The sequence below is a fragment of the Nitrosomonas sp. genome (assembly GCF_040240425.1).
Classification (GTDB): Bacteria; Pseudomonadota; Gammaproteobacteria; order Burkholderiales; family Nitrosomonadaceae; genus Nitrosomonas.
On the sequence record NZ_QPHG01000001.1, the window covers coordinates 1 to 174,345 of the forward strand.

Here is a 174,345-nt window from a genome sequence, read left to right on the forward strand (position 1 = left end):
GGCTGCGGCGGAAGACTGGGCTGCCGGTGCGGATGCCGCTGCCGTCACCGCCGATACCACCGGCAACGGCATCACCGTCTCGAATGTTGCAGCACCCGCGATCACCTCCGCCACGTACGACGCCAGCACCGGCGCATTGGCAGTCACTGGCAGTGGCTTGCTGAAAGCCAGCGGCGCTGCCAACGACATCGTCGCATCCAAATTCACGTTTACCGGCGAAGGCGGCGATACTTATACACTGACCGATTCCGCCAATGTCGAAATCACCTCCGGCACAGCATTCAGCATCACGTTGAGCGCGACCGACAAAGCCGCCATTAACCAGATCGTCAACAAGAACGGCACCAGCTCCACCGGCGGCACCACCTACAACTTGGCTGCGGCGGAAGACTGGGCTGCCGGTGCGGATGCCGCCGCCGTCATCGCCGATACCACCGGCAACGGCATCACCGTTTCGAATGTCGCAGCACCCGCGATCACCTCCGCCACGTACGACGCCAGCACCGGCGCATTGGCGGTCACCGGCACTGGCTTCTTGAAGCTGAATGGCGCGGCGAACGATATCGATGCCTCAAAATTCACCTTCACCGGCGAAGGCGGCGCAACCTATACCTTGACCGATACCGCCGATGTCGAGATCACCTCCGGCACGGCATTCACCGTAACATTGAGCAGCACCGACAAAGCCGCCATTAACCAGATCGTCAACAAGAACGGTACCTCCTCCACCGGCGGCACCACCTACAATCTGGCTGCGGCGGAAGACTGGGCCGCCGGTGCGGATGCCGCCGCCGTCATCGCCGATACCACCGGTAACGGCATCACCGCATCCAGCGTCGCGGCACCGGTAATCACGTCCGCTACCTACGATTACAACAGCAATATGCTAACCGTGACCGGCACTGGCTTCTTGCAAATGAGCGGCGCAACCAACGATATCGATTTATCCAAGCTGACTTTCACCGGCGAAGGCGGCGCAACCTACACGCTGACCACGGCAACCGATGTAGAAATCACATCCGGCACGTCATTCACAGTGACCTTGACCGGCGCGGACTTGATCAACGTCGAGGCGCTGCTGAATAAAGACGGTACATCATCGGCCGGCAGCACCACCTATAATCTGGCTGGCGCCGAGGATTGGGCGGCAGGCGCGGACAGCGCCGTCGCAGTCGCCGACACCACCGGCAACGGCATTACCGTCAGCAATTACACCGCACCCGCGATTACCTCCGCCACGTTTGATGCCAGCACCAATATCCTGACCGTCACCGGCACCAACTTCGTTGCCAACAGCGGCACCAGTAACGATGTGACAGTTTCACTGCTGACGCTGACGGGTGAAGGTGGCAGTTATACGCTGACTTCTTCGGCTGTCGACGTGACGTCGGCCACTGCCTTCAGCGTCACGCTCAATGCGGACGACCAGTTGGCGGTACACGGATTGTTGAACAAGAACGGCACAACGTCTTCCAGCGCCACGACCTACAATATCGCGGCGGCTGAAGATTGGATGGCCGGCAGCGCAGCTTCGGCCGCGGTTGCCGACCTCACCGGCAACGGCATCACCGTCAGCAATGTGCAAACGCCATCGATCACGTCGGCCACTTACGATTCCGATACCGGCATTCTGGTTGTTACCGGCAGCAATCTTTTCAAAAAGACCGGCGCCAGCAACGACATCGATATTTCCACGCTAACATTGACCGGCGGAACCGCAAGCGCCACCTACACCATCACCAGCGCATCGGATGTTGAAATTACTTCCAGCACGTCGTTCAGCGTTACTTTATCGGGAGCGGACAAAACCGCCGTCGGCGCCTTACTGGATCAAACCGGAACGGCGTCTTCCGGCGGTTCGACCTACAATCTGGCGGCTGCCGATCATTGGTTGAGCGCCGCCGATACCGCTACCGATATCAGCGATACCGTCAATGCGGTCACGGTATCAACCAGTCCGGGCATCACCTCGGCCACTTACGATGCCTCGTCCGGATCGCTGGCCGTAACTGGCACCAATCTGCAAGCCAACGGCAGCGGAGCCGACATCGATGCGTCGAAGCTCACCTTCACCGGGGAAGGCGGCTCCACTTACACATTGACCGATAGCGCCGATGTCGAGATCAGCTCGGGCACAGCATTCACGATCACCCTGAGCGCCACCGACAAAGCCGCCATCAATCAAATCGCCAACAAGAACGGCACCGCTTCCACCGGCGCGACCACCTACAACCTAGCAGCAGCGGATGACTGGAACACCAATGCCACTAGCGGCGATACCGCCGACGCCACCGGCAACGGCATCACCGTTTCGAATGTCGCAGCACCCGCGATCACCTCCGCCACGTACGACGCCAGCACCGGCGCATTGGCGGTCACCGGTACTGGCTTCTTGAAGCTGAATGGCGCGGCGAACGATATCGATGCCTCAAAATTCACCTTCACCGGCGAAGGCGGCGCAACCTATACCTTGACCGATACCGCCGATGTCGAGATCACTTCCGGCACGGCATTCACCGTAACATTGAGCAGCATCGACAAGACCGCGGTCAATCTGCTGCTCAACAAGACAGGCACAGCATCCACCGATGCGACAGCCTACAATCTAGGCGCTGCTGAGGATTGGGCAACGGGCGCCGACGCCGCAGTCGCGATTGCCGATACCAGCGGCAACGGCATTACCGTATCGATCCCCACTACTTCAGGTGGAGGTGGTGGTGGTGGTGGTGGTGGCGGTGGCGGTGGCGGTGGCGGTGGCGGTGGTGGAGGTGGCACAACCACCACAACGATCGACGGCGCGGCCACCACGGCAACGACTCAAGCGGACGGCACTGTCGTCACCGTCGTTTCTACCATCGAGTCCTCCCGGCAGGAGGATCCTGATTCGTTATTCCGCAATCACGCGGATATTCCGCTGGCGTCGGATGCGGCGGGCAATTCTATGTTGACGGTCAGCCTGCCAACCGGCGCCGGATTGACTGTCACCGGACGGCCGGCGGCGCTGGGCTTGGCGCAAGCCGAAGCAAGCGCGATTGCCGCGCTGGCGCAAATCGACGGATTGAGCAGTAACGCGGCCAGCGGTTTGGCGGCGCAAGCACGGCAATTCTTAACGCAACTACCCGGCAGCGATCCGGTCAGCGTCTATACCATCACACCAAGCGTTACCGGCGATCAACCGCCAGCATTGCCGATTCTCATCGGCAGTCCGGCAGACGCTGGCACAACCGGCAACCTGCTGGTAATCGACGCGCGGCAGCTGCCTCCCGGCACCGTTATTCAACTGGACAATGTTGCATTCGCATCGATCGTCGGCGCTGTGCGGGTGACTGGCGGCAGCGGACAAAATTTCGCCGCGGGCGACGATCAGGATCAGTTCATCGTCCTCGGCGCGGACGACGACACGCTATCCGGCGGCGGCGGCAACGACACAGTCGGCAGCCTCGGCGGGGACGATCGCACCTCGGGCGACGCCGGGCAGGACATCGTTTTCGGCGGCGCAGGCAACGACCAATTGAACGGCGGCAGCGGCAGCGACCGCTTGAACGGCGGTTTCGGCTTCGACCGCGCCGTTCAGGACGGACAACCGGCCGATTACCGTATCGCCATCGCCGGTACGCAAGTCACACTAACCAACGCGGCGGGTGAAACCGATACTCTGACCGATGTTGAATTGATCGAATTCTCCGGTGGCGAAACGATTGCGGCCGCCTATTCCGAAGCGGAAGCTGTCGCGCATCATCTGGCAAAAACCTGGCTAGGCCGGGATTTGACGGTTGCGGAAGGCAGCGGCATCCAAAATTGGACCGGCGTCGATACCGGAGGTATTCTTGCCGCTTTCCGCAGCTTGCCGGAAACCATCGAACTGGGATTACAAGACAAATCCGGTGATGAATTGCTCGCCGGCCTGGCGGATGATCCGGCGATCATCCGGCTCGATACCGTACGCGATGCCGGCACCGGCAGCGCCAACGATGAAGGCTATTTACCGCTGGGACTGGCGTTGCGCGCTGATGGCGGTGCGGGACACGACACCTTGCGCATGACCGGGGATCGCGGCGATGTGCATTTGGAAATGGCGGGGGATTATTTGCAATTAACCCGCTTAAGCGATGGTGCCATGCTCGATGTCAGAAACGCCGAAGCGATTGCGTTCAACAGCGGCGAAACGACCGTGATCGCGCACGATCCGGTCGAAGCCATCCTCGCGCGCCTGGCGCACAGTTTCTTTGGACGCGATGCCACCGCGGCGGAATGGCAGCTCGGCCGCGAAACACTGCAACAGCCTTACGATGCGGATGCGATTCTGGACTGGTTTCAGCAGCGCGCCGGTTTACGGGAACTGTCCGATACCGGCTATATCGAGACGATTTACAACCATACCCTGGGCCGCGCGGTAACGGATGACGAACTCAGTATGCAATTGGCCCGGCTGGAAAACAACGAAATCGACCGCAACTGGCTCACGGTTGAAATCGCGCAAAGCGAAGAAGCCGCAGCCCATCTAACCGGCAGCGTGATGCTGCTGGAAGGCTGGATATAGCGGGCATTGGAAAACGTTTTCGAGGTCGGCCTCCTGATGGAGGGCAATTGAAACTACGTCGGGAAGAATGCTTCCTGTTGGCTATAGGGAAAAGCGGTGGAGGCGTCAAATGGCCGGAGCAGTAAATCTGTTCTTTTTAACCGAGCGAATGGCTCAGGTGATAAATGGAAAAACGCAATTATGAAGTGCCTTTAATATTTTTAATTATGGTGGCAATTTGCTCAAGACCGTCAAACGTACTAGGCAATTTCTCGGGATCTGACAACACACCACTAAAAATCAGATTTTCAAATTTATTAAGTGCTTCTTTATCTTTTTCCTTTATTGCTGAAGAATAATCAGCATAACTTTGTATAAATTCACAGAGTGTCTGCCTCAATTCAATTTGCAATATTTGGGCTTTTACCGAGCGATAATTCAGTAACACCACTCTAAAAAAATAGATCAAAATAATTTCAAGCGATATAAGTGGAATCAGAAAAATGAGGTGATTCAAATCCATCACTTCTCCAGAAAAGATTTTCAATAAAACAAAAACCAATTCGCTGCATATTGGTAAAAGAATCAGAACCCCGATAACAATCAGTAATCTACTTAAGTTTTTAGATTCACTTATTTTTTTATTAGCAAGGTTTGAAAATCCCTGATGAAGCCCGACAAAATTGAAACCAGTTTGATATTCATCAAGCTTCTCTTTCAATTCAGCAATGCGCGCTTCCTTTATTAAAAATTCTTTATTCCAATCTTCATAAAGCTTGGTTGCTTTCGCTACTGATTGTTCGAATTTCTTGAATGCAACTATGTCAGGATTTGATAACCATTCCCGAATCATATCAGCAGGCATCCCATAAGATGCATATATAAACTGTGAGAGTTGTTCACCTCCAAACGAACTCATCTTCCACTCACGAATTCTGAATTTCAAATTACTAGTTTCTGTAAAAGAATCAATCAGCCTGTAATGATTAAAATCGTATTCAAGTAGAAACCGATAACTTGAATCTAATATTGAGTTAATTTCACGCTGTATATCTTTCTCGTTTCCAAAGTTCCGAAGTCCACTAATAAAACTTGCTCCTATGTACCTAATGTTAAATTGACATTCCTTGTCCCAATCACTTGCATTTCCGTTTATTAATTTAATAATTTCAACAGAAAAATTTAATGCCATTTGTACTTCCGGATCTTCAAACTGTTTGGTTGAAGCTTCTCGAAGAAAAGCTCTTATAACTTCTTCATTCTCAGCAAACATAAAAGTTCCTGTTTAAATTAAAACGCGATCACTAATACTATCGTACAAATGGAAAACCAATTTTCGTCCACAGTCTCACTTTCTGTAGCCGTGCCGGTTTCAGGGTTGGAAACGACATAGCCGTTTTCCGGCGCGAGTGTCAATTCCGAAAGATCTCCATGATTTTATTATCTTTCAGCTTTATTAGGATTATATCTAACCCCTTTCTCTTCCGAAGCCCTTAACCGTAAACCGGCTACCTTGCCCCTTTGTGCTTTCAACCGAAATAGTCCAGTTGTAATGCTCGCAGATGCGCTGAACGATGGACAGACCCAGCCTGACTCTATCCGAGTTGTTGGGATGGTATACCGCGTATCCTTTAAACATTTGCGCTTGCATCCCGGGATCGATACCCACACCGGTATCGGTAACGGTTAATTGATCGGGTCCCAGCGTCACCACGACACTGCCCCGCTCGGTATAACGGAATGCATTGCGCACCAGATTGGCGACTAAGACGCTCAGGATACCGGAAGGCGCGGATACGGCTAACCGGCCATTCTCCTCGACAACAACTTCAACCGGCTTATTGCCCAGCCACACCCGTTGCTGCTCGATCACTTTGCGGACGATAGGCCCCATTTCATGCGTGCCAATATCCGTCGGCTCGTTATGAATCTGCGCCAATATCAAGAAAGTTTCGATCAGCTCGGACATCTCTCCGGCAGCGCGTTGAATGCGCTGAATCCGCTCATTTTCCGCCGCAGACAAATCCTTTTTAGTCGCCAGTACCTCCGCCGCCATACTGATGCTGGTAACGGGTGTTCGTAACTCATGACTGACGTTGCTGGCAAACTCTTTCTCGCGGCTCAGCAGTTGCTGTAATTGCTGATGATAATGCTGCAGTTTGTGCGCCAGAACCCCTATCTCGTCATTGCCAAATTCGGATAAATCAAGAACCTCGCCAGGTTGATTCTTAAACGCCATCACTTGATAGGCCAGCCGCCTGATGGGGCTGGTCACATAATGCGCCATTCTCCAGCCAAAGATAAACGCAATCAGCAAGGTAATGAATGCACACAATCCAACGAGACGGATGAATTCAAGTTCACGCTTATGGATGCTGGTGTCGTCAAATTTGATGGCATAACGCGCATCACCGATATCCTCGACCAGCACGCGATAGTCCCGGCCATTGTATGTTACATCGTGAATGCCGCGAGGTAGCTTACGCAGGTATTCCGGAATGGTGTCCGTTTCGTCCGGCAGTGCGGAATAAATGACGATGGTTGAGCGTGAATGCGAGAATCCGGATTTCTGTGCGTCATTGCCTTGCTGCTGGAACCGTTTAAGCTCGGCATGCAGTATTTCATCGAGTATGTTGATTTCAACTGTTTTCAATGCAGCGACCAGACTCAAACCAAGTAACAGTGTGATCACGGTACCCAGTAATAGAAACGACAGGATAATGCTGCGGCTCAGCCGCTTAGTCTTCTGCATTCCTGTCCGTAATCTTGAACCCGAAACCGCGTACCGTATGCAAAAGCGGCTGATCAAACGGCCGGTCAATGAGCTGCCGAAGATTAAAAAGCTGGGTTCGCAACACATCGCTGTCTGGTAGATGATCCTGCCAAACGACACGTTCCAATTCTTCCCTGGCAATGACGCGGTGCGGATTCTGCATCAGATACATGAGTAACCGGAATAATGACGAGCTGAGTTCTATCCGCTTGCCCGCGCGATAGACTTCGTGAGTGCTCGCATCGAGCGTGAGATCGCCGATCTGTAATCGTGAATCCGGCACACGGCCAATGCGTTCCGATAATACTTTGATCCGCGCTGCGAGCTCTTTCAAGGAAAAAGGCTTGACCAAGTAATCATCCGCGCCTGATTCAAAACCTTGTAATTTATTCTCCAGTAAACCTCTGGCAGTCAACATGAGCACCGGAATTGAGCGGTGTGCGTCATGGCGAATCCGGTAGCAAATATCAATGCCATCGATATCCGGTAACCCGAGATCCAGAATGATCACGCAATAATCTTTCGTAATAGCCAGATTCAATCCAGTCATACCGTCGCTGGCTATGTCGACTGAGTAGTTTAAGTTCTCCAGATAATCACGAATACTGGCAGCGATATCTTGGTTATCTTCTATGACAAGCACTTTCATGACGCATCCTTACCCAATAAAATCCAGAAGAATTAATTAGGCTCCCGGCAAGCAGCTTCGCATCGCCCAGCCAACGAGGAGCGGATTTGATAGTCCACCCCTTGTACGCTGATTCTTAAGAAAATAACAACGAAATGTTACTGCAGATTGCTGCCATCTTTCTTTAGATTATCAAAGTACCGCTTAACGACCGTTTTGCCTGGCAAGTTGTCATGTTTGGTAAACACCATAAAATGAATGATGCCGTGTAATACCATCGCAATCAGCAAACCTTCAAAAATACCCACTTTATAGACCAACCCCGCGGTTAAAAAAGAAAGCACCACCGCATAAGGACCATAATGCGTCACATGCACCAATCCGGCAATCATTTTATACCCGGTAAACATCATGATCGCTGCCAGCGAGAACTTGGGCAAATAGTTAAGATAATGAGTATTGAAGGTAAAGAAGCAAACCACTGACCCAATGATCAAAACGGAAAACTTGGTCATTGCTCCGGCGAGCTTATTCGTAGTGCTTTTAGCCAAACCGTCCAAATTGGTCATGCCATGAAAGAAGCTGGATCCCAGATTGGCAATCCAGATAGCCAGCAAGCTATTATTGCTATTGGTTTTGCGCTGTAATGGATCGATTTTCTCGATCGCCGCATTACTCATGACCTGTTCGATGACGTCAACAATCGCCAGCATGGCACAAAATAGCACCATATAAGCCAGCATCAAGAAAGATACATCCGCTTGCGGCAATGGTAAGCGCAAATGAAGATCGACATCCTGCACAAAAAGCATCGGCACATTGACAAACTGAGCCAAAATAACACCGCCGACAATGAGCACGAAATAGGGAATGGCAGGTTGCGTGTTCTTAAATCTGGAGAATAGCAATAAAAATACTGCAAGCCCCGCACCTGAGATCGCTACCATTTGAATACGCGCACTATTCCAGAATTCCTCGGTAACCAGCGTATCTGAAATTTCATAAGTAAATTCCGAAAACTTCAGCAATATTTTTAATCCCACGCCGGCCAGCAACCCTTCAACCAGATAAACCGGAACGGCAACCAGTAGATACCGTTGCCAATTAAATTTCCAGATAATTGCTTGCATGATCGCCGTCAGAAAAATACAAAACGCCATATTTTCCCAGCCAAAAGTGGCAACGCCCATTGCCAGCACTGGCGCCAAACCCGCAGCGATACCCGGTGAACCGATGTAGTTACCTGGCTTGAACCAGGCATTGATCCAGCCAATGAAGGAAGCAAAAGCGACCGTCGCCAGCCCCACTTTGATTGGGTAATCGGACATGATCGCGATACCGACCGTTAGTGGAATCGCCATTGCACCGGTAATAAAACCTGCTGCAGTATCGCGTAACAGGTATTGCGATTGAAAAGCGGCGGAGCCGGCTTTCTTGGCTGCAGTAGCTGTTTGTTCGCCTGGCAACGACTTCTCTATTGTTTGCGATTTCATAAACTATTCCCCCCAACAAAATTAAATGACAATGGACAACAAGAGATTTAATGTTCGAGACTCCATTGAGTAATTCTCCTCTTACTTATTGCCGGTAATAAACTCTATTGCCTTGATAGGCTATTTATATCTTAATTGATATAAAATTTTCGTAAAATCTCTGTTAAAACTTTGTTAAGAAAATTCCAAAATAGACTGATATTCCTTGTTGCCTTCCGATATTCACACTTTCCTAAGGACAAAGATACTTAGAAAGCAAGTCAGACTACAGCAGCAACAAACGAATCACACCATTGTTGCGATACTTGCTCTGGAGTTGTGAACGATGCCCACAGCGCTGGAACTAGCGCGATAGCTGATACGCATTTGCCATGCAAGCACGCTCACAACAATGGATTGCGGGCGCCTTGAAAAGAGCATGACACCCCGAAATAATGGCCGCGCCTAATCGCTAAAAAACTGCCTCAACACTTTGATCATATAACCATGATCCTGCACACCGGCGCTTTCGCGCACGCTGTGCATGGCCCACATCGGGCAGCCGATGTCGACGCTGCGGATGCCGAGTTTCGCCGAAGCGATCGGGCCGATGGTGCTGCCGCACGGCAGGTCGCTGCGGTGCGAGTAGCGTTGATGGGGAACACCGGCTTCTTCGCACCATTGGATGAAATACGCGATCGAGACACTTTCGGAGCTGTAGCGGCGGTTGGCGTTGGATTTGATCACCGGGCCTTTGTTGACGAAAACCCGGTGATCGGCGTCATACGCGGCGGGAAAATTCGGCTGGTAAGCATGCGCCATGTCCGCGCTGATCAGAAAACTCTGCGCCATTGCGCGCGCCGTGTCTTCGCGTTCCGCTGACGTTGCGATGCCGATGCGCTGCAACACGTCGGCCAGAAAGCTGCCGCCCGCGCCGATGTGACTTTCACTGCCGATTTCCTCGTGGTCGAAAAACGCGCACACCAGCGTACTTTGCGCGGAATCCAGCACGCTGTCGTCCAGCATGGCTTGCAATGCGGCGTGACAGGAAGCCAGGTTGTCGATCTGGCTGTCGGCGTAAAATTCCTCGTTTGCACCCCAGAATGCGCCCTTTTGCGTGTCATAAACTGCCAGATCCCACGACCGTATTTGCGCAGCGTTAATGCCTGCCGCTTGTTCCAGCAGTTGCAGAAAGTAAGGTTTCGGTAGCTGGCCGCCGGTCAACTGCGCGAACAGCAGCGGCAATTCGTTCTGCTTGTGCAATTTCAAGCCGTCCTCGTTGACACCACGATTCATGTGTATCGCCAGATTCGGCAAGCGCAGCAGCGGCCGGTCGAAGCGCACCTGCTTATAAGCGAGATTTCCTTGCTCGTCGATGTAACTGATCCGTCCAGCCAAACTCAGATCGCGGTCGGCAAAGGTCGCGAGAATCGGCCCGCCATAAATTTCAACGCCAAGCCGGGCCAGACCGTCGTTCACGGTCGCCGCATTCGGCCGGATGCGGAATCCCGGCGAATCGGTATGCGCGCCGACGATCTTGAACCCCGATTCGGCGGGTGCTTTATGTCCCACCACAAACAGCACAATCGACGAATCGTCGCGCACCACGTAATAGCGCCCGCCCGCTTGCAATGACCATTTGGCGGTTTCATCGAGGCGCACGAACTGAAACTTTTGAATCGCCGCCTCGACCGTAGCCACCGCATGCCAGGGACTTGGGCTTTGGTCGATGAAATCCAGCAAATGCTGCACGTGTTGTTTAGCTGTCATGATTGGTATTTTTTCTCAATGATTTATTCAGGGAAACGGGAAACTGTTTCTGTTGCGGGAAAAATATACGGAAAGGTGCAGACTCCGTCAATGATGCAGCTGCACAATCCAATAGATCAGATTTTCACACCGCGCAAAGCAGAAAATAAAAGGTGATTCCACCTTTCAGGCACATACATGACCGTACGGCATTGATGATAAAATTCCGGCAATCCATTTAATCACACTGTTCAGCAAAGGAACCGCTGCGTGCGCCGCTTTCAAAATAAACTATTCTTACCGCATTTCCAATTTCTCTGCTGTTTGTTTCTTCTGTTCAATCCATCGATTACCCTCGCGCTGATCGCGGATGCGAAAGCAATCGAACGGCAACTCGCAAAACCCGCGTCGCTTTCGCTGAGCAAAAACGAGCTTGCCGACTTGCAGCGATTCTATACCGCACGGAATTCTCAGCCGGTATGGGTCACGGCAAACCCGGCATCGTCTTTGCTCGAAACGGCGTTAACGTTCATCGCCAATGCGGAAACCGAAGGGCTGGATAGCGAAGATTATCAACTGCAACATTTGCAGCAATTGCAGCATCACGCCGGACAATCTTCATCCACGGCAGTCGAGCTGGAAGTGCTGACGACGCATGCCGTGCTGATGCTGGCGCGGGATTTGGCGCGCGGTCATTTGACGGCCGCTGCGGCTGACAAGGATTGGCACATTCCACAGCGCACTTTCGATGCCGTCGCGTTCTTGCAGGAAGCACTCAAGAAAGACCGCTTGCAACCCGCGATCGATGAGTTATCCCCGAAGAATCCCAGTTATCAGTCGCTCAAACAGACATTGGCGCACTACCGCCAGCTTGCCGGTAATCACACCGAATGGATTCATATTCCCACTTCACCCTCGATACGGCCGGGCGACACACATCCGCACATTCCCTTGATCCGCCAGCGCATGGTGCAAGCGTATGCGGCCGATGGCGTTGCCGAATATCACATCGCCGCCAGCGGGAACCAGCACTACGATCACGAGCTGGTGACAGCGGTCAAGGCCTTTCAAGCGCAGCATGGTTTGAACAGCGACGGCGTGATCGGCAAAAACACGCTCCGCGCCTTGAACCGGCCGCTGACCTGGAAAATCCGCCAGCTACGCATCAACATGGAGCGCTTGCGCTGGCTGCCGAGAAATCTGGGCGCACGCTATTTGCTGGTCAATACCGCCGGTTTCAAGCTTTCCGCGTTTGAAAACGACGAGCAAGTGCTAGATATGCGCATCATCGTCGGGCGCGATTACCGCAGCACGCCCAGTTTCAATGGCGCGTTATCGCACATGGTAATCAATCCCTATTGGAATGTTCCGGTCAGCATTGCGGTCAAGGATCTGCTACCGAAGCAGCAAAGCGACCCGAGCTATTTCAGCAGCGCCGGTTTCAAAATTTATCCCGGCAATAACCGCAACGGCGAACCCATCGACCCGGACACCATCGACTGGCATAGCTTCAAGCGAGGATTCCCTTATGTCCTGCGCCAGGACCCCGGCAAGCACAATGCGCTGGGTCGGCTTAAGTTCATGTTCGCCAATTCTTTCGATATCTATCTACACGATACGCCGTCCAAATCGCTGTTCCAAAGAGATATCCGCACGTTCAGCTCCGGCTGCATCCGGCTGGAAAAGCCGTTGGAATTGGCGGCTTTCGCTTTGAACAAAGAAAGTTTATGGGAAAAATTCACGGAAAATATGGAAGGCGACAAAACCATCACCACACATTTACCTAAACCACTGCCGATTTACTTAGTGTATATTACGGCCTTGGCTAATGGGCCGGACAAATTAGTACATTTTTACCCCGATATTTATGACCGGGATTCAAGCACTTTGCGTTATGCTCGCTGGTAGCAATTGATTATTCGCACACATTCGCAAGATTTTCAGGGAGAAAACAGCCGATGATACGAAGTTTATTCAATCAAGCAAACTCATCAAAATCAGAATCAGAACAAACACCCGAATTAAGCCGCCGCCGTTTTTTACGTGCAGGATTAGGCGCATGCGCCGCACTGGCGCTACCCATGGCAGCATCGACCGCACATGCAGCGATCAGAAGACCGTTTGAAAAGAAGCTCAGTTTCCTTAATTTACATACCGGCGAACGCACACAAGCCTTGTTTTGGGCCAATGGCCGCTATATTCCGGAAGGCATGCGCGCGATCAATTATGTATTGCGCGATCACCGCACCGGCGACCGGCGTTCTATCGATCCCGATCTGTTCGACTTACTCTATTTACTGCAACACCGCTTAGGCACCCGGCAAGAATTCCACGTCATTTCCGCCTACCGTTCACCTGCCACTAACGCCAAACTGGCCGAACAAAGCGGCGGCGTTGCCAAAAACAGCATGCATACGCACGGTAAAGCCATCGACATCCGCCTGCCGGGCCGCAAACTCTCCGATATCCGCTCTGCTGCCATGTCGCTGCAAGCCGGTGGCGTCGGTTATTATCCTTCTTCCAACTTTATTCACTTGGATACGGGAAATTTCCGTTACTGGTAACGGATTGAATAATCTTTTTAGCGGCTGGAGCCGGTGTGCCGATTGGCCCACTTATTCAGGGCCACCACTAACAAATTCATATTAACGGGTTTGGCAAGAAAATCATCCATACCTGCGGCAAAGCACCGCTGACGGTTATCCTCGAAGGCATTTGCAGTCAAGGCAATGATAGGCAGGTGTGCTTTTCCGGTTTCCCGTTCCCATTGACGAATTTTCTCCGTCGCTTGATACCCGTTCATCACCGGCATTTCGCAATCCATCAGCACAAGCGCCGGTTGCATTCCCTGCATGACCGCATTCACCGCTTCCTGGCCATTCTCAACAACTTTGCAGCGGAATCCTTGTTTCTCCAATAAAGCAACGATGACTGTGCGGCTGATCGCATTATCCTCAGCCACTAAAATCACCCCGGCTTGCGGAGAAGCTGTTCTTACCGGTACTTCGCCGGTAATGCGGGTATCGCTCGCGGCAGGATTGCTTGCATCACCAACGCTGGCCGGGGTAGCACGGACCCGGAACCATATTCTCGCGCCCTTACCTTCCTGACTTTCGACGCCAACACTGCCTCCCAGCAATTGTGCCAAGTGGTGCACGATGGACAAACCAAGACCGGTACCGCCGTATTGACGGGTGGTCGAGGCATCCACTTGGGAAAACGGTTTAAACAATTTATCGTGCTTGTCCGCGGGAATGCCAATGCCGCTATCGGTCACCGTAAACTCCAACAAGGTTTCCGCGGATGCATTTCTAAGTTCGCGTGCTTCGATACGCACGAAACCTTGCGGCGTAAACTTGATGGCATTGTTGACCAGATTGGCCAGCATCTGGCTTATTCTGAACGAGTCCGAGCAGTAACGCATGTGCGGTTCTCCGTGCCATGACACATCCAGTGCCAGTCCTTTCGTATTGGCGCTCTCGGCAAATAGCGCCGCCGTCTCCAGCAGCAGTTGCCCGGGATCAAAAACATGATTTTCCAATTTGATCTGTCCGGCCTCGATTTTGGACAAGTCAAGGATATCGTTGAGTATGACCAGCAAATTGTTTCCGGAAGTGATGATCACCCGGGCATAATCCAATCGCTCGTTGTCTTTGATATCCGGCTTTTGGAGCAGGTAGGCCATGCCCAGAACGCCATTCAGCGGCGTCCGGATTTCATGGGACATCGTGGCCAAAAACTGGCTCTTGGCTAAATTTGCCGATTCTGCCGCGACCATCGCCTGCCGTAGCGCTTCGCTGTTCGCACGCAATTGCGCCGTCTGCTCATCGACGGTTTCCTGAATCAGCAGGGTCCGGCCCGTGGTGACTAGCATCAGCATTTGCAGCATGCTGGCCACGAGCAACCCGGCGAAGCACAGCGCCCAAGCCTGCCATGGCCGGTGCGCACTCAGCCATTGCGCATCGGGGAAGATAACTAATTCCCAGCTGCGATCGGCCATCATCAATGTTGTCCTCCAATCAAAATGAGGATCTGCTGCAACCCCGGGCGCTGAACCGAATAACAGTTGACTGTCGCGTTGCCCGGCAGAATCGCGCAATTGAAACACAATACCTGGCGTTGCGATGCTGCCAGTAGCGGATTTGACCATATCGAGAATTTTCAAGGCCCCCACCACAAAACCGATAAATTCCGCTGAATGTTGCGGACCGCTTTGATCAAAATTCTGGCGGTAAGCGGGATGCAGTACCAATATGCCGGCTTTATTATGTTGATCCTGCACCAGATTGATCAAACCGGTGGCCGCTGGCTGGCCGGAATGCCGGGCGCGATCAATAGCTTCTGCCCGGATGGGATTGGAATAAATGTCGTAACCGATCGCTCTTTGATTGCTTCCAAGCGGCGTGATATAAGTCACGACGATATACTCCGGACGCTTACTAGCCACGGTTATTTCACCCTGCGCGTCCATTTCGGTTATATGGAATGGTTTCCCGGGAATACTTCCGGGTTGAGTCTGCTCGAAGTGTTGCCGGTCCCGGTCACGCACGAAATAATTGTAGCTTAGTCCTGCAATACCATGAGATTCCTGTAATATTTCTTGCGTAAAGTAATCGAATTGCTGGTAGCTCATCGCCGGATTCAGCTCGGCCAAACGCCGCAATGCCGATAGCGTTTCGTTGTAGGCGTTGAAACGCTCCTGTAATAGGAAAGCAATGTTTTGCCCGATACTTTGAATTTCGGCGTGCTGTTGTCTGCTTTCGAGTTTCGATGTGCTAACGAATCCGGTCACGATCAGCACCACCAGAATCAGCATAATGGGAGCAATAACGATCTTCCGTGTTTTCCAGCAGGATTGCTTGCCGAAGAAAGCCAGCAACAGCGGTGCGAAAACGAGCACCCCGAAGGTATCGCCAGCCCACCAGTTCCACCACGACCAAGTGATATCGTCGGCATGGATAGCACCGAAAAAAAACAACGTCAGGTGCGCGATACTGACCGAAATCACGCAAGACAACGGGCCGCCCAGCAGAAAAAAGGCGAAGATCTCTTGTTCCCGCATCAAAGTTTGCCAGCGATCCTTGATATACCGGTGCACGAGCCAAACTCCAATGGCCGCTTGCAGCATTGCGCCCACGCCTAAAAACGCGGCGATCAGGACGCTATCCTGCGTGAGCGTGTTATGACTCCATGCGACCCAGATATTGAGTCCCATCGAACCGATCCAGATGCCCGGTAACACGCGATAACCCAACATCAGTGTCAGCGCCAGCGCCAAGCCAGCGGCCGGAAACACCGGACTCGCGTAACCCGGCGGAATCGCGAGCAACAACCCAAGGAAGCCTAACAGGGCATAACCGGTAGCCGCATAAGCATTGTGCCGTATGATCTTCAAAGACACTCCAGTTGATGTTCGGGTCTGATCCAGCATGCAAATAAAATTGGTTATAGAAGAGGATTGATCCGGCCGAGCACGGATTAAGCTGCACTAACGTTGTGATTATATGCGGAATCGTACCCCGGAATGCGTTTTTCTGATTCCGGAGGCAATGACAAGCTTCAGAGGGTATTCTTTGCAACAACCGGTAGCCGGTTGACGGATCTATTGTTCAGGCTACCGGGAGAATCCTGGCCGATCGTGATTTCGTGAGTACGAGACCGGCTTGAAGTGATCGCTCATGACACAGTCCATTCCTGGCGGCATGAGCGATACATCCACAATCACATTTGCGATTGCAAATAATTCTGTAGCCCTACCCGGTTGATCAATCCCAATTGCTGCTCCAGCCAATGCGCGTGATCTTCCTCGGTTTCGGCCAATAGATTCTCGAGAATTTCCCGCGTTTGATAATCGCGTTCCTGTTCGCAAATCGCGATGGCATCGCGTAATGCGCTGATCACCGAACGCTCCAACGTCAGATCGTTCTGCAGCATCTCGGGCACATCCCGGCCAATCCGTAACGGGCTGCGGTTACCGATCACTGGTACGCCTTCGAGCAGCAAAATCCGTTTGATCAAATGATCGGCATGCTGCTTTTCATCGTTCATTTCGTGATCGATACGTTCATACAGCTTGTTGAATCCCCAATCTTCATACATGCGCGAATGGGCGAAATATTGATCTATGGCCGTAAGTTCCTCGGCCAGCAGTTTATTCAGCAAATCGATAATTTTGGGATTGCCTTTCATGATGGTGCTCCTCTACGCTATTGGGTGACAGGCAGCTCTTGACAGATTTCGCAGCGCACAAGAGCCGTGATGTATTTTGCAAACACCCGGCATTATACGAGCCACAAACCACAAAAACAACAACAAATTATTGATTAAAAACGATAATAATTCTTGATACCGTTATCATTATATATATGTGACCGGCAAGGGAAGCAAAAGGAACTTGGTCAGTGATTATGCACCGCGATTCAAAGAAACTGACCGGATTCAAAAACGAGCACACCGAAAATCCCAGATGATCGACGCCTACCCGGGAAACATGGCCCACATCAAACGCAAAACTTAGCGGCAATATTCGGCCGTTTCCACGACCCGCTCGATTTGATAAGGTGAGTTTGGACTGAGAATATACTCACTCGCACCGACTCGGCTTGCCGGATTACCCCAATCGTAGGTGTAACCCAAGCCAGTCCATGGCACGCCGGGACGGTAGCGGAAATCATTGAAATAGAGATTCTTGTAGAAAGCCGGATAATCGGCGATGTTCTTCACCGCGGGAACTTTGTCTTCGGCAAATTTGAGCTGACAACTGCCATCGTCAATTTCCGGATCGACACAAGGTCGGAACACATCTGCGGGATCAACCCACAACTCGACAAACACCTCGTAATGCCAATCGGCATTAAGTCCCAGATATTGTTTCAAGCGTTGATTGAGATCTCCATGCGGATTATTTTTGACAAAATCCTGGCAAAACGCCTGCAACTGTGGCGCAGCCGTCACCCAAGTCACATACTTCTCCTGCGGTGAAGTTTGGCTTTGGTTTTTGAAGTTCGCGTCGAACGACGACTTGCTTTTCCACGTCACCACCAACACTTTGCTATCCTGCCATCGCAATGCTTGATTCGCTGAATTGATGGCGAATAACTGGTCGCTGATCTCGGTCTGTTCTGCAATTGCGGCGTCGTCGACTGCGCTGGTGTAAGCAGTGGTGGTGTCCTGTTGGAATGTTGCGCAACCGGATAGGAAAGCAATGGTGATGAGCAATCGATGAAGTTTTAACATATAAGATACCTCAACAAACGTTTAACATCCTTTACTTGATGGCACTTGCTGCTTCGCCACAAGTGCCGCAAAAAAGCCGTTCAGCTTGGCCGCGAACTGCTAGCCGATGGGGGACTCGCACAGCACCCGGAAACCGACATCGTTGTCGCGACGGCTCGAGCGGCGGGGGTAGTTGCGTACCGACACGTGCACGAAGTCCGAAACAATGAGCCAGGAACCACCGCGCACCACGCGGGCAACATTTCCTGATAACTGGCACTTTTCCGGCGCCGAATATTCGTTTAGACACCATTCCCAGACATTGCCCGTCAGATCCATGACACCTTCCGGCGCTGCGCCATGCGGATAGATACCCGGTGCGGAAGTTCTGCCGATTGAAAAATAGCAATTGACTAAATCTCGCTGGAATTCATTTCCCCACGGATATTGCGACCCTTCGGCGCCTCGTGCGGCACGTTCCCATTGCTGCTCGGTCGGCAATGTCACCGCAAATCCGAGCTGCACACTCAACCAGCGGCAAAAAGCGATTGCCTCAAACCAACTGACGGTTTCCCGCGGCACATTGGGTTCATGCCATTCCGGCGTTAGCGGCGCATCGAAACGACGTGTCAAACCTTGCCACCAAGCATCGTTTGCATAGCCGCCGGCGTCGATGAACGCTTGAAACTGCGCGTTGGTTACCGGATAGCGGGCGATATAAAACGCCGGCAGCGGCGAATGCGGGTCATCCTGATAAATAAACGGAGCGGATGGCATTTTTACCCAATCGATATCGGGCACACCATCTGCACTCACGCCGATGCCTTTGCGCGCATCCAAGCCAAGCAACCCCAGTGCGCGGCCGATAGCGGCACGTGCGAATGCATCTGGTTCCAGTGCCATGTCCGTCATGCGCGATAACCAATGGTTGGAGATGCCAGTCAGCACAGTGTGCGGCAAATCGATTTTGCCCAAATACCGCCAAACCGTGCAGGCAACTTCCGGATTGGCTTGCGCCAGCCATGCGATTAGGCGGATTTGGGTATCGCGTTCGTCGCCGCACGATTCGGCGGCAATTTCCGCTACCACTTCCCATCCGCTACGCCTCCACCATGCGACTTGCGGCCAGAATGTGTGTGCCGATTGATTACCGGTGTGGCTGGCATCAAGTAGAAAACGGCTGGCGAGGTATTCTTGCAACAGTTGGTGGCTAAAGCGGACCGCATCGTTTTCCACTTGCAGCACGCTGGCGTCGATGGAAAAATCGAGCAATGCCGGGGCCAAACTGGCTGGGCACTGATGGCGCGACAACGAGGTCTGCGCGCCATCGTCCGAGCATCCGGCGCGTTGCATCGCTTCGGCGAGCGCAATCAGCTCGGCTTCCCAAGTTTCCTTAATAGGAATATTCGCATCGTGACGTTTTTCGCGTGCTTGTTTTTCTCGCCGGTACAAGTTGTTCAAAAATCCCTGGAACAATTGCGCACGGTTGCGCGGCACTTGCGGAAGCGCGGTAATGATGAACAGCAAATATGGATTCGCCGCCAGCCGGAGCAAATTGCGCGGATTGAAACGGGTTTCACGCCATAGATTATCCTGCTGCAATGAAAGTATATGCGCTAATTTTTGGATTTTCTCCAGGCACCTTTTCGGCGCTCCAGAAAAAATCCAAGTCCGCTCCGGCTTGCCGCCATACTTCCCAAATCTCGCGGATCTCTTGCCCGCCCGCCAATTGCCAGAAGCGCTCTTCCGCCTGAGCTTCCGCGTCAATACCGTCAGGTGCGTTGCAGAAAAGCCATGATTTGCGACGGTTTCAGCGGTTGCAGCAGCAGCGTGTCGAACGGCAAGCGGCAATCGCCGGTGAAATCCTTTTCACGGCAACTGACGATGACGCTGGCAAAGCGTTCGTCACGCGCCAGGGTTTCAATTTGTCCGATTTTGGCGGCACGCTGGCCGGGCGGAATTTCGTTAAGACCGTCGAGCATCAACACCACCCGGCGCTGATCGCGCAACGCGATGAAATGAGTGCCGAGTAATTTCAGTTCCTTGGTGATAAATTCGGGCAATGATTCATCCTGTTGCGTCCAGAAACCCAGCGGCAGCAACATTGGAATCGGCGTACCGGCATCTTGCAACGCCTGTTGTGCGTATTCCACAGCGATGCGCTGCAACGAAAACGACTTACCAGCACCTGGTTCGCCCAATACCGCCAAGCGGCGTACCGGCTTGTTTTTCAGTGCACGGTAAGCTTCCAATGCATCGCCGTATTGCGTTTCCTGCGCTCCTTCGTGTGCAGCCGGTTCCAGATTGAAATCCCGCAAGATGACATCGGTATCCATGACGGTTGCCATCGCCCGCTCCAGCGACATTGAACGCCGCTCAGTGGCTTGCAGCGCAACATAACGCTGCGCGTGCTTGGCGTAATGGCTGTGAATTAATTCATTAAGATAATCCGTGATTTCCGGCGATTGCGCCTCAAAGCGCGATGGCTGTGCGGTTGCGCGGGGTTTTGATTTGGGTGTACCGATGGCGCCCGGCTGGACGCCGCTTTGATTCAACAATGCATCGTAAAGCGCTTGGTAATTAGCTTCGCTATTCAACACATAATAAGTTTGCGGCCGCAGCGGCTCCGGAATATGCAGCTCATCGGTTGGATCGAACAGCACTGGAATGAATTTTCTGGAAACATGGCGCGTGTCGTAGAGTTCTTGCGTAATCACCGCACCTTCCCAATCCACGCCTTTGCCTTTGCCCGATTGTTCATGACCGCGAAAGCGGCGGTAGTAGCTTTCGGTGCTCACGCATAGCACATGCGTTGCCGCATCCAATCCATTTAACATCCAGCGCGGCCAGCCCTCCGATGGTGAACCCCGCTCGACATAGCGGTCAAGAATCGTTTCAATGCCATCGGCACGCAAGCGCTCGGATAAACCGAGCACCCGCTCGCGATGCGCGTCGGAATCGTGGCTGTAGCTAATGAATACTTGGACATGGTGGGCGAATGTACTGAAAGCCCAATGGGTTGTCAAAGGTGTGGTCAGTAAGCGATAAATATTACCTATTGCATAACAAGGAATTTTTGAATACCGTGTATGCCTAATATGATCAAAAGCTTTAAACATAAAGGACTGGAAAAATTCTTTACTACCGGCAGCACAGCGGGCATTCAAAGCGCTCACGCCGAAAAAATCCGTGACCGGCTGGCGTTTCTGCATGCTGCTGTAACTATCGACGATATGAATATCCCTGGTTACCGGCTTCATCAACTGAAAGGCGAATTGGAAGGCCATTGGGCCATTGATGTAAATAAAAACTGGCGCATCGTTTTCCGCTTTGAGGATGGCGATGCTTACGTCGTGAATTACGAGGATTATCACTAATGACAATTCAGCAATTTAACCCGCCGCACCCCGGCGAATTGATTAAAAGAACGTACATCGATCCGTTCGGCGATATTTCCGCCAATCAAATCGCCAAGCGATTGGGTGTGGCAGTGAGTACTTTTAACCGGTTAATCAACGGCGTTTCAGATATTTCACCGGAAATGGCGATCCGGCTTTCCAAGGTACTGGGCAGATCGCCCGAGAGCTGGTTATTGCTGCAAAATCACTACGATTTGTGGAAAGCACGCCAAACAATCAATACCGATGATTTGCAGCCAATCAAATTTGAAATCGCTTAAATCGATGCTTCCTTTGGTATCAATAATTTACCTTAACTGCTGCACCGCCTGTAACAGTTAAACACAACACAATCCTGATATAAAAACGACCGTTATGAGAAATGGAGTCCAGTAAGGTTTTACTTTACGAGTGGAGTCCTACCTCGTCCTAATAACCTCTGACTCCACCCGATTCAACAACTAAAACCTATCCGCGAATTCTTGCATCACGGAATCCCAGCAAGCCCAAACCGGCAAGCAACATCGCCCATACACCGGGTTCCGGGACTGGATTGATGTAGAAATCGTCGATGAAATAGCGGTCACGGCCGCCGGTGGATGGGAAAATGTAATTAAGTCCAACGAAGCCATCAATCGGGTCCGTCGATACGATACCGACAAATCCCGAAGTTGTACTGCCAACCGGGACGATCGTCGAGCCGTTCAATTCGATGGAACCCATACCGCCGCTGATGTAGTTAAAAGCAAAAGCGTGCACCGGATTGGTGAAGTGGCCGCCGACCGCCGCGACAAAATTCGGTGCGGCAACGCCGCCGGTATCGGTGATGGCGTTGCTGTTATGAAACACACTGGAACTGCAACTTGCCAGTCCGAGGTCGCAGGTGCCGAACGTGACCGCCGAGCTAAAGCTGCCGCCGTTGACGGTCAGCGCCGGAGATCCGGCAAAGTCGATGTAGTTGGTTGTTGCTCCGACCGCCGCCAAATAATCGGCTTGCGAGGTATACAGCGTCACCGCCGCATGCGCCGAGGTACCGCCGACTAAACACAACATCAAGGATGCACTGACGAGTGATTTTTTCATTGAAACACTCCTTATGGAAAGTTTTTAAAAATAAACACTTTGTTGCAAGAAGTTAATGTAGCGAAAGAAGAATGCAGAGTCAAACCTGGTAGCGGAAAACGCAATTAATAAATCGCGCCGTACTGATCCCGGTAGCGTTGCACCGCCTGCAAGTGCTGCGCCAGTTCCGGATGGTGATGCAAATAAGCGACCAAATCGTCCAGATCAATGATCGGCGTGACTGTCAGACCGTGCGTCTGCTGCACTTCCTGCACCGCCGAAAGCTGGCCGGTACCGCGTTCCATGCGGTCGAGCGCGATGACGACGCCGCCGGGTGTTGCGCTTGCAGTTTTGATCAGCTCGACCGATTCGCGCACCGAGGTACCGGCGGAAATAACGTCGTCGACGATCAGCACCCGGCCTTGCATCGGCGCGCCGACCAGCACCCCGCCTTCGCCATGATCCTTGGCTTCCTTACGGTTGAAACAGAATGGATAGTTTTTGTCCATTTCAGCTAGCGCGATAGCGATGGTGCTGACCAGTGGAATACCTTTATAAGCGGGACCGAACAGGGTATCGAACGGAAGCTCGGCATCGACGATCGCTTTGGCGTAAAATTGCCCGAGTTTGCGTAAGGCATCGCCATCGTTGAAGAGTCCTGCGTTAAAAAAATACGGCGACATGCGCCCCGCTTTGGTTTTAAATTCACCAAAACACAGCACGTTGCGCTCGATGGCGAATTGAATGAAGGCTTGCCGGAAATCGGACATACACTTAACCATCCCGAAATAAAAAAGATGCAAATTATAACGCTTAACCTCAATGGCATCCGCGCGGCGGCGAAAAAAGGCTTTTTCCCCTGGTTGGCCCAGCAAACGGCGGATGTGGTGTGCGTGCAGGAATTAAAAGCGCAATTGCCCGATCTCTCCGCCGAGATGCAAGCGCCGGACGATTATCACGGCTATTTTCATTGCGCCAATCAGAAAGGCTATAGCGGCGTCGGCATTTATGCGCGCAAAAAACCCGATCGCATCGTCGAAGGCATCGGGGTTGCGGATATCGACGCCGAGGGGCGTTTTTTACAAGCGGATTTCGGCAATCTGAGCATCGTGTCGCTTTACCTGCCGTCCGGCTCCAGCGGCGAGCACCGGCAAGCAGCAAAATTCTATTTTTTGGAGCAATTCTATCCGGTATTGCAAAGCCTGATAGCCAGCGGGCGAGAAATCATTTTGTGCGGCGATTGGAATATCGCGCACAAGGAAATCGATTTGAAAAACTGGCGCTCGAATCAGAAAAACTCCGGATTCCTCCCGGAAGAACGGTCCTGGCTGACCCATGTGTTCGATGAAATCGGTTTTGTCGATGTATTCCGCCGCTTGAACACTGAGCCCGATCAATACACCTGGTGGTCGAATCGCGGCCAGGCTTGGGCGAAAAACGTCGGGTGGCGCATCGATTATCAGATCGCCACACCCGCCATCGCGCAAACAGCCCGCAGCACCTCAATTTTCAAAGACGAACGCTTCTCCGATCATGCGCCGCTGATCGTCGATTACAACCACCTGTTATGACCACTCAGGTACCGTCCAGCTGGTTGCAGGCGCTGCGGATTTATACGCACCCGCGCGTGCTTGGCATGCTGTCACTGGGATTTTCCGCCGGGCTGCCGCTGCTGCTGATCATGGGCACGTTGTCGTTCTGGCTGCGTGAAGCGGGCATCGACCGCGCAACTATCGGCTATTTGAGCTGGATCGGGCTGGCATACAGCTTTAAATGGCTGTGGTCGCCGCTGGTCGACCGCTTGCCGCTGCCGCTGTTGACGCGCTGGCTGGGCCGCCGCCGTGCGTGGCTGTTGCTGTCGCAGATCATCATTACCTGCGCGCTGATGGGCATGGCCGTGACTGACCCGGCCGCCAATCTGACGCATTTGGTAATTTTCGCACTCGCGGTGGCGTTTGCCTCGGCGACGCAGGACATTGCGCTGGATGCCTACCGCATCGAAGCCGTCGCAGTGGAATTGCAAGGCGCGATGGCGGCGACTTATCAAGCAGGCTACCGTATCGCGATGATTCTGGCTTCCGCCGGTGTGCTGTGGATTGCCGCCGCAATTGATACAACAGCCGATACCTACGATCACGCACCGTGGCGCTTCGCTTATTTGGTCATGGCAGTCAGCATGGCGGTCGGAATGATTACGACGCTGATCATCCGCGAACCGGATGTGCCGTACAGCCGGTTGATTTCCGACAATGAGAAAATCGCCCGGCAAGCCATTGCGCATTGGCAACTGTCTTCGCGCACCCGCGACCTGCTGGTATGGCTATATGGCGCTTTGATCGCGCCGTTTCGCGATTTTATCGTGCGGCATGGGCGGCAGGCTCTGTTGATCCTGGGATTGATCGCGATCTACCGCATTTCCGATGTCGTCATGGGCGTTATGAGCAATCCGTTTTACGTCGATATGGGGTACAGCAAGGACGAAGTCGCCACGATCTCAAAAGTATACGGCGTGATCATGACGATCGCTGGAGCTGCAATCGGCGGCGTGCTGACGGCGAAGATCGGCGTCATGCGCACACTGTTTTTAGGCGCCGTATTATCCGCCGCGACCAATTTGCTGTTTGTCTGGCTCGCTGGACGCGGCCACGATGTCAGCGGGCTGGTATTCACCATCTCGGCCGACAATCTTTCCGCCGGTATCGCCTCCAGTGCTTTTATCGCTTACCTGTCCGGTCTGACCAATTCGGCGTATTCGGCGACGCAATATGCGATATTCAGCTCGGTGATGCTGCTGTTGCCAAAGTTCATCGCCGGTTTCAGCGGTCAGTTCGTCGATGCTTACGGTTACGAAAGCTTCTTCATCGCCACCGCGCTATTGGGCCTGCCCGTTTTAATCCTGGTCTGGCTGGCCGGACAAGCCACATTTGCCCATTCCAGCGAATAAACCACCACCATTCATCCATGTCACAAGCGTCACAAAAAACCGGCCCCGAAGCGGAATACCATGCACTGATCGAAGCGGGCGAGCTGAAGCCGGATGCCGGTCAAGCCAGTGCAGTAAACGCACTCAAGCGTCTGTACCAGGAATTGACCGATCTTCCGGCCGGGCACACGCGCGGCGAGCGTTCCAGATCGCGCTTATCGACAGTATTGTTCGGTTGGTTAAACAACAACAAACCAGCTCCGAAAGGGATTTATCTCTACGGTGGCGTCGGGCGCGGCAAATCGATGCTGATGGACTTGTTTTATGCGGTGGCGCCGGTCACAGCCAAACGGCGCGTGCATTTCCATGAATTCATGCTCGATATTCACGCGCGGCTCAAAGCCTGGCACGAGCTTTCCGCACGCGAAAAAATACAGCAAGGCGGACGCGCCAATGATGATGATCCCATGCCATTCATTGCGCGGAAAATCATCCAGGAAGCGCAGCTATTGTGCTTTGATGAGCTGCAAGTCACCGATATCGCCGATGCCATGGTGTTGACGCGACTGTTCAAGGAATTGTTCGCCCAGGGCGTGGTGGTAGTGGCGACATCCAACCGCCCGCCCGATGATCTGTACAAGAATGGCCTGAACCGCCAGCGCTTTTTGCCTTTTATCGAGCAGATCAAGGAGAAGCTGGACATCATTCCGCTCGAAGGACCGGTTGATTATCGCTACAACCGCTTGCAAGGCGCGGAAACCTATTATTTCCCCATCAATGCGGCAACCACTGAGCAATTATCGGCGGCGTTCTTCCGTCTCACCGACCGCCGCGTGGAAGACCGCGCCAAAGTGCCGAGCGAAGAATTGATCGTGCAAGGACGCCGGTTATTTGTGCCGAAAGCGGCGCGCGGCGTTGCTGTTTTCTCGTTTAAACGCTTGTGCGCCAACCCGCTCGGCGCGGCCGACTATCTCGCCATCGCCCGCGCCTATCACACCGTCATCATGGTCGCGATTCCGCAATTCACCCAGGAAAATAGCGATGAAGCCAGACGCTTCATTCATTTTATCGACGCATTGTACGAACATGGCGTCAAATTCCTCTGCTCCGCCGCCGTGCCGCTGCCATCGCTGTATAGCGGCGGCAATGCCGGTTTTGAGTTTGAGCGCACGGTCTCCCGCCTGACGGAAATGCAATCGAAGGATTATCTGACCCGAGGTCACGGCAAAATCATTGCCGTCTGAACAACTTAGTTTTCTTCAGATACCGGAAAGTGCAAGCGGCAGCGCGATACCTGGGATAGCGTATCCAACTCAGCAATTATTGATGTAACACGCTAAGTAGCCGCACATGCCAGCACACCCAGATAAAAAGCGATTTCGGTGAGCTGCTGCATAGCGCCCAAACAATCCCCCGTGTAGCCGCCGATGCGCTTTTTTATCACAAGGCTAAACCACACCCAGACAGCCGCCACCGGTAGTAAGCCCAGGTACAAAGTGTACTCCAACCAAAGCAGCGGCAATAAACCCGGCAAAGCGGCAACACCAAGATGGGTAAGCGGCATCACGGTCGCAAGCGGTTTGGATTTGCCTGCGTATTTCACATAGCGTTGCGTTGCCATCACCAGCACAGCACAAAAACGGCTCACACTATGGCCTGCTACCAGCACTGCCGGTACCAGCAGCGGCGAGAAATGCGTCAGCGCGGTAAATTTCAACAACAGCGCCATGACAATGCTCACCGCACCATAGCTGCCAATCCGGGAATCTTGCATGATGTGCAACACTTGTTCCTTTTCCCAGCCGCCCCCAAGACCATCGACTGCATCCGTCAAGCCATCTTCGTGAAAGGCCCCGGTCAGCAATAAGGTGGCAACCATACAGAGCAGAACAGCAATGTCCTGCGGCAACACTGTACTGGCAAGCAGGTACACCAGGGCTGCAAAAGCCCCCGCCATGATGCCCACCAAAGGAAAATACTTGGCCGCCAGATTCAGCTCCTGTTCCTGAAAATCCGGCAAATCAGGGACTGGAATGCGCGTAAAGAAACCGATAGCGAGTAAAAAACTGCGCCATTCCTGCTGGAGAAAAGGTCGATTCGGAGGAGGAGTGTGCGACGGGATCGTCATGGGAGCTGAGTGTAGCGGCAACCAGCTTTTTTCGCTAGTGACTACATCAGTGAACATAATTCAAGCCACACCGCATTATATCAAGTCATTTTTTCAGACAAACCTACATGTTAATAAAGTAACAGAGGGATTCAGGTTACTTTAGTTTTGGGCAGCATGGAGGCAGGGTGCGAATTGAGTATGTATTTTTTTATCTTGTGATCTCGTAGAGTGCTCATTGCTTTTAGCAGATTCGCAATTCCATAGCTGCCTTCTTTTTGCTGTTAATAATTATTTTAGTGAATCAAAACCACATCGAATAATCGCAGCCATGAGTTTCCGCCGCTGTTGAAGGAAATCCTGATACGATAAAGTCTCCCAATCCTTCGGTAGTGCATGATACTCGTGCATCGACTTCCATGCCTCATCAGTGAAACGGGATCGAATTTTCGGTACATACTCTGCTGGTGCTGTATCGCTTATGTCTATATTGTCCGGCCATTCAATGAGGGCGAAATTAGCCTGCTGATTGATAATTTTCAGATCATCAATACCTTGCCCTGCAAGCCAAGCTCTCGGAAAAAGATGATGACGCTCTAATGGCTTTTTATTTGGCTTTAACGATGGATCAAGCAACTCCGGCACTTTTTTATGCGAGAAAAGAACAGGTGCAGACAGTTTGTTTTGAGCAGCGATATAGGCAAACAATTCAGGGTTCCTAGCTGATGAACTTTCCAAATTGGCGGGCAGCGTTATTCCCCAGAAATCATTTGTCAGCTCCGAAGCCATAATATCTTCCAGCATCTTGGTGAAGAGATCACCATTCGTCACTACAAGCACACGGTTCAAGTCACCATCCATTACTGTTTCTGGCGAACTACTGTATCGCCCGGTCAGAGCGCTGAAGAAAAACCAGCGACCAATTAGACGTTGCAATACATGTTCGACAACATTAAAACGATTTCTACCTATCAAGTAAAAAGCATAAGCGTAGAGCAGCGCACTTTGCGAAGAGATCATTTCTCCGCCGCGAAAACCAGCACCCACAAGACTGCTGAGAAACTGATGCCAGCTCGTTACATTCAATACTTCCGTTTGCGCCGCTTGTAACACTTTAAACTGAGATTCTCGTCTTTCGGCTGAAAACTCGCCGGTATCCATATTCTTACCACGTAACACCTGATAAACACTCTTTAGCCGCCCACGCCCAAAGCCAAGAGCGACAGATACCCTGAGCAATTGATCTGGGTCTGGCTGTATGAAATAGTTGAACGGCGAAGCTCCGCTACCCTGACTTGGCACTTTGCGAGATTGGCGACAAAAATCTTCAAGCGCCTTGCGTCCTTCATCCCAGAAAACAGATAACAATGTCAGAATAAAGTCTGCCTGTTTTAGCTTCACACCTTCACTATTGATGCGCACAAAAATATCTGCGACCTGCTCTTCATCCACAGATGGGGCTATTTCCAAAGCTGTAAAAGGAAACTTTTGCAAATCAAACAAGCGGTCAAGATTATGTGATATTGCCTCTTCTTCGTCTTCGGTCAAGGGGGCTTTTTCGGATAGCCGATGAATAAAGTCATTGACTAGTTTCCTGCTCGATTTTCCTGATGACCAGATTTCAGAAATATTTGCAATCCACTCTGGATCGCGACGAATGGCGGCATCAGCAACATCAAATTTACTATCACGCGGACGGAAAGCTACTTCAATTCGCCGTTCCTGGTAATCTTCATCGAGTACCGTTTTGCCACGAAATACCGCATAAAGCGAGGTAAGACGTTGCTGGCCATCCACAATAAGCAATGACGGTACATGGTGCGCTTTATCACCCGTGCCAATCTGCTTAACGCCTTGCACTGCTTGGTTTGCCCAAAACAGCAAATAGCCAACTGGAAAGCCTCGATACATCGAGTCAAATAAATCACGGACTTTAGCATTAGACCATACAAAAGGACGCTGGATATCTGGCAAACCGATGTCGCCTATGTCTATGTAATGCAATAAACCTGCAAGGTCGTAATCAACGCGTTTAAAACATGTTTTGAGTTCGCTCATATATTTCCCGGGTTTTAGACTAGCAGCATTAATAATATCTGATGAGTTGCGATGATTCACTATCAATTTCACCCGATTGTTTTTTCCAACGTCACAGCTTCTTTTAAATGCAGTTGAAAGTTAACTGACACACTTCTAAGCCTTGCAAACCACCTTTTGATAGAGCATCGGAAAAATTCAATATGGCTTCACCAATTCATTGTCACACGGAATACTCAAAGTATCCCAAATCTGTCAAACCCGTCTAATCACGCCAATCATCACTATAAAAATTACTTGCAATTGATACCTTGTCAAACAATATCTCTTTTAAAGCCAATAAAATAGGGTCATACAGTATTTCCGCACACCTTGCCATCTCGCTCAAATACTCCAGACAAAGGTTGTTTTAATTGTAAGAACCTCCCACCAGTTTCAATGCACCGGCGGACTGAAAAACCCCGGAATGAGTGTATCCTAAACTCATTTTCAACCGGCTCATGAGCATGGCAAAATGAACATACTGATCACAGGCGCAACCGGGTTTATCGGCCGGCATTTGGTCCAGCGTTTACAGCAAGATCAACACACCATAACGATACTGAGCCGTAACAGCAGCGAGGCAAGCAAACTGCTGAATGTACCCGCATTGGAATGGGATTATGCGACGCAAGATGTGCCCGCCGAAGCGCTGCACGATTGCCAGATCATCATCAATCTGATGGGTGAGAATCTGGGTGAAGGCCGCTGGACAAAGGTACGCAAACACGAGATTTACGCATCGCGCATTCTCAGTACGAGAAAATTGGTAGCGGCTGCGCCGGATAGCTTGCAGGCCTTTGTCTGCGGCTCTGCCATCGGTATTTATCCGGGTACGGGCGATGATCTTTATGATGAATCGTATGCCGTACCTGAGGAGCTCAGTTTTATGCAAACCATTTGCCATGATTGGGAACAAGAAGCGGCGAGAATCGAAAGCAAAGGCGTGCGCCGGGTCAGTATTCGCACCGGTGTGGTACTCGGCCATGGCGGCATGCTGAAAAAATTGCTGCCAGTTTTCAAATTGGGCTTGGGCGGGCCGGTTGGCAATGGTCAGCAGTGGCTGCCGTGGATACATCTCGAGGACATTGTTTCGGTCTACTGTAATGCTGCACTGGATACACGCTACCGAGGTCCGGTCAATGCAGTGTCACCCCACCCGGTGCGCTACCGCGAATTTGCAACGGCGTTTGGAAACATATTGCACCGGCCCGCATTCTTCCCTACTCCGGCATTTATCCTGAAGCTGGTATTAGGCGAAGCCGCCGCACTGGCTTTGAACAGCTATCACATCGCGCCCAAAAGATTGCTGGGAGAATACGGCTTTCAATTCAAATTCGATCATTTACCGGCGGCATTGGCGGATTTATTTAACCATCACTGAATTTTCCGGTCCGGCAGAACAATACCATGACAACCCCGCTTGCAGTTTTTTGGTTCCGGCGCGATTTGCGTCTGGACGATAACGCCGGACTTTCGCATGCTCTGGCATCGGGACGCCCGGTTTTACCTATTTTCATTTTCGATCCGGACATTCTGGCCGGATTACCGCGAAACGACGCCCGCGTCACGTTCATTTACGATACTGTACAAGCCCTGCGTGCCGAACTTGAAGCAAAGCATGCCAGTTCACTCGCGCTCTATCATGGCAAGCCATTGGACGTTTTCGCGCAAATTCTGCGTTCACACCCGATTGCCGCGGTTTACACCAATCATGACTATGAACCGTACGCACGCGAACGGGACGAGGCTGTGTGCCAATGGCTGGAAGCACAGGCGGTAGCGTTTCGCACCTACAAAGACCATGTGCTGTTTGAAAAAGATGAGATCAGCAAGGACGGCGGCGGTGCGTATACGGTATACACCCCGTACATGCGCAAATGGCGAAAGGTACAAAGCCAGACAACATTGACAACTTACGCGACCGTAGCCAAGTTGACCAACTTGGTCAAACAAACAGCGCTGCCGGATGTGTCATTGGCGGATATCGGTTTTACCCGCTCGGCAATGCCCATCCCTGCTTACCGGTTGGAACACGACAGGCTGCAACACTACGCACACGACCGCGATTTTCCGTCGTTAGCCGCCACATCGTTGCTGGGGCCGCACCTGCGCTTCGGCACGGTCAGCATCCGGCAAATATTCCAGCATGCATTCCCGCATAGCGATATTTTCTGCAATGAACTGATCTGGCGCGAGTTTTTCAGTCAGATTCTCTGGCATTTCCCGCATACGCCACAGCGCAGCTTCAAGCCGCAGTACGATCGCATCCAATGGCGCAACGATGAAGCGGAATTCAAGCGCTGGTGCGAGGGCACTACCGGTTATCCCATCGTCGACGCCGGTATGCGCCAGCTCAATGCAACCGGCACCATGCACAACCGCGTGCGCATGATCACTGCGAGTTTTTTGTGCAAACATCTGTTGATCGATTGGCGCTGGGGCGAGGCGTATTTCGCGCAAAAATTGTTGGACTATGAAATGGCGAGCAATGTCGGTAACTGGCAGTGGGTAGCGGGTTGCGGGGTTGATGCCGCGCCCTACTTCAGGATTTTTAATCCGAGTGCACAAACGGAAAAATTCGACAAACAGTTCGCTTATATTCAAACATGGGTAAGCGATTGGCATACCTTAAATTATCCCGCACCGATCGTTGATCACACATTCGCGCGCGAGCGCTGCTTGCAAGCGTACCAACAGGCCGTGGGGTAGCTAAACAGCATAACCTTCCGGTTTTGTTCCTGAATTATTGTCTTTTGGCTGCTAATCGACTTACTGATTCGTTATGCCCACTGTTGATTTTCCAGGCTGGCAGAGTTGGTAATATATTCCATACTTTTTTTTTTAGTGTTATCCTTACTAGGAATAAGTAATTTTCTTATTCGTGATGAAACCATATCTTGTTTAGAAGGCACTTAGGTTGCACAATCATTTGGTCTTCTAAAAAGGTCTTTTTCTGCGAAAGATAGTTTAATGCTGGACTAGATTCTGGATATGGCTTGTAGCTGATTAAGTTCCAACGTGACATTAAATTTGTTGATAAACAATTTTTGATTTTAATAACAAAGGAGATTTTCATGAAATACTCACTCTTAGCTATCGCCTTTATCGCATTTACAGCCACAGCCATTCTTGCTGGATGTGGCGAACCAAAACCATACAACAAACCGCCAAGCTTATACAAAGATCCTGAATCAGGCGAAAGGCTGGGTGCCGAACCTACTAAATAATAATCGGCTGGTTGATTATCAAACGGCTCCTAGCAGTTATGAGGAGCCGTTTTTTATTGCGGATCATTCAGAGAGAAGCAATTCCCTTCATCACTGCTCCAATCTTCTCACAGCAGCCACATCAATCAGCACGGTTATCGTTCAGAATAGTTGCATTGATGTAGCTTATCCATACTGTTTCCGCCCCTCCCGAATCAACATTTAAGATGCTGCGCTACGCGCCCCCGGATCGCTTGAATATTCCCGGCTCATTGCAAGATGGGCTTGACTCCACACAAATTAAAATACGCCAGCAGCAATATGGCGACAACCGCATCATTGAAATGCCGCCAACGGGCTGGCGGGATATTCTCCGCAATACCCTTCGAGATCCAATGCTATGGTTCCTGCTCGGCACCAGTGCGTTGTTTTTGACAGTGGGTGAATTGACCGAAGCCATTATTTTACTTGTCGCGCTGATTCCTTTTCTCGGTATGGATGCTTATCTGCACCGGCGCACGCAAGCATCCATTGCCAGCCTGAGTGATTGTTTAGCAGCCCAAACCACCGTGATACGCGACGGTCAGCCGCAACGAATCGCTGCGGCAGAACTGGTTCCCGGCGATTTGGTGTTGTTCGGCACGGGCGAATCATGCCCTGCCGATGGACTGATCGAATATGCCGAAGATGTATTGTGCGATGAATCGTTACTGACGGGAGAAGCCTTTCCGGTACGTAAACTTGCCGTCACCGCTTTGCCCCATCAGGAACACGCCGCGCACATCGCCAGTGCATCCTGGCTATTTGCCGGTACCCGCCTGTTAAAGGGCAACGTCCGCTTGCGCATTGTTTTCACCGGCGTGGAAACCCTCTATGGTGAAATCGTGCATTTGGCGATGCTCGGCACGCATGCCCGCACGCCGCTGCAAGGTGCCGTCAGCAACCTTGTCGCAATACTGCTGGCTGTAGCCGCTGTCATCTGCTTGGGCTTAGCGTGGGTACGCTGGGAGCAAGGGCACGGTTTACTGGATGCGCTGCTGAGTGCGGTAACGCTTGCAGTGGCCGCATTGCCGGAGGAATTTCCCGTTGTTCTGACCTTTTTCCTCGGCGTTGGCGTGTACCGCTTAGCCAAGCGGCAAGCCCTGGTTCGACGCGCTGTCGTAGTGGAAAACATTGGCCGCGTATCCTGCATCTGCTCCGATAAAACCGGCACACTGACGGAAGGCCGCTTACAGTTATCGCACCGTTATCCGGCACAGGGTTTCAGCGAAGAACGTTTGCTGGAAATCGCCGCAATGGCTTCGCGCCACGAAACGAGCGATCCGGTGGATCTGGCCATTCTCAATTCGCTGGAAACACCGTTGCACGACGCTGCGGTTGAAAGTTTTCCATTTACCGAAGACCGCAAATGCGAAGTCGCCATCATCCGCTCCAACGATGCGCTGCTCGCTGTGCTTAAAGGTGCTCCAGAAATTGTATTAGCGCGCTGCAAGCTTGATGGAACGGCACTTACCGGCTGGCAACAACGCATCGATGAACTGGCCAGCAGCGGGCACAAAGTAATCGCCTGCGCTTGGCAAACACTCGATGGCGCGAGCTGGCATGGCGGTGAACCGGATCGCGATTTCATTTTTGCCGGTGTGCTGGCATTCGAGGATCCGGTGCGCGAAGGTGTGCCCGAAGCCGTACGCTTATGCCGCGATGCGCAGATCCGCATCATCATGATAACCGGAGATCATCCCGCCACTGCGTGCGCGGTAGCCAGAGAAATCGGTTTAGGTGGAGCCACACCGCAAGTGGTAACCGCGGATGAGATCCAAACGCAGTTGGTACGCGGTGAATCTGATGTTCTGCGCAACATTGATGTGATCGCGCGCGCCGTGCCCGCACAAAAATTGCTACTGGTGCAAACACTGCAAAACAGCGGGGAAATCGTCGCTGTCACGGGCGATGGCATTAACGACGTGCCCGCCTTGCAAGCAGCCGATATCGGCATTGCCATGGGACAACGCGGCACCCGCAGTGCACGTGAAGTCGCTGCAATCGTGTTGCTCGACGACAATTTCCACAGCATCGTGCAGGCCATCGGCGAAGGACGGCAATTATTCACCAACCTGCAGCTGAGCTTCCAATACCTGCTGATGATTCATTTACCGCTCGTGCTCACCGCCGCGCTCATTCCGCTGGCCGGATACCCGATGCTGTATCTGCCGATTCATATCGTCTGGTTGGAACTGGTCATCCATCCCACTGCATTGCTGGTATTTCAGGAAATTGCTGGCAACAAAAAATTGGTGTACCAGCCGCCCACAAAGCAATTGCGCTTTTTCAGCAGGTGGCAGTGGTTCGTGATGGGATTGGCAGGATTAACCGTAACCGTGATTGTGACGCTGGCTTACATCCGCAGCTTGGGGGCTGGATACGATGTCGATCATGCCCGTGCGATGGCGCTGGTGACCTTGATCGCCGCCAGCGTGGGCATCACTGCCGTGCTGAGCCGCATGCATTCCAGTGCTGCGTGGTACATCGTCAGCCTCACCATTGGATTGTCATGCTTGCTGGTGCAGATACCTGCACTGGCGGGATTCCTGCACCTCGCACCGCTGCATGTTGACGACTGGCTATTAGCCATTGCCAGCGGAATGATCGCTGCGACATTGACATTACTGGGCCGCGCCAATGGATTGCGTATCTTCCGGAAGCGGCAAACACAATCCCAACAACACTGCGATTAACTTAACCAGTCATACAAACCTGCATCGACCGGCTGCAAACTACTTTTATTTTTCGGACGGATCGGTAATAAAACCGATTTTTGTCAGACCAGCTTTGGCTGCAATACTCATGAGCCGCGCGACATGTTCGTAATGCGCCAGCTTATCGGCGCGGATATGCAATTCGGTATTGGGTGCTTGCGCTACTTTTGCTGCAAAGCGCGGTGCCAACTGTTCCAATGCTACCGGCTCGCCATTCCAAAAAAGACTGCCATCCGCGCGAATCGCCAGCTCGACATGCTCAGGCTGGGTGATATTGGGATTGCTTTCCGCTTTCGGCAAATCGATTTTAACGGAATGCGTCAGCAGCGGCGCCGTGATGATAAAAATGATCAATAGCACCAGCATGACATCCACCAGCGGCACCACATTGATTTCCGACATGGGCGCCTGGCGCCCGCTATCCTGCATGCTTCCAAAGGCCATTCTTATTGTCCCCTTTCAATCGCAATATCGGCAGTTCCGGGAACAGCCGCCGTAACCGGCGATTGCGATACGGCTTCCGGCGGTTCATTGTCATCGCCAACGGTGATCAGTATGAACAGATCATGCGCAAAAGCTTCCAAACGCGCGAGCCAGATCCGGTTACGGCGGACAAAAGCGTTATAAGCCAGCACGGCCGGTATCGCCACTGCCAACCCCAGTGCGGTCATAATCAGAGCTTCACCGACCGGACCAGCAACTTTGTCCAAGGTGCCTTGACCGGAAAGTCCGATTTGAATGAGTGCATGATAAATACCCCAGACGGTTCCAAACAAGCCGATATAAGGCGCGGCCGAACCGGCTGTTGCAATCAATGTAAGGCCGTTTTCAACACGCGTCGCTTCCTGATCGATACCGTTGCGCAAAGTACGTGTCAGAAACTCGCTGGTTCCACCCGCTGCAGCCAATTTGTGAGAACTGTGGATTTTGGAATCAGCGGCCGCGTCAATGCCCAATTTGGCAAGCTCCGCAAAGGCGTTATCCGGCGCGGCATTTCTGAATTCGACATGCACCGCTTCCAACGAATCAAAACTCCAGAAGTGTTTCAAAAACGCCTCGGCACGGCGTTTCGCCATCAAATTGGCGATACTTTTAGTGATGATCAGATACCAGCTTGCCACCGAAAGCGACAACAGCAACACCAGCACGCTCATGCCCACGCCGTCAATCTGATCGAGAAAATTAGAAAAACCAAGCCCTTGTTCCATGAATTAATTTCCTTGCAGTACAAAATTAAAGGGTTGTAAGGCAACAGCCCGGACCGGCTGGCCATCACGCAGCGATGGATTGCATTGCCAGCTCTTCACCGCGCTCAGTGCGGCAGCATCAAGCCGCTCATAGCCGCTGCTGTTAAGAACTTTCGCATTATCGATATGCCCGTTTTCATCCAATTCCACACGCAGCACCAGTTTCCCTTCTTCCCCCATGCGCCGGGAAATGGCAGGATATTCGGGCGGCGTTAATTTGGGGCAGGATACCGACAATTCCGAAGACAGAGCCACCGGTGCTGTTGGCATTTGCTTGGGTGATGCTTCAACTACGGGCGGCGCTGCTGTCACCTGCTCGGTCACCGGCTCTTGCACCGGTTTCGGCGCTGTCTCAGCCTTTTTCTTTTCGGAGACTTTCGGGGATTTTGCTACCAGCTGTTCCTGTTTGGGTTTGACCACCGGCTTTTTTACCGGCTGGAGTTTAACCGGTGCCGGTTCGGGTGATGCTTTAGGTGGCGTGACCGGCGCGGGCGGTGTGATCAATTCGGCAAACAATGTCAGCGCCTGCTCCGGATTTGGAATCAAACGCTGATGCCACAAAAAATAAAATAACGCGGCATGGATAACGAGTACAAACAACAGCCCAGGTAATGAAATAAGGCGCTGCTGCCGCCCTAAATAGTCAATATTTTTCCGGGATAGTGAATGCATTACAGAATAGACAAATCAGACAAACTTCTTATTTACTTGATCTAAAATACGCCGGACACCGTTGATTTTGATTTTTGACTCATCGGCAACAATCCCTGAAAACCACGCTATGCTGCAATTAAATGCACATCAATTCAGATTAAGCCTGTCAAATAAACATTTTAACGAAAACGATAATAATTATCAATAACCAAAGCTTATATTAAATTCCATTTCAACATACAATGTCACCGATTCCGGGCAATTCATGCGCAGTCATCGCACGGATAGTTTCATCACTTTCATTTACAACAATTAACATGACTTATTCCACTCCCAGTTTCTGGCGCCGCAGCGTCTGCCTGATTTATGATTTTCTTCTGATATTGGCTGTTTTGTTTATCGCTAGTTTCATTTTTCATTTTATTTTCACCGACACGCAAGCCGCTTATTTCAAGCCGCTTTTTCAATGCTATCTGTTTGCTATCATGGGATACTACTTTACCTGGTTTTGGACCCATGGCGGACAAACGCTCGCGATGCAAACTTGGAAGATGCGGCTCGTCACCGCGGATGGCCATGGCCTGACAAAAAAACAAGCCATTGCCCGGTACTTATTTTCCTTAACGGGCATATTCATTTTTGTCGTTATCGATTGGGTTTTTCCCATTAATTTTATTTCTTACTATCAGCTCGTACTCATCAGCATTCTTATTTTTGGCTCCGGATTCATTTGGGCATTATTCGATCGCGATCGCCAGTATCTGCATGACCGGTTAGCCGGAACGCGTATTATCCGGTTAGAGGAGTAATTGCCGGACCGGATCACCACTGGCAAGCTAATGATAAATTTTCATTTATTAGCATAAATTTATATGCAAAATTTACAATCTAATTTTTAAAAGAATGTATAATAAATTGATTGTTATCAATTTAGTTATGCGCTTATCTGTTCATAAAGTTTAATTTCCGGAATCCGTAAAAATAAGCAATCCGACTTTTTTACAAATTACTATATAGCCCATGCGTAGCCAAATTATCTCAGCAGCCGCTGCTTTGAAAGTCTTATTCAGAGAATGTGCAATTCAGGCAAACATGTTCATTGTCATAGCGTTAATGCTGTGCATTTTTGTCGTTGACTTAAATACTCCATTGGGAGTTGCTGCTGCGGTACCGTATATACTGGTGGTATTCTCTAGCCTCTGGGTGAGCGGAATCCGGTTTACCTATTGCATTACCGCAATGACGCTTATTCTTACCATCACTGGCTTTTATCTATCTCCCGGCATTGTAATGCCGATGAATGTCATAGTATTTAATCGCGGACTGACTTTGTTATTGATTATTTGTTCCGCATTGATGGTCATCAAGATCAAAAAAACGAATAGCGACATGTCAACCTTGCTGACCCAGGTGCTGATTGATCCAATCACCGGCTATAAAAACAGACAGGCTTTTGAATCCGAATTGGATACGGAAATATTGCGTTCAAGACGGTATCACCGGAGCTTCTCCGTCGCGATCATCGATCTCGATCTGCTTAAGCTATTTAGCGATGACTATGATTACAAAAACAAGAATGACTCGATAAAACAGATTTCTCACGAGATCAAAACCAATATCAGAATCACCGATCTGTTTTATCGCATTGATATCAATGTATTTGCCATTTTATTTCCGGAAACGGATCTATACGAAGCGAAAAAAGTATGCGAATCGGTGCGCAAAAAAGTTTCCACCAAAATGGATAAAAACACTGAAAATAAAATCATGGTCAGCATCGGCATTGCCATGCTGGATGAAACCGATAACAAGTTAAAATTGTGTAAACGTGCCGAAGATGCACTCTTTGCCGCGAAACGAAACGGCGGAAACCAGGTTTCCACGCTGCCGCAGATCGTCAATAAAGATAAATCGACGGTTCCTGCGATTTTATCGCGCTCAAGATCGACAGACACCGTTTAAGCTTTTGAGTGTGCGCTTTTTGCCCATTTGAGATCGCTAAACACGACTTACCACACATCAATACCCGCTGTTAATACAGTAACTAAATGCATTTACTGCTGCATTAAAGAAATTACTGCATATTCTCTTATATAATTCAGCGTATCCGCCAGACAAAATTTTTCGTTTCTGAGATACCCATGAGTTTAATTAACAAGCCGATGGCCAAGAAATCAAGCGGCCATTCCTTCTCACCCAGAGTAGCCCGGTTATTGCGGGAATCCGGCCTGCTGATACTGATGGGCGCGGCACTTTATCTGGTGTTGATATTTTTCAGTTACGACCGTGGCGATGCCGGTTGGTCACATAGCGGCGATTTCAATCAAATCCAGAATGCGGGCGGACACGCCGGGGCTTGGCTCGCCGATTTGCTGCTGTACTTATTCGGCGCATCGGCATGGTGGTGGGTGGCATTCTTTCTGTCGGCGATTGCCTGGAGCTACCGCCGCATCGATAGCGCCGGCATTTTTGACCGCCACTCCCTATTCCTGACCTTGGGCGGTTTTCTCTTACTACTGGCCGCCAGCAGCGGACTGGAGTCATTACGGTTTTATTCCATCAATATTGCCCTGCCGCTGATGCCGGGCGGCATGCTGGGCAATGCCATCAGCCATTACCTGTCGCAAATTCTCGGTTTTACCGGCGCGACACTAACCTTGCTGATCCTGATCGCCGTCGGCTTCAGTCAATTTACCGGGTTGTCGTGGGTACGATTTGTAGAAAAAATCGGTGAAAGTGTCGAAAATCTGCTGCTCCTGCTAATAAACACTTGGGAAACACGGCAGGATAAACTCGCCGGTATCATTGCCGCACGAACGCGCGACAAAATCGTCGAAAGCGAAAAAAAACGGGTAGAGAGCACACCATTGCTGCATATCGAACCGCCAACGACGGTGATTATTAAATCGCAGCGCATCATCAAAGAAAAACAACCTTCGTTGTTTTTCGATCTGCCCGACTCGCCGCTGCCGCCTTTGCATCTGCTGGACGAGCCAGAAAAAGATTTTGAAGTGCTATCCAAAGAAACCCTCGAGTTCACATCCCGCTTGATCGAACGCAAACTCAAGGAATTCGGCGTCGATGTCAAAGTGGTCGCGGCTTTCCCAGGACCGGTGATCACCCGGTATGAGGTCGAACCGGCCGTGGGCGTCAAAGGCAATCAAGTCATCAATTTGATTAAGGACCTGGCGCGCGCATTGTCCGTGGCCAGCATCCGCGTGGTTGAAACCATTCCGGGAAAAACCAGCATGGGATTGGAAATCCCCAATCCCAAACGGCAAATCGTACGCTTGCAGGAAATTCTCAGTTCGCAGGTCTACGCCGACTCCCCTTCTCCGCTCACCATCGCGCTGGGTAAGGATATCAGCGGCCGCCCGATCGTTTCCGATTTGGCGAAAATGCCGCATGCGCTGGTTGCCGGAACCACCGGCTCGGGAAAATCGGTCGCGATCAACGCGGTCATTCTCAGCTTGATTTATAAAACCACACCGGAACAAACACGCCTGATCCTGATCGATCCCAAAATGCTGGAATTGTCGGTGTACGAAGGCATTCCGCATCTGCTGACGCCGGTTGTCACGGACATGCGCGAAGCGGCCAGCGCACTGCATTGGTGCGTCGGTGAAATGGAGCGGCGTTACAAACTGATGTCGGCATTGGGTGTGCGTAATCTCAGCGGCTACAACCAGAAAATTCGCGATGCGGTTAAAAGCGAAGAACCTGTCGTTAATCCATTGCTGCCGCCGGGAGAAGAGCCAGAATATCTGGATGAGTTGCCGCTCATTGTCGTGGTAATCGATGAATTGGCTGATTTGATGATGGTCGCCGGAAAGAAAGTCGAACACTTGATCGCCCGGCTGGCACAAAAAGCGCGCGCATCCGGCATCCACTTGCTACTGGCGACACAACGTCCGTCGGTCGATGTGATTACCGGTCTGATTAAAGCCAACATTCCGACCCGTATCGCGTTTCAAGTGTCGAGTAAAATCGATTCGCGCACCATTCTCGATCAAATGGGTGCGGAAGCTCTTCTCGGCCAAGGCGATATGCTGTATCTGCCGCCCGGCAGCGGTTACCCGCAACGCGTGCACGGCGCTTTTGTCGCCGACCACGAAGTACATAAAGTGGTTGAATATCTGAAAGAACATGGCGAACCGAATTACATCGAGGAAATTCTACAAACTAGTGATGAAGAAAATAATAGCGGCGATTCTTCCGAACTGAAAAAACCGCAAGGCGGCGAAGCCGATCCGCTCTATGATGAAGCGGTGGCCATCGTCGTTAAAACCCGCCGCGCATCGATTTCCCTGGTACAAAGGAATTTACGCATCGGCTATAATCGCGCCGCCCGTCTTATTGAAGACATGGAACGCGCCGGTCTGGTCTCATCCATGCAAAGCAACGGCAACCGGGAAGTATTGGCTCCGGCACGCAACGAATGATCAACTGCCCTGCCGTCATGCGCTTCATACCCCCATTTCATTTTAGGAATACTATGGCCCGCTCAAGCTGTCTCGTTTTTCTCCTGCTCGTCAGCAGTCTGATACCCCACTGGGCTGAAGCAGCCGCCATCACCAGCTTGAAAAGCTTCATCCAGCAAACGCTTACGGTACGCGCTAATTTCTCTCAAACGCTGTACGACAAAAGCGCGCGCACGGTGCAAGAATCGCAAGGCACGATGCAATTCGAACGTCCGGAAAAATTCCGCTGGACGTATGACAAACCTTACGAGCAATTGATTGTTGGCGATGGCAGCAAGGTATGGTTTTATGACCGCGATCTGAACCAAGTCACCGAACGGCCGTTCAATATCGCCATCGGCAGCAGCCCCGCTGCGCTGTTGGCAGGTAGCAGCGCCATCGAAGACAATTTTGAACTGGTTGAATTGGGTGTGCAAAACGAGATGGAGTGGCTCGAAGCCATTCCCAAAAGCAAGGAAAGCGCATTCGAGTTCATCCAAATGGCTTTTTCTCCGGATGGCGTGCTCAAGATCATGGCATTACGCGATAGTTTCGGCCAGACCACCATCTTGTCATTCTCCGATTGGGACAAAAATCCAACGCTACCCGCCGATTTATTCCAATTCACACCGCCTGGAAATGCCGACGTCATCCGTGAGTGAAGCCGGTCTGTTTGCACCGAATCAACCTCAAGTACCGCTGGCGGAACAATTACGTCCCAAACATCTGAACGATATCATCGGGCAAAGCCATCTACTCGGCGCCGGCAAGCCATTGCGGCTGGCGTTTGAATCGGGCAAACCGCACTCGATGATTTTGTGGGGCCCGCCGGGAACCGGCAAAACCACGCTGGCGCGCATCATGTCGACCGAATTCAATAGCGAATTCATTGCGCTGTCCGCCGTGTTGTCCGGCATCAAGGACATCCGCGCCGCCATCGAGCAAGCCGAGTTGACGTTGCAACAAAGCGGACGGCATACCATCCTGTTTGTCGACGAAGTGCATCGTTTCAACAAATCGCAGCAAGATGCCTTCCTGCCGTACGTCGAACAAGGATTGATCACCTTTGTCGGCGCGACCACGGAAAATCCATCGTTTGAGGTCAATAACGCGTTACTGTCACGCGCTCAGGTTTATGTGCTGACCGTCTTGTCGGAAGCGGAATTGTCCCAGTTATTAGAGCGCGCGCAAAAACTGGCACTCGGTAACCTGCAATTTTCCGCCGAAGCACGGCAACTGTTGATCGAATACGCCGATGGCGATGCCCGGCGTCTGCTGAATCTGCTCGAGCAAGTCCATACTGCAGCGGAAACCGGAGCCATCACGCAGATCGAAAAGGATATGGTCGTTAATACCTTGTCACGCAATAACCGCAACTTCGATAAAGGCGGCGATGCGTTTTACGATCAGATATCCGCATTGCACAAATCAGTGCGTGGATCCTCGCCGGATGCGGCGCTTTATTGGTTGTGCCGCATGCTGGATGGTGGCGCCGATGCGTTGTATATCGGGCGGCGGTTGATCCGCATGGCCACGGAGGATATCGGCCTGGCCGATCCGCGCGCCCTGCGCTTGACGCTGGATGCGTGCGAGACTTACGAGCGGCTGGGCAGCCCGGAAGGCGAGCTGGCACTGGCACAAGCAACGCTGTATCTCGCCTGCGCACCGAAAAGCAACGCCGCCTATTTGGCTTACAATAAAGCACGCGCACTGGTTGCGCACGACAAATCGCGCCGTGTGCCGGTGCACTTACGCAATGCGCCGACGAAACTGATGAAGGATATCGGCTACGGCGATGCTTACCGCTACGCGCACGATTGCCCGGAAGCGTATGCCGCGGGAGAGAATTATTTTCCGGATGACATGCCCGAAGTCAGTTTTTATCAGCCGACCGCTTACGGCCTGGAACAGAAAATCCGGGAAAAACTGGCTTATTTGCGCAACCTGGATGAGAAAGCAAAACATAAAATATAGCTATCCGTATCTATCGATAATTTTGGAGTTTTTGCATGTTAGAAATTCAACAATTACGCACCGGCCTGGACACTGTCACTCTGCAGCTGGCCAAACGAGGTTATGCCTTTCCCGTGGAAGCGTTCAATGCCCTGGAAGCGGAACGGAAAAAAGTCCAGACCGACACACAGGAACTGCAAGCGCAGCGTAATTCAGCATCGAAAAAAATCGGCCATGCCAAAAGCAAAGGCGAAGATGTCTCCGCCATCATGGCCGAAGTCGCCCATCTGGGCGATGCCTTGAAGCAAGCGGAAGATCACTTGGAGCAGATTCAACAGGGGCTGCAAAAAATCTTGCTGGAAATACCGAATCTGCCGCATGACAGTGTGCCGGAAGGCAAAGACGAGACCGGCAACGTGCAAATCCGCCGCTGGGGCGAACCGCGCACATTTGACTTTGCCATCCAGGATCACGTCAGTGTCGGTGAGGGTCTGGGATTGCTGGATTTTGAAACCGCCGCCAAACTTAGCGGCGCACGTTTCAGTTTGATGAAAGGCGGACTGGCGCGCCTGCATCGCGCCTTGGCGCAATTCATGCTGGATACACACACGCAGGAACATGGCTACACCGAAACCTATGTGCCTTATCTGGTCAACCGCGATAGCTTGCGCGGCACCGGACAGTTACCCAAATTCGAAGAAGACCTGTTTTCCGTTCATGCCGGTGGCGCAAATCCACCCGGCGAAGCGCCTGCGGCTGATTTCCATCTCATTCCCACCGCCGAAGTCCCGATCACCAACATGGTGCGCGATGAAATCGTGCCGCTGCAAGCGCTGCCGTTGAAATTCGTAGCGCATACGCCCTGCTTCCGTTCCGAAGCGGGCAGTTACGGCCGCGACACACGCGGTCTGATCCGCCAGCACCAGTTCGACAAAGTCGAGCTGGTGCACATCGTCCATCCCGATCAATCGTACGAAGCGCTGGAGCAACTGGTTGGCCATGCGGAAAAGATTCTGCAAAAACTGGCGCTGCCGTACCGGGTCATGGCCTTGTGCACCGGTGATATGGGTTTCTCGGCGGCAAAAACCTACGACATCGAAGTCTGGCTGCCCGCGCAGAATACCTACCGCGAAATCTCCTCGTGCAGCAATTGCGAGGCATTCCAAGCGCGGCGCATGCAAGCGCGTTTCCGCAACGAAAACGGCAAACCGGCGCTGCTGCACACGTTAAATGGTTCCGGCTTGGCCGTTGGGCGCACGCTGGTGGCGGTGCTGGAGAATTATCAGAATGCCGACGGCAGCGTCACTATTCCAGAAGTTTTGCGCCCTTACATGAATGGCCTTGACCAACTCGCAAGTAGCAGAGGACAATGAAATCGGACCTCATCTTTTCACCTTCTAATAGGACACGTCATCATGAACAATGAAAATACCCATGAGTCTAATAATGCCCCAGGCAGCGACAACGATATCAAAACGCTGGAAGCCGAAGTGCGTGAAGCCATCGCCAGCGGTTCGCATATTCAGGAAACGGTGCACCGCTTAACGCTGAAAGCCATGAATGCGAAAAATATCGATCCGGAATCGTTGCGGCGCATCATCACGGCCGTGATGCAAGGGATACACGATGGCGCGGCACAGCAATTGCAACAAGCAGCCAATCAAACCCAGGCAGCCAAGTCACAAATTACCGATGCCGTGGCCGGATTGGATTCCGCGCTGGCAAGATTTGCTGAAGCGTCCAAACTGGCCGTCGAAGAAGCCGCAGGCCAGGCCAAGCGATTCTCCGATACCGAATTGGCGCGCACCCGTTCCGAGCTGGAAAGCCTCGAAAGCTTGTTCATGGAGACGCTGCATCACACCGCCACCGCAGCGCAAGGGCTGATTGCCGATGTGCTGCTCGATCTGAGTCACCATGCCAAAAATACCGGCACTAACGTGGGCTCGCAGCTAAAGGAAACCTTAGCCACTTTCGCGCAGCAGGTCGCCTCGGTTGGCAATGTGCAAGTGGAAACCGGCGCCAGCCTGGCGCAAAAGACGGTTGATATTGTCAGCAAAGCCGCCAGCGGTGTACTGTCGGGAATTAAGGATCAAACCAAAACCGGCAAACACTAAGCAATCCAGCTGAGCTGTATTAGCTGTGATCTTCACCACCGAGCGCATCGATGATATCCGTGATCAGCTGGTTCAGCTCGCCGGTCATGATGGTAAAATCGCTGACGAATAATTCTTCCGCGCTCTCGGTAGACTCCTTCAGAATATCCTGCGGTGCGATGCGCCGCAGCTGCAAGTTGTCCTGCAACACAAACGAGATTTTGCTATCCCATGTCATGGCGAGCTTGATCGCCTTTTTCCCGGCGCGAATGTGCCGCGCGGTTTCTTCCGCTTCCAGCACGTGATGGGAATACTTGATAGTTTCCTTCTCATCGCTCATCCCTTGCAGTTCGCAATCGCGGTCGATGGTAAAAATGGACGGCAAATCGCCATCAACCGTCAACCAGCGCGTCATCGCCGATGACGGCGAGATTTTCGTTTCCAGCGGCGCCAGCGTGATGCCTTGCACCGTTTTCACCAGCACCTCGATAAACTCCTCGGCTTTATGCGCGCTGGACGTGTCCAGAATCAGCCGATTATTCAACGCATCGATCCAAGCGTAGGTTTTATGGCGCTGCGCAAAAGCGCGCGGCAGCAGCTCGACGATGGTCGCTTCCTTGATATCGCGCACCTGTTTCTTACCCGCCTTGTAACCCTGCATCTGCTCGATCTGCACGATACGGTTTTTCGCATGCTGGTTGATCACCCCAGCGGGCAACAATTTTTTCTCCACCCCGAAAGCAATCAACCAATGCTGCCCATAGGCATGCACAAAATTCGGCTGCTCGTCACGCGGCGTCAGCCAGCCGCGGCTTTGCAATTCCATTTGCATGCACGGCTGCAACGCGTGCTGCGAAAGCGCTTCTTCCAGACTATCCGGGGTTATATTTCCACTGGTAATACGATAAGCTTGTATATTTCTGAACCACATAGTTTTTGTCAGTTAATCGATTGATCTGTTGGGTACTCATCACGGCATGAAAAAAATTTATTCCGCCAATAATCTGATGGAAGCGCAGATAGTACTTGATCTGCTCGCACACGCCTACATTCCGGCGCAAATTTTCAACCAATACGCGCAAGGCATGGCCGGAGAAATACCGGTTCATCACGCTTGCCCGGAAGTATGGATCAAACGCGACGAAGACTATGAACGTGGCAAGCATGTGATTGAAACCTACGAAAATACCCCGGTCACTACCGGCAACGTGCAATGCCCATCCTGCGGCGAAGAGAATCCGGCCAATTTTCAGTTGTGCTGGAAGTGCGGGGGTGGATTGGAAACGGCAGGAAACCGTCAGCTTACTTGATCGTTAAATCCGGTTCATTGATCGGCATGCCACTGCAACCAGTCCCTTCCCTTAACGGTCAATCGATAACGCTGTTTGGGACTGCGCGGTGAATCCGGTTGCGTGCGTTCGATCCAGCTACCCGCCAATGCCGGATTCAAATAATTTTCCCGGAAAGTCGGGCGATGTGTCAGCCCTAGCGTCTGCATCAAATCACTGCTGCTTAATTCACCATTGCCAATTCCCCGGATCAGCACTGCAACTTGGTCGGTTACTTGATCGGTTACTTGGTCGGTAGCTGTTGCCTGGCGAATGGCAGCCAGTAGCTCGCTCAGCATAAACGCGATGAAAGGTGTCGCATCGGCTTGCTCATCGGCTGCCGCCAGTGCTTGGTAATAACTTTCTTGATGCTCTCGGATCACCGTTTCCACCGGCAAATAAGCCAGTAAAGGCTTCCAATCGCGCAAGATCAAGGTCTGCCACAACCGCCCCATGCGGCCGTTGCCATCAGCAAAGGGGTGAATGAATTCAATCTCGTAATGAAAAACACAACCGGCGATCAACGGATGTTCGGTAGTCATCGCCAACCATCCCAGTAAATCGGCCATCAGTTCCGGTACCCGGTTGGCAGGCGGCGCCATGTGCACCAACTGTTTGCCTTGGAAAATACCGACACCGCCGGAACGATAACATCCGGCTTCATCCACCAAGCCGCGCATCAACAACTCGTGCGCCGACAGCAAATCCCGCTCGGAACCGGCTCGCCAGCCTTCCAAAGCCTCGTAGGCGGCAAAAGCATTGCGTACCTCCTGAATCTCACGCGGATGACCCAATACTTGTTTACCTTCGATCACGGCAGTCACTTGCTCCAGCGTCAACGTATTGTTCTCGATAGCCAGCGAAGCATGAATGGTGCGGATACGATTCTCCCGGCGCAGACGTGGCGTCAGGCTCTGCTCGGCTAGCACGGTGTAGCGACCGATGGTTTCGCTGATCTCAGCAACCAGATTCAGGATTGTTGGAGTGATGGTGTAGGGCGGTTGGTAGCTCATACTACTTTCAAGGCTGTTAGAATTGTCGCTATACAAATCGCAAACATGATCGCTATTCAAACATTGCTGGCCAGATTTCGTTCTCTAAAGGAACAAAAGCTAAACCGAAGGTGAGTTGAGAAATGAAAGATTGATGGATCATCCGTAATCATCCATCTGTTTCCGGATAAATAGCTCGAACTCATCCAAGGTAATAACCGGGTTTATGGCGTTTAAGCGAGCTTCATCAATAATACTTTTTGCATCAATAGCTTTTTTCAGTTCTCTTGAACTGATCCAGGTAAGATTCCAGATGGTTGCTGAATGACCTGATACGAGTTGACACAGTGGCTCATCATATTGCATATCTTGAAATTCTGACTGCGATATTCGTTGCAGCCAAATCTGCAAGTGCCCGGTATTTGGGATCTTAGTAAATTTGCGTTGGATTTTTTCTAGAGTTTCTTTCTTGTCTGGTGATTTAAGAAAAGTAATTAGTTTGCTCAAGATGGCTGCGCAAACGGCATAGGTGCGAGGGTTACGGTACGCAATATCAACAATGATGCTGATTAGCGGCAAGGGCTCCTCTAGCAGCGCTTTAACTCTGGCCAGCCGATTGTAATAATCCTGTAGAGCTACAGCTAAACTGCCAGCATTCGGAAACTGTAGAGCGTGGTCGTGAATGATCAGTAAATGCTTTTGCAGGCTTTTCTCACTCTTTTTCCTGCTAAACCATGCGATTTTGTCAGCCTTGATGGATGCTCTGACGACATCAACGTTCACCTTGGTCTTGGAGGGATTGAGCTTTAATCCAAGCGAAATAGTGACTTCGGTTAACAGTTTGACGATCTGTTCGCCATCTCGTGGATTGATGACAAAGATTCGATAGTCATCGCGGTAGCGAAGAATCAAATAATCAGTAATTCCTGCTGACTGGATTTTTTCGGACAGTTCAAGATCAGCATAACCAAGCACGATTTCGGCAATGAAGTCCATCAGCACTGAACCCTGCGGGATGCCATTGGTCTGCCCGTGACGCATGTCTTGGATGTGTTTGTCTATCTGATTGCCAATTAAATCAAGGTTGTTTCTGTTCTCTCGTTTCTTTGCTTCGGGTTTGGTATGGAGAGCCCATGCTATCGAGTGTGTGTAGATTGCACCATAACAATCCGTAATGTCCGTTTCCAGCAGGCAATCATATTCCAGCGCAAGTTCAATCGAACGTTGCTCAACCTCGTGCCACCAATGCGAAACCTGCTCTGCTTTGTCTTTTTCATCCGACTGGGAAACTACAGGAAGACTCAGGCAACGTATCTTTTCGTTTTCTGAAAAATTCTCAAACCGCTCGATAAGCAATTCCCAGTTGTCTTTATCTGTAATGCAATGAACAAGAGACACATACAGCGCCGGATGAATAAGTTGGAAAGGACGCCAGGAATATTTGCCATCCTTATTGTTCAGAATAGTGTAATTGACATCATCAAATTCTCTGGGGTTGTTGCTTACTTCGGTGAGCTTTTTTCCGTCAAGCTGTGCGTGAACTTGCTTAATCAGCTCGCTGAAAACAAAATAGGGCGGAAGATCAATACTGCAATAACTCTCTGCTTTCAGAAAAAACTCCCGAGCTTCAGCATGGGAAAGCATGAGAATAGATTTTCGTTGAATTTCCTTTGACAGAACTTGCTCGTTCTGAATTGACTCATTCATGCCAGCACATCCGATTTACTTCCATGTTTTTTATCCCTTTGATGCATTACCTTCTTCATTTCATCTGCGGTCTTTCCAGTCTACAGGGATGCTTTCGATCTTTTCGAAAACATCATCTACACGCACATATTCTACTTCTCCTCCACAATCCGATCATCTTTCAGAACCATAACACCCGCCCCAATACGTTTGGCCCGTTCACGCGCTCTTTCAGCAACGCGCTTCATAGCAATCTCGGCCGCAGCTAAGTCTGGGTCGCGTTGTTTTTGCTTCTTGTTTGAGTTTACAGTCTGATCACTCATGTTTTCACTCCCTCATCGATCAGTTTTGGTTCACTGCCGGAGTTGTCATGAAGCGCCCATTCGTCCACGATGGGCTTGTAAAGATTGGAGAAATTCCGCAACCCTGCCGTGAAACGCCGCCGGATCATCGGTTCCGGAATGTTGTGACCGCCTTCGCGAACCCGTTGCCGAACTCGGGCGATTGCCAGCTCCGGGGAAACTAATTGAAGAACTTGACGGCATAACCATTGGCTTGCCAACCTGGAATCAATCCGGCGTACATCCTGCCACTCAACGTTGTCTCAAGGGTAAAATTCTCACCGCACCGGGCGTGGTTGAAAATTTCTTCCAGCATCAATCTACCTGCCCGGAAAGCTGCCGTTTCCGGCCTGAAGGGAGCCAATCCAGCCGCTATCAGATCAGCGTTGATAAAAGCCGGACTGCAGCCTCTTTCGGCAGAAATTCCTCAGCAAAAGTAGTTTTCCCAGCACCATTCGGTCCGGCGATGAGGATAATCTTTTTCTTGTATGTATCACTCACGCCACAAGCTCCTACCAGCTTTATCAACGGATTGCATTCATACCGGCGATATTATCATGACCACAAAATATCTGCGCCCAATGCACGATGCCGACTTATAAGACGTAATCCATTGCGATCCCGCCACCACACGGCTCACCTTCCTATCTTGGAATTCATTGAGCGGAGCACAACCCTAGACCGCCTTGCACTGGACTTGAATGACAGTTTTTTGAGCACTGTTTTTCCAGCGCTTTTCTACTCTTCTACTATTCCGGATTGAACCAATTCAACTTTGTATCACTCGCATTAGTAATAAGCCGGTAATTTCAAAGATTCTCTGCATTTTCCGGCCTCTCTAATAAAAAACCAATAAACATGATGTTACGGGACTAAGCCATCAACTTGACCATTGGGCTACCTTGCGATTGATCGGTGGCGGGTTGCACGGCACCGGCATTAACACCGCCACCCGGCAAGCTGAAACTTCTCTGAGGAAATTATGGATAACACAGACGATCCGTTATGGTACAAGGACGCCATTATTTATCAATTGCATGTGCGCGCCTATTGCGATAGTAACGGCGATGGTATCGGCGATTTTCCCGGTTTGACTTCCAAGTTGGATTACCTGAAAGATCTGGGTATCAATGCGCTTTGGTTATTGCCATTTTATCCCTCTCCCTTGCGCGACGACGGTTACGACATTTCCAATTATCACGATATCCACCCCGATTACGGTACTCTGGATGATTTCAAGTATTTTCTGGAAGAAGCGCATAAACGCCATCTGCGGATAATTACCGAACTGGTGATAAACCACACTTCGAATCAGCACCCGTGGTTTCAAGCCGCGCGTAAAGCGCCGCCGGGATCGGTTGAACGGGAATTTTATGTGTGGAGCGATACGGTAAAGCGCTACGAGAATACCCGCATCATTTTTACCGATTCCGAGAAATCCAACTGGGCTTGGGATGAAGAAGCAAAAGCTTATTACTGGCACCGCTTCTTTGCGCACCAGCCGGATCTGAATTTTGACAATCCGCATGTTATCGATGCTGTACTGCACGCCATGCGTTTCTGGTTCGACATGGGTGTCGATGGCGTGCGTCTGGATGCCATTCCTTACCTGTGTGAGCGTGAAGGCACGGACAATGAAAACCTTGCGGAAACCCATGCTGTCATCAAGCAGCTGCGCGCCGACTTGGATAATCGCTACCAAGACCGCGTTTTCCTCGCGGAAGCCAATCAATGGCCGGAAGATGTGCGTGAATATTTCGGTGACGGCGATGAATGCCACATGGCTTTTCATTTTCCGCTGATGCCGAGAATTTTCATGGCAGTAGCGCAAGAAGATCGCCATCCGATCACTGAAATTTTAGACCAGACTCCCGAGATTCCGGAAAATTGCCAATGGGCGGTATTTTTGCGCAATCACGATGAATTAACCCTGGAAATGGTTACTGACCGTGAACGTGATTATATGTATGACACTTACGCAACCGATCCGCGCGCACGCATCAATCTGGGCATACGCCGCAGGCTGGCGCCATTGATGGACGGCAGCCGCAGCAAAATCGAGCTGCTATGCAGCTTGCTGCTTTCCATGCCGGGCTCCCCCATTATTTATTACGGCGACGAAATCGGCATGGGGGATAACATTTATCTCGGCGACCGCAACGGGGTGCGCACACCGATGCAGTGGAGTCCCGACAGGAATGCCGGATTCTCCCGGGCCGATCCGCAGCGGCTTTATTTACCGCCTATCATGGATCCACTGTACGGCTATGAAGCGATTAACGTCGAAGCGCAGTGCCGCAGCGCCAATTCACTGCTCAACTGGATGCGGCGGCTGATCGTGACGCGTACAGGCCATAAAGCGTTTGGACGGGGCTCGATGACATTCCTGCACCCCGGCAATCGCAAGATACTCGCCTATTTGCGTGAGTATCAGGATGAGTGCATTTTTTGTGTCGCTAATCTGGCGAACAACGCCCAGCCGGTGGAACTCGAACTTGCCGCCTACAAAGGCCGCGTGCCGGTGGAATTGCTCGGACGCACCGCTTTTCCAGCGATTGGCGAATTACCTTACTTGCTGAGTTTACCGGGTTACGGTTTTTACTGGTTCCGGCTGGCGGCTGATGTTGCAGCGCCTGTCTGGCACATCGATAAGCTGCCGCGCGAAGAAATGCCGGTGTTGGTCTTGCCTGAAAGCTTATTGGCGGCGTTCATCACCAAACCCGCCGGAGAGGTCAGCAGCGTGCTCGAAAGCAAAACCCGGCAGCAATTGGAAAAAGTAATTCTGCCTCAATTCCTTGCGTCTCAGCGTTGGTACACGGGTGCCGGACACCGGATCGATCAATTGAATCTCGATTTGCATCATTCCTGGAAAACGGCTGACGGTAGAAGCTGGCTGCCCTTATTGATTAATATTCATTTTGATACAGATATCGCGCAAACCTTTTTCCTGCCGCTCGGATTGCTGCTGGGTGAGACCGTCGACCAGCAATACCATGCCTTATCGCCCTGGATGTTAGCCAAAGTCAGGCAGCGCGCGCGCGAAGGCATTCTCTACGATGCCATCGGAGAAGATGCATTCTGCCAATTCCTGCTTGATGGCATTCATGCGGCAACGCGCCTGCCATTCGCATCCGGCGAGATGGTTTTCGCCAATATCTCCGCACTCGCGGAACTGCCGGAAGCGCTCGCAATCAACCGGCCAGCGGTAAAACAAAGCAATACTGTCATCGTCTACGGCGAGAGCCTTATTCTGAAAATTTACCGCCGGATACAGGCAGGGATTAATCCGGAACTCGAAATCGGACGCTTCCTGACCGAAGTATCGCCGTGCGAAAATGTTGCGCCCTTTGCCGGCAGCCTGGAATATCAAAGTGGAGACAGCACAACAGCCATTGCGGTGCTGCACCGCTATATTCCTAACCAGGGCACGATGTGGGATTACACTCAGGAATATCTGGATCGCTGCCTCAAGTCCTGCATCAATGAACCGGATCAAGCATGCGAGCCGTCGCTACACGCCGGTTATCAATCGCAAATGACCTCGCTTGGCACGTGCACGGCCGGTTTGCATTCCGCGCTTGCCAAAACTACCGGAGATTCCGCGTTCGATCCGGAAGCCGTGCCATTCAGTGAATTCTTAGCGCAACTGCAACCATTGCGCACGATTCTTGAGACGGGTTCTCATCCGCTTGCACCGGATACCGTTCAACGGCTACGTGACGTCTGCGGCAGAATAGCCGGGCACCTTGCAGCGCTGCAATCCCGTTCCCGCCGGTTGGTTGTCAGCCGCATCCACGGCAATTTCCATCTCGATCAAATATTGATGGCGCATAACGACTTTGTCATTACCGATTTCGAAGGCGATCCCGGTCTGCCATTGGCAGCACGGCGCGCGAAAAAGCTGCCAATAGCCGATGCCGCGAGCTTGTGCTTTTCGCTTTGCTTGGCCGCATCACAAGCGCAACAGCGGCATTTGGCCGAATACGCCGGGCACGGCGAATTATTTGCAGCCAGCGTGCGGTTGTGGCTGACGGTTTCCGCGGAAGCTTTCCTTGGCGGATATTGCAGTGCAATCGCCGGTTGCTGTACACATCCCGGTGAACCGGAGTTGACCGGGCATTTGCTTCAACTTTTTTTAATGGAAAAATTATTTTCTGAAATCAATGATATGGACAATGATGAAGCAACGCTAATGGAAGCTTCTGCGCTGATTCTGCTTGACTTGATTGAGCAAACCGCACTATTTTCTATAGGCGATGGATAAGTCGAATCGACCGAATCCACTACTCGAACAGACCGGTAAATGCAACATCACCACCCCGGTTCAGCACCAATCCAAAACAAACCGGCCAACACGAAATCAGCCAGCATACAGGCCGCCGATAAACAATGAACGTGACCGGGATCCGGTCCGCACTTATATGAAAAGACAACACCGCATGCCGTTTGGCGCCGAATTCATGACCGAGGATGCCGTGCGCTTTAATTTCTGGGCACCAACCGCCCGGCGCGTTGAACTGCTGATCGATAACGATAGGCCGCGCCCCATGCAGGCAATTGGCGGCGGCTGGTATGAACAGACTTGCCAGCCGGTTCTGGCGGATAGCCGGTATTCTTTTCAGATCGACGATGACATGCGGGTTCCCGATCCGGCATCCCGCTACAATCCCGATGATGTGCACGCCGCCAGTCAGTTAATCGATCCTGCGGCGTTTGACTGGTGTGACGGCGAATGGCACGGCCGCCCCTGGGAAGAAGCGGTTATCTACGAGATTCATACCGGCGCTTTCACGCCGCAAGGCACTTTCTCCGCAATTGAGCAAAAACTTGGGTACCTCGCCGATCTCGGTGTTACCGGCATTGAATTGATGCCAGTTGCCGGTTTTCCAGGCCGTTGCAATTGGGGCTATGACGGCGTTTTACTGTTTGCGCCGGACAACACTTACGGCACTCCGGGCGATTTGAAACGATTGGTGCAAAGCGCGCACCGCCACGGATTGATGGTACTGCTCGATGTCGTGTACAACCATTTCGGACCGGAAGGCAATTACCTGCACTGTTACGCGCCGCAGTTTTTTACCGATCGCCATCAGACGCCTTGGGGTCAAGCGATTAATTTCGACGGCGAATATTCCCGCATCGTCCGCGATTTCTTTATCCACAACGCGCTTTATTGGCTGGAAGAATACCATTTCGACGGATTACGGGTGGATGCCGTGCATGCCATCATGGACGATAGTCAACCGGACTTCTTGGAAGAACTGGCGCAGCAAGTCCATACAACGCTCGGCGCAAACCGCCACATTCACCTCATCCTGGAAAACGACCACAATGCGGCGCATTACCTGCAACGCAACCGGTCAGGCGAATGCACCGGATTCACTGCGCAATGGAACGACGATGCGCACCATGCTTGTCATGTGCTGTTGACCGGCGAGCGTGACGGTTATTACGCGGATTATGCCGACAATCCCATTCTACATTTGGGCCGTTGCTTAACCGAAGGTTTTGCTTATCAAGGCGAAATCTCCATTTATCGTCATGGCGCACCGCGCGGCGAACCCAGCGCACACCTGCCCGCATCAGCTTTCGTCTGGTTTCTGCAAAACCACGATCAGATCGGCAACCGCGCGTTTGGCGAGCGTCTGGCAACACAGGTCCCGCCCGAAGCATTGCGTGCCGCTGTGATTTTGCTGCTGCTGTCGCCATCGGTACCGCTGCTGTTCATGGGGGAAGAATGGGGCGCGCGCGAGCCGTTTCCTTTCTTTTGCGGCTTCACCGGCGAACTCGCTCAAGCTGTCACGACCGGCAGACGCAGGGAATTCGCGCAATTTTCAGGTTTTCACGATCCACATAGGCTGCAAGAAATTCCCGATCCTTGTGACGCAAGCACATTTTTACTGGCAAAACTAAACTGGCAAACGCAAAACGATCCGCCGCACCGCGCATGGCTGATGCTCTACCGGACGTTACTGGCTTTGCGTTTGCAAACAATCGTGCCACTCTTACCCGATATCACCGGCAGCAGTTTTGAAATTCTGACATCACATGCTTTGCAAGCCGCCTGGCAGCTCACCGGTCACGGAAAGCTCACCATTACTGTCAATCTCGGCGATGTTCCCGTCAAAATTTCCCACCCTCCATCAGGGCGGCTGCTTTTTTCGAGCCACGATCAATCCGGACAATCCAACCCAGCGCCCGGAATGCTGCCTGCATTTTCCGCTGCCCTGTATCTGAAAGATTCCCATGAATCAAGATAACGATGAATTAGCGTTATTAGCGCGTCTCAGCAGCCTGGCCGGTATCCTGCCAGTCTATTCCGACAATTGGCAACAGCCGCATATCACCCGGCCGGAAACGCAGCGCAAGCTGCTAACGGCGATGGGATTCGATGTATCCACCCCGCAACGCATCGCATCCGCCATTAAAGCGCACGAATTGCAGCCATGGCAACGTATCTTGAAGCCTGTTACGGTGATCACGCAAGAACACCCGGCTTGGGTGTCCGTCACCTTGCCGGACGATCTGGCAACCGGAATCTGGACATGGCGCCTGCATCTTGAAAATCATGAAATATTGCAAGGGCAATTCGACCCTGCGGCATTACCCAAGCTCGCCGCCAAAAGAATCGCAAAAAACCGCCACACCCGGTGGCGGCTGGATTTACCGCCGCAACTGCCATGCGGTTATCATCGCCTGGAGCTCTTCCATGCGGCAGAACCTTGCGCGCAGCAATCGCTTATCATCGTCCCCGCCACTTGCTATCAACCGCAGGCCATCAGCAATGAAAACCGCGTCTGGGGATTGGCCGTACAGCTATATGCGTTGCGTTCGGAACGACATTGGGGTATCGGTGACTTTACCGATTTACGCTTAATTCTGGAACACTGGTCGGCACAGGATGCCGACATCATCGGCATTAATCCGGTACACGCCATGTTCCCGTATAACCCGGAACATGCGAGTCCTTATAGCCCGTCGAGCCGTTTGTTTCTCAACATTCTTTATCTGGACGTCGAAGCAGTCACCGATTTTCACGAATGCGAAGAAGCTCGCGCGATCCTGAGAACTCCCCAATTTCAAACCCGTCTGGAGGGACTGCGGTCATCCGAACTGGTGGATTATGCCGGAGTAGCCACGCTCAAACTGCCGTTGCTGGAAATGCTGTTTGAGCATTTCTGCGCACATCATCTGCAACCGGACAGCAGCCGCGCCGAAGCATTTCGCGCATTTCAGCGCCGCGAGGGCGATGACTTGCATCAGCATGCGCTGTTCGAGGCACTGCAGGAATTTTTTCACCGGCGGGACCCAGCCATTTGGGGCTGGCCAGTTTGGCCGGAACCTTATCGCAATCCGCAATCATCCGAGGTACGGCAATTCGCGGAAAATCACCGCGGCCGCCTCGAATTTTTTTCCTACTTGCAGTGGCAAGCGGATCTGCAACTTGCAGCGGTTGGCATGAGATCGCTGGAACTGGGGCTTGGCATCGGTCTGTATTTGGATCTGGCGGTTTCGGTGGATGGCGGCGGCGCGGAATCCTGGGCCAATCAAGCGCTTTACGCATCCGGCGCCAGTATCGGCGCACCGCCGGAATTGAACAATCAACTCGGCCAGGATTGGGGATTGCCGCCGTTTCTTCCCGATCGTCTGCGCGAAACAGCGTATGCGGCTTTCATCCGTGTACTACGGCACAACATGCGCCATGCCGGTGCGTTGCGCATCGATCACGTCATGGGACTCATGCGTCAATATTGGATTCCCGCGGGATGCACGGCCGCCGAAGGCGCCTATGTTCAATTTCCGTTCGATGACCTGCTCGGCATTCTAGCGCTTGAAAGTCAGCGTAATCAGTGCCTGGTCATTGGCGAGGATCTCGGCACCGTGCCGGAAGAAGTTACCGCCGCCTTGCCGCTGCGAGGTATCTTGTCATATCGTTTGCTGATTCTGGAAAAAGAACCCGGCGGCAACTTCGTGCTGCCGGAAAATTATCCCGCGCACGCCCTCACTGCCGTCACCACGCACGATCTGCCGACATTGCCGGGTTATTGGGCAGGACGCGACATCATGCAGCGCACCGCTCTGCAACTATTCAGTTCGGAAGAAGCGCGCCGGGAACAGGTGGTCGGACGCGCCCAGGAGCGCGCCTATTTATTGCTACGGTTGGAACAAGCCGGATTGCTGCCAGATGGCTTGACAGTCAATCCGGTCTCGCTGCCGTCCGCATCTCCGGAATTCATCCAGTCGGTATACAGTTACTTGGCGCGCAGCCCTGCCAAGATTCTGATGGTACAAATCGAAGACACCCTCGAAGTACTGGATCAAATCAATATTCCATCAACGACTACGCAACACCCGAACTGGCGCCGCAAACTGCCTACCAATTTCGAAACTTACATAGCCGATCGCAAAATACAGACGTTCATCGCGGCAATGCGGCACGAGCGGCCGCGCATCCGCAGCCACCCCAAACCGGAGCGGCACTTGCGCATCCCGCTAGCAACTTACCGTCTGCAACTGAACCAGGCATTCACTTTCGCGCAAGCGGCGCAAATCGTGCCCTATCTGGCACAGCTGGGCATCAGTCATGTGTATTGCTCTCCCTATCTTAAAGCACGCCCCGGCAGCAGCCACGGTTACGACATCGTCGATCACCACCTGTTTAATCCCGAAATCGGCGACAAAGAAGCATTCGATGCCTTATGCGCTACATTGCATGCTCATGACATGGGACAGATCATGGATTTGGTTCCCAATCACATGGGCGTCATGGGAGCAGACAATCAATGGTGGCTCGATGTTCTGGAAAACGGCCTTGCTTCAATCTATGCGCCATTTTTCGACATCGACTGGCACCCGCTAAAACCGGAACTGCACCATAAAGTGCTGCTGCCTATTCTCGGCCAGTCATACGGCGATACGTTGGAAAGCGGTCAATTGACGCTCCTGTTCGATGAAGCAAACGGCAATTTCAGTGTATGGTATTTCCAGCATCGCTTACCGGTCACGCCGCGCGAATATTGCCGGTTGCTCAGGCATCGCCTGCCATTACTGGAAGGACAATTACGGCCGGATCACCCCGATCTGCAAGAACTCGCCAGTTTAATTACCGCCTTCGCCAATCTGCCCGCTGGCGGCATCACGGCCCCCGATACCATCCTCGAACGGCATCGCGACCAGGAATTGCTGAAACGCCGCCTGGCGATGCTGGCGAATGTATCATTACCGGTCCGGCAGATGATTCAGGATACGATTGGCGATTACAACGGTACACCGGATCATCCTGCGTCATCCAATTTATTACATGAATTGCTTGAAGCGCAATCGTGGCGAGTCGCCAATTGGCGCGTCGCGTCCGACGAGATTAATTACCGGCGCTTCTTCGACATCAACGATCTGGCTGCATTGCGCATGGAAGACTGTCATGTATTCGAGGCGACACATCAACTGGTATTGGAATTGATCGCCGAAGGCAAAGTCGACGGTTTGCGAATCGATCATCCGGATGGCTTGTACGATCCGCAGCAGTATTTTCAGCGGCTGCAAGACCGTGCCGCCATCCGGTCACCGGCACAAACCGGCGAGCAGCCGGTTTATATCGTGGCGGAAAAGATTCTCGCGGAACATGAGCCATTACGGCAGGATTGGTCCATTCACGGCACCACCGGATATGAGTTCTGCCGCCTGATCAACGGATTGTTCATTGATCCCGAAGCCCAAACCATGCTCAGCCGGACTTATCGCGCCTTTACCCGAACGCAAACCGATTTTGACGAACTGGTGTATCGTTGCAAACACCAAATCATGAAACATGCAATGGCCAGTGAGCTCAACGTTCTGGCCGGCCAGCTCAGCCACATTTGCGAAATGCGCCCGCACACGCGTGATTTCACAACCAATCATCTGCGTCATGCCCTGACTGAAGTCATCGCCCATCTGCCAGTTTACCGCACGTACATCCGCGATGGCCATGTGGCGGAACTGGACCGGCGCTACGTGGAGTGGGCGGTCGCCATCGCGAAGAAAAGAGCGCAAACCCAGGATACCAGCATTTTCGATTTCATCAGCAATGTCTTGCTGCTCGATGCGGCAAAGAATGCGGATGCATCCTATCATGCGGCGATTACCGCTTTTGCCATGAAGTTCCAGCAAGTTTCCAGCCCGGTGATGGCGAAAGGCTGCGAAGACACGGCTTTTTATCTTTATCACCGGTTGATTTCACTTAATGAAGTAGGTAGCGATCCGCGGCATTTCGGCACATCGGTCAAAGCATTTCATGCGGAAAATCTTAAACGCCTGGAGCACTGGCCTCATGCCATGCTCAATACTTCTACCCACGACAGCAAGCGCAGCGAGGATGTGCGCATGCGCATCAATGTGTTGTCCGAAATTCCCGAACAATGGAACCAGCAGGTGCGGCGCTGGCGGCGGCTCAACCGGAATAAAAAACGAGTGGTGGAACATCACGAAATACCCAGCGCCAACGATGAATATTTGTTGTATCAAACAATGCTCGGCATCTGGCCGCCAACGCTTGTCGCGAACGAATATGATGCGCTGCTGGCGCGTCTTGAAACGTACATGATCAAAGCCGCACGCGAAGCCAAACAACATACCAACTGGTTCAATCCCGATACGGTTTATGAAGACGGACTGCTGAGTTTCATCCGTAAAATCACAAATCCCGCCGGAACGAATGCTTTCCTCGCCGATTTCATTGATTTCAACCGGCATATCGCGCGCTGCGGCATGTTCAATTCTCTAAGCCAGACTCTCCTCAAGCTGTCGGTTCCGGGTGTTCCCGATATTTATCAGGGCAACGAGCTGTGGGAATTGAATTTGGTCGACCCGGATAACCGGCGTCCAGTCGATTTCACGCAGCGGCTGCAATTGCTGGAACACATGAAGAAATCCACCACCGTTCCACAAAACCAGCTAGCTTCTGTGGTACGGCAATTACTCGATCACTTAGCTGATGGACGGGCCAAATTGTATTTAACCTGGCAATTGCTGCAAATCCGCAAGCAATGGCCGACCGTCTTCCAGGACGGCGCTTATCTGCCGCTGTCCGTCTCGGGTGAACACAGGGAACACATATGCGCCTTCATGCGGCAAACGGAAGAAATCGGGTTGATCGTTATCGCTCCACGCTGGTTTTCCCGGTTGATCACAGCCGCGAATACAGAATTACCATTGGGTGAAGCGGTATGGGGTAACGCGACCTGGATCGAAATAATGCAGCCCGGCCCGGCAGTAAAAAATCACGGTTCGAATCTGTTAACAGGCGAAACCGTACCGATCACTGAAATCAATGGTACGGTCTCATTGTCAGCGGCCCACGCGTTAACGTCATTTCCGGTCGCGTTAGTGCGAATTGACTTCCGGTGACCGGTTCGGATTGCGGCAATCAGGCAATTTACAGGCTATCAGGCAAATGGCTGAGTCATCCGCTTGCGCGGTGGAACCCTTTGGCTGCTATCAATCTCAATACCATAAATCCATTTGTAAAACAGCGGCAGATTTTCTCATCACTGGAAACTCATCGCTCTAATTCTCAATTGCTGACTATTCTTCTGAAATACCGATTGCACTGGATTGCGCTGCTAATGCTAGCCAGCGTTCTTCCCCTCCCGGCGATGGCCCAGGAAACACCGGAAGCATCCGGCAATCCGGCGATCGTCACGTTATCGGCGCCAGCGCCGGTCAAGGAAATGCTGCAAAAATACATTCAACTCCCCCAGGAACCGTTTGCCAGCGACTACGATGAATTACTCTTTCTGCACCGCGTGCAAAAGGAAATCCGCGACATTCTGGCGACCGAAGGTTACTTCGATCCTGTAGTGTCCATCGCGCAGCAATCCGCGCAAACCTTAACCAAGAGCGCTGAAATCACGGTCGAGCCCGGCGAGTTAACGCGCGTTGGTTTAGTCACGATTGAATTTTCCGGTGACATTGCCAATGGCGATGAAAACCACCGCAAGCGCATCGAACAGCTGCGCGCCGCCTGGCCTCTCAGCGCCGGGCAACCGTTCCGCTCCGCCATCTGGGAGCAAGCAAAATCAGCGTTGATCGCTGACCTGACACAACGGGCATTCGCCGCAGCAACGATCACCGCCAGTCAGGCCAGCGTCGACCCCGGCAAGGCGCGCGCGGATCTGGTGATTACCGTCGATTCCGGGCCGGTGTTCTACTTCGGCGATATCCGGATCACCGGCTTGCAACGCTACGACGCAACACTGATCACCCGGCTCGCACCGTTCAAAGCGGGTGATGAGTATCAGCGCGATTTGCTGCATCAATATCAAATCCTGCTGCAGAAAGCGCCACAATTCAGTACTGTATCGGTCAGCATCTCGCCGGACATCGCATTGCATCAAGCAGCGCCGGTACAGATCGTGCTGACGGAAGCGCAAGCGCAGCGTTTTGCCTTCGGCGCCGGTTACAGCTCGAACAATGGCGCGCGCGGCGAAATCAATTACCGCCATCATAATTTTCTCGATCAAGCTTGGAATCTCACCAGCCTGCTGCGTCTCGAACAAAAGCGGCAAACGTTTCTAGCAGGAATCGACACCCTGCCCGATCAAAACAATATCAATCATTCGCTCAGCGCCAGCCTGCAGATGACGGATATCGCAGGTCTGAAAACCGATGTGCAAAAAATCGGCGTGACGCGTAATTACCAGACCGCGACGACGGTTATGCAGCTCGGTTTGAATTGGCAGCGTGAGCATAAAAAACCCGATGGGGCGAACGATCAAATCAACCAAGCGTTGGTATTGGATTGGCGCTGGCGGCGGCTGATCGTCGATGATCCCGTCAATGTCCGGCGCGGCGATATTACCGAAGTGCGCGTCGGCGGCGGCATCAGGCAATTACTATCGGATCAGGATTTTATCCGCACTTATGTCAGTCATCAAAGCTGGTGGCCGGTGGGATCGCGCGATACATTTTTCCTGCGAGCTGAGGCCGGTTATACATTGGCCTCGTCGCGCTTCGGCATTCCGCAGGAATATCTGTTTCGCGCCGGTGGTATCCAGTCGCTGCGTGGTTATGATTTTAAAAGCATCGGCGTGCACGAAGGCAGCGCCGTGGTCGGTGGCCGGGTAATGGCGACCGGCACCGCCGAGTATACGCACTGGCTGACGCAGCAATGGGGCGCAGCAGCATTCACCGATATTGGCAGCGCGGCCGATCGCTGGCAGGACATACGACTGTTTCTCGGCTATGGCGCGGGAGTACGCTGGCGCAGTCCGGCGGGTCCGCTGGCGCTCGATCTGGCGCGCGCCCACGAAACCGGCACGCTGCGCGTGCATTTTTCAATGGCTGTCGCTTTTTGATAAAGTAAAACTGTTCATGATCGATCAACACACTAAAAACCCGCCTCCCCCTAAAGCCGCGCAGCGCTATCGCAAGCTGGCGATCAGCCTAGTGTTTTTGCTGGCACTGACGGCCGCCGGTTACTGGTTGCTGTACAGCGCATCCGGATTGCAATCAGCCGCCGCCGCTGCTAATCGTTGGGGCGGCGGCATGATCCGGTTGACCGGTGTGCACGGCACGCTGCAAGACCTGCACATTGAAACTATTCATTTCAGCAACGCTGAGCTGGAGCTAACGCTACAGAATTTCCACATGCGCTGGAATCCGGCGCAATTGTTTTACCGGCAGATCAGCATCCAGCGGCTGGCGCTGGCGTCGATCCACATCGATCAGCACGCGGTTGACGCCGCGCCTTCCGCTCCGCAACCGCCGGATAGCTTACTGCTGCCGTTCGGATTATCGATTGCAATCATGACTGCCGATGCCATCCATCTCAATGCGGCATCCCAGGAAATTGCCACGCCAGTGATAACCGATTTGGCGCTGGCACTGGAAAGCGACGCCAAGCATCATCAGCTCAAGCAACTGAATTTCACCACACCGTGGGCAACCGTCGAATCGCAAGCGGAACTTGACGGCAACGCGCCGTTTACACTGAATGCGCGTATTGGCGCCATCGCTGCCGGTTCATGGGGCGGCATCGACACAACCGTCACCGGCAATTTGAAGCAGCTCACGATTCAATCCGCCAGCCGCCCGCCCGCAACCAATATGACACTACAAGCGCAGTTACAACCGTTTGCCGCAAACCCGGTTACGCAACTACACGCCATCCTGCAACAGTGGAATCCGGGTGATTTTGCGGCAAACGCGCCGCAAGCGAAGCTGTCGGTGTCGGCACAGTTGACGCAAAATGAGGCCGGACAATTGACAGGTAATATCGACATCGAAAATCATGCGCCCGCACCGCTCGATCAAGGCGGCATACCGCTGTCGGTCATCCATGCCCGCGCACTGATCTCCTCACAATTGCTGGCGCTGCCGGAGATTCGCGCGTTATCCGGAAAGGGTGGCGTTGTGCGCGGACCGTTGGCTTGGGATCGGAACAAGCACACCCTCACAGCGGACTTGGAAGTCGAACGGATCGATCCGCAGCAATGGGACACTCGTCTGCAAAGCGCCGCCATCTCGGGCAAGATCGAGCTCACCGGCGATGCGGAAAAGCAATCCGCCCGCGCCGATCTGCGCGGCCAGTCGCTGCGCTTGACTGCCGGAATTACCCGTGATGCCGATGAACTCATACTCGAACAATTCAATTTGCAACGCAACCGCTCGCGTTTGACCGGTCAAGGCAAACTGCAACTGACCGGAGAACAAATGTTTGACGTGTCGGGAGCGTTGATCAACTTCAACAGCGCGGATTTTATTCAGACCGCCGATTCCAGCCTGAACGCCACCCTACAGGCATCCGGTCAATTGCTTCCGGCGCTTAGCGGTACTTTAACCTATGCCATTCACAACAGCCGCCTGGGGAAATCGCCTGTCAACGGTTCGGGTGAGATCGCATTCACCGGTACCAGCCGCTTCAGTGGTAAGGCCGAATTGCTGGCAGGTTCAAACCGTTTGCTCGCGCACGGCCGCATGGACGGCGAACAGCACGATGTCCAACTGACAGTGAATGCCCCGGCATTGGCGCAACTGGGTTTGGGTATATCCGGCGACTTGCAGACGCAGCTTATTTTCCGCGGCACGATGCAATCACCCGATCTCGATTGGAAACTGACCAGCAAACAGCTGGAATTACCCGGCAAACAACAACTCTCGGGTATTTCCGCCAACGCACGATGGCATCAAAAAGACAGCATTGCGCTGAACCTTGCCGTGGAGACTTACCGCGCGCACGAACAAGCAACGATCAGGCAGTTATCCGCCATCCTTGATGGTAAAACCGCCGGTCACCATCTGGCGGTCAACGCCAATATCAATAAAGATACCGCCGTGCAATTGGCGGCAAGCGGCGGCTTGAGCTCTGCAAAACCAGGGCTGCCGCTGCGCTGGCAGGGTCAGTTGACCAAACTTTCCGCCACCGGGGACATGCCGGTTCGCCTGCTGGCACCGGCGGCACTCGCGGCCAGCACTACTTTGTTTTCGCTGAGCGATGCGGCGCTGTCGATTTCCAGCGGATCGGTCCGTATCGAGCAACTGCACTGGACGCCCAGCAGCTGGAAAACCCGCGGCGATTTCACCGGCATTGCACTGTTGTTGCCCGACACACCGGCGCACGCAAAAGACGCTCCGCTGCAATTGGGTGGCCGCTGGCAGTTCGATGCCGCCGCGCAACTGACCGGCGAATTGCACATTCAACGCGAACGCGGCGACTGGACTTTGCCCGGCGATGTGCCACAACGGCTGGGATTGCAGCAACTGCAACTGCAAGCAACCGCACGGCATGGAAACCTGTCCGGACAATTCGCGCTGAACAGCGAAGCGCTGGGGAGCGTTCAGGCGGAAGTAGCGCTACTGCTGCCAAAGAAAACACAGTGGTCCATTGCCAAGGAGTCGCCGCTGCAGGGTAATATTCACGCCACCCTCACCAGCTTGAAATGGCTCAACGCATCCGGTAATAATCTACGCGCCGATGGTGAATTGCGGATCCAGGCCGGTATCCACGGCACCTTGCAGCAACCCGATATCCACGGCACGGTTTCCGGCACGAATTTAAGCCTGGCGTTACTGGAACAAGGAATTCGCTTGCAGCAAGGTACTTTGGCCGCACGTTTTCAGCAAACGGATTTGCACATCGACCGGTTGCATTTTGCCAGTCCCCATGCAGCACCACCGGACAACCGCCTGTTCCGCGATCTAGCGCTACAGGATACGGCTGGTTCGTTGACTGTCAGCGGCAAGATCGGATTAACCGGCAGCTCGGGTCAGCTCGATTTCTCCCTAGACCGGTTGCCGCTTGCGCACAAAACCGATTACTGGATCGTCACTTCCGGCCAAGGCGCCATCCACTTACAAAACAACCGTCTCAGCGTCACCGGCGGCTTACAAACCGACGCGGGATTAATCATGCAACCGCCGGAAAACCGCCCGGCGTTACCGGACGATATCGTGCTGGTGAATACCCCGTCAGCGCAACAGCCGCAAAAACTGGCACTGGATCTGGACATGAACCTGAACTTAGGCGAGAAATTTTATATCCGTGCTTCCGGCCTGGAAGGCCGTCTGACCGGACAACTGCAAGCCCGCAGCAGCGGCAATCAGCCGCTCAAGCTCACCGGCGCCATCGCCGCCCAGGACGCCGCATTCAAGGCATACGGCCAGGACTTGAAAGTCAGGCGCGGCATCGTCAGCTTCCAAGGCTCGCTCGACGATCCGAACCTGAATGTGCTGGCGGTGCGAGAGGGTTTGGCAGTCGAAGCAGGTGTCGAAATCGCCGGATCGGTACGCCATCCGCGCGTGAAACTGGTGTCGACGCCGGAAGTTCCCGATACCGAAAAGCTGTCCTGGATCGTGCTGGGTAGAAAACCCGACACCAGCGGACTCGATACGTCAGTATTACTGTCAGCTGCCGGCTCGATACTCGGCGGCCAATCCGGCAGCGGTCTCACCGATCGGATTACCCAAGCGCTCGGTGTCGACGAGATCACGTTCAAGCAAGCCGGTGTTGGCAGCTCTTTGAGCGGACAAATCGGCGTGATCGGTAAACGCATTTCATCGCGCGCGTACTTGAGTTACGAACGCGGCCTAACCGCCACGACGATGGGTATCACCAAATTGACTTACAATCTGACGCCCAAAGTGACCGTTGTCACCCAAGCGGGTGAAGACAGCGCGGTAGATATTTTCTATACGATTCAGTTTGATTGACAACACAGAATACCCATCGATAGATGGGATGTAGCAGTGCGATTTCTCCCGGTTGCTCAACGCAACAACTATTGGATTATCATTGAATAAGGGGGTATGAAGTAACGCAAGCGGGATCGAAATCGCACAATCCGGCTCGATAGTAAAATATTGCGACCCTACCGCCTCTTGGTTTACCATCCCTACCCACTTCAACGACCGAAACACCACTCCATGCTGCCATCCATCGAACAACGCCTCGCCACCGAACTCGCGGTTAAATTCTCGCAAATCCAAGCCACTGTGCAATTACTCGACGATGGCGCGACGGTGCCGTTCATTGCACGCTACCGCAAGGAGGCAACAGGCGGGTTGGACGATGCGCAATTGCGGTTGCTGGCGGAGCGGTTGCATAGTTTGCGCGAGCTGGAGAAGCGGCGTGCGGCGATCATCGCAGCGATTGAAAAACTCGGCAAGATGACGTCGCCGTTGCTCGATGCGTTGACGCACGCGACGGACAAAGCGCATTTGGAGGATTTGTACCTGCCGTACCGCAAGAAGCGCCGCACCAAGGCGCAGATTGCGCATGAGGCCGGTTTGCAGCCGCTGGCGGATAGTCTGCTGAACGATCCGCGGCTCGATCCGCAGGCCGAGGCGGCGAAATACCTGAAAGCGCCGTTCACCACCGAAGAAGGCGATAACCCCGGCGTGGCCGATGCGGCGGCTGCGCTGGAAGGCGCGCAGCATATTTTGATCGAGCGCTTTGCCGAACATGCGCCGCTGTTGCAAACCTTGCGCGATTATTTGCGCATGCACGGTGTGCTGACCGCGAAAGTGGCCAAGGACCAAAAGGACGGCGATACCAAATACACCGATTACCACGATTACAGTGAAGCCATCACGAAAATCCCGTCGCATCGCGCGCTGGCGTTGCTGCGCGGGGAACGTGAGGGGGTGTTGAAGATCAAGCTGCTGCTCGATTCTGAATTGGAGGAAAAAGCCCGCAACTTGACGCTCAATCCCTGCGAACAACAGATCGCGCGGCAATTCAACATCCGCGACCAGAACCGTGCGGCGGACGGTTGGCTGATCGACACGGCGCGCGCCGCTTGGCGCACAAAAATCTTCTCGCACCTGGAAACCGAATTGATGGGCAATTTGCAGGAACACGCGGAAACCGAGGCGATCCGGGTATTTGCGCAGAATCTCAAAGCGCTGCTGTTGGCTCCTCCGGCCGGGGCACGTGTGACCATCGGGTTGGATCCCGGTTTGCGCACTGGCGTGAAGGTGGCGGTAGTCGATGCCACCGGCAAAGTGCTCGCGACCGCCACGATTTACCCGCATGCGCCGAAGAACGATTGGGATGGCGCGCTGCAAACCTTAAAACAACTGGCCGAACGCCACCAGGCCACGCTGATCGCCATCGGCAACGGCACCGCGTCGCGCGAAACCGATCAATTGGCGAAGGAGCTGATCAAGCGTTATCCGCAGCTCAAGCTGACATCGATCATGGTGTCGGAAGCCGGTGCGTCGGTGTATTCCGCATCCGAACTCGCGTCGGAAGAATTGCCGGATCTGGATGTGTCGCTGCGCGGCGCGGTGTCGATTGCACGGCGGCTGCAAGACCCGCTGGCCGAATTGGTCAAGATCGACCCGAAATCGATCGGCGTCGGCCAGTACCAGCATGATGTCAATCAAGGCCAGCTGGCGCAATCGCTCGACGCGGTGGTGGAAGACAGCGTCAACGCCGTCGGCGTGGATGTCAACACCGCCTCCCCCGCGTTGTTGCGCTACGTGGCCGGGCTGAGCAGCAAAATTGCGCACAATATCGTCGTTTACCGCGACGGCAAAGGCCGCTTCGCCAAGCGTGCCGAATTGCTGAAAGTACCGGGGTTAGGCGGGAAAACTTTCGAGCAAGCCGCCGGATTCCTGCGCATTCCGAACGGCGCCAACCCGCTCGACGCCTCGGCCGTGCACCCGGAATCGTACCCATTGGTCGAGCACATTCTCAATGACATCCAGCTCAATGTCACGGCATTGATCGGTAATTCATCCGCGTTACAATCGATCCTTCCGGAAAAGTACGTCACCGCGCAATTCGGTCTGCCGACCGTGAAAGACATCCTGCACGAACTGGAAAAACCCGGCCGCGACCCACGCTCCACGTTTAAAACCGCCACGTTCAAGGAAGGTATCGAGACGATGAAGGACTTGCACCCCGGCATGGTGCTTGAAGGTGTGATCACCAATGTCGCCGCGTTCGGCGCGTTTGTCGACATCGGCGTGCATCAGGATGGTTTGGTACATATCTCGGCGCTGGCGGACAAATTCGTCAAAGATCCGCATGCGGTCGTCAAGGTAGGGCAGGTGGTTACGGTTAAAGTACTGGAGGTGGATGAGAAACGGAAACGGATTGCGTTGACGATGCGATTGGGTGATAAAACGGGATGAATATCCCAAAAACTTCCTTTTAGAAATAAACCTATTTTAAAAAACATAAAATAGGTATTTGTAGTATTCTTCCTATACTCAAAATTACATTTAGTAACACAAGGAGACAGAAACTATATTTTTGTAGGCATTTCAAAAAAAGCAGGCGACACAATGATGGTTACACATTACGGAAATCGTGGGTTTGGAGCAAACCTTTACACACAAAAAGGATAAGGAATGAAAATCCCTGAATATTTTAGAAAAGAAATTTCGTCAAAATTTGTGCCAGATAGCAAAGAAGGATTACGGCTTATTCCTTTAATTAAATATGAGCGAACCAGTTTTAATTGTGAAGGTAGGCGCCGCCCCTTCGCCCGGATCGCCGTTTTCGCCAGCACCATTACCGCCCTGGCCCTCGCTCCCAGTGCCCATGCGATCAACGCGACATGGATGGGAGGAGGTTCTGATGATTTTGACGCCACCCACTGGGATATAGGAACCGGCGTTCCCAGTTTTATCCTTAAGTCGAATGACGAAAGCGCCTACGCCTTCTATTTCGATGGTAACAGATACCCTGATTCCAACGGCATTGTCACGACAACCGACGGCATAAGCCCGTCGTCGCTGAACTTCGCTGGCCAGAATTGGACGCTAAATGTAGCCAGCATCAGCACGGGCACGTTTTCCCCGGGCCTATTTATCAATGTAAACCACACCAGCCCACAGGTGACGATCAATGCCCCCTATCAGATTTCGTTTGGAACGCCCCTTTGGCCGTTGTACGCCGACCTGAACGTTGATACCGGATCGGTGCTCACCCTCAACGCCACCGTTCTTAGCAACGGGAGCCTGAACAAGTATGGGGGCGGCACGGCCGTCATCAATTCTTCTTTCGCAAGTCCCGGGATCGTCAGTGGCACCAATGTGTTCGGAGGCACGTTGATCACGGACGCCCCATACAACGATTACAATGTCCGTGCAGGCGCCACGGCGGGTTTCAATATTCCGTACTATTATGGTGACTTCACCTACACCGGCAATATCTATGGCGAAGGCAATTTCGTCAAAACGGGCGACGGGACGCTGACCATGACGCAAGACGTCTACTACACCGGCTCCACGGCGGTCGAGGGTGGTCGGCTTGTCCTCGCCACCTTCCATAACCCCTACGTCACCAGCGGTTTCACGTTCAATGGCGGCGACCTGGAACTCAGCACGCGGACGAGCAACATGACCTACGCCAATACGATCCAGGGGAGTCACTCGTTCACTAAGAGCGGGCCGATGAACCTCATCCTCACCGGTAGAAACAACCATGCGGGCGGCGGCGTTTTTGTCACCGGCGGCAACCTGACCGAGAATATCCCGATGGGCGATAGCTACACTCTTAGTAGTGGCGCGTCTCTCACCTTCAACGCGGATGGTAGTGCTAGTGCATACGCTGCAGGCCAGATCACTGGAGCCGGGCGCCTTATAAAGACCGGCTCCGGAGATATTCATCTCACTGGAGACAACACCTACACCGGCGGCACCTCCGTCGGTGGTGGCAGGCTCTTCGATTCCAATCCTCACGGGGATTATTCTCTTGCTCCCTCAGCGACGCTCTACTTCCCCGTCAATGACAACCGGACCTATGCGGGTTCAATCATAGGCTCCGGCGACGTTGTGCTGCTCGGCTCGGGCACCCTCACCAGGACAGGGAGTCCGGCTATTTTTTGGGGGGTGAGTCTTTGGTCTGGGACGACCCACATCTACAACGACGGGCGCCTTATCGATCTCCATCCGCAGGGGAACTACAGGCTCGACGGGTTCGACGGCGCCAGCAGCAACCTCGAGTTTGCGAACTCAGGCACCGTCTTTTTCGGCGACCCGAGCTCCCCCTATCCGGGATCGGTCGGGGGCAGCATCTCCGGCCCCGGCAGCTTCACGAAAAGCGGAGCCGGAGATCTGTTTTTTACTAGGAACATGACCTACGGGGGGCAGACCACGATCAACGGGGGAAACCTCGTCGCCTTAGTGTCCAATGCCCTTCCCACCTCGACCGACCTGACCGTGAATGCGGGCGGCAGCTTTACGGGTGGTGACAGATTGCAACAAACGATCGGCTCGCTTGCCGGCGGCGGCTTGGTGACGTTGAGCGGCAACACGCTGACGATCAACGGCTCGACCAACGCCATCTTCTCCGGCGTGATCTCGGAAGCCGGAGGCAGCAGCGTCGTGAAGGACGGAGCCGGCACGCAGACATTCACCGGAGTGAACACCTACACCGGCGGCACCTTCGTCAATGGTGGCCGCCTCATCGATGCCCATCCTCACGGGAGCTACACGCTCTCGAACTCCGGCGAGATAGAGTTCTCGAGCGCAGGCAACATCAGCGGCCTGTCGCTCACATCGGCCAACAACATCGCTCTGAACACCTCGGGCGGCGTGGTCACAGTCGGGGGGATGTTCACTAAAAACGAGGGCCAGATCTACACCAGTGACGGCGGCACAACCGCCTTCACCGCCGGCGTCTTCGGTTTAGGTAACTTCACTGGCCCCGGCACAGTCAGCTTCACAGGCGCCTACGCGCCCGGGGACGGCAGCTCCCCGGCCGCCAGCGTCACCTTCGAGGGCAATCTAGTGCTCCATTCGACCAACGGGTTGGTGATGGGACTCGGCAGCCTTGCCTCCGATCACATTACCGTCTACGGCGCCGCGGATCTCGACGGCAAGCTCCTGATCTCCTGGCTCGATGCTTCGATGTCGGCGACACAGGGCGAGAGCTTTGATCTTTTTGACTTCCGCGGCTCCTCGCACGGCATGTTCTCGTCCATCAGCCTGCCCGCTCTGCCTTCCGACCTCCGTTGGGACATATCCGCCCTCTACTCCACTGGCGAAATCTCCGTCATGACGGCCGTGCCGGAACCCAACACTCTTGCTACCTTATGCCTCGGCACGGGGATAGTGCTTCTGGTCAACCGGCGGCGGAGACACACGTCCCGCTAACGGAATTCAGCGGTCCGGACCTTGATCCCCAGGCTCCTTCGGCCTTCAAAACCCCGAAACCCCGCTGAAGCGAACTCGCAGACCCACAGTGCCCGCGAGAGCTGAACACGACGTCGCACGAATTTTCCCTGCGACGTCGCAGGGGCGTGATGATGCATTCGACAAAAGAACATCCGGCTCCCATGACCTTCCTACGTAAGCCTCCAACCCCACCACCTACCCAAGCTCTTTCATTAATGCTTCGATATGTAAGAATTTCTAGCGTTGTTTACAGTATTCAGGAGAATACTGTAGATGAATATACACAAACGTACCCGATTATTAACTGGCGAAGGAGCTGATCAAGCGTTATCCGCAACTCAAGCTCACGTCGATCATGGTGTCGGAGGCCGGTGCGTCGGTGTATTCCGCATCCGAGCTCGCGTCGGAAGAGTTACCGGATTTGGACGTATCGTTGCGCGGCGCGGTGTCGATCGCGCGGCGCCTGCAGGACCCGCTGGCCGAACTGGTCAAGATCGATCCGAAATCGATCGGCGTCGGCCAGTATCAGCATGACGTCAATCAAAACCAGCTGGCGCAATCGCTCGACGCGGTGGTAGAAGACAGCGTCAACGCCGTCGGTGTCGATGTCAACACCGCCTCCCCGGCGTTGCTGCGTTACGTCGCCGGACTGAGCAGCAAAATCGCGCACAATATCGTCGCTTACCGCGACGGCAAAGGCCGCTTCGCCAAGCGCGCCGAGTTGCTGAAAGTACCGGGGTTAGGCGAGAAAACTTTCGAGCAGGCCGCCGGATTCCTGCGCATACCGAACGGCGCCAACCCGCTCGACGCCTCCGCCGTGCACCCGGAATCGTACCCACTGGTGGAACGAATTCTCAATGACATAAAACTCAATGTCACGGCATTGATCGGCAACAGCGCCGTACTGAAAACCATCTGCCCGGAACGCTACGCCACCGGGCAATTCGGCCTGCCGACCGTGAAAGACATCCTGCACGAACTGGAAAAACCCGGCCGCGACCCGCGCTCCACGTTTAAAACCGCCACTTTCAAGGAAGGCATCGAAACGATGAAAGACCTGCACCCCGGCATGGTGCTCGAAGGCGTTGTCACCAACGTCGCGGCGTTCGGCGCGTTCGTCGACATCGGTGTGCATCAGGACGGTTTGGTGCATATCTCGGCGCTGGCGGACAAGTTCGTCAAAGACCCGCACAGCGTCGTGAAAGCCGGTCAAGTCGTCACCGTCAAGGTGGTGGAAGTGGATGAAAAGCGCAGAAGGATTGCATTGACGATGCGGCTTGACCGGACTTCCGGCAGCCACGCTTGAAACACTTGCTCTCTTACGCTATAGAATTTTCTTCTTGATAAAACCAGCTCTAGCACAAAAACAAACCCCGTCACTCGGACGGGGTTGTCTTTAAACGCGGCAAAGCCAGTTTAAACGCTTTGCTTTCCGCGCCGCGCCATGAATCCGATCAATCCCAGTCCTGCCAGCAGCATCGCATAGGTTTCGGGTTCGGGTACGGCAGCCACTTGATCGAAATTGATATTGTCGATACCGACGTTCCAATCGTTATAGCCGAAACGAATCGACAGAGGACCGTTATACGTCAAACCGGGAGTGAATGAGCTGTGTGTACCGCCCGATCCCAGGATTGTCAACGGTGAATAATCGATCAATACCGTATTGCTGGTGCCATCCAAAATCCGCACTTGAGAATTAGGATGATCGCTAACAGGGTAACCGGCTATATCAAAGCTGTTCAAGCGAATCGCCCAGCCGGGTTCGGGCACCAGGGTGATTTCCGCGAAATGATCGCCACTGACCACACTAAAAGCAACGTTTGTCAGATCGCCGTAACCTGTAGCCCAAAAATCCAGATTATTGTAAGCCACCGTATTGGTGCTGATCTGCCATGTGCGATATTCGGTCGTCACATTGGGTGTATAACCATTACCCATCAAATACGACCCCACCGCATCGCTTGCGGCATTCACATTATCGCCATAGTTGCCGGGAATATCGCCAAAATCCGGCACATCTGGATTCAAATCAAAAGTCAGAACAGAAGCCTGAGCCGATGCGGCCAGCAATACGGCGGCTCCCGCCAGTGTTGTTTGTAATAAAAGCGATTTAGCTTTCATAATGTATTTCTCCTCATCCATAATCCGATGCGACGAGTACTATTATTGTGCCGAGGCGCACGCGATCTAACGATCACCCGTCTCATCATTTAAAAAAGTTTTTTGCAAAATGCCGAGTGTCAAATTTCACGGCAGCAATGCGAAATAAATTATACATTCATCAAGTTACAAGCATGTAGGAAAAATAAACACTGGTTTACCGGATGAATGGCCATAAAAATAAGCGCCTTTCCATAATAAGCGTTAGAACAATAAGATAGCCATAGTTCACACTGCCCTTTTTTACCAGGATATTTGTCATTATTATGGGTAATCACTGATCGTCGTCAGCCATGTCAGCACCACTCAGCGCTCAGCTATGGCTGAATATCCGTGGCAGCATCACATCGCATTTTTGAGTGTGCTATAGTAAAAACGGCATCGCGTCACGCCACTCCTGTTAACGCTATGTGGAGGATCGAGATGAAAAAAAGTAAGCTTGATTTACGTGAAGCAATTGTGGATACGGCAATCGCCATCGCGGAACGTTCTAACTGGGAAGCGGTACGGTTGTTTGATGTAGCGGCGGAACTCGATATTGAACTGGATGAAATCCGGATTCATTTCCGCGAAAAGGAGGATCTGGTAGATGCCTGGTTCGACCGGGCCGACAGCCGGATGTTACGGGCGGCGGAAACGGTTGAATTTATGTCGCTGCCGCCACGCGAGCGCTTGCAGTTGCTCATCATGACCTGGTTGGATGCCTTGACCGCGCACCGCAAGGTCACGCGGCAGATGATCGGCGCCAAACTGGAACCCGGCCATCTGCATATCCAGATTCCCGCCATCATGCGCGTCAGCCGCACCGTGCAATGGATGCGCGAAGCCGCGCAACGCGATGCCACCTTTGTGCGCCGCGCATTGGAAGAAACCGCGCTGACCACGATTTACCTGGCGACATTCGCTTACTGGATGCAGGATGACTCGGAAAATTCGCAAAACACACACGATTTTCTGGCGCACAAACTGAAGTATGCGGAATCCCTGGATCATCTGGTTTATAGCACCCCGCATCAAGATACCGCAGTCAGCGCCGCCTCAGAAACACACGCCACCCATGAAATCCCGGAATCGTTTGAATCCTCACCGTTGACCGAACCAATAGCACATGAAAGGCATGCGAAATCCGGTTAAACCGTGGATCGCATCACGCATGCCTTAAGCAGTGCTCTGCTGGCGCGGGCTGCGGCTGATCGGCACACTCAACTGGCATCAGGGTCCGACGCATTCGCTGATCCTGCTGCCGCTATGGGCATGGTTATTGGCTTGGCTCGCTTCAAGGCTTACGCGCATTTGCCCAGCTCCCGGTGCTGGAGCGTATCGATATTTCGGAACAAGGCCAATGCGCCTGGTTCTACGATCTGCGCTTCAAATTCCCGGAATTACCGCCCTCTTTCCGCTACGGCGTATGCCGCCAGAACGGCCACACCGATTGGAAAATGACCCGGCAACGGGGATTGTTTTATATCGACTGACAGCACAGCCAAAAAGCACACACGCACGATAGCATGCACAGCAACACAAGCACTGTCATTCAGTTTATGATGTAACAATCATCACACAAGGAGACGATCATGGCCAAAGGACAGCAACGCAAAAACAAGGAAGCGAAAAAACCTAAAAAGGAAGCACCGAAGTAATTAAGAAACAAAGATCGTGAATTAAGAAAATTTTTACTTCTTCATTCTTGATTCACGATCTGATCGCTGCAACAAGTTATCCATCCTGTGCAATCTTCTTTCCCTGTGAGACATCTCTATTAGCTATCACTTCAACAACGGATGATCTTTTGGCAGTTGTTTGGCATACCACAAGGTAAGCTTATGCCGCATGGTTTTCTCGGCGACTTGATCTTCCGGTAAGGGTTGCATAACTTTATCGTGTACCAGCAAGCGATAAATGTAGAGCAATTTCTCACTCGCCGAATCGGTCGCTTCAAATTGCACCACACCCCGCCCTTCCGCATACTTCACGCCCGCAAGCATGGCTTCCTTGAATAAAGCAGCTTCATTTTTCAGTTTTTTCATGGCGACCCTCGTTAATGCCCGGTTGTCCGGTTCTGTTTTGTCCCCTTACACACTTGAAGCCACAGCCTTCCCCCACGAATCGCGCAACGTCACCGCACGATTGAACACCGGCTTACCGGGTTTCATATCGAGCCGGTCGGCGACAAAATAGCCGTTACGCTCGAACTGGAAGCTTTGTTCCGGTTGCGCATCGCACAGCGATTGTTCCACATACGCGGTGATGATTTGTTTCGATCCGGGATTCAACGCGGTTTTGTAATCCTTGTCGCCGCTATCCGGATGGGGATCGGTAAACAAGCGGTCGTACAAGCGCACTTCCGCCACTTGCGCATGCTTGGCCGAGAGCCAATGGATATTGCCTTTGACTTTGCGGCTATCCGCGCCGGGCGTTCCGCTTTTGGTATCGGGATCGTAAGTACAATGAATCGCTTCTATATCACCTTGCGCATTTTTATCGACTTGCACGCATTTGACGATGAAGGCATAGCGCAGCCGCACTTCCGCGCCGGGAGACAAGCGGAAGTAGCCCTTGGCGGGCACCTCCATGAAATCGTCGCGTTCGATGTACAGCACTTTGGAAAACGGGATCGTGCGTTTGCCCCATTCCGGTTTTTGCGGGTGATTCGGCGCAAAGCAGTCTTCTTGCTGATCTTCCGGATAGTTGTCGATGATCAGTTTGAGCGGCTTCAGAACGGCAACACGGCGCGGCGCATGTTCGTTCAAGTCCTCGCGCAGGCAATCTTCCAATATGCTCATGTCGATCCAGGAATCGGCCTTGCTGATGCCGATGCGCTCGGCAAACAAACGGATTGCACGCGGCGTAAAGCCGCGGCGGCGCACACCGGCGAGTGTGCTCAAGCGCGGATCGTCCCAGCCGTCGACCAGCTTACTCTCCACCAATTCAATCAGTTTGCGCTTGCTCATGACCGTGTAGGTCAGATTGAGCCGGGCGAATTCGATTTGCTGCGGATGGCATGGCACTTTATCCGCCAGTTGATCCAGCACCCAATCGTACAACGGACGGTGATCTTCAAATTCCAAAGTGCACAGGGAGTGCGTGATGCGTTCCAATGCGTCGGAAATACAATGCGTGTAATCGTACATCGGGTAAATGCACCATTGATTACCGGTGCGCTGGTGATGCACGTGACGGATGCGGTAAATCACCGGGTCGCGCATGTTGATGTTGGGCGATGCCATGTCGATCTTGGCGCGCAGCACGTATTGACCGTCGGGAAACTCACCGGCTTTCATGCGGCGGAATAAATCCAGGCTTTCTGCAGCCGGGCGGTCACGGTAAGGGCTGTTTTTCCCGGGATGAACAAGTGTGCCGCGGTACTCGCGGATTTCCTCAGCAGAGAGGCTCTCGACGTAGGCTTTATCCTGAGTGATCAGATACTCGGCAAATTCGTACAGTTGATCGAAGTAATCGGATGAATAATACCGGTGCTTGCCCCAATCAAACCCCAGCCATGACACGCTGTCGCAAATAGAATCGACATATTCCTGCGCCTCCTTTTCCGGATTGGTATCGTCGAAACGCAAATGACACACCCCGCCGTAATCATGCGCGATACCGAAATTCAGGCAAATGCTCTTGGCGTGACCGATGTGCAAATAGCCATTGGGCTCGGGCGGGAAACGCGTTTCCACACGCCCGTTCCATTTACCGCTGCGGTTATCTTCGTCGATAATATTGCGGATGAAATTGGCCGGAGTGGCGTCAACGGAAGGATTGGTTTCTGGTTTTTCTTTCAAAGCGGGTCTCTCGGTATGTGATTGATACGTTAAGGTGGAATGCTTGTCATCCCTTATAGGATGAGATTATAGCGGCGATTGGTTTAAAATCCATCATTCTTCGGTAAGCCGTGCTGACTTGCGGTTTACTGCAAAAATACGCCAACCCGGCATCAAATAACGCATTCTATATTTGACTTTTGTTGATCCCTGACTTAAAATTCGCGGCTCTTTTTGAATACGCAGGACAGGTTTTTGTGAAAACATTTTCAGCCAAACCACACGAAGTAAATCATGACTGGTTTGTCATTGACGCGACCGATAAAGTTTTGGGCCGCCTTGCTTCGCAGATTGCTTACCGCTTACGCGGCAAACATAAACCCATTTATACACCGCACGTTGATACCGGCGATTATATCGTTGTAGTCAATGCCGACAAATTGCGTGTCACGGGCAATAAAGCGGAAGGTAAAATTTATTATCGCCATAGCGGTTATCCAGGCGGAATCTACGCAACCAGTTTCAAAAAAATGCACGCGCGTTTTCCAACCCGTCCGCTTGAAAAAGCTGTCAAAGGCATGCTGCCCAAGGGACCGCTGGGATATGCGATGCTCAAGAAATTGAAAATATATGCTGGCGATACGCACCCACACGCCGCTCAACAACCAAAACCACTTGAAATTAGAGCATAATACTATGGCTACTCAATATAATTATGGTACTGGCCGGCGTAAAAGCGCTGTCGCTCGTGTTTTTATCAAACCGGGAAAAGGTGCGATTATCATCAACGATAAACCGATTGATGTGTACTTCTCCCGCGAAACGGGTCGCATGATTGCGAAACAACCGCTGGAACTTACAAATAATGCCAATACTTTTGATATTATGGTAAACATTCATGGCGGCGGCGAATCCGGTCAGGCTGGTGCAGTACGTCATGGTATTACGCGTGCATTGATTGATTATGACTCAGCTTTAAAATCTGTCCTCAGTAAAGCAGGACTGGTTACCCGCGATGCACGTGAAGTGGAAAGGAAAAAAGTTGGCTTGCGGAAAGCCCGGCGACGCAAACAATTCTCTAAACGATAATTTTTTATCGCAGGGATTATCAAAAAGCCGCCTCTTTCCGGGCGGCTTTTTTATTGGATAACAAATAAGTAAAACCTATACCGAAGAAATATCTCTGGAGTTACGATGATCAATGTCGGCATTGTCGGTGGAACCGGTTACACAGGCGTAGAGCTATTGCGCTTACTGGCGCAACATCCCAAAGCGAAAATCAAGGCGATAACATCGCGCAGCGAAGCAGGCATGAGTGTCGCCGAATTATTCACCAATCTGCGCGGACATATCGACCTCAAATTCAGCGATCCTGCTGACGCAAAACTCACCAAGTGCGATGTGGTTTTTTTTGCCACACCAAATGGCATTGCGATGCAGCAAGCGGAATCCCTTTTGAAAGCGGATGTAAAAGTCATCGATCTGGCGGCTGATTTTCGTATCAAGGATGTCGCAGAATGGGAAAAATGGTATGGCATGCAGCATGCTTGTCCTAATCTGGTTGCCGAGGCTGTATACGGCTTACCGGAAATTAACCGCGACCAAGTCAAGGATGCCCGCCTGATCGCCAATCCGGGTTGTTATCCAACAGCCGTGCAACTGGGCTTCCTGCCGCTGATCGAAGCCGGTGTGGTCGATATCAAACATCTGATCGCCGATGTCAAATCCGGCGTTTCCGGTGCCGGACGAAAAGCCGAAGTACATACCCTGCATGCCGAAGCATCGGATAATTTCAAAGCTTACGGTGTTCCGGGACACCGGCATCTACCGGAGATTAAACAAGGGCTTTCCAATGTGGCCAAAAAACCAGTCGGTTTGACATTTGTTCCTCATCTGGTACCGATGATTCGCGGCATTCATGCAACACTTTACGCCAAGCTGACCAAACAAGTGGATTTACAAGCGCTATACGAGAAACGTTACCAAAACGAAGCGTTTGTCGATGTACTGCCCGCTGGCAAGCACCCGGAAACCCGCTCCGTGCGCGGTTCCAACCTTTGCCGCATCGCCGTGCACCAACCGCAAAACAGCGATACCGTCGTAATCTTGTCAGTAACCGATAATCTGGTCAAAGGTGCGGCAGGGCAAGCAATACAAAACATGAACATCATGTTCGGCTTGCCTGAAACACTCGGCATCAATCAGGTTCCGCTCCTGCCTTGAACATGCTGAATACTCCGGTCTTCACGGATAAATCGAACTTGTATCGGCAGGGCGCTTAGCAGTGTCCAAGCTTTTCCAGAAAAAACCGCAGATTCTCTCCCAGCGCGTTGTCGTACGCCCGCACCGTTCATGGCAATTCTACCTAGCAGTCACTGCAATAGTCTGCTCCTTACTGGCTGCGCTCTCCTGGGGCATGTACGAAGCAGGCAGGCACTCAGTAGATGAGCTGGACGATAGGATCGAGGAGAAAACGTCGTATCTATTTGATCCAGGCGGTTGCCGGCAAACCAAGAAACAAAAATTGTGCACGCAGATTGGTGATTTGATTCAACAAGTACAAATCAGCAATACCGCTAACCAAAACCTCGCCGAAGAAGTAAAGTCACTCGCTGCCGAAAATGACCATCTCAAGGAAAAACTGGAGTTTTTCCACAATCTTGTCGCCAACAATACAAAAAGCGGTATTTCCATTTATCAATTCAACCTGAAAGAAACACAAACACCGGGGCAGTACCGCTACGCGCTAACACTCATCCAGGGCGGAGAAAGACCGAATGATTTCAAGGGGAACTTAAGGTTCAAAGTAAAATTGCTGCAGAAGGGTCAAAGTAAAGTAATACCGCTGGTCAACAAGAATTCCAAGCAGGATTTTCCGATCAGCTTCAAATTCATTCATCGGCTGGAAGAGCATTTCCAAGTATCACCAGATACCAGCGTAGAAAGCATTCAAGTGCAAATTTACAAAAATGGCGACAAAAAACCTATCGTCACTGAGACTGTCCAACCGGCATCGTGAAGGAGAAAGAATATGTTCGGTAGAAAAAAGAAAAACCAGCTCCATCATCATATCGATACCTTGATTGGCGCAAACACAAATATCACAGGCGATATCCATTTCACCGGCGGCCTGCGGATTGACGGACATATTACCGGCAATGTCATTGCAACCGATGACGAGCACAGCACCTTGGTTCTCAGTACCGAAGGCCGCATCGAAGGGAAAATAAAGGCTGCTAATGTTGTCATCAACGGTACGGTAACCGGCCCTATCGATGCAGCCGGATATTTGGAATTACAGGAAAAAGCAAAAGTATATGGCGATGTGCAATACGGTTCGATAGAGATCCAACTCGGTGCTTCCGTTGACGGAAAAATGCTCCATCACAACAAACCGGAATCCGGGAATGCGCAACAGCTCGAGAAAATGATAACATTATTGCCACCCTCGGCTGATCAGCCGCACATAGCGGTAGAAAAGGAAGCATCATAGCCAGCAAGCCGCCGGATGTTTGCTATACTGAAAAAATTATGAGGATAAAACAAATATGAGCACTGAAAATCACACCCCGCTTTTATTTACTGAAAATGCGGCTTTTAAAGTCAAACAATTGATTGACGAAGAAGGCAACAATAATCTCAAACTCAGGGTCTTTGTCAGCGGCGGCGGCTGCTCGGGCTTCCAGTATGGTTTTACCTTTGATGAGACCATCAACGAAGATGACACCATCATGGAGAAAAACGGCGTCAAACTGCTGGTCGATCCGATGAGTTTTCAGTATCTGATCGGCGCTGAGATTGATTATCAGGAAAATATAAAAGGCGCTCAGTTTGTTATCAAAAACCCTGGCGCTAGCAGCACATGCGGTTGCGGTTCGTCGTTCTCGGTATAAATTTCACGTTGCAGTGCTAATCGAGCCGCCGTTCAAGCGGGATAAATCGCGCCTAGAATTCGGTTTCCTTTAGCGCCGGTCACTTCCGCCAAACTACCCGCTTTCCGCACAATAGCCTGGTGCGCCAGCCAGGCAAATGCAAATGCTTCCACCCAATCGGCCGCAACACCCAGTTGATCGGTCAAAGCCACAATCTTTCCCGGCATGCTAACGGTCAGGTGATCAACCAGCGTCGCATTATGCGCCCCGCCGCCACACAAATAGATTTCTTCAGCCGCCGGGCAATGTTCCTGTATCGACCGCGCAATCGTCGTTGCCGTCAATTGCAGCAAAGTGGCCTGTACATCGCGCGGCGCTTCGTCACCGCATAGCTTTTGTTCCAGCCAATGCAGATTAAACAGATCCCTGCCGGTGCTTTTGGGCGGTTTACGGGCAAAAAAGTCCTCGGACAAGAAGCGCTCCAGCAACGCGGGAATGATGCAGCCGCTAGCCGCCCATTGCCCATCTTTGTCATACGTATTTCCGGTATGACGCGAGCACCAGGCATCCATTAGTAAATTGCCGGGGCCGCAATCGAAACCACTGACTGGTTGACGATGATCAAGGCGAGTGATGTTCGCGATACCGCCAATATTGACGATGACGCGATGATGACCGGCATGTTTAAAAACAGCATGATGAAACGCCGGAACCAATGGCGCGCCCTGCCCGCCCGCCGCAATATCGCGGCTTCTGAAATCGGCAACAACGGTAATCTGCGTCAGTTCCGCCAGCAATGCGGCGTTGATGAGCTGGATGGTGTAATTTTTACCGGTTTCGGGACAATGCCGGATCGTTTGGCCATGGCATCCGATAGCTGTAATTTGCCGCGCTGCGATGCCGGTGTTTTCCAGCACCCCCGCAGTGGCTTGTGCATACAGGGAAGACAGTTGGTTACTGAGAATAGCCGCGCGATTCAGTTCATCATGACCGGGTTGATGCAGCGCCAATAGCTGTTCGCGCAATTCGTCATCGTACGGACAAAAAAAGGTTCGCAGCAGCACCGGTGCGGCCGCACTGAAATCAACCAGAGCGGCATCCACACCGTCCAGACTGGTGCCGGACATGATGCCGATATAGTAAGCGGATTCCAACGATTTTCGATGCTTAAAGCAGAGTTGATGACGGCGGTGTTAGGTCAATACCGCCGTCCGTGATGACCAGCCGGAATTATTCCAACACAGCGAGATGAATATTACGCATGATGTTCAAACGTGCAACCAGCGCATGGGTTTCCTTCTGGAAAGTATTCAAATCCCGTTTTGCTATCGGCGGTGCCGATGGCAGCACTACGTTGGTCGGATCGCGCTGCACACCGTCGATACGCAATTCGTAGTGCAAGTGCGGGCCGGTCGCCATGCCGGTCGAGCCGACATAACCGATCACGTCACCCTGGCTGATACGCTTACCTTTACTCATTCCACTGGCAAATCGGGATAAATGCCCATACGCGGTTTCGTATTTACCGTTATGCTTCAGCACAACCAAATTGCCGTATCCCTTTTGTGAACCTGAAAACGCCACGATCCCACTCGCTGTCGCCTTAACCGGTGTGCCAGTCGGCGCAGCATAATCTATGCCTTTATGGGCGCGCCATTCTTTCAGAATGGGATGAAAACGCGCATTGGTAAAACCGGAACTGACGCGCGAAAAAGTAAGCGGCGAAAGCAGGAATGCTTTACGTAAACTTTCCCCTGCTGGAGTGTAATATCCGTCCGCACCGTTGGATGCTTTAAAGTATATCGCTTGATGGGATTTGCCTTTATTGACAAATTCAGCCGCTAAAACACGGCCGGTTTTGGCACGCTTGCCATTGTCGTTAGCAAATGTTTCATAGACGACAGTAAAGCGGTCGCCTTGGCGTAAATCACGGTAAAAATCGATTTCCGATGCAAAAATTTCAGTCAATTGCATCGCGATGTTATTGGGTATGCCTGCATTATCGGTTGCTGCAAACAGTGAGCTGTTAATTTCGCCGGACTTCATATGAACCCGCGTATCCAGCTCGACCGGCTGTTCGGTCATTTTGAATGCATCATCTGTTTTTTCCATCAAAAACAGTTCTTCATTACCGAAGAAATAACGCAACGTTAACAGCTCACCGTCCGCTGTGGTTTGCGCATAAACGGTTTGCCCCGGTTTCAATTGACGCATCGCGCGGCTTCCACGCGCAGCCTGCAGAAAATCCGTTGAATCCTGATTACTCACGTCCAGACGGTTTAAGATCGCTGCGATCGTATCACCCCGGCGAATATTTTCCTGGCGCCAAAAGGTTTGATTCGCTTGAGTCTCAGCAATAGCCTCTGGAATAGATATATCCAGAACGACTTCTTCGACTTGGATTTCTTCAAATGAGGGGGAATTAGGTGCAATACCGAAAGCAGTGACTATACCGAACAGTGGTATGCTGGATAAAGCTACCAGCCAGCGAATTGATTTTTTTGTTAGTTTTGATGATTTTTGAGCTAGAATCCCTTGTTTATTGCTAATAGGCGTATATAGCATCTATGAAGTACCTCCAGTCATTTGTATCATTTTTGCAAACAGGCGCGAGTCTAACACGAAAATAGTTAATTTGTACTAGGAAACAACTAATATTGTACTAATAAATTCTCTTTAATTACACAAATCTTAATAAAAATCATAAATTTAGCAATATCGTGAAAAAATCAATATTATCTGATCTTGAAATTATAAAACGCGGCAGTCACGAACTATTAGTGGAAACAGAGCTGGAAAGTAAGCTTATTTCTGGAAATCCGCTGCGGGTTAAAGCAGGATTCGACCCGACAGCCCCGGATTTGCACCTCGGGCACACGGTTTTACTGAATAAATTACGTCAGTTACAGGATATGGGGCATCATATTCTGTTCCTGATCGGCGATTTCACCGGCATGATCGGCGACCCCAGCGGAAAGAACAGCACCCGTCCGCCCCTGACACGGGAACAAGTCGCGGAAAATGCCCAATCCTATACCACCCAGGTTTTCAAAATATTGAAACAGGAACAAACCGAGGTCGTTTTCAACTCCACCTGGATGGATAAGCTGAACGCCGCCGATCTGATCAAACTCGCCGCAACGCATACCGTCGCACGCATGCTGGAACGGGATGATTTCGATAAACGCTACCGCAACAACCAGCCCATCGCCATTCATGAATTTCTCTATCCTTTGATACAGGGATACGATTCCGTCGCACTGAAAGCGGATCTGGAGTTAGGCGGCACTGATCAAAAATTCAACCTGCTGATGGGGCGGGAGTTACAAAGGCACTTCGGCCAACCGCAGCAATGCATTCTCATGATGCCGCTGCTGGAAGGACTCGATGGCGTCAATAAAATGTCCAAGTCGCTGAATAATTATGTCGGCATCACGGAGAGTCCAAAAGAAATCTTCGGTAAGCTGATGTCGGTATCGGATCAACTGATGTGGCGTTATCTCGAATTACTGTCCTTCGAATCGCTGCAAACCATCCGTACATGGCGCGAAGAAGTCGAAAATGGCCGTAATCCGCGCGACATCAAGGTCAAACTCGCACAGGAAATTGTCGCGCGCTTTCATAGTCAGCAAGCTGCCGAAGAAGCGCTGGCCGATTTTGAAGCACGCTTTCGACACGGCGCCCTGCCCGACGAAATACCGGAAAAAGTCATCGCAACCACGGATGGCGAAATTCCACTGGTGCAATTATTAAAACAAGCCGGATTGACTGCCAGCACCAGCGAAGCGCTGCGCATGATCGAACAAGGCGCGGTCAAATTGGATGGCGAAAAGGTAGAAGATAAATCCACTAAAATTAAACGGGGAGAATCCGTCGTTATTCAGGTCGGCAAACGAAAGTTCGCCAAAGCCATCATTCAGTAACTCGCCGGTTGCGAATAATTTGCATGCTCGGGAAGAACCCGCTATACTGCGCGGCCTAAGTTGATCGGAATCTCTGATTCGATCAACTTTCCTGGTCTCATCGTTCCTGGCCTCTCCTAAATTTTTCAAGTTTTTCCGGAAAATGTGCAACAACTTTGGTTAGCGGCGATGCTTTATTAATGCGCTTGCAAGGTTATGCACCATCACCATTTTGGCAATGTTTTCTTGCCCGCGCGTTCTATTTCACTTTTTTAGGAAATCAACGTGTCTTTTGAAGATTTAAATCTACACTCTGCTATTATCAAAGCCATTAGCGAAGCGGGATATACCGCTCCGACCCCGATTCAAAAACAAGCGATTCCCGAATTAATCGCCGGTCACGATGTGATGGCCAGCGCACAAACCGGAACCGGTAAAACCGCTGCTTTCATGCTACCGGCATTACATCTGCTGGCAACACCATCGCAAGAGCGCAGCCGCGGACCGCGCATTTTGGTATTGACACCAACCCGCGAACTGGCATTGCAAGTTTCCGAAGCAGCCAAAAAATATGGCAAATATCTGCCGCGTATCAACGTGGTCAGCATCCTGGGTGGTATGCCTTATCCCTTGCAAAACAAACTGTTGTCACAACCCGTTGACATTCTGGTCGCCACCCCGGGCCGGTTGATCGATCACATCCAACGTGGCCGCATCGATTTCAAACGCTTGCAAATGCTCGTGCTCGACGAAGCCGACCGCATGCTGGACATGGGTTTCATCGACGATGTCGAAACCATTGCCGCCGCAACGCCGGACACACGCCAGACCTTGCTGTTCTCCGCTACACTCGACAATGCCATCGACAAAGTTGCGACAAAACTATTGAAAACGCCAAAACGCATTCAAGTAGCCTCGCAAAAAGCCAAGCTCGATAACATCGAGCAACGCTTACATTATGCCGATGACATGTCGCACAAGAACCGTCTGCTGGATCATGTGCTGCGCGACGAGAACGTGAAACAAGCGATCGTTTTCACCGCCACCAAACGCGATGCGGACACCTTGGCCGATAATTTATATGCGCAAGGCTTTTCGGCAGCGGCATTACACGGCGATATGAATCAACGTGAACGCACCCGCACATTGACCCGGTTGCGTAACGGCGGTTTGCAAGTACTCGTGGCAACCGATGTCGCAGCGCGCGGTATCGACGTGGCTGACATCACGCACGTGATCAATTTCGATCTCCCAAAATTCGCCGAAGATTATGTGCACCGTATTGGCCGTACAGGCCGCGCAGGTGCAGCCGGTATTGCCGTTTCGTTCGCATCCAATAAGGATAGCGCACACTTATCGAAAATCGAACGCTACACCGGCCAGCGCATCGCGTCGCACATCATTCCCGGCTTGGAACCGCGCATCAAACCGCGTTTCCAAAGTAACGGACCGAAAAGCAGCGCGCCCAGCGTGACACAAAAACGCAAGCGCTCACCCTTCGCTGGCAACGACAACCGCCCCGGCTTCGGCGCTGCCAACGAACCCGGCAGAGCCCGCAGCGGTCAACGCGGCCGCTCGTTCGATCAGGAAAATCGCGGCAATTCTTTCCGCAGTAATAGCGGCAACAAAGCCGGTTTTCAGTTTGCACGCACGAAGTAATTATCAATAAACCATTTGCCTCGGGCGTACCGGGGCAAATGATTCATCCGTATCACATCCTTTCAGCAGTGCCGTTTATTCGTTAACATCACTTTCCATCTATAGTGTGTATACTACACATCATGAATAGCGCAGCAATTATCAAGCAACTTGAGAAAGTAGGATGGGTACTTAGAGGCGTTAAAGGCTCTCACCATATTTATACACATCCCCAAAAGAGCGGTCATATTACCGTTCCTCATCCCAAGAAAGATCTGGGTACCGGTCTAGCTCATAAACTACTGAAACAAGCTGGCCTGAAATAAAGGAGTAAAAATGAGATTTCCTATTGTGATTGAACCAGGTGATGAACAGCATGCATTCGGCGTAGTTGTTCCTGACTTGCCGGGTTGTTTTTCAGCGGGCGATACCTTGGATGACGCCATCGACAACGCCAAAGAAGCCATTGAGCTATGGTTAGAGGAAACAATCGATAGCGGAGGCGCCATACCTGAACCACGCTCCATCGCTGAACATCAATCCAATCCTGAATACTCGGGTTGGATATGGGCGATTGTTGCGATTGATCTATCCGAATTATCGGATAAAGTGGAGAGGGTCAATATCACACTCCCTACCCGCGTACTGCGCCGTATCGATGCGGCAGCGAAAGCAGCGGGAGAATCGCGTTCAGGGTTTATTGCTCGCCGGACGCTGCAGGAAGATTTGCATTTGGGATGATAAGTTAATGCTTTGCGCAGCAATCTATAATCAAACAAAGAAAACCCTATTCACCTTTTTATGGCTTCAATTTTAATATTGAAACTAATCCCTATGCTATCTGAAAGTACCTTCTACTCCTGGCTTATAAAACAGCAAAACCGGAAAGATCCTATTGGTGACTTAGCACGTGACATTAAAAGAGACGAACGCTTTCCCGCTACCCAAACTGATATTCAACTATTCCATTCTCATCTAATTCATCATAGCGCCTGCCCTGAAGCTCACTGTGCTCTTGATGAAGCATTCCGTGAATTTTCTTTACCTAAATCTACCCGTGATTCGCTATCACTCAAGCTCCGGTTCCAAGTGTTTAAACGAGAGAGCTATCGGTGCCAAATCTGCGGGGCATCGGCAAATAGTGGAGTATGTCTTGAAATTGACCACAAACTCCCGATTTCAAAAGGTGGAAGCAATAGCATCGAGAATCTTTGGGTGCTATGTTTTGAGTACAATCGGGGCAAAGGAGCTGAAACAATATAATGAGCATAGCAATCAACACAATTAATTGCTATTGCATCAAGCGGAATTATCAATGCACCGTGCTGCGTTCATTAGCACCCACCAGTCCCCTCTTCCGTAACACCTGTACAATCCAATAAGCCGCATACGCTGCAATCAGATGCTTGAGCGTATGACCGCTGATCCAGCCGTTTGTCCAAGCAAAAATTTGCACGTCCAGAATTTCAAATGCTTTTGCGACTGCGTATAGCGCAATGATCTGATAGATACCGTTGCCATGCGTGTAACGTGAGGGAAAGCGTAGACTGATCCATACAATCAGCAGGATCGAATAAAACTGCATGACGATATAAAAATTCAGGTTGCCTGCACCTTGCTGTTCAGTCCAATACCAATACAACACGCTCAGCACAGCCAACACAACGAGCAGCGGTAAAGCCCAGAGCCCTGTGGTTCGGCTTAGGCGCTCAACCAACGTGGCCGATAACAGCGCGGTTATGGCGATGACGATGGGCAGGCGATCCCATAGCAAGTGGTCGATATCCGGTGTCCAGTGATAGTGGATTGAACCGAAGGCGACGGAGGTGATGCTCAGAAACAGCACCCAGTACGGCCAGCTTTCCTTACGATCCTGGAACGCGGTTTGCGTGGGATCGCCATGAATCCGCCACAAAAACACCAAACCGGCGCCGCCGCTAAACAAAAAAGCCAGGTTGGAAATAACGTCGTTGAAATTCGGAATGCCGAAGAAACTGCGCTGATCGGCGAAACGATGGTATTCGGCGGGTTGCGCAGTTGGTGGCAGAATCATCGCGGCGATAACCACCAGAACCGATATTCCTGCGAGCAGCCAAAGATGATAATTTGATTTCATCGGTTCGTACCAAGATTCCCATGTAAGTGATTGAAATTCACCGTAAGCGTGGCAATTTCAAAGCAAAAACTGGTGAGAAAGCGGAGTCTGCGATAGACAAAGAGCATTTTGAGCCAATCTCTGACACCGGAATCGCGAGCGTAATAAAATTCCGGCTGCTTGTCAGTGCATTTGCGCCACCGCATCCCGGATCCTGGCCACCGGAATGATGTTCATACCGGCGATTGCTTGCTTGGGTTTGTTGGCCAGCGGGATGATGGCTTGTTTGAAGCCCAGTTTCGCTGCTTCCTTGAGCCGTTCCTGCCCGCGTTGCACCGGGCGAATTTCACCGGCCAGGCCGACTTCGCCGATGACAATCATTTTTTCCGCCAGTGGTTTATTCTTCAATGACGATACTACTGCCAGCAAAACCGCCAAGTCGGCACCGGGTTCGGTGATTTTGACACCGCCCACGGCGTTAACGAACACATCCTGGTCATAGCACGGAATACCGGCATGGCGATGCAACACTGCCAGCAACATCGCCAAGCGGTTTTGCTCCAAGCCTACGCACAAGCGGCGCGGGCTGGGCGAACGCGCTTCATCGACCAGCGCTTGAATTTCCACCAGCAGCGGGCGCGTACCTTCTTGCGTCACCATGATGCACGAGCCGGGCACTTGTGTGTCGTGGTGCGAAAGGAATAACGCGGAAGGATTTTTCACTTCGCGCAAGCCTTTCTCGCTCATCGAAAACACACCCAATTCATTAACCGCGCCGAAACGATTCTTAAATGCCCGGACCATGCGGAAACTGGAGTGCATGTCACCCTCGAAATACAGCACGGTATCGACCATATGTTCCAGCACGCGTGGACCTGCCAGCGCGCCTTCCTTGGTGACATGACCGACCAGAATGATGCAGGTGCCGCTCGATTTCGCCAGACGCGTCAATTGCGCAGCGCATTCGCGCACCTGCGCGACCGAACCCGGCGCGGATTGCAATGCTTCGGAATAAACCGTTTGGATCGAATCGATCACCGCCACCGACGGTTTACGTTCAGCCAAAACCGCTTGGATTTTTTCCAGCTGAATTTCGGCGTACAGATCGACCGACTGCACATCAAGCGCCAGGCGTTTGGCGCGCAACGCCACTTGCTGCGCCGATTCTTCGCCGCTGACATACAACACGGAATGCTGCGCCGACATGAAAGACAGCGCTTGCAATAGCAACGTCGATTTACCGATGCCCGGATCACCGCCCAGAAGCACCACACCGCCCTGCACCATACCACCGCCGAGCACCCGGTCCAATTCCTCGATACCGGTAGGATAGCGCGGTTCTTCGCGCGCTTCGATGGTACTTAAATTTTGTACTTGACCAGTTTCGGACACCGGGCTGAAGCGCGACACGGATTTTTCCGTGATGGTTTCAACCAGCGTATTCCACGCCTGGCAATGCGGGCACTGGCCTTGCCACTTCAGAGTTTGGCCACCGCACTCAGTACAGGAATACACCGTTTTTTGTTTGGCCATTTAGAAGCCTGTTAATCGTAGACTTCAGCGGCGGTAAACTGCATGCCGCGAGCGTCTTTTTCGGATAGCACCGGTTCTCCGGTAATTGGCCAGGCGATGCCGAGCGTGGGATCGTTCCATACGATGCAACGCTCAAATTCGGGCGCCCAGTAATCGGTGGTGTTATACAGAAACTCAGCGGAATCGGATAACACCACGAAGCCGTGCGCGAAACCGGCAGGAATCCACAATTGCTTCTTGTTTTCCGCGCTGAGGATCTCTCCCACCCATTGTCCGAAAGTTGGCGAAGAGCGGCGGAGATCGATTGCGACATCGAACACCTCCCCCGCCACCACGCGCACCAATTTTCCCTGTGCGTGCTGGATCTGATAGTGCAAGCCGCGTAACACGTTATGCGCGGAACGCGAGTGATTGCTTTGCACAAAACAGACGGACTTGCCAATAGCGGATTCGAATGCGCGCTGATTAAAGCTTTCATAGAAGAAGCCGCGATCGTCGCCGAAAACACGCGGTTCCAGCAGAAAAACATCGGGGATGCGCAAGGGTGTCGCCTTCATCAAAATTCCCGTTTCAAAACTTGCTGCAGGTATTGCCCGTAACCGTTCTTGGCCAGTGGCAACGCCAGCGCTTCGAGTTGCGCGGCATCGATCCAGCCTTGCCGGAAGGCAATTTCTTCCGGGCAGGCGATTTTCAGGCCTTGGCGGTGCTCGATGGTAGCAACGAACTGACTCGCATCGAGCAACGATTCATGCGTGCCGGTATCCAGCCAAGCATAGCCGCGCCCCATGATTTCGACGCTGAGCGCGCCATGTTCCAAATAAATGCGATTCAGATCAGTGATTTCTAGTTCGTTACGCGCCGATGGTTTGAGAGTCTTGGCGTAATCCACCACATGGGCATCGTAAAAATACAAACCGGTCACGGCATAATGCGATTTCGGCTGCTCGGGTTTTTCTTCCAGGTTCACGACCTTGCCACCAGCATCGAATTCAACCACACCGTAGCGCTCCGGATCGTGCACGTGATACGCGAAAACACTCGCGCCTTGCACGCGCTGCATCGCACTCGTCAGCAAATGATGGAAATCGTGCCCGTAAAAAATATTGTCGCCCAAAACCAGTGCCGAGTTATCGTTACCGATAAACGATTCGCCGATCAGAAAAGCCTGCGCCAAACCATCGGGAGACGGCTGTTCGGCATAGGAAATATTCAAGCCCCACTGGCTTCCGTCACGTAATAATTCCTGAAAATTACCCACGTCACGCGGGGTTGAAATCACCAGAATATCCCGGATCCCGGCCAGCATCAGCGTGCTGAGCGGATAATAAATCATCGGTTTATCGAATACCGGCAGCAATTGCTTCGAAATCGTTTGCGTCACCGGATAAAGCCGCGTTCCGGAACCGCCGGCCAGCACGATGCCTTTTCTCCGTGGAAGCGTGGATAGAGTTTTGGAAGTATTGAATATTGGCATAAATAAAAACCCGGATTTTCAAAACGCATCAATGTACCGTTTTCATCCGGATCCATTCATTAAAAGAATGGCGATTGTACTATATCCGCTTCCCGCTCCGGATAATTGCACGATGCCGGGATCATTGCCGCCGAGAATCGCCATTATCCGCATCACGCAACCAGCGATTCCGCAGCCGGTTCATGTAAAATGATGCATTATGATCGACTTGCAACATTACCATCGCTTAGTCAGAAAACTGGCGCCTTACTGGAAGTTACTCTTGCTGGCATTATCCGCCATGCTGATGGTAGCGGCATTGCTGGCGTTTCTGCCCCTGCTCGTTAAGCACATGCTGGCAGGCGCATTTGTCCTGCAAGACCCATCGCTGATACAAACCACGTCGCTGACGATGGTTGCAGTATTTGCCGCGCGCGCATTGGCAGGTTATATCAGCCTTTACGCCACGGGCAAAGCCGGTGGCAAGTTAGGCGCGGATCTGCGCATGGAATTCTTTAACAAGCTGCTGACACTACCCATCCGTTGTTACGCGCATTTCAATTCTCATCAAACCAGCGCACTGATAGCGCATATCAACACGATTGCGCAAACCACAACGGGGCAAATCGCACGGTTAACGCAAGATTGCCTGACGATCATCGCATTAATGATTTGCACGCTGCGCCTCAATCAAGAATTTGCCATTCTGCTTCTGCTGGCGATACCGCTCATTCTGCTGATCCATCAAATGACGCAAAGCCGCTTCAATAAACCCGAGTATCAACACTCACCAGCGGCTGGCGATCTGATTGAACACTTAGCGCAATCCGTCGCGCACTACAGAAAAATCAGGCTGGACGGCGGACAACATCATGAAAGCCAACGTCTCGGCAAAATTTCCGCAGCGAATTATCAAGCCGACATGCTACACGCGCGAATCAAGGCCATGGTGATTCCTTCAGGTCAGTTCATCATGATGTTGATTATGCTCGCCGTGGCCTACATTATCGCGTTGCAAGCAATCAATGGCGCACTCGATCTGCCCGAAACCGGCGCGCTGATCACCATCGTATTGCTGTTCATCCTGCCGGTACAGCGCATCGCCAATCTCCCCAAGCAGCTGGAGCACGATCAAACAACCCTGGAAGCCATTTTTGCATTCCTCGATCAGGCATCCGAACAGGATAGCGGCACTCTCGGCACTTCGCAGGGTTGCGCCAAGCTGATATTTGACCAAGTGCGTTATGAAGACGACGCAGACGCGAAACCGATTCTCAATCACATGCATTTCACTCTACGGCCGGGTGAGGTCGTTGTGTTTACCGGCTACACCCCGGAAGAAAAAAATGCATTGATCGATCTAATACTGCGCTTGCGGCAACCAGCCAGCGGAAAAATCTTACTGAATGACCAGCCACTGCCGGATATCCAATTAAACCGCTTGCACGCCAACGTCGCCTTGGTTTCCCCGGATACCTTTCTGCTCGACGACAAAATTGCCGGTAACATTGCTTATGGTGCGATGCGTTGCAGCAACGAAGCAAAAATCACCGCGGCAGTGCAGGCATCACACGCCATAGAGTTTATCCGGCACATGCCCGAAGGCTTGCAAACAGATATCAGTGCCAAAGGCACAGCAATCACTCAGCACCAACTGCTGCAGCTCGCCATTGCGCGCGCATTCGTGAAAGATCCTCGCATCCTGATCCTGGATGAATTATTCACCCCCCAGGAACCCGATCCGGTAAATCTACTGCCCGTCTTGGAAAAGTTGATGCAAAACCGCACCACGCTGATTTTCAATCCATCGATCCCGCAGTTGCAAAAGATCGATCGAATCTTTGTGCTGGAAAATGGATGTATTGCCGAAAGCTTGAGAACACCGGGCAGTTTTCAGCACACTTAACCCCATTCAAATGCGCCCCGCTGCCGTTTCTTCCGTCGATGCAAGGACGCGCTGATATTCAAGTGCGCACTACTTGCCGTTCCATTCCTTACTGTCATATTCCGGCACCCAGTTCACCAATTGGTCCCGGACTTCTTGATCGCTTAACACCGAAATTTTGTTCAGCCACGCCGTCATATCGGACAGCCATTGCCCATCCACTTGGCGTGCTTGGGCAATACGCAATTTTTGATGCGGTGTCGGCAATGTGCTTTCGCTGGCGGACAGTAACTCTTCATGCAGTTTTTCTCCCGGCCGCAATCCGCTGAAAACGATCCGGATGTCGTCTTCTCCCAATCCGGATAAATGGATCAAGTCATTGGCCAGATCAACAATTTTGACTGGATCGCCCATATCCAGCACGAAAATTTCCCCGCCGCCATTGGTTCCGCCCATCAATGCCGCTTGCAATACCAATTGCGCCGCTTCGGGGATGGACATGAAATAGCGCGTCATTTCCGGGTGAGTAATGGTAATCGGGCCACCTTTGGCAATCTGCTCGCGAAATTTCGGAATAACGCTGCCGGTACTTCCCAGCACATTACCGAAACGTACCATCACAAAACAAGTCGGGCGCGATTGGTTATTCCGGTCCGGCTGGTTATTCTTAGCCGCAATGGATTGCTGCAAGGCTTGGCATACCATTTCCGCCAGGCGTTTGCTGGCGCCCATGACGCTGACCGGATTGACCGCTTTGTCGGTCGAGATCAACACAAATTTTTCCACCGCAAAACTGATCGCGACCTGTGCCAGCACATGCGTGCCCAGCACATTGTTCAGCAGTGCCTGGTAAGCATTCTCTTCTTCCATCAGTGGTACGTGCTTATAAGCGGCGGCATGAAAAACCACGGCGGGATGGAATTGCTCGAACAATTGCATCATGCGCGCGCGATCCTTAACGTCGCCAATCACAAACGACATTTTCATCGCGGGGAAGCGCGGCAGAAATTCCTCCTGAATGCTGTAGAGCGCAAATTCGTTCAATTCCAGAAAAACGATACGCTCCGGTTCAAATGCAGCCAGCTGGCGGCACAGCTCGGAACCGATCGAACCGCCCGCTCCCGTCACCAGAATGACTTTTCCCGTCAACAAACCGTGCAGCCCGTCATCGTCCAGAACCACCGGCGCTCTACCGAGCAAGTCATCCAGCTGGATTTCGCGGATATTCGTCACCATGGACTTACCGCTGATCAAATCCGCATACGACGGCACCGTCATCGCTTTCACGTCGATTTCCGAGCACATTTCCAAAGCCTTGCGGTGAATCTGACGGGATACCGACGGTGTGGCGATAATCACATGCTCGACATTCAGGGTGTGCACCCAGTGCGGCAACTCGCCGATCTTGCCCAGCACCCGGATCCCTTGCAAACGTGTGCCCAATTTGCGCGGATCGTCGTCCAGCATACCGACCACATGCCATTCCCGGCTTCCCGTCAAAGCCTTGACCAGATTCACCGCGGTACTACCCGCACCAATGATCAAAACCAGTTTGGCTTCATTACTTTCCAAGCCGGACAAGCGGCGCTCTTTCCAGGCACGATAGATCAAACGGCTACCGCCCATGATCAACATCAACAGCAATGGCACCAGCACGGCCACCGCCCCTGGAATTTTAGTCAGCAAACCAAACAACCACAGCAGCAGCAGCTCGGTTAACGTGCCGGACATCACTGCCACAAAAATCCGCTTCAAATCAGGCAGACTGGCATACCGCCACAGCCCTCGATACAGTCCAAGCCACAAAAAGAAACCACCTTGCACCAGCACCAGCCAAGGCAGCATTTCCAGCAATAACTGAGCCGAATCAGCCGGAATCTCAAAATTGAAACGGAATAAATAAGCCAGCCACCACGCCACCCCGATCGCAATGAAATCATGGGTGAAAGCAATCAATGTGCGAATTCCGTATTTTTTGAGAAGCATGCTATCCCCGGTTGGAATAATATTTCCGGTGGCCATCAGAAAGAAACATGAGCAGCAAATAAATGCTTCCCCAGGCCACGGCGACCCTGCTTTGCACCGTCAGATCCTGTCCGCCCGCCCAGACCGCGCAGCCGCCAGCAGCCAACATCAGCGCATAGCTTAATAACGCGGTATCGCGATGCCCCAGCCCGCTTTGCACCATACGCTGATAATAGTGTTCACGATGCGCCTGCCAGATTTTCTCGCCGCGCATCAGGCGCTTGGCTATCGTTACCGTCGCATCCGCGATGAAGGGTGAAAATATCAGCACTGGCACCCATAACGACCAAAGTTGATCGAGCCACCCTAGTAACCCCAGCGCCGCCGCCAGGAAACCGAGCGGAACTGCGCCCGAGTCGCCCATGAAAATACGCGCGGGATGAAAGTTGTACCACAAAAAAGCCAGGGCCGCCGCCGCTATCGAAAAATTGATCACGGCAAAATCGTTATCCCCAGCCAAGTATGCAAACAAACCATAGTATCCAAACCCTATTACCGTCATTCCGCCGGCCAGCCCATCCGAACCATCCATGAAATTATACAGATTGGACATCCAGATCACTGCGGCTGTAACGCACAGCACAGTCAACCCGCTCGTGACATCCAGTAAAAAAACCGCAGCAAACACGGCAGCAACAATACTGTGAACCAGTAACCGGCACCACACCGGCACATGCCGGATATCGTCAAGCAATGATATTACCATCAGTAAGCCGACACCAGCCCAAACGGCTAGCGGAATAGCTACGGAAAAACACAACCATGTGATGAGTACACCCGATAACAAACCCAATCCGCCGAGACGCGGTACGGGCACAGTATGAAGCGAACGAGCATTGGGATGATCCAGCCCCCAGCGCGCCTTTCTTTTAATCAACCATAAAATGGAGAGGAATGATAAAACAAACGATAACAGCGGCGCTGTGATAATTGTCACGGGAAAATCCAACACCTACCTTAATGACCGGATTATCCGGGGTGAATCAATAAAAAAATAATCCACTTTCTCATCGTGCATGACAAGAAAGTGGCATCAGAAAAACAAACTCAACTAGCCTAAAAAACCTTAGAACATAGGCTTAGCCGCATAACTCTTGTGTGCAGCAGCAGCGGCGGTACCACGTTCCACTTTTGCGCCCATATCGGACAAAATGGTTTCCAGCGCATTCAAGCAGAAAATCACATTTTCGACGCGGCAGGATGTACCCATCAAGCCAAAGCGCCATACTTTTCCGACGAAATCGCCAAGCCCTGCGCCAATTTCAAGATTATACTCATCCAACAGGCGGCGGCGCACTTCTTTCTCATCAACACCGGCAGGAACAAATACGGAATTCAGTTGCGGCAAACGATGTTCCTCTTTCACCACATAATTCATGCCCAAGGTCGCGAAACCGGCTTTCAGCGCTTCGTAGTTATAGCGATGACGCGCCCAGGAATGCTCCAGTCCTTCTTCGTATATCATCAACAGTGACTCATGCAAGCCATACAATGCGTTGGTCGGCGCGGTATGGTGATAAGTCCGGGCGGACGATCCCCAGTAATTCAATAACAGGCTGATATCCATAAACCAGCTGTGCACCTTGGTTTTACGATTTTTAACCAGCTCGGTCACACGATCGGAGAAACTCACGGGCGATAAGCCTGGCGGACAAGACAAGCATTTTTGGCTGCCGGAATAGATCGCGTCGATTCCCCATTCATCCACTAGAATTGGCGTTCCACCCAGTGAAGTCACGGTGTCGACAATCGTCAGGCAGTTGTATTTACGTGCGATCTCGCACAGTGTCTTGGCATCGGATTGCGCGCCTGTCGAAGTCTCGGCATGAACAAACGCAACGATCTTGGCATCCGGATTCTTTTTCAGCGCATCTTCCACTTTCTGCGGATCTACCGGTTCACCCCATTTATCGTCGACCACCACCGCCACACCGCCATGACGCTCCACATTTTCGATCATGCGGCCGCCAAACACGCCATTGCGGCACACAATCACTTTATCGCCAGGTTCGATCATATTGACGAAACACATTTCCATACCCACCGATCCAGGCCCGGAAACCGGGAAGGTCATGCGGTTTTTGGTTTGGAATGCATAGCGCATCAAGCCCTTGATTTCTTCCATCATCTCGGTAAAAACAGGATCCAAGTGACCCAAGGTCGGACGCGCCATGGCGTTCAGCACGCGCGCATGCGTATCCGATGGACCAGGTCCCATCAAAACACGTTGTGGCGGATAAAAAACAGTAGCTTTCTTTTCGGGGCGAAAATCTTCGGTATTCATGAACAATCCTAAATTAATAATAGAGTCTGATTTATTTTTGTAAAAGGGTGATTCTAACAAGTGAACGCAGAGTTTACTATAAACAACGATACGCTCAATAAATTATCCTTATGGATAGGCAAAGAGATTTTCATAACAAACTGAATTTTGAGCGATTAAAAACCATACATTACGAAACACCGGATCGAAAACGGGCTCGCGCACAAGACTTGACCCCTCTCGTTTGTGCAATACAACGGTGGTTTTGATACCATCTGGTTTGTTCACAAAATTGAACCTTCAACGGGTGAGGTTGCAAATTTACTATGATTGTTTCCATCTCATGCGCTTTCTTTTGAAAAATCCGGTTGTATCTCTGATCATTTTTCTCATGCTGACCGCCTGCGTGACACCGCCCACACGGAATGAATTACTTAGCCAGAAAGTCATTTTCAGTCGCAACAGCAGCAAAAATTATCTCGAAATTGCGAAATGCCTAAAAAGCGATGATGGTTTTCCTTTGCCGAAACAGCAACGCCACACCTGGCGCGATATCAATACTTATTTTATCTACCATGAATCTGTGCAAGTGGATGGATACCCGCAGCTACACGACGAAGCTGCCAAAATTTACTACATTACCGAGATTCACGATCCCAAGTATTCAGGGAACATCAACCAACCGATCACTCACGGCAATGGAAGCTGGATCATGACGATCAAAGATACTGGTAATGCGCAAAACACCCAGTCCGAAATCGAAATTCGCAGCAGCCAAAACCCGCTGAGTGATTACCCGCCAGTTTCTTATACACCGGATCCTAACGCCTCACTCTCTCAGCGTTTGTACAAAGTGGAAACCATTGATCATTGTTTTTGATTGTGATGCCGAGGTTCCTATCGGCACCCCAACCTACCGCGCTTCATATACCAATTCCTTTGTTATTGAGTGAAATATTTATCTGCCAAATTCATCTCTTTTTTAAGGTGAAACTTTACATGCTTCGATAATTATCCAACAGGACATCATAATTGTCGTCTAACAATATTCTAGATTCGCGACCTGGCCCCGAATGCGAATGTGCAATGGTAGACCCCAATGCTGGTGCTGGGAGCTCATTGTTATACATTTTTTTGATCAATCTGATTGTCGGGAAGTATTTTTTTAATCTTATTTTTTAGGTTATCACTGATTGGATAGCTTTCTATTTCTTTTAGAATTTCATCATTGCTGTGCCCTTTTTCCTTAAGTCCTTCAACTACTTTTTTTCCAATATACTCAAACGTTTCTCCTGCTAATGCATCTACTGCCAATGCAAGAATGGCAACAGCAGCCACTCCACCCAAGATCCCAAGAGGGCCACCCAAGGTTGACAAGGCCATGATGGTCGCCGCCCCACCTGCCAATCCAGATGTGGCTGCAATTGCAAGGATAATGAGACCGGGAATACCAATAGCTACCAACTTACTTACAACAGTGTCAACAGATACAAACGACTCTGCCCGAGCATTTTTAGGAACCAATATCGCCCCGGAAACCACGCCAGCCATTGCTAGTAAAAATTTTCTTCTTCCTTTATCAGAATTCATACCACCCTCCCAAAAATGAAATATGCAATTTTTTAGTTCATTATGTTCAACTACAATTAGACGTCCGAAATGACACAATATATTACGTCACAAATGAAACCCAATACGGTATTGTTCATGGCATCCTCTTATTTTTAAGCTAATCAACCGGTTTGGCCGTCATCATACCAGACTTGTTTAGACCCACGAATACAGGATGAAAACAGCCAGACGCTGGAGCCAGCGCTCTGCAATTCACCTATCAAATCAAGCAATAGCGCAATCTGCAAAACCATTGCTTTTTCCAAATCGCAGAGTTAGAATTCCGTCCGTTACCTGCTTGCCAAAATGCCAGTTGAACGATTGGCGGCATAGCAACTCAAAAAGCGGTAACACAATGGGAAACTAGGGTTCCGGCCAATCCAGTAAACGGTGTCAGGTCCAAGAGTTTCCGGTCTCGTGATAGCGAGGCTCCACGGAGGGATAAAAGCCCGGGAGATTAAGCGTAATGTGCTCGAAGTACATTACAATCCCGGTAAACCCTTTGGTATGGAGACTGGTTATGTCAGGTTCAACAAAACAAATCCCATCTTTGCAGGATGCCCATGTAACCGGCGACGCGCTCAATCGTAGCATGAGTGTCTGGCACAGTTTCACGCTCGGTTTTGCGGTGGTCTCGCCGGTGGCCGGACTGTACGCCATCATCGGTGTGCAAACCGTGGTCGCCGGTGGCGGCTGGTTTGCGGCATTGGCGGTTTGTTTGGTCATGCAGTTATTGGTGGCTACTGTTTACGCGGAGCTGTCTTCACAATTCCCGATTGCTGGTGGTGCGTATAAATGGGCGCGGCAGCTCGGTGGTGCGATAGCCGGGCAATATGCCGGTGTGATCTATATTTGCTCCACCATCGCCATGGTCACGACAACCGCTTATACCGGCGGTTTCTGGCTGGCGATCTTCAGCGGATTGCCGGATGAAGGCGGCGGTACGATGGTACTTTGGGGTGCGCTATTTTTGTTGCTTTGCACGCTCCTCAATCTCGCCCCGGTCAGTATTTTCAATCTAGTGATCAAACTGGGTGTTTACGCGGAAGTCGCCGGGTCATTCGGCGTGGCGCTTTTGCTGTTTCTTTTTTTCCGCCAGCATCCTTTCATGGAATTATTCCAGCACATGGGTACCGGCACAGCACCCAGTGAAATGGCGGCTTTCCTGGCGGCACTGGCCATTGCCGGCTGGGCTTTTATCGGCTTTGACGCCTGCTCCACCACCGCCGAAGAAACCCATCAACCGAAGCGCATGGTGCCCCGCGCCATTTTCATGTCGCTGCTGGTGGTCGGCACGGTGGTTTTATTCAATTCAGCGGCGCTGATTCTGGCTTTTGAACACGACACCTTGAGAAATTCCAGCCATACCTCCGATCCGGTCACACCGCTGATTGCCAGCAGCATCGGCGATTGGTTCGAGAAACCTTTCCTGGCCATCGTGATGACTGCTTTTCTCGCTTGCGGCGCATCGATGGTCAAGTACACCTCGCGCATTGTGTATTCGATGGCGCGGGAAGGCAATATGCCAGCCGTGTTGAGCCAGGTAACGGCCAGCAAAATCCCGCGTAATGCCATTCTCTTCACCGTTCTGCTGGCAGGCTGCGGATTGATCTTCGGGCTCAATGACGACGCCGTGGCCACCATCATCGCTTTCGGTACCGGCGGTTTATACGCCATGTTCACGTTCACCACGGGCTTTGCCTTGTTTGCCCGGCTCACCGGACGGTGGAATCCCGCATTGGGGGAATTAAAGCTGGGTGCATGGGGATTGATCATCAATTGCCTGGCGTTTATCTGGTCATTATTTGAGCTCATCAACATCGCCTGGCCGCGTCCTTATGCGATTTCCGCGGATGCGCCGTGGTGGCAGTTGTGGGCAACACCACTGGTGCTGAGCAGTATTCTAACCATCACAACACTCTATATACTGTGCAAGAAATGGATGCAATCACAATAAATCCATTTTTATAAGGAATCCATCATGAATCAGCAAAATAACATCATCTGGCAACAACTGATCCCAGGCGGATGCCACTGGTCTGGCGTTGTACGCCGCGGCACCACGCTGCGTTTGACCGATGTCGACGGAGGCGCGAATGCCGCCGTGTTGTTCTTTAATCAGGAAGAAAAGCTTGAACGCTACAACATGGCCGACACCCTAAAATCGCAGCATACTTTCCGCCTCACTAAAGGGCATGCTTGTCACTCCGATATGGGACGGATGTTTTGTTGCATCACGGCGGATACCACAGGCTGGAACGATACCGTATGCGGCCTGAGCGACGCCGATTTGATCCAGCAAAAATATGGTACCGCGCGCTATCAGGAGCACCGCAATGAAATGTTCCGCAGCGGCCTGGACGGCATGTTGATCGAATTGGGCAAATGGGGATTGGGCATGCGCGATGTCGTCGCCAATATCAATTTTTTCAGCAAAGTCACCGCTGATTCCGCAGGTGATTTGAAATATCACTCCGGTCACAGCAAAGCGGGCGATTATGTCGAACTGAGTTTTGTCATGAATACCTTGGTGATATTGTCCGCCGCGCCGCACCCGCTCGATCCGGTAAAACCGTATCAACCCGGCGCAGTCAATCTGGAATTATTCGATACGCCACCGGATGCAACCAGCGAATGCCTGCATATCGCCGAAAATATTCGCGCATTGCAGAACGCGCAACACTTTTATTGCGAGGGTGAAAAATGAATACCTCTACTCTATTTGTAAGCCAGCTGGATCCCAGCCAAGCGGTAATCGATGAAATTTGCCCAGCCGGAGAACCGTGGGCGCATCTGATCAAACACGGACAAACCTTCCGTATCGTTGATTTGGAAGGCAACCAGGCCGTCGATACGCTGTTCTATAACGCGCACGACGCGCAAGAGCGCTACAGCGCAACCGATACCGTCAGCCGCCAGAATAAGCTGTACCTGACTTCCGGCAGCAAGCTGTATTCCAATTCCGGCAATGTCATGCTGACCATCACCGCCGATACGTGCGGGCGGCATGACACATTGGGTGGCGCTTGTGCGGCGGAAAGCAACACCGTGCGCTATGCCTTGGAAAAATTACCGATGCACAGTTGCCGCGACAATTTTCTGCACGCCTTGGCGCATGATCCGCTATGTCAGCAATTGGGCATGGGCAAGCGCGACTTGCCCAGCAACATCAACTTCTTCATGAACGTGCCGGTCACACCGGACGGCGGACTGGAGTTTGCCGATGGCGTTTCGGCCCCCGGCAAGTATGTCGAAATGCGCGCAGCAATGGATGTCTTAGTGTTGATCTCGAATTGTCCGCAGTTGAACAATCCGTGCAATGCCTATAATCCGACACCGATACGTTTACTGATCTGGGATTAATCCGATAGCGGAGGAACCGTATGTTCACCAAAGTACTCATCGCCAACCGCGGCGCCATTGCTTGCCGCATCATCCGCACGCTGCGCCGCATGAACGTCACCAGTGTCGCGGTATACACCGAAGCCGATGCGCTATCGCGGCATGTCAGCGAGGCCGATGAAGCCTATTGCATCGGTGAAGGCGTTGCGGCTGAAAGTTACCTGCGCACCGATAAGATCCTGGCCATCGCGCAGCAATCCGGCGCGCAGGCCATCCATCCCGGTTACGGGTTTCTCAGTGAAAATGCGGATTTTGCCGGGCAGTGCGCGGCGCACGGCATTTGTTTCATCGGCCCTACCCCGCAGCAAATGCGCGCATTCGGTCTGAAACATACGGCCCGCGCCCTGGCGCTGGAAAATCAGGTGCCACTGCTGCCCGGCACCGGTTTGCTGGCGAATCTCGACGATGCTTGCCATCAGGCCAAGCATATCGGCTACCCCGTCATGCTCAAAAGCACCGCCGGTGGCGGCGGTATCGGTATGCGCTTGTGCTGGAACCAGGATGAACTGAGCGGCGCTTATGAATCCGTCAAAAATCTCGCGCAAAATAATTTCAAGGATGCCGGTTTATTTCTGGAAAAATTTGTCGACCAGGCACGCCACATCGAAGTACAGATCTTCGGCGACGGTAACGGCCAAGTCGTCGCATTGGGCGAGCGCGACTGTTCCATGCAACGGCGCAACCAGAAAGTCATCGAGGAAACACCCGCGCCCAATCTGACGCCGCAACTCCGTCAAGCCTTGCTGGACACGGCGGTACGCCTTGGCAAAGCGGTCAATTATCAATCCGCTGGCACGGTGGAATATATTTTTGACGCCGCCAACGGCCAGTTTTATTTTCTCGAGGTCAACACGCGTTTGCAGGTTGAACATGGCGTGACCGAGGAAGTAACCGGCATCGATCTGGTGGAATGGATGGTGCGGCAAGCTGCGGGCGATTTACCGCCGCTCGACTCCTTTACCATCGAACCCCGTGGCGTATCGATTCAAGCGCGGGTTTATGCCGAGAATCCGGCCAAAGACTTTCAACCTTCCAGCGGCACGCTGACAGCTGCGGAATTTCCCGCTGCGGCGCGCGTTGAAACCTGGGTCGAGCGCGGCATCGATGTATCCGCGTTTTACGATCCGATGCTGGCGAAAGTCATCGTGCACGCGCCTGACCGGGAAAAAGCCATTGCGCGGTTGCAGGATGCATTGGAAAGCAGTTCGTTGCAGGGAATCGAAACCAATCTGGATTACTTGCAGCAAATTCTGCGCAGCACCGCTTTTCAGAACGGCCAGTACACCACCGGCTTTCTCAATGGATTTCACTATCGTGCGCATACCTTGGACGTTTTAGTCCCCGGCGTGCAAACCACCGTGCAGGACTATCCCGGACGGCTCGGTTACTGGCAAATCGGCGTACCACCCTCCGGGCCGATGGATGCGCTCGCGTTCCGCTTGGCCAACCGGCTGGTTAATAATTCCGCAGATAAAGCGGCGCTGGAAATCACATTGACCGGCCCAACGTTGCGTTTCAACAGCGATTGCCTGATTGCCGTGACTGGCGCGGCGATCGAAGTCTATTTGGACAGCGAGCCGCTGCCCCTATGGCAATCGCACGAAATCAAGGCTGGTGCGATTTTGCAATTCGGCAAAATCAAAGATCAGGGTTGCCGGGCATACCTCGCGGTGCAGGGCGGATTTCAAGTACCGGATTATCTCGGCAGCAAATCAACCTTTACACTGGGACAATTCGGCGGCCACGCCGGGCGTGCGCTGCGAGCGGGCGATGTGCTGCACATCGCGGCGGAATACGAACCGGCGCAAACTGTGCTGGCAGCGGAATTGATCCCCCGTTACACGCATCAATGGGAAATCGGTGTTTTATACGGCCCGCACGCTGCACCCGACTTTTTCACCGCTGCGGATATTGAAACGTTCTTCAGCACGGATTGGAAAGTGCATCACAATTCCAGTCGTACCGGTGTGCGCCTGCTCGGCCCGAAACCGCAGTGGGCGCGCAGCGACGGTGGCGAAGCCGGTTTGCATCCGTCCAATATCCACGATACCGCGTACGCCATCGGCGCAGTCGATTTTACCGGCGACATGCCGATCATCCTGGGGCCGGATGGCCCGAGCTTGGGCGGTTTCGTCTGCCCCGTGACCGTGGCTCATGCCGAGTTATGGAAAGTCGGACAACTCAGACCGGGCGACCAGATCCGTTTCCGCCCGCTGACCATGCAACAAGCGCAAGCGCTGGAAAAGCAGCAGAACGAATCGATCCGGTTATTGCATTCGCCTCCTGTATTAGCATCCAGCGGTGCTATTGCAGCGCTGCCGAGTCCGATCCTGCATCAGATCGCCGAAGGCCCGCAGCACATGGCGGTCACGTACCGCCAATCGGGCGATCACAACTTGCTGGTGGAATATGGCCCGATGGTGCTGGATCTGGATTTGCGTTTTCGCGCGCATGCCTTGATGGAGTGGCTGCAACACGCCAATTTGCCCGGCATTATCGACCTGACGCCGGGAATCCGTTCGCTGCAAATTCATTTCGACGCGCAAATTCTGCCGCGCGACAGCCTGCTGCAAACCTTGCTCGCCGCGGAACAATCGCTGCCGGATAGCGCCAGCATGTCGGTGCCGTCGCGTATTGTGCATCTGCCGCTATCCTGGGACGATGCGGCAACACGCCTGGCAATTGAAAAATACATGCAATCGGTGCGCAGCGACGCGCCGTGGTGCCCGAGCAATATCGAATTCATCCGCCGCATCAATGGGCTGGACAGCATCGAGGATGTGTACCGTATCGTGTTTGACGCCAGTTACTTGGTTCTCGGCTTGGGCGATGTGTATTTGGGTGCGCCGGTTGCCGTACCGTCCGATCCACGCCATCGCCTGGTGACCACCAAATATAATCCGGCGCGCACCTGGACGCCGGAAAATGCCGTGGGTATCGGTGGTGCGTATTTGTGCATTTATGGCATGGAAGGCCCCGGCGGCTATCAATTTGTCGGGCGCACGCTGCCGGTATGGAACCGCTACCGCCAAACCACCGATTTCAAGGATGGCAAACCTTGGCTGTTGCGTTTCTTCGACCAGATCCGTTTTTATCCGGTCAGCGAAAGTGAATTGCTGAAACTGCGCAAGGATTTCATCCGCGGGCAATTTCAACTGCGCATCGAAGAAACCACGTTCAGTTTGCAGCAACATCACCTATTTCTGCAGCAGAACCAAGCGGCGATTCATGACTTCAAAACCCGTCAGCAAGCCGCCTTTGAAGCCGAGCGCGAGCGCTGGAGAATCAACGGACAAATGGAATTTGCCAGCGAATCGGATCTCGATGAAGCCGATGCGCAAAGCGAGTTGGATTTACCCGAAGGCAGCCACGCCATCGCTTCTCCGGTCACCGGCACCGTATGGAAAATACTGACCCAGGAAGGCCAGCAAGTCAAAGCGGGCGACATCCTGATCGTCATCGAAGCGATGAAAATGGAAATTACCGTGGAAGCTCCACTCAGCGGCACTGTTGAACGCATTCTGTGCCGCCAGGGGGATGGTATCTCCGCCGGGCAGTTGCTCGTCGTACTGCAGAAACATCAAACTGCGCCATGACTGACGATCATTCACAAGCACAAAGCAGAAAAGCCTACTGGCTGGAGCGGTGGGAACGGAATGAAACCGGTTTTCATCAGACTGGCATCAATCCGTATTTGCTTGAATTCTGGCAGACATTGCAACTAAACCGCGACAGTACCGTCTTCGTGCCGTTGTGCGGCAAGAGTCACGATATGCTTTGGTTGCGTCAACAGGGACATGCTGTGCGGGGTGTTGAATTAAGCACTACAGCGGCGCAGGCATTTTTCAGCGAAAACGGTTTGACACCACAGAGCCATGCGCACGGCCGATTCATGCACTGGGAAGCGAATGACATCGCTATTTTGTGCGGCGATTTTTTCGATCTAGGCACACAAGATATGCGCAATGTCAGCGCCGTGTACGACCGCGCCGCGTTGGTGGCGCTGCCACCGGATCTGCGTCAGTGTTATGTGGATCATCTGTTGCGGATTCTTCCGGAAAATACGCAAATCCTGCTCATCACACTCGACTATCCGCAGCATGAAATGACCAGCCCGCCTTTTGCGTTATCTTTCAATGAAGTAACCGCTCTGTTCCAGGCACATGCTGGAATCACCCTGCTATCGCAGCACAATGTGCTGGCACAAAATCCGCGTTTTCAGGAGCGCGGAGTCAGCCGCTTGGAGGAAAGTGCGGTTCTGCTGAAAACATTCGCGCGATAACATCGCGGCAGCCGCGCCAAGATTGCTGACGAACTTACGCTGTATTCCGGTTTTCCTGGTCGATTAATAATTGCTCAAATTCTTGCTGGGGAACCGGGACCGAATAAAGAAAGCCTTGTACATAATCGCAACCGAAATGCGTCAGCAGATCCTGCTGCGCTTCGGTTTCAACGCCTTCCGCGATGGTCTTGATATCCAGTTTATGCGCCATGACAATGATAGCTTCTACCAGCGCGCGATCGGTGGCATTGCCCATTAACTGATGTACGAAGGAGTAGTCGATTTTAAGAAAGTCGATATCGAATTTTTTCAGATAAGACAGCGAGGAAAACCCGGTGCCGAAATCATCGATGGAAACTTCAATGCCATTATTGCGAAGCTCCAGCAGATTCTGTTGCACCACGGCAGAATCCTTTAACAACAAACCTTCGGTAATTTCCACATTGATGCAATCGCCGGGCAATCCCAGCTGGATCAGACTGTCGAGCCAGCGGTAATCATTCATGTGTTTGAACTGGATCGGCGAAATATTCACACTGATTTGTATGATATAACCCAGTCTCTTCCGCCATTGATCGATCAGATCGATCGATTCCCGGAATACCATTTCGCCGATTTCCAGGATTAAGCCGCTCTCCTCCGCCAGCGGAATGAAGATGGTGGGGCTGATCATGCCGCGTTTCGAATGATTCCAGCGCAGCAACGCTTCGGCCTTGACAATGCGTTCGCTGGACAATTCCAAGATCGGCTGATAATAAACACGCAATTCGTTCTTGACGATGGCCTGCCGCAAGTCTTGCATCAACAGCATTTTTTCATGTGCCGCTTGTTGCATGGAAGGGGTGAAGTAGCAAAAACGATTACGCCCTTCCAGTTTCGCCGCATACATCGCCTGGTCCGCATGCTTCATCAGGCTTTTCCTGTCAGCGCCGTCTTGCGGATAAAAAACGATACCGATACTGGTGGAGATGTAATGATCAGCCCGGTTATGCCGGAGTTTAAATGGTTTGTTCAGTTTCTGTGTAATCTGCTGCGCGATCGCTGCAGCTGCTTTATTATCGCCACACTTCGATAAAATAATCGCAAATTCGTCCCCGCCCAAACGGGCAACGATATCGGTTTTGCTGGCACAGGATTTAATGCGCAAAGCGACTTCTCTCAGCAGCTCATCCCCTTTGTCATGCCCCAGCGTATCGTTGATATCCTTGAAATGATCCAAGTCCATCAGTAATAAGGACAACGGTGATTTGCTGCGCTGCGACTTCTTGATTTCCTGATCCAATAATTCTTTAAACAAATTGCGGTTGGGCAGTCCAGTTAGTGGATCGTAATTCGCTTGAAACAGAATGATTTCGTCTTTTTTCTTTTTTTCGGTGATATCGGAAAACTGCGAAACATAATAATGAACATCCCCGGATAGATGACGGATCACACTGATATTGAGCCACTTGGCATAAATCGAGCCATCCTTGCGCAGATCCCAGATTTCTCCCTGCCAGTGACCCTCATCCAGAAGCTTGCGCTTCATTTCCTGATAAAACGCTGCATCATGCCGGTTTGAGCGAAACATAACCGGATCTTTACCCAGAACATCCGCTATCTCGTACCCGGTCATGCGGGTAAAGGCCGGATTAACCTGAATAATCCGGTTGTTCTCATCCATGACCATAATGGCTTCATTGCTCGACTGATAAATCGCGGCCGCAAGACGCATCGAGTCGCTCGCCTGTTTTTGCTTGGAAATATCCTGATAAATTCCGAGCACACCGATGATTTCTTTCCGGGTACTGAGCAGCGGCACCTTGGAAGTCTCTATCCAAAGCGTTTCACCGGCGGCATTATTCAAGGCTTCTTCGTAATACAGCATGGATGTTCCCGAACTAATCACCCGCTTGTCGTCATTACGATAGTGGTCGGCTTGATCCTTTGTCCAGCTCAGATCGTAATCAACTTTACCGATAATTTCCTGCGGCGATGTCATCCCGGCATCTCGCGCAAAAATAGGATTGCAACCGAGGTAACACGACTGCTTGTCCTTCCAGAAAATCCGCGCCGGAACCGTATCGACGATCGTTTTCAGCAAATTGCGCGATTCCGCCAGTTCGGCTTCCTTCATTTTCAGGTCACTAATGTCGGTGATCGTGCCGACAAACCCCTGCACAGTACCATTCTGATCACGTTCTGCCTGTGCCTGTCCCAGAATCCAGGACGTTGTCTGTTCTTTAGTTTGAGAACGATACTCGCACATAAACGGCTGTTGCCACTGCACTATTTCATTCCATTCCGCGATGACTCTTTCCCGGTCCTCCGGATGAATGGCTGCAACCCATCCATGACCTGCCGCTGCAATAGCATCCAAGCCAGTCATATGGCACCAGCGTTCATTCACGTATAAATAGTTACCCGCTGCATCCGTGCGATAGATGCCGACTGATGCAGCTTCGGTCAAACTGCGGAAAAGCTGCTCATTTTCTCGTAATGCAGTCTCCATTTGCTTCTGCAGGGTCGCATCAACTAATACACCGTGCCAGCGTGTATTGCCATCGGCTTCCCGCTGCGGTATCGAATAGCCACGCAGCCATTTCATCCCCTTGGGCGTTTGCACGGGAAACTCATAAAACCAGAGGGTCAGCTTTTCCATGGAATCCTGGATGGATTTTTCCAAAGCCGGTACAGCATGGCTGGGTATCATTTGAAACAAAATTTCAACATCCGCCATGCATTCAGCCGAAGTGCGTCCAATTAAGTTTTCTATCCCTTCACTCATGAAGGGAAGTGATCGGCATCCGGCGGCATCGACACAGAATTCATACACTGCGCCCGGTATGCTGGCGACCAAATTGCGGAAACGCTTTTCACTGGCTTGCAGCTCGGCAGTCCGCTGAATTACGGTGTGTTCGAGATTTTGCTTCAGTGCCAGGCTTTCCGCTTCGACCGCTTTACGCCCGGTAATATTCCGGAAAATGCCGCGCGTCGCAACCGGCTGGCCATCTGGAGCGTACAGGCTGACATTGCCTTCGACCATGATGGTTTGCCCATCTTTAGTCTGAAAAGGGACCTCGATTAATCCGGCATTTTCTCCCGCCATGATCCGCCGAATGAATTCCTGACACTGCATATGGTGACTGGGATGAACGACATTGAAGATAGTCAACGTCGCCACTTCGCCGTCTGTATAACCAAGCGCTTCGCGCCAGGCGCGATTGACAAAAAGAAGACGGCCATCCGGTGCAACGCTCTGAATTAAATCTTTTGTATCATCGAACAATTCTCTCAATTGTTGTTCGCTCAGAACAATCGAAGCGGGAATTGCGGCATCGCAATCTAAAGGATCCTGCGGAACAAAACCATCACTATTCATGCAATGAACTTACAATAAGAAAAAATTCGGGGTCGTGCTGTTGCTCAATCTTCGATATCGAGAGATAAAATTTCTCTCTAAAATACAGATGCCTGCGAAGTATAGCGTATATGCAACTATTAAAAAATAGGGAATATATCCTATAGAAATGGGTTGAATTAACGGCTACTATCATTCGCCGCAAAAACCGGTGACCGGTATTAAAGCTGAAATGACCATGGCAGCGACACGGCATCAGCGTTACGTAAAGCTGGCCAACGCTGAAAATACACCGCGATAAGCGTATTTAACAGTCAATCATCCGGCGTACAAATATTCAGATACAAATACTTTCAAATTAATAGGTTAATGAATCTGCGCATTGAGGTTACACCCGTATGTGACAAAAGTCACAAGCATAATTTGAATATAAGGGTATATTTCCTCTCTGTTTTCATCTTCAAAGGTACTCAGTAGGTATTAAACTTAAAATCAGTTATCGCAATATCGATAGAAATATCGAAGCCGGAATGTAAAAATTGTCGTGATACTTTTACTGAGGAAGATGTTTTTACATTCGACCGTAGCTTGTGCGATGAATGATTTTATGACGAGGCCCTTTAATCCCTATTGCTTGCAATAGGGATTTTTTTTGCCCCGGTTTAGTCGGTCACCAATACGGGTGTTATGGCCATTTGCTGGCTGATGGTGTTGGCTGCCAGCTTCGCAACCGTTTGATCGGGATAAGGACCGGCGTGAATTTTATATAAGCCGTTATTTTTTGTAATACTGACGGCATCTTTGAGCGATGGAAGCTTCTGCCGGACTTGCGTGAGAAAATTATGCGCGTTATCGGATGAGCCGAATGCGCCCAATTGCAGGTAAACCATATTCATCACCGCATCGCTATCGGTTGCAGGCAACGATGCGGATGGTCTGGCGCTGGCCAATGCGGCCGAACCTTCCGGCACGATGCTTTCGACTTCAACGTGGCCGCTGCCGCCCGCCAAAATACCCAATTTATAGGCTGCGGTATACGACAAATCGATCAAACGGTCAGACAAAAACGGCCCGCGATCATTCAAACGCACGATCACGGATTTGCCATTATCCAGATTGGTCACTCGGGCATAACTGGGCAGTGGCAAGGTAGGGTGAGCCGCGGTCATGGCATACATGTCGTAGACTTCGCCCGAGGCGGTATTATTGCCATGATAACGTCGGCCATACCAGGAAGCGATTCCGCGTTTTTTATATGACTTCAGTTCCGTCATTGGTTTGAAGTTTTTTCCCAATGCGACATAGGGCTGCATATTGGCCTGCCGCAACGGTTCAGCCCTGGGCACGGCATCCGGAACCAGATGCAGGTCATCCGGCGGGTTATCCTCCGGGCCATCATCCAGATAATATCCTCCGCCTTTTCTGGCGGCTGGATCAGAACTCTTGCCGCTATCCGGTATGGACGCAACCCATTTGTTCTTTTGCTTCGATGCGGCAGTACCCTGATATTGCGGCGTAGTGCTGCAAGCGGTCAATAACGCTAACACCATCACCGAGGCCATTCCAGCGCTCGGCGCAGTTCTTGCGGACAAGTAGTGATGCGCTTTGTGAAATCTTGAATACAGGTTTGTCATGTCTTTACAAGTTTAGGATGTGTCTGAATACTCATCAAAATACCAAAACCAAGCAACATTGTCACCATCGACGTGCCGCCATAGCTGATCAACGGCAGCGGAACACCGACGATCGGAAGGATACCACTAACCATACCCATGTTAACGAAGATATATGTACAGAAAGTCAGTGTAATTGAACCGGCAATCAATCGCGTAAACTGTGTCGAGGCATTGGCGGTAATCACCAGGCACCGCCCGATCACCAATAAATACAGCAGCAGCAATACTGTATTCCCCATCAAACCGAACTCTTCGGAAAAAACAGCAAAGATAAAATCAGTGCTCTGCTCCGGCAAAAAATCCAGCTGCGTCTGCGTGCCGTTCTGCCACCCTTTGCCTACAATCCCGCCGGAACCGATGGCGATGGACGATTGAATGGTGTGATACCCCGCACCGAGCGGATCCTGTGAAGGATCAAGCAGCATGATGATGCGCCGCCGTTGATAATCATGCATGATTGTCCAGAATACCGGCAAACTGCCCGCCACCGCCACCAATAATCCGGCAATGATGCGCCACGACAACCCCGCCAGAAACAGCACGTAAAAACCGCTCGAGGCAATCAGAATGGCGGTGCCGAGATCAGGCTGGCGCAGAATCAGCAATACCGGCAACAATAGCAGCACCGTCGCACCGATATAGTCCTTCAGACGCAACGTAATCTCATGCTTGTCGAAATACCAGGCCATCATCAGCGGTATGGCGATTTTCATCAACTCGGACGGCTGGATGCGTGTCACGCCGATATTCAACCAGCGTCTGGCGCCATTGTTGATTTCACCGAATAAAGCCACGCCGACCAGTAAAACCAGCCCCAGGATATACATGGGCAAAGCCAGCCGCATAATCTGCTGCAACGGAATATTCGCAACCAGCCACATGATCACTAGCGCGATCAGCATGTTGATCACTTGATTGCTGACCCTAGTCATATTCGCCCCGGTGGCGCTGTAGAGCACGATCAATCCGACAGCCATCAATGTCAGCAGCCCGATCAACAACAAACTATCGATATAGCGTGTCAAAAAATGCCAGATTTTTTTAATGTCGTCCATGCTTTCAGTATAGTGACGGATGCATCATCCGTAATCGCCTGCCGGTTTGTATTACCTATAAATGTTCATGATGATGATCATGATCCGCGGCAGGTTCGGCCAATTGCGCAATCGCCGCTTCGGACGGTTTTCCCAATAGAAAATAATCGAATACTTGCCGGGCTATCGGCGCTGCGGTAGAACCACCGGTTCCGGTATTTTCCACCAGCACCGCCAGCGCAATCTTGGGATTCTCGGCCGGTGCATAGGCGATAAACATTGCATGATCGCGATGCCGCTCGTTGATCGCTTTTTCATTGTAGCGCTCCCCTTGCTTGATGGCGATCACTTGCGAAGTGCCGGTTTTACCGGCGAACGTATACGCCGCATTGGCACCGGCTTTTGCCGCGGTACCGCCGGGACGGGTAACATCCACCAGCGCGTTCTTGACGATTTCCAGATTCTTCGGTTTGAGATTCAGGCTGTACAGCAGCTTCGCCGGGATATCTTCAACTTCCCCGGTCTGGCTGTTCTGAATCTGTTTCACCAGACGTGGCGCATACGCCTTGCCGTTATTCGCAATGACCATGGTGGCAAATGCCAGCTGGAGCGGCGTAGCCAGATTATAGCCCTGACCGATGGATACGGAGATGGTATCGCCAGCGTACCACTTCTGTTTATATTGGCTCATCTTCCAGGCGGATGAAGGCAGCAATCCGGCCACTTCGCCTTCGATATCAATCCCGGTTCTTTTTCCCAAACCGAATTGACCGATAAAGCTATGGATATTGTCGATGCCGAGATCGTTGGCGAGACTGTAGTAATAGGTGTCGCATGAAACAACCAGCGATTTATGCAAATCGACCCGGCCATGCCCACCCGGTTTCCAGTCGCGGTAACGGCGATCAACGCCCGGCAGGGAAAAGAAACCGGGATCGCTCATGCTGTATTCCGGCGTGCGTTTTCCCAGCTCAAGTGCTGCCAGCGCCATGAATGGCTTGAATGTCGAACCGGGCGGATACACACCGCGCAGCGCCCGGTTGTTGAGCGGTCTATCAATCGATTTGTTGAGCAGACTCCAGTTTTCCTGATCGATACCGCCGATAAAAAGATTGTTGTCGTAGCCCGGCTTGCTGACAAACGCCAGCACTTCTCCGTTATTCGGATCCAATGCAACCAGCGCGCCGCGGCGGTCGCCAAATGCTTTTTCCGCAGCTTCCTGTAACCCGAGATCCAGCGATAAAATCAGATTACTGCCGGAAAGCGGCGGCGTGCGTGACAATACGCGAATGGAGCGGCCTGCCGCATCGGTCTCGACTTCTTCAAAACCGGTGATGCCATGTAATTGTTTTTCATAGCTCTGTTCAATACCGATTTTACCGATGTGCTGAGAACCGCGATAATTATGGAGCTCACCATCGCGTTCCAGTTGATCGAGATCCTGATCGTTGATGCGGCTGATATAGCCGATGATATGCGACACAATCTCCTTCTCCGGGTATTGCCGCAGCACGCGCGCCTTAATTTCAACCCCCGGAAAACGGTAACGGTTAACCGCAAAAGTGGCGATTTCCTCATCAGTCAAACGGCTTCGAACTGGCAGGCTTTTAAAGCGCTTACTTTCCTTCAGCAATTTTTTGAAACGCTGGCGATCGGTCGGGGTGATCTCGATAATGTCGGCCAATTCATTCAACGTCACTTCAAGATCCTCGATCTGACTGGGCACGACTTCCAACGTGTAGGCGGAATAATTTTGCGCCAGTATCCTGCCGCTACGGTCATAAATCAGACCGCGATTGGGCACCAGCGGCGAAATGGAAATCCGGTTCGCTTCCGCCAGCGTCTGATAGTGTTCCTGTTGCGTAACCTGTAAATAATAGAAACGCACATACAAAATCAAAAACAGAATCAATACAAAACCCGCGCTGATACTGAGGCGAAGACGGAATTTATGTAATTCGGCCGGATGATTTCTCAGTTCAACATGTTGCTTCATAATGCATCAGGATCTGGTTTTTGCCGCAGCAGCAGCGTAAACAGATAAGAAACAGGCACCCAGAGTAGTGCGCCCGCAACCGTAGCTAAATAATATTGCCAATCCGGCAATAAAGAGTCCGTCGATAGTGCAACCAAAACAATGGCCCATTGCATCATCAGCAGCACCAAACCAATCTGCGGCGCTTGTTTTACCGGAGTAAATAGCCGCAATCGGCGGCCAAAAACCAGGGTGAGATAGACCACGATACAATAAGCCAAGGCGTGCTGCCCCAATATGCCGGCGTTGCCGACATCCATCATCAATCCTAGGCCGAAGGCAATGCTCATTCCCATTTTGTGCGGATAATTAATATTCCAATAGGCGATCGTAATCGCTAAAAAATCCGGGCGTAACAACAGAAATTCGCCCTGTAGCGGCAAGAAATTCAGAATCAACGCAGCAATCAAACTGGCAGCGACAAACCAATTACTGGCAGGCACGAATACATCCTGTCTGATGTAATGGTCCTTGTTGACATGACCCTCTTTAATTTTTCCCGGGTTCAATTGCAGGTATCTCTTGAGATTCGTTGGATTCGGGTTGCACCAGAGCCAGAACCAAAACTTGCCGGTTCCGGTCCACACCGGCAACGGGTGTGCTGATAATCTGCGCGAAATCACCGGTCGGGTCGCGCTCGATTCTTAACACCGCCGCGACAGGAATACCGGGAGGATAAACCCCGCCGATACCGGAGGTAACCAGCAGATCGCCTTGCTGAATATCCGTGTTCACGGATAAATAACGCAACTCCAATTCATCGTTTTTACCGGTACCGGATACCACCGAACGTAAACTATTGCGCACCACTTGTACCGGCACCGAGTGATCCTTATCGGTCAACAGCGTGACTTCCGATGACCAAGGATACAACTGCGTAATCTGCCCGACGATGCCTTGATCATCAATCACCGCTTGACCCAACTGGATATGATGCTGACTGCCTTTATTCAAAGTAATTTTATGACTGAACGGGTCGCGCGGCGTGGACAGAATTTCCGCCAGGACTGCTTTGGTTTTAGTGGCTGTTTCAATCTGCTGCACCGCGCCCAGCAGTTTACGCAATTGCACATTCTCGACTTCCAAGGCATGCAATTTCAGCAGTTGTTCACGATTGTCGAGATAGATCCGCCTGAGCTTTTCATTTTCTTCCAGTAAATAGAAACTGGCGATGAATTCGCCGATTTGGTCGTAAATGTTGGCGGGAATATAAGCGATTTTCTGCAATGGAAAGATGATCACCCCGATGGTCTGGCGGAATTGCGGGAAATACTTGAGACGCGTATCTTCAGCGATGAGCAAACAGGACAGCAAGATGAATACAAACAGCCGTGTGAACGGGCCAGGGCCATGTCTGAAAAACTGAGGAACTGTTTCCATTACGCCCCGTATTCAAATATCGTTTTATTTTTCAACCAATAAGTAAAGAGATAAAAATAATTAACCTGCCAATTGATTAATCACGGGCAAAAATGCCGATGGACCGATCCATATTCTCCAGCGCGATACCGGCGCCGCGCACCACGCAGGTCAGCGGATCATCGGCGACAATAACGGACAATCCGGTTTCCTCCATCAATAACCGGTCAATATCGCGCAACAACGCGCCGCCACCGGTCATCACCATGCCTTTGTCGGCAATATCCGAACCCAATTCCGGCGGCGTATGTTCCAGTGCCGATTTAACCGCGCTGACGATGCTGTTCAACGGTTCCGCCAGCGCTTCCAGAATTTCGTTACTGGAAATGGTGAAACTGCGCGGTATGCCTTCCGCCAAGTTGCGGCCTTTCACTTCAATTTCGCGCACTTCCGAACCGGGAAAAGCCGAACCGATTTCCTTTTTAATGATTTCTGCGGTCACCTCGCCGATCAGCATGCCATAGTTACGGCGGATGTAATTAATGATCGCTTCGTCAAACTTGTCCCCACCCACCCGCACCGAATTGGAATAAACAATGCCGCCCAGTGAGATCACGCCAACTTCCGTGGTGCCACCGCCAATATCAACCACCATCGAACCGGTGGGTGATTCAACCGGCATATCCGCACCCAGCGCCGCCGCCATCGGCTCCTCGATCAACTCCACCTTGCGTGCGCCTGCGCCATACGCCGCTTCACGAATGGCACGGCGTTCCACTTGCGTGGAACCGTACGGAACGCAAATGACAATACGTGGATTGGCGGAAAGCAGGCGCGGCGGATTCACCCGGCGGATAAACATCTTGAGCATCTGCTCGGTCACGGTAAAGTCGGCAATCACTCCATCCTTCATCGGGCGGATCGCGGTAATGTTTCCCGGTGTGCGGCCCAGCATTTGCTTGGCGGCGAGACCCACTTGCTGGATCATTTTTTTGCCGTTGGCCCCGCTTTCTTCACGGATTGCGACTACAGAGGGTTCGTCCAGCACGATACCTTGGCCGTGGACATAAATCAGCGTATTCGCCGTGCCCAAATCAATCGCCATATCTGTCGAGAAATAGCTTCCAAGGATATTGTTGTTCAAGAAATTAAACATAGTGGCAGAATCCGTTATTAATAATTATGATGAGAGCGAATAATAAATAAAACCATCAAAAAATAATACGCCGGTTAAAACGGGGCATGATACTCTAATAGTTATTTGAATATAAGGTTACCGATTAAAATGACTTTATCTGTTAGCGACGTAAAACGCATTGCTGATCTGGCGTATATCGAAATTGACGACAATGAGGCCAAAGAAACTTTGACTCAATTATCCGGTATTTTCAATTTGATTGAATCCATGCAAGCAGTTGATACATCGACAGTGGAACCCATGTCTCATGCGCAAAGTGTCGTGCAGCGTCTGCGTGAAGATGAAGTTACTGAAACCGACCAACGCGAATTATATCAATCAATAGCACCGCAAGTCGAAGCGGGACTCTATCTCGTTCCACAGGTTATTGAATAAACCAGGAACAGCAGTAGCGAATTGAATCAAAGAAAGCAATAAAATTTAGAAAACCGCCATTATACGCAACATTTTATTTTTCTCTCATCAGTAAATCCATGTTTAACGCCAGCCTTAAACAGCTCTCGATTCAGCTCGCCGGAAAGAAAATTTCCAGCACTGAACTGACCAGCGAATTCCTGCAACGCATCAAGCAACTCAACCCGGAATACAATGCTTTCATCACCGTCAATGAAGAACTGAGCCTGGCGCAAGCACGGGCAGCGGACCAAATGATCGCCGCAGGACAAGCCGGTCCGCTCACCGGCATCCCGATCGCGCAGAAAGACATCTTTTGCGCCAAAGGCTGGCTGACCACGTGCGGTTCAAAAATGCTGTCGAATTTCGTCTCACCCTACGACGCCGGAGTTATCGAGCGCTTCAACCAAGCCGGTGCGGTGAATATCGGCAAGACCAACATGGACGAATTCGCCATGGGGTCGAGCAATGAAACGTCCTATTACGGCCCGGTGAAAAACCCCTGGGATCACGCCGCGGTACCCGGCGGCAGCTCGGGCGGCGCAGCCTGCGCGGTGGCCGCCAGATTGGCGTGCGCAGCCACCGGCACGGACACCGGCGGCTCAATCCGCCAGCCCGCCGCCTTGTGCGGCATCTCGGGAATCAAACCGACCTATGGACTGGTGTCGCGCTACGGCATGATCGCGTTTGCTTCCAGCCTCGATCAAGGCGGCCCGATGGCCAAATCGGCGGAAGATTTAGCGCTGCTGCTGAATGTCATGGTCGGGTTCGATGCGCGCGATTCCACCAGTCTGCAACGCGAAGCCGAAGACTATGCGCGCGATCTGCAAAAACCGTTAGCGGGCTTGCGCATTGGGCTGCCGAAGGAATATTTCGCTGCGGGCATGAGCAACGATGTTGCCAGCGCAATCGAGAAAGCACTGGATGAATACCGTAAACTGGGCGCGCAAACGGTCGAGATTTCATTGCCGAACGCGCCGCTGGCGATCCCGGTTTATTACGTGCTGGCGCCCGCCGAGGCATCGAGCAACTTATCCCGTTTTGACGGTGTGCGCTACGGTCATCGCGCCGAATCGTACAGCGATCTGGCCGATATGTACCGCAAATCGCGCGCGCAAGGTTTCGGCCCCGAAGTGAAACGGCGCATTCTGATCGGCACCTATGTGCTATCGCATGGTTATTACGATGCCTATTACATCAAAGCGCAAAAGCTGCGCCGCCTGATCGCGCAGGATTTTGCCGACGCTTACCAGCAATGCGACATCATCATGGGGCCGACTACACCGACGGTCGCGTTCAATCTGGGCGAAAAAAGCGGCGATCCGATCCAGATGTATTTGTCGGATATCTACACCAGCGCGGCCAATCTGACCGGCATGCCGGCCATGTCGATTCCGGTTGGTTTTGGCGACAAAAACCGTCCCATCGGTTTGCACATCATTGGCAATTACTTCAAGGAAGCGCAAATGCTCAACATTGCGCACCAATACCAATTGGCTACGGATTGGCATAACCAATCGCCGGTTTAAAATTAACCTTCATTTGTGAAATAAATATTTAGCTGGAAAATTCATTATGCAGTGGGAAATTGTCATCGGTCTTGAAGTTCATGCGCAACTTTCAACGCACTCCAAAATCTTTTCGGGCGCTTCCACCGCCTATGGCGCACCGCCCAACACGCAAGCGTGCGTGATCGATCTCGCGCTGCCCGGCGTGCTGCCGGTGCTGAACAAAGGCGCGGTCGAACGGGCGATCAAATTTGGCTTGTCGGTCGGCGCGAAAATCAATTCGCCGTCCATTTTTGCGCGCAAGAATTATTTCTATCCCGATTTGCCGAAGGGCTATCAAATCAGCCAATACGAATTGCCGGTGGTTCAAGGCGGCACCATCGCGATTCAAATCGACGGCGCTGAAAAAACCATCCATCTGACACGCGCGCATCTGGAAGAAGACGCCGGCAAATCGTTGCACGAGGATTTTCACGGTATGAGCGGCATCGATTTGAACCGCGCCGGTACACCGCTGCTGGAAATCGTCTCCGAACCGGACATGCGTAGCAGCGCGGAAGCGGTGGCGTACGCCAAGACACTGCACGCGCTGGTACGCTGGATCGGCATCTGCGACGGCAACATGCAGGAAGGCTCGTTCCGCTGCGATGCAAACGTTTCGGTGCGTCCGCGCGGCACGGAAAAACTCGGTACACGCTGCGAAATCAAGAATCTGAACTCGTTCCGCTTCCTGGAAAAAGCCATCGACTACGAAGCCCGGCGGCAGATCGAAATCCTCGAAGACGGTGGAGCGATCCGCCAGGAAACCCGGCTGTACGACGCCAACAAAGACGAAACCCGCACCATGCGCACCAAGGAAGACGCCAACGACTACCGCTACTTCCCCGACCCGGATTTGTTGCCCGTGGAGATCTCCGCGAGCTGGATCGAGCAAGTCAAATCCGCCTTGCCGGAATTGCCACAAGCGCGCCGCGACCGTTATGTCGCCGAATTCGGGCTGTCCGCTTACGATGCCGCGGTGCTGACCGCTTCGCGCGAAACCGCGGATTACTTTGAAGCCGCCGTCAAACAATTGCCCGCGCAAGCCAAACTGTGCGCCAACTGGATCATGGGCGACATCAACGGGCAATTGAACAAGGAAGGCATCGACATCAGCGCCTGCCCGGTCAATCCATCCCAGCTCGCCGCGCTGCTGACGCGCATCGGCGACGGCACGATTTCCGGCAAAGCCGCTAAAACAGTGTTCGAGAGCCTATGGAACGGCGAATTGGACAAGAATGTCGATGCCATCATTGCCGCCAAAGGCTTGAAGCAAATTTCCGACGACAGCGCCATCGAAAAAATCGTCGACCAAGTCCTCGCCGCCAACGCACAGCAAGTCGCCGACTATCGCGCCGGCAAGGAAAAAGCCTTCAACTCGCTGGTCGGCCAGATCATGAAAGCCACCCAAGGCAAGGCCAACCCCGCGCAAGTCAACGCCATCTTGAAGAAAAAGCTGGACAGCTAAAGCATAATCTAAAATCAAGCTTTTTCAGGCGCTACGAGAAGACATGCAGACCGGTATAATGGAAAGCGGTTATAGTGCTATACTCGAGAGCCTGTTGTAAGGGCGGAAGAAATATCCGCCGCGCCAGTGGCATCAAACGCTGAATTAAATAAACGGGGCTTTTTCTTTTATTCCGCTTATTACAATCTTCTAACGTTAAATATAATGCTGACATCCGTTGTAACCACGTCTATCAATCATGTTTTACGCAGTGAGCGGTGGGCATGTGAGCGATTGCAAACTTTTACCGGCAAAACGATCGGTATCCGGGTGCCGCCCTTGGTTAGCTTCAGTGTGCTTATTGATGCGGCAGGAGAAATGCAACAAGCCAGCAATGCGATGTGCGCGGACACGACGCTTACTTTTTCACCGTTGATTGTGTCCAGGCTGCTAACACGGGAAGCCGTTGCATTCGATGCGATCGCCATCACCGGTGATCAATCGCTAGCGGATGAATTGATCGCTATTGGTAAACAAATTGATCTTCGTGTCATTCTTGAGCAGGATCTGAGCAAAACGATCGGTGATATTCCCGCGCATCGTGTTGCCCAAGCAAGCGAGCATCTCATACGGTGGCCGGTTGACAATGTTGACCGCTTGTCGCAGGCGCTGACTGAATATTGGACCGAGGAAAGCGGTTTTCTGACAAAACCTGCGGGTATCGAACACTTCGCACAAGAAGTGCAAAACTTGCGATTCGATGCCGAGCAATTGGAACAACGATTAAACCGGCTTACCCGGTAAAACATCTGAACAATTAAGAATCAAATGCGCCTATATGCTTTCTCTCGCAGTAAACGGAATACTTATCAGACATGAATAACAAAATTTTGGCGTTGCTTTAACGGCTCCGCCAGGCTTCTCTCACCACCGCTTTCTCATCATACATGCGCCTATTCCGCCTCTTAAAAATTCAATACGTCGCGTTCCAGTTCGGATTGGACGAATTTGTCCTGAGCCATAGCCGGTTAAGGTTCCTGCGCGTCATTGTCAAGACATTAACATTCTGGCGGAATCTGGATAAACCACGCGGAGAAAGGTTGCGTCTGGCTTTGGCAACTTTAGGCCCGATTTTTGTAAAATTTGGCCAAATGCTGTCGACCCGACGCGATATATTGCCACAGGATATCGCCGATCAATTGGCCAAGCTGCAGGATCAGGTGCCGCCTTTTGCTTCTGACCTGGTATTTACCATCTTGGAAAAAGAATACGGGCAAAAGGTTGAAGAAGTTTTTTTCAAGTTTGATTCGACACCCATCGCCAGCGCATCGGTCGCGCAAGTTCATCTGGCGGTGTTGCATGACGGCACCGAAGTCGCTGTTAAAATATTGCGCCCCAATCTCGCAGAAGTCATTGCCCATGACATTGCGTTGATGGACACCGGCGCCTGGCTGGCTGAAGCGTTATGGTCCGATGGCAAGCGTCTGAAATTACGCCAAGTTGTTTCAGAGTTCGCCCGGCATCTGGACGACGAACTGGATTTAATGCGCGAAGCGGCCAATTGCAGCCAGTTACGCCGCAACTTTCTCGATTCGCCATTGCTGCTGGTTCCCGAGGTGTACTGGGATTACTGCCGCAACAGCGTCATGGTGATGGAGCGCGTCAAAGGCATTCCGATCAGCCATGTCGACGAATTAATCGCGCAAGGCACCGATATCCCGCAACTGGCGCGGGTTGGTGTGGAAATATTCTTCACCCAGGTATTCCGCGATGGTTATTTCCATGCCGATATGCACCCGGGAAATATCTTTGTCGGCAAGGATGGCCGCTACATTGCGGTCGATTTCGGCATTATGGGAACGCTCAGCGATGAAGACAAAAATTATCTGGCACAAAATTTCCTGGCCTTTTTCCGCCGCGATTATGCGCGCGTTGCGCAAGCGCACGTCGAGGCCGGATGGGCGCCTAAAGATACCCGGGTAGACGATTTCGAATCCGCCGTCCGGGCTGTCTGCGAACCGATTTTCGACAAACCGCTGAAAGAAATTTCGTTCGGACGGGTTCTGCTGCAATTATTCCAGGCATCGCGGCAATTCAATGTCGAAATCCAGCCGCAATTGGTATTGCTGCAAAAAACCCTGCTCAATATCGAAGGCCTGGGACGCGACCTGGATCCCAATCTGGATCTGTGGAAAACAGCGAAACCCTTCTTGGAAAACTGGATGTCGGAACAAATCGGCTTGCGCGGATTTGCCAGCCGGGTACAAAAAGAAGCCCCCAACTGGGCTGTCATCCTGCCGGAATTTCCCCGCCTGGTCCATCAGATGCTGTCCGAGAACCGCAATCACGAACTGGAAAAAAGAATGACCGATCTGGTCATTGAAGAGAAACGCCAGAACCGCCTGTTGGTGCTCATCGCAATTCTGTTAGCCGGATTGCTGGCTTGGCAAATATTCCAATAATCTCAAACGCCATTAATCCAAGTCCAACGATATCGTCTCAATTCGTAACCTGCCCCATACTCTATTACGAAAGCAAAAAATTTATAGCACATCCGGAAATTCCAGACACCGGAGTCTGACCACAGCCTTAAGATACACACGCTTTTCCCCTGTATCGACCCGCAGTCCTGCTCTCTTTCCGTTCGCCATAATCATTAAACCAATTACATAGCGGAATCTGGCTTTGTAAGTTTATTTTCCGGACACGGGGTTTCCGGATCATTACTGTGTTACAGTCCCTGCTATCGCTATGGCAAATTCTATTGATAAAGCCGAGCTGAAAGCACTCTATCAGCATCGTTGGCAACCCAACCTAAAAATTCCTCTGTTTTACGGCATATGGATAGGGCTTGGTATCATCGCCTGGCATGCCCCGCATTGGGCCATCGTTTGGCTCTGCTATCTAGCGATGGGTTACATGCAGATGGGCATCGTGACTTTTATGCATGATTGCACACACAGCGTGCTGTTTAAAGCCAAGTGGAAGAACTGGGCATTCGGTGTGTTTACCATGATACCGCTGGTCATTTCATTCACTGCTTTCAAAGAAGATCACCTTCTTCATCATCGTTTTAACCGTTCCGCCAAAGATCCGGATGCATTCACGATGGGCAAGCGAGGAATTGGTGATCACATCCTCTTTTATGCCTATGCTGTCATTGGCGTAGTGCTGACAGCCGCCCAGTTCGTTATTATTTTTCCCATCCAAAAATTACGGGGCGCAAAAGCACTCGCGCACTGGAGTGAAATAGCACTGCATGCGGTGGTTACCGTCAGTATTTTTGAATGGGCCAGTAGTCAGGGAATTGCAGCTGAGGTTTTTGCACTGTGGTTCTGGCCGCTCGTTTTCTTTGGGTTTTTCAATAGCATCCGTTTTGTGGCGGAGCACTATGGAACCCCCTGGAATGCCGGTCAGCTTGCCGGTACGCGCACCATTATCAGCAATCCGATGAATTCATGGTTCTGGAACAATATTAATTATCACATCGGACATCACGTATACCCAGCGGTACCTTGGTACAATCTTCAAAAACTCCATGTATTAATGCTGCCGGAGATTAACCGCCAAAATGCCATTGTCGATAAAAGCTACTGCGCGGTTTTCTTTGATGCCATGATCAATGGGCCGGAAAGTCTCAAGCGGAATATCGTGCGTAACGGAAAACGGAACGCCGCAACAGCAGGCCCTGATGCACCCTCTGCTTCCAATGGCACATCCATAAATGACGAATCGGTTTAATTATTCCTAATCCGGGTAATCAGGAAAACCACCACATGTTTGCTGGTTTGGTGCCTTCTCCATAAATTGAACCAGCACGATCAACATTGATTTTATACATTCAGTACATCAATAAACTTTGATAAAGTGTCAGTTTTCTCACCGGGAAACATAATGGCGCTGCTCGAAATCCGCAATGTGACCAAGCGGTTTGGCAATTTCACTGCCGTCGATAACGTCAGCATCGCCATCGAAGCCGGTGAATTCTTTACACTGCTGGGCCCATCCGGTTGCGGCAAAACGACATTGTTACGCATGATCGCCGGTTTCGACGCGCCCGACGGCGGGCAAATTTTGCTGGATGGAAAAGACCTCGCCGGTCTACCGCCGGAGCAACGTCCGTTTCATACGGTTTTCCAAAGCTACGCGTTATTCCCGCATATGACAGTCGCCAGCAATATCGGATTCCCACTCAAGATGGCAGGTAAAACACCAGCGGAAATTAAAACCCGGGTTGCCGAGACCTTGACGGAAGTCGAGTTGACGCCATTCGCCGATCGCTTCCCGCATGAATTATCCGGCGGGCAAAAACAACGCGTGGCGTTTGCCCGGGGACTCATCAATCAGCCGCGCTTATTATTGCTCGACGAACCACTGGGCGCGCTGGACGAAAAGCTGCGCGAGAATATGCAACGCGAGCTCATCAAACTGCAAGCCGAAGCCGGTGTCACGTTCATTTACATCACGCACGCGCAGAACGAAGCCTTGGCGTTGTCGCACCGCATTGCCGTGATGAATCAAGGCAGAATTGAACAGATCGACGAACCATCCCGGATCTACAATTTCCCGGCCAATCGTTTCGTGGCCGATTTCATCGGCAAAATCAATCTGCTGAGCGCCCGGGTGCTGGAAGTTTCCGCTGCGCATTTAAAATTAACCGTCACAGGGCTGGGAGAAGTCACAGTGCCGGTCAGCGGTCATGTCAAAGCGGGCGATCAAGGCGTTTTCGCCGTGCGTCCGGAACAAATCCGGATCGTTGCGCAATCACCGGATATCGCGGTTGAGTCGCAATTACTCGGGAAAATAAAGGATTTTCTATATATCGGCGATGTCACGACGTATATCATCGCCCTTTCCAACAACACGTTAATCGAAGCATTGCTTCCCAATTCCGTGCCGGGTCATGCTAAGCTTTTTGACATTGGCGATCCTGTCGTGGTGAGCTGGCAAGAGCAATCCGCGCAGTTTTTGCCCGATTAGCCCACCCCCCCGGCATGATTCTGTGCAGGTCAGACCGCATCTGCCGCGATCCTATTCGCTCTTATTGTTTGCGATCGCAATAAGGCTCAATGGATTCGGTAAAAAATGATCGAAACCACAAAGCTTCAAATCCTCCTCAGTCCAATGCGATCGATGATCCTCCAAGGGATTTGCCGGGACTTCTTGTTCAATAAATTCCTTAGGTGTGCTGACCAGGACAGAACCCTTGCATACGCGCTGACATTCTCTTAGAAAAATGACACCCTGCTCTTTATCAAAATGCTCCAGAATATCTATCGCAAGCACTAAGTCGTAAATTTTATCTCCCAGTGCCGGTAGCAATTTCAGCGCCTCGCCGATGAACAAATTGGTGTATGAATATTCGTGCACCGGAGTAATATAGCCTGCAAAACCTTCAATCCCGTCGATCCTAACCTTCCATTGATCCCTACTGCGTTGGCGTGCATTTGAGCCATCAATTTCAAAAAGATTTACATTTTCCAAATTGGTACGCAGCAAAAATCCATACTGCCCCATTCCAATGCCAATATCGAGAATTGATTCCGGATTCTGCTGCTCAGCGAAACCAATGATAGTGCTGAGCTGATTACTATAGCTAAATGGCATTTTCTCTTCTTTTGATGGGATTGACGTCAATTAATTGATAAGTTTTCATGGGGTCTAAGTATAGGGGAAAAATAAATGCGTTTTATACCAAAAAATGTACTGACCAAGGCGCTGCACATCGAATCGACCTGTATCAATTAAAAATCTCTTTCATGACCCTGGTGTAAAATAACCGCACGGAACTTCAAGTTTCATTCCACTGGATCCATAGCCAAATTAAAAGCATGCAAACATCCAGCCGTCTCGTAAAATGGCTCATCAGCGCCCCACCGCTCGCTTTCTTGCTGATATTCTTTGCCGCGCCGAGCTTGATCATGATCTTTACTTCATTCCGCCTGCCGGGCGAATTCGGCGGGCTGGCGCCGGTTCATATTCTGCCGGGGAATACGGGTGAAGACTCCGGTCTGACGATTGAAACGTATCGATTTTTCTTCAGCGATTTCATCTACTTCGAGATATTCCTCAAATCATTTACGGTGGCCGCCCTCACCACGGTCATTTGCATCGCCATGGCGTATCCGCTGGCGTTATTGATCGCCCGTAGCGGGAAAAAATTCCGTAATCTGATGATCATGCTGGTGGTGCTGCCGTTCGCCAGTAATTTTCTGATCCGCATTTATGCCTGGATGATCATCCTCGGCCCGGAATCTGCACTCAGTCACATGATCAACAGCGTATTGGCGGTTTTCGGTATGGCGCCGGTCACCCTGCTGTTTTCTCCGTTCGCAGTCTTGATTGGAATGATTTACGTGCACTTGCCGTTCATGATTCTGCCGCTCTACACCAATCTGGAAAAACACGACCCTATTCTGCTGGATGCCGCGCAGGATCTCGGTGCGAACCGCTGGCAGCGCTTCCGGTACGTCACTTGGCCGCAGTCGCTGCCCGGCATATTTTCCGGATCGGCGCTGGTTTTCATTCCCGTTCTCGGCATGTTCGCCATTCCCGACATTCTGGGTGGAACCGGCGACATCATGATCGGCAACTTGATCAAGGATCAATTCCTCGGCACGCGCGATTGGCCGTTCGGTTCGACGCTTTCCATCATGCTGACGCTGGCGGTACTGGGCATCGCCGGATTATTTTCCTGGCTTGCCAAGCCGGTCACCCGAATTACATAAAGCCATGTCCAATTTTCGTGCAAATCAATCCCCATCGCACCGCCTGACCGCCCTGTGGGTCGTATCGATTCTGGTGTATGCCTTTTTGTACATTCCGCTGATCATTGTGGTCGTATTTTCATTCAACGATTCGAAACTCAATGCCGAATGGGTAGGGTTTACATTCCACTGGTACAAAGCGTTATTGCACAATCATGAAATGCTGCTGGCCGCGCGCAATTCATTGTTCATCGCGGTCAGCGCCAGCGTTCTCGCCACCTTGCTGGGAACCATGGCCGGTTTGGCGATTCATCGCTACAAGCTCAAAGTATTACCGGTTCTGGCATTCACGCCAGTCGCCATGCCGGAAATCCTGCTGGGCGTTTCATTGCTGTTGTTCTTTCTACAGGTACTCAACCTGACGCTGGGCATGCTCTCCATCATCATCGCCCATACGACTTTTTGCATTGGATTTGTCGCGATTATCGTACGCGCACGCTTGCAGGGAATGGATGAATCCATTTTTGAAGCAGCCCGGGACCTGGGCGCAACACCATGGCAGACTTTCCGGCAAATCACCCTGCCGTTGATCAGACCGGCCATCATCGCGGGCGCTTTGATGTCATTTACGCTGTCGATCGATGACTTTGTCATTACGTTCTTCACCAAGGGTGCCGGAGAACCGATTCTGCCGATTCAAATCTATACGATGATCAAAGTGGCGGTCACGCCGGAAGTGAACGCCGTCTCCACTTTGTTGATGCTGCTGACTTTAACGCTGATTATCATCGCCACGCGATTCGATAACAGCATGCTGGGTAAATCCTAATCGTCATGATTGATTCGTTGCCGCGCTGGGTTCGCTTGAGTTTGGCATTATTCTTCGTTCTGGCGGCCGGATGCACGCCGCAACAAGACGATGCCGTGCACGATCAAGCGGCTGCCCGCGTACTGCAACTATTCAACTGGAACAATTATATCGCGCCGGAAACGATTGAACGCTTTGAAGCGCAATGCGATTGCCACGTCGAACAAGATTATTTTTCCGACAATGAGGAAATGCTCGCCAAACTCGCCGCGGGCGCAACCGGCTATGATTTGATCGTACCGACCGGCAACGCCCTGGATACCCTGATACGCCAAGGCGTTCTGACTCCGCTGGATAAAACATTGCTGCCGAATCTGAAGAATATTCATCCCGCTTATCTGAAAACACGCTTCGACCCGGACAATCGCTATTCCGTCCCGTATGCTTACACGCTGACATTACTGGGATTCAATACCAGCAAAATGCGCGAACTGGATTTACCGGCCGATACCTGGGCGCTTATCTTCGAACCGGAATACCTGCAGAAAATTAAGGGACGCGTTACCGTGCTGGACAGTCCGCGCGAGTTGATGGCGGCGGCATTGTTATACTTGGGTTACGCCGCGAACGATCAAGATGAGGCGCATTGGAATCAAGCCAAGGAACTGATCATCCGCGCCAAACCTTACTGGGCTGCATTCAGTAACACCAGTTACATCCGCGAGATTGCCATCGGCGATTTGTGGGTGGTACATGGTTATTCGAACGATTTATTTCAGGCGGCTATGGATGCGCAAAAAACCGGACGGCATTTCACAATCGATTATGCCATTCCCAAGCAAGGTGCGGTCATGTCGCTGGATAGCATGGTGCTACATAAAAGCGGAAAACATACTGACTTAGCACATCAATTTATTAATTTCATGCTCGATGGCAGAAATTCCGCCGAGCTGACCAACCTGATCGGATCTGGCAATCCAAACCGTGATGCCAAGGCATTCATCAAGCCGGAATTAGTGCACAATAAATTAATATTTCCGGACGAGGATACGTTATCGCGACTGGAGATGATCACGGATTTGGATCACAAACAACGCCGGGTGCTCAGCCGCATGTGGACGGAAATAAAATTGCGTTAAACTGACGTCTATTTCAATTTTTTTGGGAACACTCATGAGTTATTATCAGCACCATGTTTTTTTCTGTACCAATCAGCGCGAGGGCGATGCCAAATGCTGCAACAATTTTGGTGCGCAGGAACTGCGCGATTATGCCAAGCAACGCATTAAATCGCTGAAGCTGAGCGGGCAGAGAAAAATCCGCATCAACAATGCCGGTTGCCTGGATCGTTGTGACGAAGGCCCGGTGATCGTCATCTATCCGGAAGAAACGTGGTACACGTATATCGATAAAGACGATATCGATGAAATCATCGATGAACATCTGATCAAAGGCAACATCGTCGAACGCCTGAAAATTTGATACCCATCAGTTTGCTGCGTTATTGAGGTCAACAACTTGTCTGCGGTTACTCAAAAGTTTTTCATCGATGGTCCTGCGGGTAAACTCGAGATCGTTCTGGGCGAACCTCAGTCTATGCCCAAGGGGATCGCCGTCATTGCGCATCCACACCCGCTGCACGGCGGAACCATGGATAACAAAATCGTGCATACGCTATTCACGACCTTGCTGGAACTCGAATTTATCACCGCAAAATTCAATTTCCGTGGTGTAGGCCTGAGCGAAGGTCAGTTCGATCATGGCAGCGGTGAGATCGACGATGTGCTGGCAGTCACACAGACAATCCGTGATCAATTCAGTCACCAAGTTGCGGATATTCCGCTGCTGCTGGCGGGATTTTCATTTGGCGGAGCCATTCAACTGCACGTTGCCGAGCGTCTGGCACCGAAGTTTCTGATTCTGGTCGCGCCCTCGGTGGTTAATTTGAAGGCACCGCCAGTGCCTGAAACGACACAATGCGCATTAATCATTCAAGGCGATCAGGACGATATCGTGCTACCGGAGGCGGTGTTGAACTGGGCGACACCAGCTTCGCAACCGGTCGTTATGATACCCGGCGCCGGGCATTTCTTTCATGGCAAGCTGACGATACTCAAGCAACTGATACTCAACTACTTTTCTCACCGGCTTTAAAACGGCAGCGGATTTTATTCCACCAGACGGTGTTGTATCGCGTACCGCACCAGCTGCGCATTATTCTTCATATTCATCTTTTCCAGAATGCGCGAGCGGTACGTGCTGACGGTTTTAACACTGAGTGACAGTTTATTGGCGATGGCAGTTAACGATTCGCCAGCAACAATCAGTTTAAAAACATGAAATTCCCGGTCTGAGAAGGTCGTATGCGTTAATTTGTCCGATTCCATGACCGGATTGAATAACAACTTTTCAGCTAATTCCGGATTGACGTATTTACCGCCTTTGGCCAAGCGGCGAATCACGGTAATCAGTTGATCGGTCGGGCTGTCTTTGGTCAGATACCCGGAAGCGCCCGAGCGGATCGCGCGGATTGCATATTCCTCTTCCGGATACATACTGAGCACCAATACACATGACGAAGCATTGGTCGTTAATATTCTCTTCAGAATATCCAGGCCGTTGATATCGGGCAGGTTAATATCCAGCAGCGCGATGTCCCAGTCGAATTCCCGTGTTTTCTTGAGAATATCCTTACCGTCTATGGCTTCCGCAACGACATCGATATCGTCCGTTTCATTAAATATCCTTTTAAGCCCATCACGAAATAGAGCATGATCGTCTGCAATCAGAACTTTAATCATGGATTAATTCCCCGACATTGGTTACCGCAACGGTCAGCGGTATTTTGAGTGTTACGACACTGCCCTGAGAGGGAGTGCCGGCTATTTCCAGCGTACCGCCAAACTGTTCTGTTCTCTCTTTCATGCCTATAATTCCAAATGACTCGGGATTCAGCAGTTGTGATTCCGTAATGCCAACACCATTATCTTTAATGGTAATCACAATATCCGTATCATCTTCAATGAGTTCGATATCCACTCTCGTGGCGCGCGAATGCCGGGTGATATTGATAAATATTTCCTGAATTATCCTGAAAATACTGGTTTCAAAGTTCTTGTTATTACAAGATATGGCCGATATGACGGATTCCAAGTAGCACTTTATATTAGTACGCTGTTCAAACTCACGCACTAGCCATTCGATGGCGCCATACAACCCGAGATTATCCAGTACATTAGGCCGCAAATTGACTGATACCCGGCGTGCGGTCTCAATGGCCTCCCCGGTCAAGGCATACAGCGACTTTACCCGCTCATGCATGGGATCCGCCGTGATTTTTTTTGACAGCCAATCCAGATCCATTTTCAAAACGGTCAACGTACCGCCCAGAACATCGTGTATCTCCCGCCCGATCCGGGTTCTTTCTTCTTCCCGGACATCCTGCAAGTGCGTCGTTAAATGCCGCAGATTCTCGATCATCCGTTTGCGTTCCGTAATGTCTTCAATCATGCATAAATAACATATTTCCTGGCCCTCCATCGATTCAAACGGCACCAGGGACATTTCGATCCAGATGATGGACATATCCTGCCGCAACACTCTTTTGACTATTTTGCTATCGTGAGATTGATGGTGAATGAAAAGCTCAATTTCCTTACGGTAAGACAGCACATCGTCCGGGTGAATAATATCCGATTGATTGAGGTGGAGAAGCTGGTCTACGCTGCGACCCGCGATACAGGCATACTTTGGATTGACATCATAGTATTTTCCCGTCTGCAAGTTGATTAAGGCAATTCCCAGCGGCGCTTTCTCAAACACTGTCTGGAACCGCTTTTGCGCTTTCCTGCTCCCCTCTTCCAGGCGCTTCCGCTCGATCGAATACCGGATAACACGCGCCAGAACCCCTTCGGTCAGACTTCCTTTTACCAGATAATCCTGCGCGCCTGCTTTAATCGCTTTGATCGCCAGTTTTTCATCATTCCTAAATGACAAAACTGCAATGGGAATACTCGCGGCGCTCTCACGTAGCCGGTTGATTGTCGTAATCCCATCACTGTCCGGCAATGTCAGATCGGACAGAATTAAATCAAACGGCTGCTTGCGGATTAATTCGAGCGCGGAACTTAACCGTTCGGTATGAACCACGGTAGTCTGATCGCCCATCGCGAGCTGCAAATCACTTTGCACCAGTATGGCGTCCGTTTCATTATCTTCAATCAGCAAAATATGAATTTTAGATGAAGTCATGATTAATCAAGGCTCTGACAAGACTGAAGAAGTAAACCAGAAATCCTTGATTGATTGCGCAGTTTTTATACAATCGTCAAAATCCACCGATTTTCTGATATAGCTATTTGCATGATGGTTGTACGCTGCGTTGATATCTTCCTTCGTCACAGAAGAGGTATAAACGATGACAGGAATTCTCTTGAAATCGGGATCTGATTTCAGTTCGGTTAAAACTTCCAATCCGCTTTTTCTCGGCATATTTAAATCCAGCAGGATGATGTCCGGGCGCGGCGCAGATAGAAATTCCCCTTGCCGCCTTAAAAACTCCAGTGCATAAACACCATCCTCAGCAACATACACTTCACAATTTCCTTCACAGAACGCAAAAGCCTCTTTGATCAATAACACATCGGTCGGATTGTCATCGATCATCAGGATCATTCTGGGATCAATATTTCTTTTCTGTTGCATCTTTAATAATTAACTTTCGGAATTGTGAAATAGAACGAAGAGCCGATGCCGGGCGCTGATTTGACCCAGATTTTCCCGCCGTGATGTTCCACCACTTTCTTGCAGATGGCCAAACCAATCCCGGTACCGGCATATTCGCGGCGGCTGTGCAAACGTTGGAATACCCGGAAAATACGTTCCAGATAATGCTCTTCAATGCCAATGCCGTTATCGGTGACCGAGAAAATCCATTCACTTTGATTTTCTTCTACCCCCACATGAATTTGGGGTGATTGATCTCTGCGAAACTTGAGCGCATTGTTGATCAAGTTGGTAAACAACTGAATAAACTGGAAGCGGATACCTCTGATCACGGGAAGTTTATCGTGAGTAACTACCGCGTTGCATTCGCCCACAATGACGGATAAGTCAGTCAGCACATTCTCTAACAACAGCTCGCAATCAATTTCAGCGAGCGTTTGGCACGCATTGACTTGTGCGTATGTCAGCAAATCATCAATGAGGATTTGCATCCGGTGGGTACCGGCCACCGCATGTGTAATTAACTCGCTAGCGCGTTCATCCAGTTGCTGATCACAATATTTTTTAAGTAACTGAACAAAGCTATTAATAGCACGGAGCGGTTCTTGCAGATCATGCGTGACGACATACGCAAATTGTTCCAGCTCATCATTAGAACGGGCTAGTTCCGCTACTTGCTCCTCCATTTTTTGTTCCAATTGCTTGTAATTCGTTACTTCGGTACGTATCCCCACGTATTGATAGGGTAATCCGTCGCCGTCAAGAAATGGCACTATCGTCGTGTCGACCCAGTAATACGTGCCGTCTTTGGCGCGATTCTTGATTTCTCCACGCCAGACCTGACCCTGGGTAATAGTAACCCATAAGTCTTTCATGAATTCTTTAGGATGATAACCAGAATTAACAATGCAATGATCTTGCCCGATTAATTCACTGGCCGAGTACTTGGAAACCAGGCAAAAATTTTCATTAACATAGCGTATTTTTCCGGTCTTATCGGTTATCGCAACGATGGAATGAGCGTTAAATGCGCTTTCGATCATCCGGACATCATGCGCTAGTGCATTTTGGGCGTCAGCAAGCTTTTTTTGTTCCAACCATAATCCGAGGTCACTGGCGATATTCTTTAAAAATAACGTGTCTTCATTTTCCAGCCAGCTGGTAACACGCATATCCTTGGAAAGAACACCTACTTGACCAGCGACATCGCCATTTACCAGCAACGGCACAGAAAATTTATGAATTAATACAGATTCGGGTTCACCTGCTGCATAGTAATTGCCATCAATTTCTATGAAAGGAAGAATCAGATCGTAGGGCTGCCACGCAAGCCGCATGTGTTCAATCAGCTGCTGACACAGTTCATCAACAGAATGTATCCGCAGCATGGCACGTGAAATTTCATATAAACACGCCAGTTTAGTCAGTCTCTCCTGCGTCTTGGTCTCGGCGATTCCTGAATGATCGTTGCCATCATGAGATATGCATGAAAGCAGTTGCATTCCGTGCGCTGGCATTCTTGCAGTTGATTTCACCCCGGAAAGATTTTCTTGATTATCTGGCGCATCCCAGAACACATCTGGAGAAAATTTTTCTATCCAACCGGATTCTTTCCGTGCATTCATTCACCATCAATCCATATGCATATATTCAGATATCTGATCATCGCTACCATTTCAATGATTAGCTGCCATTCCGGTTGGATACTTACTCATATTGATAGCCGTCAATAGTATCTGCCTGGAGCGTTAAAAACTATAGGAATATTCTGATTGTATTTTCTGATCATTGCTTTAATTCTCCTCATCACACCTAATAAGAATGATCTACATATAAGAGTCTTACCATCGGGAGGATTGCTCAAATCAAAATTCTGTTCATCAAAATTTCTTTTATGAGTAATTTTGATAATATTTTTTCAATTGCATATTAACCTAAAAAATTATCAAGCTATTGTTTGGAAATAAGGCAATTTATTAACTTATTTAAAAGCAATAGAAGAAATTCCGCTGATAAAATATATGCTCTACGTTCTTCAATTTCAACTTTACAATAGCCTTTCGAATCAATAAGATAATTCCTACAGAACAAACAGAATATTTTCCGTATAAAAAAGAAATCACCGACAGAATCTATTTTTTTATATACCGTAAGTCCAGTCTCATACGAACAAACCTCAAGGATAAATCATGAGACTGAATCTTCCGGTGACAAACACCGAGTATCCAATTGATGATGATACGTTAATCGTATCAACTACGGATACTAAAGGTAGGATAACCTATATCAATTCCACATTTGTCGAGGTCAGTGGTTTTTCAGAAGAAGAACTGATCGGCAAAGCACATAATATTGTGCGTCATCCTGACGTGCCTCCTGAGGCGTTTGAAGATTTATGGGCCACATTAAAACAGGGTTTGCCTTGGACCGGCTTGGTTAAAAACCGCCGTAAAAATGGCGACTTCTACTGGATCAATGCCAATGCAACACCCTTGATTGAAAATGGCCAGATCACTGGTTATTTGTCGGTCCGCACCAAAGCATCACAGACGGCCATTGAGCAAGCAGCACCAGCTTATCAGCAAATTCTGGAAGGCAAAGCAAAAAACCTGAAAATCGAGAAAGGGCAAATTGTGCGAACCGATTTCATCGGAAAGCTGCAATCTTTTCTCAAAATGACCACCAGAAAACGCATTGCACTTGCAATGACAATACCCGCTCTATTTTTATTGGCGGTCGGCGGCATAGGCTGGTGGGGATTGTCGCAAACCCAGGCGCCCGCATCACTCAGCAGCATGATTGCCACAATAACAGCAGCCGGAATCGCATTAATAGCCTATCTGGCCTACGGCATGGTCAAAAATACGCTGACACCGCTACAACAAGCGATTGATATCGCCAATAAACTAGCCGGTGGCGATTTGACGCACAAATTCTCGGTTAACCGCAGCGATGAATTTGGCGAACTACTGAAAGCATTGAGTCAGATGGGGGTTAATCTGCGCGCAACGGTGCTGGATGTACAAAAAAATGCTGCGTCGGTACGCCTGGCAACCGGAGAAATTGCTTCGGGTAATCTGGATCTCTCACAGCGCACCGAAGAACAAGCTTCTTCACTGGAAGAAACCGCATCCAGCATGGAGGAACTCACCGCGACTGTGCGTCAAAATACGGACAATTCAATCAATGCCAATCAGATCGCGATGACCGCCAGCAACATCACGACCAAAGGCGGCGAAATGATGCAAGAAGTGGTCACGACAATGTCATCCATCAGCGAAAGCTCAAGCAAAATTGCAGACATTATCAGTGTCATCGATGGCATAGCGTTTCAAACTAACATCCTGGCGCTCAATGCCGCCGTTGAGGCTGCACGAGCCGGGGAACAAGGCCGCGGATTCGCCGTGGTAGCAACCGAAGTGCGTAATCTGGCGCAGCGAAGCGCTACGGCGGCGAAAGAAATCAAAACCTTGATCGATGACTCGGTAAAAAAAGTCGATCAAGGCGCCGCATTAGTCGATGAAACCGGAAAAACCATGAATGAAATTGTCATGTCCATCAAAAATTTAACCGAAATTATGTCGGACATCACTTCCGCTTCCAAAGAACAAAACACCGGTATCGAGCAAGTCACGCAAGCAGTATCGCAAATGGATGAAGTCACGCAGCAAAATGCAGCTTTGGTCGAACAGGCCGCCGCTGCAGCCGCTTCACTGGAACAGCAGGCATACGAATTGGTCGGCGCTATTTCCATTTTCCACCTGTCACAAAGCAGCAGCAAAAGACCGGCAACCGTGACTCAACTGGCCGACAAGAACAGCACGGAGCATGATGGATTGACTGGTCATGCTACAAGATCCAAATCACAAAGAAGAGCTAAAATCGCTGTCGGCGATCACAATAACCAATGGAGTGAATTTTAGTAGAAGCCGTGCCCCTTCTCTAGTTTATTCCCGGCCTCACAACAATGGCCAGCCTAAACAGCTGGCCATTGTTGTTTTAGAATCCGTGCAAGTTAGGGTATATTCACTGAAATTAAACAGCGATAAATAACCCGAATGCCGCAGCGTAAAATAATACCCATGCCTGGAAACACAATTCCTTTGTATACAGCGCACTACACAGCACCATCCTGGTTGCCCGGTGGCAACCTGCAAACGCTCTACCCCTACTTTAATAAACCTGCACAACGGTTTACCTACCGGCGCGAGCGCTGGGAACTGGATGACGGGGACTTTATCGATGTCGACTGGAGCGATGGTTCGGACGAATCCCCTCTGGTCGTGTTTTTTCATGGTCTGGAAGGCGGTTCATCAAGCCACTATATTCTCAGTATGATCAACAATCTGAAACGCCATCACTGGCGTTGCGCCGTGATTCATTTCCGCGGTTGTTCCGGTGAACCAAACCGCTTATCGCGCGCCTATCATGCCGGTGATTCCAGCGAAATCGACTGGATGCTGCGGCGGATCACGACTCAGGCGCAAACAACCGGTACAGCGCAACCGGTGTATGTGATGGGCGTTTCGCTGGGTGGTAATGCGCTATTAAAATGGCTAGGCGAACAAGGAGAGCACGCCAAAGAACTCGTAGCCGGGGTTGCAACAGTATCTGTACCGCTCGATCTGGCGGCTGCCGGCGCCGCTCTGGACAAAGGGTTTAACCAAGTCTACACGCGCCATTTCCTGGATACGCTGAAAGACAAAGCCTTTGATAAATTGAAACAGTTTCCAGGTTTGTTCGATGCCCGTGCGCTGAAAAAATGCGCGTCGATTTATGATTTTGACAATATTGTCACGGCGCCCTTGCACGGTTTCCGCGATACCGATGATTACTGGCGGCAATCCAGCAGTAAGCAATGGTTGCCGCATGTACAGGTACCCACGCTGGTGATCAATGCGCGGAACGACCCATTCATGCCGGCATCGGTACTCCCCGCGCAGACTGAAGTATCAGCCATGGTTACATTGGAATTTCCGGAAGAAGGCGGTCACGCCGGATTCATGCAAGGCCCGTTCCCGGGAAAACTAAGCTGGCTACCGCAAAAGATTCTCAGTTTCTTCCATCACCAGTGCCAGCACATCGACTCAGAAAAAGCGCGCGACAAAAGCGTTCTGCACATTTCCGGCTAACGGTATCTTAACGCGATGGCCACTACCGGGTGCAATCTGCACCGGCCGTCCCGCACCATCCAGCATGTGCGATAACTCAACAACCTGGTTGCCTGCAGGATGAATAATTTCCAAACGGTCACCCACCTGAAAGCGGTTTTTCACCAATATTTCCGCCATACCGTTGGTTTCATCAAAACCGGTAATATCGCCGACGTATTGGCTGCGGTTGGATTCCGAATGCCCGCGCATATAGTTTTGCGTTTCCTGCGTGCTATGGCGCTGATAAAAACCGCTGGTGTAGCCACGATTCGCCAAACCTTCCAGCTCGCCTAACAAAGCCAGGTCAAACGGTTTGTTGGCCACGGCGTCATCGATCGCTTTGCGGTAAACCTGCGCCGTGCGCGCCACATAATATAGTGACTTGGTGCGTCCCTCGATTTTCAGTGAATCAACACCGATTTTGACCAGCCGCTCAACATGCTCGACCGCCCGCAGATCCTTGGAATTCATGATGTACGTGCCGTGCTCGTCTTCCATGATTGGCATGAGCTGGCCTGGACGCTCTTTCTCTTCGATCAAATACACCTGATCGGCGGCCGGATGCCGTGGAATCGAACCGCAACCACCGGACAGGGCCGATTGTTCGGATTGTTGCATCGCTTGACCGAAATCAAAATCGATTTTGCCAATCTCTTGAATGTCGCCGCTCGGATTTTCTTCGGCGGATTTCACTTTATAATCCCAGCGACATGAATTGGTGCACGTGCCCTGATTCGGATCGCGATGATTAAAATAGCCCGACAGCAGGCAGCGTCCGGAATACGCAATACACAGCGCACCATGCACAAAAACTTCCAGTTCCATATCGGGACAGTAATCGCGGATCTGCGCCACTTCATCGAGCGATAATTCACGCGACAGAATTACCCGTGTCAGGCCGATTTTCTGCCAGAATTTAACACCCATGTAATTCACGGTATTGGCCTGCACCGACAAATGAATCGGCACATCCGGCCACTTCTCACGCACCATCATGATCAACCCCGGATCGGCCATGATCAGCGCATCCGGTTTCATGGCGATAACCGGCGCCATATCGTCCAGGTACGTCTTCACTTTGGCGTTATGTGGCATGATATTGCTGGCCACGAGGAATTTTTTCCCCAGCGCATGCGCTTCCGCGATCCCGGTTTGCAGTTGTTCCAAAGCGAATTCATTGTTACGCGCACGCATCGAATAACGCGGCTGCCCGGCGTACACCGCATCGGCGCCAAACGCATAGGCAATGCGCATTTTGTCCAAAGAACCGGCTGGAAGTAAAAGTTCAGGTGATTTCAACATAAGGTAGAATAACGCTCGATTGTATAAATGACAGAGTTTCCGCGAACTCGAATTGTACCACCATGCCCGCTCACCCTGCTTTCATTCACTTACGGCTGCACAGCGAATACTCCATTTTGGACAGCACCATCCGGATTCCCGATGTCGTTGCTAAAGCGGTAGCGGATCAAATGCCGGCACTGGCGCTGACCGATCTCTCCAATTTATTCGGGCTGGTGAAATTTTACCAAAGCGCCCATAAAAACGGCATCAAACCGATACTCGGCTGCGACGTCTGGATCACCAACGAGTCCGACCGCAACAAACCGATCCGGTTGTTATTGCTGTGCCAGTCACGTGACGGTTACTTGCTGTTATCGCGCTTGTTGTCACGCGCTTACCGGGAAAATCAATATCACGGCCGGGCCGAGATCCGGGAGTCGTGGCTGCATCCCGATGAATCGGGCACACAAGGACTCATCGCGCTGTCGGGCGCCCGCTTTGGCGACATCGGCCTGGCCATTTTGCAGAACAATCCGCAACAGGCGGAAATTCAGGCTCGCAAATGGGCCGGTTTGTTTCCCGAGCGTTTTTATCTTGAAATCCAACGCGATGGCCACCCGAATGAAACCATGCTGGTGCAACAATCGCTGGCGCTAGCGCGCCAACTGAATTTACCCGTCGTGGCCACGCAGGCAGTACAGTTTCTCAACGCGGAAGAATTCCGCGCACACGAAGCCCGGGTGTGTATCGCCGAAGGTTACACCCTGGATGACAAGCGCCGCCCGAAAAATTTCACCGGACAGCAATATTTCAAGACTCAGGCCGAGATCGCGCAACTATTCGCCGATATCCCCAGCGCACTGGCGAATACGATCGAGATTGCCAAGCGCTGTAATCTGGTGCTGGAGCTGGGCGTCAACCGCTTGCCGCTGTTCCCTACGCCCAACAACGAAAGTCTCGATGAGTATTTACGCGACCAAGCTCAAATCGGTCTGGAAAAACGCATGGCCGAACTATTTCCGGATGCCCAAGTACGTACCGATAAGCTGCCGAAATATCAGGCGCGCCTCGAGTTCGAGGTAAAAACCATCATTCAGATGGGATTCCCCGGTTATTTCTTGATCGTCGCCGACTTTATCAACTGGGCCAAACACAACAACGTGCCGGTCGGTCCCGGACGCGGCTCCGGCGCCGGTTCGCTGGTGGCGTATTCATTGGGCATCACCGATCTCGACCCGCTGCGCTACGATTTGCTGTTTGAACGCTTCCTCAATCCCGAGCGCATTTCGATGCCGGACTTCGATATCGACTTCTGCCAGGACCGGCGCGAATTGGTGATCGAATACGTCAAGCAACGCTATGGCACCGGCAAAGTCTCGCAAATCGCCACCTTTGGCACGATGGCAGCCAAGGCGGTGATCCGCGATATCGGCCGGGTCATGGACTTACCGTACAACTTTGTCGATCAGCTCGCCAAATTGATACCATTCGAGATCGGCATGACGCTCAAAAAAGCGCGCCAGCTCGAACCGCAACTCAATCAGCGCGCTGCTGAAGAGGAAGACGTTCGCAACCTGCTGGAACTGGCGGAAAGCCTCGAAGGCATTACGCGCAATATCGGCATGCATGCCGGCGGCGTGTTGATCGCATCAAGCGAAATCACCGATTTTTGCCCGATTTATTGCACCGAATCGGCCGATTCGGTCGTCAGCCAGCTGGATAAAGACGACGTCGAAAAAATCGGTTTGGTGAAATTCGACTTTCTTGGACTGCGCACGCTGACCATTCTGGATCGTGCCGTCGGCTACATCCGTCAGTCACATCAACACAGTGAATCGGCCACCGATCAACCTTTCTCATTGGAAACATTGCCGCTGGATGATGAAGCAACGTATGCACTGATGCGCAAGGGTAATGCGGTCGGCATTTTCCAGTTTGAATCGCGCGGCATGATCGATTTGCTGCAGAAAGCAAAACCAGATCGCTTTGAGGATATCATCGCGCTGGTCGCGTTGTACCGCCCCGGCCCGATGGATCTGATTCCAGAATTCATCGACCGCAAACATGGCCGGAAAACGATCGAATATCTCGATCCGCGCCTGGAGCCGATTCTCGGGCCGACTTACGGCATCATGATTTACCAGGAGCAGGTCATGCAGATCGCTCAGGTCATCGGCGGCTACAGCCTAGGCAGCGCGGATTTGCTGCGCCGCGCGATGGGTAAGAAAAAAGTCGAGGAAATGGCGCAGCAGCGCGATATTTTCGTCTCCGGTGCGATCAATAACAATTTGAGCGAAGACAAAGCCACCGAACTGTTCGGCTTGATGGAGAAATTCGCCGGTTACGGCTTCAACAAATCGCACGCCGCTGCATACGCGCTGATCGCATTCCAGACCGCTTACCTGAAAGCGCATTACCCGGCCGAATTCATGGCGGCGTGTTTGTCCGCCGACATGGACGACACCGATAAAGTGCAGATTTTCGTAGAGGACAGCATCGCCAACGGCTTGACGATTCTCCCGCCCGACATCAACTTGTCCGACTACCGTTTTGTTCCCGTGGACGGCAAAACCATCCGCTTTGGTCTCGGCGCGGTCAAAGGCACCGGAGAATCGGCAGTCAACTCGATCATTGCGGTGCGCGGACAAACCGGCCCGTTCAGCGATTTATTCGATTTCTGCAACCGCGTCGACCGGCGCATCGCCAACCGCCGCGTGATGGAATCACTGATCCGAGTCGGCGCGTTTGATACCATCGACACCAATCGCGCCAGCCTGATCGCTTCCGTCGGGGTGGCGATCGAATCCGCTGAACAAATGAGCCGGGCTGCCAGTCAGACCAATTTGTTCGGTGAAACCGGCGACCATTCGCATCTGCAAACACAACTGATTCAAACCGAGGCTTGGTCCGAGCGGGAAAAGCTGCACCAGGAAAAAATCGGCCTCGGTTATTATTTCAGCGGCCATCCGTTCGATACCTACGCCGCGGAGTTGAAACGCTTCATTCGCACCCGGCTCGACCGGCTGAATCCCAGCCGCGAACCGCAACTGATCGCCGGCATCATCCACTCGGTGCGCGTACAAATGACACGCCGCGGCCGCATGTGCGTCATCAACCTGGACGATGGCAAGGCACGCCTTGAATTGGTCGTTTTTAGCGAGTTATTCGACGCCAATCGCGCCTGGTTAAAAGAAGATCAACTACTGATCACCGAAGCCAAAATCAGCAACCGCAACTACAACGGCGAAGAAAGCGACGAACTCCGCATCACCGCCGAGCAACTCTACGACCTTGCCGGCATCCGCTCACGCTTCGCCAAACAGATCAGAATCCGTTGCGATGCTAACACCATCGGACAAACCTCCAGCCTTAAAGCTTTACTAACGCCCTTCACTCCCAAGGCACAAAAACCGTACGCGAATTACTGTCCGGTCACACTGGTTTTCCGCAATGATTTAGCCAGCAGCGAACTCGAACTGGGGAATGACTGGCGGGTGTATGTGCATGATGAGTTGTTGCAGGCGTTAAAAGCGCATTTCGGGGATGGGAATGCTGAGGTTGGTTATTGAGTAGAAAAAGTACTTTTACCAGGAAAAACGTTCAACGGGGTCACGGGATTATTTACCGGCAATGGTGGCGAAAATAGACAAAAGAAACACAGCGCCGCACCACAAATCGATTGTACTTGTGCAACCGGTTACCGGTATTTTTCCTACAGTGACCGAGTCGCTATCAATGCCATACGCACCAACTCCGACATACGGCGAACTCCGGTTTTTTGCCGGATATGCTGGATGTGAGAGCGTATCGTCGCGAGGCTCACATTTGAAGTTTGTGCAATTTCTTCGGGAGTGGCATCTTGCATTAAACCGAGTAAAACTTGTTGCTCGGATGCTGTCATGTTGAACAAAGTGCAAAATGCACGAAGTGTCTCTTGTTTGATTTCCTGGTTCTTTTCGATCAGAAGTAAATAATGCGCATGATGGCTTAATGGCCAAATCGCGGCTTCTTTGAGCGGAGTTAAACGCGCATGGTGTGTATCTTTGATTGCGCCGAGTTGCGTGGAGGTAAACACAATTTCCGCATGGTGCCCGCGATCCGCCAATGCAGTGGCTTCCTCAAGGCTTGGGCTTGCGTGATGCCCAAGTGCGATGAGCCGCTCATGCCTGATCTTGATTAAACCCGGATGGTCACTTAAAAGCCGCGTCGCAGTAGCATTGCATTTTATGATTTTTCGATTTTCATTCAGCACGAATAGAGCGTGCCCGATCGAATCGACAATGGATTCTTCCAGTACGTTTTTCTGCTCTGAAAGTTTTAGCTGAGAAGTGATACTAAACGCGCGATTGAGATGATGTGCGAGATAGTGCAAATTCATCCGATCGCTTTCTTGGAAGCTATCTTGACCAACACCGCGAAAAAAACAGAGTATGACTTTCGGTGTATTGGGGTTGTCATCCCATAGATTCGTGGAAAGCACATCGCTGATGTTTTGTTCCGCCAGCCATTCATTATAAAAAGTACTTTTCAGAAAACTGCGCCGATCCACCAACATACCGCCGGTGAGTGTCTTGCCACCGCCATTCAGACCCTTATCGATACCTGCTTGCACCCAGATATCATGCTTCCGCCAATAACTTCGATAATCTTTGCCGTAGTCACTTGGAATATTTTGACTGAGCAGAAAGGGGTTATCGTAATTCTGCACTTGCAGACCGATCATATTAATTGCACTGGCGTTGAGATAAACGCTCAACCGGTTGAGCGTCTCTTTCCATTTGACCGGATTAAGTGCCGATTCATAAATAGCATCCACCAGTACATCATGCGTAGGCCTGTTGTTATTCATCGTGACTCCCCTATCACAAATTTTCCAGCAGCACAACATCAGAATTGATGATGCCAAGCATATCATAGTATTGAGAGAATGATTTCGCCTTAAGTATAAGGTTTAGGTTTAATAACAAATCACCAGATTTTTGGAATCGTTGATACGTGAAATTCCTAGTGCTGTTTATATTTGTTCATTCATTCGCAATCAACTAAGGAGGATATAAATGATGGTTACTCAATGTAAAGACTGGCAAGCTTGGTTGGACAAAATGCCGCCGAAACCCGATGAGCTTCATGTGACCGGGGATGTTATGGTTAGCAATCCAGGAGTGCAACCGACGCTGACCATGCGTGTTCCTCAGGGAATTAATCCGGCAATTTTGATGCTAGATCTTCACTTAGTTCAACAACCGGGAGTGTGGCCTCAAGTAATGACGTGCACCCCGGCACGGTTTGACAGGGTAATGCCTCCAGGCGCTTCAGATTACACCTCGGTTGAAATTTACTCGGATAGAGAACAGATTGCGCAGATTGATGTTTCTATCGTCGAGTAATAAAGCTGCCAACCGGAATGTAAGGTCAACAGGTGGTAGATTTACACAATAAGTGCAAAAAATTATGCAGCAAGCAAATCTGCTTGCTGCGAATAAATTTATATAGGGGGAATAAAATGAAAAAGCTTCTTTTTGTCTTGCTTGTCACGACAAGCACGTTAACCGGTTGTGCAAGTTTTATACAAACTAAGCATGCGAGTTACGATAGCATCAACACGGGTATTTCATATTATCTCCCTAAAAGGATGCACCGCCTGATAGTCACTGCTGAGAATCTTAATGCCGAAGAAGAGCTTAAGAAGTTTAAAGAAGCAGAAGAAAATTTTGTTACTGCCAATAAAGAGGCAAAGCAGCTAGAAGCTAAAATGAAGAATCTTAAATCTACCGCTGCCAATACGCCCGGAGATGGAAAAGCCAAAAAGCAAGCAGTGGAAGCGGCTCAAACAGCCGAAGGTATTTTTTTAGCGGCTAAAAAAATTGCCGATCAAGCAACAATTGCTATGAATACGGCAAAGAACCGATACGATCAAGTCAAAGCTGAAAAAGATTCTAAGCAATGCAATTATTATATTGAGATGAGTATTACTCCTCTCGCGCTTGAACCGGATACCCAATATCCATTTCTATTGAAGCTCAATAATTCCCCGTTAAGAGACGATGAACTCAAAATAAAAACCACCCAATCCGGGTTATTGACGAGCACCGATGCTATCAGTTCGGATAGAACCGGTGATATTGCGGTAGAAATCGCAAAAGCTGTGGCTATGTTCGGAATGGGTGGATTCCCAATCCATACTAAGATTGTTCCCCAAACTTATTCGTCTCCAGCTCAGCCGGAAGAAGGAACAGTATGCTATTCATCCATTATGAAACATGATGAAATTGTCGATCTTAGTTCAGCTATTAATAATTCGATTCCTATCAACTTTAAGGACAACCGGGGTATCTTAGTCAAAGAAAAGAAGGCTGAAAATAATAAAAAGTATGCAGTACCAGATCTAAAGATAATGATAGGCATCGATTCCTCCAAAACAGCAAAATTAGAATCTATTTATAATGCTGATGAGGGATTGAAGGGAGGTTCTTATCCACTAAAAGGCCATTATGGAATCCTTTACAGAAGAGACGCAACCTATTTAGTAAATCTTAAAGATAAAGAAACAATAATTGCAAGTGAGCAAATTTCCATGCCGAACTTGAGTCCCGTGACGCTAGTACCATTTGAGTATCTTTCATTAGTCACCACCAAGAATAATGCAGCATTTGAAAATGGTATGCTGGTTTCTTACGATACGAACCAGCCTAGCTCTGCATTAGCGCTTGCCAATCTGCCAGCCAGAGTTGCCGAAGGGTATATCAATGCGCTAACCAATTTCTTGCAGCTAAAATTCAATTATTCATCGAAAGCAATTGACGCTGTAAACAAAGAAAAAGAACTGTCCGATCTGCTTAATACCATCAAAAAACAGGTAACTCCATGATGTTTAAAATAATCGTATTATCAATACTGATTCTATCCGGATGCAGCATAAACCCTCTTAAATCTCAAAAGGATGAAAGCTTGATTACCAATGAACAACCTACCGATGTACTTTTTGTGCCCGGCATGGGGATGGGATTGTGGGCATCAATAATGCCCACAAAGTCTGAATCGGAGAATTACCGGGAGTGGGAAGAATTCAATCGTCTATTCAATGAAAAAGGGTTCAACCTCAAAGTTGCGGAAATTCCTGCGATGGCATCAGTGGATCAATTATCAAAAGCGCTCATAGAATATATAAGAAAAGAGTTTCCCGCTGATCAAGGCAGGAAATTTCATATCGTTGCGAAAAGTATGGGAGGGCTTGCGGTTCGGAAGGCTTTGGCGGATACTGCCAAAAACAATACGCACTTATCCAATCAAGTCATTACATTCACAACCATTTCAACGCCGCATCAAGGCTCGCCGATCGCCGATATGCTCATGGAAGGAAAAACCTGCACAATGACAGGAAAGATATTCACACTTTTCTTCTCTCCAGTCGGAAAATTGTTCTCTCGTACAGATGGTTATGGATTCAAGGCTGCAGGTAATGATTTAAAAACAGACTCCAAGGCACTCGAAATTGCAGACGATCCGAGTATGAAAGGGCGTACCTTTAGCTTCGGCGCCAATTTGAATTGTGATGCTGCATGCAGATCCGAGTTTCATGATAGAAAGAAACCTCTTTCTGAAGTCCTGGCATGCTGGCACGATATGCTCGTCAATGATTACGGACAACTAGAAAACGATGGTCTAGTACCGGTGGAATCTGCTGCAGCCTACGGTACGTATGTTGAAACCTTCGATGGAGATCACATCGCAATTTCTGAAGACGATCCTTGGTATAAAGGAGAGCCGATCTGGCAAAAGGTTTTCTCTCGGGTTTTGGAAAATATCAAAGAATTTGAAGCAACTTCCCTTCAAGCAAGAGCCGATTCCCGTTGATACCAATCGACGATTCCCCAGGAAAGCTCTGAAAAACTACTGAGTTTGGCCATTGCTCGCTACCTTTTTTAGAGTTTCCCTGGTATAGACCGAAATAGCAAGTGACCATTGCTTCCTGCATGCCATCAGCTTCAACACCGCTCCGCGGCGATGGATAATGCGATGGCCGCAGGAAGCACCGGATAGTTCATGGATCGCATGAATCCCAACGCATAATCCTAAAAATTCTCATAGCGGTTGATATCGAAGATACCGGCGATCAGCGGTTCCCGCTCTTTTTGCCAGGCCGTGATATCGTGCAGAATTTCCCAGAACTGCGGGTGCGTGCGCCGCACTCCCCATCTGTTCACAATGTGTTCGAAGTGTTCTTCCTTTTCAGCTGCGCCCAGTAGCATTGCAAACTGTTCGATATCCGAATCCGGTACATCGAAAATGAAATTCGGATAACTGCCGGTAATGCCGGGATATACGGTCAGGCGGTCTTTTTCAGGTTGATAGCGCAATTCCTCACCCAATATAAATGCAACGTTGCTATGCGCACGATCCCGCAACAAGGTATACACCGTGCGATTCTCCTGGCCGTGCTTGACTCGCACGAAGGTCACTTCCGGCAAGCGGTTGATACCAGCCAGCTCGGCCGCCGGACGGGCGGCGATGGTGGATAATGTCCGATCCGCTTTTTGTACCCACAGCGGCTGATCCGGGCGAGCGCACTTCTCCACCTGGCAGCGATTGACCGGATCGTTCGCCATCGCATTAACGGATTCAAAATGCTGGAGGATCCGCAAAGCAAGCTCTTGTTTCGGATCTTCGCTTGTAAAGCTCTCCGCCGAGGGCGATACATCGTCGATTTTTTCGTAAAAAATTCCGTATTTCAGTTTGCCCGAGTGCTGATACCAATCGTGTAGTATGACCGAGCGTTGGCCCTCCGGCATTAAGCGCAGGAAGTTATGCTCCGAGCTATTGCGGATTAGATCGAAATATAGCCGAGTCAACAGTTGATGCGCGACATTACCGAACACGTTGTAATTCACTACCAGTATGTAGTAAGTACGCTCCAGCAACGGATAGTCCATCAGCCACAACGTCTGTGGAATATCGCCGATCAATCCCCTGGCAACCGAGGCGCTATCGTAGTGGCGGGCGATGGTCAGCAAAGCATCACTATTCCGGCCGTCGCCGTCCCAGACATGATCCAGCGATGCACCGCCGGGGAATTGCATGACATACTGACTGCGGCGTTGCGCCAGATAATCGTTATGATGACCGAGATACCGGAGCCATTCCTCGCCCATCGCCAGCAGATCGTCGTTTTGCCCGGGCATTTCCAACAACGGAATGGCTTGATGCTGATAGGCGTTATTTGTGATGAAAGAATCGGTTCTTGGATTCTGGAATAAAACCCAGAAACGGTCGCGCAGCACATCAGTGGCGATCTGACCACGGCATACCGGCCCGTGGATAACATTGCGCACATAGTACTCGGCGTTGTCCAACATGAACCGGTAACGAGCGTAAGCCGGAATAGCTGCAAACGTTGCGAACGGATTCACCCGTTCCGCATAGCTATACCCCGGCAAATCACCCATCGGCCATTCCTGACTGAAAAATAATTCGTTGATGCGGTGCTGTTTAGCCTGATTCAGTGGATACGGAATCCGCCGTTTGTGCAGAATGCTGCCGGAAATCGGACGTATGCGATAGAAAAATGGTTGTTCGGGATCGTCATTGGGAAATACGGTGGAGATCGGGATGATATTCCTGCCGGGTGGTGTCGATGAGCGGATTAACTCAAAAAACCGCAACTCCCCATCCAGATCGGGAAAATACAGCGTCGCCATAAACAGGTGTTCGTACAACCAACGCATCACCAGTTTGCCACGAGCATCAGCGCGATTAAAAAACGTCTCCCATTGCTGAATGGACGCTTTCTCACCCTTGGTCAGCATTATCGGTTCATCGGTGACTACCGCGCCTTGTTTGACCCAGCCGGCCAGCAGCGCATATTCCTGATCGCTGAGTCCGGTAACGGCAAACGGCATACCGCTGCGCGGATTCTCGTGCGCATAATCGGAAAATTTCTCACTGGAGACACACTGATTTTTCCGGTTAATACCCAGCTCGATCGAGTCTGGTATTTTGCTATTCGGCGGAAACGGATACTGTTTCGCCAGCGATATCATTCCCGCGATCAGAGGCTCGGATTGATCATCGTGGGCTTGTAGCACCGAATGAAAACCGCGCTCACGCCATCCCGAAACGGTCAACTCATCGATTCCGATCCGGGTGGGCGGCATGGCTTCTTTGCGCGCTCCTACATAAATCGATTCGCGAAAAGCGCCGCGCAGCAATCCTTCGGAACTCTCCAGCTTGAGCTGGCACGGCGCATCGTAACAACTATGACACGACAAGCACTTGGCTTCCAGAATCGGACGGATTTCTGCATGATACGAAACGGGTCTTTCCACAGCCGCAGGTAATGCAACTGGCGCTGGCACTTGCTCGTGAGGAGCTATCGGGTTGTTACCATCTTGGCAGGCGGATAACAGAAGTATGAAACAAAAGAAGAGATTGGTTGGGCGGAATAATTCCATGAGGATCCCGGGATATGAATTCAAAATACTACTTCACAGCTTACCGCTGCAGGAGTCGCCGGAGTTACCAGCAGCGCTAAACCTAACCGGCACATTACTTAAATCCGGCAATCCTGATTCATGAGTTTGATTGCGCGAAGAAAAAACAAATCATTGGAAAAATTCAACTCTGGATTTTAGGCTTGAAAAAAACACGAGTCTCAAGCGGGAATGGATCAATCATCGATCCATTCTCTTCTCACTTTTCCAGCAACGGACTCATCGGATACTCCAACGCTTCTTTCATCGCCACCAGCGACAGTACCGCTTCGCGGCCATCAATGATTCTATGATCATACGATAGCGCCAGATAATTCATCGGGCGGATGACGATTTGGCCGTTCTCGACCACCGCTCGTTCCTTGGTGGCGTGAATGCCGAGAATGGCGCTTTGCGGCGGATTGATGATTGGTGTTGACAGCATCGAGCCGAACACGCCGCCGTTGGTGATCGAGAAGGTGCCGCCACTGAGTTCTTCTATGGTCAGTTTGCCGTCTTGCGCGCGTTTGGCAAAATCGGCGATTTGCAGTTCGATTTCCGCCAGCGACAATCTATCCGCGTCACGGATAACCGGCACGACCAGTCCGCGCGGGCTGCCGACGGCGATACCGATGTCGTAGTAATCGTGGTAGACAATTTCGTTACCTTCCACCGAAGCGTTGACGATCGGATATTTCTTTAATGCGGCAATCACCGCTTTGACGAAGAACGACATGAAGCCCAGCTTGACGCCGTGCTCCTTTTCAAACTCGGTTTTATAGCGCGTGCGCAGATCGATGATCGCTTGCATATTGACTTCGTTGAACGTGGTCAGAATCGCGGCGGTCGATTGTGATTCGACCAAACGCTCCGCAATACGCTGACGCAAGCGCGACATGGCCACCCGGCGTTCGGTGCGGGTTCCTGTTGCTGGTTTGCCCGTTGTCGTGGATTCAATCTCAACTTTCGCAGCCGCGCCAGACTTGCTCGTCATATACGCTTGCACATCCTCTTTGGTAATGCGCCCGCCGAGGCCGGTACCTTTGATCGCCGATGTTTCCGTCGCTTTCAGATTATTTTCTTCCGCCAGTTTGCGTGCTGCCGGCATCAGCATCGGGATTGCGGTATCGACGGCTTCACTGCTCACCTTTTCTGCGTTTACCGCAACAGGGGCTTGCGCCTGCTTACTTGCAGCGGGAGCCGGTTTAACTTCATTTTCCGGCTGAACGGTTGCTTCGGTTTCAATCATCGCGATCACTTCGCCGCTGGCTACGGTTGCGCCATCCCCTTTCAGCACTTTAGCCAACACACCGGCACTGGGTGCGGGCAATTCCAGCACGACTTTGTCGGTTTCGATGTCGATCAGATTTTCCGACCGGTTAACGTAGTCTCCCGCTTTCTTGTGCCAGGAGATTAACGTAGCTTCCGCTACGGATTCGGATAATGCGGGAACTTTGACTTCAACTAGCATGGCGCCCTCGTGCTAAATTTTTTCTCGGAATGCTGCGACGATTAACTCATTCTGTGTAAATTTGTGTCTTGCCGTGTAACCGACTGCCGGGGAAGCCGAAGACGCGCGCAGCGCATAGCCCAGCACCTGATCCGGTTTCATATGGCGCAATAAATAGTGTTGAATGCGATGCCATGCGCCTTGATTGCCTGGTTCTTCCTGGCACCACACCACTTCCCTGGCGTTGCTGAAGCGATCGATTTCGGCTTGAAATTCCTCGTGCGGGAACGGGTAAAGCTGTTCCAAGCGGATAATTGCCATATTTGAGATCTGCTGTTCTTTGCGGTACGCCATGAGCTCGTAATAAATCTTCCCGCTGCAAGCGATAATACGTTTTACTTGATTGGAATCCAGATTCTCAGTTTCAGAAATGACCGGATAAAAATGCCCGTGCGCCAATTCGTCCAGACTGGACACCGATTCTTTATGCCGCAACATGCTTTTCGGACTCATGATGATCAGCGGCTTGCGGATCGGGCGGATCATCTGCCGCCGCAACACATGAAACATTTGCGCCGGGGTCGACGGCACGCATACCTGAATATTGTAATCCGCGCATAATTGCAAATAGCGCTCCAGACGCGCGGAAGAGTGTTCGGGCCCTTGCCCTTCGTAACCATGCGGCAACATCATTACCAAGCCGCACAGACGGCCCCATTTGGCTTCACCCGAGGCAATGAACTGATCGATCACCACCTGCGCGCCGTTGGCAAAATCGCCAAACTGCGCTTCCCAGATCACCAATTCGGTCGGTTGCGTGGTAGCGTAACCGTATTCAAAACCCAGCACCGCTTCTTCCGACAGCATCGAATCGATGACGACAAAATCCGGTTGCTCGGGATACAAATGGCGTAACGGCACATAAATACGTTCGTTCTGATCGGCGGCCACTTGGTCATGCAATACCGCATGACGGTGAAAAAATGTGCCGCGGCCCGAATCCTGCCCCGACAGTCTGACCGGATATCCTTCCTTCAACAAGGATGCGTAAGCCAGATTCTCCGCCATACCCCAATCCAGGGGCAATTCGCCATTACCCATCGAGCGCCGGTCGGCAATGATTTTCTCCACCCGTGAATGCAGTTTGAAACCTTCGGGAATATCCGTCAGCCGCAATGCAAGCTGTTTCAACGTTTGCAGCGCAACACCGGTTTTAACCTTCTTGTTCCATTTGCAGGGTTGAACAAAAGGCTCCCAATTGATGGCATACGGTGACTTATAGTCATAGCACACCGTCTTGTTCGGATTGACGCCTTCGTCCATCGCTTCGCGGTACGCTTGCACCAGCTGATCCGCGTCTTCCGGTTTGATCACGCCTTCGCCAATCAACTTATCGGCATAGCGTTTGCGGGTACCGGGATGCTGGTTGATGATCTGATACATACGCGGTTGCGTCACCATCGGTTCATCTTGCTCATTGTGACCAAGGCGGCGGAAGCACACCATATCGATCACGACATCCTTATGAAAGCGCATACGGAAATCCAGCGCCAATTCGGCTACCATCACCACCGCCTCCGGATCGTCACCATTAACGTGGAAAATTGGCGCTTCGATCATTTTGGCGACATCGGTGCAGTACAAGGTCGAACGGCTGTCGCGCGGATCGGATGTAGTAAAACCGATTTGGTTATTGATGATGATATGCACCGTGCCGCCAGTGCCGTAACCGCGGGTTTGCGATAAATTCAGCGTTTCCATCACCACGCCTTGCCCGGCAAAAGCCGCGTCGCCGTGGATCAACACCGGCAGCACGCGGTCGCCCAATTTGTCGTTCAGCAGATGCTGGCGCGCGCGCACCGAACCTTCGACCACCGGATTGACAATCTCGAGGTGTGACGGATTGAACGCCAGCGCCAAGCGCACGATGCCATCGGCAGTTTTAATCGCGGATGAAAACCCTTGATGATATTTCACGTCGCCGGATGGTAGCGCTTCCGGCTGTTTTCCTTCAAACTCGCGAAACAGATCGGCGGGCATTTTCCCCAGCGTATTGACCAGTACATTGAGCCGGGCGCGATGCGCCATGCCCATGATGATCTGCTGCACACCGGTTTTACCCGCTCTATGAATCAGATTGTCCAACAACGGAATCAGGCTTTCATTGCCTTCGCCGGAGAAGCGTTTTTGCCCGACATAGCGGGTGTGCAGATACTTTTCCAGCCCTTCTGCGGCATTGAGCCGCTCAAGAATATGGCGCTTATAATCCGCAGAATAATCCGGATTCGATCGCTGACCTTCCAGCCGCGCCTGAATCCAGCGTTTCTGCTCCACCGAAGAAATATACATGTATTCGGCACCGACGGAACCGCAGTAGGTTTCCCGCAAAATCTGCAATATTTCGCGCAACTGGGCATGTTCGGGGCCGACCAGTGAACCGGTGTTGAATACCTTATCCATATCCGCTTCGGTAAAACCGTAATGCGCCGGATTCAGTTCGGGCACATCTGCTTGCTGTTTCAGTCCAAGCGGATCCAGTTTGGCTTGATTCAAACCCAGATAGCGGTGCATGTTGATCAGTTGCAGCACGGCAACTTGCTTGCGATCGTCCGTATCCGCGGCCACCGCTTCCGGTAATACGGTTTGTGTTTCTCTACCGGAAGGTTTCGCGGTGGGAGTGGGAGCGGCAGCCGTCGCACCACCTACCTGCGCTTGTGTTTGCCGCGCAGCGGCAGCTTCTGGCTGTTTCGCGAGCTGGTCAAAGTATTCACGCCAGGCGAGCGCGACCGAATTGGGATTATGCAGATACTCGTCATAAACCGCCTCGACAAACGCGGCATTCGCGCCGGACAAGAGCGTATCATCCAACAACGGCTTGTTCATAAGGTCAGCAGCCTCGAATAAATGAACGGCTATTTTTTAATGTACGAACTGGGCACATCGCGCATCGTCGTACCCGTATAGAGCTGACGCGGACGCCCGATTTTATAATCCGGATCGGACACCATTTCACTCCATTGCGCCACCCAGCCAACGGTACGCGCCATCGCGAAAATCGCGGTAAACATGCTGGTCGGAATGCCTAATGCGCGTTGCACAATACCGGAATAAAAATCGACGTTCGGATAGAGCTTGCGCGAAATGAAATAATCGTCTTCCAGGGCGATTTTTTCCAGTTGCAACGCCAGTTTGAACAAGCGGTCGTTTTGTAACCCAAGCTCATTCAATACTTCATGGCAGGTTTCGCGCATCAGTTTCGCGCGCGGGTCCATGTTCTTATAAACACGGTGACCAAATCCCATGAGCCGGTAATTATCCTCTTTGTTTTTAGCGCGCCGGATGAATTCATCGATGCGCGACACATCGCCGATTTCCTCCAGCATATGCAGGCAAGCTTCGTTCGCACCGCCATGCGCAGGCCCCCACAGGCAGGAAATACCGGCGGAGATGCAGGCAAATGGATTGGCGCCACTGGAACCCGCCAGACGCACAGTCGAAGTGGATGCATTTTGCTCGTGATCGGCGTGCAAAATCAGAATCCGGTCCAATGCGCGCACAATGACGGGATTGGCTTCGTATTTTTCCGTCGGCACGGAAAACATCATGTGCAGGAAATTCTCCGCGTAACTCAGGCTATTCTGCGGATAAACATATGGTTGCCCGATATTGTATTTGTACGCCATTGCGGTAATCGTCGGCAATTTGGCAATCAAGCGGAATGCCGATTGTTCGCGGTGCGACGGATCGGAAATATTCAATGCGTCATGATAAAACGCCGACAGCGCACCGACCACGCCGACCATCACTGCCATCGGATGAGCGTCACGGCGGAATCCGCTATAAAACCGCACCAGCTGTTCGTGCAACATCGAATGGTTCTTGATCGCGGCATCAAAGGTTTTCTTCTGTTCAGGCGCCGGTAATTCGCCATGCAGCAATAAATAGCAAACATCGATAAAATCACAATGCAGCGCCAACTGTTCAATTGGATAGCCGCGATACAGCAATATGCCCTTGTCGCCGTCGATGAAGGTAATCGTCGAGCTATTGCTCGCGGTCGACAAAAAACCGGGATCATAAGTAAACAAGCCACTCTGTGCGTGCAGCTTACGGATATCGATCACATCCGGGCCCATAGTTCCGGATAAAACCGGCAGCTCGATTGGCGCGCTACCGTTATTCAGATTCAGAGTCGCTGTGCCTTTTTGTGCCATATGACTTCTCCACTTTTGTTGCGTATGATTTGATGAGTATGCACTGTTATCAGGTTCCAGAGCTGCCAGAATACCATCGGAAACCTAACTCTTTTGTAGTAATTCCAAAACTGCCTGCAAGTCACTATCGCGGTTGATTTGTTTAGCTGCGATCAAATCCCACAGGTCATTATCCGGTAAGGACAGTAATCGTTCAAATTGCGCCAGTCCTTGCTGATCCAATTGCGCGTAATGCTGATCCATAAAACGCTGCAAAATAATATCCAATTCGAGCAGGCCGCGCCGGCAGCGCCAGCGGGCGCGTTCGAATTCCTTCATACCGTTCTCTTGACCATCATGTCCTTGATTTTGCCGATTGCCTCGGTAGGATTCAAGCCTTTAGGACAGGCATCGGCGCAATTCATGATGGAATGGCAGCGAAACAGCCGGTAAGGGTCTTCCAGATTATCCAGCCGTTCAGCGGTCGCTTGATCACGGCTATCGGCCAAAAACCGGTACGCCTGAAGCAACCCCGCCGGACCGACGAATTTATCCGGATTCCACCAGAACGACGGACAGGACGTGGTACAGCACGCGCATAAAATGCACTCATAAACGCCGTCCAGCGCCGCTCTTTCTTCCGGCGACTGCAACCGCTCCGTTTCAGGCGGCGGATCGTTATTGATCAAATAAGGTTTGATCGAATGGTACTGTTGAAAAAATTGCGTCATATCCACGATCAAATCGCGAATCACCGGCAATCCGGGCAACGGCCGTATTTCCACCGGCTCTTTCAAACTGCGGATCGGCGTAATGCACGCCAACCCATTGCGCCCGTTGATATTCATCGCATCCGAACCGCACACCCCCTCGCGGCAGGAACGGCGCAGACTCAAACTGTCATCGATCGATTTAATGCGCAGTAACGCATCCAGCAACATCTTATCGGTCGCCGCCAGCTGGATATCGTAATCCTGCATGTAAGGTTTTTCATCTTTATCGGGATCGTAGCGGTAAATCGAAAACTTCATGGGCTGGCTCCGGATGGTTTGAATACGGCTTAAATCGATAGAAACAACTCAGAACACTGCAAAGTATACAGATTTGAAGTCAGATTAACAGTGTTTGATCTGTCTTTCTGACCAGGCATCCTAACAGAATATTAAAAAAGTATCGTGTGTATCGTGGCAATGCGATTAATACACAGGATGCCGTTAAACGCAACGCGATGTAGCCAATGGCAGTGTATGGGGAAACTTAATTTATGAATAAATCCGGAGCATTATCATGAGACCCGACACAGACATTGGCATGTTCAAAACTGAGGGGAAGAAAGTTTGCGCCAAAGCGTGCCATTTGACCCGACCGCCCATGCACCGCCTCTTCCAGCAGCTATATTTTCAATGTCCTTGGCATGTTCGTCTTGACTGAAAGTAGTACCGTCATCTGCTGAACTCCATATTGCGCCGTTCTTGCCAACAAGCCATATCAAACCGTTAGGCGCGACAGCAATATCTTGCATCGCTCTTGCCTCTGTTTGCACCCAGGCATTCGCATACTTCCACACTGTGCCATCGGACTTGACCGCCCATACCATTCCTTCCATCCCGGCCGATACGCGGCTGAAACCGTTATTCTCTATCTGCGCAAACTGCTTGCCCTGATCGTTACTCACCCAGATAGCGCCATTTTCACCCACAAGCCAAACGTTGCCATCTGGCGCGACAACCACATCTTGCATTGCGCTTGCCGTTGTTTGCACCCAGGTATTCGCATACTTCCACAACGTGCCATCGGACTTAATCACCCACGCTGTACCATCCAAGCCTACAGCAATGCGGCTGAAATCATGCCCTGGAATCTGCGTGAAGGAGGAGCCATAAATATTATCCGACACCCAAACAGCTCCGTCTTTTCCGGTCAGCCAAATGATGCCATTGGGGGCAACAGCAACGTCTCTCATTGCGCTGACCGGTGTACTGTGCCAAATTTCAGCGTGCGCCCAGGAAGAGAACATCACACAAAACACCAACGCCCCGAATCTTAATCGTTGTGAAAAACTTTGGAAGTTATAATCTCGCGATGCTAATTTTATTGCTGACATACTCGTTCATCCTCTCCAGTAGACTGAGTTCTGCGAAATCAACCAATAGGGGCGATTATTCCAGCCCCACCCTCATCAAACCCTAAAGCAGCAAGCGGAAAAGGATCGCACGCCATTGACCAAGTAAGTTTCACCGGCAATAACTTGAAATGACGACACATCCAATCGAGCATCTTGAACTGGCAACGTGTCGACCGCCAGCAATTCGCTCGCGATATCGGCAGGTTTTAAATCGCAGCGAACGCCGCGAATCAAACCGATAAGCTTCAACGCATCCACACCATACGATTCCAGGCTTAACGATTCAAAATAGACTTTTTTGCCTTTAGAATCCATCTGACAAAAATGATCGTTCAGGCGGCACATCATCCGAATCTCTTTTTCGTAACCCCAGCTTGAGAATTTGGTCGAGATTAATTGATTCAAATCGGATTCATCAAAACTGCCGCGCTGGATCGCGGCTTCAACATCCAGCTTGAAGCGCTCGGGCTGATAATCGATGCGTATCGCCATGTCGTCCGGAATTTCAAACACCAACACAACACCGCGATGACTATCGGCATAATGACTCCACAGCACTGGATCGTGATAGTTTTCGCAGAAACAAATCACGCCGTATCGTTCATTCACCTGATTTTTGAATGTTTCCAGTTTGCTTTGGGTATCGTTATCAGAAAAATCCGTAGCACAAAATTCAAACGGATCGTTCAGTTCATCGATGCGCGCAATTTTCAAACGGCGGTCGCGCAAGGCTCTAAGGGCAAATTCTGAAGAAATAAAGTGATAGACAATCATGAACACACTACTTGAGTAAATCGTTTAACATCATGAATAACCTGAAACATCAGCGGATTTAAATCTTAACAATCCGGTGCGCCGTGGGTATTTATTCCCCTAAATATTGCATCACATAAACATCTTGCGATTGCGCAACTTGGAATAGCGTATTGCGGTGTTTATCGTTTCCGTTTGGAAAGTATCCCTTGATTGCAAAGCCTGCAAATAATTCCATAACGAAATCGAAGCGATGAAAGGACCTGTAGAAATTTTCTCCTTCAACAGATGCCTGTCCTTCCTCGGCATAACCCGCCCTATCAAATGCTAGAAAATGCACGTGCTGTTGATCGAAAGAATTTCTCACATAAAGTTCTCCATGCAGCGTCACCATCAGGTATCCGCCCTTGCGGAGAATGCGCTTAAACTCCTGTATCCATTGCTTTTGTGTATCCAGTGACAAATGCGTAAAAACAGAAATCAAATAGATAAAATCAAATTGATGATCTTGATATGGCAAAGGAGGATTCAAATGGCTTAACTGGCAATCAATGGGTTGAGGCAAATGCTGTTGCGCCCACTCTATCAACTGCGGATTCAGGTCACAACCATGAAGCCGGATCTGTGGCGTGATGACATGCCAACCAGCCAGCAAACGCCCGGAACCACAGCCAAAATCAAGTAAAGTCTTTATCTGCCCTATATCTACCCTGGATTTTTGCAAATACGATTGCATCGTCAGCACGGCTGGAATAATGCCATTTTGATATTCCTCCGTTTGAGAATGCCCCTGCGTCAGAAAAACCAGCGCTCCATCCGGTACCGGAATTTGTTGCAATTTCTTTTGATATTCAGCAAATTTGGCCGCTTGAAGTCGCACTTCATCGACATCATAAGTCAAAAAATCCGCCCGTGTTTGATCGCTGAAAACAACATCGATTTGAATTTTTTTGAGTGTTGACGATGGAGCAGGTAACTTGAAGTTAAAACCGCAGGTTTTCGCTGCTGGGACAAAAGGAACATAGGCACTGATATCCGGACGCGGTAAGTTGACGGGAAAACTACCCACAAAAGTCTTATCAGCCGTTACGGCCAGCTCTGAGACCACTTTGTCTCCGAAATAAAATACCCAGCCACTTATCCAGTTTTCACCGTGCAAATTAAATAATTGATATTTTGGAGACTCCAGCCGGTAAACAAGCGGAGAAAAAGATGCCTTGATTGGCGCCACAGTTTCATCGCTGCCAGAGAAAAATGACTTGAGCCAGTTTTTTAAAGATTCTGCAAACATTATTCTTTTGCTCTTTTAATTTGAAAAAGCCGCCAGACCAGCAGAAGGAATTTCATAGTGATTCCACAGCGCCGGATCGTGTTTGAGTATCGCTATCGAAAAAATCGGTAGCACAAAATTGAAGAGGATCGTTCAGTTCATTGATGCACGCAATTTTCAACCGGCGGTCACGCAGGGCTTTGAGGGCGAATTCGGAAGAAACGAAGTGGAAAACAATCATGAATAAATTATCTGGAACAAGTAAAGTGCCAATGAGCGAAGCGCATTGCAAATTTATATTTGGTGCGATAGGGATTACACACAACTTTGCTAAAATGCGTCGGCTACAACAAAAAACTAACTATTTTGGTGATGGTACACGCTTCGGAAATTCAAAGATAAAGCGTAACAACATTTCCGAAAACAAAACTAGTTCTTGAGCATCGTCATCGCTCATTAAACTAATCTCGTGCGTCGCTTCGTTACCCCGTTTACGAATGTGATCGACCCACGCCTTACCGTTTGGAGGTATATAACCCGTATCTGATAAATGTTGAACATAGGCAATGAAAGCCAGTCCTGCAGGTGCGCCCTGTGCGACGGCGATATTCATAAGGAGCTTCCGGCATGCAAGAACTGCTGCGGTAAATGCTCCGGCAGCGAATGCGGAACGCGCTTCGTTATACAGAGACTCAATATCAGTAGGCAGATGGGATACTAGACCGCCTGGTAAAACACCTGGGTATTGCGTCTCCCCCTGAAAGACGGATGGAAGCGAGCAATGTGGACAGACATGCACCGATAAAATTTCAGGTGAATGGTTATTAGTGCAATAACCTTTATTCGAGCCAACACGATTGCTGCAGTGACCGCAAACATAAGACCGAGAGTAAATGGTTTCTATATTTCGCCAATCCACACGTACCTCAGCTTTTTCAAGTAATCTAACTCCAATTAGAATTTCTAAGTAGCAAAATAGCTAAGTTAAAGATAACCCTATTCCCAGAAAACTCACGACTCTCCCTTTTTTCTAGGCATGAGCACGGTATCCTACAATGATTCATTTAAGCCAAACAGATAGGAACAATTTACTAGAGCACCTTGCACTGCTCATCAATATAATCCTTTACCATCTTCACATCCGCATCCTTAACCACAAACCGTTGCGGTAAATCTTCCAGATTCTCAAAACCTGCTGGGCGTTCCGGTTCATGGCCGATGGCCTCAACGATGCTTTCGGCGAATTTCGCTGGTAATGCGGTTTCCAGGCAAATCAGCGGCACGCCGGTTTCGCGGTGTGCTTGGCCGACTTTGAGGCCGTCAGCAGTGTGCGTGTCAACCAGCACGTGGTAGCGCTGGTGGATGTCACGAATGGTACTGATACGGGTAGCGTGATTGCTGCTGCCGGAGACAAAACCGTAATCTTTGATTTTGGCGAATAACGGTGTTTGCGATAAGTCGAAAGGTTTACCTTGATCGACCGCCGACCAGAGTTCCTTGACTTGTTGCGCGTTGCGGCCGGTCAGGTCAAAGATAAAGCGCTCGAAGTTGGAGGCTTTAGAAATATCCATCGACGGGCTGCTGGTATGCTGGGTTTCGGTGGTGGCACGCGGGCGGTACACGCCAGTGCGGAAAAATTCATCGAGCACGTCGTTTTCGTTGGTGGCTAAGATCAGATGCTTGATCGGCAATCCCATCATCCGGGCGACATGTCCAGCACAGATGTTGCCGAAATTGCCGGATGGCACGGCGAAAGACACTTGCTCGTCGTTGCTTTTGGTAGCGGCGAAATAGCCTTTGAAGTAATACACCACTTGCGCGACGATGCGCGCCCAGTTGATCGAATTGACCGTACCGATGCGGTGCGCTTCTTTATAAGCATGATCGTTGCTGACCGCTTTGACGATGTCCTGGCAATCATCAAACACGCCGCGAATGGCGATGTTAAAAATATTCTTGTCTTGCAGCGAGAACATTTGCGCGGTCTGGAAGCGGCTCATTTTGCCGAGCGGCGACAGCATGAACACACGAATACCGTGCTTGCCGCGCATCGCGTATTCGGCGCTGGAGCCGGTATCGCCCGAGGTTGCGCCAAGGATGTTCAATTCGTCGCCGGTTTTGGCCAGTTGATATTGAAACAGGTTGCCGAGTAGCTGCATCGCGATGTCTTTGAACGCCAGTGTCGGCCCGTTGGACAATCCCAAAATATGCAGACCCGGTTCCAGTGTTTTCAGCGGCGTAATATCCGGGGTGCCGAACACTTCGGCGGTGTAAGTTTGATGAATGATACTGCGCAAATCGTCCGCCGGAATGTCGTCGACGAAGCGCGACAGGATCTCGAACGCGAGCGCCGGATAACTTAAATTGCGCCAGGCCGCAAGTTCCGCTGCCGTGATTTTTGGGTAGGCCTCCGGAATGGCCAGTCCGCCGTCCGGCGACAGACCGCTCAACAGAATTTCAGAGAAAGTTTTGGGCGGCATACCGCCGCGGGTAGAAATATAACGCATGGCTGGTTTCTTTAGGTTATGCAACAGCGAGAGACCGGGGACACGGCAGACGCCCGCAAAGCAGTCCGCCTTCTCCGAACCGGTCATCGCTTTAGTTGTTCAGTTCTTCAATACGCAAGCGGAATACTTTGCCGCTGACCACCGACAGTGCTTCAATGCGGGCTATCGCTGCATTGATATTTTTCTCGACCGTCAAATGCGTCAGCATGATGACACTGACTTGATCTGACTCGTCGCTGGCTTCTTTCTGCAGCAAGGCGCTGATGGAAATATGATTATCTGCCACGATGCGGGTAATTTCCGCCATCACGCCGGGTTTATCGATGACTTGTATGCGCAAGTAATACGAGGTTTCCACTTCCTCCATCGGAATCACCGGCGTATCGGACAGTAAATCCGGTTGGAATGACAACGGCGGCACACGATACATCGGATCGGCAGTGTGCAAACGCGTCACATCGACCAGATCAGCGATCACCGAGCTGGCAGTTGGTTCCGCACCAGCGCCGGCGCCGTAGTAGAGCGTGGCTCCCACGGCATCACCTTTGACCACAATGGCATTCATCACGCCTTCGACATTGGCGATCAAGCGCCGCACCGGAATAAGCGTGGGATGCACGCGCAATTCGATACCTTTTTCCACCCGCTTGGTAATTCCGAGCAGTTTGATGCGGTAACCGAGCTGTTCGGCGTAACGGATATCTTCGCCGGTCAACTTGGTAATGCCTTCGGTATACACTTTGCTGAATTGCACTGGAATCCCAAACGCAATCGCCGACATCAGGGTGATTTTGTGCGCGGCATCGATGCCCTCGATATCATAGGTCGGATCAGCTTCCGCATACCCCAGCTTTTGCGCTTCCGCTAACACTTGCTCGAAGGACAGTCCTTTCTCACGCATTTCCGACAAAATAAAATTCGAAGTGCCGTTGATAATCCCGGCAATCCAAGTAATGCGGTTGGCCGTCAACCCCTCGCGCAACGCTTTAATGATGGGGATACCGCCAGCTACCGCAGCTTCAAACGCGATAATCACGCCCTTAGCACGAGCAGCTGCGAATATTTCCGTGCCATGGTTGGCCAGCAGCGCTTTATTGGCTGTCACGACATGTTTACCGTGCGCCAGTGCTTCCAGGATCAAGTCCTTGGCGATGGTTTGTCCACCGATCAGCTCGACGACAATATCGATGTCGGGGTTGGTTGTGATCTCATGCGCATTGCCGGTGACAATCACATTGCTATCCGCCAGTGCACGCGCTTTCTCCAGATCCTTATCAGCGATCATTGTGACGATAATTTCACGGCCTGCGCGACGGGCAATTTCTTCGCGGTTACGTTTCAGAACAGTGTAGGTGCCGCCTCCCACCGTACCGATACCTAATAAGCCAATTTGTATGGGTTTCATAAATTTAAGAATAAAAACAAGTTATGGAATGAACGCGATTATATACGATAATAGCAATCCGGCGCTTGACGGCTCTGTCCGTGTGAACACTCACCGGGATTACAGCGACTTAATTGTTTGCTCTTCCTCGTTTCAAGCAAGCCCCTGGTAAAGTTCTCCGTCAAGCGCAAAACCGTTCCTTATTTGTTACCTATTTTCTGACACGGCTTCTCATTCTGGATGATTTAGGCTAAAATCGATAAAGATTCTAGGAAAATAATATATCCATTTGATAATTATGGATAATATGCCTTTTTAACAAAAGGGTCTCTCACTGTTTGTCAAAGAGGAGTCGCGCATTATGGCCGAGTATTTAACCAAATCAGCCGCTCGCAATATTTTCTATGGCGGTTCTATTTTTTTTCTGGCCGTTTTTACGGCATTAACCATTCACACCCATTTCTATATGGTGAATGTAGCCACCGATGAGTCCACGCTGACAGAATCGGTTGCGCGGGGTAAGCATGTGTGGGAACGCCATTCCTGCATCAATTGCCATTCACTGCTTGGAGAAGGCGCTTATTTTGCGCCCGAGTTAGGCAATGTTTGGATTCGTTACGGCGGCAAACAAAGCCCGGAAGGCGCCCGGCTAGGACTCAAAGCTTGGATGCGCGCGCAACCGACCCGTATCGAAGGGCGTCGGCAGATGCCTCAATTCAATTTAACCGAGCAGGAACTGGATGATTTAGTCGATTTTCTGGAATGGACAAGCCGTATCAATACCCTTGGCTGGCCTCCCGGAATTTCCGGATAATCCTCCGCGATCTTTCAGGCAAATTCATTCATCAAGACGTTTTATGGAGGCATAGCAATGAAATATCATACGCAGGGACTTGCTTTTCCCTATTTTGTCGCTGCTTTGGCATTGTTTCTGGTTCAAGTTCTGGCCGGTCTGCTGGCAGGCGCCATTTATGTGTTTCCTAATTTTCTTTCTGAAACGGCGCCTTTCCATATTATCCGGATGATACACACGAACGCGTTGCTGGTTTGGTTATTGTTAGGTTATTTCGGTGCCAGTTATTTTCTGATTCCCGAAGAAAGCGAAAGGGAAATTCACAGCCCCAAACTCGCATGGCTACAATTGGGTGTTTTTGTCTTTGCCGCATTGGCTGCGGTCGGCAGTTACCTGTCAGGCGTACACGAAGGACGGGAATTTTTGGAACAGCCTTTTTGGGTCAAAATCTTGATGGTTATCGCTTTCGTGATATTTATTTACAATATCACCATGACCGTGCTCAAAGGGCGCAAAACGGTGGTATCGATCGTGTTGCTGCTGGGTTTATGGGGTGCAGCCATTTTCTTCATGTTCGCTTTTTACAATCCCGACAATCTGGCTGTCGATAAATTGTACTGGTGGTGGGTCGTGCATGTATGGGTGGAAGGTGTGTGGGAATTGATTATGGCAGCCATGCTGGCGTTCCTGCTGATTAAGCTGACCGGTGTCGATCGCGAAGTGATTGAGAAGTGGCTGTATGTGATTGTCGGTTTTTCGCTATTCAGTGGTTTGCTTGGCACCGGCCATCATTACTACTGGATTGGCGCACCGGAATATTGGCACTGGATCGGAATCATATTTTCTTTCCTCGAAGTCGTTCCATTTTTTGCCATGATGCTGTGGGCTTTTTACCTGGTCAAGAAAAGCGGCCGTAACCATCCGAACAAAGCCGCGATTCTCTGGAGTCTGGGTTGCCCGGTAATGGCCTTCGTCGGCGCCGGATTGCTCGGCCTGATGCACAGCTTCCCGTCGATTAATTTCTATACGCATGGCACGCAATTGACCGCTGCGCATGGCCACTTGGCCTTTTACGGCGCCTACGTGATGCTAAACCTGGCGTTCTTCACTTACGCGCTACCGGCATTGCGTAAGTTGCAGCCGTTTAACCAAGCCTTGAATATTTGGAGTTTCTGGCTCATGAATGCGGCGATGATCGGCATTACGTTTGCACTGATATTTGCGGGTATCCTGCAAACGCATCTGCAACGCGTGCTGGAAATGGGATACATGCAAGTGCAATCGCAAATTGAATTGTTTTATTGGTTGCGCCTCGGTTCGGGAGTATTTTTCATCATTGGCGCATTACTGTTCATCTATTCGGCATTAGGGCCCGCGCGCGAGAAAGCTTTGTCATCAAGCTACGCGCATTAACGCTTGATGATCAATCACAGTACCGTGCAACAATCTGCCGGAGCGGCACTCGTTCCATTTTACCGGCCAACCGGTAATGAATGCGCACTGTTCGAAACCGCCTATCGTGAAGGCCTGCCGCTGCTCATCAAAGGACCGACCGGTTGCGGCAAAACCCGTTTTGTCATGCACATGGCCGCCCGTCTGGGACGGCCATTGCACACGGTGTCCTGCCACGATGACTTGACAGCGGCGGATTTGACCGGACGTTATTTGCTGCAAGGCGGCGAAACTAAGTGGATGGATGGACCGTTGACGCGCGCGGTGCGCGAAGGTGGCATTTGTTATCTGGACGAAATTGTGGAAGCTCGCAAAGATGTGACCGTGGTGCTGCATCCCTTGACAGATGACCGGCGGATTTTGCCATTGGAACGCTCCGGAGAATTGCTCGAGGCTCCGCAGCAATTCATGCTGGTAGTATCCTACAATCCGGGTTATCAGAATATTTTGAAATCCCTGAAACCCAGCACGCGCCAGCGCTTCGTTTCCATCAGCTTCGATTTCCCGTCACCGGCTATCGAGGCTGAAATCATTGCAGCCGAAAGCGGTTTGCCCGAGCCGCAATGCATCCCTCTCGCTACGCTGGCGCAACGGCTGCGCACCTTGAAAGATGTTGATCTTGAAGAGGTAGTATCTACGCGTTTACTGATTTACTGTGCCACGCTACTGAAGAATGGCTTGGATCCCCAACAAGCTGCCGAAGCGGCGCTCGTCGAGCCTTTATGCGACGACCCGGAAGTTAAACAAGGGTTGCTCGAACTCATCAACGCAACCTTCGGCCAGCCATGAATTGGCTTGAATTGACCGAATTGGAAGAACAAACGGGCCGTTTATGGCACCGCATGGTTGGCGCACCTTCCAGTTACCCGCATTATCCGGAAGCGGCGGTATCACTGGATGATGTGCGCACTGCACTCGGAATTTTTTTCCGCGGACTAGGCGGAGCTCCAGGCGTAGGTATCGTTGCAGGAACGCCACAATCCTCGGAACACCGGCTGACAATGCGGCAGCGCCTCGGCCTGATGAAAGAATCGCTGATTCCGGTTGAATGCAATGCGGAACGCGTATTGCTGCCGCAAGCGCTGGATTTTTTCCCCGATAACGACCTGAACCGACAACATTATTTCTGGCTCGCGGCATTCTTCGCCACGGCGGGTAATTACCGATCTTCACTGCCCCTTAAGTTCCAGGATCCTTTACAAACCGATCTTGCATTTTTGCATCGAGCTTATTGGATAAGTAGAGATATCACTGAGCACTACCCAGGCTTGGCGCAGAGCTACCGCAGGCTTTGCGCGGCCCTCCAGGAACAACGGCCGCGCCGTTCACTGACGGCGCAAGAACAGGGTATCGAAAGCGTTATTCAAACAATGCTGGGTAATCAATTGTGTATAGATTCTGCAGGAGAAGTCTTTCTGCAAGCTGTCTTGCAACTGGCGCCCGATTTCACGCAATGGCGCGCAGCCCGGAATTATCGTCCCTTTCTGCCAGTCCCGCTGTGGGGCAGAGTGAATTTTTATCCGGAATCCACAAATGCCGGACCGGATGTTCTGGATGACGGTGCCGGCAATAATTCTGAAGCCGATGAAAGACACCGCAAAAAGAAAAGCCGGCGGGAAAAACAAGATCAAAGCGCTCGGGATGATCCGTTGTTATTGAATCGTTTTGAAAAATTGATGAGCTGGTCGGAAATGGTCAATGTCAATCGGGCAGTGCAAGACGACGAAGTGGATGCCGCCAAAGATGCTGCCGAGGCACTTGAAGAAATTACGCTTAGTCCGCATGAACAACGCGCTGCCACTCGATTGAAGTTTGACTTGGATCTTTCTCCGGATGATGTCAATCCGGAGATATTGATTGCCGAACTGGCTTATCCGGAATGGGATTTCAAGCGCAAACAATATCACACCCGGCAATGCCGGATTATTTTCCAGAACGCGCTTGAAGATAGCGACCGCTGGGAACCGGATTCTCACGCGAAAAAACGTTTTCGTAAAATTCGCAGGCAATTTGAGGCATTGCAGCCAAAACGCGAAAAGTTGCGTCGCCAACTGGATGGAAATGAACTCGATATGGATGCCTTCGTGCGCGCACGATGCGATCTGCACGCAACCGGCACGTGCTCCGACCGGGTCTACCTCGATACCCGGCAACAATCCCGCGATTTAAGCGTAGCGATTCTGATGGATGTTTCATTGTCTACAGACAGTTGGATAGGTGGAAAACGTATTCTTGATATCGAAAAAGAAGCATTAATTACCCTTGCGACAGGCCTCGCTACATGCCGGGATAGATTCGCCATTTACACATTTACATCACGCAAGCGGGATTATGTGCGCATCTCCGAAGTAAAAGACTTTAATGATGCGTTTGATGCTCGGGTACTTCGGCGTATCGCATCATTACGTTCCGGGTATTACACGCGCATGGGTGCAGCTTTACGTCATATCAGCAAGCTTCTAAATCAGCGCACGGAGCGCCATCGCCTGATCTTGCTGATAACCGACGGCAAACCGAACGATCTGGATTATTATGAGGGCCGTTACGGTATCGAAGATACTCGTCAAGCTATCTTTGAAGCCCGCCATGCAGGGTTATCGGTGTTTGGAATTACGATAGATCATCAAGCGCAAGATTACTTTCCCTATCTATTCGGTCGAGGCGATTATGCCATTGTCGCCCGGCCAGACCGACTCTCTCAAGTACTACCTAAAATTTACCGGCAATTAGCGCAATAAAGAACACAGTACAAGCTACGAATAGTGTCAATTCGAGTAACTATCAATTAGTGCCCAGGCGTTTGCGATAGCGATGCAAAAAATTTGCAATGCGTCCCATTGCCTCGGTCAAATCGTCGACATTGGGCAAAAATACCACGCGAAAATGATCCGGACGTTTCCAGTTAAAACCGGTACCTTGAACCAATAAAACCTTCTCTTCCAATAACAGATCCAGCGCAAATTTCTGATCATCTTCGATCGGATAAATCTCCGGATCCAAACGCGGAAACAAATACAGCGCAGCCTGCGGTTTAAAACAACTCACGCCGGGGATTTCTGTCAATAAATTCCAAGCAACATCGCGTTGCCGCATCAGCCGGCCGGTCGGTAATGTCAGATCATAAATACTTTGATACCCGCCCAACGCGGTCTGAATGCCGAATTGCGACGGTACATTGGCGCATAACCGCATCGAAGCCAGCATATTAAGCCCGGCGATATAATCGCGCGCATGACTCTTCTCGCCGGAAACCACTGCCCAGCCGGAACGAAATCCGGCGGCGCGGTAATTTTTTGACAGGCCATTGAAGGTCACAAACAAGACATCGTCGGCCAATGAGGCAATCGACGTATGCTCGGCATGCTCGTACAAGATCTTGTCGTAAATTTCGTCAGCATAAACGATTAATTGATGCTGACGGGCAATTTCAATGATCTCAAGCAGCAGTTCCTTGGGATATAGCGCACCGGTTGGATTGTTCGGATTGATGATGACAATAGCACGAGTTCTGGAGCTGATTTTCGCACGGATATCGTCCAGGTCCGGCAACCAGCCCGATGCTTCATCACATAGATAATGCTTCGCAATACCGCCCGACAGGACCACCGCAGCAGTCCATAATGGATAATCCGGCATCGGAATCAGCACTTCATCGCCATTATCCAGCAATGCCTGCATCGTCAATACAACCAGCTCGGATACACCGTTGCCAATAAAGATGTCGTCCAATTGCACATTGGGAATTTGCTTTTGTTGGGTGTAATGCATGATCGCTTTGCGCGCAGCAAACAATCCTTTGGAATCGCAATAGCCGGAAGCATCGGATAAATTCCGGATGACATCTTGCAGAATCTCTTCGGGCACATCGAAACCGAACGTAGCAGGATTGCCAATATTCAGCTTGATAATGTGATGCCCTTCTTCTTCCATTTGCCGCGCCCGCTCAAGCACAGGGCCGCGAATGTCATAACAGACATTGGTTAATTTACTGGATTTTAAAATTGGACGCATGATAAGCAACGGAATCTGTTGAGATGGAATAAGAAACCAAACCCCAAGCCTTGCAATACTGTAATTTTCCGATCAAATTGATCTCAGCATTATATATGTTATCCCCACACTTCCGCACTGGAAATACACTATGCCTCTCGTGCGAATTTGGTTTTCTAGCATTTATACCCGAAAGAAACAGCGCACGAATTTCCGGAATTTGTACTATTTCTCTTTATTGGCTGCGGGAGTAATAAACAAAGCTGGAATTGGTTTATTCGCATGATGCCGGTGCATTGCTTTCTTATGTGATCCACTGGAATCCGCCGCCAAGGCATTCGCATCGGAATATTTAGAAACATAAGGCTGGGTAAATAGCGGATCTTCGGTCTTCTTGGCACGTCGGGTATGTTGGGGGGTTATTTCTTTACCAAAGTGAACAACTTTCTCATCGCTTTTCACCCATGAATTGGGTTTCTTATTTTGCTTGATTGATCCGCCATGCTTGGATCTCTGCTCACCGGTTATTGACTTTTTATTGGTATCGCGAACCTGTGGTTCTTTTGATTCAAATCCTTCGATTTGTTCTGTATTAATTTTGATTCCCAATAATTTCTCGATATCAGCCAATGCATTATTTTCTTCCTTGCTGGTTAACGAAATGGCGAATCCTTTTGTTCCGGCGCGCCCCGTTCTGCCGATGCGGTGCACGTAATCTTCGGGATTATTGGGTAATTCAAAATTAATCACATGAGACAGTTCGTCGATATCAAGACCCCGTGCAGCAACGTCAGTTGCAACCAGTACACGAATCAGTCCCTGTTTAAAATTATCCAATGCTTTGGTACGCTGCAGCTGATTTCGATCGCCATGTATCGCTTCGCTTGAAATATCATGCTTATTGAGCCGCTGCGCTAAACGATCCGCGCCTTGTTTGGTACGCGTAAATACCAATACTTGCTGCAAATCTTTTTGTTTAATCAGTTGAATAAGTAACTCTTGCTTTCGAGTAGCATCAACCGGATAAACGACATGGGTTATTAATTCACTCACTGAGTTTTGTTTGGCAACTTCGATCAGTACCGGGTTCTGTAATATCTTGCCTGCAAGTTTCTTGATATCTTCCGAGAAAGTTGCCGAAAACATCAAATTTTGACGCTGCTCAGGAAGCAATTGAATAATCTGTTTGATATCGGGCATGAATCCCATATCCAGCATTCGATCAGCCTCATCCAAAACCAATATCTCAACTTTTGTCAGCGTCAAGGTTTTTTGTTGGATATGGTCCAGCAATCGTCCCGGTGTTGCTACTAATATCTCTATACCGGAACGTACAATATCGATCTGAGAATCGATATTCACCCCGCCATAAATAACTGTCGATCTGAGTGCCAAGTGCTTTCCATATGTTTTGACACTATCATGCACTTGCACAGCAAGTTCTCGCGTTGGAACTAAAATTAATGCACGGATGGGGTGCCGTGCGGGTGACATGCTGGTGTTCGCATGAATCTCCAGCCTCTGTAACATGGGAAGGGTAAAGCTCGCCGTTTTACCGGTACCCGTTTGAGCCCCTCCCATCACGTCTTTTTTTTCTAAAATAACTGGTATTGCTTGTTCTTGTATCGGTGTCGGATTGATATATCCCTGATCAGAGATAGCGCGCAATAATTCGGCAGATAAACCGAGTTGCTCGAATGACATATTTACTGCTCCTGAAAATTTCCTGATTTATTTGCTATATTCATAATTCATCATTGAAGTTTTCGAGAAAAAAAGATTCATTATTTTAATGATAGTTATACGATTTCAACAAATAAAAGAACCCGCACAAATTATTTTGTGCGGGTTCTTTTCTAGTTACATCATTAGCCTTATTCAGAATTTTAAAGCACTCTGAAAATAAGTAAAAACTGAGCGTAAAAAGTTAAATTACTCTTCATCCTCATCTTCATCATCACTCTGGGCTTCTGTGCTGCCAGATGTACCACCAGCCGCTCCTTCACCCTCGTCTTCTTCCTCGTCTTCGTCTTCTCCACTACCACCGTCATCTTCTTCCTTCACCAAAACCAGCTTGCCAGCTTTCAAGCTCGCATTCAAGTCGGTCTTCGGTACTTCT

At 51.2% G+C, this 174,345-nt stretch carries 135 protein-coding genes, 2 pseudogenes and 1 riboswitch; of the genes and pseudogenes, 72 read left to right on the forward strand and 65 right to left on the reverse strand.

Going from position 1 to position 174,345, the window contains the following annotated elements:
- Positions 1 to 4,540, forward strand: a 4,540-nt coding sequence (locus DU481_RS00005; RefSeq protein WP_350131113.1) for a beta strand repeat-containing protein, incomplete at its 5' end; no start/stop codon positions are given.
- A 178-nt stretch (positions 4,541 to 4,718) separates the two neighbouring features.
- Here DU481_RS00005 and DU481_RS00010 read toward each other — a convergent pair.
- The 5 genes from DU481_RS00010 to DU481_RS00030 form a co-directional block, all read right to left on the reverse strand.
- On the reverse strand, positions 4,719 to 5,792 hold the full coding sequence (locus DU481_RS00010; protein ID WP_350131115.1) for a hypothetical protein: 1,074 nt from the start codon (positions 5,790 to 5,792) through the stop codon (positions 4,719 to 4,721).
- A 195-nt stretch (positions 5,793 to 5,987) separates the two neighbouring features.
- Positions 5,988 to 7,271, reverse strand: a complete 1,284-nt coding sequence (locus DU481_RS00015) for a sensor histidine kinase (RefSeq protein ID WP_350131117.1) — start codon at positions 7,269 to 7,271, stop codon at positions 5,988 to 5,990.
- Positions 7,258 to 7,941: a response regulator transcription factor gene (locus DU481_RS00020; protein WP_350131119.1), complete on the reverse strand. Its 684-nt coding sequence runs from the start codon at positions 7,939 to 7,941 to the stop codon at positions 7,258 to 7,260. Before DU481_RS00020 ends, DU481_RS00015 begins: the two co-directional genes overlap by 14 nt.
- A gap of 137 nt (positions 7,942 to 8,078) precedes the next feature.
- On the reverse strand, positions 8,079 to 9,413 hold the full coding sequence (locus DU481_RS00025; protein WP_350131121.1) for a SulP family inorganic anion transporter: 1,335 nt from the start codon (positions 9,411 to 9,413) through the stop codon (positions 8,079 to 8,081).
- 444 nt (positions 9,414 to 9,857) lie between these two features.
- Entirely contained in the window at positions 9,858 to 11,162 is a 1,305-nt protein-coding gene (locus DU481_RS00030) for a M18 family aminopeptidase (protein WP_350131123.1), read from the reverse strand.
- Between the two features lie 249 nt (positions 11,163 to 11,411).
- On the opposite strand from DU481_RS00030, the gene DU481_RS00035 reads away from it, so the two are divergent.
- On the forward strand, positions 11,412 to 13,049 hold the full coding sequence (locus DU481_RS00035) for a L,D-transpeptidase family protein (RefSeq protein WP_350131124.1): 1,638 nt from the start codon (positions 11,412 to 11,414) through the stop codon (positions 13,047 to 13,049).
- Positions 13,050 to 13,099: 50 nt separating this feature from the next.
- Positions 13,100 to 13,705 carry a peptidoglycan L,D-endopeptidase MepK gene (mepK, locus tag DU481_RS00040; RefSeq protein WP_350131126.1) on the forward strand — a complete coding sequence of 202 codons (606 nt, stop codon included), beginning with the start codon at positions 13,100 to 13,102 and terminating at the stop codon, positions 13,703 to 13,705.
- 17 nt (positions 13,706 to 13,722) lie between these two features.
- Here mepK and DU481_RS00045 read toward each other — a convergent pair whose 3' ends face one another.
- The 5 genes from DU481_RS00045 to DU481_RS00065 all read right to left on the reverse strand — a co-directional run bounded on the left by DU481_RS00045 (position 13,723) and on the right by DU481_RS00065 (position 21,382).
- Positions 13,723 to 16,536 carry a CHASE domain-containing protein gene (locus DU481_RS00045; RefSeq protein ID WP_350131128.1) on the reverse strand — a complete coding sequence of 938 codons (2,814 nt, stop codon included), beginning with the start codon at positions 16,534 to 16,536 and terminating at the stop codon, positions 13,723 to 13,725.
- A gap of 326 nt (positions 16,537 to 16,862) precedes the next feature.
- On the reverse strand, positions 16,863 to 17,330 hold the full coding sequence (bfr, locus tag DU481_RS00050) for a bacterioferritin (protein WP_090317259.1): 468 nt from the start codon (positions 17,328 to 17,330) through the stop codon (positions 16,863 to 16,865).
- A 324-nt stretch (positions 17,331 to 17,654) separates the two neighbouring features.
- Positions 17,655 to 18,377 (reverse strand): hypothetical protein, encoded by a 723-nt coding sequence (locus DU481_RS00055; protein WP_350131130.1) that lies wholly within the window; start codon positions 18,375 to 18,377, stop codon positions 17,655 to 17,657.
- A 99-nt stretch (positions 18,378 to 18,476) separates the two neighbouring features.
- The gene (locus DU481_RS00060; RefSeq protein ID WP_350131132.1) at positions 18,477 to 20,207 is read right to left on the reverse strand and encodes an SUMF1/EgtB/PvdO family nonheme iron enzyme; all 1,731 of its coding nucleotides are present in this window, start codon (positions 20,205 to 20,207) and stop codon (positions 18,477 to 18,479) included.
- A complete protein-coding gene (locus tag DU481_RS00065; protein WP_350131133.1) occupies positions 20,129 to 21,382 on the reverse strand; it encodes an SEFIR domain-containing protein in 1,254 nt (417 codons plus the stop codon). The genes DU481_RS00060 and DU481_RS00065 overlap by 79 nt, the downstream gene beginning before the upstream one ends.
- Positions 21,383 to 21,445: 63 nt before the next feature.
- Between DU481_RS00065 and DU481_RS00070 the strand changes: the two genes are divergently transcribed.
- Both DU481_RS00070 and DU481_RS00075 read left to right on the forward strand, forming a co-directional pair.
- On the forward strand, positions 21,446 to 21,733 hold the full coding sequence (locus DU481_RS00070) for a type II toxin-antitoxin system RelE/ParE family toxin (RefSeq protein WP_350131135.1): 288 nt from the start codon (positions 21,446 to 21,448) through the stop codon (positions 21,731 to 21,733).
- A complete protein-coding gene (locus DU481_RS00075; RefSeq protein WP_292984799.1) occupies positions 21,733 to 22,035 on the forward strand; it encodes a HigA family addiction module antitoxin in 303 nt (100 codons plus the stop codon). The genes DU481_RS00070 and DU481_RS00075 overlap by 1 nt, the downstream gene beginning before the upstream one ends.
- A 187-nt stretch (positions 22,036 to 22,222) precedes the next feature.
- Here the strand turns inward: DU481_RS00075 and DU481_RS00080 are convergent, their stop codons facing one another.
- Together DU481_RS00080 and pyrE are read right to left on the reverse strand one after the other, a co-directional pair.
- On the reverse strand, positions 22,223 to 22,837 hold the full coding sequence (locus DU481_RS00080) for a PEP-CTERM sorting domain-containing protein (protein WP_350131138.1): 615 nt from the start codon (positions 22,835 to 22,837) through the stop codon (positions 22,223 to 22,225).
- A gap of 104 nt (positions 22,838 to 22,941) precedes the next feature.
- A complete protein-coding gene (pyrE, locus tag DU481_RS00085; protein ID WP_350131140.1) occupies positions 22,942 to 23,586 on the reverse strand; it encodes an orotate phosphoribosyltransferase in 645 nt (214 codons plus the stop codon).
- 27 nt (positions 23,587 to 23,613) lie between these two features.
- Here pyrE and DU481_RS00090 point away from each other — a divergent pair, with 27 nt between their 5' ends.
- Genes DU481_RS00090 through zapE form a run of 3 tightly spaced genes read left to right on the forward strand, consistent with a single transcriptional unit; the run spans position 23,614 to position 26,983 of the window.
- Complete coding sequence (locus tag DU481_RS00090) at positions 23,614 to 24,387, forward strand: exodeoxyribonuclease III (RefSeq protein ID WP_350131142.1); 774 nt, start codon at positions 23,614 to 23,616, stop codon at positions 24,385 to 24,387.
- A complete protein-coding gene (locus DU481_RS00095; RefSeq protein WP_350131144.1) occupies positions 24,384 to 25,760 on the forward strand; it encodes an AmpG family muropeptide MFS transporter in 1,377 nt (458 codons plus the stop codon). The genes DU481_RS00090 and DU481_RS00095 overlap by 4 nt, the downstream gene beginning before the upstream one ends.
- A 17-nt stretch (positions 25,761 to 25,777) precedes the next feature.
- Entirely contained in the window at positions 25,778 to 26,983 is a 1,206-nt protein-coding gene (gene zapE, locus DU481_RS00100; protein ID WP_350131146.1) for a cell division protein ZapE, read from the forward strand.
- Between the two features lie 92 nt (positions 26,984 to 27,075).
- Here zapE and DU481_RS00105 read toward each other — a convergent pair whose 3' ends face one another.
- Together DU481_RS00105 and DU481_RS00110 are read right to left on the reverse strand one after the other, a co-directional pair.
- Positions 27,076 to 27,924, reverse strand: a complete 849-nt coding sequence (locus DU481_RS00105; protein WP_350131148.1) for an adenosylcobinamide-GDP ribazoletransferase — start codon at positions 27,922 to 27,924, stop codon at positions 27,076 to 27,078.
- Between the two features lie 213 nt (positions 27,925 to 28,137).
- Positions 28,138 to 29,904 (reverse strand): GmrSD restriction endonuclease domain-containing protein, encoded by a 1,767-nt coding sequence (locus DU481_RS00110; RefSeq protein ID WP_350131150.1) that lies wholly within the window; start codon positions 29,902 to 29,904, stop codon positions 28,138 to 28,140.
- 493 nt (positions 29,905 to 30,397) lie between these two features.
- Between DU481_RS00110 and DU481_RS00115 the strand changes: the two genes are divergently transcribed.
- The 4 genes from DU481_RS00115 (at position 30,398) to DU481_RS00130 (ending at position 35,866) form a co-directional block, all read left to right on the forward strand.
- Positions 30,398 to 31,306: a TIGR01777 family oxidoreductase gene (locus DU481_RS00115; protein ID WP_350131152.1), complete on the forward strand. Its 909-nt coding sequence runs from the start codon at positions 30,398 to 30,400 to the stop codon at positions 31,304 to 31,306.
- Positions 31,307 to 31,332: 26 nt separating this feature from the next.
- Entirely contained in the window at positions 31,333 to 32,634 is a 1,302-nt protein-coding gene (locus DU481_RS00120) for a cryptochrome/photolyase family protein (RefSeq protein WP_350131154.1), read from the forward strand.
- Positions 32,635 to 32,999: 365 nt separating this feature from the next.
- Positions 33,000 to 33,152 (forward strand): hypothetical protein, encoded by a 153-nt coding sequence (locus DU481_RS00125; protein ID WP_176776368.1) that lies wholly within the window; start codon positions 33,000 to 33,002, stop codon positions 33,150 to 33,152.
- Between the two features lie 206 nt (positions 33,153 to 33,358).
- Positions 33,359 to 35,866, forward strand: coding sequence for a cation-translocating P-type ATPase (locus DU481_RS00130; protein WP_350131156.1), 2,508 nt, complete (start codon positions 33,359 to 33,361; stop codon positions 35,864 to 35,866).
- Positions 35,867 to 35,911: 45 nt separating this feature from the next.
- On the opposite strand, the gene DU481_RS00135 is transcribed toward DU481_RS00130, so the two are convergent.
- The 3 genes from DU481_RS00135 to DU481_RS00145 are packed head-to-tail and all read right to left on the reverse strand — an operon-like array spanning position 35,912 to position 37,806.
- A complete protein-coding gene (locus tag DU481_RS00135) occupies positions 35,912 to 36,331 on the reverse strand; it encodes an ExbD/TolR family protein (RefSeq protein ID WP_090317322.1) in 420 nt (139 codons plus the stop codon).
- Positions 36,332 to 36,333: 2 nt separating this feature from the next.
- A complete protein-coding gene (locus tag DU481_RS00140) occupies positions 36,334 to 37,095 on the reverse strand; it encodes a MotA/TolQ/ExbB proton channel family protein (protein WP_350131158.1) in 762 nt (253 codons plus the stop codon).
- Between the two features lie 3 nt (positions 37,096 to 37,098).
- Positions 37,099 to 37,806, reverse strand: a complete 708-nt coding sequence (locus DU481_RS00145) for an energy transducer TonB (RefSeq protein WP_350131160.1) — start codon at positions 37,804 to 37,806, stop codon at positions 37,099 to 37,101.
- Positions 37,807 to 38,105: 299 nt separating this feature from the next.
- Here DU481_RS00145 and DU481_RS00150 point away from each other — a divergent pair, with 299 nt between their 5' ends.
- From DU481_RS00150 to DU481_RS00180, 7 genes are all read left to right on the forward strand, one after another.
- Positions 38,106 to 38,597 carry an RDD family protein gene (locus tag DU481_RS00150; protein WP_350131162.1) on the forward strand — a complete coding sequence of 164 codons (492 nt, stop codon included), beginning with the start codon at positions 38,106 to 38,108 and terminating at the stop codon, positions 38,595 to 38,597.
- Positions 38,598 to 39,027: 430 nt separating this feature from the next.
- Positions 39,028 to 39,750 (forward strand): GGDEF domain-containing protein, encoded by a 723-nt coding sequence (locus DU481_RS00155; RefSeq protein ID WP_350131164.1) that lies wholly within the window; start codon positions 39,028 to 39,030, stop codon positions 39,748 to 39,750.
- A gap of 179 nt (positions 39,751 to 39,929) precedes the next feature.
- Positions 39,930 to 42,230, forward strand: a complete 2,301-nt coding sequence (locus tag DU481_RS00160; RefSeq protein ID WP_350131166.1) for a DNA translocase FtsK — start codon at positions 39,930 to 39,932, stop codon at positions 42,228 to 42,230.
- A 53-nt stretch (positions 42,231 to 42,283) separates the two neighbouring features.
- Positions 42,284 to 42,910, forward strand: a complete 627-nt coding sequence (gene lolA / locus DU481_RS00165) for an outer membrane lipoprotein periplasmic chaperone LolA (protein WP_350131168.1) — start codon at positions 42,284 to 42,286, stop codon at positions 42,908 to 42,910.
- Positions 42,888 to 44,222: a replication-associated recombination protein A gene (locus tag DU481_RS00170; protein WP_350131170.1), complete on the forward strand. Its 1,335-nt coding sequence runs from the start codon at positions 42,888 to 42,890 to the stop codon at positions 44,220 to 44,222. Before lolA ends, DU481_RS00170 begins: the two co-directional genes overlap by 23 nt.
- A 35-nt stretch (positions 44,223 to 44,257) precedes the next feature.
- Complete coding sequence (gene serS / locus DU481_RS00175; protein WP_350131172.1) at positions 44,258 to 45,574, forward strand: serine--tRNA ligase; 1,317 nt, start codon at positions 44,258 to 44,260, stop codon at positions 45,572 to 45,574.
- Between the two features lie 42 nt (positions 45,575 to 45,616).
- Positions 45,617 to 46,315, forward strand: coding sequence for a DUF6781 family protein (locus DU481_RS00180; protein WP_350131174.1), 699 nt, complete (start codon positions 45,617 to 45,619; stop codon positions 46,313 to 46,315).
- A gap of 19 nt (positions 46,316 to 46,334) precedes the next feature.
- On the opposite strand, the gene DU481_RS00185 is transcribed toward DU481_RS00180, so the two are convergent.
- The gene (locus tag DU481_RS00185) at positions 46,335 to 47,225 is read right to left on the reverse strand and encodes a recombination-associated protein RdgC (protein WP_350131176.1); all 891 of its coding nucleotides are present in this window, start codon (positions 47,223 to 47,225) and stop codon (positions 46,335 to 46,337) included.
- Positions 47,226 to 47,271: 46 nt separating this feature from the next.
- Here DU481_RS00185 and DU481_RS00190 point away from each other — a divergent pair, with 46 nt between their 5' ends.
- Positions 47,272 to 47,604: a putative signal transducing protein gene (locus DU481_RS00190; RefSeq protein WP_090317354.1), complete on the forward strand. Its 333-nt coding sequence runs from the start codon at positions 47,272 to 47,274 to the stop codon at positions 47,602 to 47,604.
- Positions 47,605 to 47,618: 14 nt separating this feature from the next.
- Here the strand turns inward: DU481_RS00190 and DU481_RS00195 are convergent, their stop codons facing one another.
- The 5 genes from DU481_RS00195 to DU481_RS00215 form a co-directional block, all read right to left on the reverse strand.
- The gene (locus tag DU481_RS00195) at positions 47,619 to 48,635 is read right to left on the reverse strand and encodes a Fic family protein (protein ID WP_350131178.1); all 1,017 of its coding nucleotides are present in this window, start codon (positions 48,633 to 48,635) and stop codon (positions 47,619 to 47,621) included.
- 138 nt (positions 48,636 to 48,773) lie between these two features.
- A complete protein-coding gene (locus DU481_RS00200; RefSeq protein WP_350131180.1) occupies positions 48,774 to 50,321 on the reverse strand; it encodes an RNA-directed DNA polymerase in 1,548 nt (515 codons plus the stop codon).
- Positions 50,322 to 50,452: 131 nt separating this feature from the next.
- Complete coding sequence (locus DU481_RS00205) at positions 50,453 to 50,623, reverse strand: hypothetical protein (RefSeq protein WP_350131182.1); 171 nt, start codon at positions 50,621 to 50,623, stop codon at positions 50,453 to 50,455.
- A complete protein-coding gene (locus DU481_RS00210; RefSeq protein WP_350131184.1) occupies positions 50,620 to 50,862 on the reverse strand; it encodes a hypothetical protein in 243 nt (80 codons plus the stop codon). The genes DU481_RS00205 and DU481_RS00210 overlap by 4 nt, the downstream gene beginning before the upstream one ends.
- 154 nt (positions 50,863 to 51,016) lie before the next feature.
- Complete coding sequence (locus DU481_RS00215; protein ID WP_350131186.1) at positions 51,017 to 51,142, reverse strand: hypothetical protein; 126 nt, start codon at positions 51,140 to 51,142, stop codon at positions 51,017 to 51,019.
- A 481-nt stretch (positions 51,143 to 51,623) separates the two neighbouring features.
- Between DU481_RS00215 and treS the strand changes: the two genes are divergently transcribed.
- The 8 genes and pseudogenes from treS to DU481_RS00255 all read left to right on the forward strand — a co-directional run.
- Positions 51,624 to 54,905 (forward strand): maltose alpha-D-glucosyltransferase, encoded by a 3,282-nt coding sequence (treS, locus tag DU481_RS00220; protein ID WP_350131188.1) that lies wholly within the window; start codon positions 51,624 to 51,626, stop codon positions 54,903 to 54,905.
- A gap of 157 nt (positions 54,906 to 55,062) precedes the next feature.
- Entirely contained in the window at positions 55,063 to 56,901 is a 1,839-nt protein-coding gene (gene treZ, locus DU481_RS00225; RefSeq protein ID WP_350131190.1) for a malto-oligosyltrehalose trehalohydrolase, read from the forward strand.
- Positions 56,888 to 62,026, forward strand: a complete 5,139-nt coding sequence (locus tag DU481_RS00230; RefSeq protein ID WP_350131192.1) for a malto-oligosyltrehalose synthase — start codon at positions 56,888 to 56,890, stop codon at positions 62,024 to 62,026. The genes treZ and DU481_RS00230 overlap by 14 nt, the downstream gene beginning before the upstream one ends.
- A gap of 218 nt (positions 62,027 to 62,244) precedes the next feature.
- Positions 62,245 to 63,975 (forward strand): autotransporter assembly complex protein TamA, encoded by a 1,731-nt coding sequence (locus DU481_RS00235; protein ID WP_350131194.1) that lies wholly within the window; start codon positions 62,245 to 62,247, stop codon positions 63,973 to 63,975.
- The gene (locus DU481_RS00240; RefSeq protein WP_350131196.1) at positions 63,863 to 67,828 is read left to right on the forward strand and encodes a translocation/assembly module TamB domain-containing protein; all 3,966 of its coding nucleotides are present in this window, start codon (positions 63,863 to 63,865) and stop codon (positions 67,826 to 67,828) included. Before DU481_RS00235 ends, DU481_RS00240 begins: the two co-directional genes overlap by 113 nt.
- 213 nt (positions 67,829 to 68,041) lie before the next feature.
- Positions 68,042 to 70,258, forward strand: a complete 2,217-nt coding sequence (locus tag DU481_RS00245; RefSeq protein WP_350131198.1) for a Tex family protein — start codon at positions 68,042 to 68,044, stop codon at positions 70,256 to 70,258.
- 219 nt (positions 70,259 to 70,477) lie between these two features.
- The gene (locus tag DU481_RS00250; RefSeq protein WP_350131200.1) at positions 70,478 to 73,228 is read left to right on the forward strand and encodes an autotransporter-associated beta strand repeat-containing protein; all 2,751 of its coding nucleotides are present in this window, start codon (positions 70,478 to 70,480) and stop codon (positions 73,226 to 73,228) included.
- A gap of 325 nt (positions 73,229 to 73,553) precedes the next feature.
- Positions 73,554 to 74,555, forward strand: a pseudogene (locus DU481_RS00255) (helix-hairpin-helix domain-containing protein); the annotation flags it as partial.
- A gap of 110 nt (positions 74,556 to 74,665) precedes the next feature.
- On the opposite strand, the gene DU481_RS00260 reads toward DU481_RS00255, so the two are convergent.
- A complete protein-coding gene (locus DU481_RS00260; protein ID WP_350131202.1) occupies positions 74,666 to 75,373 on the reverse strand; it encodes a PEP-CTERM sorting domain-containing protein in 708 nt (235 codons plus the stop codon).
- A 462-nt stretch (positions 75,374 to 75,835) separates the two neighbouring features.
- On the opposite strand from DU481_RS00260, the gene DU481_RS00265 reads away from it, so the two are divergent.
- Complete coding sequence (locus DU481_RS00265) at positions 75,836 to 76,546, forward strand: TetR/AcrR family transcriptional regulator (protein WP_350131204.1); 711 nt, start codon at positions 75,836 to 75,838, stop codon at positions 76,544 to 76,546.
- Between the two features lie 173 nt (positions 76,547 to 76,719).
- The gene (locus DU481_RS00270; protein WP_350131206.1) at positions 76,720 to 76,887 is read left to right on the forward strand and encodes a hypothetical protein; all 168 of its coding nucleotides are present in this window, start codon (positions 76,720 to 76,722) and stop codon (positions 76,885 to 76,887) included.
- Positions 76,888 to 77,178: 291 nt separating this feature from the next.
- Here DU481_RS00270 and DU481_RS00275 read toward each other — a convergent pair whose 3' ends face one another.
- Both DU481_RS00275 and DU481_RS00280 read right to left on the reverse strand, forming a co-directional pair.
- Positions 77,179 to 77,439, reverse strand: a complete 261-nt coding sequence (locus DU481_RS00275) for a DUF5062 family protein (RefSeq protein ID WP_108697314.1) — start codon at positions 77,437 to 77,439, stop codon at positions 77,179 to 77,181.
- Between the two features lie 45 nt (positions 77,440 to 77,484).
- Positions 77,485 to 79,197 (reverse strand): glutamine--tRNA ligase/YqeY domain fusion protein, encoded by a 1,713-nt coding sequence (locus DU481_RS00280; protein WP_350131208.1) that lies wholly within the window; start codon positions 79,195 to 79,197, stop codon positions 77,485 to 77,487.
- 236 nt (positions 79,198 to 79,433) lie between these two features.
- Here DU481_RS00280 and rplM point away from each other — a divergent pair, with 236 nt between their 5' ends.
- The 6 genes from rplM to erpA all read left to right on the forward strand — a co-directional run bounded on the left by rplM (position 79,434) and on the right by erpA (position 83,069).
- On the forward strand, positions 79,434 to 79,868 hold the full coding sequence (rplM, locus tag DU481_RS00285) for a 50S ribosomal protein L13 (RefSeq protein ID WP_350131210.1): 435 nt from the start codon (positions 79,434 to 79,436) through the stop codon (positions 79,866 to 79,868).
- A 4-nt stretch (positions 79,869 to 79,872) separates the two neighbouring features.
- Positions 79,873 to 80,265: a 30S ribosomal protein S9 gene (rpsI, locus tag DU481_RS00290; RefSeq protein WP_090317401.1), complete on the forward strand. Its 393-nt coding sequence runs from the start codon at positions 79,873 to 79,875 to the stop codon at positions 80,263 to 80,265.
- 105 nt (positions 80,266 to 80,370) lie between these two features.
- Positions 80,371 to 81,399: an N-acetyl-gamma-glutamyl-phosphate reductase gene (argC, locus tag DU481_RS00295; RefSeq protein ID WP_350131212.1), complete on the forward strand. Its 1,029-nt coding sequence runs from the start codon at positions 80,371 to 80,373 to the stop codon at positions 81,397 to 81,399.
- A gap of 61 nt (positions 81,400 to 81,460) precedes the next feature.
- Positions 81,461 to 82,195, forward strand: a complete 735-nt coding sequence (locus DU481_RS00300) for a DUF6776 family protein (RefSeq protein ID WP_350131214.1) — start codon at positions 81,461 to 81,463, stop codon at positions 82,193 to 82,195.
- Between the two features lie 12 nt (positions 82,196 to 82,207).
- Positions 82,208 to 82,669, forward strand: a complete 462-nt coding sequence (locus DU481_RS00305; RefSeq protein WP_121165653.1) for a bactofilin family protein — start codon at positions 82,208 to 82,210, stop codon at positions 82,667 to 82,669.
- A gap of 55 nt (positions 82,670 to 82,724) precedes the next feature.
- Positions 82,725 to 83,069, forward strand: a complete 345-nt coding sequence (gene erpA / locus DU481_RS00310; RefSeq protein WP_090317411.1) for an iron-sulfur cluster insertion protein ErpA — start codon at positions 82,725 to 82,727, stop codon at positions 83,067 to 83,069.
- 32 nt (positions 83,070 to 83,101) lie between these two features.
- On the opposite strand, the gene DU481_RS00315 is transcribed toward erpA, so the two are convergent.
- Both DU481_RS00315 and DU481_RS00320 read right to left on the reverse strand, forming a co-directional pair.
- Complete coding sequence (locus tag DU481_RS00315; RefSeq protein WP_350131216.1) at positions 83,102 to 84,202, reverse strand: anhydro-N-acetylmuramic acid kinase; 1,101 nt, start codon at positions 84,200 to 84,202, stop codon at positions 83,102 to 83,104.
- A 76-nt stretch (positions 84,203 to 84,278) separates the two neighbouring features.
- Positions 84,279 to 85,613 (reverse strand): peptidoglycan DD-metalloendopeptidase family protein, encoded by a 1,335-nt coding sequence (locus DU481_RS00320; RefSeq protein WP_350131218.1) that lies wholly within the window; start codon positions 85,611 to 85,613, stop codon positions 84,279 to 84,281.
- 155 nt (positions 85,614 to 85,768) lie between these two features.
- Here DU481_RS00320 and tyrS point away from each other — a divergent pair, with 155 nt between their 5' ends.
- From tyrS to DU481_RS00345, 5 genes are all read left to right on the forward strand, one after another.
- A complete protein-coding gene (gene tyrS, locus DU481_RS00325; protein WP_350131220.1) occupies positions 85,769 to 86,971 on the forward strand; it encodes a tyrosine--tRNA ligase in 1,203 nt (400 codons plus the stop codon).
- A 264-nt stretch (positions 86,972 to 87,235) separates the two neighbouring features.
- Positions 87,236 to 88,609 carry a DEAD/DEAH box helicase gene (locus DU481_RS00330; RefSeq protein WP_350131222.1) on the forward strand — a complete coding sequence of 458 codons (1,374 nt, stop codon included), beginning with the start codon at positions 87,236 to 87,238 and terminating at the stop codon, positions 88,607 to 88,609.
- Between the two features lie 122 nt (positions 88,610 to 88,731).
- Positions 88,732 to 88,914 carry a type II toxin-antitoxin system HicA family toxin gene (locus DU481_RS00335; protein WP_350131224.1) on the forward strand — a complete coding sequence of 61 codons (183 nt, stop codon included), beginning with the start codon at positions 88,732 to 88,734 and terminating at the stop codon, positions 88,912 to 88,914.
- A 10-nt stretch (positions 88,915 to 88,924) separates the two neighbouring features.
- Positions 88,925 to 89,329 (forward strand): type II toxin-antitoxin system HicB family antitoxin, encoded by a 405-nt coding sequence (locus DU481_RS00340; protein WP_350131226.1) that lies wholly within the window; start codon positions 88,925 to 88,927, stop codon positions 89,327 to 89,329.
- A 60-nt stretch (positions 89,330 to 89,389) separates the two neighbouring features.
- Positions 89,390 to 89,851: a YozE family protein gene (locus tag DU481_RS00345; RefSeq protein WP_350131228.1), complete on the forward strand. Its 462-nt coding sequence runs from the start codon at positions 89,390 to 89,392 to the stop codon at positions 89,849 to 89,851.
- Between the two features lie 49 nt (positions 89,852 to 89,900).
- Here the strand turns inward: DU481_RS00345 and DU481_RS00350 are convergent, their stop codons facing one another.
- The 4 genes from DU481_RS00350 to rfbA all read right to left on the reverse strand — a co-directional run bounded on the left by DU481_RS00350 (position 89,901) and on the right by rfbA (position 93,690).
- Positions 89,901 to 90,704 carry an alkaline phytoceramidase gene (locus tag DU481_RS00350; RefSeq protein ID WP_350131230.1) on the reverse strand — a complete coding sequence of 268 codons (804 nt, stop codon included), beginning with the start codon at positions 90,702 to 90,704 and terminating at the stop codon, positions 89,901 to 89,903.
- A 162-nt stretch (positions 90,705 to 90,866) separates the two neighbouring features.
- Positions 90,867 to 92,216, reverse strand: coding sequence for a DNA repair protein RadA (gene radA, locus DU481_RS00355; protein WP_350131232.1), 1,350 nt, complete (start codon positions 92,214 to 92,216; stop codon positions 90,867 to 90,869).
- A gap of 11 nt (positions 92,217 to 92,227) precedes the next feature.
- Positions 92,228 to 92,773 carry a dTDP-4-dehydrorhamnose 3,5-epimerase gene (rfbC, locus tag DU481_RS00360; protein ID WP_350131234.1) on the reverse strand — a complete coding sequence of 182 codons (546 nt, stop codon included), beginning with the start codon at positions 92,771 to 92,773 and terminating at the stop codon, positions 92,228 to 92,230.
- Entirely contained in the window at positions 92,773 to 93,690 is a 918-nt protein-coding gene (rfbA, locus tag DU481_RS00365; RefSeq protein WP_350131236.1) for a glucose-1-phosphate thymidylyltransferase RfbA, read from the reverse strand. Before rfbA ends, rfbC begins: the two co-directional genes overlap by 1 nt.
- Before the next feature lie 67 nt (positions 93,691 to 93,757).
- Between rfbA and DU481_RS00370 the strand changes: the two genes are divergently transcribed.
- Together DU481_RS00370 and DU481_RS00375 are read left to right on the forward strand one after the other, a co-directional pair.
- Positions 93,758 to 93,883, forward strand: a complete 126-nt coding sequence (locus DU481_RS00370; RefSeq protein WP_350131238.1) for a hypothetical protein — start codon at positions 93,758 to 93,760, stop codon at positions 93,881 to 93,883.
- A 6-nt stretch (positions 93,884 to 93,889) separates the two neighbouring features.
- Positions 93,890 to 95,575 (forward strand): ABC transporter transmembrane domain-containing protein, encoded by a 1,686-nt coding sequence (locus DU481_RS00375; protein ID WP_350131240.1) that lies wholly within the window; start codon positions 93,890 to 93,892, stop codon positions 95,573 to 95,575.
- A 69-nt stretch (positions 95,576 to 95,644) separates the two neighbouring features.
- Here DU481_RS00375 and DU481_RS00380 read toward each other — a convergent pair whose 3' ends face one another.
- The 3 genes from DU481_RS00380 to DU481_RS00390 form a co-directional block, all read right to left on the reverse strand.
- Entirely contained in the window at positions 95,645 to 97,540 is a 1,896-nt protein-coding gene (locus DU481_RS00380) for a polysaccharide biosynthesis protein (protein ID WP_350131242.1), read from the reverse strand.
- Position 97,541: 1 nt separating this feature from the next.
- Positions 97,542 to 98,516, reverse strand: a complete 975-nt coding sequence (locus DU481_RS00385) for an MraY family glycosyltransferase (RefSeq protein WP_350131244.1) — start codon at positions 98,514 to 98,516, stop codon at positions 97,542 to 97,544.
- A 129-nt stretch (positions 98,517 to 98,645) separates the two neighbouring features.
- Positions 98,646 to 99,863: a pyridoxal-phosphate-dependent aminotransferase family protein gene (locus tag DU481_RS00390; RefSeq protein ID WP_350131245.1), complete on the reverse strand. Its 1,218-nt coding sequence runs from the start codon at positions 99,861 to 99,863 to the stop codon at positions 98,646 to 98,648.
- 334 nt (positions 99,864 to 100,197) lie between these two features.
- Here DU481_RS00390 and DU481_RS00395 point away from each other — a divergent pair, with 334 nt between their 5' ends.
- Complete coding sequence (locus DU481_RS00395; protein ID WP_350131247.1) at positions 100,198 to 100,722, forward strand: hypothetical protein; 525 nt, start codon at positions 100,198 to 100,200, stop codon at positions 100,720 to 100,722.
- Positions 100,723 to 100,964: 242 nt separating this feature from the next.
- On the opposite strand, the gene DU481_RS00400 is transcribed toward DU481_RS00395, so the two are convergent.
- A complete protein-coding gene (locus tag DU481_RS00400) occupies positions 100,965 to 101,432 on the reverse strand; it encodes a hypothetical protein (protein ID WP_350131249.1) in 468 nt (155 codons plus the stop codon).
- A gap of 373 nt (positions 101,433 to 101,805) precedes the next feature.
- Positions 101,806 to 101,911, forward strand: a riboswitch (guanidine-I (ykkC/yxkD leader).
- 62 nt (positions 101,912 to 101,973) lie between these two features.
- Here DU481_RS00400 and DU481_RS00405 point away from each other — a divergent pair.
- From DU481_RS00405 to DU481_RS00425, 5 genes are read left to right on the forward strand one after another with little or no spacing between them, the layout of a single operon-like run.
- Positions 101,974 to 103,410, forward strand: coding sequence for an APC family permease (locus DU481_RS00405; protein WP_350131251.1), 1,437 nt, complete (start codon positions 101,974 to 101,976; stop codon positions 103,408 to 103,410).
- Positions 103,411 to 103,434: 24 nt separating this feature from the next.
- Positions 103,435 to 104,160, forward strand: coding sequence for an urea amidolyase associated protein UAAP1 (locus DU481_RS00410; RefSeq protein WP_350131253.1), 726 nt, complete (start codon positions 103,435 to 103,437; stop codon positions 104,158 to 104,160).
- Complete coding sequence (locus tag DU481_RS00415; RefSeq protein WP_121165685.1) at positions 104,157 to 104,816, forward strand: urea amidolyase associated protein UAAP2; 660 nt, start codon at positions 104,157 to 104,159, stop codon at positions 104,814 to 104,816. The genes DU481_RS00410 and DU481_RS00415 overlap by 4 nt, the downstream gene beginning before the upstream one ends.
- 20 nt (positions 104,817 to 104,836) lie before the next feature.
- Positions 104,837 to 108,451 carry an urea carboxylase gene (gene uca, locus DU481_RS00420; protein WP_350131255.1) on the forward strand — a complete coding sequence of 1,205 codons (3,615 nt, stop codon included), beginning with the start codon at positions 104,837 to 104,839 and terminating at the stop codon, positions 108,449 to 108,451.
- On the forward strand, positions 108,448 to 109,137 hold the full coding sequence (locus tag DU481_RS00425; protein WP_350131257.1) for a thiopurine S-methyltransferase: 690 nt from the start codon (positions 108,448 to 108,450) through the stop codon (positions 109,135 to 109,137). The genes uca and DU481_RS00425 overlap by 4 nt, the downstream gene beginning before the upstream one ends.
- Positions 109,138 to 109,171: 34 nt before the next feature.
- On the opposite strand, the gene DU481_RS00430 is transcribed toward DU481_RS00425, so the two are convergent.
- The 7 genes from DU481_RS00430 to DU481_RS00460 all read right to left on the reverse strand — a co-directional run bounded on the left by DU481_RS00430 (position 109,172) and on the right by DU481_RS00460 (position 119,737).
- Positions 109,172 to 112,498, reverse strand: coding sequence for a sensor domain-containing protein (locus DU481_RS00430; protein ID WP_350131259.1), 3,327 nt, complete (start codon positions 112,496 to 112,498; stop codon positions 109,172 to 109,174).
- Positions 112,499 to 113,139: 641 nt separating this feature from the next.
- Positions 113,140 to 114,069: a septal ring lytic transglycosylase RlpA family protein gene (locus tag DU481_RS00435; protein WP_350131261.1), complete on the reverse strand. Its 930-nt coding sequence runs from the start codon at positions 114,067 to 114,069 to the stop codon at positions 113,140 to 113,142.
- Between the two features lie 38 nt (positions 114,070 to 114,107).
- Positions 114,108 to 115,208: a rod shape-determining protein RodA gene (gene rodA / locus DU481_RS00440; RefSeq protein ID WP_090317469.1), complete on the reverse strand. Its 1,101-nt coding sequence runs from the start codon at positions 115,206 to 115,208 to the stop codon at positions 114,108 to 114,110.
- Positions 115,209 to 115,263: 55 nt separating this feature from the next.
- Positions 115,264 to 117,183, reverse strand: coding sequence for a penicillin-binding protein 2 (gene mrdA / locus DU481_RS00445; protein WP_350131263.1), 1,920 nt, complete (start codon positions 117,181 to 117,183; stop codon positions 115,264 to 115,266).
- Positions 117,180 to 117,665 carry a rod shape-determining protein MreD gene (mreD, locus tag DU481_RS00450; RefSeq protein WP_350131265.1) on the reverse strand — a complete coding sequence of 162 codons (486 nt, stop codon included), beginning with the start codon at positions 117,663 to 117,665 and terminating at the stop codon, positions 117,180 to 117,182. The genes mrdA and mreD overlap by 4 nt, the downstream gene beginning before the upstream one ends.
- A 46-nt stretch (positions 117,666 to 117,711) precedes the next feature.
- Positions 117,712 to 118,602, reverse strand: a complete 891-nt coding sequence (mreC, locus tag DU481_RS00455; RefSeq protein WP_350131267.1) for a rod shape-determining protein MreC — start codon at positions 118,600 to 118,602, stop codon at positions 117,712 to 117,714.
- 76 nt (positions 118,603 to 118,678) lie between these two features.
- A complete protein-coding gene (locus DU481_RS00460; RefSeq protein ID WP_090317483.1) occupies positions 118,679 to 119,737 on the reverse strand; it encodes a rod shape-determining protein in 1,059 nt (352 codons plus the stop codon).
- 129 nt (positions 119,738 to 119,866) lie between these two features.
- Here DU481_RS00460 and gatC point away from each other — a divergent pair, with 129 nt between their 5' ends.
- The 7 genes from gatC (at position 119,867) to DU481_RS00495 (ending at position 128,146) form a co-directional block, all read left to right on the forward strand.
- A complete protein-coding gene (gene gatC / locus DU481_RS00465; protein ID WP_090317486.1) occupies positions 119,867 to 120,154 on the forward strand; it encodes an Asp-tRNA(Asn)/Glu-tRNA(Gln) amidotransferase subunit GatC in 288 nt (95 codons plus the stop codon).
- Positions 120,155 to 120,252: 98 nt separating this feature from the next.
- On the forward strand, positions 120,253 to 121,701 hold the full coding sequence (gene gatA, locus DU481_RS00470) for an Asp-tRNA(Asn)/Glu-tRNA(Gln) amidotransferase subunit GatA (RefSeq protein ID WP_350131269.1): 1,449 nt from the start codon (positions 120,253 to 120,255) through the stop codon (positions 121,699 to 121,701).
- 46 nt (positions 121,702 to 121,747) lie between these two features.
- A complete protein-coding gene (gene gatB / locus DU481_RS00475) occupies positions 121,748 to 123,187 on the forward strand; it encodes an Asp-tRNA(Asn)/Glu-tRNA(Gln) amidotransferase subunit GatB (protein WP_350131271.1) in 1,440 nt (479 codons plus the stop codon).
- 204 nt (positions 123,188 to 123,391) lie between these two features.
- On the forward strand, positions 123,392 to 123,970 hold the full coding sequence (locus DU481_RS00480) for a ubiquinone biosynthesis accessory factor UbiJ (protein ID WP_350131273.1): 579 nt from the start codon (positions 123,392 to 123,394) through the stop codon (positions 123,968 to 123,970).
- A gap of 143 nt (positions 123,971 to 124,113) precedes the next feature.
- A complete protein-coding gene (gene ubiB, locus DU481_RS00485; protein WP_350131275.1) occupies positions 124,114 to 125,628 on the forward strand; it encodes a ubiquinone biosynthesis regulatory protein kinase UbiB in 1,515 nt (504 codons plus the stop codon).
- Between the two features lie 289 nt (positions 125,629 to 125,917).
- The gene (locus tag DU481_RS00490; RefSeq protein WP_350131277.1) at positions 125,918 to 126,907 is read left to right on the forward strand and encodes a fatty acid desaturase family protein; all 990 of its coding nucleotides are present in this window, start codon (positions 125,918 to 125,920) and stop codon (positions 126,905 to 126,907) included.
- Between the two features lie 153 nt (positions 126,908 to 127,060).
- Positions 127,061 to 128,146 carry an ABC transporter ATP-binding protein gene (locus DU481_RS00495; protein ID WP_350131279.1) on the forward strand — a complete coding sequence of 362 codons (1,086 nt, stop codon included), beginning with the start codon at positions 127,061 to 127,063 and terminating at the stop codon, positions 128,144 to 128,146.
- Between the two features lie 51 nt (positions 128,147 to 128,197).
- Here the strand turns inward: DU481_RS00495 and DU481_RS00500 are convergent, their stop codons facing one another.
- Entirely contained in the window at positions 128,198 to 128,773 is a 576-nt protein-coding gene (locus tag DU481_RS00500) for a class I SAM-dependent methyltransferase (RefSeq protein WP_350131281.1), read from the reverse strand.
- 224 nt (positions 128,774 to 128,997) lie between these two features.
- On the opposite strand from DU481_RS00500, the gene DU481_RS00505 reads away from it, so the two are divergent.
- Genes DU481_RS00505 through DU481_RS00525 form a run of 5 tightly spaced genes read left to right on the forward strand, consistent with a single transcriptional unit; the run spans position 128,998 to position 132,835 of the window.
- Complete coding sequence (locus DU481_RS00505; protein ID WP_350131283.1) at positions 128,998 to 129,894, forward strand: ABC transporter permease; 897 nt, start codon at positions 128,998 to 129,000, stop codon at positions 129,892 to 129,894.
- Positions 129,895 to 129,898: 4 nt separating this feature from the next.
- Positions 129,899 to 130,702: an ABC transporter permease gene (locus tag DU481_RS00510; RefSeq protein WP_350131285.1), complete on the forward strand. Its 804-nt coding sequence runs from the start codon at positions 129,899 to 129,901 to the stop codon at positions 130,700 to 130,702.
- A gap of 5 nt (positions 130,703 to 130,707) precedes the next feature.
- Positions 130,708 to 131,820, forward strand: a complete 1,113-nt coding sequence (locus DU481_RS00515; protein WP_350131287.1) for an ABC transporter substrate-binding protein — start codon at positions 130,708 to 130,710, stop codon at positions 131,818 to 131,820.
- A gap of 34 nt (positions 131,821 to 131,854) precedes the next feature.
- Positions 131,855 to 132,163 carry a (2Fe-2S) ferredoxin domain-containing protein gene (locus DU481_RS00520; protein WP_090321767.1) on the forward strand — a complete coding sequence of 103 codons (309 nt, stop codon included), beginning with the start codon at positions 131,855 to 131,857 and terminating at the stop codon, positions 132,161 to 132,163.
- Between the two features lie 36 nt (positions 132,164 to 132,199).
- Positions 132,200 to 132,835 carry an alpha/beta hydrolase gene (locus DU481_RS00525; RefSeq protein WP_350131289.1) on the forward strand — a complete coding sequence of 212 codons (636 nt, stop codon included), beginning with the start codon at positions 132,200 to 132,202 and terminating at the stop codon, positions 132,833 to 132,835.
- Between the two features lie 14 nt (positions 132,836 to 132,849).
- Here the strand turns inward: DU481_RS00525 and DU481_RS00530 are convergent, their stop codons facing one another.
- From DU481_RS00530 to DU481_RS00545, 4 genes are read right to left on the reverse strand one after another with little or no spacing between them, the layout of a single operon-like run.
- Entirely contained in the window at positions 132,850 to 133,482 is a 633-nt protein-coding gene (locus tag DU481_RS00530) for a response regulator (RefSeq protein ID WP_090321772.1), read from the reverse strand.
- Positions 133,475 to 134,932 carry a hybrid sensor histidine kinase/response regulator gene (locus DU481_RS00535; RefSeq protein ID WP_350131291.1) on the reverse strand — a complete coding sequence of 486 codons (1,458 nt, stop codon included), beginning with the start codon at positions 134,930 to 134,932 and terminating at the stop codon, positions 133,475 to 133,477. Before DU481_RS00535 ends, DU481_RS00530 begins: the two co-directional genes overlap by 8 nt.
- A 6-nt stretch (positions 134,933 to 134,938) precedes the next feature.
- Positions 134,939 to 135,355: a response regulator gene (locus tag DU481_RS00540; protein WP_258193116.1), complete on the reverse strand. Its 417-nt coding sequence runs from the start codon at positions 135,353 to 135,355 to the stop codon at positions 134,939 to 134,941.
- A gap of 32 nt (positions 135,356 to 135,387) precedes the next feature.
- The gene (locus DU481_RS00545; RefSeq protein ID WP_350131293.1) at positions 135,388 to 137,031 is read right to left on the reverse strand and encodes a sensor histidine kinase; all 1,644 of its coding nucleotides are present in this window, start codon (positions 137,029 to 137,031) and stop codon (positions 135,388 to 135,390) included.
- Between the two features lie 564 nt (positions 137,032 to 137,595).
- Here DU481_RS00545 and DU481_RS00550 point away from each other — a divergent pair.
- Both DU481_RS00550 and DU481_RS00555 read left to right on the forward strand, forming a co-directional pair.
- On the forward strand, positions 137,596 to 139,329 hold the full coding sequence (locus DU481_RS00550) for a methyl-accepting chemotaxis protein (RefSeq protein WP_350131295.1): 1,734 nt from the start codon (positions 137,596 to 137,598) through the stop codon (positions 139,327 to 139,329).
- Between the two features lie 159 nt (positions 139,330 to 139,488).
- Entirely contained in the window at positions 139,489 to 140,538 is a 1,050-nt protein-coding gene (locus DU481_RS00555) for a hydrolase (protein ID WP_350131297.1), read from the forward strand.
- Here DU481_RS00555 and trhP read toward each other — a convergent pair.
- Entirely contained in the window at positions 140,494 to 141,861 is a 1,368-nt protein-coding gene (gene trhP / locus DU481_RS00560; protein ID WP_350131299.1) for a prephenate-dependent tRNA uridine(34) hydroxylase TrhP, read from the reverse strand. The two genes, DU481_RS00555 and trhP, sit on opposite strands and share 45 nt — an antisense overlap.
- Before the next feature lie 62 nt (positions 141,862 to 141,923).
- Between trhP and dnaE the strand changes: the two genes are divergently transcribed.
- Positions 141,924 to 145,412, forward strand: coding sequence for a DNA polymerase III subunit alpha (dnaE, locus tag DU481_RS00565; protein WP_350131300.1), 3,489 nt, complete (start codon positions 141,924 to 141,926; stop codon positions 145,410 to 145,412).
- A gap of 143 nt (positions 145,413 to 145,555) precedes the next feature.
- On the opposite strand, the gene DU481_RS00570 is transcribed toward dnaE, so the two are convergent.
- Positions 145,556 to 146,692, reverse strand: coding sequence for a helix-turn-helix transcriptional regulator (locus DU481_RS00570; RefSeq protein ID WP_350131301.1), 1,137 nt, complete (start codon positions 146,690 to 146,692; stop codon positions 145,556 to 145,558).
- A gap of 208 nt (positions 146,693 to 146,900) precedes the next feature.
- Between DU481_RS00570 and DU481_RS00575 the strand changes: the two genes are divergently transcribed.
- The 3 genes from DU481_RS00575 (at position 146,901) to DU481_RS00585 (ending at position 149,697) form a co-directional block, all read left to right on the forward strand.
- A complete protein-coding gene (locus DU481_RS00575) occupies positions 146,901 to 147,230 on the forward strand; it encodes a hypothetical protein (RefSeq protein ID WP_350131302.1) in 330 nt (109 codons plus the stop codon).
- Between the two features lie 116 nt (positions 147,231 to 147,346).
- On the forward strand, positions 147,347 to 148,711 hold the full coding sequence (locus DU481_RS00580; RefSeq protein ID WP_350131304.1) for a hypothetical protein: 1,365 nt from the start codon (positions 147,347 to 147,349) through the stop codon (positions 148,709 to 148,711).
- A complete protein-coding gene (locus tag DU481_RS00585; RefSeq protein ID WP_350131306.1) occupies positions 148,708 to 149,697 on the forward strand; it encodes an esterase/lipase family protein in 990 nt (329 codons plus the stop codon). Before DU481_RS00580 ends, DU481_RS00585 begins: the two co-directional genes overlap by 4 nt.
- 218 nt (positions 149,698 to 149,915) lie before the next feature.
- Here the strand turns inward: DU481_RS00585 and DU481_RS00590 are convergent, their stop codons facing one another.
- The 9 genes from DU481_RS00590 to DU481_RS00630 all read right to left on the reverse strand — a co-directional run bounded on the left by DU481_RS00590 (position 149,916) and on the right by DU481_RS00630 (position 162,121).
- Positions 149,916 to 152,291 carry a fatty acid cis/trans isomerase gene (locus DU481_RS00590; protein ID WP_350131308.1) on the reverse strand — a complete coding sequence of 792 codons (2,376 nt, stop codon included), beginning with the start codon at positions 152,289 to 152,291 and terminating at the stop codon, positions 149,916 to 149,918.
- Positions 152,292 to 152,529: 238 nt separating this feature from the next.
- Positions 152,530 to 153,780, reverse strand: a complete 1,251-nt coding sequence (gene odhB / locus DU481_RS00595) for a 2-oxoglutarate dehydrogenase complex dihydrolipoyllysine-residue succinyltransferase (protein ID WP_350131309.1) — start codon at positions 153,778 to 153,780, stop codon at positions 152,530 to 152,532.
- A 12-nt stretch (positions 153,781 to 153,792) separates the two neighbouring features.
- Positions 153,793 to 156,642, reverse strand: a complete 2,850-nt coding sequence (locus tag DU481_RS00600) for a 2-oxoglutarate dehydrogenase E1 component (protein ID WP_350131311.1) — start codon at positions 156,640 to 156,642, stop codon at positions 153,793 to 153,795.
- A gap of 29 nt (positions 156,643 to 156,671) precedes the next feature.
- The gene (gene gltA / locus DU481_RS00605) at positions 156,672 to 157,973 is read right to left on the reverse strand and encodes a citrate synthase (RefSeq protein ID WP_350131313.1); all 1,302 of its coding nucleotides are present in this window, start codon (positions 157,971 to 157,973) and stop codon (positions 156,672 to 156,674) included.
- Positions 157,974 to 158,057: 84 nt separating this feature from the next.
- Complete coding sequence (locus DU481_RS00610) at positions 158,058 to 158,291, reverse strand: FAD assembly factor SdhE (RefSeq protein ID WP_350131315.1); 234 nt, start codon at positions 158,289 to 158,291, stop codon at positions 158,058 to 158,060.
- Positions 158,288 to 158,983, reverse strand: a complete 696-nt coding sequence (locus DU481_RS00615; protein ID WP_350131317.1) for a succinate dehydrogenase iron-sulfur subunit — start codon at positions 158,981 to 158,983, stop codon at positions 158,288 to 158,290. The genes DU481_RS00610 and DU481_RS00615 overlap by 4 nt, the downstream gene beginning before the upstream one ends.
- Positions 158,984 to 159,267: 284 nt before the next feature.
- The gene (locus tag DU481_RS00620) at positions 159,268 to 159,969 is read right to left on the reverse strand and encodes a WD40/YVTN/BNR-like repeat-containing protein (RefSeq protein ID WP_350131319.1); all 702 of its coding nucleotides are present in this window, start codon (positions 159,967 to 159,969) and stop codon (positions 159,268 to 159,270) included.
- 162 nt (positions 159,970 to 160,131) lie between these two features.
- Positions 160,132 to 160,851 (reverse strand): DUF2971 domain-containing protein, encoded by a 720-nt coding sequence (locus DU481_RS00625; protein ID WP_350131321.1) that lies wholly within the window; start codon positions 160,849 to 160,851, stop codon positions 160,132 to 160,134.
- A 91-nt stretch (positions 160,852 to 160,942) separates the two neighbouring features.
- Positions 160,943 to 162,121 (reverse strand): class I SAM-dependent methyltransferase, encoded by a 1,179-nt coding sequence (locus DU481_RS00630; RefSeq protein ID WP_350131323.1) that lies wholly within the window; start codon positions 162,119 to 162,121, stop codon positions 160,943 to 160,945.
- An 82-nt stretch (positions 162,122 to 162,203) separates the two neighbouring features.
- On the opposite strand from DU481_RS00630, the gene DU481_RS00635 reads away from it, so the two are divergent.
- On the forward strand, positions 162,204 to 162,347 hold the full coding sequence (locus DU481_RS00635; RefSeq protein WP_350131325.1) for a hypothetical protein: 144 nt from the start codon (positions 162,204 to 162,206) through the stop codon (positions 162,345 to 162,347).
- Between the two features lie 114 nt (positions 162,348 to 162,461).
- Here the strand turns inward: DU481_RS00635 and DU481_RS00640 are convergent, their stop codons facing one another.
- From DU481_RS00640 to DU481_RS00650, 3 genes are all read right to left on the reverse strand, one after another.
- Complete coding sequence (locus DU481_RS00640) at positions 162,462 to 163,019, reverse strand: DUF4145 domain-containing protein (protein ID WP_350131327.1); 558 nt, start codon at positions 163,017 to 163,019, stop codon at positions 162,462 to 162,464.
- 172 nt (positions 163,020 to 163,191) lie between these two features.
- The gene (gene thrC / locus DU481_RS00645) at positions 163,192 to 164,607 is read right to left on the reverse strand and encodes a threonine synthase (protein ID WP_350131328.1); all 1,416 of its coding nucleotides are present in this window, start codon (positions 164,605 to 164,607) and stop codon (positions 163,192 to 163,194) included.
- 91 nt (positions 164,608 to 164,698) lie between these two features.
- Entirely contained in the window at positions 164,699 to 166,012 is a 1,314-nt protein-coding gene (locus DU481_RS00650; protein WP_350131330.1) for a homoserine dehydrogenase, read from the reverse strand.
- 340 nt (positions 166,013 to 166,352) lie between these two features.
- On the opposite strand from DU481_RS00650, the gene DU481_RS00655 reads away from it, so the two are divergent.
- Genes DU481_RS00655 through DU481_RS00670 form a run of 4 tightly spaced genes read left to right on the forward strand, consistent with a single transcriptional unit; the run spans position 166,353 to position 170,974 of the window.
- The gene (locus tag DU481_RS00655; protein WP_107804351.1) at positions 166,353 to 166,805 is read left to right on the forward strand and encodes a c-type cytochrome; all 453 of its coding nucleotides are present in this window, start codon (positions 166,353 to 166,355) and stop codon (positions 166,803 to 166,805) included.
- 57 nt (positions 166,806 to 166,862) lie between these two features.
- Positions 166,863 to 168,197 (forward strand): cbb3-type cytochrome c oxidase subunit I, encoded by a 1,335-nt coding sequence (locus DU481_RS00660; protein ID WP_121165751.1) that lies wholly within the window; start codon positions 166,863 to 166,865, stop codon positions 168,195 to 168,197.
- A 6-nt stretch (positions 168,198 to 168,203) separates the two neighbouring features.
- Positions 168,204 to 169,025: a CbbQ/NirQ/NorQ/GpvN family protein gene (locus DU481_RS00665; protein ID WP_350131333.1), complete on the forward strand. Its 822-nt coding sequence runs from the start codon at positions 168,204 to 168,206 to the stop codon at positions 169,023 to 169,025.
- On the forward strand, positions 169,022 to 170,974 hold the full coding sequence (locus DU481_RS00670) for a nitric oxide reductase activation protein NorD (RefSeq protein WP_350131335.1): 1,953 nt from the start codon (positions 169,022 to 169,024) through the stop codon (positions 170,972 to 170,974). The genes DU481_RS00665 and DU481_RS00670 overlap by 4 nt, the downstream gene beginning before the upstream one ends.
- Before the next feature lie 43 nt (positions 170,975 to 171,017).
- Here the strand turns inward: DU481_RS00670 and DU481_RS00675 are convergent, their stop codons facing one another.
- The 3 genes and pseudogenes from DU481_RS00675 to DU481_RS00685 all read right to left on the reverse strand — a co-directional run.
- On the reverse strand, positions 171,018 to 172,247 hold the full coding sequence (locus DU481_RS00675) for a pyridoxal phosphate-dependent aminotransferase (protein ID WP_090322213.1): 1,230 nt from the start codon (positions 172,245 to 172,247) through the stop codon (positions 171,018 to 171,020).
- 204 nt (positions 172,248 to 172,451) lie between these two features.
- Positions 172,452 to 173,930: a DEAD/DEAH box helicase gene (locus DU481_RS00680; protein WP_350131337.1), complete on the reverse strand. Its 1,479-nt coding sequence runs from the start codon at positions 173,928 to 173,930 to the stop codon at positions 172,452 to 172,454.
- Between the two features lie 228 nt (positions 173,931 to 174,158).
- Positions 174,159 to 174,345, reverse strand: a pseudogene (locus tag DU481_RS00685) (NapC/NirT family cytochrome c); the annotation flags it as partial.

Bases quoted from the DNA above. Each gene is read 5' to 3' on its own strand.
- DU481_RS00010 (WP_350131115.1), bottom strand. From the start codon at position 5,792: ATGTTTGCTGAGAATGAAGAAGTTATAAGAGCTTTTCTTCGAGAAGCT.
- DU481_RS00015 (WP_350131117.1), bottom strand. From the start codon at position 7,271: ATGCAGAAGACTAAGCGGCTGAGCCGCAGCATTATCCTGTCGTTTCTA.
- DU481_RS00020 (WP_350131119.1), bottom strand. From the start codon at position 7,941: ATGAAAGTGCTTGTCATAGAAGATAACCAAGATATCGCTGCCAGTATT.
- DU481_RS00025 (WP_350131121.1), bottom strand. From the start codon at position 9,413: ATGAAATCGCAAACAATAGAGAAGTCGTTGCCAGGCGAACAAACAGCT.
- DU481_RS00030 (WP_350131123.1), bottom strand. From the start codon at position 11,162: ATGACAGCTAAACAACACGTGCAGCATTTGCTGGATTTCATCGACCAA.
- mepK (WP_350131126.1), top strand. From the start codon at position 13,100: ATGATACGAAGTTTATTCAATCAAGCAAACTCATCAAAATCAGAATCA.
- bfr (WP_090317259.1), bottom strand. From the start codon at position 17,330: ATGAAAGGCAATCCCAAAATTATCGATTTGCTGAATAAACTGCTGGCC.
- DU481_RS00055 (WP_350131130.1), bottom strand. From the start codon at position 18,377: ATGTTAAAACTTCATCGATTGCTCATCACCATTGCTTTCCTATCCGGT.
- DU481_RS00070 (WP_350131135.1), top strand. From the start codon at position 21,446: ATGCCTAATATGATCAAAAGCTTTAAACATAAAGGACTGGAAAAATTC.
- DU481_RS00075 (WP_292984799.1), top strand. From the start codon at position 21,733: ATGACAATTCAGCAATTTAACCCGCCGCACCCCGGCGAATTGATTAAA.
- DU481_RS00080 (WP_350131138.1), bottom strand. From the start codon at position 22,837: ATGAAAAAATCACTCGTCAGTGCATCCTTGATGTTGTGTTTAGTCGGC.
- pyrE (WP_350131140.1), bottom strand. From the start codon at position 23,586: ATGTCCGATTTCCGGCAAGCCTTCATTCAATTCGCCATCGAGCGCAAC.
- DU481_RS00090 (WP_350131142.1), top strand. From the start codon at position 23,614: ATGCAAATTATAACGCTTAACCTCAATGGCATCCGCGCGGCGGCGAAA.
- DU481_RS00095 (WP_350131144.1), top strand. From the start codon at position 24,384: ATGACCACTCAGGTACCGTCCAGCTGGTTGCAGGCGCTGCGGATTTAT.
- zapE (WP_350131146.1), top strand. From the start codon at position 25,778: ATGTCACAAGCGTCACAAAAAACCGGCCCCGAAGCGGAATACCATGCA.
- DU481_RS00105 (WP_350131148.1), bottom strand. From the start codon at position 27,924: ATGTTCACTGATGTAGTCACTAGCGAAAAAAGCTGGTTGCCGCTACAC.
- DU481_RS00110 (WP_350131150.1), bottom strand. From the start codon at position 29,904: ATGAGCGAACTCAAAACATGTTTTAAACGCGTTGATTACGACCTTGCA.
- DU481_RS00115 (WP_350131152.1), top strand. From the start codon at position 30,398: ATGAACATACTGATCACAGGCGCAACCGGGTTTATCGGCCGGCATTTG.
- DU481_RS00120 (WP_350131154.1), top strand. From the start codon at position 31,333: ATGACAACCCCGCTTGCAGTTTTTTGGTTCCGGCGCGATTTGCGTCTG.
- DU481_RS00125 (WP_176776368.1), top strand. From the start codon at position 33,000: ATGAAATACTCACTCTTAGCTATCGCCTTTATCGCATTTACAGCCACA.
- DU481_RS00130 (WP_350131156.1), top strand. From the start codon at position 33,359: ATGCTGCGCTACGCGCCCCCGGATCGCTTGAATATTCCCGGCTCATTG.
- DU481_RS00135 (WP_090317322.1), bottom strand. From the start codon at position 36,331: ATGGCCTTTGGAAGCATGCAGGATAGCGGGCGCCAGGCGCCCATGTCG.
- DU481_RS00140 (WP_350131158.1), bottom strand. From the start codon at position 37,095: ATGGAACAAGGGCTTGGTTTTTCTAATTTTCTCGATCAGATTGACGGC.
- DU481_RS00145 (WP_350131160.1), bottom strand. From the start codon at position 37,806: ATGCATTCACTATCCCGGAAAAATATTGACTATTTAGGGCGGCAGCAG.
- DU481_RS00150 (WP_350131162.1), top strand. From the start codon at position 38,106: ATGACTTATTCCACTCCCAGTTTCTGGCGCCGCAGCGTCTGCCTGATT.
- DU481_RS00155 (WP_350131164.1), top strand. From the start codon at position 39,028: ATGACGCTTATTCTTACCATCACTGGCTTTTATCTATCTCCCGGCATT.
- DU481_RS00160 (WP_350131166.1), top strand. From the start codon at position 39,930: ATGAGTTTAATTAACAAGCCGATGGCCAAGAAATCAAGCGGCCATTCC.
- lolA (WP_350131168.1), top strand. From the start codon at position 42,284: ATGGCCCGCTCAAGCTGTCTCGTTTTTCTCCTGCTCGTCAGCAGTCTG.
- DU481_RS00170 (WP_350131170.1), top strand. From the start codon at position 42,888: ATGCCGACGTCATCCGTGAGTGAAGCCGGTCTGTTTGCACCGAATCAA.
- serS (WP_350131172.1), top strand. From the start codon at position 44,258: ATGTTAGAAATTCAACAATTACGCACCGGCCTGGACACTGTCACTCTG.
- DU481_RS00180 (WP_350131174.1), top strand. From the start codon at position 45,617: ATGAACAATGAAAATACCCATGAGTCTAATAATGCCCCAGGCAGCGAC.
- DU481_RS00185 (WP_350131176.1), bottom strand. From the start codon at position 47,225: ATGTGGTTCAGAAATATACAAGCTTATCGTATTACCAGTGGAAATATA.
- DU481_RS00190 (WP_090317354.1), top strand. From the start codon at position 47,272: ATGAAAAAAATTTATTCCGCCAATAATCTGATGGAAGCGCAGATAGTA.
- DU481_RS00195 (WP_350131178.1), bottom strand. From the start codon at position 48,635: ATGAGCTACCAACCGCCCTACACCATCACTCCAACAATCCTGAATCTG.
- DU481_RS00200 (WP_350131180.1), bottom strand. From the start codon at position 50,321: ATGAATGAGTCAATTCAGAACGAGCAAGTTCTGTCAAAGGAAATTCAA.
- DU481_RS00205 (WP_350131182.1), bottom strand. From the start codon at position 50,623: ATGAGTGATCAGACTGTAAACTCAAACAAGAAGCAAAAACAACGCGAC.
- treS (WP_350131188.1), top strand. From the start codon at position 51,624: ATGGATAACACAGACGATCCGTTATGGTACAAGGACGCCATTATTTAT.
- treZ (WP_350131190.1), top strand. From the start codon at position 55,063: ATGAAAAGACAACACCGCATGCCGTTTGGCGCCGAATTCATGACCGAG.
- DU481_RS00230 (WP_350131192.1), top strand. From the start codon at position 56,888: ATGAATCAAGATAACGATGAATTAGCGTTATTAGCGCGTCTCAGCAGC.
- DU481_RS00235 (WP_350131194.1), top strand. From the start codon at position 62,245: ATGCTAGCCAGCGTTCTTCCCCTCCCGGCGATGGCCCAGGAAACACCG.
- DU481_RS00240 (WP_350131196.1), top strand. From the start codon at position 63,863: ATGGCGCGGGAGTACGCTGGCGCAGTCCGGCGGGTCCGCTGGCGCTCG.
- DU481_RS00245 (WP_350131198.1), top strand. From the start codon at position 68,042: ATGCTGCCATCCATCGAACAACGCCTCGCCACCGAACTCGCGGTTAAA.
- DU481_RS00250 (WP_350131200.1), top strand. From the start codon at position 70,478: ATGAAAATCCCTGAATATTTTAGAAAAGAAATTTCGTCAAAATTTGTG.
- DU481_RS00260 (WP_350131202.1), bottom strand. From the start codon at position 75,373: ATGAAAGCTAAATCGCTTTTATTACAAACAACACTGGCGGGAGCCGCC.
- DU481_RS00265 (WP_350131204.1), top strand. From the start codon at position 75,836: ATGAAAAAAAGTAAGCTTGATTTACGTGAAGCAATTGTGGATACGGCA.
- DU481_RS00275 (WP_108697314.1), bottom strand. From the start codon at position 77,439: ATGAAAAAACTGAAAAATGAAGCTGCTTTATTCAAGGAAGCCATGCTT.
- rpsI (WP_090317401.1), top strand. From the start codon at position 79,873: ATGGCTACTCAATATAATTATGGTACTGGCCGGCGTAAAAGCGCTGTC.
- argC (WP_350131212.1), top strand. From the start codon at position 80,371: ATGATCAATGTCGGCATTGTCGGTGGAACCGGTTACACAGGCGTAGAG.
- DU481_RS00305 (WP_121165653.1), top strand. From the start codon at position 82,208: ATGTTCGGTAGAAAAAAGAAAAACCAGCTCCATCATCATATCGATACC.
- erpA (WP_090317411.1), top strand. From the start codon at position 82,725: ATGAGCACTGAAAATCACACCCCGCTTTTATTTACTGAAAATGCGGCT.
- DU481_RS00320 (WP_350131218.1), bottom strand. From the start codon at position 85,613: ATGCTATATACGCCTATTAGCAATAAACAAGGGATTCTAGCTCAAAAA.
- DU481_RS00335 (WP_350131224.1), top strand. From the start codon at position 88,732: ATGAATAGCGCAGCAATTATCAAGCAACTTGAGAAAGTAGGATGGGTA.
- DU481_RS00340 (WP_350131226.1), top strand. From the start codon at position 88,925: ATGAGATTTCCTATTGTGATTGAACCAGGTGATGAACAGCATGCATTC.
- DU481_RS00345 (WP_350131228.1), top strand. From the start codon at position 89,390: ATGGCTTCAATTTTAATATTGAAACTAATCCCTATGCTATCTGAAAGT.
- DU481_RS00350 (WP_350131230.1), bottom strand. From the start codon at position 90,704: ATGAAATCAAATTATCATCTTTGGCTGCTCGCAGGAATATCGGTTCTG.
- radA (WP_350131232.1), bottom strand. From the start codon at position 92,216: ATGGCCAAACAAAAAACGGTGTATTCCTGTACTGAGTGCGGTGGCCAA.
- rfbC (WP_350131234.1), bottom strand. From the start codon at position 92,773: ATGAAGGCGACACCCTTGCGCATCCCCGATGTTTTTCTGCTGGAACCG.
- rfbA (WP_350131236.1), bottom strand. From the start codon at position 93,690: ATGCCAATATTCAATACTTCCAAAACTCTATCCACGCTTCCACGGAGA.
- DU481_RS00370 (WP_350131238.1), top strand. From the start codon at position 93,758: ATGGCGATTGTACTATATCCGCTTCCCGCTCCGGATAATTGCACGATG.
- DU481_RS00375 (WP_350131240.1), top strand. From the start codon at position 93,890: ATGATCGACTTGCAACATTACCATCGCTTAGTCAGAAAACTGGCGCCT.
- DU481_RS00380 (WP_350131242.1), bottom strand. From the start codon at position 97,540: ATGCTTCTCAAAAAATACGGAATTCGCACATTGATTGCTTTCACCCAT.
- DU481_RS00390 (WP_350131245.1), bottom strand. From the start codon at position 99,863: ATGAATACCGAAGATTTTCGCCCCGAAAAGAAAGCTACTGTTTTTTAT.
- DU481_RS00400 (WP_350131249.1), bottom strand. From the start codon at position 101,432: ATGAATTCTGATAAAGGAAGAAGAAAATTTTTACTAGCAATGGCTGGC.
- DU481_RS00405 (WP_350131251.1), top strand. From the start codon at position 101,974: ATGTCAGGTTCAACAAAACAAATCCCATCTTTGCAGGATGCCCATGTA.
- DU481_RS00410 (WP_350131253.1), top strand. From the start codon at position 103,435: ATGAATCAGCAAAATAACATCATCTGGCAACAACTGATCCCAGGCGGA.
- DU481_RS00415 (WP_121165685.1), top strand. From the start codon at position 104,157: ATGAATACCTCTACTCTATTTGTAAGCCAGCTGGATCCCAGCCAAGCG.
- uca (WP_350131255.1), top strand. From the start codon at position 104,837: ATGTTCACCAAAGTACTCATCGCCAACCGCGGCGCCATTGCTTGCCGC.
- DU481_RS00425 (WP_350131257.1), top strand. From the start codon at position 108,448: ATGACTGACGATCATTCACAAGCACAAAGCAGAAAAGCCTACTGGCTG.
- DU481_RS00430 (WP_350131259.1), bottom strand. From the start codon at position 112,498: ATGAATAGTGATGGTTTTGTTCCGCAGGATCCTTTAGATTGCGATGCC.
- rodA (WP_090317469.1), bottom strand. From the start codon at position 115,208: ATGGACGACATTAAAAAAATCTGGCATTTTTTGACACGCTATATCGAT.
- mrdA (WP_350131263.1), bottom strand. From the start codon at position 117,183: ATGAAGCAACATGTTGAACTGAGAAATCATCCGGCCGAATTACATAAA.
- mreC (WP_350131267.1), bottom strand. From the start codon at position 118,602: ATGGAAACAGTTCCTCAGTTTTTCAGACATGGCCCTGGCCCGTTCACA.
- DU481_RS00460 (WP_090317483.1), bottom strand. From the start codon at position 119,737: ATGTTTAATTTCTTGAACAACAATATCCTTGGAAGCTATTTCTCGACA.
- gatC (WP_090317486.1), top strand. From the start codon at position 119,867: ATGACTTTATCTGTTAGCGACGTAAAACGCATTGCTGATCTGGCGTAT.
- gatA (WP_350131269.1), top strand. From the start codon at position 120,253: ATGTTTAACGCCAGCCTTAAACAGCTCTCGATTCAGCTCGCCGGAAAG.
- gatB (WP_350131271.1), top strand. From the start codon at position 121,748: ATGCAGTGGGAAATTGTCATCGGTCTTGAAGTTCATGCGCAACTTTCA.
- DU481_RS00480 (WP_350131273.1), top strand. From the start codon at position 123,392: ATGCTGACATCCGTTGTAACCACGTCTATCAATCATGTTTTACGCAGT.
- ubiB (WP_350131275.1), top strand. From the start codon at position 124,114: ATGCGCCTATTCCGCCTCTTAAAAATTCAATACGTCGCGTTCCAGTTC.
- DU481_RS00490 (WP_350131277.1), top strand. From the start codon at position 125,918: ATGGCAAATTCTATTGATAAAGCCGAGCTGAAAGCACTCTATCAGCAT.
- DU481_RS00495 (WP_350131279.1), top strand. From the start codon at position 127,061: ATGGCGCTGCTCGAAATCCGCAATGTGACCAAGCGGTTTGGCAATTTC.
- DU481_RS00500 (WP_350131281.1), bottom strand. From the start codon at position 128,773: ATGCCATTTAGCTATAGTAATCAGCTCAGCACTATCATTGGTTTCGCT.
- DU481_RS00505 (WP_350131283.1), top strand. From the start codon at position 128,998: ATGCAAACATCCAGCCGTCTCGTAAAATGGCTCATCAGCGCCCCACCG.
- DU481_RS00510 (WP_350131285.1), top strand. From the start codon at position 129,899: ATGTCCAATTTTCGTGCAAATCAATCCCCATCGCACCGCCTGACCGCC.
- DU481_RS00515 (WP_350131287.1), top strand. From the start codon at position 130,708: ATGATTGATTCGTTGCCGCGCTGGGTTCGCTTGAGTTTGGCATTATTC.
- DU481_RS00520 (WP_090321767.1), top strand. From the start codon at position 131,855: ATGAGTTATTATCAGCACCATGTTTTTTTCTGTACCAATCAGCGCGAG.
- DU481_RS00530 (WP_090321772.1), bottom strand. From the start codon at position 133,482: ATGATTAAAGTTCTGATTGCAGACGATCATGCTCTATTTCGTGATGGG.
- DU481_RS00535 (WP_350131291.1), bottom strand. From the start codon at position 134,932: ATGACTTCATCTAAAATTCATATTTTGCTGATTGAAGATAATGAAACG.
- DU481_RS00540 (WP_258193116.1), bottom strand. From the start codon at position 135,355: ATGATCCTGATGATCGATGACAATCCGACCGATGTGTTATTGATCAAA.
- DU481_RS00545 (WP_350131293.1), bottom strand. From the start codon at position 137,031: ATGAATGCACGGAAAGAATCCGGTTGGATAGAAAAATTTTCTCCAGAT.
- DU481_RS00550 (WP_350131295.1), top strand. From the start codon at position 137,596: ATGAGACTGAATCTTCCGGTGACAAACACCGAGTATCCAATTGATGAT.
- DU481_RS00555 (WP_350131297.1), top strand. From the start codon at position 139,489: ATGCCTGGAAACACAATTCCTTTGTATACAGCGCACTACACAGCACCA.
- trhP (WP_350131299.1), bottom strand. From the start codon at position 141,861: ATGTTGAAATCACCTGAACTTTTACTTCCAGCCGGTTCTTTGGACAAA.
- dnaE (WP_350131300.1), top strand. From the start codon at position 141,924: ATGCCCGCTCACCCTGCTTTCATTCACTTACGGCTGCACAGCGAATAC.
- DU481_RS00570 (WP_350131301.1), bottom strand. From the start codon at position 146,692: ATGAATAACAACAGGCCTACGCATGATGTACTGGTGGATGCTATTTAT.
- DU481_RS00575 (WP_350131302.1), top strand. From the start codon at position 146,901: ATGATGGTTACTCAATGTAAAGACTGGCAAGCTTGGTTGGACAAAATG.
- DU481_RS00580 (WP_350131304.1), top strand. From the start codon at position 147,347: ATGAAAAAGCTTCTTTTTGTCTTGCTTGTCACGACAAGCACGTTAACC.
- DU481_RS00585 (WP_350131306.1), top strand. From the start codon at position 148,708: ATGATGTTTAAAATAATCGTATTATCAATACTGATTCTATCCGGATGC.
- DU481_RS00590 (WP_350131308.1), bottom strand. From the start codon at position 152,291: ATGGAATTATTCCGCCCAACCAATCTCTTCTTTTGTTTCATACTTCTG.
- odhB (WP_350131309.1), bottom strand. From the start codon at position 153,780: ATGCTAGTTGAAGTCAAAGTTCCCGCATTATCCGAATCCGTAGCGGAA.
- DU481_RS00600 (WP_350131311.1), bottom strand. From the start codon at position 156,642: ATGAACAAGCCGTTGTTGGATGATACGCTCTTGTCCGGCGCGAATGCC.
- gltA (WP_350131313.1), bottom strand. From the start codon at position 157,973: ATGGCACAAAAAGGCACAGCGACTCTGAATCTGAATAACGGTAGCGCG.
- DU481_RS00610 (WP_350131315.1), bottom strand. From the start codon at position 158,291: ATGAAGGAATTCGAACGCGCCCGCTGGCGCTGCCGGCGCGGCCTGCTC.
- DU481_RS00615 (WP_350131317.1), bottom strand. From the start codon at position 158,983: ATGAAGTTTTCGATTTACCGCTACGATCCCGATAAAGATGAAAAACCT.
- DU481_RS00620 (WP_350131319.1), bottom strand. From the start codon at position 159,969: ATGTTCTCTTCCTGGGCGCACGCTGAAATTTGGCACAGTACACCGGTC.
- DU481_RS00625 (WP_350131321.1), bottom strand. From the start codon at position 160,851: ATGATTGTCTATCACTTTATTTCTTCAGAATTTGCCCTTAGAGCCTTG.
- DU481_RS00630 (WP_350131323.1), bottom strand. From the start codon at position 162,121: ATGTTTGCAGAATCTTTAAAAAACTGGCTCAAGTCATTTTTCTCTGGC.
- thrC (WP_350131328.1), bottom strand. From the start codon at position 164,607: ATGCGTTATATTTCTACCCGCGGCGGTATGCCGCCCAAAACTTTCTCT.
- DU481_RS00650 (WP_350131330.1), bottom strand. From the start codon at position 166,012: ATGAAACCCATACAAATTGGCTTATTAGGTATCGGTACGGTGGGAGGC.
- DU481_RS00655 (WP_107804351.1), top strand. From the start codon at position 166,353: ATGGCCGAGTATTTAACCAAATCAGCCGCTCGCAATATTTTCTATGGC.
- DU481_RS00660 (WP_121165751.1), top strand. From the start codon at position 166,863: ATGAAATATCATACGCAGGGACTTGCTTTTCCCTATTTTGTCGCTGCT.
- DU481_RS00665 (WP_350131333.1), top strand. From the start codon at position 168,204: ATGATCAATCACAGTACCGTGCAACAATCTGCCGGAGCGGCACTCGTT.
- DU481_RS00670 (WP_350131335.1), top strand. From the start codon at position 169,022: ATGAATTGGCTTGAATTGACCGAATTGGAAGAACAAACGGGCCGTTTA.
- DU481_RS00675 (WP_090322213.1), bottom strand. From the start codon at position 172,247: ATGCGTCCAATTTTAAAATCCAGTAAATTAACCAATGTCTGTTATGAC.
- DU481_RS00680 (WP_350131337.1), bottom strand. From the start codon at position 173,930: ATGTCATTCGAGCAACTCGGTTTATCTGCCGAATTATTGCGCGCTATC.